The organism is Streptomyces sp. NBC_01013 (assembly GCF_045162765.1).
Taxonomy (GTDB): domain Bacteria; phylum Actinomycetota; class Actinomycetes; order Streptomycetales; family Streptomycetaceae; genus Streptomyces.
Map to the genome: position 1 here is coordinate 5,966,021 of NZ_CP108687.1, position 227,400 is coordinate 6,193,420.

General features: G+C 71.2%; 200 protein-coding genes, 1 other RNA gene, 1 pseudogene and 2 riboswitches (2 of these 204 only partly in view). Of the genes and pseudogenes, 101 read left to right on the plus strand and 101 right to left on the minus strand.

Going from position 1 to position 227,400, the window contains the following annotated elements:
* Both eda and yaaA read right to left on the minus strand, forming a co-directional pair.
* Positions 1 to 429, minus strand: the 5' portion of a protein-coding gene (gene eda, locus OG538_RS25965; RefSeq protein WP_406097483.1) for a bifunctional 4-hydroxy-2-oxoglutarate aldolase/2-dehydro-3-deoxy-phosphogluconate aldolase. It extends 192 nt beyond the left edge of the window; only the first 429 of its 621 coding nucleotides appear in the window; the start codon lies at positions 427 to 429; its stop codon lies off the left edge, out of view.
* Positions 430 to 528: 99 nt separating this feature from the next.
* Positions 529 to 1,329: a peroxide stress protein YaaA gene (gene yaaA / locus OG538_RS25970; RefSeq protein WP_406097485.1), complete on the minus strand. Its 801-nt coding sequence runs from the start codon at positions 1,327 to 1,329 to the stop codon at positions 529 to 531.
* A 167-nt stretch (positions 1,330 to 1,496) separates the two neighbouring features.
* On the opposite strand from yaaA, the gene OG538_RS25975 reads away from it, so the two are divergent.
* The 3 genes from OG538_RS25975 to rnpB all read left to right on the plus strand — a co-directional run bounded on the left by OG538_RS25975 (position 1,497) and on the right by rnpB (position 4,295).
* Complete coding sequence (locus OG538_RS25975; RefSeq protein ID WP_406097487.1) at positions 1,497 to 2,939, plus strand: RNB domain-containing ribonuclease; 1,443 nt, start codon at positions 1,497 to 1,499, stop codon at positions 2,937 to 2,939.
* 279 nt (positions 2,940 to 3,218) lie between these two features.
* Positions 3,219 to 3,746, plus strand: a complete 528-nt coding sequence (locus OG538_RS25980; RefSeq protein WP_406097489.1) for a TetR/AcrR family transcriptional regulator — start codon at positions 3,219 to 3,221, stop codon at positions 3,744 to 3,746.
* A 147-nt stretch (positions 3,747 to 3,893) separates the two neighbouring features.
* An RNA gene (gene rnpB, locus OG538_RS25985) (RNase P RNA component class A) lies at positions 3,894 to 4,295 on the plus strand.
* A gap of 255 nt (positions 4,296 to 4,550) precedes the next feature.
* Here rnpB and OG538_RS25990 read toward each other — a convergent pair.
* Both OG538_RS25990 and OG538_RS25995 read right to left on the minus strand, forming a co-directional pair.
* Positions 4,551 to 4,928 (minus strand): VOC family protein, encoded by a 378-nt coding sequence (locus OG538_RS25990; protein ID WP_406097491.1) that lies wholly within the window; start codon positions 4,926 to 4,928, stop codon positions 4,551 to 4,553.
* 146 nt (positions 4,929 to 5,074) lie between these two features.
* A complete protein-coding gene (locus OG538_RS25995) occupies positions 5,075 to 5,737 on the minus strand; it encodes a ScbR family autoregulator-binding transcription factor (protein WP_406097493.1) in 663 nt (220 codons plus the stop codon).
* Positions 5,738 to 5,862: 125 nt separating this feature from the next.
* Here OG538_RS25995 and OG538_RS26000 point away from each other — a divergent pair, with 125 nt between their 5' ends.
* Complete coding sequence (locus OG538_RS26000; protein WP_406097495.1) at positions 5,863 to 6,933, plus strand: ScbA/BarX family gamma-butyrolactone biosynthesis protein; 1,071 nt, start codon at positions 5,863 to 5,865, stop codon at positions 6,931 to 6,933.
* A complete protein-coding gene (locus OG538_RS26005) occupies positions 6,930 to 7,862 on the plus strand; it encodes an NAD-dependent epimerase/dehydratase family protein (RefSeq protein WP_406097497.1) in 933 nt (310 codons plus the stop codon). Before OG538_RS26000 ends, OG538_RS26005 begins: the two co-directional genes overlap by 4 nt.
* Positions 7,863 to 7,894: 32 nt before the next feature.
* On the opposite strand, the gene OG538_RS26010 is transcribed toward OG538_RS26005, so the two are convergent.
* Entirely contained in the window at positions 7,895 to 8,779 is an 885-nt protein-coding gene (locus OG538_RS26010) for a PhzF family phenazine biosynthesis protein (RefSeq protein WP_406097499.1), read from the minus strand.
* A 139-nt stretch (positions 8,780 to 8,918) separates the two neighbouring features.
* Positions 8,919 to 9,692, minus strand: coding sequence for an SDR family oxidoreductase (locus OG538_RS26015; protein ID WP_406097501.1), 774 nt, complete (start codon positions 9,690 to 9,692; stop codon positions 8,919 to 8,921).
* Between the two features lie 307 nt (positions 9,693 to 9,999).
* On the opposite strand from OG538_RS26015, the gene OG538_RS26020 reads away from it, so the two are divergent.
* Positions 10,000 to 11,628 carry an alkaline phosphatase D family protein gene (locus OG538_RS26020; RefSeq protein ID WP_406097503.1) on the plus strand — a complete coding sequence of 543 codons (1,629 nt, stop codon included), beginning with the start codon at positions 10,000 to 10,002 and terminating at the stop codon, positions 11,626 to 11,628.
* Positions 11,629 to 11,659: 31 nt separating this feature from the next.
* Here OG538_RS26020 and OG538_RS26025 read toward each other — a convergent pair whose 3' ends face one another.
* Positions 11,660 to 12,664 carry a Gfo/Idh/MocA family protein gene (locus OG538_RS26025; RefSeq protein ID WP_406097505.1) on the minus strand — a complete coding sequence of 335 codons (1,005 nt, stop codon included), beginning with the start codon at positions 12,662 to 12,664 and terminating at the stop codon, positions 11,660 to 11,662.
* A 78-nt stretch (positions 12,665 to 12,742) separates the two neighbouring features.
* Between OG538_RS26025 and OG538_RS26030 the strand changes: the two genes are divergently transcribed.
* Positions 12,743 to 14,047 (plus strand): multidrug effflux MFS transporter, encoded by a 1,305-nt coding sequence (locus OG538_RS26030; protein ID WP_406097507.1) that lies wholly within the window; start codon positions 12,743 to 12,745, stop codon positions 14,045 to 14,047.
* 28 nt (positions 14,048 to 14,075) lie between these two features.
* Here OG538_RS26030 and OG538_RS26035 read toward each other — a convergent pair whose 3' ends face one another.
* Positions 14,076 to 15,440, minus strand: coding sequence for a hypothetical protein (locus tag OG538_RS26035; RefSeq protein ID WP_406097509.1), 1,365 nt, complete (start codon positions 15,438 to 15,440; stop codon positions 14,076 to 14,078).
* 142 nt (positions 15,441 to 15,582) lie between these two features.
* On the opposite strand from OG538_RS26035, the gene OG538_RS26040 reads away from it, so the two are divergent.
* On the plus strand, positions 15,583 to 16,602 hold the full coding sequence (locus OG538_RS26040; protein ID WP_406097511.1) for a small ribosomal subunit Rsm22 family protein: 1,020 nt from the start codon (positions 15,583 to 15,585) through the stop codon (positions 16,600 to 16,602).
* Positions 16,603 to 16,615: 13 nt separating this feature from the next.
* Here OG538_RS26040 and ddaH read toward each other — a convergent pair whose 3' ends face one another.
* Positions 16,616 to 17,449, minus strand: coding sequence for a dimethylargininase (gene ddaH / locus OG538_RS26045; RefSeq protein WP_406100303.1), 834 nt, complete (start codon positions 17,447 to 17,449; stop codon positions 16,616 to 16,618).
* A 331-nt stretch (positions 17,450 to 17,780) separates the two neighbouring features.
* On the opposite strand from ddaH, the gene OG538_RS26050 reads away from it, so the two are divergent.
* On the plus strand, positions 17,781 to 18,527 hold the full coding sequence (locus OG538_RS26050) for a bifunctional DNA primase/polymerase (RefSeq protein WP_406097513.1): 747 nt from the start codon (positions 17,781 to 17,783) through the stop codon (positions 18,525 to 18,527).
* Between the two features lie 60 nt (positions 18,528 to 18,587).
* Here OG538_RS26050 and OG538_RS26055 read toward each other — a convergent pair whose 3' ends face one another.
* From OG538_RS26055 to efeO, 4 genes are read right to left on the minus strand one after another with little or no spacing between them, the layout of a single operon-like run.
* Entirely contained in the window at positions 18,588 to 19,520 is a 933-nt protein-coding gene (locus OG538_RS26055; protein ID WP_406097515.1) for a hypothetical protein, read from the minus strand.
* Positions 19,453 to 20,436, minus strand: coding sequence for an iron uptake transporter permease EfeU (efeU, locus tag OG538_RS26060; protein ID WP_406097517.1), 984 nt, complete (start codon positions 20,434 to 20,436; stop codon positions 19,453 to 19,455). The genes OG538_RS26055 and efeU overlap by 68 nt, the downstream gene beginning before the upstream one ends.
* A gap of 30 nt (positions 20,437 to 20,466) precedes the next feature.
* The gene (efeB, locus tag OG538_RS26065) at positions 20,467 to 21,753 is read right to left on the minus strand and encodes an iron uptake transporter deferrochelatase/peroxidase subunit (RefSeq protein WP_406097519.1); all 1,287 of its coding nucleotides are present in this window, start codon (positions 21,751 to 21,753) and stop codon (positions 20,467 to 20,469) included.
* Positions 21,754 to 21,776: 23 nt separating this feature from the next.
* Complete coding sequence (efeO, locus tag OG538_RS26070) at positions 21,777 to 22,913, minus strand: iron uptake system protein EfeO (protein WP_406097521.1); 1,137 nt, start codon at positions 22,911 to 22,913, stop codon at positions 21,777 to 21,779.
* 393 nt (positions 22,914 to 23,306) lie between these two features.
* Here efeO and OG538_RS26075 point away from each other — a divergent pair, with 393 nt between their 5' ends.
* Entirely contained in the window at positions 23,307 to 24,023 is a 717-nt protein-coding gene (locus OG538_RS26075; RefSeq protein WP_406097523.1) for a PhzF family phenazine biosynthesis protein, read from the plus strand.
* Between the two features lie 86 nt (positions 24,024 to 24,109).
* On the opposite strand, the gene OG538_RS26080 is transcribed toward OG538_RS26075, so the two are convergent.
* Both OG538_RS26080 and map read right to left on the minus strand, forming a co-directional pair.
* Complete coding sequence (locus OG538_RS26080) at positions 24,110 to 24,775, minus strand: heme oxygenase (biliverdin-producing) (protein ID WP_406097525.1); 666 nt, start codon at positions 24,773 to 24,775, stop codon at positions 24,110 to 24,112.
* A 217-nt stretch (positions 24,776 to 24,992) separates the two neighbouring features.
* Complete coding sequence (gene map, locus OG538_RS26085; protein WP_406097527.1) at positions 24,993 to 25,850, minus strand: type I methionyl aminopeptidase; 858 nt, start codon at positions 25,848 to 25,850, stop codon at positions 24,993 to 24,995.
* Between the two features lie 58 nt (positions 25,851 to 25,908).
* Between map and OG538_RS26090 the strand changes: the two genes are divergently transcribed.
* The gene (locus OG538_RS26090; RefSeq protein ID WP_406097529.1) at positions 25,909 to 26,136 is read left to right on the plus strand and encodes a hypothetical protein; all 228 of its coding nucleotides are present in this window, start codon (positions 25,909 to 25,911) and stop codon (positions 26,134 to 26,136) included.
* Positions 26,137 to 26,229: 93 nt separating this feature from the next.
* Here the strand turns inward: OG538_RS26090 and OG538_RS26095 are convergent, their stop codons facing one another.
* Positions 26,230 to 26,832 carry a hypothetical protein gene (locus tag OG538_RS26095; RefSeq protein WP_406097531.1) on the minus strand — a complete coding sequence of 201 codons (603 nt, stop codon included), beginning with the start codon at positions 26,830 to 26,832 and terminating at the stop codon, positions 26,230 to 26,232.
* 141 nt (positions 26,833 to 26,973) lie between these two features.
* Between OG538_RS26095 and npdG the strand changes: the two genes are divergently transcribed.
* Both npdG and OG538_RS26105 read left to right on the plus strand, forming a co-directional pair.
* On the plus strand, positions 26,974 to 27,684 hold the full coding sequence (gene npdG, locus OG538_RS26100; protein WP_406097533.1) for an NADPH-dependent F420 reductase: 711 nt from the start codon (positions 26,974 to 26,976) through the stop codon (positions 27,682 to 27,684).
* Positions 27,685 to 27,772: 88 nt separating this feature from the next.
* Positions 27,773 to 27,964, plus strand: coding sequence for a hypothetical protein (locus OG538_RS26105; protein WP_406097535.1), 192 nt, complete (start codon positions 27,773 to 27,775; stop codon positions 27,962 to 27,964).
* A 94-nt stretch (positions 27,965 to 28,058) separates the two neighbouring features.
* Here the strand turns inward: OG538_RS26105 and OG538_RS26110 are convergent, their stop codons facing one another.
* A complete protein-coding gene (locus OG538_RS26110) occupies positions 28,059 to 28,856 on the minus strand; it encodes a site-2 protease family protein (RefSeq protein WP_406097537.1) in 798 nt (265 codons plus the stop codon).
* A 200-nt stretch (positions 28,857 to 29,056) separates the two neighbouring features.
* Between OG538_RS26110 and OG538_RS26115 the strand changes: the two genes are divergently transcribed.
* Complete coding sequence (locus tag OG538_RS26115) at positions 29,057 to 32,401, plus strand: BTAD domain-containing putative transcriptional regulator (RefSeq protein WP_406100305.1); 3,345 nt, start codon at positions 29,057 to 29,059, stop codon at positions 32,399 to 32,401.
* 19 nt (positions 32,402 to 32,420) lie between these two features.
* Here OG538_RS26115 and OG538_RS26120 read toward each other — a convergent pair whose 3' ends face one another.
* The 3 genes from OG538_RS26120 to panB all read right to left on the minus strand — a co-directional run bounded on the left by OG538_RS26120 (position 32,421) and on the right by panB (position 35,338).
* A complete protein-coding gene (locus tag OG538_RS26120; protein WP_406097539.1) occupies positions 32,421 to 33,278 on the minus strand; it encodes an ABC transporter permease in 858 nt (285 codons plus the stop codon).
* The gene (locus OG538_RS26125) at positions 33,275 to 34,294 is read right to left on the minus strand and encodes an ATP-binding cassette domain-containing protein (RefSeq protein WP_406097541.1); all 1,020 of its coding nucleotides are present in this window, start codon (positions 34,292 to 34,294) and stop codon (positions 33,275 to 33,277) included. Before OG538_RS26125 ends, OG538_RS26120 begins: the two co-directional genes overlap by 4 nt.
* A 156-nt stretch (positions 34,295 to 34,450) precedes the next feature.
* Positions 34,451 to 35,338, minus strand: coding sequence for a 3-methyl-2-oxobutanoate hydroxymethyltransferase (gene panB / locus OG538_RS26130; RefSeq protein WP_406097543.1), 888 nt, complete (start codon positions 35,336 to 35,338; stop codon positions 34,451 to 34,453).
* A gap of 186 nt (positions 35,339 to 35,524) precedes the next feature.
* On the opposite strand from panB, the gene OG538_RS26135 reads away from it, so the two are divergent.
* The 4 genes from OG538_RS26135 (at position 35,525) to OG538_RS26150 (ending at position 40,769) form a co-directional block, all read left to right on the plus strand.
* Positions 35,525 to 37,129 (plus strand): MFS transporter, encoded by a 1,605-nt coding sequence (locus OG538_RS26135; protein WP_406097545.1) that lies wholly within the window; start codon positions 35,525 to 35,527, stop codon positions 37,127 to 37,129.
* An 83-nt stretch (positions 37,130 to 37,212) separates the two neighbouring features.
* Positions 37,213 to 37,962, plus strand: coding sequence for a TetR/AcrR family transcriptional regulator (locus tag OG538_RS26140; RefSeq protein WP_406097547.1), 750 nt, complete (start codon positions 37,213 to 37,215; stop codon positions 37,960 to 37,962).
* 190 nt (positions 37,963 to 38,152) lie between these two features.
* On the plus strand, positions 38,153 to 39,175 hold the full coding sequence (locus OG538_RS26145) for an endonuclease/exonuclease/phosphatase family protein (RefSeq protein WP_406097549.1): 1,023 nt from the start codon (positions 38,153 to 38,155) through the stop codon (positions 39,173 to 39,175).
* A gap of 382 nt (positions 39,176 to 39,557) precedes the next feature.
* Positions 39,558 to 40,769, plus strand: coding sequence for an MFS transporter (locus OG538_RS26150; RefSeq protein WP_406097551.1), 1,212 nt, complete (start codon positions 39,558 to 39,560; stop codon positions 40,767 to 40,769).
* A gap of 82 nt (positions 40,770 to 40,851) precedes the next feature.
* Here OG538_RS26150 and OG538_RS26155 read toward each other — a convergent pair whose 3' ends face one another.
* The 5 genes from OG538_RS26155 to OG538_RS26175 all read right to left on the minus strand — a co-directional run bounded on the left by OG538_RS26155 (position 40,852) and on the right by OG538_RS26175 (position 46,315).
* A complete protein-coding gene (locus OG538_RS26155) occupies positions 40,852 to 42,606 on the minus strand; it encodes an NAD+ synthase (protein ID WP_406097553.1) in 1,755 nt (584 codons plus the stop codon).
* A gap of 79 nt (positions 42,607 to 42,685) precedes the next feature.
* Positions 42,686 to 44,260: a multicopper oxidase family protein gene (locus OG538_RS26160; protein ID WP_406097555.1), complete on the minus strand. Its 1,575-nt coding sequence runs from the start codon at positions 44,258 to 44,260 to the stop codon at positions 42,686 to 42,688.
* A 106-nt stretch (positions 44,261 to 44,366) separates the two neighbouring features.
* A complete protein-coding gene (locus OG538_RS26165; protein WP_406097557.1) occupies positions 44,367 to 44,792 on the minus strand; it encodes a CBS domain-containing protein in 426 nt (141 codons plus the stop codon).
* 129 nt (positions 44,793 to 44,921) lie between these two features.
* On the minus strand, positions 44,922 to 45,635 hold the full coding sequence (locus OG538_RS26170) for a DUF305 domain-containing protein (protein ID WP_406100306.1): 714 nt from the start codon (positions 45,633 to 45,635) through the stop codon (positions 44,922 to 44,924).
* A 2-nt stretch (positions 45,636 to 45,637) separates the two neighbouring features.
* Positions 45,638 to 46,315 carry a DUF3105 domain-containing protein gene (locus OG538_RS26175; RefSeq protein ID WP_406097559.1) on the minus strand — a complete coding sequence of 226 codons (678 nt, stop codon included), beginning with the start codon at positions 46,313 to 46,315 and terminating at the stop codon, positions 45,638 to 45,640.
* 242 nt (positions 46,316 to 46,557) lie between these two features.
* On the opposite strand from OG538_RS26175, the gene glnA (OG538_RS26180) reads away from it, so the two are divergent.
* The 5 genes from glnA (OG538_RS26180) (at position 46,558) to OG538_RS26200 (ending at position 52,820) form a co-directional block, all read left to right on the plus strand.
* Complete coding sequence (gene glnA / locus OG538_RS26180) at positions 46,558 to 47,919, plus strand: type I glutamate--ammonia ligase (protein WP_406097561.1); 1,362 nt, start codon at positions 46,558 to 46,560, stop codon at positions 47,917 to 47,919.
* Positions 47,920 to 48,163: 244 nt separating this feature from the next.
* Positions 48,164 to 49,387, plus strand: a complete 1,224-nt coding sequence (locus tag OG538_RS26185; RefSeq protein ID WP_406097563.1) for an NADH:flavin oxidoreductase — start codon at positions 48,164 to 48,166, stop codon at positions 49,385 to 49,387.
* A 172-nt stretch (positions 49,388 to 49,559) separates the two neighbouring features.
* Positions 49,560 to 50,780, plus strand: a complete 1,221-nt coding sequence (locus tag OG538_RS26190) for a saccharopine dehydrogenase family protein (RefSeq protein ID WP_406097565.1) — start codon at positions 49,560 to 49,562, stop codon at positions 50,778 to 50,780.
* A 128-nt stretch (positions 50,781 to 50,908) separates the two neighbouring features.
* Positions 50,909 to 52,402 (plus strand): APC family permease, encoded by a 1,494-nt coding sequence (locus OG538_RS26195; protein WP_406097567.1) that lies wholly within the window; start codon positions 50,909 to 50,911, stop codon positions 52,400 to 52,402.
* 1 nt (position 52,403) lies between these two features.
* Positions 52,404 to 52,820 carry a universal stress protein gene (locus OG538_RS26200; protein WP_406097569.1) on the plus strand — a complete coding sequence of 139 codons (417 nt, stop codon included), beginning with the start codon at positions 52,404 to 52,406 and terminating at the stop codon, positions 52,818 to 52,820.
* A gap of 49 nt (positions 52,821 to 52,869) precedes the next feature.
* Here the strand turns inward: OG538_RS26200 and OG538_RS26205 are convergent, their stop codons facing one another.
* On the minus strand, positions 52,870 to 53,460 hold the full coding sequence (locus OG538_RS26205) for a TetR family transcriptional regulator (RefSeq protein ID WP_406097571.1): 591 nt from the start codon (positions 53,458 to 53,460) through the stop codon (positions 52,870 to 52,872).
* Between the two features lie 105 nt (positions 53,461 to 53,565).
* Between OG538_RS26205 and OG538_RS26210 the strand changes: the two genes are divergently transcribed.
* On the plus strand, positions 53,566 to 53,835 hold the full coding sequence (locus OG538_RS26210) for a hypothetical protein (RefSeq protein WP_406097573.1): 270 nt from the start codon (positions 53,566 to 53,568) through the stop codon (positions 53,833 to 53,835).
* Positions 53,836 to 54,022: 187 nt separating this feature from the next.
* Positions 54,023 to 54,814: a putative protein N(5)-glutamine methyltransferase gene (locus OG538_RS26215; protein ID WP_406097575.1), complete on the plus strand. Its 792-nt coding sequence runs from the start codon at positions 54,023 to 54,025 to the stop codon at positions 54,812 to 54,814.
* A gap of 49 nt (positions 54,815 to 54,863) precedes the next feature.
* Here the strand turns inward: OG538_RS26215 and OG538_RS26220 are convergent, their stop codons facing one another.
* Complete coding sequence (locus OG538_RS26220) at positions 54,864 to 55,379, minus strand: pyridoxamine 5'-phosphate oxidase family protein (RefSeq protein WP_406097577.1); 516 nt, start codon at positions 55,377 to 55,379, stop codon at positions 54,864 to 54,866.
* A gap of 363 nt (positions 55,380 to 55,742) precedes the next feature.
* Here OG538_RS26220 and OG538_RS26225 point away from each other — a divergent pair, with 363 nt between their 5' ends.
* Complete coding sequence (locus OG538_RS26225) at positions 55,743 to 58,736, plus strand: bifunctional [glutamine synthetase] adenylyltransferase/[glutamine synthetase]-adenylyl-L-tyrosine phosphorylase (protein WP_406097579.1); 2,994 nt, start codon at positions 55,743 to 55,745, stop codon at positions 58,734 to 58,736.
* A 31-nt stretch (positions 58,737 to 58,767) separates the two neighbouring features.
* Here OG538_RS26225 and OG538_RS26230 read toward each other — a convergent pair whose 3' ends face one another.
* A complete protein-coding gene (locus OG538_RS26230; protein WP_406100308.1) occupies positions 58,768 to 59,670 on the minus strand; it encodes a phosphatase PAP2 family protein in 903 nt (300 codons plus the stop codon).
* Between the two features lie 135 nt (positions 59,671 to 59,805).
* A complete protein-coding gene (locus OG538_RS26235; protein WP_406097581.1) occupies positions 59,806 to 60,873 on the minus strand; it encodes a LacI family DNA-binding transcriptional regulator in 1,068 nt (355 codons plus the stop codon).
* Between the two features lie 380 nt (positions 60,874 to 61,253).
* Here OG538_RS26235 and OG538_RS26240 point away from each other — a divergent pair, with 380 nt between their 5' ends.
* The 5 genes from OG538_RS26240 to OG538_RS26260 all read left to right on the plus strand — a co-directional run bounded on the left by OG538_RS26240 (position 61,254) and on the right by OG538_RS26260 (position 67,358).
* A complete protein-coding gene (locus tag OG538_RS26240) occupies positions 61,254 to 62,531 on the plus strand; it encodes an extracellular solute-binding protein (protein ID WP_406097583.1) in 1,278 nt (425 codons plus the stop codon).
* A 21-nt stretch (positions 62,532 to 62,552) separates the two neighbouring features.
* A complete protein-coding gene (locus OG538_RS26245; protein ID WP_359136366.1) occupies positions 62,553 to 63,569 on the plus strand; it encodes a sugar ABC transporter permease in 1,017 nt (338 codons plus the stop codon).
* Positions 63,566 to 64,447, plus strand: coding sequence for a sugar ABC transporter permease (locus tag OG538_RS26250; RefSeq protein WP_406097586.1), 882 nt, complete (start codon positions 63,566 to 63,568; stop codon positions 64,445 to 64,447). Before OG538_RS26245 ends, OG538_RS26250 begins: the two co-directional genes overlap by 4 nt.
* A gap of 182 nt (positions 64,448 to 64,629) precedes the next feature.
* Positions 64,630 to 66,306: a glycoside hydrolase family 13 protein gene (locus OG538_RS26255; RefSeq protein ID WP_406097588.1), complete on the plus strand. Its 1,677-nt coding sequence runs from the start codon at positions 64,630 to 64,632 to the stop codon at positions 66,304 to 66,306.
* Positions 66,291 to 67,358, plus strand: a complete 1,068-nt coding sequence (locus OG538_RS26260) for a LacI family DNA-binding transcriptional regulator (protein WP_406097590.1) — start codon at positions 66,291 to 66,293, stop codon at positions 67,356 to 67,358. Before OG538_RS26255 ends, OG538_RS26260 begins: the two co-directional genes overlap by 16 nt.
* Positions 67,359 to 67,477: 119 nt before the next feature.
* On the opposite strand, the gene OG538_RS26265 is transcribed toward OG538_RS26260, so the two are convergent.
* A complete protein-coding gene (locus tag OG538_RS26265) occupies positions 67,478 to 68,356 on the minus strand; it encodes a hypothetical protein (protein ID WP_406097592.1) in 879 nt (292 codons plus the stop codon).
* A gap of 54 nt (positions 68,357 to 68,410) precedes the next feature.
* On the minus strand, positions 68,411 to 68,551 hold the full coding sequence (locus OG538_RS26270) for a hypothetical protein (protein ID WP_406097594.1): 141 nt from the start codon (positions 68,549 to 68,551) through the stop codon (positions 68,411 to 68,413).
* Between the two features lie 380 nt (positions 68,552 to 68,931).
* Between OG538_RS26270 and OG538_RS26275 the strand changes: the two genes are divergently transcribed.
* The 4 genes from OG538_RS26275 to OG538_RS26290 all read left to right on the plus strand — a co-directional run bounded on the left by OG538_RS26275 (position 68,932) and on the right by OG538_RS26290 (position 78,711).
* Entirely contained in the window at positions 68,932 to 70,653 is a 1,722-nt protein-coding gene (locus tag OG538_RS26275; protein ID WP_406097596.1) for a carbohydrate-binding module family 20 domain-containing protein, read from the plus strand.
* An 88-nt stretch (positions 70,654 to 70,741) separates the two neighbouring features.
* Positions 70,742 to 76,054, plus strand: a complete 5,313-nt coding sequence (pulA, locus tag OG538_RS26280; protein WP_406097597.1) for a pullulanase-type alpha-1,6-glucosidase — start codon at positions 70,742 to 70,744, stop codon at positions 76,052 to 76,054.
* A gap of 190 nt (positions 76,055 to 76,244) precedes the next feature.
* Positions 76,245 to 78,281 (plus strand): ATP-binding protein, encoded by a 2,037-nt coding sequence (locus tag OG538_RS26285; RefSeq protein WP_406100309.1) that lies wholly within the window; start codon positions 76,245 to 76,247, stop codon positions 78,279 to 78,281.
* Between the two features lie 79 nt (positions 78,282 to 78,360).
* Positions 78,361 to 78,711 (plus strand): 5-carboxymethyl-2-hydroxymuconate Delta-isomerase, encoded by a 351-nt coding sequence (locus OG538_RS26290; RefSeq protein ID WP_406097599.1) that lies wholly within the window; start codon positions 78,361 to 78,363, stop codon positions 78,709 to 78,711.
* 11 nt (positions 78,712 to 78,722) lie between these two features.
* On the opposite strand, the gene OG538_RS26295 is transcribed toward OG538_RS26290, so the two are convergent.
* From OG538_RS26295 to OG538_RS26310, 4 genes are all read right to left on the minus strand, one after another.
* Positions 78,723 to 79,445: a TetR/AcrR family transcriptional regulator gene (locus OG538_RS26295; RefSeq protein WP_406097601.1), complete on the minus strand. Its 723-nt coding sequence runs from the start codon at positions 79,443 to 79,445 to the stop codon at positions 78,723 to 78,725.
* 27 nt (positions 79,446 to 79,472) lie between these two features.
* Positions 79,473 to 80,555 (minus strand): PDR/VanB family oxidoreductase, encoded by a 1,083-nt coding sequence (locus OG538_RS26300; RefSeq protein WP_406097603.1) that lies wholly within the window; start codon positions 80,553 to 80,555, stop codon positions 79,473 to 79,475.
* Between the two features lie 2 nt (positions 80,556 to 80,557).
* On the minus strand, positions 80,558 to 81,463 hold the full coding sequence (locus tag OG538_RS26305) for a metal-dependent hydrolase (protein WP_406097605.1): 906 nt from the start codon (positions 81,461 to 81,463) through the stop codon (positions 80,558 to 80,560).
* A gap of 85 nt (positions 81,464 to 81,548) precedes the next feature.
* Positions 81,549 to 83,498, minus strand: a complete 1,950-nt coding sequence (locus OG538_RS26310) for a hypothetical protein (protein WP_406097607.1) — start codon at positions 83,496 to 83,498, stop codon at positions 81,549 to 81,551.
* A gap of 147 nt (positions 83,499 to 83,645) precedes the next feature.
* On the opposite strand from OG538_RS26310, the gene OG538_RS26315 reads away from it, so the two are divergent.
* Positions 83,646 to 84,113, plus strand: coding sequence for a hypothetical protein (locus OG538_RS26315; protein WP_406097609.1), 468 nt, complete (start codon positions 83,646 to 83,648; stop codon positions 84,111 to 84,113).
* A gap of 41 nt (positions 84,114 to 84,154) precedes the next feature.
* Here the strand turns inward: OG538_RS26315 and OG538_RS26320 are convergent, their stop codons facing one another.
* Entirely contained in the window at positions 84,155 to 85,684 is a 1,530-nt protein-coding gene (locus OG538_RS26320) for a DUF1996 domain-containing protein (RefSeq protein ID WP_406097611.1), read from the minus strand.
* A 106-nt stretch (positions 85,685 to 85,790) separates the two neighbouring features.
* Complete coding sequence (locus OG538_RS26325) at positions 85,791 to 86,336, minus strand: carboxymuconolactone decarboxylase family protein (RefSeq protein ID WP_406097613.1); 546 nt, start codon at positions 86,334 to 86,336, stop codon at positions 85,791 to 85,793.
* 69 nt (positions 86,337 to 86,405) lie between these two features.
* Here OG538_RS26325 and OG538_RS26330 point away from each other — a divergent pair, with 69 nt between their 5' ends.
* A complete protein-coding gene (locus OG538_RS26330) occupies positions 86,406 to 86,897 on the plus strand; it encodes a MarR family winged helix-turn-helix transcriptional regulator (protein WP_406097615.1) in 492 nt (163 codons plus the stop codon).
* A 145-nt stretch (positions 86,898 to 87,042) separates the two neighbouring features.
* On the plus strand, positions 87,043 to 88,716 hold the full coding sequence (locus tag OG538_RS26335; RefSeq protein ID WP_406097617.1) for an alpha-L-fucosidase: 1,674 nt from the start codon (positions 87,043 to 87,045) through the stop codon (positions 88,714 to 88,716).
* Between the two features lie 152 nt (positions 88,717 to 88,868).
* Here OG538_RS26335 and OG538_RS26340 read toward each other — a convergent pair whose 3' ends face one another.
* Both OG538_RS26340 and OG538_RS26345 read right to left on the minus strand, forming a co-directional pair.
* Positions 88,869 to 89,516: a response regulator transcription factor gene (locus OG538_RS26340; RefSeq protein ID WP_359081137.1), complete on the minus strand. Its 648-nt coding sequence runs from the start codon at positions 89,514 to 89,516 to the stop codon at positions 88,869 to 88,871.
* Entirely contained in the window at positions 89,501 to 90,769 is a 1,269-nt protein-coding gene (locus OG538_RS26345; protein WP_406097619.1) for a sensor histidine kinase, read from the minus strand. The genes OG538_RS26340 and OG538_RS26345 overlap by 16 nt, the downstream gene beginning before the upstream one ends.
* A gap of 284 nt (positions 90,770 to 91,053) precedes the next feature.
* On the opposite strand from OG538_RS26345, the gene OG538_RS26350 reads away from it, so the two are divergent.
* The gene (locus OG538_RS26350) at positions 91,054 to 93,177 is read left to right on the plus strand and encodes an MMPL family transporter (protein WP_406097621.1); all 2,124 of its coding nucleotides are present in this window, start codon (positions 91,054 to 91,056) and stop codon (positions 93,175 to 93,177) included.
* A gap of 61 nt (positions 93,178 to 93,238) precedes the next feature.
* On the opposite strand, the gene OG538_RS26355 is transcribed toward OG538_RS26350, so the two are convergent.
* From OG538_RS26355 to OG538_RS26375, 5 genes are all read right to left on the minus strand, one after another.
* On the minus strand, positions 93,239 to 93,847 hold the full coding sequence (locus tag OG538_RS26355; RefSeq protein ID WP_406097623.1) for a winged helix-turn-helix domain-containing protein: 609 nt from the start codon (positions 93,845 to 93,847) through the stop codon (positions 93,239 to 93,241).
* Positions 93,848 to 94,139: 292 nt separating this feature from the next.
* The gene (locus tag OG538_RS26360) at positions 94,140 to 95,051 is read right to left on the minus strand and encodes a DUF6891 domain-containing protein (RefSeq protein WP_406097625.1); all 912 of its coding nucleotides are present in this window, start codon (positions 95,049 to 95,051) and stop codon (positions 94,140 to 94,142) included.
* Positions 95,052 to 95,153: 102 nt separating this feature from the next.
* Complete coding sequence (glnII, locus tag OG538_RS26365) at positions 95,154 to 96,188, minus strand: glutamine synthetase (protein WP_406097627.1); 1,035 nt, start codon at positions 96,186 to 96,188, stop codon at positions 95,154 to 95,156.
* A 133-nt stretch (positions 96,189 to 96,321) separates the two neighbouring features.
* Positions 96,322 to 97,464 carry an ARPP-2 domain-containing protein gene (locus OG538_RS26370; protein ID WP_406097629.1) on the minus strand — a complete coding sequence of 381 codons (1,143 nt, stop codon included), beginning with the start codon at positions 97,462 to 97,464 and terminating at the stop codon, positions 96,322 to 96,324.
* Complete coding sequence (locus OG538_RS26375; RefSeq protein ID WP_406097631.1) at positions 97,461 to 98,957, minus strand: hypothetical protein; 1,497 nt, start codon at positions 98,955 to 98,957, stop codon at positions 97,461 to 97,463. The genes OG538_RS26370 and OG538_RS26375 overlap by 4 nt, the downstream gene beginning before the upstream one ends.
* 211 nt (positions 98,958 to 99,168) lie before the next feature.
* On the opposite strand from OG538_RS26375, the gene OG538_RS26380 reads away from it, so the two are divergent.
* Entirely contained in the window at positions 99,169 to 100,077 is a 909-nt protein-coding gene (locus OG538_RS26380) for a Gfo/Idh/MocA family protein (protein ID WP_406097633.1), read from the plus strand.
* 31 nt (positions 100,078 to 100,108) lie between these two features.
* Here the strand turns inward: OG538_RS26380 and OG538_RS26385 are convergent, their stop codons facing one another.
* A complete protein-coding gene (locus tag OG538_RS26385; protein WP_406097635.1) occupies positions 100,109 to 100,468 on the minus strand; it encodes an arsenate reductase family protein in 360 nt (119 codons plus the stop codon).
* Between the two features lie 119 nt (positions 100,469 to 100,587).
* Between OG538_RS26385 and OG538_RS26390 the strand changes: the two genes are divergently transcribed.
* Positions 100,588 to 100,857 (plus strand): hypothetical protein, encoded by a 270-nt coding sequence (locus OG538_RS26390; protein ID WP_406097637.1) that lies wholly within the window; start codon positions 100,588 to 100,590, stop codon positions 100,855 to 100,857.
* Between the two features lie 91 nt (positions 100,858 to 100,948).
* Here OG538_RS26390 and OG538_RS26395 read toward each other — a convergent pair whose 3' ends face one another.
* Positions 100,949 to 101,380 (minus strand): hypothetical protein, encoded by a 432-nt coding sequence (locus OG538_RS26395; RefSeq protein ID WP_406097639.1) that lies wholly within the window; start codon positions 101,378 to 101,380, stop codon positions 100,949 to 100,951.
* Between the two features lie 136 nt (positions 101,381 to 101,516).
* Between OG538_RS26395 and OG538_RS26400 the strand changes: the two genes are divergently transcribed.
* A complete protein-coding gene (locus tag OG538_RS26400; RefSeq protein WP_406097641.1) occupies positions 101,517 to 102,002 on the plus strand; it encodes a hypothetical protein in 486 nt (161 codons plus the stop codon).
* Between the two features lie 210 nt (positions 102,003 to 102,212).
* On the opposite strand, the gene OG538_RS26405 is transcribed toward OG538_RS26400, so the two are convergent.
* The 3 genes from OG538_RS26405 to OG538_RS26415 form a co-directional block, all read right to left on the minus strand.
* Positions 102,213 to 102,824 (minus strand): TetR/AcrR family transcriptional regulator, encoded by a 612-nt coding sequence (locus OG538_RS26405; protein ID WP_406097642.1) that lies wholly within the window; start codon positions 102,822 to 102,824, stop codon positions 102,213 to 102,215.
* A gap of 63 nt (positions 102,825 to 102,887) precedes the next feature.
* On the minus strand, positions 102,888 to 103,604 hold the full coding sequence (locus OG538_RS26410) for an ABC transporter ATP-binding protein (RefSeq protein WP_406097644.1): 717 nt from the start codon (positions 103,602 to 103,604) through the stop codon (positions 102,888 to 102,890).
* Entirely contained in the window at positions 103,601 to 104,728 is a 1,128-nt protein-coding gene (locus tag OG538_RS26415; RefSeq protein ID WP_406097646.1) for an ABC transporter permease, read from the minus strand. Before OG538_RS26415 ends, OG538_RS26410 begins: the two co-directional genes overlap by 4 nt.
* A 918-nt stretch (positions 104,729 to 105,646) precedes the next feature.
* On the opposite strand from OG538_RS26415, the gene OG538_RS26420 reads away from it, so the two are divergent.
* Positions 105,647 to 105,793, plus strand: a complete 147-nt coding sequence (locus tag OG538_RS26420; protein ID WP_406097648.1) for a hypothetical protein — start codon at positions 105,647 to 105,649, stop codon at positions 105,791 to 105,793.
* 119 nt (positions 105,794 to 105,912) lie between these two features.
* Here OG538_RS26420 and glnA (OG538_RS26425) read toward each other — a convergent pair whose 3' ends face one another.
* The gene (gene glnA, locus OG538_RS26425; RefSeq protein WP_351003228.1) at positions 105,913 to 107,322 is read right to left on the minus strand and encodes a type I glutamate--ammonia ligase; all 1,410 of its coding nucleotides are present in this window, start codon (positions 107,320 to 107,322) and stop codon (positions 105,913 to 105,915) included.
* 276 nt (positions 107,323 to 107,598) lie between these two features.
* Between glnA (OG538_RS26425) and OG538_RS26430 the strand changes: the two genes are divergently transcribed.
* The gene (locus OG538_RS26430; protein ID WP_406097650.1) at positions 107,599 to 108,066 is read left to right on the plus strand and encodes an RDD family protein; all 468 of its coding nucleotides are present in this window, start codon (positions 107,599 to 107,601) and stop codon (positions 108,064 to 108,066) included.
* A gap of 94 nt (positions 108,067 to 108,160) precedes the next feature.
* On the opposite strand, the gene OG538_RS26435 is transcribed toward OG538_RS26430, so the two are convergent.
* From OG538_RS26435 to lipB, 4 genes are all read right to left on the minus strand, one after another.
* Entirely contained in the window at positions 108,161 to 108,871 is a 711-nt protein-coding gene (locus tag OG538_RS26435; protein ID WP_406097652.1) for a DUF4191 domain-containing protein, read from the minus strand.
* A gap of 19 nt (positions 108,872 to 108,890) precedes the next feature.
* A complete protein-coding gene (locus OG538_RS26440) occupies positions 108,891 to 109,091 on the minus strand; it encodes a hypothetical protein (RefSeq protein WP_399306192.1) in 201 nt (66 codons plus the stop codon).
* Positions 109,092 to 109,400: 309 nt separating this feature from the next.
* Positions 109,401 to 110,366 carry a lipoyl synthase gene (gene lipA, locus OG538_RS26445; RefSeq protein ID WP_406097654.1) on the minus strand — a complete coding sequence of 322 codons (966 nt, stop codon included), beginning with the start codon at positions 110,364 to 110,366 and terminating at the stop codon, positions 109,401 to 109,403.
* A gap of 132 nt (positions 110,367 to 110,498) precedes the next feature.
* The gene (gene lipB / locus OG538_RS26450) at positions 110,499 to 111,311 is read right to left on the minus strand and encodes a lipoyl(octanoyl) transferase LipB (RefSeq protein ID WP_406097656.1); all 813 of its coding nucleotides are present in this window, start codon (positions 111,309 to 111,311) and stop codon (positions 110,499 to 110,501) included.
* Between the two features lie 317 nt (positions 111,312 to 111,628).
* On the opposite strand from lipB, the gene OG538_RS26455 reads away from it, so the two are divergent.
* Positions 111,629 to 113,332 (plus strand): regulator, encoded by a 1,704-nt coding sequence (locus OG538_RS26455; protein ID WP_406097658.1) that lies wholly within the window; start codon positions 111,629 to 111,631, stop codon positions 113,330 to 113,332.
* 20 nt (positions 113,333 to 113,352) lie between these two features.
* On the opposite strand, the gene OG538_RS26460 is transcribed toward OG538_RS26455, so the two are convergent.
* Both OG538_RS26460 and OG538_RS26465 read right to left on the minus strand, forming a co-directional pair.
* On the minus strand, positions 113,353 to 114,726 hold the full coding sequence (locus tag OG538_RS26460; RefSeq protein WP_406097660.1) for an NAD(P)/FAD-dependent oxidoreductase: 1,374 nt from the start codon (positions 114,724 to 114,726) through the stop codon (positions 113,353 to 113,355).
* 191 nt (positions 114,727 to 114,917) lie between these two features.
* Positions 114,918 to 115,817 carry a TIGR01777 family oxidoreductase gene (locus OG538_RS26465; RefSeq protein WP_406097662.1) on the minus strand — a complete coding sequence of 300 codons (900 nt, stop codon included), beginning with the start codon at positions 115,815 to 115,817 and terminating at the stop codon, positions 114,918 to 114,920.
* Positions 115,818 to 115,869: 52 nt separating this feature from the next.
* Here OG538_RS26465 and OG538_RS26470 point away from each other — a divergent pair, with 52 nt between their 5' ends.
* The gene (locus tag OG538_RS26470) at positions 115,870 to 116,397 is read left to right on the plus strand and encodes a GNAT family N-acetyltransferase (protein WP_406100310.1); all 528 of its coding nucleotides are present in this window, start codon (positions 115,870 to 115,872) and stop codon (positions 116,395 to 116,397) included.
* 22 nt (positions 116,398 to 116,419) lie between these two features.
* Here OG538_RS26470 and OG538_RS26475 read toward each other — a convergent pair whose 3' ends face one another.
* From OG538_RS26475 to OG538_RS26505, 7 genes are all read right to left on the minus strand, one after another.
* Positions 116,420 to 116,941, minus strand: coding sequence for a DUF4240 domain-containing protein (locus OG538_RS26475; RefSeq protein WP_406097664.1), 522 nt, complete (start codon positions 116,939 to 116,941; stop codon positions 116,420 to 116,422).
* 76 nt (positions 116,942 to 117,017) lie between these two features.
* Positions 117,018 to 117,989 carry a helix-turn-helix transcriptional regulator gene (locus OG538_RS26480; protein ID WP_406097666.1) on the minus strand — a complete coding sequence of 324 codons (972 nt, stop codon included), beginning with the start codon at positions 117,987 to 117,989 and terminating at the stop codon, positions 117,018 to 117,020.
* Positions 117,990 to 118,301: 312 nt separating this feature from the next.
* The gene (gene aceE, locus OG538_RS26485) at positions 118,302 to 120,971 is read right to left on the minus strand and encodes a pyruvate dehydrogenase (acetyl-transferring), homodimeric type (protein ID WP_406097668.1); all 2,670 of its coding nucleotides are present in this window, start codon (positions 120,969 to 120,971) and stop codon (positions 118,302 to 118,304) included.
* A 291-nt stretch (positions 120,972 to 121,262) separates the two neighbouring features.
* Positions 121,263 to 121,886 carry a GntR family transcriptional regulator gene (locus OG538_RS26490; protein ID WP_406097670.1) on the minus strand — a complete coding sequence of 208 codons (624 nt, stop codon included), beginning with the start codon at positions 121,884 to 121,886 and terminating at the stop codon, positions 121,263 to 121,265.
* A gap of 147 nt (positions 121,887 to 122,033) precedes the next feature.
* Positions 122,034 to 123,806: a 2-oxoglutarate dehydrogenase, E2 component, dihydrolipoamide succinyltransferase gene (gene sucB / locus OG538_RS26495; RefSeq protein WP_406097672.1), complete on the minus strand. Its 1,773-nt coding sequence runs from the start codon at positions 123,804 to 123,806 to the stop codon at positions 122,034 to 122,036.
* Between the two features lie 60 nt (positions 123,807 to 123,866).
* Positions 123,867 to 125,255, minus strand: coding sequence for a dihydrolipoyl dehydrogenase (gene lpdA / locus OG538_RS26500; RefSeq protein WP_406097674.1), 1,389 nt, complete (start codon positions 125,253 to 125,255; stop codon positions 123,867 to 123,869).
* Positions 125,256 to 125,581: 326 nt separating this feature from the next.
* A complete protein-coding gene (locus OG538_RS26505) occupies positions 125,582 to 127,135 on the minus strand; it encodes a leucyl aminopeptidase (RefSeq protein ID WP_406097676.1) in 1,554 nt (517 codons plus the stop codon).
* Between the two features lie 248 nt (positions 127,136 to 127,383).
* On the opposite strand from OG538_RS26505, the gene OG538_RS26510 reads away from it, so the two are divergent.
* On the plus strand, positions 127,384 to 128,241 hold the full coding sequence (locus OG538_RS26510) for an endo alpha-1,4 polygalactosaminidase (protein WP_406097678.1): 858 nt from the start codon (positions 127,384 to 127,386) through the stop codon (positions 128,239 to 128,241).
* A gap of 18 nt (positions 128,242 to 128,259) precedes the next feature.
* On the opposite strand, the gene OG538_RS26515 is transcribed toward OG538_RS26510, so the two are convergent.
* Positions 128,260 to 129,039: an adenosylcobinamide-GDP ribazoletransferase gene (locus tag OG538_RS26515; RefSeq protein ID WP_406097680.1), complete on the minus strand. Its 780-nt coding sequence runs from the start codon at positions 129,037 to 129,039 to the stop codon at positions 128,260 to 128,262.
* A gap of 88 nt (positions 129,040 to 129,127) precedes the next feature.
* On the opposite strand from OG538_RS26515, the gene OG538_RS26520 reads away from it, so the two are divergent.
* Positions 129,128 to 129,889, plus strand: coding sequence for a hypothetical protein (locus OG538_RS26520; RefSeq protein WP_406100311.1), 762 nt, complete (start codon positions 129,128 to 129,130; stop codon positions 129,887 to 129,889).
* On the opposite strand, the pseudogene OG538_RS26525 reads toward OG538_RS26520, so the two are convergent.
* The 5 genes and pseudogenes from OG538_RS26525 to OG538_RS26545 form a co-directional block, all read right to left on the minus strand.
* Positions 129,835 to 130,548 (minus strand): annotated as a pseudogene (locus tag OG538_RS26525) (hypothetical protein); the annotation flags it as partial. The gene OG538_RS26520 and the pseudogene OG538_RS26525 overlap by 55 nt on opposite strands.
* Positions 130,545 to 132,350 carry a phosphatidylglycerol lysyltransferase domain-containing protein gene (locus OG538_RS26530; RefSeq protein WP_406097682.1) on the minus strand — a complete coding sequence of 602 codons (1,806 nt, stop codon included), beginning with the start codon at positions 132,348 to 132,350 and terminating at the stop codon, positions 130,545 to 130,547. The gene OG538_RS26530 and the pseudogene OG538_RS26525, both read right to left, overlap by 4 nt.
* A gap of 95 nt (positions 132,351 to 132,445) precedes the next feature.
* Positions 132,446 to 133,558, minus strand: coding sequence for a nicotinate-nucleotide--dimethylbenzimidazole phosphoribosyltransferase (cobT, locus tag OG538_RS26535; RefSeq protein WP_406097684.1), 1,113 nt, complete (start codon positions 133,556 to 133,558; stop codon positions 132,446 to 132,448).
* A 114-nt stretch (positions 133,559 to 133,672) separates the two neighbouring features.
* Positions 133,673 to 134,512, minus strand: a complete 840-nt coding sequence (locus OG538_RS26540) for a class I SAM-dependent methyltransferase (RefSeq protein WP_406097686.1) — start codon at positions 134,510 to 134,512, stop codon at positions 133,673 to 133,675.
* Between the two features lie 79 nt (positions 134,513 to 134,591).
* A complete protein-coding gene (locus OG538_RS26545) occupies positions 134,592 to 135,794 on the minus strand; it encodes a bifunctional adenosylcobinamide kinase/adenosylcobinamide-phosphate guanylyltransferase (RefSeq protein WP_406097688.1) in 1,203 nt (400 codons plus the stop codon).
* A 183-nt stretch (positions 135,795 to 135,977) separates the two neighbouring features.
* Between OG538_RS26545 and OG538_RS26550 the strand changes: the two genes are divergently transcribed.
* Positions 135,978 to 136,187, plus strand: coding sequence for a hypothetical protein (locus OG538_RS26550; protein WP_356323161.1), 210 nt, complete (start codon positions 135,978 to 135,980; stop codon positions 136,185 to 136,187).
* A gap of 285 nt (positions 136,188 to 136,472) precedes the next feature.
* On the opposite strand, the gene OG538_RS26555 is transcribed toward OG538_RS26550, so the two are convergent.
* The 3 genes from OG538_RS26555 to OG538_RS26565 form a co-directional block, all read right to left on the minus strand.
* A complete protein-coding gene (locus OG538_RS26555; RefSeq protein WP_406097690.1) occupies positions 136,473 to 137,564 on the minus strand; it encodes a S1C family serine protease in 1,092 nt (363 codons plus the stop codon).
* Between the two features lie 164 nt (positions 137,565 to 137,728).
* Entirely contained in the window at positions 137,729 to 138,487 is a 759-nt protein-coding gene (locus OG538_RS26560) for a class I SAM-dependent methyltransferase (RefSeq protein WP_406100312.1), read from the minus strand.
* 83 nt (positions 138,488 to 138,570) lie between these two features.
* Complete coding sequence (locus OG538_RS26565) at positions 138,571 to 139,170, minus strand: DUF3043 domain-containing protein (protein ID WP_406097692.1); 600 nt, start codon at positions 139,168 to 139,170, stop codon at positions 138,571 to 138,573.
* 296 nt (positions 139,171 to 139,466) lie between these two features.
* Between OG538_RS26565 and OG538_RS26570 the strand changes: the two genes are divergently transcribed.
* The 5 genes from OG538_RS26570 (at position 139,467) to OG538_RS26590 (ending at position 145,993) form a co-directional block, all read left to right on the plus strand.
* Positions 139,467 to 140,249, plus strand: coding sequence for a PspA/IM30 family protein (locus OG538_RS26570; protein WP_406097694.1), 783 nt, complete (start codon positions 139,467 to 139,469; stop codon positions 140,247 to 140,249).
* Positions 140,250 to 140,258: 9 nt separating this feature from the next.
* On the plus strand, positions 140,259 to 140,537 hold the full coding sequence (locus tag OG538_RS26575; protein ID WP_406097696.1) for a hypothetical protein: 279 nt from the start codon (positions 140,259 to 140,261) through the stop codon (positions 140,535 to 140,537).
* Positions 140,538 to 140,710: 173 nt separating this feature from the next.
* On the plus strand, positions 140,711 to 141,982 hold the full coding sequence (locus tag OG538_RS26580) for a sensor histidine kinase (protein WP_406097698.1): 1,272 nt from the start codon (positions 140,711 to 140,713) through the stop codon (positions 141,980 to 141,982).
* On the plus strand, positions 141,979 to 142,674 hold the full coding sequence (locus OG538_RS26585; RefSeq protein ID WP_406097700.1) for a response regulator: 696 nt from the start codon (positions 141,979 to 141,981) through the stop codon (positions 142,672 to 142,674). Before OG538_RS26580 ends, OG538_RS26585 begins: the two co-directional genes overlap by 4 nt.
* Positions 142,675 to 142,837: 163 nt before the next feature.
* Positions 142,838 to 145,993, plus strand: a complete 3,156-nt coding sequence (locus tag OG538_RS26590) for an efflux RND transporter permease subunit (protein WP_406097702.1) — start codon at positions 142,838 to 142,840, stop codon at positions 145,991 to 145,993.
* Between the two features lie 123 nt (positions 145,994 to 146,116).
* Here the strand turns inward: OG538_RS26590 and nadA are convergent, their stop codons facing one another.
* A complete protein-coding gene (nadA, locus tag OG538_RS26595; protein WP_406097704.1) occupies positions 146,117 to 147,313 on the minus strand; it encodes a quinolinate synthase NadA in 1,197 nt (398 codons plus the stop codon).
* A 224-nt stretch (positions 147,314 to 147,537) separates the two neighbouring features.
* Here nadA and OG538_RS26600 point away from each other — a divergent pair, with 224 nt between their 5' ends.
* Entirely contained in the window at positions 147,538 to 147,894 is a 357-nt protein-coding gene (locus tag OG538_RS26600; RefSeq protein ID WP_030970782.1) for an iron-sulfur cluster assembly accessory protein, read from the plus strand.
* Between the two features lie 97 nt (positions 147,895 to 147,991).
* Here the strand turns inward: OG538_RS26600 and OG538_RS26605 are convergent, their stop codons facing one another.
* The gene (locus OG538_RS26605; protein WP_406097706.1) at positions 147,992 to 149,455 is read right to left on the minus strand and encodes a hypothetical protein; all 1,464 of its coding nucleotides are present in this window, start codon (positions 149,453 to 149,455) and stop codon (positions 147,992 to 147,994) included.
* A gap of 139 nt (positions 149,456 to 149,594) precedes the next feature.
* On the minus strand, positions 149,595 to 149,792 hold the full coding sequence (locus tag OG538_RS26610; protein ID WP_406097707.1) for a hypothetical protein: 198 nt from the start codon (positions 149,790 to 149,792) through the stop codon (positions 149,595 to 149,597).
* Positions 149,793 to 149,974: 182 nt separating this feature from the next.
* Here OG538_RS26610 and OG538_RS26615 point away from each other — a divergent pair, with 182 nt between their 5' ends.
* Entirely contained in the window at positions 149,975 to 150,949 is a 975-nt protein-coding gene (locus tag OG538_RS26615) for a carbohydrate kinase family protein (RefSeq protein WP_406097709.1), read from the plus strand.
* Between the two features lie 6 nt (positions 150,950 to 150,955).
* Here OG538_RS26615 and OG538_RS26620 read toward each other — a convergent pair whose 3' ends face one another.
* Complete coding sequence (locus tag OG538_RS26620; RefSeq protein ID WP_406097711.1) at positions 150,956 to 152,338, minus strand: cysteine desulfurase/sulfurtransferase TusA family protein; 1,383 nt, start codon at positions 152,336 to 152,338, stop codon at positions 150,956 to 150,958.
* Positions 152,339 to 152,609: 271 nt separating this feature from the next.
* On the opposite strand from OG538_RS26620, the gene coxB reads away from it, so the two are divergent.
* The 4 genes from coxB to OG538_RS26640 all read left to right on the plus strand — a co-directional run bounded on the left by coxB (position 152,610) and on the right by OG538_RS26640 (position 157,079).
* A complete protein-coding gene (gene coxB, locus OG538_RS26625; protein ID WP_406097713.1) occupies positions 152,610 to 153,572 on the plus strand; it encodes a cytochrome c oxidase subunit II in 963 nt (320 codons plus the stop codon).
* The gene (ctaD, locus tag OG538_RS26630) at positions 153,569 to 155,305 is read left to right on the plus strand and encodes a cytochrome c oxidase subunit I (RefSeq protein WP_406097715.1); all 1,737 of its coding nucleotides are present in this window, start codon (positions 153,569 to 153,571) and stop codon (positions 155,303 to 155,305) included. The genes coxB and ctaD overlap by 4 nt, the downstream gene beginning before the upstream one ends.
* On the plus strand, positions 155,302 to 155,700 hold the full coding sequence (locus tag OG538_RS26635) for a cytochrome c oxidase subunit 4 (RefSeq protein ID WP_406097717.1): 399 nt from the start codon (positions 155,302 to 155,304) through the stop codon (positions 155,698 to 155,700). The genes ctaD and OG538_RS26635 overlap by 4 nt, the downstream gene beginning before the upstream one ends.
* 122 nt (positions 155,701 to 155,822) lie before the next feature.
* The gene (locus OG538_RS26640; protein ID WP_406097719.1) at positions 155,823 to 157,079 is read left to right on the plus strand and encodes an Ig-like domain-containing protein; all 1,257 of its coding nucleotides are present in this window, start codon (positions 155,823 to 155,825) and stop codon (positions 157,077 to 157,079) included.
* A gap of 46 nt (positions 157,080 to 157,125) precedes the next feature.
* Here the strand turns inward: OG538_RS26640 and OG538_RS26645 are convergent, their stop codons facing one another.
* Positions 157,126 to 157,527, minus strand: a complete 402-nt coding sequence (locus OG538_RS26645) for a hypothetical protein (RefSeq protein WP_351394862.1) — start codon at positions 157,525 to 157,527, stop codon at positions 157,126 to 157,128.
* Positions 157,528 to 157,714: 187 nt separating this feature from the next.
* On the opposite strand from OG538_RS26645, the gene OG538_RS26650 reads away from it, so the two are divergent.
* From OG538_RS26650 to OG538_RS26675, 6 genes are all read left to right on the plus strand, one after another.
* Positions 157,715 to 158,335, plus strand: coding sequence for a heme-copper oxidase subunit III (locus tag OG538_RS26650; RefSeq protein ID WP_148017685.1), 621 nt, complete (start codon positions 157,715 to 157,717; stop codon positions 158,333 to 158,335).
* A 56-nt stretch (positions 158,336 to 158,391) separates the two neighbouring features.
* Positions 158,392 to 159,201, plus strand: coding sequence for a c-type cytochrome (locus tag OG538_RS26655; RefSeq protein ID WP_406097721.1), 810 nt, complete (start codon positions 158,392 to 158,394; stop codon positions 159,199 to 159,201).
* Positions 159,198 to 160,250, plus strand: a complete 1,053-nt coding sequence (locus OG538_RS26660) for a Rieske 2Fe-2S domain-containing protein (protein WP_406097723.1) — start codon at positions 159,198 to 159,200, stop codon at positions 160,248 to 160,250. Before OG538_RS26655 ends, OG538_RS26660 begins: the two co-directional genes overlap by 4 nt.
* Positions 160,247 to 161,872: a cytochrome bc complex cytochrome b subunit gene (locus tag OG538_RS26665; RefSeq protein WP_406097725.1), complete on the plus strand. Its 1,626-nt coding sequence runs from the start codon at positions 160,247 to 160,249 to the stop codon at positions 161,870 to 161,872. The genes OG538_RS26660 and OG538_RS26665 overlap by 4 nt, the downstream gene beginning before the upstream one ends.
* Before the next feature lie 123 nt (positions 161,873 to 161,995).
* Complete coding sequence (gene trpD, locus OG538_RS26670) at positions 161,996 to 163,060, plus strand: anthranilate phosphoribosyltransferase (protein WP_406097727.1); 1,065 nt, start codon at positions 161,996 to 161,998, stop codon at positions 163,058 to 163,060.
* An 85-nt stretch (positions 163,061 to 163,145) separates the two neighbouring features.
* Positions 163,146 to 163,263, plus strand: a riboswitch (SAM riboswitch).
* A gap of 173 nt (positions 163,264 to 163,436) precedes the next feature.
* Positions 163,437 to 164,813: an aminotransferase class V-fold PLP-dependent enzyme gene (locus OG538_RS26675; protein ID WP_406097729.1), complete on the plus strand. Its 1,377-nt coding sequence runs from the start codon at positions 163,437 to 163,439 to the stop codon at positions 164,811 to 164,813.
* 65 nt (positions 164,814 to 164,878) lie between these two features.
* Here the strand turns inward: OG538_RS26675 and OG538_RS26680 are convergent, their stop codons facing one another.
* Together OG538_RS26680 and OG538_RS26685 are read right to left on the minus strand one after the other, a co-directional pair.
* Positions 164,879 to 165,160 carry an Lrp/AsnC family transcriptional regulator gene (locus tag OG538_RS26680; RefSeq protein WP_136328375.1) on the minus strand — a complete coding sequence of 94 codons (282 nt, stop codon included), beginning with the start codon at positions 165,158 to 165,160 and terminating at the stop codon, positions 164,879 to 164,881.
* The gene (locus OG538_RS26685; RefSeq protein WP_406097731.1) at positions 165,157 to 165,894 is read right to left on the minus strand and encodes a rhomboid family intramembrane serine protease; all 738 of its coding nucleotides are present in this window, start codon (positions 165,892 to 165,894) and stop codon (positions 165,157 to 165,159) included. The genes OG538_RS26680 and OG538_RS26685 overlap by 4 nt, the downstream gene beginning before the upstream one ends.
* A 161-nt stretch (positions 165,895 to 166,055) precedes the next feature.
* Here OG538_RS26685 and OG538_RS26690 point away from each other — a divergent pair, with 161 nt between their 5' ends.
* The 5 genes from OG538_RS26690 (at position 166,056) to OG538_RS26710 (ending at position 171,585) form a co-directional block, all read left to right on the plus strand.
* A complete protein-coding gene (locus tag OG538_RS26690; protein WP_014156692.1) occupies positions 166,056 to 166,298 on the plus strand; it encodes a hypothetical protein in 243 nt (80 codons plus the stop codon).
* Between the two features lie 37 nt (positions 166,299 to 166,335).
* Entirely contained in the window at positions 166,336 to 167,697 is a 1,362-nt protein-coding gene (locus OG538_RS26695; protein WP_406100313.1) for an NYN domain-containing protein, read from the plus strand.
* A gap of 285 nt (positions 167,698 to 167,982) precedes the next feature.
* The gene (locus OG538_RS26700) at positions 167,983 to 169,008 is read left to right on the plus strand and encodes an NlpC/P60 family protein (protein ID WP_406097733.1); all 1,026 of its coding nucleotides are present in this window, start codon (positions 167,983 to 167,985) and stop codon (positions 169,006 to 169,008) included.
* A 237-nt stretch (positions 169,009 to 169,245) separates the two neighbouring features.
* The gene (locus OG538_RS26705; protein ID WP_406097735.1) at positions 169,246 to 170,280 is read left to right on the plus strand and encodes an NlpC/P60 family protein; all 1,035 of its coding nucleotides are present in this window, start codon (positions 169,246 to 169,248) and stop codon (positions 170,278 to 170,280) included.
* 51 nt (positions 170,281 to 170,331) lie between these two features.
* Positions 170,332 to 171,585 carry a hypothetical protein gene (locus tag OG538_RS26710; RefSeq protein ID WP_406097737.1) on the plus strand — a complete coding sequence of 418 codons (1,254 nt, stop codon included), beginning with the start codon at positions 170,332 to 170,334 and terminating at the stop codon, positions 171,583 to 171,585.
* On the opposite strand, the gene OG538_RS26715 is transcribed toward OG538_RS26710, so the two are convergent.
* On the minus strand, positions 171,542 to 172,810 hold the full coding sequence (locus OG538_RS26715) for a glycosyltransferase 87 family protein (protein WP_406097739.1): 1,269 nt from the start codon (positions 172,808 to 172,810) through the stop codon (positions 171,542 to 171,544). The genes OG538_RS26710 and OG538_RS26715 overlap by 44 nt on opposite strands.
* 98 nt (positions 172,811 to 172,908) lie before the next feature.
* Here OG538_RS26715 and OG538_RS26720 point away from each other — a divergent pair, with 98 nt between their 5' ends.
* Entirely contained in the window at positions 172,909 to 174,051 is a 1,143-nt protein-coding gene (locus tag OG538_RS26720) for a glycosyltransferase family 4 protein (protein WP_406097741.1), read from the plus strand.
* Between the two features lie 60 nt (positions 174,052 to 174,111).
* On the opposite strand, the gene OG538_RS26725 is transcribed toward OG538_RS26720, so the two are convergent.
* Positions 174,112 to 175,908, minus strand: coding sequence for an AMP-dependent synthetase/ligase (locus tag OG538_RS26725; protein ID WP_406097743.1), 1,797 nt, complete (start codon positions 175,906 to 175,908; stop codon positions 174,112 to 174,114).
* A gap of 279 nt (positions 175,909 to 176,187) precedes the next feature.
* Between OG538_RS26725 and OG538_RS26730 the strand changes: the two genes are divergently transcribed.
* The 6 genes from OG538_RS26730 to OG538_RS26755 all read left to right on the plus strand — a co-directional run bounded on the left by OG538_RS26730 (position 176,188) and on the right by OG538_RS26755 (position 181,272).
* Positions 176,188 to 176,994, plus strand: a complete 807-nt coding sequence (locus OG538_RS26730) for a metallophosphoesterase (RefSeq protein WP_406097745.1) — start codon at positions 176,188 to 176,190, stop codon at positions 176,992 to 176,994.
* A 117-nt stretch (positions 176,995 to 177,111) separates the two neighbouring features.
* Positions 177,112 to 177,561: an SRPBCC family protein gene (locus tag OG538_RS26735; RefSeq protein WP_406097747.1), complete on the plus strand. Its 450-nt coding sequence runs from the start codon at positions 177,112 to 177,114 to the stop codon at positions 177,559 to 177,561.
* 3 nt (positions 177,562 to 177,564) lie between these two features.
* Positions 177,565 to 178,779, plus strand: a complete 1,215-nt coding sequence (locus OG538_RS26740) for an ArsA family ATPase (RefSeq protein WP_406097749.1) — start codon at positions 177,565 to 177,567, stop codon at positions 178,777 to 178,779.
* 118 nt (positions 178,780 to 178,897) lie between these two features.
* A complete protein-coding gene (locus tag OG538_RS26745) occupies positions 178,898 to 179,356 on the plus strand; it encodes a DUF5304 domain-containing protein (protein WP_406097751.1) in 459 nt (152 codons plus the stop codon).
* 73 nt (positions 179,357 to 179,429) lie between these two features.
* Positions 179,430 to 180,371, plus strand: a complete 942-nt coding sequence (locus OG538_RS26750; protein WP_350998474.1) for an ROK family glucokinase — start codon at positions 179,430 to 179,432, stop codon at positions 180,369 to 180,371.
* 142 nt (positions 180,372 to 180,513) lie between these two features.
* Positions 180,514 to 181,272 (plus strand): endonuclease/exonuclease/phosphatase family protein, encoded by a 759-nt coding sequence (locus OG538_RS26755; protein ID WP_406097753.1) that lies wholly within the window; start codon positions 180,514 to 180,516, stop codon positions 181,270 to 181,272.
* 12 nt (positions 181,273 to 181,284) lie between these two features.
* Here OG538_RS26755 and OG538_RS26760 read toward each other — a convergent pair whose 3' ends face one another.
* Entirely contained in the window at positions 181,285 to 181,956 is a 672-nt protein-coding gene (locus OG538_RS26760) for a hypothetical protein (RefSeq protein WP_406097755.1), read from the minus strand.
* Positions 181,949 to 182,728, minus strand: coding sequence for an alpha/beta hydrolase (locus OG538_RS26765; RefSeq protein ID WP_406097756.1), 780 nt, complete (start codon positions 182,726 to 182,728; stop codon positions 181,949 to 181,951). Before OG538_RS26765 ends, OG538_RS26760 begins: the two co-directional genes overlap by 8 nt.
* Positions 182,729 to 182,942: 214 nt before the next feature.
* On the opposite strand from OG538_RS26765, the gene OG538_RS26770 reads away from it, so the two are divergent.
* The 5 genes from OG538_RS26770 to OG538_RS26790 all read left to right on the plus strand — a co-directional run bounded on the left by OG538_RS26770 (position 182,943) and on the right by OG538_RS26790 (position 187,900).
* A complete protein-coding gene (locus tag OG538_RS26770) occupies positions 182,943 to 183,692 on the plus strand; it encodes a lysophospholipid acyltransferase family protein (RefSeq protein ID WP_406100314.1) in 750 nt (249 codons plus the stop codon).
* A 39-nt stretch (positions 183,693 to 183,731) separates the two neighbouring features.
* Complete coding sequence (macS, locus tag OG538_RS26775; protein ID WP_406097758.1) at positions 183,732 to 184,958, plus strand: MacS family sensor histidine kinase; 1,227 nt, start codon at positions 183,732 to 183,734, stop codon at positions 184,956 to 184,958.
* Entirely contained in the window at positions 184,955 to 185,650 is a 696-nt protein-coding gene (locus OG538_RS26780) for a response regulator (protein WP_406097760.1), read from the plus strand. The genes macS and OG538_RS26780 overlap by 4 nt, the downstream gene beginning before the upstream one ends.
* Positions 185,651 to 185,761: 111 nt before the next feature.
* Complete coding sequence (locus tag OG538_RS26785) at positions 185,762 to 186,790, plus strand: 6-phosphofructokinase (protein WP_406097762.1); 1,029 nt, start codon at positions 185,762 to 185,764, stop codon at positions 186,788 to 186,790.
* A 105-nt stretch (positions 186,791 to 186,895) separates the two neighbouring features.
* The gene (locus OG538_RS26790) at positions 186,896 to 187,900 is read left to right on the plus strand and encodes a 2-hydroxyacid dehydrogenase (protein WP_406097764.1); all 1,005 of its coding nucleotides are present in this window, start codon (positions 186,896 to 186,898) and stop codon (positions 187,898 to 187,900) included.
* A 35-nt stretch (positions 187,901 to 187,935) separates the two neighbouring features.
* Here the strand turns inward: OG538_RS26790 and OG538_RS26795 are convergent, their stop codons facing one another.
* Both OG538_RS26795 and OG538_RS26800 read right to left on the minus strand, forming a co-directional pair.
* On the minus strand, positions 187,936 to 189,828 hold the full coding sequence (locus tag OG538_RS26795) for an anthranilate synthase family protein (RefSeq protein ID WP_406097766.1): 1,893 nt from the start codon (positions 189,826 to 189,828) through the stop codon (positions 187,936 to 187,938).
* Positions 189,829 to 189,927: 99 nt separating this feature from the next.
* Positions 189,928 to 189,984 (minus strand): trp operon leader peptide, encoded by a 57-nt coding sequence (locus OG538_RS26800; protein WP_073735655.1) that lies wholly within the window; start codon positions 189,982 to 189,984, stop codon positions 189,928 to 189,930.
* A gap of 125 nt (positions 189,985 to 190,109) precedes the next feature.
* Here OG538_RS26800 and OG538_RS26805 point away from each other — a divergent pair, with 125 nt between their 5' ends.
* Both OG538_RS26805 and OG538_RS26810 read left to right on the plus strand, forming a co-directional pair.
* Positions 190,110 to 191,462 (plus strand): class II 3-deoxy-7-phosphoheptulonate synthase, encoded by a 1,353-nt coding sequence (locus tag OG538_RS26805; protein WP_406097768.1) that lies wholly within the window; start codon positions 190,110 to 190,112, stop codon positions 191,460 to 191,462.
* Positions 191,463 to 191,630: 168 nt separating this feature from the next.
* Positions 191,631 to 191,936 carry a bacterioferritin-associated ferredoxin gene (locus OG538_RS26810; RefSeq protein WP_406097770.1) on the plus strand — a complete coding sequence of 102 codons (306 nt, stop codon included), beginning with the start codon at positions 191,631 to 191,633 and terminating at the stop codon, positions 191,934 to 191,936.
* A gap of 46 nt (positions 191,937 to 191,982) precedes the next feature.
* Here the strand turns inward: OG538_RS26810 and bfr are convergent, their stop codons facing one another.
* Positions 191,983 to 192,462 carry a bacterioferritin gene (gene bfr / locus OG538_RS26815; protein ID WP_123470058.1) on the minus strand — a complete coding sequence of 160 codons (480 nt, stop codon included), beginning with the start codon at positions 192,460 to 192,462 and terminating at the stop codon, positions 191,983 to 191,985.
* Positions 192,463 to 192,616: 154 nt separating this feature from the next.
* Here bfr and OG538_RS26820 point away from each other — a divergent pair, with 154 nt between their 5' ends.
* Entirely contained in the window at positions 192,617 to 193,249 is a 633-nt protein-coding gene (locus OG538_RS26820) for a sulfite oxidase-like oxidoreductase (RefSeq protein WP_406097772.1), read from the plus strand.
* 25 nt (positions 193,250 to 193,274) lie between these two features.
* Here the strand turns inward: OG538_RS26820 and OG538_RS26825 are convergent, their stop codons facing one another.
* The 6 genes from OG538_RS26825 to thiO form a co-directional block, all read right to left on the minus strand.
* Positions 193,275 to 193,781 (minus strand): DUF4396 domain-containing protein, encoded by a 507-nt coding sequence (locus OG538_RS26825; protein ID WP_406097774.1) that lies wholly within the window; start codon positions 193,779 to 193,781, stop codon positions 193,275 to 193,277.
* A gap of 85 nt (positions 193,782 to 193,866) precedes the next feature.
* Entirely contained in the window at positions 193,867 to 194,724 is an 858-nt protein-coding gene (locus OG538_RS26830; protein ID WP_406097776.1) for a deoxyribonuclease IV, read from the minus strand.
* Positions 194,725 to 194,730: 6 nt separating this feature from the next.
* The gene (gene pknB, locus OG538_RS26835) at positions 194,731 to 196,650 is read right to left on the minus strand and encodes a Stk1 family PASTA domain-containing Ser/Thr kinase (RefSeq protein WP_406097778.1); all 1,920 of its coding nucleotides are present in this window, start codon (positions 196,648 to 196,650) and stop codon (positions 194,731 to 194,733) included.
* A gap of 172 nt (positions 196,651 to 196,822) precedes the next feature.
* Positions 196,823 to 197,617 (minus strand): thiazole synthase, encoded by a 795-nt coding sequence (locus OG538_RS26840; RefSeq protein ID WP_406097780.1) that lies wholly within the window; start codon positions 197,615 to 197,617, stop codon positions 196,823 to 196,825.
* Between the two features lie 2 nt (positions 197,618 to 197,619).
* A complete protein-coding gene (thiS, locus tag OG538_RS26845) occupies positions 197,620 to 197,820 on the minus strand; it encodes a sulfur carrier protein ThiS (RefSeq protein ID WP_406100315.1) in 201 nt (66 codons plus the stop codon).
* A 74-nt stretch (positions 197,821 to 197,894) separates the two neighbouring features.
* The gene (gene thiO / locus OG538_RS26850) at positions 197,895 to 199,076 is read right to left on the minus strand and encodes a glycine oxidase ThiO (RefSeq protein ID WP_406097782.1); all 1,182 of its coding nucleotides are present in this window, start codon (positions 199,074 to 199,076) and stop codon (positions 197,895 to 197,897) included.
* Positions 199,074 to 199,186, minus strand: a riboswitch (TPP riboswitch). (Overlaps the previous gene by 3 nt.)
* Before the next feature lie 213 nt (positions 199,187 to 199,399).
* Between thiO and OG538_RS26855 the strand changes: the two genes are divergently transcribed.
* The 5 genes from OG538_RS26855 to OG538_RS26875 all read left to right on the plus strand — a co-directional run bounded on the left by OG538_RS26855 (position 199,400) and on the right by OG538_RS26875 (position 203,763).
* Positions 199,400 to 200,587 carry an NAD(P)/FAD-dependent oxidoreductase gene (locus OG538_RS26855; protein WP_406100316.1) on the plus strand — a complete coding sequence of 396 codons (1,188 nt, stop codon included), beginning with the start codon at positions 199,400 to 199,402 and terminating at the stop codon, positions 200,585 to 200,587.
* Positions 200,588 to 200,655: 68 nt separating this feature from the next.
* Positions 200,656 to 201,021: an Rv2175c family DNA-binding protein gene (locus OG538_RS26860; protein ID WP_406097784.1), complete on the plus strand. Its 366-nt coding sequence runs from the start codon at positions 200,656 to 200,658 to the stop codon at positions 201,019 to 201,021.
* 100 nt (positions 201,022 to 201,121) lie between these two features.
* Positions 201,122 to 201,775 (plus strand): thiamine phosphate synthase, encoded by a 654-nt coding sequence (gene thiE, locus OG538_RS26865; RefSeq protein ID WP_406097786.1) that lies wholly within the window; start codon positions 201,122 to 201,124, stop codon positions 201,773 to 201,775.
* 126 nt (positions 201,776 to 201,901) lie between these two features.
* Positions 201,902 to 202,819 carry a methylenetetrahydrofolate reductase [NAD(P)H] gene (gene metF, locus OG538_RS26870; protein WP_406097788.1) on the plus strand — a complete coding sequence of 306 codons (918 nt, stop codon included), beginning with the start codon at positions 201,902 to 201,904 and terminating at the stop codon, positions 202,817 to 202,819.
* A 50-nt stretch (positions 202,820 to 202,869) separates the two neighbouring features.
* Complete coding sequence (locus tag OG538_RS26875) at positions 202,870 to 203,763, plus strand: hypothetical protein (protein WP_406097790.1); 894 nt, start codon at positions 202,870 to 202,872, stop codon at positions 203,761 to 203,763.
* Positions 203,764 to 203,873: 110 nt separating this feature from the next.
* Here OG538_RS26875 and OG538_RS26880 read toward each other — a convergent pair whose 3' ends face one another.
* The 5 genes from OG538_RS26880 to OG538_RS26900 form a co-directional block, all read right to left on the minus strand.
* Positions 203,874 to 205,391: a phytoene desaturase family protein gene (locus tag OG538_RS26880; protein ID WP_406097792.1), complete on the minus strand. Its 1,518-nt coding sequence runs from the start codon at positions 205,389 to 205,391 to the stop codon at positions 203,874 to 203,876.
* A gap of 31 nt (positions 205,392 to 205,422) precedes the next feature.
* Positions 205,423 to 206,040 carry a DUF4126 domain-containing protein gene (locus tag OG538_RS26885; protein ID WP_406097794.1) on the minus strand — a complete coding sequence of 206 codons (618 nt, stop codon included), beginning with the start codon at positions 206,038 to 206,040 and terminating at the stop codon, positions 205,423 to 205,425.
* A gap of 361 nt (positions 206,041 to 206,401) precedes the next feature.
* A complete protein-coding gene (locus OG538_RS26890; protein WP_406097796.1) occupies positions 206,402 to 207,013 on the minus strand; it encodes a TetR/AcrR family transcriptional regulator in 612 nt (203 codons plus the stop codon).
* Positions 207,014 to 207,042: 29 nt separating this feature from the next.
* The gene (locus OG538_RS26895) at positions 207,043 to 209,130 is read right to left on the minus strand and encodes a YhgE/Pip family protein (RefSeq protein ID WP_406097798.1); all 2,088 of its coding nucleotides are present in this window, start codon (positions 209,128 to 209,130) and stop codon (positions 207,043 to 207,045) included.
* The gene (locus tag OG538_RS26900; RefSeq protein ID WP_406097800.1) at positions 209,102 to 209,902 is read right to left on the minus strand and encodes an ATP-binding cassette domain-containing protein; all 801 of its coding nucleotides are present in this window, start codon (positions 209,900 to 209,902) and stop codon (positions 209,102 to 209,104) included. The genes OG538_RS26895 and OG538_RS26900 overlap by 29 nt, the downstream gene beginning before the upstream one ends.
* A gap of 167 nt (positions 209,903 to 210,069) precedes the next feature.
* Here OG538_RS26900 and OG538_RS26905 point away from each other — a divergent pair, with 167 nt between their 5' ends.
* From OG538_RS26905 to OG538_RS26915, 3 genes are all read left to right on the plus strand, one after another.
* Positions 210,070 to 210,597: an SAV_6107 family HEPN domain-containing protein gene (locus OG538_RS26905; protein ID WP_406097802.1), complete on the plus strand. Its 528-nt coding sequence runs from the start codon at positions 210,070 to 210,072 to the stop codon at positions 210,595 to 210,597.
* Between the two features lie 100 nt (positions 210,598 to 210,697).
* Positions 210,698 to 211,456: a class I SAM-dependent methyltransferase gene (locus tag OG538_RS26910; protein ID WP_406097804.1), complete on the plus strand. Its 759-nt coding sequence runs from the start codon at positions 210,698 to 210,700 to the stop codon at positions 211,454 to 211,456.
* 283 nt (positions 211,457 to 211,739) lie between these two features.
* Positions 211,740 to 212,135, plus strand: coding sequence for a DUF3040 domain-containing protein (locus OG538_RS26915; protein ID WP_406097806.1), 396 nt, complete (start codon positions 211,740 to 211,742; stop codon positions 212,133 to 212,135).
* 178 nt (positions 212,136 to 212,313) lie between these two features.
* Here OG538_RS26915 and OG538_RS26920 read toward each other — a convergent pair whose 3' ends face one another.
* The 4 genes from OG538_RS26920 to OG538_RS26935 form a co-directional block, all read right to left on the minus strand.
* On the minus strand, positions 212,314 to 214,722 hold the full coding sequence (locus OG538_RS26920) for a DUF3488 and DUF4129 domain-containing transglutaminase family protein (RefSeq protein ID WP_406097808.1): 2,409 nt from the start codon (positions 214,720 to 214,722) through the stop codon (positions 212,314 to 212,316).
* Positions 214,723 to 214,732: 10 nt separating this feature from the next.
* The gene (locus OG538_RS26925; RefSeq protein ID WP_406097810.1) at positions 214,733 to 216,118 is read right to left on the minus strand and encodes a DUF58 domain-containing protein; all 1,386 of its coding nucleotides are present in this window, start codon (positions 216,116 to 216,118) and stop codon (positions 214,733 to 214,735) included.
* Positions 216,118 to 217,167, minus strand: a complete 1,050-nt coding sequence (locus OG538_RS26930) for an AAA family ATPase (protein WP_406097812.1) — start codon at positions 217,165 to 217,167, stop codon at positions 216,118 to 216,120. The genes OG538_RS26925 and OG538_RS26930 overlap by 1 nt, the downstream gene beginning before the upstream one ends.
* 257 nt (positions 217,168 to 217,424) lie before the next feature.
* Complete coding sequence (locus tag OG538_RS26935; RefSeq protein WP_406097814.1) at positions 217,425 to 217,970, minus strand: beta-class carbonic anhydrase; 546 nt, start codon at positions 217,968 to 217,970, stop codon at positions 217,425 to 217,427.
* A 379-nt stretch (positions 217,971 to 218,349) separates the two neighbouring features.
* On the opposite strand from OG538_RS26935, the gene rsmH reads away from it, so the two are divergent.
* From rsmH to murD, 7 genes are all read left to right on the plus strand, one after another.
* Complete coding sequence (gene rsmH / locus OG538_RS26940) at positions 218,350 to 219,315, plus strand: 16S rRNA (cytosine(1402)-N(4))-methyltransferase RsmH (protein ID WP_406097816.1); 966 nt, start codon at positions 218,350 to 218,352, stop codon at positions 219,313 to 219,315.
* A 106-nt stretch (positions 219,316 to 219,421) separates the two neighbouring features.
* Entirely contained in the window at positions 219,422 to 219,964 is a 543-nt protein-coding gene (locus OG538_RS26945) for a cell division protein FtsL (RefSeq protein ID WP_406100317.1), read from the plus strand.
* 4 nt (positions 219,965 to 219,968) lie between these two features.
* Positions 219,969 to 221,969, plus strand: coding sequence for a penicillin-binding transpeptidase domain-containing protein (locus OG538_RS26950; RefSeq protein ID WP_406097818.1), 2,001 nt, complete (start codon positions 219,969 to 219,971; stop codon positions 221,967 to 221,969).
* 17 nt (positions 221,970 to 221,986) lie between these two features.
* Positions 221,987 to 223,705 carry a UDP-N-acetylmuramoyl-L-alanyl-D-glutamate--2,6-diaminopimelate ligase gene (locus tag OG538_RS26955; protein ID WP_406097819.1) on the plus strand — a complete coding sequence of 573 codons (1,719 nt, stop codon included), beginning with the start codon at positions 221,987 to 221,989 and terminating at the stop codon, positions 223,703 to 223,705.
* A 4-nt stretch (positions 223,706 to 223,709) separates the two neighbouring features.
* Positions 223,710 to 225,116, plus strand: coding sequence for a UDP-N-acetylmuramoyl-tripeptide--D-alanyl-D-alanine ligase (gene murF, locus OG538_RS26960; protein WP_406097821.1), 1,407 nt, complete (start codon positions 223,710 to 223,712; stop codon positions 225,114 to 225,116).
* A complete protein-coding gene (mraY, locus tag OG538_RS26965; protein ID WP_406097823.1) occupies positions 225,113 to 226,183 on the plus strand; it encodes a phospho-N-acetylmuramoyl-pentapeptide-transferase in 1,071 nt (356 codons plus the stop codon). The genes murF and mraY overlap by 4 nt, the downstream gene beginning before the upstream one ends.
* On the plus strand, positions 226,165 to 227,400 hold the 5' portion of the coding sequence (gene murD / locus OG538_RS26970; protein ID WP_406097825.1) for a UDP-N-acetylmuramoyl-L-alanine--D-glutamate ligase. Its footprint extends 198 nt past the window's final position; 1,236 of the gene's 1,434 nt are visible here — the first part of the coding sequence; the start codon lies at positions 226,165 to 226,167; its stop codon lies off the right edge, out of view. Before mraY ends, murD begins: the two co-directional genes overlap by 19 nt.

A 227,400-nucleotide genomic window follows, 5' to 3' on the forward strand; every position in this document is an offset into this window, starting at 1 on the left:
GAGAGCCTTCAGGTAGGCCGTGCCGCCCGCCGCCTCCGCCGGGAAGAACTTCATCTCGGTGACCCCGCGCTCCAGCAGCGCGACCACTTCGGACGTCGTCGAGACACCCGGCAGGAACGGCACCCCCGACGCCTTCATCGCGTCCAGCAGCGCGTCCGTCCAGCCGGGGCTCACCAGGAACCGGGCGCCCGCCGCCACCGTGTCGGAGACGTGCCGCGTCGAGATCACCGTGCCGGCGCCGACCACCGCGTCCGGAACCTCCGCAGCGATGGCCTTGATGGCGTCCAGGGCCGCGGCGGTCCGCAGCGTCACCTCGATCGCCGGGAGCCCGCCCGCGACCAGGGCCCGGGCGAGCGGCACCGCGTCGCCGGCGTCCTCCAGCACGACGACGGGCACGACGGGGGCAAGGTCCAGTACGGAGGTGGTCATGGCCCCATCCTGCACCGGGGACCGCACTGTACGCAACGAACGTTGCACAGGATGCAACGGAAGAGGTCGGGCAGGGCGCGACGACAGGACGGCCGGGGGTCAGTGGATCTCCGTCACCACCACGTCGAGCTCCCACGTACGCCCGGACCGTGCGGGTGCCTGGGCCTCCACCACGTACCCGAGGTCCCGCAGGGTCGCCACCAGCTCGGCCGGATCCTTCGGCCGGGCCCCGGCCCGCAGCAGATCGCGGACCATCCGCCCCTTCGTCGCCTTGTTGAAGTGGCTGACCACCGACCGCTTCTCCACCCCGTCCACCAGCTGCGAGTGCAGCACCCGCACGCTCGCCGTGCGCTCCGCGACCGTGCCCTTCGGCTTCCAGGCCGAGGTGTACGCGGACGACCGCAGGTCCAGCACCAGGCCGTCCCCGGCCGCCTCAGGCATGACCTCCGCCATCGGCCCGCGCCAGAACGCCCCGAGAGCGCCGAGCCCCGGCAGCTTCACGCCCATGGAGCAGCGGTACGGCGGAATCCGGTCGCCCACCCGCACCGCACCCCACAGCCCGGAGAAGACCAGCAGCGACTTCCCGGCCCGACGGCGGGCGGGCGTGTCCAGGGACGCCAGGTCCAGCGCGTCGTACAGCACCCCGGTGTAGAGCTCACCGGCCGGACGCGCGCCCGCGGTCCGCAGCTCGACGTTCTTCGCGATCTCGCCGCGCAGCCCCTCGCTGAGCCCCAGCACCATGCGGGCCTTCTCCTCGTCCGCCGCGCACAGCTCCACCAGCCCCTCCAGCACAGCGGCCCTGGCGTCGGCGAGACCCGGCAGCGAGAGCGACTCGGGCTTCAGAGGTGCTCCGCGCCCCGAGGCGGCCTTTCCTTCGGAGGGCGGCAACAGCACGAGCACGGCGGTTCTCCTTCGTACGTACGGGAAAGGGGCCCCAGCCTGCTCACGGTCCCCGAGGTGTCACCCGGACGCAGGGCAGACCCCTCGCGCCAGCGTACGGGGGAGCAGCGACCGTCCCCTCCGCCACCCGGGATGCCGCCCGCTCCGCCCCGCCATACGCTCGGTCCATGCCCCGCCGCCATCTCCACATGACCGGCGCCGCCGATACCCCGCTGCGGGCGGCCCTGCGTGCACTGCGCACCGAGCTCGGCCTCCCCGGCGGCTTCCCCGCCGATGTGCTCGCCGAAGCGGCCGACGCGACGCGGAACCCGGTGGTCTCCGGGCACGAGGACGCCACGGATCTGCCGTTCCTCACGATCGACCCGCCCACCTCCATGGATCTCGACCAGGCGATGTACCTGGAACGCCGGCCCCACGGCTACCGCGTCCACTACGCCATCGCCGACGTCGCCGCCTTCGTCCGCCCCGGCGGCGCACTCGACACCGAGGCCCGCCGCCGGGTGACCACGCTCTACTTCCCCGACGGCAGGGTGCCGCTCCACCCCGAATCGCTCTCCGAGGGCGCCGCCAGCCTCCTGCCGGGCGAGACCCGCCCCGCCGTGCTCTGGGAGATCGACCTCGACACCGAGGGCCGCACCGTCGCCACCCGGGTGCGCCGGGCGCTCGTACGCAGCCGTGCCAGGCTCGACTACGGCGGCGTGCAGCGGAAGATCGACGCGGGCACGGCCGAGGAGCCTCTCGCCCTGCTCAAGGACATCGGCAGGCTTCGCGAGGAACAGGAGATCGCCCGCGGCGGCATCTCCCTCGACGTGCCCGAACAGGAGATCGTCGAGCGCGACGGCACCTACGGACTCGAATACCGTGCCCCGCTCCCCGCCGACGGCTGGAACGCCCAGATCTCGTTGCTCACCGGCATGGCTGCGGCCCGGCTGATGCAGGAGTCCGGCACCGGCATCCTGCGTACGCTCCCGGTCGCCCCCGACGGCGCGGTGGCCCGCCTGCGCCGCTCGGCCGAGGCCCTGCACATCGACTGGCCGCACCACGTCCCGTACGCGCAGGTCGTCCGCTCGCTCGACCCGCGGAGGACCAACCACGCCGCCTTCCTCCAGGACTGCACCGCGCTGCTGCGCGGCGCCGGCTACAGCGTCTTCGAGCACGGCGAACTGCCCACCCCGGCCGTACACGCAGCCGTCGCCGACCTCTACACCCACTGCACCGCGCCGCTGCGCCGCCTCGTCGACCGGTACGCGGCCGAACTCTGCGTCGCGGCCGCGGCGGACCGCGATCCACCCGACTGGGTCCTGACCGCACTGCCCGGCCTGCCCGGGGAGATGGCGGACGGGACCCGGCGCGCCAACACGGTGGAGCGCGAGTGCGTCGACCTCGTCGAGGCGGCGCTGCTCAAGGACCGGGTCGGTGCGGTCTTCGACGCGTACGTGGTGGACGTCAAGGAGCAGGAGCCGACCAGCGGCACCATCCACATCGACGACCCGGCGATCGTCGCCCGCATCGAGGGCGGTACCGCCGAACTCCCCCTGGGGCAGCGGCTGCGGGTCCGGCTCACCCAGGCGGATCCGGGATCGTCGAAGGTCCTGTTCGCCCCAGCGTGAGCGCGGCCACGGCAACGCGTGGACCATCGGCGTGGAAACGGACCGCAACCGCCTGCCCGTGGCCGCCGAGTGGCCGCACGAAGCCCAGCGGCGAGGCCGGCCGGACCGCCCCCGTCGTCCGCCCTCGTCGTCCGGCCCCGCCGGCCGCGAGATCGAGGGCCTCCCACACCTCGTCCGGCGCCGGGCCGCGCACCCCTGGTCCCCGCCGCGCCTGCCCCCATCTCGTACGATCGCGCCTTCGGCCCCGTATCCCGAGCGCGCAGGAAGAGGACGACCGGTATGAGCGATCTCGCGGCCCGGCCCGCCACCGAGCGCGCCCGCCAGATCCTCGGCGCGGCGCGCAGCCTGCTGGAGCGGGAGGGCTCGGACGCCCTCACCATGCGCCGCCTGGCCGGATGCGTGGGCATCACCGCACCCTCGCTCTACAAGCACTTCCCGGACAAGTCGTCCGTGGTGGACGCTCTGGCCGACGCGATGCTCCGGGAGACCGCCGACGTGCTCGAAGCGGCCGAGTCCGCGACCCCCGGCTCCTTCCCGGCCCTGGCCACCGCCTACCGCGCCCACGCCCTGGCCCACCCCCACCTCTACCGCCTCACCACCGGTCACCCCCTCCCGCATGACCTGGAGAAAAGAGCCGCGGCGCCCCTCTTCCGCGCCCTGGCCGGTGACGAAGGGCTCGCCAGGGCTGCCTGGGCCTTCGCGCACGGGATGGTCGTGATGGAGCTCAACGGCCGCTTCCCCACGGACTCCGACGTCGCGGCGGCCTGGACGGCGGGGATCGCGGCCTTCGCGTCGGGCCGCCTCTGACAACCGCGTGCGGTCCTGCGCCATGATCGGGAGAAACACTCCCGGCACCCTTCGCGCTGGATCTGGAGACCGGGCGTTCATCCGAGCCGTCCACTCGCCCTGTCGGGCCCGCCCCGTGCGGCCGGGTAGCATGGGCGGCACGGCAGACGAGCCGGGCGGACGGCCGCGTGAGGATCTTCGGACCCTCCCGAGGAACGTCCGGGCTCCACAGGGCAGGGTGATGGCTAACGGCCACCCGGGGTGACCCGCGGGACAGTGCCACAGAAAACAGACCGCCTGGGACTTCGGTCCCCGGTAAGGGTGAAACGGTGGTGTAAGAGACCACCAGCGCCTGAGGCGACTCAGGCGGCTAGGTAAACCCCACCCGGAGCAAGGTCAAGAGGAGCCGCCGCAAGACGGCTCTGCGTGAACGTTCGAGGGCGGCCCGCCCGAGTTCGCGGGTAGACCGCACGAGACCGGCAGCAATGCCGGTCCTAGATGGATGGCCGTCTCCCCGGCCGCCGCGAGGCGACCGGGCGACAGAACCCGGCGTACAGCCCGACTCGTCTGCCGCTACCAGCGGTTCTTGCCCGCTCCGCCGTCATGGCTCTCGATTCACGGCCTCCCTGGCCTGTGGCGTGTTCGCCACAGGTGCCGGCACGGCCTGCGCCCGGATCGGAAACGTCGGCCACGGCCGGCCCGCCGTGCTGGACACGGGGGCGCGGCCGAGGGCGGTCCGGACACGTCCGGCCGGTCGGCGGGCCGCGGAGCGTGCCGCCGCCGCGGGCGGTCCGGCTTCGTCCGGCAGGCCGGCGGATCGGTGGATCAGTGATGGCTCAGTACGTTGACGACCCGCCCGTTGGGATCGCGTACGAAGAAGCGGCGTACGCCCCACTCCTCGTCGGCCGGGCCGTACACGATCTCCGCGCCGCCCTCCACCATCGCCGCGTACGCCACGTCCACGTTCTCCACCTCCACGCTCAGGTCCGGGGTGACGGGCCCGGTCCGGTCGGCGGTCATGACGCTGATCTGGGCCGTGGGGTGGGAGGGGGAGGCGAGGGTCATGATCCATCCCTGGTTCATGACCTCCTCGAAACCCAGGCGCCCGTAGAAGGCGGCATTGGCCCGCATGGCTTCGGGGGCGTCACCGGTCCCGCCGCCCGATCCGATCGGGATGTTGGGGACGACGCGGCGGACGGACATCGGCGGCTCCTGTCGGTGGCTGGTGTCGAGCCACCGAGCCTACGACCTGGAGCGTGACGGAGCGGGTCGCCGGCCTCGGACTGTCACGGCGACCGGTTGCGGACCGTCCGGTCTGATTCAGGTGCTCAAAAGGCCACCGAAGGAGGTCAGTTGGGGGCGCCGGCCTGGCTGGGTATGTTTTCGAGGCTGCGGAGCAGACGCTCACCGCGATCTTCGGCCATGTCCAGAGTGGCGAGGACGGCCGGGGTCGAGATGCTCGGCAGGACGTAATGCAGAAGGACCGAGATCCGCCGGCCCAGATCCTCGCGGTTGGACAGGACCTGGGACATCACCTGGATGCCCGAGAAGGATCCTGCCAGCATCTCGGCGGCCTCGGTCGGATCTACGTGGGGCAGCAGCTCGCCCTGCCCCTTGGCGGCCACCAGAAGGTGTTCGAGCCGGTCTATCCAGCCGCGAAAGGGCGTGCCGCGGTCGAGGCCTTCCACGGCCTGGTCCATGGCGAGGCCGACGCTGGCACGGACCAGAGGCTCGTGGCGCAGACGGTGGGCGAGGAGCATGCCCTGGTCCACCAGTTCCTGGAGCTTCGTCAGCTGGGGCGGCAGCGGATCGCTGTGGAGCTGTATGTCCATGACCCCGAGCGCGAGGTCTTCCTTCGAGGCGAAGTGGAAGTACAGCGCGCCCTTGGTCGCCCCCGCACGCGCCAGGATCTCGCTGATGGTGGCGCTGCTGTAGCCGCGCTCGTCGAACACGTCGGCGGCCGCCACCAGGATCGACCGGCGGGTCTGGATCGCGCGCGCCTGCTGTGCCATCAGCTTCTCTCTAATGGTGGCGTGGTTGGTGCCACAGGGGGTTGGCTGGAAAGGAAAACCGGGCTGTCAGTATCTTACTGCGGGGCGGCTCGGCCCTTTGACTCGGATCCTCCTGGGGGAACTTCATGGTTCAGCTCACCTCACGCAGCGCTTCGATGTCGGTGGAGAGCGTCGAGCACGCCGGGCACTCTGCAGGTGCCGGCCGTGCCGAGGTCTCCTCCGGGGTCCCGGCCGAGGCACTCTCCGCAAGTGGCGAGGAGCCTGGCCGCAGAGAGGTGTCGTCCGACCGACTGAGACAGCTGGTCCACCGGACCGACCCGCAGGACGTCTTCCCCACCGGGCTCACCCCGCTCACCGACACCCAGTTCTCGGTGGCGGCCCACTGGCCGCGTTCCCACCGGTTCTTCTCTCCCGTCGACGGCCGCCACCAGGATCCCCTGCTCATAGCCGAGACCATGCGGCAGACGACGATGCTGGTCGCCCACGCCCAGTTCGGTGTGCCGGTGGGCGACGCCTTCGTGATGTGGGAGCTGAGGTACACCTCCGCGTCCGAACGGCTCGAGCTGGGCGACGACCCGTGGGACATCACGGTCGATGTCTCCTGTTCCCGGATCCGCCGCCGGGGCCGGAGCCTCGGCTCCATGCAACTCGAACTGCTCCTGCACCGCCGCGGCACCGTGCTCGCCTCCGGCGGCGGCCGGATCAGCTGCACCTCGGCAGGGGCGTACCAGCGGATGCGCGGCCACCGAGGAGCCGTGCTCGACACCCCGATACCCCTCCTGCCCGCCGTCGCCCCGCGCACGGTCGGCAGGACCTCCGAGCAGGACGTCGTTCTCTCGCCGGGCACGGACCCCGGCTCCTGGCTGCTGCGGCTCGACACCCGGCATCCGACCCTCTTCGGCCGCCCCAATGACCACGTGCCGGGCATTCTGCTGCTGGAGGCGGCCCGGCAGGCCGCGCACGCCTCCACCGGTTCGAGCTTCCTGCCGACGGCGCTGCAGGCCGACTTCCTCCAGTACGTGGAGCTGGACCGCCCCTGCCGGATCGAGACCACACCGCTCCCGGCCGACGCCGACTCGCCCGCCGGAGTGTTCGTACGGGCCGTTCAGGACGGCGAACCGGCCTTCACCTGCACCCTCCGCCCGCCCGCCGCCCATCCGGCCGGGCCCGGCCACGCCAGGAGCGATCTCTCGTGACCCCCCGCATCCTCATCACCGGCGCGACCGGCTTCATCGGCAGCCGGGTGGCCGCGGCCGCCCGCGAGACTCCCGGGGTTCGGCTGCGCCTGATGACGCACCGGACCGCGCTCGACGCCGCAGCCGCCGGGCCCGGCTCCCAGACGGTGTACGGGGATCTCGCCGAGCCCGGATCGCTGCGGGGCAGCTGCGAGGGCGTCGACGCCGTGATCCACTGCGCCTCCCGGATTGGATCCGACGAACGGACCGCCCGCACCGTCAACGACCACGGAACCCGTGCGTTGGTCGACGAGGCCGTGCGCAGCGGCGTCGGGCGGATCGTGCTGCTGAGCACCGCGTCCGTCTACGGCCGCGGCCCCTTCACCGCACTGCTCCCCGGCGAGGCCGAGACCGCCCCCGTCTCCGCCACCAGCCTGACCCGGGTCGCCGCCGAGCAGCACGTCCTGGCGGCCGGGGGAGCCGTCCTGCGCCCGCACATCGTGCACGGCGCGGGGGACCGGTGGGCGATCCCCGGACTCGTCGCACTGCTGCGGTACCTGTCGGCGGCGCCGGCCGGCTGCGACGCCCGCCATTCGCTGATCGACGTGGAGACCCTGGGCCGGGCGCTGCTCGGGGCGGCGCTCGCCCCGAAACCGCCGTCCGGCGTGTACCACGTCAATCACCCCGAGCCGGTGACCTGTTCGGACCTGCTGTCCACGGTGCTGGGCGCGCTCCGCCTTCCGTGGGCGGGCAAGGAGATCGGGCTGGACGAGGCCCGCGCCCGGCTGGCCGGTGTCCCGTACGCCACGCACCACTTCGACATGCTCACCGTGGACCACTGGTTCGCCGACCAACGCGTCGAGGACGACCTCGGCTGCGCCCCGGGCCCGGACTTCCGCACCTCCTTCGCGGAGCACGCCCCCTGGTACCGGGAGTTCCTCAGTCGCTGAGGCACGCGCTCACAGCGGTGCGGGGCTTGCCGTCACGCGCCCGCCGGGTCCGGGATGCGGGTGCCCGTCCCGCTCACCCGGACCCGCGCGTCGCCCGCACGCAGGGTGACGGTCAGCGTGCCGGGGCGGCCCATGTCCTCACCCTGGTGCAGGGTCAGTCCGGCGGACTCCGGGACCAGGGACAGGGCGCGCAGGTACGCGCCGAAGGCGGCCGCCGCCGCGCCCGTCGCCGGGTCCTCGATCACGCCGCCGACCGGAAACGGGTCGCGGACGTGGAAGACGGTCTCCGAGGCACGCCACACCAGCTGGACCGTGGTGAGGTCCAGACGGCGCATCAGCGCTTCGAGACGCGCGAAGTCGTAGGAGAGCGCGGCCAGTCGCTCACGGCTCGCGGCGGCCAGCACCAGGTGGCGGGCGCCCGCGTAGGCGAGCCGGGGCGGCAGGGCCGGGTCGAGATCGGCGGCCGGCCAGTCCAGGGCGGCCAGCGCCTCCGCGAGGTCCTCCGCAGCGACATCCGTGACGTGCGGCTCCACGCTGGTGAGGGTCGCCCGCAGTTCGGTCCCCTCGCGGACGACGGTGACCGGCACCGGGCCCGCCGCCGTGGCGAACTCCAGGTCCCCCGGCCCGTCCCGCTCGGCGAGGGCCAGGGCCGTGGCCACGGTGGCGTGACCGCAGAACGAGACCTCGGCCTTCGGACTGAAGTAGCGGATCGTGTATCCGCGTACGCCGGGCTCCGACGCCTCGGCCGGGCCGGTCAGGAACGCCGACTCGCTGTAGCCGAGCTCCGCCGCGACGGCGACCATGTCCGCCTCGTCCATGTGTGACGCGTCCAGCACGACGCCTGCCGGATTTCCGCCCTCGGGGTCGGCGGAGAAAGCGGTGTAGCGCAGGACCTCGGTCCCTGGAAGATCAGTCATGTGCGGGACAACCGAGCAGCCTCCGGGAACATTCCCCGAAGTCCCGCCCGTTCGCCGGGCGGGAGGACGGACGTCGGTCGACGGCATGTGACAGCCAGTCAGTTGTGGTCGTTCGGCAGCCGGTTCGGCCGCGGATCGGTCACCCCCGGCCCACGTACGGCATCGCCGTCGCCATCACGGTGGCGAACTGGATGTTCGCCTCCAGCGGCAGCTCGGCCATGTGGACCACCGTCCGCCCCACGTCCGCGGCCGCCATCACCGGCTCCGCGGCCAGCTCGCCGTTGGCCTGGAGGATTCCGGTCTGCATCCGCTCCGTCATCTCGGTCGCGGCGTTGCCGATGTCGATCTGCCCGCAGGCGATCCGGTACGGACGCCCGTCCAGCGACAGCGACTTCGTCAGGCCGGTCATCGCGTGCTTGGTCGCGGTGTAGGCGACCGAGTGCGGGCGCGGCGCGTGGGCGGAGACCGAGCCGTTGTTGATGATCCGGCCACCCTGCGGGGCCTGTGCCTTCATCTGCCGGTACGCCGCCTGCGCGCACAGGAACGCCCCCGTCAGGTTCACGTCCACCACCGTGCGCCAGTCGTCGTACGAGAGGTCCTCGACCGGCACGGCCCGCGGCCCGAAGGTGCCCGCGTTGTTGAAGAGCAGATCGAGTCGGCCGAAGCACTCACGTACGGAGGAGAACAGGGCGTTCACGTCGTCCGGGTGCGACACGTCGGCGGGAACCGTGATCACCCGGGCGTCCGGTCCGGCCAGTGCGGCGGTCTCGGTGAGAGGCTCGGGGCGGCGGCCGGCGAGGGCCACCGACCACCCGGCGCCGCTCAGTGCCAGAGCCACCGCCCGGCCGATTCCGGAGCCCGCGCCCGTGACCAGGGCCGTCTTCGTCGGGGAATTCAACGGATTGTTGCTCATGAGGCGGCAGCGTACGCCGAGCCGTTCGGCGGCCCGCTTCCGGAGGGGCGGGGCGGCGCCAAAAGGTACGTCCGGAGAGGGTGTTCGTGCCCCGGAGAGTGATTTCCGGCACGGAACCGGCGATTCCCGGAGTGCCGCCCCCGAAGTTGATGATCATGGTTTTGGCCGCGTACGCGGATTTTGCCCCCGGGAATCCATTCCTGCCGCATTCCTCATCCACGCGATGCCCGTGCGACGTGAGCACGCCAACCGCCCGATGTGCCGGCCCGGTGGACTTCCCCCACATCACCAGTCAGGGGAGGGACAGATGACGCACTCATCGCACCAGCAGGAGCTGCGCGACGCGGCCCGGCACACCGGTCGCCGCCGCTTTCTCACCGTCACCGGAGCCGCTGCCGCACTCGCGTTCTCCGTCGGCCTGCCGGCCGCGGGAGCGGCGAGCGCCGCGGAGCTCGACACCCGGCAGATCGGCGAGGACCCGTTCACCCTCGGCGTCGCCTCCGGTGACCCGCTGCCCGGCTCCGTCCTCCTGTGGACGAGACTCGCACCCCGCCCGTTCGAGCCCGACAGCGGACTGCCCGCCGCCCGCGTCGAGGTGCGCTGGGAGCTGGCCCGCGACGAGCGCTTCCGGCACGTCCTGCGGCGCGGCACCGCCATCGCCCACCCGGAGTTCCACCACAGCGTCCACGTGGAGGTCGAGGGCCTCGCCCCGGACCGCGTCCTGTACTACCGCTTCCGCGCCGGACAGTGGACCAGCCCGGTCGGCCGGACCCGAACCGCGCCCGCCCCGGGCGCCCACAAGCGCGAACTGAGCCTGGCCGCCGTCTCCTGCCAGGCCTACCACGACGGCTACTTCACCGCCTACAAGCACCTCGCCCAGGAGGACGTCGACGTCGTCTTCCACCTCGGCGACTACCTCTACGAGTACGCCGTCACCGCGACCGGCGGGGCCCGTAACTACACCGACCGCACCCTGCCCGCCCTCTTCAACCGGGAGACGACCACGCTGGAGGACTACCGGCTGCGGTACGCCCTCTACAAGTCCGACCCCGACCTGCGCGCGGCCCACGCCGCGCATCCCTTCGTCGTCACCTGGGACGACCACGAGACGGAGAACAACTACGCGGGGGAGACGCCCGAGAACAGCGTGCCGCCCGAGGAGTTCCTGATCCGCCGGGCCGCCGCCTACCGTGCGTACTGGGAGAACCAGCCGCTGCGCACCCCGCAGCGGCCCAGCGGCCCGGACATGAAGCTCTACCGGCGCCTGCAGTTCGGCCGGCTCGCGCAGTTCGACATCCTGGACACCCGCCAGTACCGCAGCGACCAGGCGTACGGCGACGGGTGGCAGACCCCCGGACCCGAGTCCGAGGACCCCTCGCGCACCCTGACCGGCGCTGCCCAGGAGCGTTGGCTCATCGACGGCTGGCGCCACTCGAAGGCCACCTGGAACGTCGTCCCGCAGCAGGTGACCTTCGCCCGGCGACGCGATGTGCCGACCGACGCCTACAAGCTCTCCATGGACTCCTGGGACGGCTACCCGGCGTCCCGGGACCGCATCCTGAGGGGCGCCGAGGCGACCGGGGTGGACAACCTCATGGTGCTGACCGGCGACGTGCACGTCGGCTACGCCTTCGACCTGAAGCGGGACTTCGACGACCCCGCGTCCCGCACCGTCGGCACCGAGATCGTCGCCACCTCCATCGCCAGCGGCAAGAACGGCTCGGAGAGGCCGGCCAACTGGACGAACCAGACGACCGCCAACCCGCACATGAAGTACTACAACGGGCGCCGCGGCTACGTCCTCGTCACGCTCCAGGAACGCCAGGCACGCGCCGACTATCGCACGGTGTCCGCCGTCACCACGCCCGGCGCCCCCGTGACGACGGCCGCCTCGTTCGTCACGGAGGTGGGCGACCAGGGCCTGACCCCGGCCTGATCCGGAGGCAGGGTGGCCGGGGCGGCAGGTACTACGACACCACGCCGTCCACGGGGTAACGGACGCCGATGCGCTCACGTACCGCGTCGAGCGTCCGCATCACCGCGAGCGAGCCGTCCAGCGGCACCAGCGGGGACTCCGTCTCGCCCGCCCGGACCGCGCGCATCACCTCGGCCGCCTCGAACTGCATTCCTGTCAGACCCTGCGGCCCCGGGCCGGAGGTGATCTCCTGCGGCTCCTTGCCGTCACGGTGGAGCACGAAGCGCTTCGGGAAGAAGAAGCCCTCCGGGAAGTCGATCCGGCCGGCCGTCCCGATGACCGTGGCGGCCGTCGGGTGGTGCCCGACGATCGAGCAGGACAGCAGGGCGTTGGCACCCGATTCCCAGCCCAGCAGCATGCCGGTGTTCAGGTCGACGCCCTCCGGCGACAGCAGCGCGTCGGCCTGCACCCGGTCCGGCTCACCCAGCAGCAGATGCGCGAACGACACCGGATAGACCCCGAGGTCCAGCAACGCGCCTCCGCCCAGTGCGGGATCGCGCAGCCTGTGCTCCGCACCGATGTCGCCCGCGAAGCCGAAATCGGCCTGCACCGTGCGGATCTCACCGATCGCCCCGTCCCGCACCAGCTCCGTCATCCGCCGGATGACCGGGTTGCAGTACGTCCACATCGCTTCCATCAGGAAGAGGCCGCGGTCCCGGGCGAGCTTCACCAGCTCCCGGGCCTCGCGCTCGTTGATCGTGAACGCCTTCTCGCACAGCACGTGCTTTCCGGCCTCCAGGGCGAGCGCGGTCGCCTCCCGGTGCGCGGAGTGCGGTGTGGCCACGTACACCACGTCGACGTCCTCGTCGGCGACGAGAGCGGCCCAGCTCCCGTAGGCCCGCGGTATCCCGAACCGCTCCGCGAACGCCGTCGCCGAGGCGTCCGTCCGGGAGGCCACGGCCACCACCTCCGCATCGGGCATCGCCTGCAGGTCAGCGGTGAAAGTCGCCGCGATTCCACCTGTCGCCAGCACGCCCCAACGGACAGTCCTGCTCATGCACGCTCCCAAAAAGGTGTCGACCATTCCGGCTGAGCTGAGAGCATAGAGGCGGATTCAACAACTATGGAGATGAGAATGCCGGAGAGCGGCGTAAGCCGGGCCCAGCAGATACCCACCACCCACACCGGGGCCGCAACTCCCCGCACCACCCCTCCACCCGCCCTCGCGGCCGCCCGGCGCACCGGACTCCTCGTCACCCTGGTCCTCGGCGGACTGACCGCGCTGCCGCCGCTGTCCATGGACATGTACCTCCCGGCGCTCCCCGCCGTCACCGACGCGCTGCACGCACCCGCCGCGACGGTCCAGCTCACCCTGACCGCCTGCCTGACCGGCATGGCGCTCGGCCAGGTCGTCGTCGGTCCGATGAGCGACCGCTGGGGCAGGCGTCGCCCGCTGCTCGTCGGGATGATCGTCTACGTCCTCGCCACCGCGGTCTGCGTCTTCGCCCCCAGCGCCGAACTCCTCATCGGCTTCCGTCTGGTCCAGGGGCTCGCGGGTGCGGCCGGCATCGTCATCGCCCGCGCCGTCGTGCGTGACCTGTACGACGGCATGGAGATGGCGAAGTTCTTCGCCACGCTCATGCTGATCTCCGGCGTAGCCCCGGTCATCGCCCCCGTCATCGGCGGACAGGTCCTGCGGATCACCGACTGGCGGGGCATCTTCGCCGTCCTCACCGTCGTCGGCGTCCTGCTCACCTTCGTCGTCTGGAAGTGGCTGCACGAGACCCTGCCGCCCTCGGAGCGCCACACCGGAGGTGTCGGCGACGCCCTGCGCACCATGCGCGCGCTGCTGGCGGACCGCGTCTTCAGCGGCTACATGATCGCGGGAAGTCTCGCCTTCGCCGCGCTCTTCGCGTACGTGAGCGCCTCGCCGTTCGTCGTCCAGGAGATTTACGGCGCCTCGCCACAGACCTTCAGCCTGCTCTTCGGTATCAACTCGGTCGGGCTGATCGCCGTGGGCCAGATCAACGGCAAGATCCTCGTCGGCCGGATCAGCCTCGACAAGGCGCTCGGTTTCGGGCTCGCGGTCATCGTGCTGGCCGCGACGGCGCTGCTGCTGATGACGTCCGGGGTCTTCGGGGACGTCGGACTCGTACCGGTGGCGACCGGCCTCTTCGTGCTGATGTCGGCGATGGGCCTGGCCATGCCGAACACCAACGCCCAGGCGCTGATGCGCACCAAGCACGCCGCCGGTTCCGCCTCCGCGCTGCTCGGCACGTCCTCGTTCCTGATCGGCGCCGTGGCCTCGCCCCTCGTCGGGATCGCCGGGGAGGCGACGGCCGTACCGATGGCCGTCGTGCAGCTGGTGTGCTCGGTGGGTGCGATGGCGTGCTTCCTGGGGATGTGCCGACCCTGGCAGCGGGTGGCCGCACGGCCCTGAGGCCGTGCGGGGGCGGGCGGGCCGGGCGTCAGTCCGCCCGCGGGTAGCCGATCAGATGCAGCCGGTCCTTGTCGTCGGTCCAGCGGAACAGCCCGACCCCCTCCGCGGCCTCCGCGCCCGGAACGCGGGTGATCGGTGCCAGCATGTCCGTGGTCCCGGTCGAAAGGTCGGCCTCGACCGGGAACCCGCCACCGGCCAGCACATCCGCCGCGTTGCGCACGTTCGTCGCACCGTAGGCGGTTCCGCTGTCGGTCACGGATGCCAGGACGAGGGTCCTGGACCCCTCGGCGTCCTCGAAGCAGAAGCCCTTGCCGGCCTCCAGATCGAACGCCAGGTTCCCCGCCACCAGATAGTCGCCCGACGACGAGACGACGGCCTGCGGGTACTGCCCCGGCGCGATCGCCGGTTTGTGGCACTGCACGGAGACCAGCGCCTTGCCCGTCTCCGTGTCGTGCACCGTCCACAGCTCGTGGGTCGCGGCGAGCTTCGCACCCTTCGCCAGCTGCCACTTCGCCAGGACCACGCCGGGAGCCACGGACGTCGGGACGCCGCTCCGCCGGTCGGCGCCCTTGGGCGCCACGTTCCGGCTGAACCAGCCGCCCGGCACCCAGAACTCCCGCGCCCCGCTCACGAGCAGGCCCTTCGAGGTCAGTCCGCGGACCTCGGTGAGCTGCTTGCAGGAGGCGCAGCCCTTCGGGTACTTCAGCGCCTTCGCGGTGGCCTTGGTGACCCTGCCGGAGGCCGGGTCCACCACCGCGCTCGTGGTCCCGCCGTCGCCGATCACGATGCCGGGGCCGGTGGCGGTGACGGTCGGCACCGAGGTCCACGGCACTTCGACGCGCTGCCGGCTGCCGTCCTCCACGGTGTACACGTCGAGGGAGACGATCCGGTCGGCCGGCGCCGGGGCGTCCTCACCGACCTTCCCGTACGCCCAGGTCACGAAGTACTCCTGGTCGTCAGTGGTGACGGTGAGCAACTTCGGGAAGTGCGTCGCGGCCGGCGGGCGCCAGGCGTCCCCGCTCCAGCCGGCCCGGCCGGTCTCCGAGTCGATGGTCCTCAGCTGGTACTCGCCCTCGGCCGTCCGCACCAGATAGGCGAGCCGGCCGGTCGTCCGGGAGAGCGCGTAGTCGGGAGAGGTGCCGATGAGCTCCCAGCCGCGGCGGGTCGTGTAAGCGGACGGGACGGTCAGCTGCGTCGCCGGGGCCGCGCTCTTCTTCACCGGCTTCTTCGGCTCGGCGGAGTCGTCCTTCTTCTGGGCGCTGCCACCCCCACAGGTGGCCAGCAGGAGCAGCAGGGCCAGCAGCAGCAACCCGCCGAGCAGGGCCCGGCGCACGACCCTCTGCCTCGTGGTCCCTCCGCCGACCGGAGCCAGGCGCCTGAATTTCAGTCTCATGGTTCCCCCGATGGGCACGATACGACCTCGCGGCGGCCAGAGTAGCAACTGCCGTGTATGCGTTTACAGTTCGGTTCCGTCGCTGTTCCGTCCCGATCCTGAGCGGAGTCCGGGCCCGTCCGCGTCCGCCTACAATTCCTCGGTGAACGCCACCCTCCCCACCGCGGAAGCCCTGCGCGCGGCCCTGGCCGGACTCCTCGACGGGCTGCCGCCCAAGCAGGCCGCACAGGCCGTCGACCGGCTCATCGCCAACTACCGGGGGACCACTCCCACCGACGCCCCGCTGCTCCGCGACCGCTCGGACGTCGCCGCGTACGCCGCGTACCGGATGCCCGCAACCTTCGAGGCGGTACGGGCCGCCCTCGACGCCCTGCGCGAGGCCGCCCCCGACTGGGCGCCCGCCACCCACACCGACGTCGGGGGCGGCACCGGAGCGGCGAGCTGGGCGGTCGCCGGGGCCTGGGGCGGACAGCGGACCACCGTCCTGGACTGGGCCGAGCCCGCCCTCGCGCTGGGCCGCGAACTGGCCGAAGCCTCCGGCATCCCGGGACTGCGTGCCGCCGGGTGGCAGCGCGCCCGGATCGGCAAGGACCTCGACCTCGACGCCACCGACCTGGTGACCGTCTCCTACGTGCTCAACGAGCTCACGCCCGAGGCCCGCACCGCCCTCGTCGACGCCGCGGCCCGCGCCGCGCAGGTCGTCGTGATCGTCGAGGCCGGCACCCCCGAGGGCTACGCCCGCGTCATCGCGGCCCGCGACCGGCTGATCGCCGCCGGACTCACCGTCGCCGCACCCTGCCCGCACAGCGACGCCTGCCCCATCGAGCCGGGCACGGACTGGTGCCACTTCTCGGCCCGGGTCAGCCGCTCCTCGCTGCACCGGCAGGTGAAGGGCGGCACGCTGCCGTACGAGGACGAGAAGTTCAGCTACGTCGTGGCCACCCGCTTCACCCCGCGCCCCGTGGACGCACGGGTCACGCGCCGGCCGCAGATCCGCAAGGGCCAGGTGCTGCTGGAGCTCTGCACCCGCGACGAGGCGCTGCAGCGCGCCACGGTCACCAAGAGGCACGGCAAGCTGTACCGCGCCGCCCGGGACACCGACTGGGGCGACGCCTGGCCGCCCCCGCAGGACGACGTGGACCAGGGCCTGTCCGGACCCTGATCCGCGCCGGCCCTCAGCCGCGCAGCTCCTGGGTACAGCACTTCACGCTGCCACCTCCCTTGAGCAGCTCGCCGAGATCCATCGGAACCGGGGCGAAGCCGCGGTCGCGCAGCGGGTCGAACAGGCCCGTGGCGGCCTGCGGCAGCAGGACGTGGAGCCCGTCGCTCACCGCGTTCAGTCCGAGCGCGGCGGCGTCCGCCTCGTCGGCGATGAGCGCGTCCGGGAACAGCCGCGCCAGTACGGACCGGCTGCCCGGCGAGAAGGCGCCCGGGTAGTACATGATCTCGCCGGACGCTTCGTCGAGGACGCTCAGCGCCGTGTCCAGGTGGTAGTAGCGCGGATCGACCAGGTCCAGGCCGATCACCGGCCGCCCGAAGAACTCCTGGGCCTCGTCGTGCGAGAGCGGACTGGAGCGGAAGCCGCGCCCCGCCAGCACGTACGAGGAGGTCACCGCGAAGTCACCCTCGCCCTCGTTGACGTGGACCGGCTCATGGAACTCGGTGAAGCCGTGGCAGCGGAACCAGTCGCGGTGGGCGGCAGCCTCGGGGAACCGTTCCTGGTACGCGAAGCGGGCGCCCAGGACGCGGCCGTCGATGACGGTGGCCCCGTTGGCGGCGAAGACCATGTCCGGCAGCTCCGGGTCGGCTGTCAGCAGCTCGACGGTGTGACCGAGGGCGCGGTAGCGGTCGCGCAGGTCCTCCCACTGGGTCTGCGCCAGCGGCAGGTCCACGGGCTTGGTCGGGTCCATCCACGGGTTGATGGAGTACGTCACCTTGAAGTGCGAAGGGGCGCACATCAGGTAGCGGCGGGGTGTGGCTTCACGAGGCAATGGGGGCTCCTCACGAATAGTCGCGGCGGCATAGGTGGCCGCGCGGCCGGTGCGTCGCACGGGTGTGTGCGTGAGTTCATGGTGCGCCGTTCCGGGCCGCAGGCACAGTGGACCGATCGGGTGGTTCCGTACAGCCGTATGACGTGTGATCGTGCCGTTCCGCGCGAGGGTGGCGCCAACCCCCTTCCAGGGCGCGGATCACCTGAAATTCATCTGCCATTTCCTGACAATCGGCATGATAACGATCAATGTGGAGCTGCGGCGGCCGTACCCCGCTTCGGGACTCTGGCCACCCGAAGCGCAGGATGGTGGGACCATGGGCAGGGGCAACGCTGAGGTAAGGGGATAGATGGGCGCCGATTTCAGCCACAGTCGCGGCTCGCAGAGCAGGTTTTCCCACTGGCTGCGCCGGCGGCCCAAGCCGCAGCAGAGCGATGTCGACGGCACCGCGCGCGTGGCGTTGCTCCTGGCGGTCGCCGAGGCCGGGATGCCGATCGCGCCCGCCGCTCATCCGGTCGGCTACCGATGTTCGTGCGAACGCATCGGCTGTCCCACCCCCGCCAGGCACCCGGTCTCCTTCGCCTGGCAGACGCAGTCCACGACCGACCGCGCCCAGATCGAGCGATGGGCCCACAGTCAGCCGCAGGCCAACTTCATCACGGCGACCGGCATGATCCACGACGTTCTCGACGTCCCGCTGTCGGCGGGCACCCAGGCGCTGGAGCGGCTCCTCGCCGCCGGCATCGAGGTGGGGCCGGTGGCCCGGTCCGGTGACGACCGGATGCTGTTCTTCACCGCGACGCGCGGGACGCCGGAGGACGAGGACGAGTGGTGGCCGTGCGAGCTGGACTGCCACCCCGAGACGATGGACGAGCACCCCGGACTGCGATGGCACTGCCGAGGCAGCTATGTGCTGCTGCCTCCGGCCATGCTCCCGGGTGAGCTGGACGTCCACTGGGTACGGGGGCCGGAGAATCCGCTGCCGGACCCGCTCACGCTGCTGGAGACCCTGACGGACGCGTGTGCCCGGTTCGTCGGCTCCGCGGAGCAGAGTGACGTCGACCACGAGTCGGTGACCTGGCCGCTGAGCCGGTAGCCGGGCGGGGGAGGGCCCCGGGGCGGAGCGAAGCCCCCGGGCCTCCAGGACCCCCGGCCCCTACGAGCCCTTCGCCGCCGTCAGGCCCGGTACGCGGTTCAGAACGATCACCTTGCCCGTACCGGCACCCTTCTTCGGGACGTACACCAGCTGGCTGGAGACCCGCTCCTTCGTGAGGGTGCTCCGCACCTCACCGGTCAGCAGCGCCGCGACGTCCTGGGACACCACCGGGCGCAGTCCCTTCGCCGCGGTCTGCTGTTCGAAGTGCTTGCTGCTGAAGAAGACCAGCGCCCCGCCGTCCGCCGTCTCCAGGCCGAGCGGTCCGAACGCCCCGCTGCTGAGCGGCTGGTCGATGAACTGATACGAGAACCCGGCCCGCCGGGCGTTCAGCCGCGCGTCGCGCCAGAGCGAGGTGGACGCTCCGGGGGCGAACACGTCCGGGGTGCCCTTTTGCAGGTATCCCGTGTACTGCGCGGCCAAGTCCTGCGGAGCCACCGCCAGTTCGGCGCTGTCCGCGGCCGTTGGCGTGGCCCGGCCCTCGCTGTCCTTCGCGAAGTCGGGGAGCTGGGACGGGGTGACGACCGACAGGTAGGCGGCCTTCCACCCCGCGTCGGGGCCGGACTTGACGAAGACGAACAGCCAGCGGGTGTCCTGCTTCCCGCTGTCCTGATCACGGTTGGAGTCCGTGTCCGCGAGGAACCACCGCGGCCAGCCGGCCTTCTCGGGGATGACGTACTTCGCGTCGGTCAGCTCCAGCGGCCGGTGGTTCTCGTTGCCGTTCGGATGGTTCTTCCGGCGGGCCCGCAGACCCGCCTGGTTGATCGCGCCGAGCGAACCGGTGACCTCGTCCGCGTCCAGCGCGGGATCATAGGCCTTGTCCGCCGCGTTGTACGCGGCGGTGAAACCGTCCAGCGCCTGCGCGGCCTCAGACCGCGTCGCCGCCGGGACGACTTCCAGCTCGCCGTGCACCGTCACGCACCCGCTCGCCGTCATGCTCAGCACCGTCGCTGCCGCGAGCCCCGTCGCCAGCCGAACCGGCCTCAGGCTTCTCATCCGTTGCTTTCCGCGCCTTCTGATCCGTCGCACCCACTGCAGGGCCCTCTGACCGTCCGAACCCTACCGGGGAGAGGAACAGCGCGAGTGTGGGGATCAGATACAGCGCCCACACCGTGATCTGGAGAACCGTCGGATCGGGCTGGAAGTTGAACGTCCCCTTCAGCAGCGTGCCGTACCAGCTGTCCGGCGGAATCGTGGCGCTGATGTCGAACGCCCGGTTCTGCAGACCACCGAGGAACTCGGCCTCCTGGAGGTCATGGACGCCGTAGGCCAGCACACCCGCCGCGACGACCACCAGCATGCCGCCGGTCCAGGTGAAGAACTTCGCCAGGTTGATCTTCAACGCACCGCGGTAGAACAGCCAGCCCAGCACCACGGCGGTGAGGATGCCCAGCAGCGCTCCGATCATCGGGTGCCAGCCGTCGTCCGCCGCGTGCACCGCGCGCCACACGAACAGCGAGGTCTCCAGGCCCTCACGGCCCACCGCGAGCAGCGCCGTGGCGACCAGGGCGCCGGTCCCCATCGCGAGCGCCGCGTCGAGCTTGCCGTGCAGCTCCCGCTTCAGGTGCCGGGCGGTACGGCGCATCCAGAAGACCATCCAGGTGACCAGGCCGACCGAGACGATCGACAGCGAACCGCCGAGCGCCTCCTGCGCCTTGAACGTCATCTCCTGCGAACCGAACTCAAGACCGGCGCCGAAGGCCAGGCTGACGACGACCGCGATGCCGACACCGACCCAGATCGGCAGCAGCTTGTGCCGGTTGCCGGTCTTCACCAGGTACGCGATGAGGATGCAGACGACCAGGCTGGCCTCAAGGCCTTCGCGCAGGCCGATCAGGAAGTTACTGAACACGTTTCGGTTCCCTTTCCGCTTCGAGTCCCGTTACGAGAACAGCGCCCGGCCCCACCAGTCGTCCTTGTCGCGGACGCCCGGCGGGACGGCGAAGTGCGCCGAACCCACGTGCTGGATGTACTCGTTGAGTGCGTCGTGTGCCGCCAGGCGCCGCTGGAGCGGTACGAACGCCTTGCGGGTGTCGCGCTGGTACGCGAGGAAGAACAGCCCGGCGTCGAGCCGGCCGAGGCCGTCCGTGCCGTCGGTGAAGGAGTAGCCGCGCCGCAGGATCGTCGCCCCGTCATTGGTGTCGGGGTGCGCGAGCCGTACGTGCGCGGTCGGCAGCATCGCCTTCAGGAACGGTTCGTCGCGCTCCTTCGCCTTGCCGACCGGGGCGCCCTCGCCCTTGTCGCGGCCGAAGACGTCCTCCTGCTCCTGCAGTCCGGTCCGGTCCCAGGTCTCGATGTGCATCCGGATGCGCCGCGCCACCAGGTAGGAACCCCCGGTCATCCAGCCGGCCCTGTCCTTCTCGCCGACCCATACGTGCCGGTCGAGGGCGGCGGTGTCGGTGCCGGAGATGTTCCGGGTGCCGTCCTTGAAGCCCATCATGTTGCGCGGGGTCTGGGCGTCGGGCGTCGTCGACGACGTCTTGCCGAAGCCCAGCTGCGACCAGCGGATCGCGGTACGGCCCATGCCGATCCTGGCGAGGTTGCGGATGGCGTGCACCGCCACCTGCGGGTCGTCCGCACAGGCCTGGACGCACAGGTCGCCGCCGCTGCGGGCCTTGTCGAGGTTGTCGCCAGGGAACTTCGGCAGCTCGACGAGCGCCTCGGGCCGCCGGTCCTCCAGGCCGAACCGGCCCTTGGCGAACAGCGAGGGACCGAAACCGATCGTGAGCGTCAGCCGGGAGGGCTTGAGCCCCAGGGCCTCGCCCGTGTCGTCCGGCGGCGCCTCGGCCGGACCTCCGTAGGCGCCGTCGCCGACCGCGTGGCCGGCCGTCATCCGCTCGGCGGCCCTGGTCCACTCCTTGAGCAGCGCGACCAGTTCCGCCCGGTCCTTCGTCGTCACGTCGAACGCGGCGAAGTGCAGCCGGTCCTGGACGGCGGTGGCGATCCCGGCCTGGTGCGCACCGTGGAACGGTACCGCCGCGCCGCTGTCGGCTGCCGCCACGGGGGTGTCCCCGGAGCCGACCGCCGCCACCGCGCCGCCGGCCGCCACCGCGTCGAGCGCGAGCCCGGCACCGCCCCAGCCGAGCAGGGCACGCCGGGAGGGCGCGCCCCCCGAGGCCTCGGCGGTCCCGGTGGCGTCGTCGGATGTCTGCCGCTTCTGCTCTGACATGCGTGGAGCCTCCTTCCGGCCGGTTACTTCGTCACCGCGGCGGCGAGCCGCGAGAGGGGCTCGGCCAGCGCGTTGACCGCGTCGGACAGCTCCTTGCGGTCCGCCTTGCCGACCTTCTCGTACGAGGTGAACTCGTACGAGCCCTTGTCCGTGCGGTACTTGTCCAGCAGCGTGTTCAGCGCCGCGAACTGCTTGTCCAGGGTGGAGGTCAGCGCCGCGTCGTTCTTCGTGGCGATCGGCTTCAGCAGCTCGTACGACTTCTCCGCCCCCTCGACGTTGGCCTTGAAGTCGACCAGGTCGGTGTGGCTGTAACGCTCCTCCTCACCGGTGACCTTGCCGGTGGCGACTTCGTCGAGGAGCTCCTTGGCGCCGTTGGCCATCGACGTCGGGGTGATCTCCGCCGTGCCGACGCGCTTCTGCCAGTCGAGCAGGTCCTTGTGGAGGGCGGGCGCGAGTGCCTTCTCCTCGGCGCCCAGCTTCTTGTCGTGCCACAGCGCCTTCTCCAGGCGGTGCCAGCCGGTCCACTTCTGGCCGTCCTCCAGGCCGTCCTCGCGGACGTCGACCTTCGGGTCGATGTCGCCGAAGGACTCGGCGACCGGCTCGGTGCGCTCCCAGCCGATGCGGGAGTCGGCGTACGCCTTCTTCGCTGCCTCGATGTCACCGGCGGCGACGGCGTCCGTGAAGACCTTGACCTTGGGCAGCGTCTCGTCGGCCTGGGCCTGGACGTACGTGCGGTAGGCCGCGACGGCCTTGTCCATCTCGGGGCTGCGCTTGGCCGCCTTGCCGCCGCTGACCTCGATCTTCTGGCGGATGCCGTGGCCCTTCATGCCGGGCTTGCAGGCGATCTCGTACGAACCGGCCTTGATCTCGGCCGTGATAGTGGCCTTCGTGCCCGGGCCGATGTTCTCGCGCTCGGCGACGATGCGGTCGTCCGGGAACAGGACGTAGACCTCGGTGACCTTGGAACCCTTGTTCTGTACGGCCAGCTCGACGTGTCCGGCCGGCAGCGTCGTCTTCGAGACCTCGCAGGAGTCGTCCTTGGCGACGACCTGGACGGCACCCTCGCCCTTGCCGTCGCTCTTCTCTGCGCAGCCCGTGACGGCGGTCAGAGCGGCCACGGTGGCGGCAGCGGTGACGACGGAGAAACGAACGGCTCGCATGCGGGCTCCACTTGAGGACGAAGGAGAAGGGAGGGGAACGGTCGGACAAAGGTGGGTGAGGCGGACCTAACTTAACCGAGGCTTACCTGACCGATACCCACCCGTGCAGTGATTCAGCTCTCACTGGGGTCTCATGGGAACGAAACGATCACGGTCGACCCATGAGCGAGCCCCCGAAAGGTCAAGTAATGGTCAAGAGATCCTTTACGGTGTGACGCCCGGCACCCCGGTCCGCCGGATGTGGAAACACTTCGACCGGCTGCCGCAGGCCCTGCTGAGCAACGCGCCGGTGGACACGGGTACCGGCGTGACCGCGAATCGTGGCGGCGGGGCGGGGGCTCGGGCGCCCCGGCCTCCACCGGCTCGACCCCCGGCCGGTGCTTGAATGCGCACGTGAACGACTACGACGTACCCGCCGGCATCGACGTACTGCGCGTGTTCTGCGGTCCGGACGGCCGCCACGGCAACGCCCTCGGAGTCGTACGCGACGGGCGCGACCACCCCGACGAGGCGTCCCGGCAGAAGCTCGCCCGGGAGCTCGGCTTCAGTGGGACCGTGTTCGTGGACGACCCCGAGCGCGGTCATCTGGACATCTACACACCGGGGCTCCGCCTGCCGTTCGCCGGGCATCCCGTGGTCGGTGCCGCGTGGCTGCTGGACCTGGAGATCCTGGAGCTGGGTGTGGGGGAGGTCTTCGCCCGCCAGGACGGGGAGTTCAGCTGGATCGCCGCCCGCCCGGAGTGGGTGCCTCCGCGCACGCTTCAGCAGTACGGCTCGGTCGCCGAGGTCGACGCGCTGCCGGCGCCGCCGCCCGGTGAGGGCCGGCTCTACGCCTGGGCGTGGGAGGACGAGGCCGCGGGCCGGGTGAGGGCGCGGGCGTTCCCCCGGCGGTTCGATGAGCGCGGCGGCAGCCGCTCCGGTGGAGCCGGGGCTTGCACCGGGGGCATCGTGGAGGACGAGGCGACGGGGGTGGCGGCGCTGCTGCTCAGCGACCGGCTGGGCCGCGCCCTGAACATCAGGCAGGGCCGCGGCTCCCAGATCCTCACGGCCCCCGCCCCGGACGGCACGGTGGAGATCGGCGGCCGGGTGCGGCTGGCGGCCCACGGCTGACCGCCCCGCGGCCGATCGGCCCGCGGCGGCCAAGGGTCGGGCCCGTCCGGCGAGGGAGGACGAAAAGCGAGGCGGCGGGACAGCCCTCAGGCGCTGAGCGGGAACACCTCGCCCAGCTCCCGGAACACCGCGGTGTTCAGCGCGAACGCGCGCTTGCACTCGTCCACGATCCGCTGCTTCTCCAGATCGTCCGCGTCCACCGCGTCGAGCAGTTCCCGGTAGTCCCGCTTGAAGGAGGCGGGGTTGGATATCCCCTCGAAGACGTAGAACCGCACCCCGTCACCCTTGTGTGCGAGGCCCCATGTCTTCTCCGCCTTGTCGCGGATGATCTGGCCACCCGAGAGGTCGCCCAGGTAGCGGGTGTAGTGGTGGGCGATGTATCCGGCCGGCCAGGTGCGGGCGCACTCGGCGACCCGGGCGGCGTACGCGGCCGTGGCCGGGAGCGGCTCCAGGCCCTCGTGCCAGTCCGCACCCCGCAGATGGGCCAGATCGCGCTCCAGTTCGGCGGTGCGCATCAGCTCCGGCTGGATGAACGGTCCGGCGACCGCGTCGTCGGCCAGCGCCCGCGCCCCGTCCTCCAGCGCCCGGTACACGAACCACAGCTGCTCGGTGTAGCGCGTGTACGCGTCCACTCCGAGGCGCCCGCCGAGCAGATCGCTCATGAAGGTCGAGGTCTCCGCCTCGGTGTGCTGCTCGTGCGACGCGGTGCGGATCAGCGTCGAGAAGGCGGGGGCGTCGGCGGTTGTGTCCAAGGCGGGCCTCCGGGGGCCGTGGGGGACGGGAAGTCCGGAAAGGGACGGAAGTGCCGGCCCGCCGAGGCCGCTCGCCCCGGCGCTTGCCGATGCGTCGATCTTCCTGCTTAGGCTTACCTAAGTCAACCGTTTCCCGACGGGCTGTCGGTAAGTGCGGCCGGGGGCGACGGGAAACGGCCGCCCCGGAAGGGGCGGCCGCTGAGCGGGGAGGGTGAGGCTACGGAAGCGTGAGGATCTCCGCGCCCGTCTCCGTCACCACGAGCGTGTGCTCGAACTGCGCGGTGCGCTTGCGGTCCTTGGTGACCACGGTCCAGCCGTCGTCCCACATGTCGTAGTCGTGCGACCCGAGCGTCAGCATCGGCTCGATGGTGAAGGTCATGCCGGGCTGCATCACGGTGGTGGCGTGCGGGCTGTCGTAGTGCGGAATGATCAGCCCCGAGTGGAACGAGGAGTTGATCCCGTGCCCCGTGAAGTCCCGCACCACCCCGTACCCGAAGCGCTTCGCGTACGACTCGATGACCCGGCCGATCACGTTGATCTGGCGGCCCGGCCGTACCGCCTTGATGGCCCGGTTCAGCGACTCCTCGGTGCGCTCCACGAGTAGCCGCGACTCCTCGTCCACGTCACCGCAGAGGTACGTGGCGTTGTTGTCGCCGTGCACCCCGTTGATGTACGCCGTCACGTCGAGGTTCACGATGTCGCCGTCGCGCAGCACCGTGGAGTCCGGGATGCCGTGGCAGATCACCTCGTTGAGCGAGGTGCAGAGCGACTTGGGGAAGCCCCGGTACCCCAGCGTCGACGGGTAGGCGCCGTGGTCGCACATGAACTCATGCGCGACCCGGTCGAGTTCGTCCGTCGTGACCCCCGGGGCGATGAGCTTCGCGGCTTCGGCCATGGCCTGGGCGGCGATGCGTCCCGCGACGCGCATGCGCTCGACGGTCCCGGCGTCCTGGACCTCCGGGCCGCTGTACGGCGTCGGGGCGGGCTTGCCCACATACTCGGGGCGCCGGATGTTTCCGGGCACGGAACGGACGGGAGTGAGCTCCCCTGGTACAAGCAGCGACTGGCCAGACATGCCAGCGAGTCTAACCAGCGTGTCTGGGGCAGCATGGCATCGAGGAAAGGAGCCGGTGATGGCCCTGTTCAAGAAGCGCACGGTCGGCAAACCGGGCGAGTGGTTCTACTGCCTGGAGCACAAGAAGGTCGAGGAGGGCCCCGAGTGCCCGGCCAAGGACCGCTTCGGCCCGTACACCTCCCGCCAGGAGGCGCAGCACGCGATGGAGACCGCCCAGGAGCGGAATCTGGAGTGGGAGACCGACCCCAAGTGGCACGACCGCGCGGGGCCGGACGCCGAGCAGTAACCGACCCCCGTGCGCCCGCACTCGTGCGCCCACCCTCCCCGCCGGCTCGGGCCCTGCCGGCGGGTGAGGGGCGGCCCTTGGGGGCCATGTGCCTCACCACCGTGACGGCGGAGGCGCGGTCAGCTGGTCGGCGAGCCGGGACAGCCGGTCCCGGAACCGCCGCCGGCCGCGTTGCACGGGCGAGCTGTTCTCCCCCGCAGCCGCGCTGACCAGGTGCTGGACCGTGTCGAGGTCGACATCGTCGCCGCCCGTCACGGAGAGCGCCTCGTGGGCGATTCCCCGCACCTCCGGATCGCCGTTGTCCAGTGACAGGACCGTCGCCCCGGCCCGGCGCGCATCGTGCACCCGCTCCAGCAGCCCCTCGCCCGGCTGCTCCGGTACCACCACGAGCAGCGTCTCGCCCCGCCCGGCCGCCTCGATCCGGCCGAGCCCCACCGCCAGGTGTGCCGGGTCGCCGGGCTCCACCCGGTGGCGCACCAGGGTGGGCGTGAGCTCGGGCAGGCCCGACCAGGCGGACTCGTCGACCAGATGGGCCGCCAGGTGCCACGGCTCGTACACCTCGGTCCCCACCAGCAGCAGCCCGCCGCCGTGCGGTACGACGGACGAGCGCAGCGTCCCGGCGAACCGGCGGGTGGCCGTCGGCCACTGGGTCCCGGCAAGCACCTCACGCAGCAGCGCCACACGTACGGCATCCATGGCCCGGCATCATGCACCACACCCGGGGCCCCGCACCGGCGAACGGCGGCGGAACCATCCGGACGGGCGGCGCGCGGGCATCCGTCCCGCGGGCCGCGGACACACCGTCCCGCGCCCGTACCTGGCAGTAGTGTCGGGGCCATGACTACGAATGACAGCGGCAGCGCCCCCAAGCCCCCCGCCAAGGACCCCTGGGACCTCCCCGACGTGTCCGGTCTCACCATCGGCGTCCTGGGCGGCACCGGACCGCAGGGCCGCGGACTCGCCTACCGGTTCGCCCGCGCCGGACAGTCCGTGATCATCGGCTCCCGTGCGGCGGACCGTGCGCAGGCCGCCGCCGACGAACTGGGGCACGGCGTCCGCGGCGCGGACAACGCCGCCTGTGCGCGCGACAGCGACGTCGTGATCGTCGCCGTGCCGTGGGACGGGCACGCCAAGACCCTGGAGTCCCTGCGCGACGAACTCGTCGGCAAGCTCGTCATCGACTGCGTCAACCCGCTCGGCTTCGACAAGAAGGGCGCCTACGCCCTGAAGCCCGAGGAGGGCAGCGCCGCCGAGCAGGCCGCCGCCCTGCTGCCGGACTCCCGGGTCACCGCAGCCTTCCACCACCTCTCGGCGGTCCTGCTCCAGGACGAGGCGATCGAGGAGATCGACACCGACGTGCTGGTGCTGGGTGAGGCCCGCGCCGACACCGACATCGTCCAGGCACTGGCCGGCCGGATCCCGGGGATGCGCGGCATCTTCGCCGGCCGGCTGCGCAACGCCCACCAGGTCGAGTCGCTCGTCGCCAACCTGATCTCGGTCAACCGCCGCTACAAGGCCCATGCGGGGCTGCGTACCACCGACGTCTGAGCCGGCCGCCACACCCTGCTCGGAGCGGCCGGGGGTATGGGGGACACTGGACGGGACCGCGCACCATCCCCCGACAGGAGCCACCCCCATGCCCCGCCTCGCTCTCTACGCCTTCGCCGTGTGCGTCCTCGCCGTCGCAGCGGCCGTGATCTCCTTCGTGCAGGGCAGCTGGCTCCTCGGCGTGGTCTGGGTGCTGCTGGTCGGACTCTCTTCCAACATGGCCTGGTACTACCTGCGCCGGCAGCGCGCCGTGAACGCGCAGGGTGCTCAGGGCGCCTGAAGGACGTCCGCACACCGGAGGTCTTCGGGCGTTCCGGCATCGCGGCGAGGCGGCGTAGCGGTCGTGCGCCCGCCGGGGCCCGGCGGGACGGCCCTCAGCCGGCCATCGTGCAGACCGGGTTCGCCGTCTGCCAGAACCGGTAGGCGTCGAGACCGCAGTACGTCTCGAACTCGCTGACGCCCAGTGACCGCAGCAGCGCGTCGATCGCGTCGAAGAAGGCCGCGTTCACCCCGGGGACCCACAGCAGCGCGAAGACCGCGATCAGCCCGAACGGCGCGAACGGCTCCACCGCGCGCCGGAGCGAGTGCGAGAGCCACGGCTCGATCACCCCGTAACCATCCAGCCCCGGCACCGGTACGGAGTTCAGGATCGCCGCCGTCACCTGGAGCAGCGCCAAGAAGGCCAGCGCGTACCGGAAGGGGACCGGGACGCCGTCCAGCGCGTCCAGCCAGAACGGCGCGGTGCACACGAGCGCGAACAGGACGTTCGTCAGGGGACCGGCGGCCGAGATGAGACTGTGCTTCCAGCGGCCGCGGATCCTGCCCCGCTCGATGAAGACCGCGCCACCGGGCAGCCCGATCCCGCCCATGATCACGAACAGCACGGGCAGCACGATGCTCAGCAGCGCATGGGTGTACTTCAGGGGGTTCAGCGTGAGGTAGCCCTTGGCGCCGATCGAGATGTCGCCGCTGTGCAGCGCCGTCCGGGCGTGCGCGTACTCGTGGAGACAGAGCGAGACGACCCACGCCGCCGTGACGAACAGGAAGGTGGCGAAGACGGGCTGTTCGGCGAAGCCCGTCCACACCGCCCAGCCGGACACAGCCGTCACGGCGGCGATGCCGAGGAAGACCGGGCTGATCCGCCGGTCGCTGCGGGCTGGTGCGAAGGACATCGGCGGGCTCCTGGTGGCTGCGGGGAACGGGAGCGGGCGGGCGCGAGCCCCGACGGTACAGGCGACACGCGAAAAACGTCTGGCATCGGGCCGGTGGTTCCATGAAGGGTGAGGGCATGACGGGCAGGTATACGGGCGGGCTGGGCGGGTACGGGCGGGCGGCTGTGGATGACCCGGTCCCGGTCACGGACAATGGGCGCGTGCGCTACGGCATCCTCGGTACCACCCAGGCACTTCGCGACGACGGCACGGCCGTCGCCATCGGCGGGGCACGGCTGCGCGCCCTGCTCGCCGTGCTCGCGCTGCGCACCGGCCGGACGGTGCCCGTCGCGGTGCTCGTCGACGAGGTGTGGGACGGCGACCCGCCCGCCGACGCGTCCGGCGCCCTGCAGGCACTCGTGGGCCGGCTCCGGCGGGCGCTCGGCCATGCGGCGATCGCCTCCGCGGACAGCGGCTACCGGCTGGCAGCCGAACCGGACAGCGTCGACCTGTTCCGCTTCGAACGCCTGGCGGGGGAGGGCACCAGAGCCCTGGAGGCCGGTGATCCGGCGAAGGCCCTGAGCGTTCTCGACGATGCGCTCGGCCTCTGGCGCGGACCTGCACTGGCCGACCTTCCCGACCGGCACGCCGTCGCCGCCCGCTGGACCGCCCGCCGCCTCGACGCCCGACGGACGAGGCTCACCGCGGCCCTCGCCCTCGGCCGGGCCGACGAGGCGCTGCCGGAGCTGGCCGCGCTCTGCGACGAGCACCCCATCGACGAACCGCTCCAGGCGCTGCGGCTGCGGGCCCTGCGCGATGCCGGGCGCACGGCGCAGGCACTGGCGGCGTACGACGGGGTGCGCAGGGTGCTCGCCGACCGGCTCGGCACCGACCCGGGCCCCGAGCTCAGCGCGCTGCACGCCGAGCTGCTCCGCCAGGAACCGGCGCGCCCCCTCCCGAAGACCGCCCCGCGAGCAGCCCCCCGCACCCCCGGGCCCGCCGCGCCGCAGGGCAACCTCCGGGCCCGGCTCACCAGCTTCGTCGGACGCGAACGCGACATCGACGCCCTGCGCGGCGACCTCTCCCGGGCTCGGCTCGTGACCCTGCTCGGGCCGGGAGGGGCGGGCAAGACCCGGCTCTCGCAGGAGACCGCGGAGTCCTTCGACCCCGCGTCCTGGCCCGACGGCGTCTGGCTGGCCGAACTCGCGCCCGTCGACGACCCGGAAGCGGTGCCGGAAGCGGTCCTCGGCGCGCTCGGAGCCCGGGAGACCGTGCTGCGCGGTGCGGGTGCCGAGGAGCTCCGGGCCGCCGAACGAGGAGCGGCCGAGCCGGGGGCGGGCGAGGCCCTCACCCGGCTCACCGAACACTGCTCACGGCGCCGGATGCTGTTGCTCCTGGACAACTGCGAGCACGTGATCGCGGCCGCCGCAGCCCTCGCCGACCATCTGCTGGCCCGCTGTCCGGAGCTCACGGTCCTCGCCACCAGCCGCGAACCCCTCGGCGTACCCGGCGAGTTCGTCCGGCCCGTCGAGCCGCTGCCCGACCCGACGGCGCTGCGCCTGCTGGCCGAGCGCGGCGCGGCCGCGCTGCCCGGCTTCCGCGTCGACGCCGACGAGGCGACGGCGGCCGCAACGGCCGAGATCTGCCGCCGCCTGGACGGTCTGCCGCTCGCCATCGAACTCGCCGCCGCGCGGCTGCGGATGCTCACTCCGCAGCAGATCGCCGCCCGGCTCGACGACCGGTTCCAGCTGCTGACCAGCGGCAGCCGCACCGTCCTCCCGCGCCAGCAGACCCTGCGGGCCGTCGTCGACTGGTCCTGGGACCTCCTTGCCGAGGACGAACGCGCCACCCTGCGCCGGCTGTCCGTCTTCGCCGGCGGCTGCACCCTCGAAGCGGCCGAGGCGGTCTGCGCGGACCGGCCGCGGGCGGCCCAGGAGGTCGCCGGGCTGCTCGGCTCCCTCGTCGACAAGTCCCTGGTCGTCGCCGCACCCGCGGCGGACGGCGGCATGCGCTATCGCCTGTTGGAGACCGTCGGCGAGTACGCGACGGAACGGCTCGACGAGTCGGGGGAGCGGGAAGCCGTCGAACGCCGGCACCTCGTGTACTTCCGGGAGCTGGCCCGCACCACCGACCCGCTGCTCCGCGGCGCCGGACAACGCGCCGCCATCGAGCTCTTCCGCCGCGAGTACGAGAACCTGCGCACCGCGCTGCGGCACGCCGTCGCCGCGCGCGACGAGCAGGAGTCACTGTGTCTGGTGATCTCGCTCTCCTGGTACTGGCAGATCCGCAATCTGCGCAGCGACGCACTGCACTGGGCCAACGCCGCGGCGGCCCTCGGCCCCGACCCGTTCGCCCCGCCCGTGCAGCCCGCGCCCTCGATCCACGAGCGCTGTACGGACGCGCCCCCGCCCATGGGTCCCGAGCTGCTCCAGGAGGCGCGGCGCCAGGTGGGGCTGGTCCAGCTGGTCAGCATGGACCATGCGATGGACGAGTGGACGAACGAGGCCAGCATGGTGCGGCTGCGAGGGATCGCAGCGGCCTACCGGGCCGGTCAGCCGCAGACCTGCCGGAGCCCCGCCTCGCTCTGGTTCTTCGCCGTGATGCTGACGGGGGGTGTCGCGGACCTTCGGCACCTGCTGGACGAAACGGTCCGCGCCGCAAGGGAGTTCGCCTTCGAGTGGGAGCTCGCCGCCGCCCTCCAGATGCGTGCCAACGTGACGGCCAACCGCCCCGACTGGGCTGGTGCGGCCCATGTGGACGCCGCCGAGAGTCTGGAGATCTTCGGTCGTCTCGGCGACGACTGGGGCATGGCCGAGGCGCTCTCCTCCCGCGGCGAGGCGAACGAGAAGACGGGCGACTACGCCCGGGCGGCCGAGGACTACCAGGCCGCGATCGGCTACGCGGAGAAACTCGGCGCCCTGGCCCAGGTATCGGTGCTCCGCACCCGGTACGCCTCCGCGCTCACCGAACTCGACCGCGGCGCGGAGGGCGAGGTGATCCTGCGCGAGGTGATCGCGGAGGGACGGCACACCGGGCACGAGGCGCGGCCGGCGGCCCGGCTCTTCCTGGCCCTGTGGCTGGGCCGCTCCGGACGTACCGCCGAGGCGCGCGAGCAGTTCCTCGAACTGCTCGAGGAGTTCAGGTCCCAGACCATGGCGATCTTCGAAGGCTTCGTGCTGGGCGGCCTGGCCTGGCTGGACAACCAGGACGAGAACTACGCCGGCGCGCTGGAAAGCGGCCGCAAGGCCCTGCTGCGGCTGGGCGACCCGTTGACGCAGATGGTGGCGCCGCAGATGGCGGTGATCCACCTGGTCACCCTGGCGTGGGCGCTGGGCGGCCTCGGCGAGGAGCGCGGGGCGGCGCTCGGTGCGCGGCTGCTGGCCGCCGGCCGGGCGCTGCTGCCGGAGGGGCACTTCCAGACGTCCATGGAGCGCGAGAACTTCGAGCGTGCCGAGGCGCTGGTCCGTGCCGCGCTCGGGGACGGCGCCTTCGAGGCCGCGTACGCCGAGGGCGGTGGCCTCTCCCTGGAGGAGGCCACCGCCCTCGTCGACGCGTACCGGCACTGAAGGGTCCGAACCCCTGCGGTCAGGACTTCTTGCGGAACCTGGACACCGCGAGCGGGGCCATGACCGCCGTGATGACCACGGTCCAGCCGAGTGTCAGCCAGACCGAGTTGCCGAGCGGGCCGCCCATCATCAGACCGCGGGCCGCGTCGGCCAGGTTGGACAGCGGGTTGTAGTCGGTGAAGGTCTGGAGCCAGCCGGGCATCGTCGTGGGCGGGGTGAAGATCGAGGAACCGAACTGGAGCGGCATCATCACGATCATCCCCATCCCCTGGACGGCCTGGGCCGTCTTCATGGCCAGTCCGAGCAGGATGAAGATCCACATGATGGCAGCGCCGAAGGCCGCCGCCAGTCCGATGGCCCCGATCAGCCCGAGCACCGACCCGTGGAGCTCCAGGCCGAGCGCGAAGCCCATGCCCAGCAGAATGAGCGTGGCGACCATCATCCGGCCGAGCTCGACCACGATCTTCGCGATGAGTACCGAGGAACGGGCGATCGGCATCGTACGGAACCGGTCCATGACCCCCTTGCGGAAGTCGTCGTTGACACCGGAGCCGACCGCCATGGCGATGTTCATGCCCATCATCGCCATCAGACCGGGAATCAGGTAGTTCAGGTACTCCTGCCGCCCGCCGCCCATGCTGCCGCCGACGGCGCCGCCGAAGACGTACACGAACAGCAGGACGAAGATCACCGGCATCAGGAGCGCGTCGAACATCGACTCCGGATCCTTCTTGATCTGGAGCAGATTGCGCCGCACCAGCGCCCCGATGTGGCGCAGGTTGTTCCGCAGGCCGATCCGGCCCTCGTCGTGGACCTTCGCGGCCGGTGCGGCCGTGGCCGCGTCGGTGGGGGTGGGCGTCAGAGTCGTCGTGCTCATGCCGCGACCTCCTGGGGAGTCGTGTCGGTGACGGTGGCCTTGTCGCCGGTGATGGCGAGGAACACCTCGTCCAGGCTGGGCAGTGCGGTGGCGACGTGCGCCAGCGAGAAGCCCCGGGTGCCGAGCAGGCCGATGACGGCGGTCAGCTGCCCGTCGCTGAGGATCGGTACGTAGAGCAGTCCCTCGTCCGGGACCGCCTGCGCACCCGACACACCGTCGAGGCCGGCCTCCCGGATCGCCTGCGCCATCGCGGCCAGCTCGGCCGGGTCGGAGGGGCGGATCTGCAGGGTGCGGCCGCCGACCTTGGCCTTCAGCTCGTCCACACCGCCGCGGGCGATGATCCTGCCCTTGTCGATGACCGTGAGCTCGTTGGCGAGCTGCTCGGCCTCTTCCATGTACTGGGTGGTGAGCAGCACGGTCGCCCCCTCCGCGACCATCCGCTGCACCTCGTCCCAGACCTCGTTGCGGGTGCGGGGGTCGAGTCCCGTCGTCGGCTCGTCCAGATAGAGCACGGCCGGGCTGCCGATCATGGAGGCGGCGAGGTCCAGCCGGCGCCGCATGCCGCCGGAGTACTCCATCGCGGCCTTCTTCGCCGCGTCGGTGAGCGAGAAGCGCTCCAGCAGTTCGTCGGCGCGCGAGCGGGCCTTGTTGCGCGGGAGGTCGAGCAGCCGGCCGATCATGTAGAGGTTCTCCCAGCCGGAGAGCTTCTCGTCGACCGAGGCGTACTGACCGGTCAGGCCGATGGTGCGGCGCAGCGCGCGGGGCTGCTTCACCACGTCGAAGCCCGCCACGATCGCGTGTCCGGCGTCGGGCTGGATCAGGGTGGACAGCACTCGGACGAGGGTGGTCTTGCCGGCGCCGTTGGGGCCGAGCACGCCGAGGACGGTGCCCTCGCGCACATCGAGGTCCACGCCGTCCAGAGCCTTGGTCGAGCCGTAGTGCTTGACCAGCCCCCGTACCTCGACGGCGTTCGTGCCGCTCCTGGGGTTCTTGTCGATTCGCGTCATGTCCACCATCAGACCAGCCGCCACCGACAGCCCGCCGACAGTCCGCCGACAGCAGGGCGACAGCCCGCCGATGGGGGATGTCGGCGGGCTGTCGGTGGTGCGGCAGTGGTCGTTCGGTCCTGGGCCGTGTCGCTGATCTGCCTATGGGCTGTCTCTGGAAAGCCCTTAGTGGAACGTGTGCTCCGGCGCCGGGAACGTACCGCCCACGACCTCGTCCGCGTACGCCTTCGCGGCGTCCCCGAGGATCTGGCGCAGGTCGGCGTACTGCTTGGTGAAGCGCGGCACCTTGCCGCCGGTCAGACCGACCATGTCGGTGTAGACCAGCACCTGTGCGTCGGTGTCGGGACCGGCTCCGATGCCCACGGTCGGGATGTGCAGGGTGCGGGTGACCTCGGCGGCCAGCTCGGCCGGTACGAGTTCGAGGACGACGGCGAACGCGCCCGCGTCCTGGACGGCCTTGGCGTCGCGCAGCATCTGCTGGGCGGCCTCCTCGCCGCGGCCCTGCACGCGGTAGCCCATCGCGTTGACGGACTGCGGGGTCAGGCCGATGTGGGCCATCACCGGGATACCGGCGTCGACCAGGAGCTTGATCTGCTCGTGGCTGCGCTCGCCGCCCTCCAGCTTGACCGCGCCGACCCCGGCCTCCTTGATCAGCCGGGTGGCGTTGCGCAGGGCCTGGACCGGGCTCTCCTGGTAGGCCCCGAAGGGCAGGTCGGCGACGATCAGGGCGCGCTTGGTGCCGCGGACGACGGCGGCGGACAGGATGGCGATCTCGTCCATCGTGACGGGCACGGTGGTCTCGTAGCCGAGGTGGCAGTTGCCCATGGAGTCGCCGACGAGCATGACCGGGATGCCGGCCTCGTCGAAGACGGACGCGGTCATCGCGTCGTAGGCGGTGAGCATGGGCCACTTCTCGCCGCGAGCGGTGGCGGCGGCGATGTCGTGGACGGTGACCCGGCGGTTGCTCTTGCCTCCGTACAGCGCCTTGCTGCTGTCGGAGGGGGCTCCCGCGGGGGAAATGGGGGACTGGTCGTGCGCAGCCTGAAGCGACATTGCCAACGGCTCCTTCGTCATCTCGAGGCGCCCTGACGGCGTCCCCGGATCTCTTCCATGGTGGCATCCCGGAGCCCTTCACGGGAAGTGGGCCCGCCGCGCGGGTGGCATCGGGTGTCAGGCCCGCCCGGTAAAGACTTTCCAATACGAGACGGTCTCGTATCGAAAGAGGGGTAGGTTCGGGGCATGTCCATACCGTCCGGCGCTCCCGCCGCCGTGCCCCACGTCCCCGAGGCGGCCCACCGCCGCCGCTGGGCGATCCTCGCCGTCCTGATGTTCAGCCTGCTCATCGTCGTGCTGGACAACTCGATCCTGAACGTCGCTGTCAAGACGATCGCGTCCCCCTCACCCACCGGTCTGGGAGCCACCCAGAGCGAGCTGGAGTGGGCCATCAACTCCTACACGCTCGTCTTCGCCGGGCTGCTCTTCACCGCGGGCCTGCTCGGCGACCGCATAGGACGCAAGAAGGTCCTGCTCTTCGGCATCGTGCTCTTCGGCGTGGGTTCCGCCTTCGCCGCGATGTCGGGGTCGCCCGGTGAACTCATCACCTGGCGCGCGGTGATGGGCTTCGGCGCCGCCTTCGTCATGCCGGCCACGCTCGCCGTCCTGATGAACGTCTTCGAGCGCGACGAACAGCCCAAGGCCATCGGCCTCTGGGCCGGCAGCGTGGGCCTCGGCATCGCGATCGGCCCGATCACCGGCGGACTGCTCCTCGAACACTTCTGGTGGGGCTCCGTCTTCCTGGTCAACGTGCCCGTCGTGGTCGTCGCGCTGATCGCCATGGTCGTGCTCGTACCGGACTCCAGGGACCCGAAGCCGGGACGGCTGGACCCGCTCGGCGTGGCGCTGTCCGTCGTCGGCCTGGTGCTGCTGGTGTACGGCATCATCCGCGGCGGTGAGCTCGCCGACTTCACCGATGTCTCCGTGCTCCTGCCGTCCCTCGGCGGTCTGGCCGTCCTGGTCGTGTTCGTCCTCCACGAGAAGCGCAGCAGCAGTCCGGCCATCGACATCTCGTACTTCAAGAAGCCGGCCTTCTCCGCCGCCGTCGCGGCCATCGCGCTGATCTTCTTCGCGCTGATGGGTGTGACGTTCTTCTCCGCCTTCTACATGCAGAGCGTACGAGGCTGGAGCGCCCTGCAGTCCGGACTGCTGATCCTCCCGCTGGCCGTCGCGCAGATGGTCTTCGCCCCGCGCGCCCGGCTCGTGGTCGACCGGTTCGGCGCCCGCGCCGTGTGCACCGCGGGCATGCTGATGGTGGCCGTGGGGCTGGCGGCGTTCGCCCTGTTCGACGCCACCACGCCGGTCTGGGTGATGTGCCTGGTCTTCTTCGTCCAGGGCACGGGCATGGCCCATGTGATGCCTCCGGTCACCGTCGCCGTGATGCAGGCGCTGCCCCGCGAGAAGGCCGGGTCGGGCTCGGCCGTCAACAACGTGTTCCGCCAGGTCGGCGGCGCCCTCGGGATCGCCGTCCTCGGATCGGTGCTGTCCACCGTCTACCGCGGAGACATCGAGAAGCACCTCGACGCCGTACCGGCCGCCGCCAGGGACGTGGCGGGGGAGTCGATCGAGGCGACACTCGGTGTCGCGGAGAAGATGGGGCCGGCGGGCACCCCGCTGGTGGCCGCCGCGCACGACGCGTTCATGGGCGCCATGCACGTCACCGCCATCGGTTCGGCGTGCGTCGCCCTGATCGGGACGATCGTGGTCGCCCTGTTCCTGCCGGGCCGGCCGCGCACCGAACCGGCGCTCGCCCAGGAGGAGCGGTCGGTGTCCGCGGACGCCGGGCGCTGAGGCCCCGGGCGCCCGCCCGGCCCTGAAGCGGTCGGGCGCCTTCCGCATCGGCGAGAATCGGGGGCGGTGAAAGGTGGTTCCACGTGCAGGCGCAGGCATCGGACCGGTACGACCGGGCCCCCGGCGAGCAGGACCGCGGGGTCCGCGGCGGCCGGGGCCCGGACCCGCGGACCCTCGACGGCCGGGACCAGGACCCGCACCCCGGTGACGATCAGGAACCCCGCCGCGGCCGCCCCCGCAGCGCCGCAGCGGAGCGGGCGATCCTGGACGCCGTCGTCGAACTGCTGGAGGCCGGTGAGCCCCTGGCCGGCCTGTCCATCGAGCGGATCGCCCGCACGGCCGGGGTCGGGAAGGCCACCATCTACCGGCGATGGGCCGGCAAGGAGGAACTCTTCGTCGACGTCCTGCGCGAGATCGAGCCTCCGGAACCCGATGTGTCCGGCACCGGGGGCCTGGGCGACCTGCGCGTCCTGCTGGAGTCCATGCGCACCCGCGGCCTCGCCCAGCGCTCCTCGGTGCTGCTGCACAACGTCTTCGCGCAGATGAAGAGCCACCCCAAGCTGTGGAGCGAGTACCAGCGCACCGTGATAGCCCCCCGCCGGGCGGCGATGCTCGCCGCCGTCGGCCGGGCCGTCGAGGCGGGGGAGCTGCGGGGTGACACGGACGTGGAGCTGATGGACGACCTCTTCCTCGGCCCCATGCTCGTACGCACCATCCACCGGCCCGAGGCGCCGCTGCCCGAGGACCTCGCCGACCGCATCATCCGCCTGCTGGTCGAGGGGCTCGGCCCGCGGTCCGCCGCCGGGTCCGGTGACGACGCCGGTCGCGGCTGACTCGCCCGGGCCCGGGTGAGTGTGATCGTTCTGTCACAAGCCACCACAGACCGCCCGTGACCGGAACCCTTCGCACCGCCCGCGTCGTCATCGTGGCAGTACGGCCGTCGCCGACGGCCGGAAAGGCATCGCGCATCCCCTAGGGTCGTGGGCGCGGCGATGTGTACGGCAAGGCAGTGAGGACAGCGCAATGGTGCAGGCGTACAGGGCGGACACCGGGAACGGCGGCGTGGGACCGCAGCGCACCGGAACCCGATTCCGGGACCTGCGCGACAGACTGACCCGGGACCGCGGTATCTGGCGGCGGGGGATCGTCCTGGCGATCTGTGCGGTGCTGCTGACCCTTGTCATGCTCCTCCACGCACAGATCCCGAACACCATCGGCAACCTGGGCAGCCTCACCGAGACGTTCCTGCCCTGGTGTGCCGTCTTCGTCCCGCTGCTGCTGATCCTGGGGCTGGTGCGCCGCTCGGCGACCGCCCTGATCGCGCTGCTGCTGCCGATCGTGGTCTGGTTCAACATCTTCGGCGGCCTGCTGACCGACAAGTCGGGCAGCGGTGGCGACCTCACCGTCGCGACCCACAACGTCAACGCGGACAACCCCGACCCCGCCGGCACCGCCCAGCAGGTCGCCGGCTCGGGTGCCGACGTCATCGCCCTGCAGGAGTTGCCCAGCGGCAAGGTCGCGGCGTACGAATCCGCGCTGGCCGGCCGCTTCCCGTACCACTCGGTGCAGGGGACCGTCGGCCTGTGGAGCAAGTACCCCCTCAAGGACACCCGCCCGGTGGACATCAAGATGGGCTGGGTCCGCGCCATGCGGACCACCGTCACCACCCCCGAGGGGCCGATCGCCTTCTACGTCGCGCACCTGCCCTCGGTACGGGTCAAGCTGCACGCCGGATTCACCGCCAACCAGCGGGACCAGAGCGTGGACGCCCTCGGCGAGGCCATCTCCCACGAACCGCTGGAGCGCGTCGCCCTGCTCGGCGACCTCAACGGGACCATGAACGACCGCTCGCTCCACGCGGTCACCTCCCAGATGCGCTCCACCCAGGGCGCGGCGGGCGACGGCTTCGGGTTCAGCTGGCCCGCGTCGTTCCCGATGGCCAGGATCGACCAGATCATGGTGAAGGGCGTGGAGCCGATGTCGTCGTGGACGCTCCCGGCCACGGACAGCGACCACCTTCCGATCGCCGCCCGCGTCAAACTGTGACGCCACGGTCCGTTCGCGACCTGGCGCGCGGGGGTGCGGGGCTCCCGGCGCCCCGCGGCGTCGACTCCGGCGCCGCCGGCCGACGGCGCTCGCGGCGCTCGACGTCCCGCTCCGGACCCGCGGCCGCGTGACGCCGCTCGCCCATCCGTTCACCACCGCGCACCAGGTCGTTTACCTCCGGGCATAAAACGTCTGAGAGACTTTGTTCCGAACGGGAACAAGGTCACCGGCGAGGAAGCCGGTCCGTCACCGTGCGATCCGGCCCCGGCCGGCCCGCGCCGGTGCACGTACGGCCGCACTCCCTCCTGCCCCTCCCGCTCCCCGAAGGCCCGCCGGGCCCGGCCCGGAGCGCACGGGGCCCACGTCGGAAAGGTCTCTTCTCATGCCACTGGCTCTGCTCGCACTCGCGGTGAGCGCCTTCGGCATCGGTACTACGGAATTCGTGATGATGGGCCTGCTGCCCGACGTCGCGGACGATCTGGGCACCTCCGTCCCCACGGCGGGCTACCTCGTGTCGGCGTACGCGATCGGCGTGGTGCTCGGCGCACCGCTGCTCACCGCCCTCGGCTCGCGCATCCCGCGCAAGCGGATGCTCCTGCTGCTGATGGGGCTCTTCACCGTCGGCAACCTCGCCTCCGCGCTCGCCCCCGGCTTCGGCTGGCTGCTCGCCGGACGGCTGCTGGCCGGGCTGCCGCACGGTGCCTTCTTCGGAGTCGGCGCGGTCGTCGCCACCCGGCTGGTCGCCGAGGGGCGCCAGGCACGGGCCGTGGCGACGATGTTCCTCGGCCTGACCATCGCGAACGTCGTCGGCGTCCCGGCCGCCACACTGCTCGGCCAGCACCTCGGGTGGCGGGCCACCTTCCTCGTGGTCGCCGTGATCGGGCTCTGCGCGATGGCCGCGCTCGCCCGCCTCGTCCCGCAGATCCCGGCCGAGGCACACCGGCACGTCCGCCACGAGTTGCGGGCCCTGGGCAACCGCCAGGTCCTGCTCGGACTCCTCACCGCCGTCTTCGGTTTCGCCGGCGTCTTCGCCGTGTACTCCTACCTCTCGGCCATGACGACCGAGGCCATGGGCTTCGGCGAATCCTCCGTGACGCTGGTGCTGGCGCTCTTCGGTATCGGCATGACCCTGGGGGCCCTCGCCGCGGGTCCGCTCACGGACCGGGCGCTGCGCCCGACGCTGTACGGGTCACTGAGCGCGCTTGCCGTCGTGCTGCTGGTCTTCCCCTTCGCCGCCCACGTGCAGTGGGCCGCGCTGGTGATGGTGGTGCTGCTGGGCGGGGTCGGCTTCATGACGACCACGCCGTTGCAGATGCTCGTCATGAACAAGGCCAAGGACGCCCCGACCCTGGCGTCCGCCTCCAACCACTCCGCCTTCAACCTGGCCAACGCGGGCGGCGCGTGGCTGGGCGGCATGGCCATCGCGGCAGGCTGGGGCTGGACTTCCCCGGCCCTGGTCGGCGCCGCGCTGACGCTGGCGGGACTCGCGGTGGCGGTCACGGCGGGCGTACTGGACCGTGGCCGCACCCCTTCGAGGATCGTGGCGCGGGCGGCGGCGTCCGCACCGCGGAAGTCCGCGGCGGACGTGCACTGAACCCTGCCGACCGAGACGGGCCCGTCCGGCCGAGGACGACACCTCGGCCGGACGGGCCCGCTTCCACCCTTACGACCCGGCCTCAGCCGGACTCGCGCCACCGGTTCGTGATCGGCAGTCGCCGGTCCTTGCCGAAGCCCTTGGGCGAGATCTTCGTGCCCGGCGGATACTGCCGCCGCTTGTACTCCGCGGTGTCCACCATCCGCAGCGTCTTCGCCACCAGCGCCGCGTCGAACCCGGCCGCGACGATCGAGTCGAGTCCCTGGTCCCGGTCGACGTACATCTCGAGGATCCGGTCCAGCACGTCGTAGTCGGGCAGCGAGTCCGTGTCGACCTGGCCCGGCCGCAGCTCCGCGCTCGGCGGCTTGGTGATGGAGGCCTCCGGGATCGGCGGGGTCTGCCCACGCTCCTCGGCGGCCCGGTTGCGCCACTTCGCCAGCCGGAAGACGGCCGTCTTGTAGACGTCCTTGATCGGCCCGTACGCGCCGACGGAGTCGCCGTACAGCGTCGAGTAACCGACCGCCAGCTCCGACTTGTTGCCCGGCGCCAGGACGATCTGCCCCTCCTGGTTGGAGACGGCCATCAGCATCGTGCCGCGCAGCCGCGACTGCAGGTTCTCCTCGGCGAGGCCGGTGAGCCCCAGTGACCCCATGTACGCGTCGAACATCGGCTCGATCGGAACGGTCCGGAAGTTCAGCCCGGTACGCCGGGCGAGCTCGGCCGCGTCGCCCTTGGAGTGGTCCGAGGAGTACTTCGACGGCATCGAGATGCCGTACACGTGCTGAGCACCCAGGGCGTCGCAGGCGATCGCCGCGACGAGCGCCGAGTCGATCCCGCCGGAGAGCCCGACCAGCACACTGCTGAAGCCGTTCTTCGCCGCGTACGCCCGCAGGCCCACGACGAGCGCCGAGTACAGCTCCTCGTCGTCGTCGAGCCGGTCCGCGTACCCTCCGGCCAGCTCCGCCTCGTACGCCGGCAGCGGCTCCTCGGACAGGACCACATGGTCGATCCGCAGCCCGTCGTTGACCACGCCGGACGGCGCCTCGGGGGAGGCGGCCGGCAGGTCGAGGTCCAGGATCACGCTGCCCTCGGCGAACTGCGGGGCGCGGGCGATCACTTCGCCGTCCTTGTCGACGACGATCGAGTCACCGTCGAAGACCAGCTCGTCCTGGCCGCCGATCATCGCGAGGTACGCGGTCGTGCAGCCGGCCTCCTGGGCCCGCTTGCGGACCAGCTCCAGCCGCGTGTCGTCCTTGTCCCGCTCGTACGGAGAGGCGTTGATCGACAGCAGCAGCCCTGCCCCCGCGGCGCGCGCGGCCGGCACCCGGCCGCCGTCCTGCCAGAGGTCCTCGCAGATCGCGAGGGCCACATCGATGCCGTGCACCCGCACGACGGGCATCGAGTCGCCCGGCACGAAGTACCGGAACTCGTCGAAGACCCCGTAGTTGGGCAGGTGGTGCTTGGCGAAGTTCAGCGCGATCCGCCCGCGGTGCAGCACCGCGGCGGCGTTCCGCGGCGATCCGGCGGGCTGGCCGTAGCGGGCCGCGGCGGACTCGGAGCGGTCGAGGTAGCCGACGACGACCGGGATCTCCCCGAAGCCCTCCGCGTCCAGGCGCGCGGCGAGCGCCCGCAGCGCCTCCCGCGACGCCTCGACGAAGGATGACCGCAGGGCCAGGTCCTCGACGGGGTAACCGGTCAGCACCATCTCGGGGAACGCCACCAGGTGGGCGCCCTGTTCGGCGGAGTGCCGGGTCCAGTGGAGGATCGACTCGGTGTTGCCGGCGAGGTCACCGACGGTCGAGTCGATCTGATTCAGTGCGAGGCGTAGTTGAGGCACGCCGCCCAGTGTAATCGTCTGACTGACGCGATGTCCTGGCGGGCCGCGCGGAAAGCGGCACGGCCCGCAGGGAGGGCACTCAGCTGCGGTAGCCGAGGACCGTCATCATGCCCGCCTCCGAGTGGTAGAGGTTGTGGCAGTGGAGCATCCACAGACCCGGGTTGTCCGCGTCGAAGTCGACGGTCAGCGTCTGCCGGGGCAGCACGATCGCGGTGTCCTTGCGGGCTCCGGAGGCGCCACCGGTCAGCGCGAAGGTGTGTCCGTGCAGATGGATGGGGTGCCACATCGCGGTCGGGTTGCGGAACTCCAGCCGGACCCGCTCCCTGGCCTTCACCGGATGGCGCTGGTCGGCGGTGTACGGCTTCCTGTCGAAGGCCCAGTCGTACGCCTCCATGGAGCCCGTCAGCCGCATCATCACCGTGCGGTCGGGCTTGCGCGGGGACAGGGCCACGGACGCGTCCGGGGCCAGCCGGCCGGCCGTCACCAGTTTGCCGTCCAGCTCCTTGGGACGCGCGGACGCGCGGGGCGCCGCACCACCCCCGGTCCGCAGCAGGGCCATCGCCGAGGCATTCTTCCCCTCGGCCAGCGCGGTCAGCGGGAACACCCCGTCCCCGGCGGTGACCAGCACGTCGTACCGTTCGCCCATCCCGAGAAGCAGGGCGTCCGTCGTGGTGTGCCGGACGGGGAAGCCGTCGGTGTGCGTCACCGTCATCCGGTGGCCGCCGAGCGCGACGCGGAACGCGGTGTCGCCGCCCGCGTTGATGATCCGCAGCCGGATCCGGTCGCCCGGCCGTGCGACGAAGGCGGACGGGTCGTCGGCGGTGCGGCCGTTGACCAGGTAGTACGGGTAGTCCACGTCACCGGCGTCGCCGCCCAGCAGCTCACTGGTGGCGCCCCTCAGCATCCGTGAGGGCCCGCTGCCGCCCGGAGCCGGCGAGGGCGTCGCCGCCATGGCGTGCCCGCTGTGGCCGCTGCCCCCGGTGAGTTCCTGGAGCACGGCGTCGGGGGTGGAGCCGTCCACCCCGTCGACCCAGTCGTCCAGGACGACGACCCACTCCCTGTCGTACGCCAGGGGTTCCTTCGGGTCCTCGACGATCAGCGGCGCGTACAGCCCGCGGTCCAGCTGCACGCCCGAGTGCGGATGGAGCCAGTACGTGCCCGGGTCGGGCACGGCGAAGCGGTACGTGAAGTCGGTTCCCGCCCCGATCGCCCGCTGGGTCAGCCCGGGCACCCCGTCCATGTCGTTGCGCAGGGCGAGACCGTGCCAGTGCAGCGAGGTCGGCTGCGGCAGGTGGTTGGCGACGGTGAGGGCGAGCGTGTCGCCCGCCGTGACCCGGATCTCCTGCCCGGGAAGCCGGTCGCCGTACGCCCACGAGCTGACGATGCGCCCGCCGCCGAGGTGAAGCCGGGACGGGGTCGCGGTCAGGGCGACCCTGCGCTCGGGGCCGGGGCCCCGCCGCTGCTCGGCTGCGGCGACCTCCGGCCCGTCGGGCGAGACGTAACCCTCGGGGACGGTGGTGCCGGAGGGTGCCGGGTGATTCATGGCGGAGTGGTCCGCGGCGACGCCGTGGTCAGCGCAGGCTGCGACAACTCCCGTACTGGCAAGGGCGATCGAAGCGCCGAGCACGGCGCGGCGGGTGTGCTGAGCAGGCATGCCGGTCACGCTACCCCCGCCAGGTATGCGAACGGTGGTGGACCGTGCCCGCGTGGCGAGGTGTCGGGCCGCCACCGTTCGTACGGCGTACGAGGGGGTGACGTCGTCAGTTGCGGGAGTAGACCTTCTCCGCCCAGCCGGCGATCTGGTCGTCGGAGAGATGCCGGGCCAGGTTGGCCTCGCTGATCATGCCGATCAGCTTCTTGTTCTCGACGACCGGCAGCCGGCGGATCCGGTGGGTCTGCATCTCCTCCAGCACCGCTTCCACCTCGGCCTCCGCTTCGATCCAGCGCGGGGTGCCCTGGGCGAGGTCACCGGCGGTCACCTTCGACGGATCCCGCCCCGCCGCCACGCAGGCCACCACGATGTCGCGGTCCGTGAGGATGCCGACCATCCGGTCCTGCTCGCCGTTCTCCGAGATGGGCAGCGCACCGACGTTGTGGTCGCGCATCAGCTGGGCGGCACGGTCCAGGGTCTCGTGCGCCGGGATCCAGGTGGCGCCGGTGTGCATGATGTCCTTGGCGGTGGTCATGGGGATTCCTCCTGCGTGCCGATGGCACTTGCGTACGACCCCGAGCGAACCCATCGTCATGGGCGCGTTCGGGGCGCGCGACCGCTGTCACCCATTCGGGTGCGGCCAGGGAGGACGCCTCCGGAACCGTCAGGACGCCTTCCCGGGCCGGGGCGCGGCCCCCCGCTCCGCCAGCATCCCGGCCATGGCCTCCAGCTCGGAGTGCTGGCCCTCGACCATGCGCCGGGCCAGCCGCTTCTCCGCCTTCACGGTGCACAGGTCCGCGCAACCGCGGGCCATGTCGATGCCGCCCCTGTGGTGGTCGGTCATCAGCTGGAGGTACAGGACCTCGGCCTGCCTGCCGCTGGCCCGGCGGAGCTGTTCCAGCTCGGTACGGGTCGCCATGCCGGGCATGAGGGATCCGTCATGGGCCTCGTAGGCGCCTTTCATGCCGGGCATCCCGGCCATGTCGTGGCCCGAGTGCCGGCCGGCGGCCATCCAGGCCATCGGTTCCTGCCCGGCGGCCGCCTTCGGCAGCTCCCACAGGTCCAGCCAGCCGAGCAGCATGCCCCGCTGGCTGGCCTGCGTGTTGGCGATGTCGTACGCGAGACGGCGCACGTCCTCGTCCTCGGTGCGGTCGCGCACGATGAAGGACATCTCCACGGCCTGCTGGTGGTGGACGGCCATGTCACGGGCGAACCCGGCGTCCGCGGAGTCGGCCGCCGGGGCCCGCGCGGCCGGGGCGGCCGCATGGTGGTCCGCGTCGTCCCGCGCGGAGGCGACCGTCGCCGCCCCCGCGAACAGCAGCGCCAGCGCGACGGCGGAACCCGCCGCCCACCGGACGCGCCGGGTGCGTTCCGTCACGGTCACGGGGCCGCCCGCCCGCCGGTGCACGCCGCGCCCGGCTCCGGCGTCTGCGGGCCCTGCACGTACGCGGCGAAGAACTGCGCCACCCGGCGGTCATCGGCGCTGTCCACCGTGACCTGCTTGCCCCAGGCGCTCAGCATGATGGTGCCCGCCTGGTCCTTGTACGGACTCATCAGCGAGTACGGGGTCTTCCCGACCCGGTCCGCGAGCTTGTCCACATCGGCGGCCGAGGCCCCGTCCGTGTAGGTCACCCACACCGAACCGTGCTCCAGCGCGTGCACGGCGTTCTCGTCGGGAATCGCCTTTTCGTATACCTCGCCGTCGCAGTTCATCCAGACGGGGCTGTGGTCACCGCCGACCGGCGGCTTCATCGGGTACGAGACGGCCTCGGTGACGTGGTTGCGGGTCAGCTTCTTCGCGTCCCACGTCTTCTCGCCCTGGATCGGCCCGCCGGCCAGTTCCTTCTTCTGCGCGTCGGACTGCTCGGTGTTCTTGGCGTCCGAAGTCTTCCGGTCGGCCGAGGCGTCGGACTTGTCGACGAGCGTGTAGGCGCCGAAGGTGACGAGACCTGCGACGACGACGGCGCTGAGGCTTATGACCAGCACGCGGGTGCGGCGGTCTCGCGCGCGGTCGGCTTGGCGCATCTGCTCTATGCGGGTCCTGCGGTCGAAGCTCATGTCGGAGGTCCTTCTGCGAAGGGGCGATGAGGTGACGGAACGGGTCGGGAAGCGGTGCGCGCGGGGCAGATGCGTGGCCGCCGCACCCCGTACGCACCATGGCCGACGATCGTAGTGGGTGGCCGAGTGCTCCATCTCACGTCGGGTGCGTAATCTGGGTGAAATCCGGGGTCGTGATACTGGACTCTCCCCCTTACCCCGGGCGGTGGTGCACGGACCGTCTGAACTGCAAGGATGTGGCTATGGACAAGCAGCAGGAATTCGTCCTCAGGACCCTTGAGGAGCGCGACATCCGGTTCGTACGGTTGTGGTTCACCGACGTGCTCGGTTACCTCAAGTCCGTGGCCGTGGCCCCTGCCGAGCTGGAACAGGCGTTTGACGAGGGAATCGGCTTCGACGGCTCCGCCATCGAGGGCTTCGCCCGCGTGTACGAGTCGGACATGATCGCCAAGCCGGATCCGGGCACCTTCCAGATCCTGCCGTGGCGCGCGGAGGCCCCCGGCACGGCCCGGATGTTCTGCGACATCCTGATGCCCGACGGCTCGCCCTCCTTCGCCGACCCGCGCTACGTCCTCAAGCGCATCCTGGCCAAGACCTCCGACCTGGGATTCACCTTCTACACCCACCCGGAGATCGAGTTCTTCCTGCTCAAGAACAAGCCGGTCGACGGCAGCCGCCCCACCCCCGCGGACAGCTCCGGCTACTTCGACCACACCCCGCAGAACGTCGGCATGGACTTCCGCCGCCAGGCGATCACCATGCTCGAATCCATGGGCATCTCGGTCGAGTTCAGCCACCACGAGGGTGCCCCGGGCCAGCAGGAGATCGACCTGCGGTACGCGGACGCGCTCTCCACCGCCGACAACATCATGACCTTCCGCCTCGTCATGAAGCAGGTCGCGCTGGAGCAGGGCGTGCAGGCGACCTTCATGCCGAAGCCGTTCTCGGAGTACCCCGGCTCGGGCATGCACACCCACCTCTCCCTCTTCGAGGGTGACCGCAACGCGTTCTACGAGTCCGGCGCCGAGTACCAGCTCTCCAAGGTCGGCCGCTCCTTCATCGCTGGCCTGCTCAAGCACGCCGCGGAGATCTCCGCCGTGACCAACCAGTGGGTCAACTCCTACAAGCGCATCTGGGGCGGCTCCTCCCGTGCGGCCGGAGCCGGCGGCGAGGCCCCCTCGTACATCTGCTGGGGCCACAACAACCGCTCCGCCCTGATCCGCGTCCCGATGTACAAGCCCGGCAAGACCGGCTCGGCCCGCGTCGAGGTCCGCTCCATCGACTCCGGCGCCAACCCCTACCTGACGTACGCGGTGCTCCTGGCCGCAGGCCTCAAGGGCATCGAGGAGGGTTACGAACTCCCGGCCGGCGCCGACGACGACGTCTGGGCCCTGTCCGACGCGGAGCGCCGCGCGATGGGCATCGAGCCGCTGCCGCAGAACCTGGGCGAGGCCATCTCGCTGATGGAGAAGAGCGAACTGGTCGCCGAGACGCTGGGCGAGCACGTCTTCGACTTCTTCCTGCGCAACAAGAAGCAGGAGTGGGAGGAGTACCGCAGCGAGGTCACGGCCTTCGAGCTGAAGGCGCTCCTGCCGGTGCTGTAAGCGCTGTTGGCGCCCGTGCGGGCGTGTGGTCCGGTCATCGGGCCGGCGGGCTTCGTGCCCGTCGGCCCGATGCCGTATCAGCCCGACGCCGTACGAGGGTCGGGCCCCGGTCCCGTGTGGGGCGCCCGGTGCCCGCGCCACGGAAGGCGGCGTCGTATCGGCCCCGGCCGCACGAGCGGCAGGGCAACGATCCGCGACCGCAGCGCTACTGACTATTCGTCAGTTCTCTGCGATGCTCCGCGCCATGACGGACGGACCGGGAACGACGGGGGCGACGGGCGAGGCGCCCCGGCGCGCCCCGGATGTGCTGGCGCCGGCCCGGCTCGGGCCGCTGAGGCTGCGCAACCGGGTCGTCAAGGCCGCGACCTTCGAGGGCGCCACCCCCGACGCGCTGGTCACCCAGGAGCTCATCGACTACCACCTGCGCCCCGCCGTGGGCGGGGTCGCCATGACCACCGTGGCCTACTGTGCGGTGGTGCCGGAAGGGCGTACCGAGCGGCGGCAGCTGTGGATGCGGCCCGAGGCGTTGCCCGGGCTGCGCAGGCTGACCGAGGCGGTGCACGAGACGGGCGCCGCGGTCTCCGCCCAGCTGGGCCACGCCGGCCCGGTGGCCGACGGCCGGTCCAACGGGCTGGCCTCGCTCGCCCCGATGGCGGGGTTCAACGCGCTGAGCATGCGCCGCAACAGGGCGGCCACCGCCGAGGACGTCGACCGTGTCGTCGGGGCCCACGCCTCGGCCGCGCTGCTCGCGGCTGAGGCCGGATTCGATGCCGTGGAGATCCATCTCGGCCACAACTACCTGGCGAGTGCCTTCCTCAGCCCGCGGCTGAACCGTCGCACCGACTCCTTCGGCGGTTCACTGCGCGCCCGTGCCACCGTGGCGCTGCGCGTCACCCGGGCGGTGCGCGACGCTCTGGGTGACCGGCTCGCCATCACCGCCAAGCTGAACATGAAGGACGGTGTCCCCGGCGGACTCACCGTGGACGACAGCCTCCAGGTCGCCCGCTGGCTGGAGGAGGACGGGAGCGTCGACGCGCTCGAACTGACGGCGGGCAGTTCCCTGCTGAACCCCATGTACCTGTTCCGCGGAGGTGCGCCCGTAGCCGAGTTCGCGGCCAATTTCCCCCTCCCGCAGCGTCTCGCGATCCGGGCGGTGGGGCGCGGCGTGTTCCGTACGTATCCCTACCGCCCCCTGTACCTGCTCGAAGCCGCCCGGCAGTTTCGCGCCACGCTGGGGCTGCCGCTGATCCTCCTCGGCGGGGTCACCGACCGGCAGGGCATGGACCGCGCCATGGCGGAGGGCTTCGAGTTTGTCGCGATGGCCCGCGCTCTGCTGCGCGAGCCCGACCTGCTGCAACGGATCGGCCGGGACGCGGCCACCCGCTCGCAGTGCATCCACTGCAACCTCTGCATGCCCACCATCTACACGCGCACCCACTGCCCGCTGACCGGGGAACCGGAGCGCTGAGCGGTCCTCGGCCTGCGGGGGCCGGGCCGGAGGCGGCCACCGGAAGGGCGCGCCCCGGAGGCGTGGCGTCGCGAGTCGTCCGATGGTGGACCCATGACGTCCGCCCCTGGCGGACAGCGCTGCGGCTGAGCGACTGCCGGATCACCCGAACGGTTGAAGGAGTGGTGTACCCATGCGCGTCCTCCTGGTCGGAGCGGGAGGTGTGGGCACGGCGATCACAAGGATCGCTGCCCGCCGCCCGTTCCTCGGGCACATGGTGGTCGCCGACTTCGACCTCGGGCGGGCGGAGCGGGCCGTCGCGGACCTGGGGGAGAGCGGCGGCCGCTTCAGCGCGGTCCGGCTGGACGCCTCGGACCGGTCAGCGGTGTCCGCGGCCCTCACCGAGCATCGTTGCGACGTCCTGCTCAATGCCACCGATCCCCGCTTCGTGCTGCCGCTGTTCGAGACGGCTCTCGCCCGCGGCGTGCACTACGTCGACATGGCCATGTCTCTGTCCCGGCCGCATCCGGCCCGTCCGTACGAGGAGTGCGGGGTCAAACTCGGGGACGCCCAGTTCGAACGGGCCGCGGAGTGGGAGGCCGCGGGGCGTCTCGCGCTCGTGGGCATGGGCGTGGAGCCAGGCATGTCCGATGTGTTCGCCCGGTACGCCTCCGACGAACTCTTCGACGAGATCGAGGAGATCGGGATCCGGGACGGGGCGAACCTGACCGTGGACGGCTACGACTTCGCCCCGTCGTTCAGCATCTGGACGACCATCGAGGAGTGTCTGAACCCGCCGGTCGTCTACGAGCGGGAGCGGGGCTGGTACACCACGGCTCCCTTCAGCGAGCCGGAGGTCTTCGACTTCCCCGAAGGCATCGGCCCCGTGGAGTGCGTCAACGTGGAGCACGAGGAAGTGCTCCTCGTGCCGCGATGGCTGAACGCCCGGCGGGTCACGTTCAAGTACGGACTGGGAGACGAGTTCATCGGGGTGCTCCGGACACTCCACATGCTCGGACTCGACCGGACCGAACCCGTGTCCGTGGCGAGTGACCTCGGGCGGGCCGCGGTATCGCCCCGTGACGTGGTCGCCGCCTGCCTGCCCGACCCGGCGGGCCTCGGGGAGCGGATGCACGGCAAGACGTGCGCGGGAACATGGGTGAAGGGCGTCAAGGACGGCCGGTCCCGCGAGGTCTACCTCTACCACGTCGTCGACAACCAGTGGTCGATGCGGGAGTACGGCTCCCAGGCCGTCGTCTGGCAGACCGCGATCAATCCCGTGGCCGCCCTCGAACTCGTCGCGAGTGGGGTGTGGAGCGGCAGCGGGGTGCTGGGCCCGGAAGCCATGCCGCCGCGCCCGTTCCTCGATCTGCTCACCGAGTACGGCGCCCCGTGGGCCATGCGCGAGCAGTGACCGGTGGCCCGTACGTCCGCCCCACCGCGTGCACCGGTGCATGTGCTGACCCGGAACTGCCTCAATAGCATGTGAAAAGTACATTCCGCCCGATGTTTCACCCGGGCCCATGACCGTAGCGAGGGCGCATGGCAGAGGACCTGATCGAACCAGCGCGGCCGGCGACTCTGAAGCCCGACGCGATCGGCTTCGTCGACGCGCTCGTCATCGGGCTGAACGCCACCTCCCCGGCCTACTCGGTGGCGGCCGTCATCGGTCCGATCGTCGCGCTCGTCGGCATCTACGCGCCCGGGGTGCTCTTCGCCTCCTTCGTGCCGATGCTCCTCATCGCCTCCGCGTTCTACTACCTGAACAAGGTCGATCAGGACTGCGGGACGACGTTCTCCTGGGTGACCCGCGCGATGGGGCCGTGGACGGGGTGGCTCGGCGGCTGGGCCATCACGATGACCGGGGTGCTCGTGGTGGGGTCCCTGGCGGACGTCGCCGTCAGCTTCGGGCTGATGGCCGTCGGACTCGACAGCTGGGCCGACAACACCTTCGTGCGCCAGCTGCTCACCGTCGTCCTGATCCTCGTGATGACGGGGCTGTGCGTCATCGGCACCGAGCTCTCGGCCAAGGTGCAGAACGTGCTGATCCTCGCCCAGGTCGCCTTCCTCCTGGTCTTCGTGCTCGTCGCCCTCTACCGCGTCTACGCGGGCACTACGTCGTTCGACTCCGTCCACCCGTCCGCCGCGTGGCTCAATCCGTTCGGGGCGGGCGGCGCGGCCCTCACCGGCGGCCTGCTGCTGGGCGTGTTCATCTACTGGGGCTGGGAGTCCGCCGTCAATCTCACCGAGGAGGTCGAGGACTCCGCGACCGCTCCCGGCAAGGCGGGTGTGTGGTCGACCGTCATCCTGCTGGTGACGTACCTGTCCGTCGGCTTCGCGGTCGTCGCGTTCGCCGGAACGGCGTACCTGGCCGAGAACGCCGACGAGGAGGAGTTCATCTTCGCCCTGCTCGCCCGGGAGGTCATGGGCGGCTGGGACTGGGTCGTGCTGCTCGCGGTCGCGACGTCCGCGCTCGCCTCGACCCAGACCACCATCATCCCCGCCTCCCGCACCGCGCTGTCGATGGCCCGCCGGCAAGCGCTGCCGACGCACTTCGCTCACATCAGTCCGCGCTTCCGGACACCTGACGTGAGCACCTGGTGGGTGGCTGCCATCGCCATCGCGTGGTACCTCGTCGTCAACCAGATCAGCGAGAACGCCCTCTTCGACTCGCTCACGGCGCTGTCCCTGCTGATCGCCTTCTACTACGCGCTGACCGGTGTGGCGTGCGCGGTCTACTACCGCCACCATCTGACCGAGAGCGTACGGAGCTTCCTGCTCATCGGCTTCGGGCCGCTGGTCGGAGCGGGCCTGCTGACCTGGCTGCTCGTCCGGTCCGTCATCGACATGTCGGACCCCGCGAACTCGTACAGCGGCACCTCGTGGTTCGGTCTCGGACCGCCGCTCGTCATCGGCATCGTCATCAGTCTGACCGGTGTGGTGCTCATGGTGGTGTGGAGGCTGCGGTCGTCCCTCTTCTGGAACGAGCGCCGGGGTGTGGTCGATCCCGGCCTCGTGCACGGCAAGGAGTCCTGACATGTCCGTGGTTCTCGGCTACGACGAGTCGCCCGGTGCCGCACGCGCCCTGCAGATCGCGATCGAGGTGGCCGCCGCCTACGACGAGCCGCTCGTCCTGGTGTACGGGGCGGCGCCGCCCGGCCCCACGGGCGAGGAGTACCGGGCGGCCTACGACGCCGTTCGCCAGGCCGGGCGCTCGGGCCTCCAACGTGCGCTCGCGGCGGCCGACGCGGCGGGCGTGCCGGCTACCGTCGAGGTGATCGACCGTGCTCCGGCGCAGGCCCTGATCGAGGCCGCCGCACGTCACGGAGCCCGGGTCATCGTGGTGGGCAGCTGGGGGGAGAGCCCGATACGAGGGGCGCTTCTCGGCTCCACCACGCACAAGCTCCTGCACCTGTCGAGCGTGCCGGTGCTCTGCGTGCCGACGGAGGACTGAACCCGTCGGCCGGGCGCTCCGACCCTCCGCGCGGCCCGCATTCCCGCACTCAGCCGAAGCTGCGCCCCATCTCGTCCAGGACTCCGTCGATCACGTCGACGGGGTCCCGGGCCAGCTCCTCCTCGATCCACATCCGCATCGCGATCCGCAGCGAGCAGAGGAACGCCGCGGCGAGTACCTGCGGGCTGACCGGGTCCGGCGCACGGGACGGGCGGGCGGCCACGGCATCCGCCAAGTCACGTTCCATCGCTGCGTGGTTGGCCAGCTGGCGGGCCAGGAGGGAGGGGTGGTGCATGGCGAGGCGGGTACGGACGGCCCATTCGCGTTCCGGGGGTGCGACGCGCTCGGCGAACCGGGCCACGGCCGCCCGCAGCGCCGTCCAGGCGCCCTCCTCGGCGGGGCGCTCGCGCACGGCCCGGACGAGCTCCCTGATCTGTTGCTCCTCGCCGTGGAGAACAGCGTCCTCCTTGCCGGCGAAGTAGTTGGAGAAGGTTCTGCGCGAGATCCCGGCAGCGTCGGCGACCGCCTCCACCGTCAGCTGGTCGAAGCCGTGCTCGACGGTCAGCCTCAAGGCCGCTTCGTGCACGGCCTGCCGGGTGGCTTCCTTCTTGCGTTCCCGCAGTCCCACAGCGCGCTCCATGAATGTCATTATCCGCGGCCGGAACAACCGGAGCAGACGTGACCGGCCCGCAGGCCACCGGCTATTGCGGTGGACTGATTGTGGCGGGACACCGACAATGACCGCATGGCCGCCGAGTTCACCGTCGGGCGTGGAGGGGGATGGGCGATGACCGAGGTCTTCGTGGTGATCGGAGTGCTGTTCTTCACGATCGTCTTTCTGATCGTGAAGCTGACGCTGAAGGAACGGCGACGCCGTACGGACAACTTCGACGGCCAGCAGATCGAGCGCCACCACAGCGCGGAGATCCGCAACATCCGGGCGGCCAACACATCGATCGCCGTGCACAACCGCTTCATCGACGGAGGCAACGACCACCGTCCCCGTAAGCGCTGAGGCCGGGCGGGGCAGGAGCGGAGCCGGGCTGGGGTAGTGTTTCGCATCCCCGCACGGGGACGTACCGAAGGAGGTGGGACCCATTACCGCTGTATCAGGCTGGGTGCTCGCCCCACATGATCGCGTGGTCGACCGGACGTAACCGGCCGCGGAGCACCCATCGGCGTTTCCCGAAAGGCTCCGCTCCATGCCGGTCCCGCTGTCACCGCTCGCTCTCTCCACTCTCGTCACCACCCTCCGCTCCGCCGGCTGCGTATTCGCCGAGGACGAGGCGGACCTCATCGCCGCCACCGCTGCCGGTCCCGTCCAGCTCGCCGCCATGGTGGAACGGCGCGTCGCCGGTCATCCCCTGGAACACGTCCTCGGCTGGGCCGAGTTCAGCGGCCTGCGCATCGCCGTGGACCCCGGGGTCTTCGTGCCCCGCCGCCGCACCGAGTTCCTGATCCGCCAGGCCGCGGAACTGGCCCCGAGCCCGGCCGTCGTGGTCGACCTCTGCTGCGGTTCGGGCGCTCTCGGTGCCGCACTCGCCGCCGAGCTGGTCGATGTCGAACTGCACGCCACCGACGTGGAACCCGCCGCGGTGCGCTGTGCCCGGCGCAACGTCGGCGGCCTCGGCAGGGTCTACGAGGGCGACCTCTTCGCCCCCCTGCCCGGCTCCCTGCGCGGACGCGTCGACCTGCTCCTCGCCAACGTGCCGTACGTACCGACGGAGGACGTCGCCCTGCTGCCCGCGGAGGCGCGGGTCCACGAACCCCTCGTCGCCCTCGACGGAGGCGGCGACGGCCTCGACGTCATGCGGCGGGTGGCCGCCGAGGCTCCGCACTGGCTCGCTCCGGGCGGCAGCCTGCTGGTCGAGACCAGCGAACGCCAGGCGGCACGGGCCGAGGAGGCCGTGGGCGGCAGCGGGCTCGTCCCGCGCGTGGTCACCTCCGACGAGCTGTACGCCACCGTCGTCATCGGCACCCTGCCGGCCGGCTGAGCCGATGTCCTGAACGGGCCCGTACACAGGGCCCGTTCAGGCCGTCGGATCAGGCGAAGTGCCACCGGGTCTGCGTGAACGGGTCACCCTTGCCGAAGCCGAACACCGTCCGCGGGGACACCGCGAAGACCTCGGCCCGGTTGTCCAGCGAGCCCACGAACGCACCGTCGGCCACGTCGAAGTGCCAGTCGTCGCCGTACTTCGACTTCCACGCCTCCGCGAGCGCGGCCAGCCTGCCTTCGTCGGTCACCCGTTCCGCCCGGCCCTCGACCACCACGTCGAGCCCCTCCGACCAGGAGTTGCACCCGGTCGTGAGGACGACCTCGTCGTTGGCCGCCAGATTGCGGGCCTTGCGTTCCTCGGGGCCCGTGCAGAAGTGCAGCGCGCCCTGCCACCAGACACCGATCAACGGCGTGACATGCGGCCGGCCGTCCGGGCGGACCGTGCTCAGCCAGTACAGCTCGGCCTCGGACAGCAGTCGCCGGGCGCCGGCCCAGGGACTGGGCACCGCGCCGGGGCTGCTGTAGCGGGGGTCCAGCTCGGCGACTGGTTCGGATGCGGACATGGTCGGTCCTCCCGGTCGGTCCTGAAAGCGATCCTGCCTACCACGTACGGACTGCGCACCCGCTCCGTATTCATCGGTGCGGGACGGGGCCGACCGGCACATGGGGGGCGTCGCGGGGCGCGCGTTCCCCCGAGCTCTCGGCGCCGCGGCAGGACACGGATGCGCCCCCGGGTCGTCGTCCATCACCATGGTCCCCGGGCTCTCGGCTTCGCGCTCGGGCAGGGAGGCCATGCGCCACGGCTCGGTCCCCCGTCCCGCCCCCGCACGCACCCGGTACCGCGCCTTCACCCACTCCCCCCTGAGCCGGTCGGTCTAAGCTCGTAGAGCTGGGTGGTGATCGGGCGGCGGGCAGGAGAGCGCGGAATGACGACGTTGCCGGGGCGCAGGAGCAGCACGTTCACAAGACTGCTGAGGCACGGTTTCACCGATCCGTCGGCCGCCGAGCGGCTGCTGGATCTGCCGGAGCTCTCCACCGTGCGCTCCGACCCCGTCCTCCTCGACGCCCTCGGGGCCACCGCCGACCCCGATCTGGCGCTGCGCGGGGTCGTCCGGCTCGTCGAGGCCGAGGAGGCCGACGAGCGGCAGATACTGCTGGACACCCTGGTCACCGCCAAGCCGCTGCGTGACCGGCTGCTCGGGGTGCTCGGGGCGTCCGAGGCCCTCGGTGACCACCTGGCCCGGCACCCGCGCGACTGGCAGGCACTCGTCACGTACGAGGCGGCAGATCTGCACCCCGGTGTCCCCGAGTTCGAACGCGAGCTGGTCGGGGTCGACGATCCGGACACGCTGCGCATCGCCTACCGCAGGTGCCTGCTGTCGATAGCGGCGCGCGACGTGTGCGGCACGACCGACGTCGCCGAGGCCGCCGCCGAGCTGGCCGACCTGGCCACCGCGACGCTCCGGGCCGCGCTCGCCATCGCCCGTACCGCCGCGCCCGACGACGCCGCACGATGCCGGCTCGCCGTCATCGCGATGGGCAAGTGCGGCGGCCACGAGCTGAACTACGTCTCCGACGTCGATGTCATCTTCGTGGCCGAACCCGTCGACGGCGCCGAGGAGAGCGCGGCCATGCAGGCCGCCACCCGGCTGGCCGCCCACATGATGCGGATCTGCGCCGACACGACCGTCGAGGGCACCATCTGGCCCGTCGACGCCAACCTCCGGCCGGAAGGCCGCAACGGGCCCCTGGTGCGCACGCTCAGCTCGCACCTCGCCTACTACCAGCGCTGGGCCAAGACCTGGGAGTTCCAGGCGCTCCTCAAGGCCCGCCCGGTGGCGGGCGACACCGAGCTGGGTGCCGAGTACGTCGAGGCGGTCTCACCGCTGGTCTGGCAGGCCGCCGACCGCGAGAACTTCGTGCCCGACGTCCAGAAGATGCGCCGCCGGGTCATCGACACCATCCCCGCCGACCGGGTCGACCGCGAGATCAAGCTCGGTCCCGGCGGACTGCGGGACGTGGAGTTCGCCGTCCAGCTGCTCCAGCTCGTGCACGGCCGCAACGACCCCGCCCTGCGCAGCGGATCCACCCTGGAGGCACTGGGCGCGCTCGCCGAGGGCGGATACGTGGGACGGGTCGACGCCGTCCAGCTCGACGACGCCTACCGCTTCCTGCGGGCCATGGAACACCGCATCCAGCTCTACCGGCTGCGCCGCACCCATCTGGTCCCGGTGGACGAGCCGGACCTCCGGCGGCTGGGGCGCTCCCTCGGGATGCGCACCGACCCCATCGCCGAGCTGAACCAGGCCTGGAAGCGGCATGCCTCCGTGGTGCGGCGGCTGCACGAGAAGCTGTTCTACCGGCCGCTGCTCGACGCCGTCGCCCAGCTCGCACCCGGCGAGTCGCGCCTCAGCGCGAAGGCCGCGGCACACCGTCTCGAAGCCCTCGGATACGAGGACCCGGCAGCCGCCCTGCGGCATCTGGAGGCGCTGTCCTCCGGGGTCTCGCGCAAGGCCGCCATCCAGCGCACGCTGCTGCCGGTGCTGCTCGGATGGTTCGCCGACTCCGCCGATCCGGACGCCGGACTCCTCGGCTTCCGCAAGGTGTCCGACGCGCTCGGCAAGACCCCGTGGTATCTGCGCCTCCTGCGGGACGAGGGCGCGGCCGCGGAGAACCTCGCCCGGGTCCTGTCCGCCGGCCGGCTCGCCCCCGACCTCCTGCTGCGTGCCCCCGAGGCGGTCGCGATCCTCGGCGACCCGCAGGGGCTCAAGCCCCGCAGCCGGGAGCACCTGGAGCTGGAGGTGCTGGCCGCGGTCGGGCGGGCGGAGGACGCCGAGTCGGCGGTGGCCGTGGTGCGCGGAGTGCGGCGGCGCGAGCTGTTCCGTACGACGGCCGCGGACCTCATCGGCTCCTACGGCACCGAGGAGAGCCCGGCCGAACCCGACCCCGGGGCGCTCGTCGACCGGGTCGGCAGCGCCGTCACCGATCTGAACGCCGTCACGATCGCCGGGGCGCTGCGCGCCGCCGTCCGCGCGGAGTGGGGCGACACCCTGCCCACCCGGTTCGCGGTGATCGGCATGGGCCGTTTCGGCGGGCACGAGCTCGGATACGGCTCCGACGCGGACGTCCTGTTCGTGCACGCGCCCCGGGAGGGCGTCGACGACCAGGAGGCGAGCCGGGCCGCGAACCGGGTGGTCGCCGAGATGCGCCGGCTGCTCCAGCTGCCCACCGCCGACCCGCCGCTGCTCATCGACGCGGATCTGCGCCCCGAGGGCAAGAGCGGGCCCCTGGTGCGCACGCTGAGGTCGTACGGGGCGTACTACCGGCGCTGGTCGCTGGTCTGGGAGAGCCAGGCATTGCTGCGCGCCCAGCCGATGGCGGGCGACATCGACCTGGGCCGCGACTTCATCGAGCTCATCGACCCGCTGCGGTATCCGGTGGAAGGGCTGGGGGACGACGCTGTCCGGGAGATCCGGCGGCTCAAGGCCCGGATGGAGTCCGAGCGGCTGCCGCGCGGTGCGGACCCCACGCTCCACGCGAAACTGGGGCGTGGCGGACTGAGCGACGTCGAGTGGACGGTCCAGCTGATGCAGATGCAGCACGGCTGGGCGGAGCCGGGCCTGCGCACCACCCGGACGAGGGAGGCGCTGGCCGCGGCGTGCGCGGCGGGACTGATCCCGTCGGAGGACGCGCAGACTCTGGACGAGGCATGGGTACTGGCGTCGCGGGTCCGCAACGCGGTGATGCTGGTGCGCGGGCGGCCGGGCGACACCTTCCCGTCCGGGCCGCGTGAGCTGACCGCGGTCGGGCGGTATCTGGGGTACGAGCCCGGGCATGTCGGAGACATGCTGGACGACTACCGCCGGATTACGCGGAGGGCGCGTGCGGTGGTGGAGGAGCGGTTCTACGGGGCGGCGTGAGGGCCCCGGTGGTGCCGCTGCGGGGGAGTGATCAGTTGCGGCCCGCAGCGGCCTTCGTGCGCCGGGGCTGCCTCGTCACCGCGGCCAGGCGGGGACGGCGGCCGGTTTTCGGGGGGATCAGCTTCGGCAGGTGGTGCGGCAGCGCTCCGTACCAGGCGTACGACACCGCGTAACCGAAGGCCAGGCAGGCCATGCCGCCCACCGCGTCCAGCCAGAAGTGGTTCGCCGTCGCCACGATCACGATCAGGGTGACCGTCGGGTAGATCAGGCCGAGGATGCGCGCCCACGGCGCGGAGGCCAGTGCGAAGACGGTCAGACCGCACCACAGGGACCAGCCGATGTGCATCGAGGGCATCGCCGCGTACTGGTTCGACATCTGCTTGAAGTTGCCCGAAGCCATCGAACCCCAGGTCTGGTGGACCATGACGGTGTCGATGAAATTGCCGCCGTTCATCAGGCGCGGCGGGGCCAACGGGTACAGGTAGTAGCCGAGGAGCGCCACCGCTGTGGTGGCGAACAGCGCCAGGCGGGCCGGTGCGTAACGGCCCGGGTGGCGGCGGAAGAGCCACACGAGCACCCCCACGGTGATGACGAAGTGCAGGGTCGCGTAGTAGTAGTTCATTGACACGATCAGCCATGTCACCGAGTTGACGGCGTGGTTGACCGACTGTTCCACCGCGATGCCCAGGAACCGCTCGACCGACCAGAGCCAGTCCGCGTTGGACAGGGCCGCGGCCTTCTGCTCGGGGACGGCGTTGCGCACCAGCGAGTACAGCCAGTAACTGACCGCGATCAGCAGGATTTCGAACCAGAGGCGTGGCCGCCGGGGCGACCGTGGGGCGCGCAGTCCTGCCAGGCCGCGGTCGAGCAGTCTGCCGATCCGGTTCGCGTCGCCGTTCTGCTTCGTATTCGCCTCAGGAGCCGCCTCGTTCACGATGGGTGACGGGGTGGCCTCCGTACGGCCTTCCTGTCGTTTCACGCTCAATTCACCCATAGGCACAGAGTCTGCCAGATTCGCCCCCTCTGCCCGATGATCCTCCGGTGGGGAGCGGGTTGCACGTCCTGCGGGCTACGAACGCGCGTGGGATCCTGGAACAGCCGGGGCACCGGACGTCGCGTCGGGGCCCGGGCCTGCCGCTGTCGAACCGCGCACGACCAGTTCCGGCATGAAGACGAACTCGCTGTGCGGGGCGGGTGTGCCGCCGATCTCCTCCAGGAGCGTGCGCACCGCGGCCTGGCCCATCGCGGTCACCGGCTGCCGGATCGTGGTCAGCGGCGGGTCGGTGAACGCTATGAGCGGTGAGTCGTCGTAGCCGACCACCGAGAGCTCGCGCGGCACGTCACGGGAGAGCCGACGGGCGGCCCGGATCGCACCGAGCGCCATCATGTCGCTCGCGCACACCACGGCCGTGCAGCCCCGCTCCATCAGCGCCGAGGCCGCGGCCTGACCCCCCTCCAGCGTGTACAGGGAGTGCTGGATCAGCTCCTCGACCTGGTCCGCCGTCAGGTTCAACTGCTCCTGCATCGTGGCGTGAAAGCCCTCGATCTTGCGGAGTACGGGCACGAAGCGCTTCGGGCCGACCGCCAGGCCGATGCGGGTGTGGCCCAGCGACACCAGGTGCGTCACCGCGAGCCGCATGGCGGCCCGGTCGTCCGGCGAGATGAAGGGCGCCTGCACCTTGGGGGAGAAGCCGTTGACCAGGACGAAGGGGACGCCCTGGGCGCGCAGTTGTTCGTAGCGCTGCATGTCGGCCGAGGTGTCCGCATGCAGCCCGGAGACGAAGATGATGCCGGAGACGCCCCGGTCCACCAGCATCTCCGTGAGCTCGTCCTCGGTGGAGCCGCCGGGAGTCTGGGTCGCCAGCACCGGGGTGTAACCCTGCCGTGTCAGCGCCTGGCCGATGACCTGGGCGAGCGCCGGGAAGATGGGGTTCTCCAGCTCGGGCGTGATCAGGCCGACCAGGCCCGCGCTGCGCCGGCGCAGCCGGACGGGCCGTTCGTAGCCGAGGACGTCGAGCGCCGCAAGGACGGATTCGCGGGTGGTCGCGGCAACACCGGGCTTGCCGTTCAGTACGCGGCTGACCGTCGCTTCGCTGACCCCCGCCTGAGTTGCGATATCGGCAAGCCGTGCGGTCATGGGACTGGACTGTACCGGGCGTGGGTCGGATTGCCCACCATGCACAGGAATCGGGCGACAGCGCCCGCGGGGCCCCGTGCGAGCGAGTCGGAGCACGTAGCCCGACGGGTCGGCAGCAACATCTTGCAAGACCTTGCGAGGCGGGTTTGCCGGTTGCGGTCAGATCGTCGCACTGCGGAATCAGGCCGGGCCGCCTGCTACTGCCAGGGACTGGGCCCTCCCGTCAAGAGGCTTGACGGCAACCGTGAGGACACGCGAATGTAACGATCGCCGGAGCTTGCAGAAATCTTCCGCAAAGTCTTTCGGCCTTCTTTCATCCTTGTTACGTTCACGTCGACCCGGCGCCGCGACGGAGCGGTACGGCAGTTGAAGGAGTTCAGATGCGACGTGGCATAACGGCCACCGCCCTGGTCGCGGCCCTGGCGCTCGCGGCGACCGCCTGCGGCAGCGATGACGACAGTTCCAACAGCACCTCCAAGGGCTCGGGCGAGCTCTCCGGCACCGTGACGTGGTGGGACACCTCCACCGCGGGCAGCGAGGACAAGGTCTTCAAGAAGATCGCCGAGGGCTTCGAGAAGGCGCACCCGAAGGTCGACGTCAAGTACGTCAACGTGCCCTTCGGTGATGCCCAGAACAAGTTCAAGAACGCTGCGCAGTCCGGCTCCGGCGCCCCCGACGTGATCCGCTCCGAGGTCGCCTGGACGCCCGAGTTCGCCGACCTCGGCTACCTCGCCCCGCTGGACGGCACCGCCGCCCTCGTGAAGCAGGACGACTTCCTGAAGCAGGCCGCGGCGTCCACCAAGTACAAGGGCAAGACGTACGCGGTGCCGCAGGTCATCGACTCCATGGGCATCTTCTACAACAAGAAGATCTTCAAGGAGGCCGGTGTCGAGGTTCCGAAGTCGATCGACGAGCTGAAGGCCGTCTCCAAGAAGATCAAGAGCAAGACCGGCAAGACCGGCTTCTACCTGCGCGGCGACGACGCCTACTGGTTCCTGTCCTTCCTGTACGGCGAGGGCGGCGACATGGTCGACGCCGCCGACAAGTCCGTCACCATCGACAACGCCGCCGGCGTCAAGGCCATGAAGGTCGTCAAGGACCTCGTCGACTCGGGCGCCGCGAAGACCGACGCGACGGACGGCTGGGAGAACATGCAGTCGTCCTTCAAGGACGGCGACGTCGCGATGATGATCAACGGCCCGTGGGCCGTCGCCGACACGTACGCCGGCAAGGAGTTCAAGGACAAGGCGAACCTGGGCGTCGCCCCGGTCCCGGCCGGCTCCGCCGCGCAGGGTGCCCCGCAGGGTGGTCACAACCTGGCCGTCTACGCCGGTTCCAAGAACCTTGACGCCTCCTACGCCTTCGTCGACTACATGACCTCCGTCAAGACGCAGGCCCAGGTCACCAAGGAGCTCAACCTCCTGCCGACCCGCACCTCGGCCTACGCCCAGGAGGCCGTCGTCGACAACGAGATCGTCGGCTTCTTCAAGCCGGTCGTCGAGAGCGCCGTCGAGCGCCCCTGGATCCCGGAGACCGGCAGCCTCTTCGCCCCGCTCGTCACCGAGTACACGAAGGTCCTCACCGGCCAGACCTCCCCGGAGAAGGCCGTCAAGACGACAGGCGACTCCTACCGCAAGCTCCTCAAGGGCTGGAAGTAACTCAGGAAGGCAGGCCGGCTGATGGCTGTCCACACCAGCCAGTCGGTGGCGAAGGCCGCGGGCGACGACGTCGCCCGCGGCCGGAGCCGCGGTACTGGTAACCCCCCGCCCCCGAGCAGGCTCCGGCGGGCCCTGTCGACGCACTGGTACGCCTGGACGATGGTGGCCCCGGTCGTCGTCGTGATCGGCGTGATCATCGGCTATCCGCTGGTCCGCGGCATCTACCTGTCGCTGACCGACGCCAACGAGCGCAACGTCGCGCGGTCCATCGGTGTCAACCACATGCCCGCCACGTACGAGTTCGTGGGCCTGGACAACTACGCCGACGCGCTCACCGGTGACCAGTTCCTCGGCACGCTCGGGTGGACCCTGGTGTGGACGGTCTCCTGCGTGGCCATCACCTTCGCCCTCGGCATGGCGCTCGCGAACATCCTGAACCGCAGGATCGCCGGGCGCTCCGCCTACCGGATGGCGCTCATCCTGCCCTGGGCCATCCCCGGATTCGTCTCCGTCTTCGCCTGGCGCTTCCTCTACAACGAGGACCGCGGGCTGCTCAACAAGATCCTCTCCGGCGGCGGCTTCGACGGCATCGCCTGGCTCGACGACCCCACATGGGCGAAGATCTCCGTCATCGCCGTCAACGTGTGGCTCGGCGTGCCGTTCATGATGGTCGCCCTGCTCGGCGGCCTGCAGTCCATCCCCAGCGAGCACTACGAGGCCGCGGAGATGGACGGCGCCACCGCCTGGCAGCGCTTCCGCCACATCACGCTGCCCGGACTGCGGCCGGTCTCCACGACCGTGATCCTCCTGTCCACCATCTGGACCTTCAACATGTTCCCGGTGATCTTCCTGCTGACCCGTGGCGGACCCGGCGACGCCACCCAGATCCTGGTGACACAGGCGTACAAGTTCTCCTTCGAGATCAGCCCGCGCGACTTCGCGCAGTCCTCCACGTGGGGCGTGCTGATCCTCGTACTCCTGCTGCTCTTCGCCGCCGTGTACCGGCGAGTCCTCCGCACCCAGGGAGACGACTGGTGACCACCACCGCATCCACCCCCGCCGCGCGGCACTCCGCGCCCAAGGTCCGGCTGCGCGGGGAACGTTCACCGCTGGCCTCCACGGCGCTGCACCTCACGCTCATCGTCGCGTCCGTGATCGCGGTCTTCCCCGTGCTCTGGGTCCTGCTCACCTCGCTGAAGCCCGCCGAGTTCGCGACCACCACGGACTTCTTCAAAGAGACGACGTTCGAGAACTACACGAACCTGCTCCAGAACACGAAGTTCCTGACCTGGTTCGGCAACTCGGTGGTCGTCGCGGGGCTCACCACGCTCCTCGGCGTGATCGTCTCCGCCTCGACCGGGTACGCGGTCAGCCGCTTCCGGTTCCCCGGCAAGCGCGGACTGATGTGGACCCTGCTGATCACCCAGATGTTCCCGGTCGCCGTCCTCATCGTGCCGATCTACAACATCATGGCGGGCATGGGGCTTCTGAATAAGCCGGCCGGGCTGGTGATCACCTACCTCACCATCTCGGTGCCCTTCTGTGCCTGGATGATGAAGGGCTTCTTCGACACCATCCCGCGCGAGATCGACGAGTCGGGCCAGGTCGACGGACTCACCCCGTTCGGGACGTTCTGGCGGCTCATCCTGCCGCTGGCCAAGCCCGGCCTCGCCGTCACCGCGTTCTACTCCTTCATCACCGCCTGGGGCGAGGTGGCGTACGCCTCCGCGTTCATGGTCGGCGAGGACAACCTCACGCTCGCAGGCGGACTGCAGCTGTTCGTCAACCAGTACGGGGCCCAGTGGGGTCCGATGACCGCCGCGTCCGTGCTCATCGCGATACCCGCGGCCCTGGTGTTCCTGTTCGCGCAGAAGCACCTCGTCACCGGCATGTCCGCCGGAGCCGTCAAGGGCTGACCCGGGAGCCGGCTGACGATGCCGGCCGGGCTCCCGGTGTCCGGTCGCCGATCCGGCCGGGATCGTCAGCCCCCTCTCCCCGCGACAGCACGGCCGTACGACCCGCACGCACCAGTCACGGTGGCGCCGGCATCCCGACCCGGTCCCGGCGCCACTCCCCACCCAGACACCCCAGGGACGACATGACCCAGCACCTCGCTGCCCCCTCCACCGGCACGTCCGACGACGCCGCGGGCCACCGCACCGGCTGGTGGCAGGACGCGGTGATCTACCAGGTCTATCCGCGCAGCTTCGCCGACGGCAACGGTGACGGCATGGGCGACCTCGCAGGCGTCACCGCCCGCCTCCCGTACCTCAGGGACCTCGGCGTCGACGCGGTGTGGCTCAGCCCCTTCTACGCCTCCCCGCAGGCCGACGCGGGCTACGACGTCGCCGACTACCGGGCCATCGACCCCATGTTCGGCACCCTGCTCGACGCCGACGCCCTGATCCGGGACGCCCACGACCTCGGCCTGCGGATCATCGTCGACCTGGTGCCCAACCACTCCTCCGACCAGCACGAGTGGTTCAAGCGCGCGCTCGCCGAGGGCCCCGGCTCCGCGCTGCGCGAGCGCTACCACTTCCGCCCCGGCAAGGGCGTCTCCGGCGAACTCCCGCCCAATGACTGGGAGTCCATCTTCGGCGGCCCGGCCTGGACCCGTACGACGGACGCGGACGGCACGCCCGGCGAGTGGTACCTCCACCTCTTCGCCCCCGAGCAGCCCGACTTCAACTGGGAGCACCCGGCCGTCGCCGACGAGTTCCGCTCGATCCTGCGCTTCTGGCTCGACATGGGCGTCGACGGCTTCCGGGTCGACGTGGCGCACGGTCTCGTCAAGGCCGAGGGACTGCCCGACCTGGGCTCGCACGACCAGCTCAAGCTGCTCGGAAACGATGTCATGCCGTTCTTCGACCAGGACGGTGTGCACGAGATCTACCGCAGCTGGCGCACCATCCTCGACGAGTACCCCGGCGACCGAATCGCCGTGGCCGAGGCCTGGACGCCCACCGTCGAGCGCACCGCCAACTACGTGCGCCCCGACGAGATGCACCAGGCGTTCAACTTCCAGTACCTGGCGACCGCCTGGGACGCGGCCCAGCTGCGCACCGTCATCGACACCTCGCTGAACGCCATGCGTCCGGTCGGTGCCCCCACCACCTGGGTGCTCTCCAACCACGACGTCACCCGGCACGCCACCCGCTTCGCCAACCCGGCCGGCCTCGGCACCCAGATCCGTACCGCGGGCGACCGCGAGCTGGGTCTGCGCCGGGCTCGTGCGGCCAGCCTGCTGATGCTGGCGCTGCCCGGCTCCGCCTACGTCTACCAGGGCGAGGAGCTGGGCCTCCCCGACGTCACCGACCTGCCCGACGAGGCCCGCCAGGACCCGTCGTTCTTCCGGGCCGAGGGCCAGGACGGCTTCCGCGACGGCTGCCGGGTCCCGATCCCGTGGACCCGCGAGGGCAGCTCCTACGGTTTCGGCGCGGGCAGCAGCTGGCTGCCGCAGCCCGCCGGCTGGGGCGAGCTGAGCATCGAGGCACAGACCGGCGTGGCCGGTTCCACCCTGGAGCTGTACCGGGCCGCGATCGCCGCCCGCCGAGTGCACCCCGGACTCGGCGCCGGCACCGCGGTGGAGTGGCTGGACGCGCCCGAGGGCCTGCTGGTCTTCGCCCGCCCCGGTTTCGTCTGCACCGTGAACACGACGAGCGCCCCGGTCCGCATCCCCGTGCGCGGCACCGTCCTGCTGTCCAGCACCCCGGTCGCCGCCGACGGGGCCGAGATCGAGCTGCCGGCGGACAGCACGGTGTGGTGGACGGTGTGAGTGTTCCCCCGCCGCGAGGCCCCGGCACGGGCGGCGCGCTGCGACTGTCGGACATCGCCGGCCAGGCGTCCGTCAGCGAGGCGACCGTCAGCCGGGTGCTCAACGGCAAGCCGGGCGTCGCGGACACCACGCGTCAGCGGGTGCTCGCGGCGCTCGACATCCTCGGCTACGAGCGCCCCGTGAGGCTGCGGCAGCGCAGCGCCGGGCTGATCGGACTGGTGACGCCCGAGCTCACCAACCCGATCTTCCCGGCGTTCGCGCAGTCCGTCGAGCAGGTCCTGGCGGGCCACGGCTACACCCCGGTCCTCTGCACCCAGCTGCCCGGCGGCGCCACCGAGGACGAACTCGTCGAGCAGCTCGTCGAACGCGGCGTCGGCGGCATCGTGTTCCTCTCCGGACTGCACGCCGACACCTCGGCCGACCCGGCGCGCTATGCCGCGCTGACCGACCGTGGAGTGCCGTTCGTCCTGATCAACGGCTACAACGAGCGGATCAGCGCCCCGTTCGTCTCGCCCGATGACAACGCTGCCGTGCGGATGGCCGTGGGGCACCTCGCCGAACTCGGCCACCGCCGGGTCGGTCTCGCGATCGGACCCCAGCGCTATGTGCCCTCCCGCCGCAAGCGGGACGGCTTCGTGGACGCCGCAGTCTCCCTGCTGGGCCTGGACCGCGATGACGCCGAAAACCTGGTGTGTTCCACGCTGTTCAGCGTCGAGGGCGGCCAGGTGGCGGCCGGTGCGCTGCTGGACCAGGGGTGCACCGGCATCGTCTGCGGCAGTGACCTGATGGCGCTGGGCGTGGTGCGTGCGGCCCGGGACCGCGGGCTCGACGTGCCGCGGGACGTGTCGGTGGTCGGCTTCGACGACTCGCAGCTCATCGCGTTCACCGACCCGCCCCTGACCACGGTGCGCCAGCCCGTGCAGGCGATGGCGGCGGCCGCGGTGGGCGCGCTGCTGGAGGAGATCGGCGGAAGTCCCGTACAGCGCACGGAGTACGTCTTCCAGCCGGAGCTGGTGGTACGGGGGTCCACGGCGGCGCTGCGCAGCGCCTGAGGCGCCGTGCGCGAAGGGGTGGAGGGCCGGCCGGAGGGGGGCCGGCCCTTCGCGTGCCCGGTGCGGGGCAGTGCCCCGTCAGGGCCGGACCGGTGCGAGGGAGCGGGCGGCGGCGGGCCTCAGTCCTGCCCGTCGCCCTCCTTGAACAGCCGTACCGTGCCGAGGATCTGGCGGATCGTGCTGTCGGACACCTCGTCCGGCACCCCGTGCGCCCCGACGTAGGTCCACGACACGAACTTGCCCTCCGCGTTCTTGAAGGCGAACGTCACCGCCTTTCCGGCGGTGTCGCACTTGCCCTTCTTCGGAGTGCCGGACGACGTGACGGTCACGAGGCTGCCCTCGACGCCCGACCTGGTCCGGTACGACTCGGGCTCACCGATCGTGAGCCGGGTGGTGTCGGGCTGGGTGTAGGCGCCGTAGACCCAGGTCCTCGCGGTGTCCTCGGCGGCCTCGGCGGCGCTCTTCGCACCCTTCTCCCCGGTGGTGCCCGTCGAGGCGAGCGAGGTGTTCTCCTCGGTGCCGTTCTTGTCGTCGTCGGACGTGCACCACTTCTCCTTGAAGACCGCCGGGGCCATCATGGCGACGAGCGGCTTCTCCTCGGGATCGTCGTCCTTCGCGACGTAGCTGACCCAGTCCGCGGACTGCCGCGCCCAGGAGGCGGGCACGTCGAAGGTGATGCCGCGCTTGGCGTTGACCACCGTGTTCCAGCCGGGGACGAGGGGGCCCGAGCCGCCGTCGGCGGCCGACCGGGCCGTGCCGTCGGGGCTCGCCGAAGCGGATGCGGAGGACTTCGTGTCGGCCCGGTCCTTCCCGTCGCCGCCGTCGTCGCGGAGCACGAGGAAGCCCGTCACCCCGCAGGCCACGACGACGGCCGCGGAAGCGGCCACGGCAGTGACCGCGGTGCGGTTCCAGGGGCGGCGGGGCGGTTCGGGCGCCGAACTGACGTAGGTGTCCTGCGGGTTCGGCTGTCCGGGGGGCGACTGCTGTCCTTGCCACATGGGCGGTGAGTCTAATCGGCCTCGTCGGACCGTACGCGGAGCCCTCGGCGCACGTCAGGCCGGCCGTGCGCGGGCGTGTCCGCGGGCCTCGCGCAGCCAGGACGCACGCATCTCGTCGGAGGATGCCCGGCGCTCGTCATGGCCGGTGAGGCGCCGTCGGGAGAAGCGGCCGTCGGGCAGGTGTCCGTCACGCACACGAGGGGCACCGGGAGTCGACCCGGACGGGTCGGCGGGGAGTGTGACCCCCAGGTGCCCCTCTTGTACGTGACCGGCCCGGCCGGCCGGGCGCGTGGGGCCCGGGGTAACGGGACCCCCGGCAGACCGGACCGGAGTCGGGAGAAACGTAACAGCGCTGCAATGTCTTGCGTAAGACCTTGCAGGAAGGAATCTCCAGTATTTCGTAGATGTGAGCAGCTGATGTCCAAAGGGTTGACCGGAACCTGACGGGCTCGTACCGTCTCCCCGCAGCAAGATTTGCATTCTTGCAGCAAGAACATTCAGGAGCCTTGAGGGCAGGGCGCGTTGCCGTATGAGGCTGCACCTCACCCGTGTTTCCCCCACCGCAGGAGGAAAATATGGCCAGCAGACCCCTGTCTGCCGCGCTCGCCCTGATAGCGGGCGCCGCCGCACTCGTGGTCCCCGCCACGAACGCGCAGGCCTCTGCCCCGGGCACCAAGGACGTCACCGCCGTCCTGTTCGAGTGGAAGTTCGACTCCGTCGCCAAGGCGTGTACGGACTCCCTCGGCCCGGCCGGCTACGGCTACGTACAGGTCTCGCCGCCCCAGGAGCACATCCAGGGCGGACAGTGGTGGACCTCGTACCAGCCGGTCAGCTACAGGATCGCCGGACGCCTCGGCGACCGCACCTCGTTCGCCAACATGGTCAGCACCTGCCACAGCGCGGGCGTCAAGGTCGTCGCCGACTCGGTCATCAACCACATGTCGTCCGGATCCGGCACCGGTACCGGCGGGTCCTCGTACAGCAAGTACGACTACCCGGGTCTCTACTCGGTCAACGACATGAACGACTGCCAGTCGAACATCACCAACTACGGCGACCGCGCCAACGTCCAGAACTGCGAACTCGTCGGCCTCGCCGACCTGGACACCGGTGAGGACTACGTCCGAGGCAGGATCGCCGGTTATCTGAACGACCTGCTCTCCCTCGGTGTCGACGGCTTCCGCATCGACGCGGCCAAGCACATGCCCGCCGCCGACCTCGCCAACATCAAGTCCCGGCTGAGCAACTCCGGCGTCTACTGGAAGCAGGAGGCGATCTACGGCGCCGGAGAGGCCGTCTCGCCCGACGAGTACGCCGGCACCGGCGACGTCCAGGAGTTCCGCTACGCCCGAAGCCTCAAGCAGGTCTTCAACAACGAGAACCTCGCCAACCTGAAGAACTTCGGCGAGGGCTGGGGCTTCATGTCCTCCTCGAAGGCCGCGGTGTTCGTCGACAACCACGACACCGAGCGCAACGGCGAGACGCTGAACTACAAGAGCGGCGCCGGCTACACGCTCGCCAGCGTGTTCATGCTGGCCTGGCCCTACGGCTCGCCCGACGTCCACTCCGGCTACGAGTGGTCCGACAAGGACGCCGGTCCGCCGAACGGCGGCACCGTGAACGCCTGCTACAGCGATGGCTGGAAGTGCCAGCACGCCTGGCGCGAGATCTCCTCCATGGTCGGCTTCCGCAACACCGCGCGCGGCGAGGCCGTCACCAACTGGTGGGACAACGGCGGCGACCAGATCGCCTTCGGCCGCGGATCCAAGGCGTACGTCGCGATCAACCACGAGGGTTCCTCGCTGACCCGTACGTTCCAGACCTCGCTGCCCGCCGGCGACTACTGCGACATCCAGTCCGGCAACGGCGTCACGGTCAACGGCTCCGGCCAGTTCACCGCCACCCTCGGCGCCCACACGGCTCTCGCCCTGCAGGCGAACGCCCGCACCTGCTCCGGCGGGGGCACCGGCCCGACGGATCCCACGGACCCCGGCACGGGCACGTCCGGCGCCTCCTTCGGCGTCAACGCCACCACCCAGGTCGGCCAGAACATCTACGTCACCGGCAACCAGTCCGCCCTCGGCAACTGGAACCCCGCGGCCGCGCCGAAACTGGACCCTGCCACGTACCCCGTCTGGAAGCTCGACGTGAGCCTCCCCGCCGGTACGACGTTCGAGTACAAGTACGTCCGCAAGGACGCGAGCGGCAACGTGACCTGGGAGAGCGGTGCCAACCGCACGGCCACGGTGCCGTCCTCCGGCAAGGTCACCCTGACCGCCGACGTCTGGCGCAGCTGACCTCCTCCTCCTGTCCGGGGGGCGCGCCGGGTCCTCCCCGGCGCGCCCCCCGGCGCACCCTCGCCCCTCATACAAGGAGACCCCGCCCGTGTTCCGTTCCACCCTGAGACGGGGAGCAGCCGCCGCGTTGTGCACGGCGCTGCTCCCGCTCGTCCCGGCGGCCTCCGCGTCCGCCGCGCCCCGGCCTCCGAGCCCGCCGTCGGACGCCCGGCTGGCCGCTCAGCCCGCCCGCCACGACCTGACGCGCGAGCAGTTCTACTTCGTCATGCCCGACCGCTTCGCCAACGGCGACACCGGCAACGACCGGGGCGGGCTGACCGGTTCGCGGCTGGAGACGGGGTACGACCCCACCGACAAGGGGTTCTACCAGGGCGGCGACCTCAAGGGGATGACCAGCCGCCTCGACTACATCAAGGGGCTCGGCACCACCGCCATCTGGCTCGCGCCGATCTTCAAGAACCGGCCCGTGCAGGGCACCGGCAAGGACGCCTCGGCCGGCTACCACGGTTACTGGATCACCGACTTCACCCAGGTCGACCCGCACTTCGGCACCAACGCCGACCTGACGAAGCTGATCGACCAGGCCCACCGCAAGGGCATGAAGGTCTTCTTCGACGTCATCACCAACCACACCGCCGACACCGTCGACTACGCCGAGAAGACCTACGGCTACAAGCCCAAGGGCGCCTACCCGTACCTCGACCGCGACGGCCGCCCCTTCGACGACGCCTCGGGCCTGGCGAAGGTGGACGCAGACTCCTTCCCGTACAAGCCGGTCACCACCGGCGGCAAGACGCCGGCCTGGCTCAACGACCCGACGATGTACCACAACCGTGGTGACTCGACCTACGCCGGCGAGTCCACCACGTACGGCGACTTCTCCGGGCTCGACGACCTGTGGACCGAGCGGCCCGAGGTCGTCTCCGGCATGGAGAAGATCTACGAGAAGTGGGTCCGCGACTTCCGTATAGACGGCTTCCGGATCGACACCGTCAAACACGTCGACCTGGACTTCTGGACCCAGTGGGCGACCGCGCTCGACACGTACGCGGCCAGGCACGGCCGCAAGGACTTCTTCATGTTCGGCGAGGTCTACTCCGCCGACACGGCGATCACCTCGCCCTACGTCACCCAGGGCCGGCTGGACGCGACGCTCGACTTCCCCTTCCAGGAGGCGGCCCGCCAGTACGCCTCGCAGGGCGCCCCGGCCTCGAAGCTGGCCGCCGTCTTCGGCGACGACTACCGCTACACCACCGACAAGGCCAACGCCTACGAGCAGGTGACCTTCCTCGGCAACCACGACATGGGCCGCATCGGCACCTTCCTGAAGCAGGACAACCCGAAGGCCGACGACGCGGAGCTGGTCAAGCGCGCCGAGCTCGCCAACGAGCTGATGTTCCTCAGCCGCGGCAACCCCGTCGTCTACTACGGCGACGAGCAGGGCTTCACGGGTGCCGGCGGTGACAAGGACGCCCGGCAGACGATGTTCGCCTCGAAGACCGCGGACTACCTCGACGACGACGAGCTGGGCACCGACCGCACGCACGCCTCCGACGCCTACGACCCCACGCACCCGCTCTACCGGTCCATCGCCGCGCTCTCCGAGCTGACCGCGAAGAACCCGGCGCTGCGCGACGGCGTGCAGACCGAGCGGTACGCCGAGGGCTCCGTCTACGCCTTCTCCCGTACGGACCCCGAGCGCGGCATCGAGTACGTCGTCGCCACCAACAACGGCACCGGGGCGAAGAGCGTCGAGCTCGCCACCGAAGCCGCCGGCATGGACTTCCGCACGCTGTACGGCGGTTCGGGAACCGTCCGCAGCGGTGCCGACAAGAAGATCACCGTCAGTGTTCCGGCGCTGTCCAGCATCGTGCTGCGCGCCGCGAAGACACCGGCGGCCCCCGCGGCCAAGCCCTCGATCACGCTGAAGGCACCGGCCGCGGGCGCCACCGGCACCGTCGAGCTCACCGCGGACGTCGACGGCGGCTCCCTCAACCGGGTCGTCTTCGCCGCCCAGACCGGCAACGGCAGGTGGACCACCCTCGGCACCGCCGACCACGCCCCGTACAAGGTCACCCAGACCATCGGTGACACCGTCGCCGCCGGAACACCGCTGCGCTACAAGGCCGTGGTCGTCGACCGCACCGGCCGCACCGCGAGCGCACTCGCCGCGACGGCCGCCGGACAGGCGCCCGCCCCGGCCAAGCCCGTCGCCGTCGAACGCGACTACGCCGTCGTCCACTACAAGCGCTCCGACGGCGACTACGAAGGCCGGCACGTCAGGTCCGGCGACACCACCGCCGCCTTCGCCGGCCGGGACGCCTACGGCGCCTTCGCCTGGATCAAGGTCCCGGAGGGCGTCTCCTCGGTCCCGTACACCGTCGAGAAGTCCGGCACGGCCGAGGGACCGGAGCGCGCGGTCGACCTCGCGAAGACCGGACAGGTCTGGATCGAGCAGGGCAAGGACGGCCAGGCCGACACCGCCCCCGACGGCGCCTACCCCGCCCAGGACACCTCCAGGGCCGTCCTGCACTACTACCGGGCAGACGGCGACTACGACGGCTGGGGACTGCACACCTGGACCGGCGCCAAGGAGCCCACCGACTGGTCCAAGCCGCTCCAGCCGGTGAAGAAGGACGCCTCGGGACTCACCTTCGAGGTGCCGCTCGCCGACGGGGCCACCGCGCTCAGCTACATCCTGCACCGCGGCGACGAGAAGGACCTGCCCAGCGACCAGTCGCTGGACCTCGCCACCTACGGCCACGAGGTGTGGATGCTCGGCGGAACGGCCGGCTACCTGCTCCCGCAGACCGGCGGAGTCCCCACCCCCGACCTCACCAAGGCCGAGGCGCAGTGGATCGACTCCGACACCGTCGTCTGGAAGGTGAAGGCCACCGGAGCCACCAGCCAGCAGCTCGTGTACGCATCGAGCGGCGGCATCTCCGTCGTCGACGGCGCGCTGACCGACGAGGGCCAGTGGCTGCGGCTCAACCCGTCCGCGCTGACCGACGCGCAGAAGGCGAAGTACCCGCACCTGGGGGACTACCCGGCGTTCACCGTCGACGCCCGTGACCGGGACCGGGTCCGCGAGGCCCTGCGCGGCCAGCTGATCGCCACCCAGCGCGCCGCCAACGGCGCCCTGCTCTCCGCCACCGGCGTACAGAGCGCGGGCGTGCTCGACGACCTCTACGGGACGAAGGCGAGCAGCGCCGCGCTCGGCCCCGTCTTCCGTGACGGCCGTCCCACCCTGTCCGTCTGGGCGCCCACCGCCCGGACCGTCTCGCTCGAACTCGGCGGGAGGACCGTCCCGATGCGGCGCGACGACCGCACCGGCGTCTGGTCCGTCACCGGCGACAGGAGCTGGAAGGGCAAGCCCTACCGGTACGCCGTGACCGTCTGGGCACCCACCGTCCAGAAGCTCGTCACCAACAAGGTCACCGACCCCTACTCCACCGCCCTGACCACCGACTCCGCCCGCAGCCTCGTCGTCGACCTCGACGACCGCGCGCTCGCACCGAAGGGCTGGAGCGGGCTGGCCAAGCCCGCTGCCGTGCCGATGCGCGACGCTCAGATCCAGGAACTCCAGATCCGTGACTTCTCGATCGCGGACCCCACGTCCGAGCACCCCGGCGAGTACCTCGCCTTCACCGACACCCGCTCGGACGGGATGAAGCACCTCAAGGAACTCGCCGACGCCGGCACCGACTACGTCCACCTGCTGCCCGCCTTCGACATCGGCACCATCCCCGAGAAGAAGTCGGACCAGCAGAAGCCGGCCTGCGACCTGTCCGTGTACGCCCCCGACTCCGAGGAGCAGCAGGACTGCGTGGCCAAGGCCGCCGCGAAGGACGCCTTCAACTGGGGCTACGACCCGCTGCACTACACCGTCCCCGAGGGCAGTTACGCCTCCGACCCCGACGGCACGAAGCGCACGGTCGAGTTCCGGCAGATGGTGCAGGGCCTCAACGGCGCCGGCCTGCGGACCGTCATGGACGTCGTCTACAACCACACCGTCGCCTCCGGCCAGGACGACAAGTCCGTACTCGACCGGATCGTCCCCGGCTACTACCAGCGGCTCCTGGAGGACGGCACCGTCGCCACCTCCACCTGCTGCGCCAACACCGCGCCCGAGAACACCATGATGGGCAAGCTCGTCGTGGACTCGATCGTCACCTGGGCCAAGGAGTACAAGGTCGACGGATTCCGCTTCGACCTGATGGGACACCACCCCAAGGCCAACATCCTGGCGGTACGCAAGGCGCTCGACGCCCTGACGACCGCCAAGGACGGCGTCGACGGCAAGAAGATCATCCTGTACGGCGAGGGCTGGAACTTCGGCGAGATCGCCGACGACGCCCGCTTCGTCCAGGCCACCCAGAAGAACATGGCCGGCACCGGTATCGCCACCTTCTCCGACCGGGCCCGCGACGCCGTGCGCGGCGGCTCCCCGTTCGACGAGGACCCCGGCGTGCAGGGCTTCGCGACCGGCCTCTACACCGACCCCAACACCTCCACCCACAACGGCACCGAGGCCGAGCAGAAGGCCCGGCTGCTCCACTACCAGGACCTGATCAAGGTCGGACTCACCGGCAACCTCGCCGACTACACCTTCACCGACACCGCCGGCCACACGGTCAAGGGCTCGGGCGTCGACTACAACGGAGCTCCGGCCGGATACGCCGCCGCGCCCGGCGACGCCCTCGCCTACTCCGACGCCCACGACAACGAGACGCTGTACGACGCCCTCGCCTTCAAGCTCCCGGCGGGCACCTCGGCAGCCGACCGTGCCCGCATGCAGGTGCTCGCCATGGCGACGGCCACCCTCTCGCAGGGCCCCTCGCTCTCCCAGGCCGGTACCGACCTGCTGCGCTCCAAGTCGCTGGACCGCAACTCCTTCGACAGCGGCGACTGGTTCAACGCCCTGCACTGGGACTGCCGCGCGGGCAACGGCTTCGGCCGCGGACTGCCGCCCGCCGCGGACAACAAGGCCAAGTGGTCCTACGCCAAGCCGCTGCTCGCCGACGCGGGCATCAGTCCCGGCTGCGCGCAGATCGACGGTGCCTCGGCCGCGTACCAGGACCTGCTCACCATCCGGGCCACGGAGAAGGACTTCGGCCTCTCCACCGCCGGACAGGTGCAGTCCACGCTCTCCTTCCCGCTCTCCGGCAAGGACGAGACGCCCGGCGTGATCACCATGCGGCTCGGCAAGCTGGTCGTCGTCCTCAACGCGGCCCCCGGCGCCACCACCCAGAAGGTCGCCGCCCTGGCCGGAAAGAGCTACGCCTTGCACCCCGTCCAGGCAGCGGGCGCGGATCTTACCGTCAAGAGGTCTACGTACGAGAGGAGTTCGGGAAGCTTCACCGTCCCGGGGCGTACGGTGGCGGTGTTCTCGCTGCGCTGACCGGAGCAGGACTACCGTATGGGCAGCCGCCGGGGAGAGCCGCAGCACCACACTCCCGGGCGTGCCCTCCCACTCCACCCGGCCGGTCCCGGCCCCCTTCCCGTACGCACCGGCGTCGATCGCCCCAGCCGGTGCCGTACGGGGCGCGGGGGCCGGGACCGGCCGCTCCACCTGGTCAGCGACGGTGACGATGGCGAGCAACATTCCCGACGAGGCCACGAGCTTCGTCGGACGCGAGGCGGAACTCGACGGGATCGGACACGCCCTCGCCACCGGCCGGCTGACCACCCTCACCGGCACCGGGGGAGTCGGCAAGACCCGGCTCGCCGTCCGCGCGGCCCGGCGCGCGGACTCCGCCTTCCGTGACGGTGTCCGGTGGGCCGACCTGGCCCCGCTCCACGACGACGAACTGCTCCTGGCCACCGTCTCCGACGCGGTCGGGCTCAGCGACCACACCCTGCGGATGCCCGCCGACGTGCTGTGCGAGTGGCTCGCCGACAAGGAGCTCCTGCTCGTCCTGGACTCCTGCGAACACCTGCGCCCCGCCTGCGCGCACCTCCTCGGCGAGATCCTCACCACCTCGCCCGGGCTCACCGTCCTCACCACCAGCAGACAGCCCCTGGGGATGAAGGGTGAGCAGATCGTCGACGTGGAGCCGTTGCCCGTCGACGGGACGGCCGATGCCCTCACCCTGTTCCGGGAGCGCGCGGCAGCCGCCGACCCCGCGGCCCCCCTGGACGAGCCGGCCACCGTCGCCGCCGTCGGCGAGATCTGCCGACGCCTCGACGGCATCCCCCTCGCCATCGAACTCGCCGCCGCGGGCATCGGACGCCAGAGCGCCCAGGAGATCGCCGGCCGGCTCGCCTCCCGCCTCGACGTGTTCGCCGACGCCACGCTCCGGCCGCAGCGCCACCGGACCCTGCGCACCACCATCGGCTGGTCCCACGAGCTCTGCACCCCGCTGGAGCGGTTGCTCTGGGCCCGCCTCGCCGTACTGCGCGGCGACTTCGACGAGGGCACCGCCGTCGCTGTCTGCGCCGGTGGACCGCTCACCGCGGACGCGGTCCCTACGGCCCTGCGTGCCCTGGTCGCCAAGTCCGTCGTCACCCGCGACGGCGAACGCCACCGCATGCTGGACACACTGCGCGAGTACGGCCGGATGTGGCTCGCCGAACTCGGCGAGGAACGCCCGGCCGCAGACCGGCACGCGTCCTGCTTCCTCCAGCTGGCCCGCGGCGCCCATGCGGGCTGGACCGGCGACGACCAGATCCTCTGGTACCACCGCATCGCCGACTCGCACGCCGATCTGTGCGCCGCCCTCGATCACCTCCTCGCCCACGACCCAGCCGCAGCCCAGGAGATGGCCGGCCGGATCGGTTTCTTCTGGTGCTGCTGCGGCAATCTCCCGCAGAACCGGGGCTACGCCCAGCGCGCCCTGGACAAGGGCCCGGCCACCGGCCCCCACCGCACCCGCGTCCTGTGGGTGCTCGGCATGTGCGTCCTGCTCCAGGGCGACTACCCGGCCGCCGAGCGGATCGGCGAGGAATGCGTACGGGCGGCCGCGGCCGACGGCACCGACGAGGGACTCCTCGCGGCCGCGTACCTGCGCGGCCTCACCCATCTCATGGCCGGCGACCCGGAGAAGGGGCTCCGGGAGGCCGACCGGGTCCCGCTCACCACCGGGTCCGGCACCCCGCTCGAATCCGCCTACCGCCTGCGCTGCCGCCTGATCACCGTCTTCGCCCTGACCGGCCTCGGCCGGCTGGACGAGGCGGTCGAGGCGGCCGTCGTCCTGCGCGCGGCCTGCGAGGCCAGGGACGAGTGCTGGACCCTGAGCTACGTCGACTACCAACTCGCCCTGATCGCCCTGCTCCAGGGCCGCGCCGAAGCCGCCGCCACGCATGCCCGGGCGATGCTCGCCGGCAAGCGCCGGCTCCGCGACACCTTCGGCATCGCGCTCGGCCTGGACATCCTGGCCGCCGCGATCGCCGCCCAGGGCGAGGGCACGCTCGCCGCACGGGTGTACGGCACCGGGCAGGTCTACTGGCGCATGGTCGGACACCCCCAGCGCGGCACCCCGGAACTGGGGCCGCTGCGAGAGGCCTGCGAACGCCAGGCCCGCGCGGCCGTGGGCGACGCCGCCTACTGGCGCGCCTTCGAACGAGGCCGCTCCGACAGCGCGGAGGAGGGCCTGAGCCAGGCGCTCCAGGGTGAGCTGCTCACATAGTGAATCCTGCTTGTGCGTCTTCCTCGGCAGGGGGAAGGGTGGGGGTGACCACCGCCCCGCGCCTGCCCAGGAGGCCGCCATGCCGCAGATCACCGTCGACTACTCCGCCGAACTCGACGACACCTTCGACCGCTCGGGCTTCGCCGGCGCACTGCACCCGCTGATCGCCGAGACGGTCACCACGAAGATCGCCGCCTGCAAGACCCGCTTCCGACGGGTCGAGGAGACGGTGGTGGCCGACGCCCCCGGCGGCGACGCGCTCGTGCACGTCGACATCTCGTTGCTGCCCGGCCGCACCCCCGAGGTCAAGGCCAGGCTCACGGAGGCCGTACGGGACCTGCTGACCGCCCACATCCGGCCGGCCGACGGGCTGACCCTGCACCTCTCCGCCGAGACGCGGGACCTCGACCCCTCGTACCGCAAGATCTGACGTCCCGGGGCCTACCGCAGCCGCTGCGGGGGCACGGCCGGCACGGCGGGCGCCAGCGAGGAGAGCCGCACCAGCAGGTCTCCGAACGGCCCGTCGGCCGGCTCCTGCGCCAGGACCCGCAGCACGATGCCCGCCATCTCCTCGTTGTACGCGGCGCTCACGGCAGCCAGTGCGGCGAAGTCGTGCACCAGCTGCAACTCCAGCTCCGCACGGGGAATGTGCCGCCCGTCCAGCCAGATCAGGGCCGTCGACTCGGCGAGCGACACCCAGGACCGGACGACCAACTCCATCCGGGCCGGGGGCTCGTCGACGCCCAGATGCGCCAGGATCTGCTCGCAGGCCGCCTGGCGGACCCCGTCGACCATCGCGTTCGCCGTCGACGAACCCACCGCCGGACCGCCCCGCATCAGCGCCGCGAACCCGGGGCCGTGGTCGTCGACGAAGTCGAAGAACCGCCCCATCACCCGCAACAACCGTGCCCCCAGGGGCCCTTCGTGCGGCTCCAGGAACCGGGCCGCCAGCTCGTCCGCCGCCCGTCGCAGCGCCGCCTCGTACAGGCTCTGCTTGCCCGGAAAGTAGTGGTAGACCAGCGGCCGGGAGATCCCGGCCGCCGTGGCGATCTCGTCGATGGAGACCTCGTCCGGGGGCCGGTGACTGAACAACTCCAGCGCGACACCGATCAACTGCTGCCTGCGCTCCTCGACGCCCATCCTGCGCCGCACCCCGGTCGTCATGAGGAACAGGGTACCGACCTGCACCGCCTACAGATCCAGCACCAGCCGCCCGCCCCGGCACCGCGACACGCAGATCAGCATCGAGTCGTGCCGCTCCGCGTCCGTCAGCAGGTCGTCCCGGTGCTCGACGTCGCCCACCAGGACCCGCTGCCGGCACGTACCGCAGAAGCCCTGCTCGCAGGAGTACGGGACGTGCGGCAGCTCGGCACGTACGGCGGCGAGCACCGACTGACCGGCCGCGACCGGCACGGTGCGGCGCGAGCGGTGCAGTTCCACCTCGAAGGGGGCCGACCCTGCGGCGTCCGTGCCCGTCGCGGAGAACCGCTCCAGGTGCAGGGTGCAGCCGGCCGGGAGCGCGGCCTCGACCGCCTCCATCAGGGGCGCCGGACCACAGCAGAAGACGGCCGTGCCCTCGGCCGCGTCCACGAGGGCCGCGGCGACGTCCGGATGGCCCGCCTCGTCCTGCGGGACGACGGTGACGCGGTCGCCGTCGGCGTCCAGCTTCTCGATCTCGGCCAGGAACGGCATCGTCGCCCGGCTGCGCCCTCCGTACAGCAGCCGCCAGTCGGCACCCGAGGCTGCCAGCGCGCGCAGCATCGGGAGGACCGGCGTGATGCCGATGCCGCCGGCGACGAAGACGTAGGAGGGGGCGTCCGCCAGTGGGAAGCGGTTGCGCGGGCCGCGAACCTCGATCTCCAGGCCCTCGTGGAGCAGGGCGTGCACCTCGCGGGAGCCGCCGCGGCCCTCCTCGGCCAGCCGGACGGCCACGGTGTACGTGCCGCGGTCGGCCGGGTCGCCGCACAGCGAGTACGGGCGGACCGGACCGGAAGGCAGCACCAGGTCCAGATGCGCGCCCGGCTGCCAGGGCGGCAGGTCCGGGCCCTCCAGGCGGAGCTGTACGACTCCGTCCGCCGGAGTGGTCCGCTCGGTGATGAGCAGCCGCCGACCGGTGGTGGAACGGCGTTGCGCACGGCCGGATGTCGGCTCCTCCAGCGCGGGCAGCGGCCACAGTGGGGACTTCTCGATGCGCCGGCGCATCGCCCGCTTGGTGAGCAGTGCGGCGCCGGCGAGCAGGGCGGCAGTCCGCAGACGGGGGAAGGGGAGGGACATCGTCAGCCGGCTTCCGTCGTACGGGCCTCGGCCGCCACCGCGGCGGGCGACTGGGCGAGGTAGCCGACGGCCTGAGCCGTGCTGCCCTCCTGCGAGGGGTGGTACGTACGGCTCAGATAGCGCGGGATGGACCGCAGCATCGACGGGGTGCTGGGCAGGGTGCCGCGCCGGCCGCTGCGGTAGAACTGCCCGAAGGACGCCTTGCCGTCCAGCAGGCTCGGGTCGTTCTCCATGAAGAACCGCGCCCCGCGTTGCCAGAGGAAGAGCAGAGCGGAGAACGCCGTCGCCCAGGTCCGTACCCGCCGCCGGTATCCGCCGTCGACGTGCATGAACACATCGAAGGCGACCGAGCGGTGCTCGACCTCCTCCGCGCCGTGCCAGCGCAGCAGGTCCAGCATCGTGGGATCGGCGCCACGCCGGTCCAGCTCCCCGGCGTTCAGGATCCAGTCGCCGAGGAACGCCGTGTAGTGCTCTATGGCCGCGATCGTCGCCACCCGCTCCATCAGCCACCACGTGCGTGCCCGGCCCGGCGGCAGCGTCCGGTCGCCGAGCATCTTCTCGAAGAGCCAGTCGACCTGCGCGGTGTACGGCGTGGGGTCGAGGCCGAGGTCCTTGAGGTGCGGGAGGACGTCGTCGTGGGCCTGCGAGTGCACCGCCTCCTGCCCGATGAACCCGAGCACGTCCTTGCGCAGTTGCTCGTCGTGGATGTACGGGAGCACCTGGCGGTAGACGTGGATGAACCAGCGTTCCCCGGCGGGGAGCAGCAGATGGAGCACGTTCATGGTGTGGGTGGCGAACGGATCGCCCGGCACCCAGTGGAGGGGCGTACGGTCCCAGGCGAAGGACACCCGCCGGGCCTTGAGGTGGGTCTGCTCCGATGCCACCGCCGCCGGCTGCTTATGAGACATGTTGTCAATGTACTGATGGGTAAGCCTGGGGAACAGGGGCATGTCACGACTTCCCGATCCCGGCAGCCCCGGCCGGCCGGGGCGCTCAGCCCAGAGCCCCGACCCGGCGGCCGTCCGTCAGCCGCCCGTGCAGCTGCGCCCGCTCGCCCGCACGGGCCGGCACCACGAGCAGCCTCCCCCGCGCCCGGCCCCTCACCCCTCCGGATGTGGTCAGCGACGCGAACTGCTCGCTGCCCGCCGCGAGTACGTACCACCGGCCGCCCCGCGACTTCCACAACACGCCCGCCAGCACCTGTGGGGCGCGCGTCCCGCACTCCGGCGCGTCCTCGGCACGCGCCGCGACCACCCCCGGCGGCCTGCTGTCCGGTGCCCGCCCGGACGGGGCCTGGAACTGGGCGAGGACCCTGCTCCCGGTTCCCCGCCAGGTCTCCGCCCGGGTGCACACCCACTCGGCCGTGCCGTTCCCCTCGGGCAGCGGCTGTGTCGCGTACGCCCATGAGTTCACCGTGCGCACCCCGTGCGAGCGCACGGCCGGCAGCAGACAGGCGGTCCGGGCCCAGCTCGCGTACTCCGCACGCCCCGAGACGTCGTGCGGCCGCGCAGGCGGGCCCGAGGTCAGGCGGGCCGGGGCGAGTTCGCCGAGATCCGTCACCAGCCGCACCGCCGCGGCGTCGGCCAGTTCGACCGCGTGCCAGGACCGGCAGCCGGGTGCGGTCGCCGGGCTGGACAGCGCGTCGGTCACCCCGTCGGGGGAGCGGTGCAGGGCGTGCGGTGCCCGGTCCGGTGCCAGCAGATCCCGCACCCGCACCTGCCGCACCCAGGGGGCCGTCAGATAGCGGACCGCCCCCCGCGTCCGTTCCACCACCAGGGCACTGGCCGAGGTCACGTCCGCCCCGTCGACCCGGGCGAAATCCAGCGCCGCGCCCTCGGACGGATCGGCGTCACGGGGCTCCGCGTACCGCACGACGCGCAGCCCGTCGTAGAACAGCACCACCGCGGACGCGTCCACCTCGCCCGCGTACAACAGTTGCGGCGACCCCATCGGCGGGCCCGCCGGCGTCCGCGGCGTCGCCGACGTCCGCACGCCGCCACCCGGCCGCGCCCACACCCGCAGCGCCCGCCGCAGCAGCCGGGTGTCCTCGGTGCGGTCACCGCGGGTGGGCCAGGCGGTGAAGTCGGTACGCGGCGACCGCTGCCAGAACGTCTGCGGGACCCGCCTCAACGCCCCCGGATCCAGCGCCGCTTCGGCAGCCGGGTTGCGCGCGTACAGGGGCGCGGACAGGGTGCCGCGGCCCCAGCCCCCGCCCGGCAGGCCCAGCAGCGCCCCGCACACCAGCAGGGCGGCGACACCCGCCAGCGCCGCCCGGACGTATCTGCGGCGCCGCGGCAGGTCGGGCGGCCGGGCCTGGAGCGAACACGGGTCGAACTCGGGTGACGCCAGCAGCGCGTAGGGAGCCGACACCCCGTCCGCCTCCACCAGCGCAGCATGCGGATCGGCCACGCCCGCGTCGGACAGCACCCGCCGGACCTCGCCGTCCGCCAGCCCCTCCAGACCGCGCAGGACGAACGCGGCCCGCGCCGCCCCGCTCACCGCCGACAGCCGCTGCTCCAGAACGAGTTCACCGGCGCCGCCGGAGTGCGGGAACAGTCTCAGTCCCCACGTCAGCGGGAGCACGGGAGGGAACTGGGCCCGGCGTGGCCGGGGGCGCAGGCGCAGCGGCCGCCCCGCAGCCAGCGCCCCCCGCAGCACCTGCCGCCGGACGTAGGCGTAACCGGGATCGGCGGTCTCCGCAAGAGCGGAACGGCGCGGGAGCGGAACCGCGCCGCCGTCGCAGGGCCCGGCCCTGCGTGCCGCCTGCAAGGACCGTTGGGCCAGCGCGTGGGCCGTGAGGACGCGCCGGTCACGGCTCAGCGAATGCGGCAGGACCAGATAGCCGAGCCGGGCCAGCCGGGGGTAGTGGTCGACGAGCGCGGCCTCGGACTGCTCCGCATCGGACCCGGCGACGGCTGACGGTACCTCTGGCAGTGGACGCACGTTCAGCAGAACGAGCGAATCGTGCGATGGTCACTCCGGGCAGGCCTTCGCGCCCGTCCTGCCCGGGCGCGCCGCGGAGATCCATCCCCCCACGGCCCTTCTCCCGTTCGGCTGCCGGGAGGCCTCCCGAAGCGGCACGATGGCCGCATGGTGAAGCGGAACGGTGGGCGGCGGGCGTCGCGGGGTGTGCGGTGCGCGGCCGTCGTCGCGGGCCTGGTGCTGCTCGCTGCGTGCGGCGGTGGCGGCGACGGGAACGGAATCCCGCCGACCGCCACCGGCACGCTGGAGGAGCTCGCCGCGCAGGCGCGGTGCGAGCCGAGGCTGCAGACCGACGCCCAGGAGCTGCGCCAGGCCAACTGCGCAACCGACGACGGGCGTTACGTGCTGGCCACCTTCGCCACCGACCGCGGCCAGCGGGAGTGGATCAACGAGGCCAACGACTACGGAGGTTCGTACCTGGTCGGCCGCCGGTGGGTCGCCGTCTCGGACGCCAAGGTGATCGCGGCACTGCGCGGCCGCCTCGGCGGGACGGTGGAGAGCGCCTCGCCGCACCACTCGGGAAGTGGCGGCAATGGGGGGAACGAGGCTGGACACTCCGGTCACCGCGGAAGCTGACCGCGCAGGTGTGTGGGGGCGGCACGCCGCCGAGGTGGCCCTCAGCGGCACTTGCGCCCGTCGTTGATGCAGCTCACCGCCTTCCGCATCAGCCTGTCGTCGAAGACGTTGATGAAGTCACCGTGGTCGGTGACGGGCTTGTGCAGCTGCTCCGGGAAGGAGTCGACGGCGAACCCGGGCCCCGGCGGCACGTCGTACACGATGCGCTGGACCAGTTGCGGAATGGCCCGGAAGCCGTTCGGGCACCTCCCGTCGTCCTGCGTGAACGCCACATGGGTGCGGTGGTTCGCGCTGTCGGTGTTCTGCCCGTCCCAGCAGCTCTGGAAGGCGAAGGACCGGACGACCTGACTGCCCTCCGGGCAGATCGGGTACTTGTCCTTGAGCTGCCGGTCCTCGAACCCGGTGCAGCTCCAGGAGGCGTTGGCGTTGGCGTCGCCGTTGGTGAACGCCTTGGCGTCGCCGGTGATGATGCGCAGGAAGCGCGGCATGGCCGCGACCTTCCCGGTGGGGTTCCCGATGAACTTCAGCGTGACCTGGGACGGGGTCTGGATCTCCCCGACGTTCTGGTCCCTGCCTCCGCCGTCGGCGTCGGCGTCGTTCTCCGCCGCCCCGTTCCGCAGGCGGAGCACCGGCCAGTAGTACGTGGACCGGTCGCCCTGGTTGCGGCAGGTGGTGTCACCGGCCGCGAGGTCGTCGTCGCCGGAGAACGCGTCCGTGGCCTGGTTGCCGACGTAGTCGTGCATGTGATGAGCGCCGTTGGCGACGCCGGGGGCGGCGATGACGTTGTCCGGGTTGAACTTCCCGTTCTGGTTCCGCCCGCACTCGGTGGTGAAGGTGCCGCGTGAGGCGCCGCGCCGCCGGGCCGGCTTGTCTCCGTTCGGCTGGACGGACCGGATGTCGACGAAGTCGGAGTCCTCGGGGCCGTTGCCCTCCTGGCCCTGGTCCTGGCCGCCCTCGTCCTGGTCGTCTCCGCCGTCGTCCTGGCCCTGGCCCTGGTTGTCCTGGCCTTGACTGTCTCCGCCGTCGCCCTGGCCGTCCCCGTTGCCGTGGTCGTCTCCGCCGCCGCCGGAACCGTCGTCCGTGGGGTCGTCCGCCTCGTCGTCCGCGCGCAGACTGCACGGGGCCAGCGAGCCGAGGCCCTCCGGGCGCTGAGCGCTGCGGCCGATCGCGGTCGCGATGCGGTCGATGCTGGCGGTGCGCCGGGCCTTCAACGGGCCGAGCACGGCGTTCTGGGCGAGCTGCGGGTCACGGGCCATCCGGTCCCGGCGGTCGGCGAACTGTCGGTAGGCATCGGTGATCTGGGTGTCCATGGCCGCCAGCTCGCGGTCGACCTCGGCCCGGGCCGGATCGGGTACCTCGGGGATCTCGTTGACCACCTCGGGGCAGTCGATGGTGGAGGCCTGGCGAGCCGGCTGCCAGTTCCGGCCGTGCGCGGGGCCGGACGACCCCTCGCCCGCAGAGGCGTAGACGTTGACCGCCGCCAGCCCACCCCCGCCCAGGATCAGTGCGGCCGAGGCGATGATCGCCCGGTTGGCCAGGGTGGAGCGTTTCTTGCGCGATGTGCGTCCCATGGAACTCCTCGGACTCCTCAGGCTTCGCGGGGGAGAAGCGTGACGTTCCATACGGGGCGGGCGCACGTTCCGTTCAACGAGGGGATGGGCTCGCTGAATTCACCCGTCAGGCGAACTGTGCGAGTTGGGCGTCGATCGGCGCGTCCGTGAGCCGGTTGGCCAGAGTCGACATGGTGTAGGCGCCGATGCCCAGGACCACCTCCAAAGCGTTGCGGGAGGTGTATCCGTGCGCCAGGAACGACTGGAGCGAGCTTTCGTCGACCGCCCCGCTCGCCGCGATGACGGCCAGGGTGAACTGCCGTACCGCCTCCAGACGTTCGTCCGGCAGCGGGCTCCCGTCGCGCAGCGCGGCGATGAGGGCGGCGTCGGCTCCGAGGGCGGTGAGCTTCGCGGTGTGCATGGCCACGCAGAGGTGGCAGCCGTTGCGGGCGGCGACCGTCATGACCAGGGTCTCCCGGGCGAGCGGGGCCAGGGTCGTCGACTCGAAGAGCGCACTGGTCTTCATGAAGCCGTCGAGCAGTTCCGGCGCCGTGGCCAGCCGGGCGACAGCGACGGGGAGATAGCCCTGCTTCCGGGTCACGGCCGCCATGGTGGGGCGGGCGGCGGCGGGGGCGGATTCGAGGGTGTGATCGGGAAATGCGGTGGCGGACATGAGTGGCCTCTCGCGATAAACTCGACAACGTGATTGACGAAAAGGTAAACCAGATTGTCGAGTTTCGCAATGGCTGAGCGTGCGGACGACGTCCCCGCCGAGGCCGGGGCGGGCTTCGAACTGCCCGTTCTGCTCTTCGCCGGATTCCGTTCGATCATCGATGCGTTGCACCGCGAACTGGCCGAGCACGGCCATCCCGGCATGAGTCCCGCGTACGGGTACGCGCTTCAGGCGGTGGGCCGGGACGGGTCGACCGCGGGGGAGATCGGGCGGCGGCTGGGGGTGTCCAAGCAGGCCGCCGGCAAGACCGTCGAGAAGCTCGAAGGCCTCGGGTACGTCGAGCGCGTCGACGACCCGAAGGACGGCCGCCGCAAACTGGTCCGGCTGTCCCCGCGCGGGATCGACATGCTGGTGCGGTCCTCCGAGGGCTTCGACCGGCTGCGCGCCGAGTGGATGCGGGTGCTCGGGGCCGAGCGGGTCCGTGCCATGGAGGCCGACCTGCGCACCGTGGTTGCCCCGGACGCCTTCCGGCTCGATATGGCCGCCTGGTTCAACGGCTGAACGGGCGGGTGCGGGCTTGGACTTTACACACGAGAGATAGGACGTATGGAGCGCGCACCCTTCCCGGGAACTGCTCCATGGGGCAGCATGCACGCGTCGGCACTCGATAGATCCGACCACTTGTGGTCGTGAAGGCGAGGGAACCATGGCACGACGCACTCATGTGCTCAGCGCGGTCGCGTTGGCGGCGGCCGCCGCGCTCGTCCCCGTACAGGCCACGGCGCAGCAGACCACGCCCCAGCGGTCCGCGTCGCCCGCCGCCCCGTGCACTGCGCCCGTGAGACCCGCGTCGCAGATGGCGGTCGAGGCGTGCGACAGTCCCGAACGGATCATCGAGAAGGCGGCGAACATCGTCCCCACCACGGGACAGCTGGCCTGGCAGCAGCGGGAGGTTACCGCCTTCACGCACTTCGGGATGAACACCTTCACCGACCGTGAGTGGGGTTCCGGCACGGAGGACGAAAAGCTCTTCGCGCCGAAGAGCATCGACGCAGACCAGTGGATGCGCGCCTACAAGGCGGCCGGCGTCGAGCAGGTCATGCTCACCGTCAAGCACCACGACGGCTTCGTCCTCTACCCGAGCCGTTACACCGACCACTCGGTCGCCCTCAGTCCCGGCAGCCCCGACGTCGTCGCCGCCTACGTGAAGGCCGCCCGCAAGGCGGGGCTGAAGGTCGGCCTCTACCTCTCGCCCTCCGACGGCGCTGAACTCCCGCACGCCTGGCACGCCGAGTGGGTCGAGAAGATCCGTGCCAAGCAGGCGGAGGGCAAGCCGCTGAGCCTGCCCGAGCGGATGGCGCTGGCGGACGGCGACCGCGCCCCCGCCGGTCAGGGCCGCTTCGGCAACGGCAGCGCCGTCACCGAGCGCACGATTCCCACCCTCGTCCCCGGTGACGACCGTGCCGACCGCGTGAGGAGCGGCGAGCTGCCCACCTTCAAGGTGCGGGCCGACGACTACGACGCGTACTACCTCAACCAGCTGTACGAGATCTTCACCCAGTACGGCCCCGTCGAGGAACTCTGGCTCGACGGCGCCAACCCGTGGTCGGGCTCCGGCATCACGCAGAAGTACGACGTCAAGCAGTGGTTCGACATGGTCAAGGCGCTCTCGCCGAACACCGTCGTCTTCCAGGGCCCGCAGGGCGTGCGCTGGGTCGGCAACGAGTCCGGCACCGCCCGGGAGACCGAGTGGAGCGTCACCCCGCACGCCACCGACCCGTGGACGGGCCTCGGCAGTCTTCCCAACGACTCGACCGACCCCGACATCGGCTCCCGGGCCGAGCTCCTCGGCCCGGACGTCCACTACCTCCAGTGGTATCCGACCGAGGCCGATGTCTCCAACCGGCCCGGCTGGTTCTACCACCGGAACGAACAGCCCAAGACCGCGGCGCAGTTGATGAACCTGTACGAGAAGAGCGTCGGCCGCAACGCCTCGCTCCTGCTCAACGTCCCGCCCGCGCCCGACGGCCGGATCGCCGAGGCGGACGTCGCGTCCCTGACCGCCTTCGGAAACGACGTGCGCCGGGTCTACGGCACCGACGTACGCGCCCAGGGCCCGGCCCCGTACACCTTCGACCGCGTGGCGGTCCGTGAGGACATCCGGCACGGTCAGCGGGTCGAGAAGTTCGCCGTGGAGGCCCGGATCGGCGGAGTCTGGCAGCGGATCGCCGAGGGCACCACCATCGGCCACGAGCGCATCCTTCCGCTCCCCACGGCCGTCACGGCCACCGCGGTTCGCGTCAAGGTGCTGGAATCCCGGGCGAAGCCGCACCTGGGCGCCACGACGCTGCACCTGTCCACCCCGCCGGCCGGCTCCTGACCGGCCCCGAGACCGCGCGTCCGGACCGGCCCTGACCCGGTCCGGACGCGCGCCCCCGCTCCGACCCGGTCCGGACGCGCGCCCCCGCTCCGACCCGGTCCGGACGCGCGCCCCGCCGCGACCCCGTCCGGGTGCGCGCACCGCGCCCTGGCCTATCCCTGGTCCAGATACGCGAGCACCGCGAGAACGCGGCGGTTGTCGTCGTCGGAGGGCGGCAGGCCGAGCTTCCCGAAGATGTTCGACGTGTGCTTGGCCACCGCCCGCTCCGTGATCACCATCTGCGAGGCGATCGCCGCGTTCGAACGGCCCTGGGCCATCAGCTCCATGACCTCCCGCTCCCGCGGCGTCAGTCCCCCCATCGGCTTGTCCTGCGCGCGCCGCGACAGCAGCTGCGAGATCACCTGCGGGTCCATCGCCGTGCCGCCCGCCGCGACCCGGCGCACCGCGTCGATGAACTGGTCGGCGTCGAAGACCCGGTCCTTGAGCAGGTACCCGATCGCCCCGTTCCCGTCCGCCAGCAGCTCGCGCGCGTACAACTGCTCGACGTGCTGGGAGAGTACGAGGACCGGCAGTCCCGGCCTGGCCCGCCGCGCCGCCAGGGCGCACTGGAGGCCCTCGTCCGTGTGGGACGGCGGAAGCCGGACGTCGACCACGGCCACGTCCGGCTTCAACTCAGCGAGGGCCCGGGTGAGTTCGGGACCCGTCTCGACGGCGGCCGCGATCTCGAAGTCGTACGCCTCCAGCATGCGCACCAGGCCGTCGCGCAACAGGAAGAGATCTTCGGCTAGGACAACTCGCAAGGGATCTCCATGGTCACCATGGTGGGACCGCCGGCGGGGCTGCTGACGGCCATGATGCCGTCGAATGTACCGAGTCGGCGTTCGATGCCGCTCAGCCCGGAGCCTCCTCGGGCCACCGCGCCGCCCTTCCCGTTGTCCGTGACCGTGATCCGCATCATGCCGTCGACGTGGTGCAGGTCCACCCAGATGCGATCCGCGCCGGAGTGCTTCGCCGCGTTCGTCAGCGCCTCGCTGACCGCGAAGTACGCCGCCGACTCGACCGGGGCCTCGGCCCGGCCGTCCAGCTCCACGTCCACCTCCGACGGGATCGGCATCCGCAGCGCCAGCGCCCTCACAGCGTCCCCGAGACCGCGCTCGGCGAGCACCGGCGGGTGGATTCCCCGTACGAGATCCCGCAGCTCGGTCAGCGCCTCGGCCGAGGACGCACGGGCCGTCGCCAGGAGCTTCTTGGCCTGCGCCGGGTCCTTCTCGATCAGCGCCTCGATGGTGCCGAGGTTCATGCCCATGGCGACCAGCCGGGCCTGCGCACCGTCGTGCAGATCCCGCTCGATGCGCCGCAGCTCCGAGGCGGCGGTGTCGACCGCCTCGTGCCGGGTCTCGGTCAGCCGGTCGATGCGCAGAGCCAGTTCCTGCTCATGGGTGGGGGCCAGCACCGAGCGGGCGATCACGAAGTGCGCCCGCAGCAGCCGCTCGCTCAGGACCACACCGGTCGCGAAGAGTGCCACTCCGAGCGCGGCGGCGGCCAGCCCCGTCGCCTGGCTGTCCACGGGCACGAACGCGTACCAGTACCGGTCGTCCGTGAAGGCCCGCCACAGTCCCGCCGCCAGGACGAAACCCTCGACCGGGTAGATCATCAGCGCCGCCGCCAGGACCGCCACCACGTAACCGGCGGTCATGTCGACCAGCATCCACTGGATGTCCCGCCAGGTCGCCGGATCCTTCAGCATCACCGTGGTCCGCTCCACCTGCCCGGTGAACCCGCTCCGCACGCCCTTCGGCAGGGGCCGGTACGGAACGGGGATGCGGACGTCCGCCCAGGTCACGGCCAACAACCGGCGCTGGTTGGCGTGCTTGCGGACCGCCGTCAGCACCCCGGGGGTGGTGACGAGCCCGATGCCCAACGGGATGAAGGCGATGGAGAGCACCGTCAGCACGAACAGGGTGACCGACCCCGCCATCGAGGCGACCGACAGCACCAGCCCACGTCCCGCCGCCAGCAGTGCGGCCCTGACCCGGCCCCGTTTCGCGTTCATCCTGATCCCTCTTCCCTCGCCGAGCCGGCGCCTGTCCCGACCCTGAACCCCCGGACAGACCCTGGCGGAGCCGTCGTGCCGGCCCCGGTCCGCCACAGTCTGACCCGAAGGAGACCCCGCGCGTCAGCCGTCTCGCCACCGGGCGGGGGTGTACCTAGCACCACCCCTTGGACCTGGCCCTACGTCGCGCCGAGTGGGGGCTTCGGCGGCTGGGGCGGCGGCCGCCGGATTCCTAGATTCGGAGGTGTCCGGTCCGACGTCTACATCAGGGGGCGAACAACGCCATGAGGCGTAATCTCGCGGCACGTATCGGTGTGTGGAGCGCACACCATCGCAAGACGGCCATTCTCGGCTGGCTGCTCTTCGTCGTACTCGCCGCGGGGATCGGCGGCGCATCGGGAATGGTCGAGATGACCAACGCGGAGAACGGCGCCGGTGACTCGGCACGCGCCGAGCAGATCCTCCTGGACGCCGGCCTCGGCCACCGCGCGGGCGAGCTCGTCATGGTGTCGTCGACCACCCCCGGCGGCTGGCGGACGGCTGCGGGAGAGCTGTCCGCGGCCATCGGCGGGACCGGCGAGGTGACGGACCTCGCGGCTCCGGTCCCGTCCAAGGACGGCAAGGACGCGCTGATCACCTTCGAGATGAAGGGGGACGCGGCCACCTCCGCCGACCGGGTGCAGCCCGTCCTCGACGCCGTGGCCGGGGTCCAGGAGAACCGGAAGGACGTCACCGTCCACCAGTTCGGCGAGGCCAGCGCGGGAAAGTGGCTCGGTGACCTGCTCTCCGAGGACTTCAAGAAGGCCGAGTTCACCGCCGTACCCCTGGCGCTCGGCATCCTGCTGGTCGCCTTCGGGGCCGTCGTCGCGGCCCTGCTGCCCGTAGGACTCGCCCTGACCGCGTGCATGGCGGCCTTCGGACTGCTCTCGCTCGCCAGTCACCAACTGCACCTCTTCCAGACCACGTACTCCGTGATGTTCCTGATGGGCTTCGCCGTCGGCGTCGACTACTGCCTCTTCTACCTGCGCCGCGAGCGCGACGAGCGGGCCGCGGGACGCGACGCCGAGACGGCACTGCGGATCGCCGCGGCGACCAGTGGCCGGTCCGTGCTCGTGTCGGGGCTGACCGTCATGGTCGCGATGGCCGGCATGTTCCTGTCCGGACTGCTGCTGTTCAAGGGCTTCGCCCTCGCCACGATCATCGTCGTCTTCATCGCCATGATGGGCTCCGTGACGGTCCTGCCCGCACTGCTCTCCTGGCTGGGCGACCGGATCGACGCCGGACGCGTGCCGTTGCTGAACCGCCGCAACAAGCGCGGCAAGAAGGAGAGCGGCCGGATCGCCGGCAAGCTGCTGCGCCCCGTCCTGTCCAAGCCGAAGTTCTTCGCCGCCGCCTCGGTCGTGGTCCTGCTGGTGCTCGCCGCACCGGCCCTCGGCATGAAGACCGAGTCGCTGGGCCTGGAGAAGCAGTTCGGGTCGGACTCCGCGCTGTCCGTCGCCTACCGGCACATCAACGAGACCTTCCCCGGCGGCCCCGCCCCGGCCCAGGTGGTCGTCGAGGCGGACGACATCGAGGCACCCGCCGTACGCAAGGCGCTCGCCGGCTTCGACAAGGTGACCGTCCACCGGGCGCAGAACGTCGCGGAGATCGAGGTACCGCTGCCCGGCGGCAAGGCCGGCCTGTCCGAACTGCGGGAGGACCGGCTGCCGGCCGCGTTCGACGGCACGGGCGCCCGCGTCCATGTCACCGGTGAGGTGGCCGGTTCCGTCGACTTCAACGACCAGCTCAAGCGCGGTATCGCACCTGTCTTCCTCTTCATCACCGCGGTGACCTTCCTGCTGATGCTGTTCTGCTTCCGCAGTTACGTCATCGCCGTGACGTCGATCCTGCTCAACCTGCTCTCCGTGGCCGCCGCCTACGGAGTGATGACCGCCGTGTTCCAGCACGGCTGGGGCGCCTCGCTGATCGGCTCGGAGGGGGTCGGCGCGATCGAGTCCTGGATGCCGCTGTTCGTCCTCGTCGTCCTGTTCGGGCTCTCGATGGACTACCACGTCTTCGTGGTCTCCCGGATCCGCGAGGCGCGCCAACGCGGTCTCTCCAACCGGGCCGCGATCGACGAAGGCATCCGGCGCACGGCCGGTGCGGTCACCGGCGCGGCCGTGATCATGGTGGCGGTGTTCGCGGTCTTCGGGACGCTGTCGATGCAGGACATGCAGCAGATGGGCGTAGGGCTGGCCGTCGCGGTGCTGCTGGACGCCACGATCGTACGGATGGTCCTGCTCCCCTCCGTGATGGCACTGCTGGGCGAGCGGAACTGGCGCACCCCGCGAGGCCTGCGGCGCCTGCCGGAGCTGGATCACGGCGAGCCGGAGCCCACCCCCGCGGCAGCCCCGGCGATGCAGGGCTGAACCTGTACGGACGAAGGGGTCCCGGATGCGGTACGTACCGCATCCGGGACCCCTTCCGCGGTCAGGGCGTGTACTTGTATCCGACGCGCCGCACCGTCTGGATCGACCGGCGGTGCTCGGCGCCCAGCTTGCGGCGCAGCCGGGCGATGTGGACGTCGACGGTGCGCCCGTCGCCCACGTGCCCGTATCCCCAGACGGTCGTCACCAACTGGTCGCGACTGTGCACCCGGTGGGGGTGCGTCACCAGATGGGCGAGCAGCTCGAACTCGAGGTAGGTGAGGTCGAGGGTGTTCCCGTTCACCGCGGCCGTGCGCTGGACGGAATCGATCCGCACCGGCCCGGCCCCGGCGTCCTCCAGCACCTCGGGCACCACGTACTGGGCGGCAGCGGCCGCGATGGCCGGCTGCTGGTCGGCGGGGACGAGCACCAGATAGCCGACCATCGGCGGCCGGCCCGGCAGCGCCGGCAGGGTGTGCTGGGGTGCGGGCAGCCAGGTGGCGCCCGGAGTCAGGAACGCGGAGACGTCGGCCGTCCGGACGACCTCGTCCGGGGCCACGGCCCGCAGCCGGTGGCGGTTGGGGGAGGGAGGGCGGGAGGAGGCGGTCGCAGCGGTCGCCGACGGCGCCGCGGTGGCGGCTGTGGCGGCGGAGAAGATACGGGTGTTCGCCATGAGGGTCAGCTCTTTCGCGCGAGGGAGTCGTCTGTGGACGGACTTGCTTCGTGCGCGAGGACCGAAGACCGGGGTGAGCGGTGTTAGAGGGCCCGCGCGTTCCACGCGCGGCAACACACCCGGTCGAAGTCGTGATGCTGACGGGAAGGCCAGAACGGCTCGAGGTCGCTGCGACCTGTCGAGGTGTGCTGGATGCTGGCCATGTCCCCATTGAACCAGAGAACAGGGCGGGGGAGCAGACCTCTCTCACCCGTCGATACGGATGCTCTGCCTCGGACCGGCACCCTCGCCCTCAGCCCACCAGTCTCTTGCGCCAGTCCAGGCCCGGCAGTTCGATCGCCTGGTCCGGCGAGCCGTCCCACTCCACGGTCAGTCCGGCTTCTCCCAGCACGGCCACGACCTCGCGGCCCACCGCGGCCGTCGTCTCCGCGGACCCGTCGAACCCGCCGTAGTACAACGTCAGTCCGTGCCCGGCCGCTGCGCTCTCCGTACCCTGCAGGTGGAAGAAGACGAAGCCCCGTGCGTCCTCCCGCCCTTCGGCGTGGATCTCGGCGAGCCCGCACGACCGGCAGCACGCGAAATGCTCCCGGGCAGTGATTCCGCGCCCGTCCAGGAGAGCGAACGCGCGCTCCACCCGGTCCGCACCGGTCACGTCCGACCACAGCTGCTGCTCCTCGACACGCTCCAGCCACAGCCGCTCCACCAACTGCCGCGCCTGCGCCAGGGTGACCGGATGCACGCCGTCCTTCACCAGGTAGTCCTCGGCCGACTCGGCGAGCTCCGCCACACCGCCGTACCCGCCGCGGAGCAACTCCCGTACGCGCTCCTCCAACTGCTCGCGGATTTCCGGAGCCGGCTCCGGCACGGGCTCCGGCTCCGGCAGGCCCAGGCTCTCCCAGACGATGCCCGCGTCCCACCCGGGCTCCTGGCGGGCCCAGCGGGCCATCAGCGCGGCGACCTGTTCGGGTGTCTCGACGAGGGTGCGGACATGGGTGGCCGCTCCGCCGGTGCGGTGCTCCACGTCGTACGCCCCGTCGACCTCGTGCCACACCTGGATGAACGTGCCCGGGATATCCGGTATCCGCTGCACGACCAGGAAGCGGTCGCCGGCCATGCCGATCCTGTGCACCAGGTCGCCGAACTCCTGGTCCTGGGGACGGGTGTGCGTCTGCTGGTTCTCGGTCACGATCTTGATGTCGAGCATGCGACCAGCCTGGCACACCGCACTGACAGGGCCCCGGGCACACGAAGGGGCGCCCACCGGACGTGCCGGTGGGCGCCTGTTCGTACGGGTGTTGCCGCGGGATCAGACCTGGTCGGCCTTCTCCAGCGCGGTGCAGCAGGTGTCGACGATCAGCCGGGTGACGACGTACGGGTCGACGTTGGCGTTCGGGCGACGGTCCTCGATGTAGCCCTTCTGGTCCTGCTCGACCTGCCACGGGATACGGACCGAGGCGCCGCGGTTGGAGACGCCGTAGCTGTACTCGTTCCACGGGGCGGTCTCGTGCAGGCCCGTCAGCCGGTCGTCGATGCCCGCGCCGTAGTTCTTGACGTGGTCCATCGGCTTCGAGCCCTCGCCCAGCGACTCGCACGCGGTGATGATCGCGTCGTAGCCCTCGCGCATCGCCTTGGTGGAGAAGTTGGTGTGTGCGCCCGCGCCGTTCCAGTCGCCCTTGACCGGCTTCGGGTCGAGGGTCGCGGAGACGTTGAAGTCCTCGGCGGTGCGGTAGAGCAGCCAGCGGGCGATCCACAGCTGGTCGGAGACCTCCAGCGGGGAGACCGGACCGACCTGGAACTCCCACTGACCGGGCATGACCTCGGCGTTGATGCCGGAGATGGCGAGGCCCGCCTTCAGGCAGTTGTCGAGGTGCTTCTCGACGATGTCGCGGCCGAAGATCTCGTCCGCGCCGACGCCGCAGTAGTAGCCGCCCTGCGCGGCGGGGAAGCCGCCCTCGGGGAAACCGAGCGGACGGTGGCCGTCGAAGAAGGTGTACTCCTGCTCGATGCCGAAGACCGGCTCCTGGGCGCCGAACCGCTCGGCGACCGGGCGCAGCGACGCCCGCGTGTTGGACTCGTGCGGAGTCATGTCGATGTTGAAGACCTCGCACAGGACCAGGACGTCGTCACCGCCGCGGATCGGGTCCGGGCAGGTGAAGACGGGCTTCAGCACCCGGTCCGAGGCGTGACCCTCGGCCTGGTTGGTGCTCGACCCGTCGAAGCCCCAGATGGGCAGCTCCGCCACGTCGGACGACGGGGTACCGGGCATGATCTTGGTCTTGGAACGGAGCTTGGCGGTCGGCTCGGTGCCGTCGATCCAGATGTACTCAGCCTTGAACGTCACGGAAGCCCATCCTTTGCGGGTGCTGCGGTCTATGCAGCGCAGCTTCGCAAGACGCGATTTCCCGACCGTTGCCCTCGTGTGAACCCCGTGTTACCGAGGTTTCCTGCGTAAGACCGACCGGAGAAGGGGGGGGCTACCGGCTGCGGTCCCGGAGCAGGGACGCGAAGCCGGCAGCCCGGATCCGGCGCATCAGCTCGTCCTGGCTGGTGCCGAGCTCCCTGGCCGCCCGGGAGAGCAGCCAGTCCGCGTCGGCGAGCCGTTGCAACAGGTGCCCCCGCCGGATCTGCGCCTCCGACAGCCGGAACGTCTTCAGGTAGGCGACCCGGCCCTTGTGATCGGTGATCGTCTCGCCGATGTGCTGACCAGCCCGGTTGCGCAGGAACGGAGGCAGGAACCGGGACAGCGTGAACGATCCCATCCGGTAGACCCTGTCGAAGCCGTACGAGGTGTCCAGCAACTCCCGCGCGAAGAGGGTGTCGTGAGCCTCGCTCCACTGCCGCTCCTGACGCAGCGCGGCCGCCCGAAGAGCCGTGAGCGTCCGCAGGTGCGGCCCGTCCGGGATCCGCGCCCCGAAGTCCGTCACCGGTGCGCCGTACAACGCGTACTGGTGGACCAGCTCCCCGTACAGGTCCTGGATGAGGGTCGGGTGCAGCAGGCGGTAGTCGCCGGGGTGCGGCACGACGAACGCGGCGGCGAGCGCGTCGGCCGTGTAGACCATCACTCCGCACTGGCCGGGATGGATCTCGAACGCCCGCAGCGCGTCGCCGAGCCCGCGCACCGTCCAGCCCAGGTACGCGTCCTCCGCGCGCGGCGACAGCCCGTCCCGCAGCGCCTGGCGCGACCACTCCTCCCAGGCGGTCGAGGGCCCGCCGAAGTGCAGCGCCAGATAGCCCTCCATCGCGAGATGCAGCGGCAGGAAGCGCAGCCGGTTCCCGGGCTGCCGCTTGGCCAGGCGGTGGTGCCGGTGGCGCGGCAGGGCGAGCGTCCTGGGCGGGGCGCTCTGCGTGCCGCGCCCGCCCGTGGTCGCCAGCTGCGTTCCGTACGCGGCGGTGCTGGTCCCCTCACCCGTCCAGTCCGCGACGAATCCATGCGGGATGTACGAGGTGTAGTGCGTGCGCGGGCCCACCTCCACCGTGCCGGCCCCGTATCCCCCGTACACCTCCCGGTGCAGCCGCAGCCCCTCGACGGGCTTGTCGCGTACCAGCGGCACCAGCCGGACGCCGCCCCACACCTGCGACGGCCGGGCGGTGAGCCCGGTCAGTTCGAGCCTGGTCACCGCGGTCCCCCCGACGGGTCGTCGACGTACCGGGCGACCTGCCGGTCCAGGTACGCGTACAGCTCCGCGGGGCCGGTGCGGCCCTCGGAGAACTGCGCGATCTCCACCAGCGCGGCCAGATCCTCCGCGTCCCGGATCCCGGCCGTGGGCACGCTCGGCGACAGCCGCCGGACGTCGAAACCGTCCGCGTCGTATACAGGGTTCAGGTGGACCACCGCGGTGCGCCGGTCCGGATCGAGCCGGGTCCGCCACACCCGCAACACCTCGCCGGCCAGCCCCGGTGGGGCGTTGTCCCAGCCGTCCGAGACGATGACCAGCCGGTCCGGGCCATGCTCCAGGGCGTCCAGCACGCGGATGCCGAGAGGGGTCGGCCCCCACGGCCTGACCAGCAGCGGGTCCTTCGCACCGGTGGTCCACAGCGGGGTGTACGCGCCGGGCGCGGCGAGCACCTCCAGCAGGAAGTGGCATGCCAGCGCCACGGCAAGCGGACGACGCCGCTTCTCGCCCGAACCCGACGACGAGTAGCTGTCGTCGAGCACGGCGGCGACCCGCCCCCAGCTCCCCGCAAGCGGCCCCGCCGCCCGGCGGGCAGCAGCGCGCAGGGCGGTGCTCAGCTCCGCACGGTCGCGCGCCCGCGCCTCGGAGTCGAGCGTCAGGACGTACAGCGCGAGCCGGGTGAGCGGCATCACGGTCAGATCGACATCCGCCACCACCCCCGCAGGAGCGGCCCCACCGCGCTGCCCCTGGGTACGCAGCCGCTCCAGGCGGGTCATCCGGGGCACCATCCGCTCCAGGAACGCCTCGCGCTCCATGCCGTGACGGGCGGCGAAACCCTCGGCGACGGTGAAGGGCAGCTCGTCGACGGCGCCCTGCTCGTAGTGGGCTCGACGCCAGGCGTCGAGCAGCCGGTGCCGGTAGCGCGGCAACCGTCCCGGCCGGAAGAGGAAGGCTCCCAGCTCGGTGTCGCGCGGATCGCCCGGGGCCCGGCCCGGCACGACGTCGCCGTCGTTCAGCCGGAGATGGGCGTGGCGGACCGCGGTCTTCAGCCCCGCGCGGTACTTGACCGCGTCGTGCGCCGGATCCGGACGCCCGGCCAGCCAGTCCCGCATGATCGCGCGGGTGCGCCGGTTGTTGACCTTGGCGCCGCGCAGCCCCCGGAACAGCCGGTACACCCGCTGCGGCGGCAGTCCGGCCAGCCGGGCGGCGATGAGCCGGCCCTCGGTGTGCTTCTCCTCCACGGAGGCGTCACCGGCGTGTTCCAGCAGGCCGTGCACGATGCGCACGGCGTTGTGGTCGTTGATGTCCAGGGCGAGCGCCGCGGCGTACAACCGGCGGTAGTTGACCCGTACGTACTCGTGCAGGAAGTCCAGCGAGAGCCGCTGTCGGTACGCCTCCGAGCGGAACTCGCGCTGGCCCGTCGCGGTGACCGCCGCGTTGAAGAAGAGGAGCACGTCCTCGGCGGCAACCAGGTCGGCCTGGGTCTCGGTCGTCATGATGCATCCCCCGTGGTGTTCCGCGCGGCGGCACGCACATGCGGAAGCCGGCCGGGGAATGAGGGCGCGAGCAGCGAAATGTTTGCTTCAGAGGCAAGTCCCGGAAGTCGCACCGGAGTCCCGCGGCCGGCCCCGCCAACATAACGACCTCCTCGCATGCCCCGCCACCTGATTCGAACGCCCACAACGACGCACCGGGCACACTGTTCCCATGACGACACCCGTGACACCGCTGCGTATCGGCCTGGTCGGCACGGGCCCCTGGGCCCGCATCACCCACGCCCCCGCCCTCGCCGCCCACCCGGGCGCCGTGCTGAGCGGGGTGTGGGGCCAGCGGGCCGAGGCGGCCGAGGAACTGGCCGCCGTGCACGGCACCACGGCGTACACGGGTGAGGCGGGGCTCGACGAGCTCTTCGCCGCGAGCGACGCCGTCGCCTTCGCCCTGCCGCCCGACGTCCAGGCACCCCTGGCCGCCCGGGCCGCGGCGGCAGGCTGCCATCTGCTGATGGACAAGCCGGTGGCCACGACCGTCGAAGGCGCCCGTGAGGTGGCCGAGGCGGCGGAGCAGGCCCGGGTCGCCTCGATCGTCTTCTGCACGCTGCGGTTCGCGCCGGAAACAGCGGACTGGATCGCCGAACAGCAGGCGACAGGCGGTTGGTTCACCGCTCACGCCCAGTGGATCGGCGCCCTGTGGGCCCCGGGCGCCGACAGCGAGTACGCCGCGTCCCCCTGGCGCAGGGAGAAGGGCGGCCTGTGGGACGTCGGTCCGCACGCGCTCTCCGTCCTCATTCCGGTGCTCGGCGACGTCACCGCCCTCACCGCGGCCCGCGGCCCCGCCGGAACCCATCACCTCGTGCTGCGCCACACCTCCGGGGCCTCCAGCACGGTGACGCTCACGCTGGCGGCGCCGGTGGCCGCGGCAGGGGTGGGGATCGAACTCAGGGGTGAGCACGGCGTCGTCGGCCTGCCCCGGTGGGAGGGCGCCGCCGGGGCGTTCGGCGCAGCGGTGGACGCGCTGATCGAATCGGTGCGTACGGGGGAGCCGCACCCCTGCGACGTACGGTTCGGGCTCCGGCTGACGGAACTGCTCGCGGAGGCCGAGGCGCAGGCGGCCGGCTGAGCCGCGGAGGCACGGCGGGCCGGGGGACCGGTCAGCGCCCCAGCGCGTCCCGGACCGCCTCGTCCGTGCGGGCCACCAGGGCCGTGCCGTCCTGCGCGGTGATGATCGGCCGCTGGATGAGCTTCGGATGCTCGGCGAGCGCCGTGATCCAGCGCTCCCGCGCATCCGCGTCACGCGGCCACTCCTTGAGCCCCAGCTCCTTCGCGTCCGCCTCCTGCGTCCGCGTGATGTCCCACGGCTCCAGCCCCAGCCGGTCGAGCACGGCCCGGATCTCGTCCGGCGACGGCACGTCCTCCAGGTAGCGGCGGACGGTGTAGTCGGCGCCCTCCGCGTCGAGCAGCGTCAGTGCGCTGCGGCACTTGGAACAGGCGGGATTGATCCAGATCTCCATGGGTCCAAAGGTACGCGATGGACTCCCGAAAACCCCTCTGGCCAGGGGCGATTGTCAGTGGGGGGCAGTAAAATAAGGGTAGTTCGTGAGGGTTCCACCACCGTGCCAGGAGGTTGCCAATGGCCGTAGCCGCAGTCACGACCAAGCCGCTCGACACACCCCTGAAGAAGAAGCCGCTCCCCGCCGGCCGTCCCCGTGAGTGGTACGTCTCCCACAATCGCCGGCTGAAGGCGATGCGCCTGGCGATCGCCCTGCTCGACACGGGCGTGTACTACCCGTCGAGCGCGAGCAACGCCCGGATACGCACGACCGCCGAGCGCCTCGGCATCCACCCGCCGTCCGACACCACCTGCCGCATGGTTCGCGCACTCATCCGCTACGGCCGCTGACCGACCGCCCGCCCGCACAAGGCCGCGCCCCCGGGAGACCGGGGGCGCGGTCGCGTCTCGGTGCCCGGAGAGACCGGTGCGCGGTCGCTCCTCAGTAACCGCTGCACGTGGCGGTGGCGAAGGCGCCGGAGGCCGTGGCGGTGCGGCGGGTCCCGTCGTCGACCGTCACCGAACAGGCCACGTCACCGCCCGACTTCCCGAGGCTGACGACGAACGAACCGCCACTCATGAAGCTCTTGGTGTCGAGCTCCCCGGCCCACGGCAGGCTCCGCAGGGTCAGCCGCCCGGTCGACAGCTCCTCGCCCTTCCACGTGCTGTACGTGAGGGTCACATCCTCGGCGGCGCCGGTGACCTCGTAACGGACGTGTACGGTGCGCGAGCTGTCCGCCGAGACCTCGCGGGCCAGTACCGCGGAGACCGCGCCGGCTGCGAGTGCGAGCAGCACGAGGATCATCAGCAGCACCCACGGCCACAGCCGCCGCCGCGGAGGCGGCGGGCGAGTCTCGGGTGTCTGCTCGTTCATCCCCCCAGCCTCGGTGGTCCGCGCCCCGCCCGCGACCCCACGGCCGCCGTCCCCTCACCCGTCCGGCCTACACCGCGTGCGCCCCCGGCCTGCCGACGCCTTGACTTGGAGCGACGGACGACTGCTGGGAGGCACGATGACAGGGCGAGGCGCACGGGGCGCGAGCGCGGTGCTGGTGGCGATGACGATGGCGATCACGGCATCGGCGTGCTCGGACGACGGGGACAGCGCGTCCAGCACGGTGTCCAAGGCGGCGTCCGCGGCCTCCTCGGCCGCCTCCAGGGGCGCCGATGCGGTCGCCTCCGCGACGGCGGCCGCCGGGGAGAAGCTCAACAGCATCAAGGACGGCGTGAACGCGGGCGGCGACGTCAAGGCAGGAGCCCCGGTCACCGACAAGGACGGCCGCATCACCTCGAAGATCACGGTGGCGAACGGCACCGGCTCGACGCAGTCCTACGCCGTGCAGATCAACTTCAAGGACCCGAGCGGCAATCTGCTCGACACGGTGGTGGTGACGGTCGACGACGTGGGTTCCAAGAAGACCAAGGACGCCACGGCCCGCAGCAACCGCAAGCTCGACGGGGACGTCAAGGTCGAGGTCGGTGAGGCGGTGCGGCACTGACCGCCTCGGCTCGCCGTCGTTACCCGCGTGCCGGGACCGCGGCACGTGCCGACGGAGTTGGCCGAGTACCCGGCCGGGCGTGGGAGACCGAGGGCGTCCCATGCCTGAAGCTGTACGGCGGGCGGGACGGTACGGCCCGTGCGCACGCCGGGAACCCAGGATTCCGGAAGCCGGCGGGGCTGTGCCGTGCCGTCGGCGGCGATCAGGGCCTCAGTGCCCTGCCCGCGATCCGTGAGCCGTGCTGTCGGCCGGAGTGAGGCAGCGGCGCACGAGGGCGAGTGTGCGCGTGGTGACCGCGTCGAGGGGGGCGCCGTGCTCGACCGCGGCCAGGGCGGTGTGCAGCATCCCGGCGATCAGGTCGGCCGTGAGCGCGGGCTCGGGAACGCCGAGCTCCCGGACGGCGGCCCGGAACGGTTCGACCTGTTCCAGGTGGAGTTCCCTCAGCCGTTGTTGGCAGGCGGGATGGAGGCCGGCGTCCATGAGGGCGGCGGCGGGTCGGTGGGCGCCTTCGGCGCCGAGGCGGAGGCTTTCCCTGAAGAACGCCTCGACGTGTTCCAGCGGGCCGTTCGCGGTGGCCAGGGCGCGGGTGAGTGCCTCGTTGGAGCGCAGGAAGGCTTCCTCTGTGATGGTGGCCAGGAGGGCTGCCGAGGAATCGAAGTACTGGTAGACGCTGGAGCGGGCCAGGCCCGCGCGGGCGCCGACCGCCGCCGGTGTGACGGCGGTGGCGCCCTCGTTGACCAGGATGTCGACCGCTGCCTCGATCAGCGCCTCGCGTTGCTGGGCGCGGTGCTCGGCGACGGTGGAGGCGTTGATCTTCGGCATGTGGGGCGGGCTCCTGGCGGGGTGGACGGGGCCGGGAACGAGGTGCCGGTCTGCGGCCGCCGGTCAGGACAGGCGGCCGTCGACCATCTCGTGGACCCGGTCGGCTGCGTCCATTATCGCCATGTCGTGGGTGACCATGACCGTGGCCGTACCGCGCTCATGGGTCTGCTCGGCTATCAGCCGTACCGCCTCGGCCGAACGCACGCGGTCCAGTGCCGAGGTGGGTTCGTCCACCAGCAGGACGGCGGGGGAGGTCATCAGGGCGCGGGCCAGGCCCGCGCGCTGGCGTTCGCCTCCGGAGAGCTGGTGCGGGCGGGAACCGGCACGGTGCGTGAGCCCGACCGCTTCGATGAGTTCGTCGGCCCGGGCCCGGGCCGCGGCGTCGAGGCGGCCGTCGATGTGCAGGGGCAGCAGGAGCTGTTCCCTGACGGTGAGGGAGGCCAGCAGGTTCGACTGCTGGAAGACGAAGCCGATGTGGCGGCGGCGGGCGGCGGTGCGTTCCTTGTCCGAGAGGGCGGTCAGCTCGGTGCCGGCGATGTGTACGGTGCCCGAGGTGGGCCGTTGCAGGCCGCCGGCGACCGCGAGGAGGCTGGACTTCCCGGATCCCGAGGGGCCGACGACGGCGACGAACTCGCCGGGGGCGACGCTCAGGCCGACGTGGTCGAGGGCGGTGACTGCGGTGTCCCCGTCTCCCAGGGTGAGGGTGACGTCGTCCAGGCGCAGTCCGCCGGAGCCCGCAGTGGGGGCGGCGGTCTGGTGGTCGGTGGCGGGGGTGGTCATCGGGTGGCTCCCAGAGCGGTCAGGGGGTCGACGGCGGTGATGCGGCGGATGGCGACCACGGCGCCGAGGGTTCCGAGGACGATGAGGAGCCCGGAGGAGGTGGCGATGGCCGGGGCGGAGAGGGCGAAGGGGGCCTTGCCGATCATCATGCTTCCCAGGGCCATGCCGACAGCGGTACCGACGGCCGTAGCGCCGACGAGGACGGCGACGACCTGGGTGAGCGCGTCGCGCAGGACATATCCGGTGGGAGCGCCGAGCGCCTTCAGCAGGGCGATCTCGGCCTTGCGCTGCACGGTCCAGACGGTGAAGAAGGCGCCGACCACCAGGGCGGAGATGGCGTAGAGGAAGCCCTTGATCAGGGCCATGGTGCTCGACTCGGCCGTGTAGCCGGGGGACGCGCCGAAAGTAGTCTCCTTGGTATCGGCTCGGGTGCCGGTCGCCTTCTCCACGGCGGCGACATCGGCACCCGGCTCCAGCGTCAGGGCGATGGCCGTGGCCTGCTGGCGCGCGGCCTCGGGCAGGTCACCCGGCAGGCCGTAGTGCAGGTGACGCCAGGTGTCGAGGTTGGCGTAGGCGATGCCGATGTGACCGTAGGAGACGGCCTCGTCGACCAGGCCGACGACCTTCAGCCGCACCTCGCTCTTGTCCGCGGTCAGGACATCGCCGACCTCCACGCCCAGGTCAGCGATCTCCTGGGTGATCACGATGCCGGCACTGCCCTCTTCCAGGCCCTCACCTTTGCTGGGGCTGGGAGCCAGGGAGGAGTCCGGTGCCATGCCGAACACGGCGAGGTTGACCTGCTCGCCCTTCTTGCCGCCCTGGGCCACCCGGGCATTGGTCAGGGTGGTTCCGAACGGCTCCGCCCGCTCCACCCCTGGGGCCTTTGACCATGCCTGCCAGTCCTCCTGCTCGACGGTCGAGCGGGAGAACTGTTCGCTGGTCGCCTTCTCGTCGAAGGCCATATGAGTCACGGGCAGCGCGCGCAGACCGGATATACCGGCATCCGCCAGACCGGAGGCAAGTCCGGACAGGAGTACGCCGAGGACCGCGATGAGCGCGACCACCGCGCCCATCAGGGCGAAGCGACCGCGGGCGAAGCGCAGATCGCGTAGGGCAAGGAACACGGAACTCTCCGAGCGATGAAGGGGATGAGGGGCACGACGACTGGACGCGCCGCTCCTTTGCGTTAACTTGACGACGCATGTGTCGGTATCCTATCCGATGTTACCGACACGTCTGTCGGCACGTTGCGCGCTCTCGACCGGGCTGCCGCCCCGGGGGGTGCGGTCCGGCTCCGCATGGGGTTCGTGCCGGGCCCATCGGCCGGGTGGATCGGTGAAGAGGCAGGTCGGCGGCGGCTGCCGCCGGGAGCGGTCAGGTTGGTGAGCTCGGTGAGCGCCTGTGGACGGCTTGGGCCGCGGCGGACGTTGTCCGGTTTCCGGCGCCGGGACTCTGCCCTCGGCATCGGCAAGTCAGGCCCCGGGCGGCGATGGGCGAGGAAGACCGGTCCGCGGGTGCGGCCCCGTAACAGGCCGGGAGGAGCCGGGCGGTGCGGGCGTCCCCGTGCACGGTCTCCCGTACGTGGTCCTCGCGGGCCGGCCCCGGTGGGGGCCTCGGACCGGGCAGCCTTCGCCTGCACCGGGCCTGTGGACAACCACGGGCGCAGCTCGGACCGTGACACGCATGCCCACGTGGACGATCGACGAGGAGCCCGTCAGCGGCACGGGTGTGGACGAGATGATGGCCCAGTACTTCAGTGAGATGGGGCTGCGGGTACGGGGGCGCCCGGTCACGGAGGGGGAGCTCCGCCGGGTGATCGACGATGATCCGCACAGCGGTCTCGGCCCACCGCACGGCACGTTTCTCGTCGCCCGCGACTCCGGCGGTGAGATCCTCGGGTACGCCGGGGTCCGGATGCTGGCGGGGGTCCCGGCGACAGCGGAGCTGAAGCGCATGTACGTGCGTCCGGCGGGGCGGGACTGGGGCGGGGCCTGCTCCGGGCTGTCGAGGCGGCGGCGCGGAGGCTGGGTGCTTCCCGCATCGTGTGCGAGACCAATACCGAACTCACCGAGGCGCGGGCCCTGTACACGGCGCACGGCTACCGGGAGACCGGACCCTACAACGATCACGGCAAGGCGGAGCACTGGTACGTCAAGCCGCTCGGCGAAGGGGCGGCAGCACTCGGATAACGCGGAAGGGCCGCTACCCCGACTGCGGGATGCTGTTGGTCATCAGCATCCCGACTGCGGGGTAGCGGCCCTCTCCGTCATCTGCGAACAGGCCACACCTTGGCTGTGGCCCACCCGGCCTAGAGGTCGAAGTACAGCTCGAACTCGTGCGGGTGCGGGCGCAGCTGGATCGGGGCGATCTCGTGCGTGCGCTTGAAGTCGATCCACGTCTCGATGAGGTCGGACGTGAAGACGCCGCCCGCCAGGAGGTACTCGTGGTCCGCCTCGAGGGCGTCGAGCACGGCCGGGAGGGAGGTCGGGACCTGCTGGACGTTGGCGTGCTCCTCGGGAGCCAGCTCGTACAGGTCCTTGTCGATCGGCTCCGGCGGCTCGATCTTGTTCTTGACGCCGTCCAGGCCGGCCATCAGGAGGGCCGAGAAGGCGAGGTACGGGTTGGACGACGGGTCCGGGGCGCGGAACTCGACGCGCTTGGCCTTCGGGTTGGAGCCCGTGATCGGGATGCGCATCGCGGCGGAGCGGTTGCGCTGCGAGTACACCATGTTGACCGGGGCCTCGAAGCCGGGGACCAGGCGGTGGTAGGAGTTCACCGTCGGGTTGGTGAAGGCCAGCAGCGACGGGGCGTGCTTCAGGATGCCGCCGATGTAGTAGCGCGCCATGTCCGAGAGGCCCGCGTAGCCCTGCTCGTCGTAGAACAGCGGGTCGCCACCGGCCCACAGGGACTGGTGGACGTGCATGCCCGAGCCGTTGTCACCGAAGATCGGCTTCGGCATGAAGGTCGCGGTCTTGCCGTTGCGCCAGGCGACGTTCTTCACGATGTACTTGAAGAGCATCAGGTCGTCGGCCGCGGCGAGCAGCGTGTTGAACTTGTAGTTGATCTCGGCCTGGCCGGCGGTGCCGACCTCGTGGTGCTGGCGCTCGACCTGGAGGCCGTTCTTGTCCAGCTCCATGGAGATCTCGGCACGCAGGTCGGCGAAGTGGTCCACCGGCGGGGTCGGGAAGTAACCGCCCTTGTAGCGGACCTTGTAGCCGCGGTTGTTCTCCTCCGACCCGGTGTTCCAGGCGCCCGCCTCGGAGTCGATGTGGTAGAAGGACTCGTTCGCCGAGGTCTGGAAGCGGACGTTGTCGAACACGTAGAACTCGGCCTCGGGGCCGAAGTACGCGGTGTCGGCGATGCCGGTGGAGGCGAGGTACGCCTCGGCCTTCTTGGCCACGTTCCGCGGGTCACGGCTGTACTGCTCGCCGGTGATCGGGTCGTGGATGAAGAAGTTGATGTTGACGGTCTTGTCGCGGCGGAACGGGTCGACACGGGCGGTCGACAGATCCGCGCGCAGCGCCATGTCGGACTCGTGGATGGCCTGGAAGCCGCGGATCGAGGAGCCGTCGAAGGCGAGCTCCTCGGTCGGGTCGAAGACCGCCGCCGGGATGGTGAAGTGCTGCATCACACCGGGCAGGTCGCAGAACCGGACGTCGATGAACTTGACGTCTTCGTCGGCGATGTACTTCTTCACGTCGTCGGCGTTCTGGAACATCCAACTCCTCCTACTCCCGGCCCGGGCGGGACGGGGTTGCAGCTCGTTGTGTGGCCAGTGCGGTGGCACACGCTGGACCCGACCATAGGCAGACCGGATTTCTCAAGCATGACCCATTTGTTTCGCCGAAGTTAACCGAGCCGGGTGTGAGCGGCACCTCGTGAGTGCGGCGACGGCCGGTTCCCGGCGCATTCCGGTCCGGTTTCGGTGCGATGTACCGGATAGGAGCGGCCCCCGCCCGCCGGAGGCCGTGGGCGGGCGCAGTACCGTGGTCGGGTGGACAATAGGCAAGCAATCGGATCGTGGCTCTCCGGGCCGCGCGCGGCCGCCGAGGAGATGGGCGCCGACTTCGGGTACCGGGGCAAGCGGCTCGGGCTTCCCGAGCACGGGCCGGGCGCCTCGGCGCCGCTGGGCCGGCGCTTCGGCGCGATCTTCGTCGACTGGGCCCTGTGCATGCTGATCGCATACGGGCTGTTCGCTCGCGGTGACCAGCAGACGAGCGGTAACTGGGCGCTCGGCATCTTCTTCGTACTGAGTGTGCTCACCGTCGGCACCATCGGCTGCACGCCGGGCAAGCGCCTGCTGGGCATCAGGGTCGTCGCCGAAGGGGGCGGCCGTCTGGGCTTCGGGCGGGTGCTGGTGCGCAGCGTGCTGCTGTGCCTGGTGATCCCGGCCCTGGTCTGGGACCGCGACGGACGCGGACTGCACGACCGGATGGCCCGCGCCGTTCAGGTCCGTATCTGAGGCCGGGCCGAGGGCACGTCCGGCGAAGCAACGAGGGCGGGTCGCGAACCCTGTGGTTCGCGACCCGCCCTCTTCGTGCGTTCTCTCAGTCCGCTCAGCGCATCTTTCCGCCGCGGGGCATCCGCATGCCCTTGGGCATGGGGCCCTTCGGCAGCGGCATGTTGCTCATCAGGTCGCCCATCGCGCGCAGCCGGTCGTTGGCGGCCGTCACCTGCGGGCCGGTCAGGACGCGCGGCAGCTTCAGCATCTTGGTGCGCACCTTCTTGAGCGGCACCTGACCCTCGTCGTTGCCGACGATGATGTCGTGCACGGGTACGTCGACCACGATGCGGGCCATCTTCTTCTTCTCGGCCGCGAGCAGGCCCTTCACCCGGTTCGGGTTGCCCTCGGCCACCAGCACGATGCCCGCCTTGCCCACGGCACGGTGGACGACGTCCTGGCTGCGGTTCATCGCGACCGCCGGCGTCGTGGTCCAGCCACGGCCCACGCGGTCCAGCACGGCCGCGGCCGCGCCCGGCTGACCTTCCATCTGCCCGAAGGCAGCCCGCTCGGCACGCCGCCCGAAGACGATCGCCATCGCGAGGAGGGCGAGCACGAAGCCCAGGATGCCCACGTAGATCGGGTGGTCGATCAAGAAACCGATCGCGAGGAGGACACCGAAGGTGACGATTCCCACACCCGCGACGACAAGACCGATCTTGGAGTCGGTCCGCCTGGTCATCTTGTAGGTCAGGGCGATCTGCTTGAGCCGCCCCGCGTTCTCGGCGCTGTCCGCGCCTTCAGTGGATTTTGCCTTCCTCGCCATGCAATGAAGTTTACGTGGCCTAGGAACGGTGGTCGGCCACGGCCTCCAGTACGTACTCGGACTCGACCCGGTCCTTGGCCCGGCGGCGGTCCTCGAGGACCGCCGTCCAGGCGTTGCGGCGGGCGGTGCGCTGGCCGCTGCTCAGGAGCAGCGACTCGACGGCGCGGAGGGCATCGGTGACGGACGGAAGGGCGGTGGCGCGTACCGGCGCGGCCTGCATCGTGGAAGTCCCCTCGGAACGAGTGCGCTCACCGGACGGTGCCCGGCGGGCGGAGTGTGCTGCGCGGACTGGATACGGGACGCAGGGCGGCAGCGGCCCGAAGAACCACTGCTCTGCGTGCATCCAGGGTCACTGCTCGGTGTTACCAGCGCATGACCGGTCGGTCAAACACCAATGAAACCTTGATATCGGCGCCGCGCACGCCGACGCGGCCCATCCGCGCCTCCGACCTGCGAGGAGCGTAGGGGCCGCGTCGAATCAGCCATTACTGTTCAGTAGCTTCTTGTGCTCGGATTCACACGGCCGCTGCTACGCGGTCGGCGTCGGAGCCACGGCACCGCGCCGCTCGATCGCCTGCTGGAACAGCCGGCCCGCGCGGTACGACGAACGGACCAGCGGCCCGGACATCACACCGGAGTAGCCGATCGCGTCGGCCTCCTCCTGGAGCTCCACGAACTCGTGCGGCTTCACCCAGCGCTCGACCGGGTGGTGGCGCGGCGTCGGCCGGAGGTACTGAGTGATCGTGATGAGCTCGCAGCCCGCGTCGTGCAGGTCGCGGAGCGCCTGGCTGACTTCCTCGCGGGTCTCGCCCATGCCGAGGATCAGGTTGGACTTGGTCACCAGGCCGGCCTCGCGGGCGCGGGTGATGACCTCCAGGGAGCGTTCGTAGCGGAAGCCGGGGCGGATCCGCTTGAAGATCCGCGGCACCGTCTCCACGTTGTGCCCCAGCACCTCGGGACGCGAGGAGAAGACCTCGGCGAGCTGCTCGGGCTCCGCGTTGAAGTCGGGGATCAGCAGCTCGACCTTGGTGTGGCCGCCCTCCCGCTCCGCCGTCTGCGCGTGGATCTGGCGCACGGTCTCCGCGTACAGCCAGGCACCGCCGTCCTCCAGGTCGTCGCGGGCGACGCCGGTGATGGTGGCGTAGTTCAGGTCCATCGTGACGACCGACTCGCCGACGCGGCGGGGTTCGTCCCGGTCCAGCGCCTGCGGCTTGCCCGTGTCGATCTGGCAGAAGTCACAGCGCCGGGTGCACTGGTCGCCACCGATGAGGAACGTGGCCTCGCGGTCCTCCCAGCACTCGAAGATGTTGGGGCAGCCGGCCTCCTGGCACACCGTGTGCAGACCCTCGCTCTTCACGAGCTTCTGCAGCTGGTTGTACTCGGGGCCCATCTTCGCCCGGGTTTTGATCCACTCGGGCTTGCGCTCGATGGGGGTCTGGCTGTTCCGGACCTCAAGACGCAACATCTTGCGCCCGTCGGGTGCGACAGCGGACACTCCGGCACTCCCCTTTGCTTTCGCTGCATTGGATTCTTCGGCGAACACCAGGGTACGCCCGTTGTTCAAACGGCTTTACGTCTGCCCAACCTGTGGCCGACAGGGCCTATTCCCGCGGAGGTGTTCCGAGGGTCAGGCCGTGGCCACGGCATCGTTCGTGCGCTCGATGGTGCGCGGGGCGAGCTCGGCGTTCTCCAGGATGTCCCGGAGGTGCTTCTCGACGACCGGGAGCACCTCCGCGATCGTGATCTCGCGGCCGAGTTCGTAACTGAGCGAGGTGACCCCCGCGTCGCGGATGCCGCACGGCACGATCCGGTCGAACCAGGTGTTGTCCGGGTTCACGTTGAAGGAGAAGCCGTGCATGGTGACGCCCTTGGCGACCCGGATGCCGATCGCGGCGAGCTTGCGGTCCTCGCGGCGCTGGCCGGCGTTGGACGGGGCGTACTCGGGGCCGTTCAGCCGGGCGTCGAACTCCTCGTCCTGCAGCCTCGGGTCGAAGTCGAGGGACAGCCCGCCGACGGACGGGCGCTGCTCGACCGGGTCGCCCAGGACCCAGACGCCGCTGCGGCCCTCGACGCGGCTGGTCTCCACGCCGAACTCGGCGGCCGTACGGATCAGGGCGTCCTCCAGCCGGCGGACGTGCGCGACGACGTCCACGGGGCGCGGCAGCTTCTGGATCGGATAGCCGACCAGCTGGCCCGGGCCGTGCCAGGTGATCTTGCCGCCGCGGTCCACGTCGATGACCGGGGTGCCGTCCAGCGGACGCTCGCTGTCGGCGGTGCGGCGGCCCGCCGTGTAGACGGGCGGGTGCTCCAGCAGCAGGCAGGTGTCGGGGACGGTGTCCTCGAACCGCGCCGCGTGCACCTCGCGCTGCTTCTGCCAGGCCTCCTGGTAGTCGACGGCGTCCTCGCCGAATCCCAGACGGACGAACCGAAGCTCAGTCACGACAGCAGCCTCTCTACTTGCGGTGCCGGGGGCCGGGGGTGTCCCGTCATCACGTCACCATGCACCGAATCGCGCCTCCGGCCACTGTACGACCGGCGTCGGAGCGGGGGCCCGGCAGGTGGTTCCCGTCAGCGCCGCCCTCAATCCTCACACGATCGGATGAATGTGAAGCGAAGGCGGCCGAGGTGGCCCCGGGGGCCGCTAAATTCACGCCGTTCCCTAGGGCCCAGCCCAGCACCGCGACGCCGCGGGGAGAACGCAGAACAGTCCCTGAGGGGCTGCCCGCCCGGCCCCGTAGGCAGGAGACCGTACAGCTGATGTCGGAACGACCTCCGCAGCGCACCCCCAACCGCCGACTCGCCACGCTCATCACCGAGGCGGGGTTCTCCAACGCGGGCCTCGCCCGCCGGGTGGACCAGCTCGGTCTCGAACACGGTCTCGACCTGCGGTACGACAAGACCTCCGTGACCCGCTGGCTGCGAGGGCAGCAGCCGCGGGGCACCACACCCGCGCTGATCGCCGAGGTCTTCACCAGGCGGCTCGGCCGCCGGCTCTCCGCGCAGGACCTGGGCCTGGACGCCTGCGCGCCCGTCTACGCGGGCCTGGAGTTCGCGGCCACGCCCTCCGAGGCGGTCGACATCGTCAGCGGACTCTGGCGCAAGGACTCCGGCAGTCATGTGGAGCTGCGGAAGATCGCCTTCACCCCGGCGGGGCTGGTCGTCCCCAGCCGGGACTGGCTGATCGGGCGGGCGGACGAGTGGGTGGGCCGGGCGGGCGAAGCCGCCCCGGTGGCGGGCGGGGCCGGCAGGGCACACGGGGCCGCCCAGGCGTACGCCGGGCCGCGCACGGGGCCCGGAGCGCACGGAACCTACGCCGGTCCGGCGAACGGGCAGCACGGCGGCGGGAGCGGCCTCACCGGACCCGGTACCGGCGTCGTGCCGGGGGCGCCCGGAGTGCCCGGGCAGGGCGGCGGGTCAGGGCCCGGCGTACGGCACGGCCTGCGCGGGCCCACTCCGTCCCGGCCCGCAGGACCGCACGCGCCGGGCGGCTCCCCGGCGCCCCTCGGGTCCGGCGGCCCCGGCGTTCCCCGGCAGCGGCAGACCGAGCGGGGCTCCGGGCAGAAGGTCGGCAGCGGCGACGTGGCCGCCCTGCGCTCGGTCGCCGAGCTCTTCCGCACCCTGGACAACGCCTACGGCGGCGGCCACGCCAGACAGGCCCTCGTCCGGTACCTGGAGCACGAGACGGAGCCGATGCTGCGCGGCACGTACGGGGAGGCCACCGGGCGGCGGCTCTTCGCGGCCGCCGCCGATCTGACCCGGCTCGCCGGCTGGACCTCGTACGACATCGCGGCCCACGGACTCGCCCAGCGCTATTTCGTGCAGGCGCTCCGGCTGGCGCAGGCCGCCGGTGACCGTGCCTACGGCAGTTACGTCCTGATCACCATGAGCCGGCAGGCCGTCTACCTCGGGCACGGCCGGGAGGCGGTGCAGCTGGCGCGGGTGGCCCAGCAGGGCGTGGGCTCCTCCGCGCCCCACGCCGTCCTCGCCCTGCTGCACGCCGTCGAGGCACGCGGACACGGGGTCCTCGGTGAGGCCAAGGCGTGCGCGGCCTCCCTCGCGCGGGCGGAACGCGCGCTGGAGGCCTCCCGCCCCGGCGACGAGGTGCCGCACTGGGCGCGCTACTTCGACGAGGCCCAGCTCGCCGACGAGTTCGGGCACTGCCACCGCGACCTCCAGCAGTACCGGAGCGCAGCACAGCACGCGGAGCGCTCGCTCCAGCTGCGCGCGCCCGGGTACGCCCGCAGCCGGCTGTTCTGCCGGGTGGTACTGGCCTCCGCCCGGCTCGGGCTCGGCGAGCTCGACCAGGCCTGCCGGCTGGGCGCGGAAGCCGCGCAACAGGCCGCCGAGATGCGGTCCGTGCGGGCCACGGAGTACGTACAGGACTTCGAGCGGCGCCTCGAACCCTTCCGTGACGCCGCCGCGGTCCGCGGCTACCGCGAGCGGGTGGCCGCGCTGGGGTGACGCGTGGACCCGACAGCTCCTCAGGCGGCTTCCGGGAGTGCGGCGGTGTCCCCGGCGGCCGGTCGTACACCCAGGTCGGTGAGGATCGCCGCGGCCGCGCGCCGGCCGGAGGCCAGGGCGCCCTGGACCGAGCTGGTGTCGCGGTGGTCACCGCACACGTACAGCCCCGCGAGCAGCCGCACCGGGCGCTGCGGGTCGTGGGGGGGCGGCATGGCGGGCACCGCCTCCGGGTCGTGATGGGCGGCCAGCAGTTCCCAGTCGTCGGTGGGTGTGCCGTAGAGCGTCGCGAGGTGGGCGCGGACCGAGCGGTCCAGGTCGGCCGGTGGGGTACCGAGCACCGTCGAGCTGATCAGGACCCGGCCGTGCGGGGCGCGGGCGGGGTCGACCTCGCTCATCACCGCGGTGTGCGCGACCGGGCCCGCACGGTCGGCGTCCAGCAGCAGCGAGGCGCCGGTCGGCGGGGGAGCGGGGGCGGTGTGGTGGAGCACCGTCACCGGGTGGAAGGGCGGCACGCGCAGACCGGGCAGCAGCTCGGCCGCCGCACCCGCCCCGGTTGCCAGCAGCAGGGAACGACAGCCCAGTTCGCCGTGCTCCTTGGTGCGCACCGAGGTGATGTCCGCCGCCGTGACGTGCACGCCCGTGCGGACGGTGCCGGGCGGCAGCGAGGCCGCGAGCAGTTCGGGGAGCGTGACCGAACCCCCCGACGGCACGCAGAGCCTGCCGCTCGCGTAGCCGCGCAGTGCGAGGTCGGCGCACCGGCTCGACGTCGTGAGCGCGGGATCGCTGAGCAGCGCGGTGAGCAGGGGGCGCACGAAACCGTTGAGCGTCCGGGCGGAGAGGCCGCGGCCTGACAGGGCGTCGAGCGCGGCTCTCTCGGGCCGGGCCAGGACGCGGGCCCGGGGGGTGGCCGCGAGCCGGGCCAGCGCCACGCCGAGCCGCGCCTGGTCGATCGCCCCGCCCATGGCCCCGGTGAGCGTCCCGCCCAGCGGTGGCCGGGGATTCCCGCCCAACGGCGCCCGGGGGGCGCTTGCCAGGGCGCGCGCTGCTTTGAATGCGCCCCGTGCGCTGCGCGCGCCCCGGGGGCCGCGTATCTCGCCGGTCCGGTACCGGCGGCCCTGGCTGTGGACGAGCACGCCGGGATCGAAGTTCCGCAGAATGAGTCCGTCGAGTCCTGGCGTCGTGTACAGCTCCGGATACGAGGTGTTGAGAAGCGGTCCGATGCGGTCGAGCCGGAACCCGTCCACCTCGTCGGTCATCATCCGGCCGCCGACGCGGGGGCCGGCTTCCAGGACGCTGACGCTCACTCCCGCACTGGTCAGTCGGTGGGCCGCTGAGAGGCCGGCGATCCCGGCCCCGATGATGACGACGTCCGCGTGGTGTGCCGTGCTGAGCACGTGCCCCTCCCCGAGTCGGCGCAACTGGTGGGGAGCTCTTGCCCTCAACGGGCCCCCGGAATGCGCGAGTTCGGCATGAGGCTAGAAGGGTGGCGGGATGGCGCGCAGTCGCGCGCGGGCCGGGGCACCGGTGCACGGGGTCGCACATCCGTCTGAATGTGGCGACGAGGAAGGGTTGGTGGGGCGCGGAGTCAGCGCAGGGCGGCCCGGATCGCGGCGTCGATTCCGGGGAAGGCGAAGGCGAACCCCGAGTCCAGCAGCCTTCCGGGGAGCACCCGCTGACTGCCCAGCACGTCCTCGGCGAAACCGCCCAGGGCGATCCGCAGCGCGGGCGCGGGAGCCGTGAACAGCGTGGGCCGGTGCAGCACCCGGCCCATCGCCGCCGTCACCTCGCCGTTCGTGACCGGATCCGGCCCGGTCAGGTTCACCGGCCCGGTCAGCTCCGGGGTGTCCAGGAGGTGCCGCAGCGCCGCGATGTGGTCGTGCAGCGCGATGAAGCTCCAGTACTGCCGTCCGTTGCCGAGCCGGCCGCCGAGCCCCGCACGGAACAGCGGGAAGAGCCGGCCCCAGGCACCGCCCTCCCGGGCGACGACCAGCCCGGTGCGCGCGTGCACGGTCCGCACCCCGGCCTCCTCCGCGGCGGCCGTGGCTTCCTCCCATTCCACGCACACCGACGGCAGGAACCCGTCGCCGGGCGGCGCGCCCTCGTCGACCGCGCGGTCGCCGGTGTCGCCGTAGTAGCCGATCGCGGACCCGGACAGCAGCACCTTCGGCGGTACGTCCAGCGAGGCGACGGCGTCGGCGATCGCGGCCGTGCCCAGCACCCGGCTGTCCCGGATCTCCCGCTTGTACGCCTCGGTCCAGCGGTGGTCGCCGACCCCGGCCCCGGCGAGATGGACAACCGCGTCGCAGCCCACCAGCCCGGCCACGTCCACGTAACCCCGCGTGGGGTCCCACTCCACCTCGTCGCCCGTCCGCGCCGGGCGCCGGACCAGCCGGACCACCTCGTGCCCGTCGGCCCGCAGCGAGCGCACCAGCGCCGCTCCGATGAGTCCGGTCGATCCGGTGACAGCGATTCGGGAGTGCGGCATGGGACCCATCCTGCCCCATGTGCGGCCGAAGACGCGTGGCACAGTGATGCTCATGGCCGAGTCCTTCACTCCTCCCGCCCCGACCGTCCGGCCCGCAGTCCTCGACGACGGCCCCGCCCTCGGGGAGCTCGACCGGAGCACCTGGTCGACGCTGCACGAGGTGGTGGAACGTCCACAGCCTCCCTACGCGCCGTTCTTCGACGAGCGGCACCGGCCGCAGGACGTCCTGGTGGCCGAGGAGGTGAGCGGGGACGGCGGAGCGGCCATCGTCGGATACGTGCGCGTGGTGCCGCCCACCCCGCTCGTCTGCAACGCGCACGTCCGGCAGATACAGGGCCTCGCCGTGGCCGGCCGGGCGCGGGGCCGCGGCATAGGACGCGCGCTGATCCGGGCCGCGTGTGTGGCGGCACGCGGCCAGGGGGCCAACCGGATCACCCTGCGGGTGCTGGGTCACAACGCTCCCGCCCGCGCGCTGTACGCGTCGGAGGGGTTCACCGTCGAGGGGGTGCTGCCCGGCGAGTTCTTCCTGGGCGGGCGTTACGTGGACGACGTGCTGATGGGCCGGCCGCTCAGCCCGTGACCGGGCCCCGGCCGGGCGCGCCTCACCCGGCGCCGAACCGCTGCCACAGCTCGGGCAGCCGCGCCGCCAGTACTTCGTCGTCCTCGAAGTCGAACGCGGTGCCCTCCGGCTCGGCGGCCTGGGGCGGCAGCCCGAGATCCGGCGCGACCACCCCGGTGAGCTGCTCGTACGCCTCGTCGGCGGCGTAGCCCAGCTCCTCGGCGTCCCCGTCCAGCTCCTCGTCGAAGCCGTCGAGGAGCTCGGCCAGACTGTCCGGATCGTGCACCGCGCCCTCGAAGACCTCCCGGCCCTGGCCGATCAGCCAGCAGCGGAAGTAGTCGAACGCGTCGTCGCTCGCCCCGCCGAGCAGCACGGCGGCGGCAGCCCACAAGTCCCAGCGGTAGGCCCGGTTGTAGCGGGCTTCGAAGTGCCGGGCGAAGTCCAGCACGGAATCGGGGTCGAGCTGCACCAGCCGTTCGACAAGCAGGTCGGCATGGTCTTCGGGGTCGCCGTCGGCGGCCTCGCGGGTGCTGTCGATGAGCTCCCAGAATTCCGTCTCGTCCATCACGGGTCCAGCATCGGCCCCGGAGACGGTCGATGCACGCCCAGACGCCGAAATGAAGCCTTACGGCCTCAGACCGTCACCGGTAGAGCGCGCGCAGCGCTTCGGCGGCCGCGGCGAACCTGGTGCGCAGGGCGGCCGGCTCCAGGACCTCCAACTCCGGTCCCAGGGCCAGCAGCTGACCGTATGCGACGTCCAGGGACTCGACCGCCAGGACGACCTCGACCCAGCCGTCCGGGCCGGCCGGGCCGGCGGCGCCCAGGGCGTCCCGGGCGGCGACGCGGTCCACGGCGTGCGGCAGCCGGCGCACGGCCGTCTCCGAGAGCCGCAGCGTCACCTCGGTCCGCAGGATGGACCGGGCGAACTGGGTGGCGCGCTCGTCCCAGAAGGCGGGCAGGTCGAAGCCCTCGTCCCGGACGAACCGGGTGTCCGACACGGTCACCGCCGTGAAGCGGTCGATCCGGTACACCCGGACGTCGTCGCCCGCGCGGGCGCAGAGGTACCAGACGCCGGCCTTCAGGACGAGCCCGTACGGTGCCAGCTCGCGTTCCACCTCGGCCTCCTGGCCCGCCCGGCGGTAGCGGGCCCGGACGGTGCGGTCGTCCCACACCGCCTCGGCCACGACGGGCAGAAGTCCTGGGGTGGCCGGTTCCTGGTACCAGCCCGGTGCGTCCAGATGGAAGCGCTGGGAGGCGCTGGCGGAGGCGTCCCGGAGGGAGGGCAGAAGGGCTGCCGACACCTTCAGCCGGGCGGCGGACGCGGCGTCCTCCAGGCCCATCTCGCGCAGGGCGGAGGGCAGGCCGGAGAGGAAGAGGGCCTCGGCCTCGTCCCGGGCGAGACCGGTGAGCCGGGTGCGGTACCCGCCGACGAGCCGGTACCCGCCCGCGCGCCCCCGGTCCGCGTAGACCGGGACCCCGGCCTCGGACAGCGCTTGGGCGTCCCGGGTGACGGTCCGCTCGGACACCTCCAGCTCCCGGGCGAGCTCGGCGGCGGTCATGGCGGGGCGGGACTGCAGGAGCAGCACCATTCTGATGAGCCGGGCAGCACGCATGCGGCCATTGTGGCCGCGGTACGGGGCGGGCGTGGCCCCGGGGGCGCCGGGCTCGGAGCGCGGCCCCAGGCACCGGCCGGCACCGGAAGGCTTCGTGAAGCACCGGCCGGGCTCGGAGCGCGGCCTCGGGCACCGGCCGGACTCGAAAGACGCCCTCGATCACCGGACGGGCTTGATCCAGCCGGCTGCGGGCGAACCAGCAGCGGAAGAACCGGGCCGTCCGGTGACGGAGAGCGAAGCCCGTGCCGGAGCGGGGCAGACGCATGCGGAGGACGGGGAGCCGGGCGGACCCGCTCCCCGTCCTCCGAGCCGTCAGAGCCCGTACCGCTCGCGGGCTTCCTTGACCGCCGACGCGGGCACCTCGCCGCGGCGGGCCAGCTGGGCCAGCGCCGCGACCGTGATCGACTGGGCGTCGACGCCGAAGTGGCGGCGGGCCGCGTCACGGGTGTCGGAGAGGCCGAAACCGTCCGTACCGAGCGAGGTCCAGTCCTGCTCCACCCACTGGCTGATCTGGTCCGGCACCTGGCGCATCCAGTCGCTGACCGCGAGGACCGGACCCGGTGCGCCTTCCAGCGCCTGGGTCACGTAGGGCACCCGCAGCTCACCGCGGAGCAGTGCCTCGTCGCACTCCAGCGCGTCGCGGCGCAGCTCGCCCCACGAGGTGGCGGACCAGACGTCGGCCGTCACACCCCAGTCCGCGGCGAGCAGCTCCTGGGCCTCCAGGGTCCAGTGGATCGCCGTACCGGAGGCCATCAGCTGCACGCGGGGCGCGTCCGCCTTCGCGGGCGTGCCCTCCTTGAACCGGTAGAGGCCCTTGAGGATGCCCTCCTCGACGCCTTCCGGCATCGCGGGCTGCGGCTTCGGCTCGTTGTAGACCGTCAGGTAGTAGAAGACGTTCTCGGCGTCGGGGCCGTACATCCGGCGCAGACCGTCCTGGACGATCACCGCGATCTCGTACGCGAACGCGGGGTCGTAGTTGAGCGACGCCGGGTTCGTGGACGCGATCAGGTGCGAGTGGCCGTCCGCGTGCTGGAGACCCTCGCCCGTCAGCGTCGTACGGCCCGCCGTGGCGCCGACCACGAAGCCGCGGCCGAGCTGGTCGCCGAGCTGCCAGAACTGGTCGCCCGTGCGCTGCCAGCCGAACATCGAGTAGAAGATGTAGAAGGGGATCATCGGCTCGCCGTGCGTCGCGTACGACGTGGAGGCGGCGATGAAGTCGGCCATGGCGCCGGCCTCGGTGATGCCCTCGTTGAGGACCTGGCCGTCCTTGGCTTCCTTGTAGTACATCAGCTGGTCGCGGTCGACCGGGTCGTACGTCTGCCCCAGCGGCGAGTAGATGCCGGCCGACGGGAACAGCGCCTCCATGCCGAAGGTGCGGGCCTCGTCGGGGACGATCGGAACCCAGCGCTTGCCGGTCTCCTTGTCCCGCATCAGGTCCTTGGCCAGGCGGACGAAGGCCATCGTGGTGGCCAGCTCCTGCTTGCCGGAGCCCTTCTTCAGCGCGGCGAACGCGCGCTCCTCGGGCGCGGGCAGCGCCATCGCGTGCACCCGGCGGGCCGGGGCGGGGCCTCCGAGGGCGGCACGCCGCTCCTGGAGGTAGCGGACCTCGGGGGAGTCGGCGCCCGGGTGGCCGTACGGCACCAGGCCCTCGTCCAGTTTCGAGTCCGGGATCGGCAGCTCCAGCAGGTCGCGCATGGCGCGGAACTGCTTGCCGTCCAGCTTCTTCATCTGGTGGTTGGCGTTGCGCGACTCGAAGCCCGGGCCGAGCGTGTAGCCCTTCACCGTCTGCGCCAGGATCACCGTCGGGGCACCCTTGTGCTCCAGCGCCGCCCGGTAGGCCGCGTACACCTTGCGGGCCTCGTGGCCGCCGCGCGAGGTGTGGAAGCACTCGGCGATCTTCGCGTCGGTGAGCAGCTTCGCCAGCTCGGCCAGCGCGGGCTCGGCGCCGAAGAAGTGCTGGCGGATGTAGGCGACGTCGCGGGTGGCGTACGTCTGGAACTGCGCGTCCGGGACCTCGCGGAGCCGGCGCACCAGCGCGCCCGTGGTGTCGAGCTGGAAGAGCTCGTCCCACGCGGTGCCCCAGAGCGTCTTGACGACGTTCCAGCCGGCGCCGCGGAAAGCGCCTTCCAGCTCCTGGACCACGCGGAAGTTGGCGCGGACCGGACCGTCGAGGCGCTGCAGGTTGCAGTTGATGACGAAGGTCAGGTTGTCGAGCTGCTCACGCGCCGCGAGGGCGAGGGCGGCGGTCGACTCGGGCTCGTCCATCTCGCCGTCGCCCAGGAAGGCCCAGACGTGCGAGTTCGACGTGTCCTTGATGTTGCGGTTGGCCAGGTAGCGGTTGAAGCGCGCCTGGTAGATCGCCGAGAGCGGGCCGAGGCCCATCGACACGGTGGGGAACTCCCACAGCCAGGGCAGCCGCCGCGGGTGGGGGTAGGACGGCAGGCCGTCGCCACCCGCCTCCTGGCGGAAGTTGTCGAGCTGCTGCTCGTTGAGCCGGCCGTCGAGGAAGGCGCGGGCGTAGATGCCGGGGGAGGCGTGGCCCTGGATGTAGAGCTGGTCGCCGGAGCCGTCCCCCTCCTTACCGCGGAAGAAGTGGTTGAAGCCCGTCTCGTACAGCCAGGCGGCCGAGGCGAAGGTGGCTATGTGGCCACCGACGCCGAAGCGGGAGCCACGGGTGACCATCGCGGCCGCGTTCCAGCGGTTCCACGCGGTGATCCGCGATTCCATCTCCAGGTCGCCGTCGAAGACGGGCTCCGCGGCGGTGGGGATGGAGTTGACGTAATCGGTCTCCAGCAGCTTGGGCAGCGCGAGACCGGCGCCCTCGGCATGCTGGAGCGAGCGCCGCATCAGATAAGCGGCGCGGTGCGGGCCCGCGGCCTTGGTGACGGCATCCAGGGAGGCCGCCCATTCAGCGGTCTCCTCCGGGTCGCGGTCCGGGAGCTGGTCGAGCTCGCTCGGAAGCTTTCCTACGGGGTCGGTCATGATCGCCGCCTTCCGGTGAGGAGGGGGGTGGAGAAGTCCCTGACTGGCAGGACAGGGCGATGGGGCCGGTGGGCCCGCGGAGTGAACTGTAAGGCTCCGATCGATGATCGATCAAAGGATGAAAGGCAAAACTTCTCGATATGAAGAAAAGTGGCATGGGGTGCCGCTAAACGGGGCACGGAGTGACGGGATTTAACGCGCAAAAGGGGCATCCATCTGCACAGGCGAGCACCCCTCGCGACACATGCGCACCGCGGCGCGCCATGGCCTCAGGCGCGTGGCACGCCGGTCTCAGGCGCGCGGGGCGCAGCCGAGCACATGGGCCTTGACCAGCACCCCGATGTCCGGGTCCTTCCGCAGGAACGCCTCGATGAGTGCCTCGTGCTCCTCGGCGTACGACTTCTGCACCGTGCCCAGCCAGCGGATGGAGAGTGCCGTGAACACCTCGATGCCCAGCCCCTCCCAGGTGTGCAGCAGGACCGCGTTGCCGGCCGCCCGGACCATCTCCCGGTGGAACCCGACCGTGTGGCGCACCTGCGCCTCGCCGTCGGCCCGCCGGTCCGCCTCGTACAGCGCGGCCACGTGCGGGGCGAGCGGCGAGCAGTCCTCGCCGAGCCCGGGGGCCGCCAGCTCGGCGGCGATCTGCTCCAGGCCGGCCCGTACCGGGTAGCTCTCCTCCAGGTCCGCCGCCGTGAGGTTGCGGACCCGGACGCCCTTGTTGGGTGCCGACTCGATCAGCCGGAGCGTCTCCAGCTCCCTCAGCGCCTCGCGCACGGGCGTCTGGCTGACCTCCAGCTCCGTGGCGATGCGCCGCTCCACGATCCGCTCACCCGGCTTCCAGCGCCCGCTGACGATCCCGTCCACGATGTGCTCGCGGATCTGTTCGCGCAGCGAGTGGACGACGGGCGGGGTCATGAGGGGCTCCTTCGGGGCAAACCGGTGCTGCCTGCACCAACACGGCGGCCGGAGCGACCGGTGGTGTCTAGACAATACGGCGGCGCCCCCGCCCGGGAGTGTTCCGGACGGGGGCGCCGCTGGTGAGGCTGGTTACAACTGCGGTGCTCAGAGGCCGAGCTCGACCTCGAACTCACCGGCCTCCAGGATCGCCTTGACCGCGGTCAGGTAGCGGGCGGCGTCCGCGCCGTCCACCAGACGGTGGTCGTAGGAGAGCGAGAGGTACGTCATGTCGCGGACGCCGATGACGGTGCCCTCGGCGGTCTCGATGACCGCCGGACGCTTGACGGTGGCCCCGATGCCCAGGATGGCTGCCTGGTTCGGCGGCACGATGACGGTGTCGAACAGGGCACCGCGCGAGCCGGTGTTGCTGATGGTGAAGGTGGCACCGGACATGTCGTCCGGTGTCAGGCCGCCACCGCGGGCCTTGCCGGCCAGCTCGGCGGTCTTCTTCGAGATACCGGCGATGTTGAGGTCGCCCGCACCCTTGATGACCGGGGTCATCAGACCCTTCTCGGCGTCCACGGCGATGCCGATGTTCTCCGAGTCGAAGTACGTGATCGTGCCTTCGTCCTCGTTGATCCGGGCGTTGACGACCGGGTGGGCCTTCAGCGCCTGGGCGGCGGCCTTGACGTAGAACGGCATCGGCGAGAGCTTGACGCCCTCGCGGGCCGCGAACGCGTCCTTCGCCCTGTTGCGCAGCTTCATCAGCTTGGTGACGTCGACCTCGACGACCGAGGTCAGCTGGGCCTGCGAGTGCAGCGCCTTCATCATGTTGTCGCCGATGACCTTGCGCATGCGGGTCATCTTGACGGTCTGCCCGCGCAGCGGGGACACCTCGAGCTTCGGCGCGGCCTTCGCTGCCGGGGCGGCGGCCGGAGCCGGAGCGGCGGCGGCCTTCGCGGCCTCCGCGGCGGCGACGACGTCCTGCTTGCGGATACGGCCACCGACACCGGTGCCCTTGACCGCGCCCAGGTCGACGCCGTTCTCGGCGGCGAGCTTGCGGACCAGCGGCGTGACGTACGCGCCGTCGTCGCCGGAGGTCGCGGCCGGAGCGGCCGGAGCGGCCGGGGCGACCGGAGCCGGAGCGGCGACGGGCGCCGGAGCGGCGACGGGTGCGGCGGGAGCCACCGGAGCCGGCGCGGGTGCAGCCGGCGCGGGGGCAGCGGCGGGAGCCGGAGCCGCGGCGGGAGCCGGAGCCGCAGCGGGAGCCGGAGCCGCAGCGGGAGCCGGAGCCGCGGCAGCCGGTGCGGCACCGGGAGCGCCGATGACGGCCAGCTTGGCACCGACCTCCGCGGTCTCGTCCTCGGCGACGACGATCTCCAGCAGCACGCCGGAGACCGGGGCCGGGATCTCGGTGTCGACCTTGTCCGTGGAGACCTCGAGGAGGGGCTCGTCCTCCGTGACCTCCTCGCCGACCTCCTTCAGCCAGCGGGTGACGGTGCCCTCGGTGACGCTCTCGCCGAGCGCCGGAAGGGTGACGTCGGTGCCGGAGGCACCGCCCGCCGGGGCGGCAGCCGGAGCCTCGGCCGCGGGGGCCTCGGCGGCGGGGGCCTCGGCCGCGGGAGCCTCGGCCGCGGGAGCCGGGGCCGGGGCGGCCTCGGGCTCGGCGGCGGGAGCCTCGGCGGCCGCGGGGGCGCCCGTGCCGTCGTCGATGACGGCCAGCTCGGCGCCGACCTCGACGGTCTCGTCCTCGGCGACCTTGATGGAGGCCAGGATGCCGGAGGCGGGGGCCGGGATCTCGGTGTCGACCTTGTCGGTCGACACCTCGAGCAGCGGCTCGTCGGCCTCGACGCGCTCGCCCTCGGCCTTCAGCCAGCGGGTGACAGTGCCCTCGGTGACGCTCTCGCCGAGCGCCGGAAGGGTTACGGAAACCGACATGGTTTCAGTTGCTCCTAACGAAAATGCGGAAGTGGTCGGTCGTCGCGCCCGGTCGACTGATCAGTCGTGGGAGTGCAGGGGCTTGCCGGCCAGGGCCAGGTGGGCCTCGCCGAGCGCCTCGCTCTGGGTCGGGTGGGCGTGGATGAGCTGCGCGACCTCGGCCGGCAGCGCCTCCCAGTTGTAGATCAGCTGGGCTTCGCCGACCTGCTCGCCCATACGGTCACCGACCATGTGGACGCCGACCACGGCACCGTCCTTGACCTGGACGAGCTTGATCTCGCCCGCGGTCTTGAGGATCTTGCTCTTGCCGTTGCCCGCGAGGTTGTACTTCAGCGCGACGACCTTGTCCGCGCCGTAGAGCTCCTTGGCCTTGGCCTCGGTGATGCCGACGGAGGCGACCTCGGGGTGGCAGTACGTCACCCGGGGGACACCGTCGTAGTCGACCGGGACGGTCTTGAGACCGGCCAGCCGCTCCGCGACCAGGATGCCCTCGGCGAAGCCGACGTGGGCGAGCTGGAGCGTCGGGACGAGGTCGCCCACGGCCGAGATCGTCGGCACGTTCGTCTGCATGTACTCGTCGACGAGGACGTAGCCGCGGTCCATCGCGACGCCGGCCTCCTCGTAGCCCAGGCCCTGCGAGACCGGGCCGCGGCCGATCGCGACCAGCAGCACCTCCGCCTCGAAGGTCTTGCCGTCGGCGAGGGTCACGCGGACGCCGTCCTGCGTGTACTCGGCGCTCTGGAAGAACGTACCGAGGTTGAACTTGATGCCGCGCTTGCGGAACGCGCGCTCAAGAAGCTTCGAGCTGTTCTCGTCCTCGACCGGCACGAGGTGCTTGAGGCCCTCGATGATCGTGACGTCGGTGCCGAAGGACGTCCACGCCGAGGCGAACTCGACGCCGATGACGCCGCCGCCCAGCACGATCGCGGACTTCGGGACGCGGTCCAGCTTCAGCGCGTGGTCCGAGGAGATGATGCGGTTGCCGTCGATCTCCAGGCCCGGGAGCGACTTCGGCACGGAGCCGGTCGCCAGGAGCACGTGGCGGCCCTGGATGCGCTGGCCGTTCACATCCACCGAGGTGGCGGAGGAGAGACGGCCCTCACCCTCGATGTAGTGCACCTTGCGGGAGGCGACGAGACCCTGCAGGCCCTTGTACAGGCCCGAGATCACGTCGTCCTTGTACTTGTGGACGGCCTCGATGTCGATGCCCTCGAAGGTCGCCTTGACACCGAACTGGCCGGCCTCGCGCGCCTGGTCGGCGATCTCGCCGGCGTGGAGCAGGGCCTTCGTGGGAATGCAGCCGTTGTGCAGGCAGGTGCCGCCGACCTTGCCCTTCTCGATCAGAGCGACGTCCAGGCCCAGCTGCGCTCCGCGCAGGGCCGCGGCATAACCGCCGCTACCACCGCCGAGGATCACTAGGTCGAAAACGGTGCTGGCGTCGTTCGCCACGTCACGTCCTCCATGCATGTGCGCCGGATGCCGGGCCCCGTCATCGGGGTGTGACCGGCCGGTCGGCTGGTGTTCGGCCGCTTTTGTCATTCGGCCCTGTGGTGGGGGCCCTGTCCTGCCGAGAACCCATCTTCGCACTTGTTGACGGTGGGCGGGACGCGGGGCCCGTGTCTGGGACGGATGATCGTCCGTCCCAGCGGGTTACCGCTGCGTAGAGACCTGCTGATTTCGTCGAGAGCGAAACCCGCCCGGTCCCGGCCGCGGTGCCGTGGATGCAACACGTACGGCCCCGGACGTATGCCCGGGGCCGTACATCAACCGCTGCCTCAGCCGAGGTCTCCGGCCGCGGTGCGCTCCGCCAGCTTCAGCAGGGTGCGGACCGCGGATCCGGTGCCGCCCTTCGGCGTGTAGCCGTAGGGGGCGCCCTCGTGGAAGGCCGGGCCCGCGATGTCCAGGTGCGCCCAGGCGATGCCCTCGCCCACGAACTCCTGCAGGAACAGACCGGCCACCAGGCCGCCGCCCATCCGCTCGCCCATGTTGGCGATGTCGGCGGTCGGGGAGTCCATGCCCTTGCGCAGGTCCGCCGGGAGCGGCATCGGCCAGGAGGCCTCGCCGACCTCGTCGGCGATCTCGTGGATCGAGGTGCGGAAGGCGTCGTCGTTCGCCATGATGCCGAAGGTGCGGTTGCCCAGGGCCAGCACCATCGCGCCGGTCAGGGTCGCCACGTCGACGATCGCGTCCGGGTTCTCCTCGGAGGCGCGGGTCAGCGCGTCGGCGAGGACGAGCCGGCCCTCGGCGTCCGTGTTGAGGACCTCGACGGTCTTGCCGCTGTACATGCGGAGCACGTCACCGGGGCGGGTGGCGTTGCCCGACGGCATGTTCTCGGCGAGCGCCAGCCAGCCGGTGACATTGACCCGCAGACCCAGCCGGGCGGCCGCGACGACGGTCGCGAACACGGCGGCGGCGCCGGCCATGTCGCACTTCATCGTCTCGTTGTGGCCGGCGGGCTTCAGCGAGATGCCGCCCGAGTCGTAGGTGATGCCCTTGCCCACGAGGGCCAGGGTCTTCTCCGCCTTCGGGTGCGTGTAGGCGAGCCTCACCAGGCGCGGGCCGCGGGCCGCGCCCTGCCCGACGCCGAGCAGACCGCCGAAGCCGCCCTTGACGAGCGCCTTCTCGTCGAGCACCTGCACCTTGATGCCGTGCTCCTTGCCGGCGGCGGTGGCCACGGCGGCGAAGGACTCGGGGTACAGGTCGTTCGGCGGGGTGTTGACCAGGTCGCGGGCGCGGTTGATCTCCTCGGCCAGCGCGACGGCGCGCTCGGCGGCCGCCTTGAACGCCTTGTCGCGGGGCTTGGCGCCGAGAACGGCGACCTCGCCGAGCGGCAGTTTCGCGCCGGCCTCCTTGGCGCCCTTGGGAGCGAGCTTGTTCTCGCCGCCCTGGTAGGCGATGAAGGCGTACGCGCCCAGCAGCGCGCCCTCCGCGATGGCCTCGGCGTCCTCGACGGAGCCGACGGGCAGCGCGAACCCGGCCTTCTTCGATCCGCTGAGCGAGCGGGCGGCGCAGCCCGCGGCCCGGCGCAGCGCCTCGGCGTCGTACGACCCGTCCTTCTCCGGGACGGGGCCGAGGCCCGCCGCGATGACGACCGGGACCTTCAGGCCGTCGGGTGCGGGGAGCTTGGTCAGTTCGCCCTCGGCACCGGAGGCGCCCAGGGTCGCCAGGACGGCGGCGAGCTTTCCGCCGAACGCCTTGTCGACGGCCTCGGCGCCCGGTGCGAGGACCAGGTCGCCGGACTTGGAGCCGGCGCCCTTGGCGACGCCGACGACCAGTGCGTCGGCGCGCAGCGTCGCCGCACCGGCAGTGCTGAGAGTGAGAGCAGTCACGGTGGTGAAATCTCGCTTCCGTTGAGTTCTTTGTCGGTCGAGGGGTGGGCCGACCGTGCCCGGCGCATCGTAGACGCCGCCGCGATGTGCCGGGAATGAGCCTACGCGCGCCTTTGCTGCCCGATTACGGCGGCGGGCCGTCAGTGCCCCGCGGCGGCCGTACGGTTGTCACGCCGGGATGATCATCCCGGCGGAACGGATCGCGGGCGCACAGGCGTTGGCGGACGTCCTGTGGACGGGGGAGAACGATGGACGACCCGATGGCCGCCCGGGTGACCGGCCGGCCGACGGCGCTGCCCGTCACCGTACTGATTCTGCTGGTGATGCTGGCCGGCTGCACCTCGGCACCCGGGTCCGCCCCGTCACCGGCCCCCTCCGGGCGGTCCGCCGCGGCGCGCTGGCAGCCGGAGCCGGGCACCGACTGGCAGTGGCAGCTCTCCGGACGGCTCGACACGAGCGTGGACGCCCCGGTGTACGACATCGACGGCTTCGACCACGAAGCGGACCGGGTGGCGGAGCTGCACCGCAAAGGGCGCAAGGTCATCTGCTACCTGTCGACGGGCGCCTGGGAGGACTTCCGGCCTGACGCGGCGAGGTTCCCCACCGCCGTCCTCGGCAAGGGAAACGGCTGGAAGGGGGAGCGCTGGCTCGACATCCGGCGCACCGACGTCCTGGAGCCGCTGATGGAGAGCCGGATCTCCATGTGTGCGAAGAAGGGCTTCGACGCGGTCGAGCCCGACAACATGGACGGCTACCGCAACCCGAGCGGCTTCCCGCTGACCGCCGCCGACCAGCTGCGCTACAACCGGCTCATCGCCCGCATCGCCCACCGCCACCACCTCGCCGTCGGCCTGAAGAACGACCTGCCGCAGATCCCCGAGCTGGTGGGCGACTTCGACTTCGCGGTCAACGAACAGTGCGCCCAGTACGAGGAGTGCGAGGAGCTCTCCCCGTTCGTCGAGGCCGGCAAGGCGGTCTTCCACGTGGAGTACGAGCTGCCGGTGGCGCGGTTCTGCCCACAGTCCCGGCGGCTGGGGCTGAGCTCGCTGCTCAAGAAGTACGAGCTCGGCGTCTGGCGGGAGCAGTGCCCGGCGGCAGGGGCCTGACAGGACGTCGCAGGGGGCTCAGCCCAGGGCCAGCCCCACCAGCGTCACCGTCGCCGCCGTCTCCGCCAGCGCGCCGAACACATCACCGGTCACCCCGCCGAACCGCCGCACACAGTGCCGCAGCAGCAGCTGGGCCCCCGCGAGCCCGGCCACGGCGGCGAGCGCGCAGCGCAGGGCCCCGTACCCGCCCAGCAGCGCACCGGCGCCCGCGCACGCCGCCAGGGTCAGGGCCGCGACGGCCGCCGCGCCGGCGCCCGGGACCGTGCCCGCGACCGCGGCGCCCAGCCCCTCCGGCCGGGCCGCCGGAACGCCGCGGCGGGAGGCCAGCGTGAGCGCGAGCCGGGCGACGGCGCCGGAAGCGGCGGCCGCCACCGCGCCCTGGGCCCAGCCCTGCGCGTACAACTGCTGGAGGACCGCCACCTGGGCGAGCAGCACGAACAGCAGGGTGATCACACCGAACGGCCCAATGTCCGACTGCTTCATGATCCGCAGCGCGTCGTCGGCCGGCTTGCCGCTGCCCAGGCCGTCGGCGGTGTCCGCGAGACCGTCCAGGTGCAGCCCCCGGGTGAGGGCCGCCGGCACCGCGGCGGAGGCGACCGCCGCAAGCAGCGGCCCCGAGCCCAGCAGCAGCGACAGGCTGCCGGGCACCGCGGCGAGCACCCCGACGACGAGGCCCGCGAGCGGGGCGCACAGCATCCCCGCCCGGGCGGCGTCGCGGTCCCAGCGGGTGACGCGGACGGGGAGCACGGTGAGGGTGCCGAAGGCGAAACGCAGGCCGTGGCTGTTCAGGGAGGTCACGGCGCGCAGGCTAATCGGTGGGCGCTGCCGATAGATTGTCCGGAACGTCATGAAGCAGGGTATGAGCGACTTTTCGGGAGTGGGTGGGATGGGTCACTGGTTCGATCGGAACATCGTCGAGCCGGGGAAGCTGCCCCTGCTCCTGGCCCTGGCCGCCTTCGTGCTGACGTTCGCCGTCACCCGGGTCATCACCCGGATGATCCGGGCCGGCAAGGGCCCGTTCCGCAACATCACGCCGGGCGGGGTCCATGTCCACCATGTGGTGCCGGGCGTGGTGCTGAGCGTGGTGGGCGGGTTCGGCGCGGTGGCCAGCGGAAAGCACGGCTTCGCGGCCGGCGCCTGCGCGGTCGTCTTCGGCATCGGTGCGGGGCTGGTGCTCGACGAGTTCGCGCTGATCCTGCACATGGACGACGTGTACTGGACCGAGCAGGGCCGCCAGAGCGTGGAGGTCGTGGTCCTCACCGCCGCACTCGTTCTGCTGGTGCTCGGCGGCTTCTCGCCGCTCGGCGTGGACGGCCTGAGCGACGATCAGCAACAGGGCCGGCTCGGGGTGGTCCTCACCCTCGTCCTTAACTTCTGCTTCGTGCTGATCGCGCTGTTCAAGGGCAAGGCGCGGATGGCGGTGGTCGGCACCCTGATCCCGTTCGTCGCCCTGGTCGGGGCCGTCCGGCTGGCCCGCCCGGCCTCGATGTGGGCCAAGCGGTTCTACCGCAACCGGCACCGCGCCCGGTCCCGCTCGGTCCTGCGCGCGTACCACCACGACCGCCGCTGGGCCGGGCCGCGGCGCAGGTTCCAGGACCTGATCGGCGGCGCACCCGACCGCGTTCCGGCACCCTCGCCCAAACCCTGACGGCGCCGCCGGCGCAGGGCCCGGACCGCGCACAGCACGAGCGCCACCACGATGGCCGCAAGGTGCTCCCGACCGGCCAGGTTGTCCTTCACCACGACCTCCACCACCATCGCGACGATCACCAGGGACGCGGTGAACCGGGCCCGGCAGGCGCAGCAGACGCAGACCGCCAGGGCGACCACGGCCGCCGAGGGGCCGGTGTCGACGACCTGGGCGTCGGAGCCCGGCAGGCCCAGGAACCCGTCGGGGCCCACGGCGACGCCGATCCGCGCGTACAGCGTGCCGGCCAGCGTCGCGGCGTACGCGATCAGCAGCGTCCGCCACCGGCCCAGGCAGATCTCCGCGATCCCGAACACCAGCAGCACCTGCGCCAGCGCACCCCACACCGGCAGGTCGAGCGCGGGAACGAACAGCGACAGCGGGGTCCGCAGCAGAGCCGCCCCGAGCGGGTCCTCCGCCCGTACCGCCCCGAGCGCCTGCACCGGCCCGTAGCCCCACGACCGGTTCTGCACCACCTGGAGCAGCGCCGTCAGACAGACCGCGCCCAGGGTCATCGGGAGGGCCCGCAGCCGCTCGGTGGCGAGCGCCGCGCGTACGGTCGTCCACAGCGGACCCCACTCCCGGCGGGCCGCCCGGCCGAGCGGCTCCAGCGGGGTCATCCACGCGGTCCGAGCTTCGAACGGTGCAGCCACTTGGGCAGTCCCGGCGCCTCCAGGAAGCCTTCGGCGCGGCCCGCGGCGATGCCGATGCGCGGCAGGTCCGCGCTCTTCTCGAAGAGCAGGTAGCGCGGCTCCCAGATCGGCCGGTACTTCGCGTTCGCGCGGTACAGCGACTCGATCTGCCACCACCGTGAGAAGAAGCTGAGCAGCGAACGCCACAGGCGGAGAACGGGGCCCGCGCCGAGCCGTGATCCACGCTCGAAGACGGAGCGGAACATCGCGAAGTTCAACGACACCTGGGTGACACCGATCTTCTCGGCACGTTGCAGGAGTTCGATGACCATGAACTCCATCAGGCCGTTCTCGGCGTCCCGGTCACGGCGCATCAGGTCGAGCGAGAGGCCGTTCGGCCCCCACGGGACGAAGCTCAGTACGGCGCGCAGCGCACCGGCGGCGCCGTCCTCGGCAGGGGTGGCGTCACGGCATTCGAGCATCACGCACTGTCCGTCGGCCGGGTCGCCGAGCCGGCCCAGCGCCATGGAGAAGCCGCGTTCGGTCGCGCCGTCGCGCCAGTCGTCGGCCCGCCGCACCAGTTCGGCCATCTCCGCGTCGGGGATGTCCTCGTGGCGGCGCACCGTCACCGCGTAACCCGCCCGCTTCACCCGGTTGTACGCCTGGCGGACGGTCCGCATCGCGCGCCCCTCCAAGGTGAACTCGGCGGTCTCCACGATCGCCTCGTCCCCCAGCTCCAGGGCGTCGAGGCCGTGCCGGGCGTAGATCGTGCCGCCCTCCTCGCTGACCCCCATCACCGCCGGGATCCAGCCGTGCTCACGGGCCTCGGCCAGCCAGGGGGCGATCGCCCCGGGCCACGCCTCGGGGTCGCCGATCGGGTCGCCGGAGGCCAGTGAGACCCCGCCGACCACCCGGTAGGCGACGGCGGCCTTCCCGGTCGGCGACCAGATGACGCTCTTCTCGCGACGCAGCGCGAAGTAGCCGAGCGAGTCCCGCTCGCCGTGCTTGTCGAGCAGGGTCCGCAGCGCCGCTTCGTCCTCGGGAGTGATCGGGTCGACCGCGCGGCGGGCGCGGAAGGCCGCGTACACGACGGCGATGAGCAGCAGCGTGGACAGGATGTTGATGACGACGTTCACCCAGCCCGGCGTCCTGATGCCGGGGAAGCGGGAGTCGTCCGCTGCGACGGAGACCAGGCGCAGCGCACCGTATCGCCATCGGTCCAGGAACGTCGAGCGGTAGTCGTCGTGCGCGGTGTTGGTGAGCGTGACCAGTCCGGCGGCGATCAGCGAGGTGGCCAGCAGCCCCCCGACGGCCACCAGCGCGGCCAGTTTCGGGTTGGACCGGTCGCCCTTCGCGTAGAACTCGCGACGGCCGAGGACGAGCGCGAGGACGAAGGCGGCGGTCAGCGCCAGCGAGATCCAGTTCTGCGGGTACCGGCGGATCTCGGGGAAGCCGATCACCGCGGCGAAGAGCAGCAGCGTGAGGCCGCTCAGCACCATGTTGACGATCCACGCCGCCCGCTTGCGCCGCCGCATCGTGACCGCGAGGAACAGTGCGACGACCCCGGAGGAGAAGCCCGCGGTGAGCAGATAGGGCGTGAAGTAGTTCTCCGTGTTGTGGCGTCGGAGGTCCTGGCCGAAGGTGACCCAGACGGCGCTCAGGAAATTGATGAACGACACGACGCGCAGGTACCAGATGGCGAAGGCCGCGCTGCGTCGCGACCGGTCGGTGCTCTGCGGCCGGACGGCGGACCGCCCGGTTTCCTCGCTGGCCAATCGGACCTCTCCCATGAAACGCGATCATATGGGGCATCGCGCTTCATGAAGGAGACCGCGCTGCGGCCGGTGTCCGGACGGCCGCAGTCCGGCGCGTCAGCTGCCGCTCGTCATTCCCCGGCCGGGTCGGTCCCTTCGTCGGCGGACATCTCCCCGTCGCCCTCGGCGTCGTCCTCGTCGGCTTCCGGTGCCCGTTCGGGCAGCTCCGCCGCCAGTGCGGCCGCGGCCTGAACGAACGGAAGCGCGAGCAGGGCCCCGCTTCCCTCACCGACGATGACGCCGTGGTCGAGCAGCGGGTTGAGCGCCATCCGGTCCAGCGCCTTCGCCTGCGCCGGTTCACCGCTCATCTGTCCCGCCAGCCACCAGTCCGGCGCCCGGAACGCGGCCCGCTGGCCGACCAGCGCACACGCGGACGAGACCACACCGTCCAGGATCACCGGGAGCCGGCGCACCGCGCACTGGAGCAGGAAGCCGGTCATCGCCGCCAGGTCCGCACCGCCCACCGTCGCCAGTAGCTCCAACTGGTCGCCCAGCACGGGCCGGGCCCGGCGCAGCGCGTCACGGATCGCCGCGCACTTGCGCATCCAGGCCAGGTCGTCGATCCCCGCACCGCCGCGACCGGTGACCACCGAGGCGTCGGTGCCGCACAGCGCCGCGATCAGGGTGGCCGCCGCCGTCGTACCGCCGACGCTCAGGTCACCGAGGACCACCAGATCGGTGCCCGAGTCGGCCTCCTCGTCGGCGATCGCCATGCCGAGGCGTACGGCCTGCTCGGCCTCCTCGACCGTCATGGCGTCCTCGATGTCGATCCGGCCGCTGCCGCGCCGCACCCGGGTCCGTACGACCGCTTCCGGCAACAGCTCGGGCTCGCAGTCCAGACCGGCGTCGACGATCCGCACCGGCACGGAGAACCGGCGGGCCAGCACGGCGAGGGGCGTCGAGCCCTCCAGCGTGGCGCGCACCAGCTCATGCGCACTGCCGGCCGCGCGGCCGGAGACCTTCAGCTCCGCCACCCCGTGATCACCGGCGAACAGCACCACTCGGGCCTGCTCGATCGTCCTGACCGGCACGGCCTGCTGGGCGGCCGAGAGCCATTCCCCCAGCTCGTCGAGGCGGCCGAGGGCGCCCGGAGGCACGATGAACCGCTCCCGGCGTTCCTCGGCATCTCGCCGCACACCCCCGTCGGGGCGTTCGATCAGGTCGGAGAAGTCGTCCAGATTCACGGGGGTCTGCCTCGCGGGTCGATACGTGGTGTGGGCCGGGGAGCCCGGCGGCGGGTCCAGCCTGCCGATGGCTTCCTCCTGCCGAACAGTACCCGCCGCGATTTCCGGCCCCCCTCAGTGCGCCGTCCGGTCCCCGAACCGCAGTTGGGTGATCGCGGGCGTGAGGGTCCGCAGCCCGGGGAGCAGGTTCTGGATCCGGATCACCTCGCCCATCGCACCCCGCCCGCGGGGCAGGTGCAGCGCACGCACCTCCGTGATCCCCGGATGGGCGCTGCGCAGCTTCCCGCGCTCGCCCGGGTCCATCGCCCAGCGCATCGGCGGAATCGTCATGCCACCGACCTTCGAAGTGCCCGCCACCGTGCCCTTCGCGAGCCACCGGGCCATGGTGTCCAGGACGAGGATGCCGCCCGGCAGCCGTTCGGCGCAGGCCGCCAGGATCCTGCGCACCTCGGCCGGCCGCAGGTACATGAGCAGCCCCTGGGCCGTGACGACCACGCCCCGGCCCTCCGGGTCCTCGATCTCGTCCAGCCAGGACAGATCCGTCGCCGATCCGGAGAGCGTCCGCAGCCGGTCCGGGGACGGGAGGAGGGCGCGGCGCAGCGTGGCCACCTCCGCAAGCTCCACGCTCAGCCAGTTCAGCAGTCCGTTGTCGACCCGCCAGAAGCCGGTCTCCAGGCCGTCGCCGAGCGCGACGACGGTCGCGGTCGGACGGTCGGCGAGATAGTCCTGCACGGCCAGGTCGAAGCAGCGTGAGCGCAGCGCCTGGGCCTGCGAGTTGAACGGGTTGGGCAGCCCGAACCGTTCCTCGAACGGGTAGTCCAGGTCCGTCAGCAGCCGCAGCGCCATCGGGTCGTCCAGCACCGGATAGGGCCGTCCCGCCTCGTACGCCCGGTTGTACAACGTCCACAACAGGGTCTCCGGCACCCCGTCCAGCATCGGCCGCACACGCGCCATGTCCGCTCCTCGTGTCCCGTTCTGCTCTTGTTCCCCGGTCCCGTTCTGCTCTGTCCCCGGCAGGGCCGCCGGGGGCCCGTCAGCCGCGCAGCGTCAGCACCTGCCCGGCCACCACCAGCAGCACCTGTTCGCACTCGTCGGCGAACGCGGCGTTCAGCCGGCCCAGTTCGTCCCGGAAGCGCCGCCCGGCGGCGGTGGCGGGCACCACTCCGGAACCGGTCTCGTTGGTCACCGCGACCACGGTGCGCCGCGTCCCGCGGACGGCGGCGACGAGCTCGGCGGTCCGCTCCCGCAGCGCGGTCTCGCCGTCGCCCGCCCAGGCCGCGTCGTTCCAGGCGTCCACCCGGTCCATCGCGTCCGTGAGCCAGAGCGAGAGGCAGTCGATCAGCAGTGGCGGTCCGTCCGAGGCCAGCAGTTCCGCCAGCTCGCAGGTCTCCTCCGTGCGCCAGGCCGCCGGTCTGCGCTCCCGGTGCAGCCCGATCCTGGCCGCCCACTCCGTGTCACCCTCCCGGCCGCCGCCGGTCGCCACGTACACGACCTCGGGATACGTCTCCAGCCGTCGCTCGGCCTCGACCGACTTCCCGGACCGGGCCCCACCGGTGACCAGCGTGCGCCGAGGGACCTCCGGTTCGGCGTGGTACGCGCCGACCGTCAGCGTCGTCCCGTCCGGCACGGCCCGGGTCCCGGCCGCGGCGAGCCGGCGGTCGAGTTCGGGCCCGGGCGGGGCGTCATGGTCCAGATGGACGGCGATCACCTCGGTGGCCAACCCGATCGCCTCGACGGCCCGCAGCCGGGCCACCGCGTCGGGCCGCCCCACGATGTCGGCGACGACCATGTCGTACGGCTCCGTCATACGGTCGGCGAGACCGGCCGGTGCGGCCCCCGGCGGCAGGTAGAGCAGCCGCTCGCCGTCCGGCGCCGTGACCTCGTACCCGGTGCCGGGCGCGTCCATCGGCACGGCCCGCACCCGGTGTCCGCTGATCAGGGTCAGCACCCGCCCGTCCGGCACCCGGCCCGCCGGGGGCAGCCCGGCGGGCAGTTCGACGGCGGGCCCGTCGTGCGGATGGGTGAGCAGGACCTGGCGTACGCCGGTGAGTGAGTGACCCGCGCGGGCCGCGGCGAAGACCGCCCCGGGGGTGAGGTCGAGCAGCAGCGCGTCGTCGATCAGCAGGGCGGTCGCGGCCCGCGCCCCCGCCCCGCGGGCGGTGGCGCAGGCGGCGCAGGGGCAGTCGGGCCGCGGCAGCCCGTCGGGGGCTCCGGTGCCGAGCAGAGTCAGTTCCACGCCCCGATCCTCCCGCGTCCCCGCACCGGATGCGCGACGTGGGGGTGGCCGGGCGTAGACGGGTCCCTTCCGGGGCAGGTCCGAAGCGTGGGTGCCGCTCCCGGCAGGGTTCGTCCCGTCGCTCCGGCATTGCGGGTCCCGGCACTAGGCTGCGGACGGAACAAAGTGACCCAGGAGGCGGACATGGCGTGGACGTGGCGGTTCGAGAAGTCCGACGGTACGGAGACGGAGCCGGCCCTGCAGCCGGAGGAATTCACGACGCAGGGCGACGCGGAGTCCTGGATCGGCGAGTACTGGAAGGAACTCCTCGACGGCGGGGCGGACCAGGTGACGCTCTTCGACGACACGACGAAGATCTACGGCCCGATGAGCCTCCAGGCCGAGCAGAGCTGAGCGTGACGTGCGCCGGGCGGACCCGTGAGGGCCCGCCCGGCGCACGCCGCGTCACGCGTTCCGGTGCCGTGGCTGCCGGAGCCTTCGGCAGTGCTGCGTCACGGCCGAGTGCGACCTCGGCCGACCGCTCGAAACACGCCGTCGGGCAGCCGGCTCCCGCCGGGCGCGACCCCGGTCATGACCGGCAGAGGCCGTCGGCCGGGGATCCGGGGTCGTTCGTTCGGATCAGTGTGGGTCAGGCCCGGTCACGGACCCCGCAAGCCCGGCCGGGCCGAGCGAGAGGCCCTAGATCTCGCCGAGCGTGACCTCGGCCGTCCTCTTCGCATCGTTGCGCAGATACGTCACGGTGACCTTCTCGCCCGGCTTCTCCGGGGCCAGTGCCTCCGACAGGGAGGTGATCGTGGTGACGGGCACGTCGCCGATCTTCGTGATGATGTCGCCGACCCGCAGTCCTGCCTTCTGCGCCGCACCGCCCTTCGTCACACTGACGATCGCGACTCCCGTCGGTTTGTAGCTGTCGTCGACGACCGTGCGGCCGGTGATGTTCAGGGCCGCCCGCCCCGAGTCGGTGACCTTGCCGTTCTTGATGATCTGGTCGGCGACCGTCTTCACCATCGAGACGGGGATCGCGAAGCCGATGCCCGGTGCCGCGCTGTCACCCATCTGGGGGTCCGTCGCCGCCAGCGTCGGGATGCCGATGACCTCGCTGTTCAGGTTCACCAGCGCGCCCCCGCTGTTGCCCGGGTTGATCGCCGCGGAGGTCTGCACCATGTTCGCGATGGTCGCGCCGGTGCCACCGCCCGCGCTGCTCTCGCTCACGGTCCGGCCGAGCGCCGAGACGATGCCCTGGGTGACGCTGCTGGACAGCCCGAGCGGTGAGCCCATCGCCAGCACGATCTGGCCGACCTGGACCTTCTCCGAATCGCCGAACTCGGCGGGCTTCAGCCCGTCCGGGAGGTCGTCCAGCTTGATGACGGCCAGATCCTGCTCGGGATAGGCGGCGACCAGGGAAGCGCTCAGCACCTTCTCCCCGGTGGCCACGGTGACCTTGAACGTCTTCTCGTCACCCACGACGTGGGCGTTGGTGACGATATGGCCCTTGGCGTCGTAGACGATGCCCGACCCCAGGCTGTTGGAGGCGTCGATCTGCACCACCGACGGAAGCACGTTCTTGATGACGGTCTGGTACGCGCCCTGCAGATCGCCGGTGGCCTTCGAGGCCGAACCCTGCCGGGCCGACCCGGACTTCGTCGGGGCGGCGTTCGAGGCGTTGGAAGCTGAGTCGGAGCAACCGCTCACCAGCGCGATCGCACAGACACCTGCGGACAGGGGCAGCAGCAGCCGGCGCACACGACGGCGGGGGTGAAAGGCATCCATGTCCGGATTATGGCTTTTAACCCGGTCGGTGGCCTGTTGGGTGCACCCGCAGGGGCCGAAGACCCGTCCGCCTCGCGGCCGGGGGCGATCCTTCCGCCCGTCCGGCGCTCTCGGGCGACGCGGCCGCCGGGGCGACCCCGGTGCGGTCCCCTGCCCCCGGCGCTCTACCCCCGTACCCCGCACAGGTGCAGCAACGCGGCCACGCCGCGGTACGGATCCGTCCGCCCCGCCCGGTCCTCGGCCGCCAGCACCCGCTCCAGCTCCGCCGCGGACGGCAGTTCCACGTCATTGCCCACGTTGTCCGTGAAGATCCGCACCCCGTACCAGGCGTGCAGCGGCGCCGCGATGCCGGCGAGCGTGGCGGTGAGGGCGTCGAGCCGGTCCGCGCGCACGGAGAGCCCGAGGCGGTTGGTGTAGCGGTCCGAGTCGAACGCGGCCAGTGCCGCGTCCCAGTTCCCGGCGGTCCCGGGCCGCATCGCCAGCGCGTCGGCGTTCCGTACGAGGAGGGACAGCAGACCGCCCGGCGCCAGCATCCTTGCCAGACCCGCCACCATGGCGTCGGGTTCCTGGACATACATCAGCACCCCGTGGCAGAGCACCACGTCGAAGCTGCCGGGAAGGAAGTGGACCCCGGTGTCCTGCCCGTTGCCCTCGATGAACCGGACCCGCTCACGGATGCCCGCCGGCTCGCCGCCGAGCGCCTCGCGGGCGACCCGCAGCATCTCGGGGTCGGATTCGAGACCGGTGACGGTGTGGCCGGCCCGTGCCAGGCGCAGGGCCTGGGTGCCCTGGCCCATGCCGACGTCGAGGATCCGCAGCCGCTGCCCGACGGGGAAGCGCGCCGCGATCTGTTCGTCCAGTTGCCGGGCGACCAGCTCCTGGCGGACGGTGTTGCGCAGTCCGCCGAGCCCCTTGAGCCACACCGACGCAGCCCCCGAGAACCCGGAGACCGCACCACCCGGCCGGCCGGCGGACACGCCGCCGACCGAACCGGAAAGATCCGTACTCAGGGCCGCTCTCCGCGCTTGACCTGCGGCTTCGGCAGCCTGAGCCGACGCATCTGGAGCGTACGCATCAGCCCGTAGGCCACCGCGCCGCGCTTCGGCGTATCGGGGAAGCGCTCGTTCAGCTGCTTGCGCAGACGGAACGTGAGCCCGATCGAGTCGACGACGATCAGCACGATCACGCCGAGCCAGAGCAGCAGCGAGATGTTCTGGATGCCCTGCACCTGGACCACGCTGAGGATCAGGATGACCACGGCGAGCGGCAGGAAGTACTCCGCGATGCAGAAGCGCGAGTCCACGAAGTCGCGGACGAAGCGACGCACCGGGCCCTTGTCGCGGGCAGGCAGATACCGCTCGTCACCACTGGCGAGCGCCTCACGCTGCTTGGCCATGTCGACGCGACGCGCTTCGCGCTGCCGCTTCATGGCCTCCTTGCGGTCGAGCGGCGCACCACTGGAGGCACGACGGCGTTGCGACTGGGCGTCGCTTCGCTTGGGGGTGGGGCGACCCTTGGGAGCCTGCGGGTCGCGGGACGTCTTGGAGAGGTCCGCCGTCACCTTGTCGGTGGGGGCCTTCTCTTCCTTGGAGCGGCTACGGAACACAAGGCCCAAGGGTACGGGGTCGATCGCCACGACACCGGGCCGGCCGGGAACGATCCGGCAACGGCCTGCGTCCTTGCTGGTGTCCGAGCGGGACGATTCGGGCGCCGGCACCGGTGTCCCTGACCGTCACCTACTCCCTGGGCCGGAGCGGTCACCGGGGGCAGTCGTCCTTGGGGAGGACCCCATCCCCGCTCGAACAGTGCGGTAATAGAGACAGGGCCCGTACTGTGGGTTCTGTCGGAGTGCTGGTGACCGGTTGAGTCAGAAGGGGGCGCGCGAAGCCCATGAGCGGTGTCATGAAGCGTATGGGGATGATCTTCCGCGCGAAGGCAAACAAGGCCCTTGACCGGGCCGAGGATCCGCGCGAGACCCTCGATTACTCGTACCAGAAGCAGCTGGAGCTGCTTCAGAAGGTGCGCCGCGGTGTCGCCGATGTGGCGACGTCGCGCAAGCGCCTGGAGCTGCAGCTGAACCAGCTGCAGGGCCAGACGTCCAAGCTGGAGGACCAGGGCCGCAAGGCGCTCGCGCTCGGCCGCGAGGACCTGGCCCGTGAGGCGCTGTCGCGCCGTGCGGCCCTCCAGCAGCAGGTCACCGACCTGGAGACGCAGCACACCACGCTGCAGGGCGAGGAGGAGAAGCTCACCCTGGCGGCTCAGCGGCTGCAGGCCAAGGTCGACGCCTTCCGTACCAAGAAGGAGACCATCAAGGCCACCTATACGGCTGCCCAGGCACAGACCCGGATCGGTGAGGCCTTCTCGGGCATCTCCGAGGAGATGGGCGACGTCGGCCTGGCCATCCAGCGGGCCGAGGACAAGACGCAGCAGCTGCAGGCGCGCGCCGGCGCGATCGACGAGCTGCTCGCCTCCGGCGCCCTGGACGACCCGTCCGGCACGGCGAAGGACGACATCGCCGCCGAGCTGGACCGGATCTCCGGTGGTACGGATGTGGAGCTGGAACTGCAGCGCATGAAGGCCGAACTGGCCGGCGGTTCCACCTCGCAGCAGGCGATCGAGGGCGGCCCGCAGGATGCCGCCCAGCAGCAGCAGGACCGGTCCCCGAACAAATTCGACAAGAACTAAGGCAGCGTCATGATCGTACGGATCATGGGGGAGGGCCAGGCAGTCCTGGCCGACAGTCATCTCGCCGAGCTCAACAAGCTCGACAACGAACTGCTCGCCGAAATGGAGAGGGGCGACGGCCCCGGCTTCCGCTCCACGCTCCACGCGCTGCTCGCCAGGGTGCGCGAACTCGGCACACCCTTGCCGGACGCCTCCCTGGAGCCGTCCGAGCTGATCCTGCCGTCGCCCGACGCGACTCTAGAAGAGGTCCGCGCCATGCTCAGCGACGACGGGCTGATCCCCGGCTGACCGGCTGACGACCGGCGGCTCCAGCACCCGCACCCCGTGCCCCGTGGACGGCCCGCCGGCCCACGGGGCACAGCACTGTCCACGACCGGAGCGGCCGTCCGGACCCGGCCCCGCACCGCTCCCTCCGGTCGCGCGCACCGGTCACCTTGCGACACGCCGTAACGTAGCTTGACGTGACCACCCTCGGAACCGGGGTTCTGCGCATCCGGAACTGGCTGCGCGACCATCCCCTCGCGCTGGACGGCGCGCTCGCCCTGGCCGTGTACGTGGCGATGGTCGTCGGGTCGTTCGCCGCGCCCGGCGTACACCACGGACCCACCTTCGGCACCAGGGCGCCCGCCGTCGGCAGTGTGTTCCTGATGGCGCTGAGCGCCATCGCCCTGATCTGGCGCCGCCGACGGCCGATGGCGGTACTCGCCGCCACCGGGGTGCTGGCCGTCGTCGAACTGGTGGCGGCAGATCCGCCGGCCCCCGTGGTGATGAGCACCGTCATCGCGCTCTACACCGTCGCCGCCCGCACCGACCGGCCGACGACCTGGCGGGTCGGACTGCTCACCATGGCCGTGCTCACCGCGGCCGCGATGTTCTTCGGGGCGGCCCCCTGGTACAGCCAGGAGAACCTGGGGATCTTCGCCTGGACCGGGATGGCGGGCGCGGCGGGGGACGCGGTCCGCTCCCGCCGGGCGTTCGTCGGCGCGATCAGGGAGCGCGCCGAACGGGCCGAGCGGACCCGCGAGGAGGAGGCCCGGCGTCGGGTGGCCGAGGAGCGGCTGCGCATCGCCCGTGACCTGCACGATGTCGTCGCCCATCACATCGCTCTGGTCAACGTGCAGGCCGGGGTCGCCGCCCATGTCATGGACCGGCGCCCCGACCAGGCCAAGGAGGCGCTCGCCCATGTCCGCGAGGCGAGCCGCTCCGCGCTCAACGAACTGCGGGCCACCGTGGGGCTGTTGCGCCAGTCCGGCGACCCGACGGCGCCGACCGAACCCGCCCCCGGGCTCGCCGTCCTGGACGAGCTCGTGGAGACCGTGCGGCGGGCCGGGCTGCCCGTCGAGGTGGCCTGCTCGGCGAAGGAGGGCCCGCCGCTGCCCGCCGCCGTGGACCTGGCCGCGTACCGGGTGATCCAGGAGGCGCTGACCAACGTGCGCAAGCACGCCGGCCCCGGGGCGAAGGCCGAGATCAGTGTCGTACGGGTCGGGGCCACGGCCGAGGTCATGGTGCTGGACAACGGGCAGGGCACGGCCGGCCGCGCGGACGGCGACCTCGTCGGCGGCGGCCACGGCCTCCTCGGCATGCGGGAACGGGTGACCGCCCTGGGCGGCACCCTCACCGCCGGACCCCGTTACGGCGGCGGCTTCCGGGTCCATGCGATCCTGCCCCTCAAGGCCCGTGCGCAGGAGCCGGATCAGCCGGACGCGGCGGGCCGGACGGGGGAGAACGCATGACACCGGCCATCAAGGTGCTGCTCGTCGACGATCAGGCGTTGCTGCGCAGCGCGTTCCGGGTGCTGGTCGACTCGGAGCCCGACATGCAGGTGGTCGGCGAGGCCGCGGACGGGGCGCAGGCCGTGGAGCTGGCCCGCTCGACGCGTGCCGACGTGGTGCTGATGGACATCCGGATGCCCGGTACGGACGGTCTCACCGCGACCAGGATGATCAGCGCCGATCCGGAACTCGCGGACGTCCGCGTGGTCATGCTCACCACCTTCGAGGTGGACGAGTACGTGGTGCAGTCGCTGCGGGCCGGGGCCTCGGGCTTCCTCGGGAAAGGGGCGGAACCTGAGGAACTCCTCAACGCCATCCGGATCGCGGCCGGCGGCGAGGCGCTGCTGTCGCCCGCCGCGACCAAGGGCCTGATCGCCACGTTCCTCGCACAGGGCGGCAGCTCGGGTGACGGGGGGCCGGGAGCGGCCGAGTACTCCGCGCGTCTGGAGGCTCTCACCACCCGGGAGCGCGAGGTGCTGGTGCTCGTCGCGAGCGGGCTGTCCAACGACGAGATCGCCGAGCGCCTGGCGGTCAGCCCACTCACCGTCAAGACCCACGTGAACAGGGCGATGGCGAAGCTGGGGGCCAGGGATCGCGCTCAACTGGTCGTAATTGCGTACGAATCGGGCCTGGTGCGCCCGCGGGTGGAGTGAGGTGCAGACGCGGCGTACTCCACCTGCGGTATGCGCGGCATAAGAAAGCGACCCTGGGACCGACGATTCCGGTGCCGCCGATGGGCGATCGTACAGGTGGGCCGGGTCTGTCCCCGAGTCACCCGCCCACCTGCCGCGTAAGCCACAGAAGAGAGACCCACCCATGTCCTGGCTGTCCAGATTCAGCCTCGCGCAAAGGGCCCTGATCGGGCTGATCTCGATCGTCGCGCTCGTGTTCGGAGCCATCGCGATCCCGCAGCTCAAGCAGCAGCTGCTGCCCACCATCGAACTGCCGATGGTGTCGGTGCTCGCCCCCTACCAGGGTGCGTCCCCCGATGTGGTCGAGAAGCAGGTCGTCGAACCGCTCGAGAATTCGATCAAGGACGTCGACGGCGTCACCGGACTGACCTCGACCGCCAGTGAGGGCAACGCCGTCATCATGGCGACGTTCGACTTCGGCGACGAGGGCACCAAGCAGCTCGTCGCGGACATCCAGCAGGCGGTGAACCGCGCCCGTATCCAGCTGCCCGACGATGTGGACCCGCAGGTCATCGCCGGCTCGACCGACGACATCCCGACCGTCGTCCTCGCCGTCACCTCCGACAAGGACCAGCAGGCGCTCGCCGATCAGCTGGACCGCACCGTCGTCCCCGCGCTGGAGGACATCGACGGCGTCGGCCAGGTCAACGTCGACGGTGTGCGGGACCTCCAGGTCTCCATCACCCCCGACGACAAGAAGCTCGCGGCGGCCGGACTGAACCCGACCTCGCTCGCCGAAGCGCTCAAGGCCGGCGGCGCGACCGTCCCGGCGGGTTCCTTCTCCGAGGCGGGCAAGAGCCGCACCGTCCAGGTCGGTGGCACCTTCACCAGCCTGCGGGAGTTCGAGGACCTGCGGGTCTCCGGGCAGAACCCGGCGACGGGCAAGCCCGGAAAGCCGGTCCGGGTCGGTGACATCGCCACGGTGAAGCAGGAGCCGTCCACCACGGTCTCCCTCACCCGTACGAACGGCAAGCCGAGCCTCGCCGTCATGGCGACGATGGACAAGGACGGCAGCGCCGTCGCCATCTCGGACGCCGTCAAGGACAAGCTCCCGGACCTGCGCAAGGACCTGGGCGCCGGTGCCGAGCTGACGGTCGTCTCCGACCAGGGCCCCGCCGTCTCCAAGGCGATCTCGGGCCTGACCACCGAGGGCGCGCTCGGCCTGCTCTTCGCGGTCATCGTGATCCTGGTCTTCCTGGCCTCGCTGCGGTCGACCCTGGTCACCGCGGTCTCCATCCCGCTCTCCGTGGTCCTCGCGCTGATCGTGCTCTGGACCCGCGACCTGTCGCTCAACATGCTCACCCTGGGCGCGCTGACCATCGCGATCGGCCGGGTCGTCGACGACTCGATCGTGGTCCTGGAGAACATCAAGCGCCACCTCGGCTACGGCGAGGAGCGCCAGTCCGCGATCACCACCGCGGTGAAGGAGGTGGCCGGCGCGGTCACCGCCTCGACCCTCACCACGGTTGCGGTCTTCCTGCCGATCGGTCTGGTCGGCGGCATGGTGGGCCAGCTCTTCGGCTCGTTCTCGCTGACCGTCACCGCGGCCCTGCTGGCCTCCCTGCTGGTCTCGCTGACCGTCGTCCCGGTCCTGTCGTACTGGTTCCTGCGCGCCCCCAAGGGCAGCGCCGAGGACCCGGACAAGGCCCGTCGCGAGGCCGAGGAGAAGGAAGCCCGCAGCAAGCTCCAGCGGATCTACGTCCAGGTGCTCCGCTTCGCCACCCGTCGCCGCATCACCAGCATCGTCATCGCCGTCGCCGTGCTGTTCGGCACCTTCGGCATGGCCCCGCTGCTGAAGACGAACTTCTTCGACCAGGGCGAGCAGGAAGTCCTGTCCATCAAGCAGGAGCTCACCCCGGGCACCAGCCTGGCGGCCGCCGACGAGGCGGCCAAGAAGGTCGAGAAGGTCCTGGCCGGTGACGAGGGCGTCAAGGACTACCAGGTCACCGTCGGATCGTCCGGCTTCATGGCCGCCTTCGGTGGCGGCACGGGTGCCAACCAGGCCTCCTACCAGGTCACCCTGAAGGACTCGGCCGACTACGACGCCACCCAGGAGCGCATCGACGAGGCCCTCGGCAAGCTCGACGGCATCGGGGACACCACCATCGCCGCGGGTGACGGCTTCGGCAGCCAGGACCTGAGCGTCGTGGTCAAGGCCGCCGACGGGGACACCCTGAAGAAGGCCTCCGAGGAGGTGCGCGCCGAGGTGGCCAAGCTCAAGGACGTCACGGACGTCCAGAGCGACCTGGCGCAGAGCGTCCCGCGCATTTCGGTCAAGGCCAACAGCAAGGCCGCCGACGCCGGCTACAGCCAGGCCACGCTGGGCGCGACCGTCGCAGGCGCCGTGCAGGGCACCCCGTCCGGCAAGGCGATCCTGGACGACACCGAGCGTGACGTCGTCATCAAGTCGGCCCACCCGGCCACCACCATGGAAGAGCTGAAGAACCTTCCGCTGGGCGCGGTCAAGCTCGGCTCGATCGCCGATGTGAAGCTGGTCCCCGGACCGGTCGCCATGACCCGGATCGACGGCCAGCGCGCCGCGACGATCACGGCCAGGCCCACCGGTGACAACACCGGCGCGGTCAGCGCCTCGCTCCAGTCGAAGATCGACGCCCTGGACCTCCCGGACGGCGCCACCGCCACCATCGGCGGTGTCTCCCAGGACCAGGACGACGCCTTCATGAAGCTGGGCCTGGCCATGCTGGCGGCCATCGCGATCGTCTTCATGCTGCTGGTCGCCACCTTCCGGTCGCTCGTCCAGCCGCTGATCCTGCTCGTCTCCATCCCGTTCGCGGCGACGGGCGCCATCGGCCTGCTCCTCATCACCGGCACCCCGATGGGCGTCCCCGCGATGATCGGCATGCTGATGCTGATCGGCATCGTGGTGACCAACGCGATCGTGCTGATCGACCTGATCAACCAGTACCGCGCCCAGGGCATGGCCGTGGTCGAGGCGATCGTCGAGGGCGGCCGTCACCGGCTCCGCCCGATCCTGATGACGGCCCTGGCGACGATCTTCGCTCTCCTCCCGATGGCGCTCGGCGTCACCGGCGAGGGCGGCTTCATCTCGCAGCCGCTGGCCGTCGTGGTCATCGGCGGTCTGGTCACCTCGACGCTGCTGACGCTGCTCCTGGTGCCGACGCTGTACGCGATGGTGGAGCTCTTCAAGGAGCGCCGCGCGAAGAAGAAGGCCGCGAAGCGGGCCAGGAAGGCCGGCGTGCCGGCCCCGGCCGAATCGGAGGGGACCTCCTCCGACGAGCCGGAGCCCGCGAAGGCCTGACCCGGCGGGTACGGCGAGGGGCCTGTCCCACACGAGTGTGTGGGGCAGGCCCCTTCGGGTTTCCTCGATGCCGTTCCGGACGGGAGGCGGCGTTATCCGCTCCCGTCCGGGGCGCGCGAAGCCCTACGGCAGCGCCAGCATCCGCTCCAGCGCCAGCTTCGCGTACTTCTCCGTCTCCGGGTCGACCTCGATCCGGTTGACCAGGTTCCCCTCGGCCAGTGACTCCAGCGTCCACACCAGGTGCGGCAGGTCGATCCGGTTCATCGTCGAGCAGAAACAGACCGTCTTGTCGAGGAAGACGATCTCCTTGTCCTCCGCGGCGAAACGGTTGGCCAGGCGGCGCACCAGGTTCAGCTCGGTGCCGATAGCCCACTTCGAGCCGGCCGGGGCCGCCTCCAGCGCCTTGATGATGTACTCCGTCGAGCCGACGTAGTCCGCGGCCGCGACGACCTCGTGCTTGCACTCCGGGTGCACCAGCACGTTGACGCCGGGTATGCGCGCCCGTACGTCGTTGACGGACTCCACCGAGAAGCGCCCGTGCACCGAGCAGTGTCCGCGCCACAGGATCATCTTCGCGTTGCGCAGCTCGTCGGCGGTGAGGCCGCCGTTGGGCTTGTGCGGGTTGTAGAGGACGCAGTCCTCCAGCGTCATCCCCATGTCCCGCACAGCCGTGTTGCGGCCCAGGTGCTGGTCAGGCAGGAACAGCACCTTCTCGCCCTGCTCGAAGGCCCACTCCAGGGCACGCTTCGCGTTCGACGAGGTGCAGATCGTGCCGCCTTGGCGGCCGGTGAAGGCCTTGATGTCCGCGGAGGAGTTCATGTACGAGACGGGCACGACCTGGTCGGCGACGCCGGCCTCGGTCAGCACGTCCCAGCACTCGGCGACCTGCTCGGCGGTGGCCATGTCGGCCATCGAGCAGCCCGCCGCCAGGTCCGGCAGCACGACCTTCTGGTCGTCGGTGGTCAGGATGTCGGCGGACTCCGCCATGAAGTGCACGCCGCAGAAGACGATGTACTCGGCCTCGGGCCGGGCCGCCGCGTCACGGGCGAGCTTGAACGAGTCGCCGGTCACATCGGCGAACTGGATGACCTCGTCGCGCTGGTAGTGGTGCCCGAGGACGAAGACCTTCTCGCCCAGCTTCTCCTTGGCCGCGCGGGCGCGCTCCACCAGGTCCGGGTCGGACGGGGAGGGCAGGTCGCCGGGGCATTCGACGCCACGCTCGCTCTTGGGGTCGGCGTCGCGGCCGAGCAGGAGCAGGGCGAGGGGTGTCGGCTGGACATCGAGTTCCTGGACGGGGTGGGCCGTGGTCACGTCACGCACCCTTTCTTCTCTGCGGGGCAAGCCTTTTCGTCTAATTGACGCTATCTATCATAACTGCTTCACGTCACTTTGACGATGCCGATAGCGTCGATGTGACGCATCCGCCCGCGTGGCCGGTGTGCGAGCATGAATGGAACAGGCAAGCGCTCGGCCCGGAATGAATCCGCGGTCCCGACGGTTGCAACGTCGGCAAGCAGTCTCCGTACAACCCGGGAGAGAAGCAGATGTCCGTATCGGACGAGACCACCACCGTGAGCGACGGCATCCTCCTGTCCGACGCCGCCGCAGCCAAGGTCAAGGGCCTGCTGGAGCAGGAAGGCCGCGACGACCTGGCGCTGCGCGTCGCCGTCCAGCCCGGCGGCTGCTCCGGCCTGCGTTACCAGCTCTTCTTCGACGAGCGTTCGCTGGACGGCGATGTCGTGAAGGACTTCGACGGCGTCAAGGTCGTCACGGACCGGATGAGCGCCCCGTACCTGGGCGGCGCCTCCGTCGACTTCGTCGACACCATCGAGAAGCAGGGCTTCACGATCGACAACCCGAACGCCACGGGTTCCTGCGCCTGCGGTGACTCCTTCAGCTAAGAGGGCCCGAGCGCGAAGCGACAGCGGCGAAACGGTACGGCGGCGGCCCCGGAGAACAGTGATCCGGGGCCGCCGCCGCTGTCGTGCGCGGGTCGCCTCAGCCGCGCGGCACCACCCTGCCGGACGCCGCGTCGACCACGTTCCGCCCGTCCAGCGGCTGGTCCAGCGTGACCTTGCGGGTCAGCTCCTTGGCGATCATGATGCAGACCTTTCCGGCCTCCGGCTTGGACTCGGTCACCGATACCCGCACCGCGGAGCCGTCCTCGTCGGCACTCGCCGCGTACTTACTGCAGACGCCGCCCCAGAAGGTCACCGAGAGTGTCCGTCCGTCGGTGCTGTACGACAGGACCGTGCGCCCGGACTTCGTCGTTCCGCCGCCGTCCGGGGTCTTCTCCGAGGGGGCGTCCTTCGACAGGTACGCCGGATCCACCGCGACCTGGGTGACGGTGTCGCCCCTGCCGCCCGCACCCGGCCGGACCGTGAAGATCCAGGACGGTACGAGCAGCTGCTTCCCGTCCACGTACCGGGCCGCCAGACCGAAGACCGCCTTGTCGACCGTCACCGTCGTCGTGGACGGCTCCGCCCCGGTCCGCTTGCCACAGCTCATGCCGGACGACTTCTCGCCGTCTTCCAGCGGTGCGGGAGTGGCGCAGTCGCCGGTCTTCCCGGCGCCCGGCGGCTGTGCGGCGTTCAGCCGCTCCAACGCGTCGTCCGCGCCGATCACGGGATACTCGGCGCCCTTCTCCAGGCCCTTCAACTGTCCGCCGCCGCCGACCACTTCGCCCTCGGAGCCGATCTGGATGCCGGTCGCCCAGCCGTACGTCGGCAGCCCGCTCACCACCGGGTCGGCGTTCACCACCCGGACCGAACCCATCAACTGGCGGGCATCGAGGGCCGCATCGTCCTGGCCGACCGCCTTCAGTACCGGCACCGCGGCGGCCTTCGCGGCCTTCTCGCTCACGGGTGACCCGGAGTCGCCCGGAGTCATGGGTTTGCCCGAACAGGTGCTGCCCTTTTGGCAGTTGTCCGTGCCGCCGCTGCCGTTCCGGGCGAACGTCCATGTCCCCGGAGCCTGCTTGGCCACCCGCAGCAACGGTCCTGAGCCGTCCCCGTCGGACCCCACCTTCCAGGACGTGCCCTCTGCCCGCGGGGTGCCCTGCACGCCCAGCGCCTTGGCCAGCCGGGCCACCTCGGACGCCGACACGGTCCCCTCGGGGCGCTGGACCGCCGCCTCGTCCGGACCCTCCGGCAGAGCGCCGGACGCGCGGTAGACCAGCCGGCCTCCATGCGGGTCCGGCTCACCCGGCGCGATGCCCTGAGTCGGCGCCGAGGGTCGGGGGGAGGGCGTGTCCGGGCCGCCCGCAGGCTCGTCCAGGGAGAGCGGCGGGGGAGTGCCGCCGGAACCTTGCGCGGCGCTGCCGTTGCCGCCGTCCGCCGCGGTCGCCGCCCAGTACGCGCCGCCGCCGCCCGCCAGGAGTACGGCCGCCGCCACCGAGGCCACGGCGAGTGGCGACCGCCGCCGGGGGCCGGTCACATCGTTGTCGGGTCGCTGGGTGCTCACCGGTTCGCTCCTTAGCCGTCGTACGCCGTGGCCCCGCTGGGGCCCGTCCGCCGGTGCGGACACCGTTGGGACGGGGCGGGGGCGAGGACGGTTCCCTCCGGGGTGGCGGCCGGTGCGACGGGGAGCCCCGCCCCGCCTCTCAGTCGCCGTATTCCGTCATCGCGTCGATCAGCCGGGCCGAGGCGGGCGGCACGGTCACGCCGTGAATGAGGGACGGCGTCACAGGGGTGGGAGCGATCCTTGTGGGTACCACCCAGTGCGGAGCCATGCGCGCGCAGTCTCCGCGCAGCTCGGCCAGACCGGTCTCGGACTCGCGCGGAACGATGTTGTTCGACATATCGGCACCGTAGGCACCCCCGAGCTCAGGAGGAAAGCCCTACTATCGGGTAGTTTTGCCCCTTAGCCTGATTGCCGGAACCGGTAGCGTGAGAAGGCCCGGTTTCCGGGCCCCCTCATCTGTCACGCCGTCCGGGGAACGCAGTCGCCGTTCCCCTCGACCTCCGCAGGAGCAGTCTCCCCGTGCGTATCGCAGTCACCGGCTCCATCGCCACCGACCACCTCATGACCTTCCCCGGCCGATTCGCCGACCAGCTGGTCGCCGATCAGCTGCACACGGTCTCGCTCTCCTTCCTGGTCGACAACCTGGACGTGCGCCGGGGAGGTGTCGCCGCCAACATCTGCTTCGGCATGGGTCTGCTCGGAACCCGTCCGATCCTGGTCGGCGCCGCGGGCTCCGACTTCGACGAGTACCGGGCCTGGCTCGACCGTCACGGGGTCGACACGGGCTCGGTCCGGATCTCCGAGGTCCTGCACACCGCCCGCTTCGTCTGCACGACGGACGCCGACCACAACCAGATCGGCTCCTTCTACACGGGCGCCATGAGCGAGGCCCGTCTGATCGAGCTGAAGGCCGTCGCCAACCGCGTGGGCGGCCTCGACCTCGTCTCCATCGGCGCCGACGACCCCGAGGGAATGCTCCGCCACACCGAGGAGTGCCGCTCCCGCGGAATCCCGTTCGCCGCGGACTTCTCCCAGCAGATCGCGCGCATGGGCGGCGACGAGATCCGCATCCTGCTCGACGGCGCCACGTACCTCTTCTCCAACGAGTACGAGAAGGGGCTCATCGAGTCCAAGACCGGCTGGACCGACGCCGAGATCCTCGCCAAGGTCGGCCACCGGGTCACCACCCTCGGCGCCCAGGGTGTGCGGATCGAGCGCGTCGGCGAGGAGCCGATCGAGGTCGGCTGCCCGGAGGAGAACGTCAAGGCCGACCCGACCGGCGTCGGCGACGCCTTCCGTGCCGGATTCCTCTCCGGTCTCGCCTGGGGTGTCGGACTGGAGCGCGCCGCCCAGGTCGGCTGCATGCTCGCCACCCTGGTCATCGAGACGGTCGGCACGCAGGAGTACACCCTGCACCGCAACCACTTCATGGACCGCTTCACCAAGGCGTACGGCCACGAGGCCGCCGCCGAGGTGCGCACGCACCTCGCCTGAGGGGTCTCAGGACAGCCGGCGGACCACGTAGGCCGAGCCCCGGTCCGCCGGCTCCTCTCCCACGTACTCCTGTTCCCGCATCGCGCACCAGGCCGGAATGTCCAGGCGCGCCGCCTCGTCGTCGGACAGGACCGTCACCGTCCCGCCCACCGGTACCTCTCCGATCACCTTTGCGAGCTCGATCACCGGAATCGGGCAGCGCCTGCCGAGCGCGTCGACGACGAGCGAGGGCGCCGGGGCGGGGGAGGGGATGGTCGCGGCCGGGGCGCCCAGCTTCTCCCGGACACCCGCGACCGCCGGGGGCAGCGCCGCCAGGAAGCGGTCGACGTCCTCGTCGGACGTACCCGCCGGCAGTGACACCCGGACGTTGCCCTCCGAGAGCACCCCCATCGCCTTGAGTACATGGCTCGGCGTCAGCGTGCTGCTCGTGCAGGACGAACCGGACGATACGGAGAAGCCGGACCGATCCAGCTCGTGGAGCAGGGTCTCTCCGTCGACATAGAGACAGGAGAAGGTGACCAGATGCGGCAGTCGTCGCACCGGATCACCGACCACCTCCACGTCGGGCACCAGTTCCGGTACCCGGGTCCGGATCCGGTCGACCAGGACCCGCAGCCGCAGCGACTCCGCGGCCGCCTCCTCCCGTACCGCCCGCAGGGACGCCGCCGCGGCCACGATCGCGGGGATGTCCTCGAAACCGGCGGCCCGCCCCGACTCCCGCTCGTCCGTGGGGCCTTGGGTCGCGAACCGCACCCCCTTGCGCACCGCGAGGAACCCGACTCCCGCCGGGCCGCCCCACTTGTGTGCGCTCGCCGTCAGCAGCGACCAGCCGGCCGGGACCGGTCCCCAGCCCAGCGACTGGGCGGCATCCACCAGCAGTGGCACCCCCGCGGCCCGGCAGAGCTCGGACACCTCGGCCACCGGCTGTTCGGTGCCCACCTCGTGGTTGGCGGACTGCAGGCAGGCCAGTGCGGTGTCCTCGCGCAGGGCGCCCCCGTACTCCTGCGCGCTCACCGCCCCGGTTCCGTCCACCCGGACCTCGGTGAACGATCCGCCCCCGCTCTCATGGGCGGCGGCCGAATGGAGCACCGACGAATGTTCGACCGCGGACACCACCAGATGGCGGCCGACACGCCGACGCCCCGCGAGCGCTCCGGAAATTCCGGAATGGACCGCCCGTGTGCCCGACGAGGTGAAAGTCAGCTCGTCGGGGCGGCAGCCGACGGCCTCCGCGGCGGCCTCCCGGGCCGCGTCCAGCAGCAGCCGGGCACGCCGTCCCTCCCGGTGGAGGCGGGCGGGGTCGGCCCACCCCTCGTCCAGCGCGGCAAGCAGCGCCTGACGGGCGACGGGGTGGAGGGGGGCGGCGGACGCGGCATCGAAGTAGGGCACCCGGCCACGCTAGCCCGGTCCCGGCCACGGCCCGGGGCCCGGCTGCCGGGACGGCCGGGAGAGGGGCCGTCAGATGGCGCCCGGAGCCCCGGATTCCACCCCTTCGGGGAGTCGGGCGGCGCGTTGGGCACCCTCCCCGCGCGACCCCAAATAGCGTCCAGTAGGGTTTGGTCCGCATAAACATCCAAACCCCTGCCCGCGTCAGGGCCGGCGACCGACCAGCGAGACGGGCGCGCCGACCGTGCGGGCGAGACTCTCGGGAAGGCGCTACGTGAGTCCCAACGGCTCCGACCGCTCGTCGCGGCGCCCGATGCGGCGGAAGCTGCCGCAGGTGCTGACTGCGGGCCTGATCCTGGCGACCGCAACCGGTTGCACATACAAGGACTTCCCCCGCCTTGGTATGCCTACGCCGGTAACGGAAGAGGCCCCACGGATCCTTTCCCTCTGGCAGGGCTCGTGGGCGGCAGCGCTCGCCACGGGCGTGCTGGTCTGGGGCCTGATCCTGTGGAGTGTCATCTTCCACCGGCGCAGCCGCACCAAGGTGGAGGTACCTCCGCAGACCCGGTACAACATGCCCATCGAGGCGCTGTACACCGTGGTCCCTCTGATCATCGTCTCGGTGTTGTTCTACTTCACCGCGCGAGACGAGACGAAGCTCCTCACGCTCTCCCCGAAGCCGGCCCACACCATCAACGTGGTCGGCTACCAGTGGAGCTGGGGCTTCAACTACATCGAGAACGTGGACGGCTCCGCCGCCACGGGCAACGAGGTCCCCAAGGAGCTCGACGCCATCCCGAACAGGTTCCGTGACCAGTTCCCCAAGGGTGCGGACGGCGTCTACGACGTCGGCGTTCCGGGGACCCGGAACCCGCAGACCGGCAACCCCGGCCCGACCCTGTGGCTGCCCAAGGGTGAGAAGGTCCGCTTCATCCTGACTTCGCGTGACGTCATCCACTCCTTCTGGGTGGTGCCGTTCCTCATGAAGCAGGACGTCATTCCGGGCCACACCAACGCTTTCGAGGTGACTCCCAACCAGGAGGGCACCTTCATGGGCAAGTGCGCCGAGCTCTGCGGCGTCGACCACTCCCGGATGCTCTTCAACGTCAAGGTCGTCTCCCCGGAGCGCTATCAGGCGCATCTGAAGGAGCTGGCGAAGAAGGGCCAGACGGGCTACGTGCCGGCCGGTATCGAGCAGACTGACCCGGCCAGGAATGCGGAGACGAACAAACTGTGAGCATCCTCAATGAACCTCAGGGTGCCGCGGCAGCAGACGACTCGTACGAGGACGAGCTGCCGGTCCGGCGCAAGCAGCCGGGAAACGTCGTCATCAAGTGGCTGACCACCACTGACCACAAGACGATCGGCACGATGTACCTGGTCACATCGTTCGCGTTCTTCTGCATCGGTGGACTGATGGCGCTCTTCATGCGCGCCGAGCTGGCCCGTCCGGGCACGCAGATCATGTCGAACGAGCAGTTCAACCAGGCGTTCACGATGCACGGCACGATCATGCTGCTGATGTTCGCGACGCCGCTGTTCGCCGGATTCGCGAACTGGATCATGCCGCTGCAGATCGGCGCGCCCGACGTGGCGTTCCCGCGGCTGAACATGTTCGCGTACTGGCTGTACCTCTTCGGCTCGCTCCTCGCGGTGGCAGGTTTCCTCACCCCGCAGGGCGCCGCCGACTTCGGCTGGTTCGCCTACTCCCCGCTGTCGGACGCGGTCCGTTCGCCGGGTGTCGGCGCCGACATGTGGATCATGGGTCTGGCCTTCTCCGGCTTCGGCACGATCCTCGGTTCGGTCAACTTCATCACCACGATCATCTGCATGCGCGCGCCCGGCATGACGATGTTCCGCATGCCGATCTTCGTCTGGAACGTCCTGCTGACCGGTGTCCTGGTCCTGCTGGCCTTCCCGGTGCTCGCGGCGGCGCTCTTCGCGCTGGAGGCGGACCGTAAATTCGGTGCGCATGTCTTCGACGCGTCCAACGGCGGCGCGTTGCTGTGGCAACACCTCTTCTGGTTCTTCGGCCATCCAGAGGTGTACATCATCGCCTTGCCCTTCTTCGGGATCATTTCGGAAGTGATCCCGGTGTTCAGTCGCAAGCCGATGTTCGGTTACATCGGCCTCGTGGCCGCGACGATCTCCATCGCGGGTCTCTCGGTGACCGTGTGGGCGCACCACATGTACGTCACCGGCGGTGTGCTCCTGCCGTTCTTCTCCTTCATGACGTTCCTCATCGCGGTCCCGACCGGGGTGAAGTTCTTCAACTGGATCGGCACGATGTGGAAGGGCTCGTTGTCCTTCGAGACACCGATGCTCTGGGCGGTCGGATTCCTGATCACCTTCACCTTCGGTGGTCTGACCGGCGTCATCCTGGCCTCGCCGCCGATGGACTTCCACGTCTCGGACTCGTACTTCGTGGTCGCGCACTTCCACTACGTCGTCTTCGGCACCGTGGTGTTCGCGATGTTCTCCGGATTCCACTTCTGGTGGCCGAAGTTCACCGGCAAGATGCTCGACGAGCGGCTCGGCAAGATCACCTTCTGGACGCTGTTCATCGGCTTCCACGGCACGTTCCTGGTGCAGCACTGGCTGGGCGCCGAGGGCATGCCGCGTCGTTACGCGGACTACCTGGCCGCGGACGGATTCACCGCGCTGAACACGATCTCGACGATCTCCTCGTTCCTGCTCGGACTGTCGATCCTGCCGTTCTTCTACAACGTCTGGAAGACCGCCAAGTACGGCAAGAAGGTCGAGGTCGACGACCCGTGGGGTTACGGCCGTTCGCTGGAGTGGGCGACCTCGTGCCCGCCGCCGCGGCACAACTTCCTCACGCTGCCCCGGATCCGTTCCGAATCCCCGGCGTTCGACCTGCACCACCCGGAGATCACGGCGCTCGAGCAGCTGGATCACCTCTCCGAGGGTGACAAGGCCCTCGCCGGCGGCAAGGAGGCGGGCAAGTGAAGATCCAGGGCAAGATGTTCCTCGGTCTGGCGCTGTTCATCCTCGTCATCGCCATCACCTACGGCGTGTGGTCCAAGGAGCCGGTCGGCACCACCGCACTCGTCCTGGCCTTCGGGCTGAGCGTCATGATCGGCTTCTACCTGGCCTTCACGGCCCGGCGGGTCGACGCACTGGCGCAGGACAACAAGGAAGCCGATGTGGCGGACGAGGCCGGCGAAGTGGGGTTCTTCTCCCCGCACAGCTGGCAGCCGCTCTCGCTGGCGATCGGTGGCATCTTCGCCTTCATGGGAGTCGTCTTCGGCTGGTGGCTGCTCTACTTCTCGGCCCCGATGCTTCTGATCGGTCTGTTCGGCTGGGTCTTCGAGTACTACCGCGGTGAGAACCGCACCCAGTGACACCGCTCCACCCGTGACACCGCTCCACCTGACGGGGGGCCCGCACTTCCGGGAGAAGTGCGGGCCCCCCGTTTGCAGTCACCCGGCGCGCTGAAACGGATGAATCTTCTTAGCGTGGGTTCATGAACCACACGCCGCGTATCCGTCCCGTCATGAGCAGTGCTCTGCTGGCCGCGACCCTGGTCGCAGGGGCGGCCGCCTGCGGGGAGTCCGACGGCCATCCGCTCTCGGCACCGCCGTACGACGCGGCGGACGAGATCTCCGTCAACGCCCCCGACGGCGGCGAGAAGGTCGACCCGGACAAACCTCTGGAAGTCAGCGTCGACGGTGACGACGGCCGGATCACCGATGTGACGGCCGTGGACACCGAAGGACGCCACCTGGCGGGCGAGCTCGCCGCCGACGGGCACCGATGGCACTCCACCGCCCCGCTCGCCGCCGGAACCCGTTACACCGTCAAGGTCAGCATGGAGGACGACGACGGCGCCCCGGGCATCCGTACGCTCTCCTTCGCGACCGCCGCGGCCAAGAACCTCCTGAAGGTCACCTTCGGCCCTCAGGCGGGCACCTACGGCGTCGGACAGCCCGTCACGGCGGTACTCAGCGCCCCGGTCTCCGACAAAGCCTCCCGAGCCACCGTGGAACGCGCCCTGAAGGTGCGCTCCACGCCTGCCGTGACGGGTTCCTGGTACTGGGTCGACGACAAGACACTGCACTACAGGCCGCGGGACTACTGGCCGGCCAAGGCCACCATCGAGGTCAGCAGCGACCTGACGGGCATCAAGGTGACCAAGGCGCTGTACGGCGCTCCCACGAAGGCGCTGAAGATCACTACCGGGGACCGTATCGAGGCCATCACCGACGCCTCCGAGCACTCCATGACGGTCAAGCGCAACGGAGAAGTGATCAACACCATTCCGGTGACCACGGGCAAGCCCGGCTTCTCCACCCGCAACGGCGTCAAGGTCGTGCTGGGCAAGGAGTACTACGTACGTATGCGCGGGGAGTCCATCGGGATCGCCGAGGGCTCGGACGACTCGTACGACCTGCCGGTCTACTACGCGACGCGGGTCACCTGGAGCGGCGAATACGTGCACGCGGCCCCGTGGTCCACCGGATCACAGGGCTACGCGAACGTCAGCCACGGCTGCACCGGCATGAGCACCAGCGAAGCCGAGTGGTTCTTCAACACCGTCCGGGAGGGTGACATCGTCACGGTCGTCGGCAGTGAGGGCGAGACCATGACGCCGTTCGACAACGGCTACGGCGACTGGAACCTGTCCTGGGCCAAGTGGCAGAAGGGCAGCGCCCTGAGCAACGACGCCACGCCGGACCGCGTCGACACGGTCCGGGCGGCACGACTGCGCCCCAAGGTCTGACGGCCGGGTGCGCCGGCCCTCGGAGCTACGGCGGGAAGCCGGGGCCTCAGGCCCCCACGGAGAGCCTGCTGCGCAGCAGGGCGGCCAGGGCGTCCGCGAACTCGACCGGCTCGACCGGGAGGGTCACCGCGGCGTCCGCGCGGCTCCAGGTGGCCAGCCAGGCGTCCTGGGGGCGGCCCATCAACAGCAGCACCGGCGGGCAGCGGAAGATCTCGTCCTTGATCTGCCGGCACACGCCCATGCCGCCTGCGGGCGCCGTCTCGCCGTCCAACACGCAGACGTCCACGCCTCCGTGCTCCAGGGCGTCCAGGACGGCGGGCAGGGTCGCGCACTCCAGGAACTCGACCTGCGGTACGTCCGCGGCAGGCCTGCGCCCGGCTGCCAGCCTCACCTGCTCACGGGTGTGTGCGTTGTCGCTGTAGACCAGGACCGTGGCAGTCGGCTGCATTGTTCCTCCGTGACGTCTGTGTCTTCGGGGCTGTCGGGGCATGGACCGATGCGCGGATCGTACTCCGACCGACAGCCTGTCAGCACCGCCCGGGACAGCGGATCCATGGGCCGTTCGGGGAGGACACACCCCTCTGACACACCGAACGGCACCCCCCGGAGTGAGGGCGGGATAAGCGACCGACATAATGTCGGTCGTGGCGACAGCAACGACAGTAGAAACCGGGCACGCGCACCCGTCGGTCAATCGGCCGAACCTCACCAGCGTCGGAACCATCATCTGGTTGAGTTCCGAGCTGATGTTCTTCGCGGCCCTCTTCGCGATGTACTTCACCCTGCGATCGGTGACCGGAGCGGAACACTGGAAGGAAATGGCGTCAGCCCTGAACTTCCCGTTCTCGGCGACGAACACCACGATCCTGGTGCTCTCCTCACTCACCTGCCAGCTCGGCGTCTTCGCCGCGGAGCGGGGCGATGTGAAGAAGCTCCGCGCCTGGTTCGTGATCACTTTCGTGATGGGTTCGATCTTCATCGGAGGCCAGGTCTTCGAGTACACGGAGCTGGTGAAGAAGGACGGCCTCTCGCTGTCCTCGGATCCGTACGGCTCGGTGTTCTACCTGACCACCGGCTTCCACGGTCTGCACGTGACAGGCGGTCTCATCGCCTTCCTGCTCGTTCTGGGCAGGACATACGCAGCCAAGAGGTTCACCCATGAGCAGGCGACCGCAGCCATCGTCGTGTCCTATTACTGGCACTTCGTCGATGTCGTGTGGATCGGCCTGTTCGCCACGATCTACATGATCAAGTAACCGGGCTCGTACCCGATCCATCATCGACGCAGAAGATCCTGACACCGGGGTAATCCGTGAAAAAGCTCTCCGCACGACGACGCCATCCGTTGGCGGCGGTCGTCGTACTACTCCTCGCGCTTGCGGCTACTGGGGGGCTGTACGCCGCGTTTGCGCCCGCGAGTAAGGCGCAGGCCGACGAAACCGCCCAGTCCCTCGCCATCGACGAGGGCAAGAAGCTGTACTCCGTCGGTTGCGCCAGCTGCCACGGAACCGGCGGTCAGGGCTCCACCGACGGGCCCCAGCTTGTCGGCGTGGGCTCCGCCGCCGTGGACTTCCAGGTCGGTACGGGCCGTATGCCGGCACAGCAGCCGGGCGCCCAGGTACCGAAGAAGAAGGTCATCTACACCCAGGCCGAGATCGACCAGCTCGCGGCGTACGTCGCGTCGCTCGGCGCCGGTCCGATCGTCCCGACCAAGAGCCAGGTCAGCCCCGAGGGCGCGGACGTGGCCAAGGGCGGCGATCTGTTCCGTACCAACTGCGCCCAGTGCCACAACTTCACAGGTGAGGGTGGTGCCCTGACGAACGGCAAGTACGCCCCCAGCCTCGAAGGCGTGGACCCGAAGCACATCTACGAGGCCATGCAGACCGGCCCGCAGAGCATGCCGTCCTTCCCCGACTCGACGATGCCCGAGCAGCAGAAGCGGGACATCATCGCGTACGTCAAGACCGTGAACGGCGCCCAGTCCGAGTCCCCCGGCGGCCTCAAGCTCGGTGGTCTCGGTCCGGTCAGCGAGGGCCTGTTCGGCTGGATCTTCGGGCTGGGTGGTCTGATCGCCGTTGCCGTCTGGGTCGCGGCCCACACCGCTAAGGCCAAGAAGTCATGAGTAGCCAAGAGATGCCAGAAGAGAACCTGCCCGCAGAGCAGGGCCCCGCGCACGACGCGGTAGACAAGGCGCACGACCCGTTCGCCGATCCGGGGCTGCCGGCCCACAGGCCGCGCATCCAGGACATCGACGAACGGGCCGCCAACCGGTCCGAGCGCACGGTCGCGCTCATGTTCACGCTTTCCATGCTGGCGACGGTCGGCTTCATCGCCTCCTACGTCATCTTCCCGGTCGACAAGATCGTCTTCATCTTCCCGTTCGGTCATGTCAGCGCGCTCAACTTCTCCCTGGGGCTGACCCTGGGCCTGGCGCTCTTCCTGATCGGCGCGGGCGCGGTCCACTGGGCGCGCACGCTGATGTCCGACGTCGAGGTCGCCGACGACCGGCACCCCATCGAGGCCGAGCCCGAGGTGAAGGCCAAGGTCCTCGCCGACTTCAAGGCCGGTGCCGAGGAGTCCGTGCTGGGGCGGCGCAAGCTGATCCGCAACACCATGTTCGGCGCGCTGGCCCTGGTGCCGCTCTCCGGCGTCGTGCTGCTGCGCGACCTGGGTCCGCTGCCGGAGAAGAAGCTCCGCAACACCCTGTGGGCCAAGGGCAAGCAGCTGGTCAACATGAACACCATGGAGCCGCTGCGTCCCGAGGACGTCGTCGTCGGTTCGCTCACCTTCGCCATGCCCGAGGGCCTGGAGGAGGACGCGCACGACTTCCAGACGCAGATCGCCAAGGCCGCACTGATGATCATCCGCATCGAGCCGGAGAACATCAAGGACAAGCGCGAGCGTGAGTGGGCGCACGAGGGGATCGTGGCCTTCTCGAAGATCTGCACCCACGTCGGCTGCCCGATCAGCCTGTACGAGCAGCAGACGCACCACGTGCTCTGCCCGTGCCACCAGTCAACCTTCGACCTCTCCGACGGCGCCCGCGTCATCTTCGGTCCGGCCGGTCACGCCCTTCCGCAGCTGCGGATCGGCGTGAACAGCGAGGGCAACCTCGAGGCGCTCGGTGACTTCGAAGAGCCCGTCGGTCCTGCATTCTGGGAGCGCGGATGAGTACTGCGACCGATACGAACCGCAAGGCGCCCGCCGGTGAGCGGGTGGCCGACTGGGCGGACGGCCGGCTGGGGATCTACTCCCTCGCCAAGTCCAACATGCGGAAGATCTTCCCGGACCACTGGTCCTTCATGCTCGGGGAGATCTGCCTCTACAGCTTCATCATCATCATCCTCACGGGTGTGTATCTGACGCTGTTCTTCCACCCGAGCATGAACGAGGTCGTCTACCACGGCCCGTACGAGCCCATGCAGGGCATCCGGATGTCCGAGGCCTACGCCTCGACGCTCGACATCAGCTTCGACGTCCGCGGTGGTCTGCTGGTCCGGCAGATCCACCACTGGGCAGCGGTGATCTTCCTCGCCGGCATGTTCGTGCACATGTTCCGGGTGTTCTTCACCGGTGCGTACCGCAAGCCGCGCGAGATCAACTGGCTGTTCGGCTTCCTGCTGTTCGTCCTGGGCATGTTCACCGGCTTCACCGGTTACTCGCTCCCGGACGACCTGCTGTCCGGTACGGGTGTGCGCTTCACCCAGGGCGCGATCCTGTCGATGCCCGTCGTCGGTACGTACATCTCGATGTTCCTGTTCGGCGGCGAGTTCCCCGGCGACGACATCGTCGCCAGGTTCTACTCGATCCACATCCTGCTGCTGCCGGGCATCATGCTCGGGCTGCTGGTCGGCCACCTCATCCTGGTCTTCTACCACAAGCACACGCAGTTCGCGGGTCCCGGTCGCACGAACAAGAACGTCGTCGGCATGCCCCTGCTGCCCGTGTACATGGCCAAGGCCGGCGGCTTCTTCTTCCTGGTCTTCGGCTTCATCGCCATCATCGCGGCCATCGCCTCGATCAACCCGATCTGGGCGATCGGCCCGTACCGGCCGGACCAGGTGTCCACGGGCGCCCAGCCGGACTGGTACATGGGCTTCGCCGAAGGCTTCGTCCGTGTGATGCCGGGCTGGGAGATCAACCTCTGGGGCCACACGCTGGTCCTGGGTGTGCTCATCCCGCTGGTCCTGTTCGGCGTGATCCTCGCGGCGCTGGCGCTGTACCCGTTCATCGAGTCCTGGATCACCGGGGACAAGCGCGAGCACCACATCCTGGACAAGCCGCGCAACGCCCCGACCCGCACCGCGCTCGGCGTCGCCTGGGTGACGATCTACTTCGTCATGCTGATCGGCGGCGGCAACGACATCTGGGCTACGCACTTCAGCCTGTCGCTCAACTCGATCAGCTGGTTCGTCCGTATCGCCTTCTTCGTCGGACCCGTCCTGGCGTTCATCGTCACCCGCCGGATCTGCCTCGGCCTTCAGCGCCGCGACAAGGAGAAGGTGCTGCACGGGCGCGAGTCCGGTCTCATCAAGCGCCTCCCGCACGGTGAGTTCGTCGAGGTCCACGAGCCGCTCGGACCGGAGCAGCTGCACACGCTCACCGCGCACGAGCAGTACAAGCCGGTCGAGATCGGCCCGACGGTCGACGAGAACGGCGTCGAGCGCAAGGTGTCCGCGGTGCAGAAGCTGCGGGCCAAGCTCAGCCACGCGTACTACGGCGAGAACAACCAGATCGCCAAGCCCACCGCGGAGGAGTACAAGGAGATCACCAGCGGCCACGGCCACCACTGATCACCTGAACTGATCGCCACAGCAGGAGCCCCGTCCATTCGATGGACGGGGCTCTTCGCTGTCCGTGGGGCTCGATAGGGTGGCCCCATCCCCCTTATCGGCTGTGGACCCCAGGAGCGGACCATGAACGTTGTGACCCCGGCAGGCGGCGACAGCGTGGCGGCTCGTTCCTGGCCCGGCGTGCTGACCCCTCTGCTCCGCGGCCAGGACCTGACCGCGGACGACACCGCCTGGGCGATGGACCGCATCATGAGCGGTGAGGCGACCGATGTGCAGATCGCCGGCTTCGCGGTGGCGCTGCGAGCCAAGGGCGAGACCGTCACGGAGGTCTCCGGTCTGGTCCGTGCGATGTACGAGCACGCCACGACCATCCATGTGCCCGGCCGCACGGTCGACATCGTGGGCACCGGCGGCGACATGGCCAAGACGGTCAACATCTCGACCATGTCGGCGATCGTCGTGGCGGGGACCGGCGCCAAGGTCGTCAAGCACGGCAACCGCGCCTCGTCGTCGGCGAGCGGTTCCTCCGACGTCCTGGGGAAGCTCGGCGTCAATCTGGAGCTGCCCCCGCAGCGCGTGGTGGAGGTGGCGGAGGAGGCGGGCATCACGTTCTGCTTCGCCGTGAAGTTCCACCCCGCTCTGAGGTACGCGGCGAAGGCCCGGGCGGAGCTCGGCGCGCCGACCACGTTCAACATCCTCGGCCCGCTCACCAACCCGGCCAAGGTGCGCTCGCAGGCGATCGGTGTGGCCGACCTCCGGATGGCACCCATCGTCGCGGGGGTCCTCGCCGAGCGCGGCAACTCCGCCCTGGTCTTCCGCGGCGACGACGGCCTGGACGAGCTGACCACCACCGCGACCTCCCGGGTCTGGATCGCCAGGGACGGTGCGGTGCGCGAGGAGGCCTTCGACCCGCGCGACGTCGGAATCGACCTGGTGCCGGTGGAGGCGCTGCGGGGCGCCGACGCGTCGTACAACGCCGATGTGGCCCGCCGCCTGCTGGCCGGGGAGACGGGCCCCGTGCGGGACGCCGTCCTGCTCAACTCGGCGGCGGCGCTGGTTGCGCTGGACCCGGGCCGGGGGACGCTCGCCGAGCAGCTCGCCGCGGGGATCGCGAAGGCCGCCGAGTCCATCGACTCGGGCGCGGCGGGCCGGGCCCTGGAGAGATGGGTCGTGGCCAGCAACGCCTGAGGGGGCGTCGGGTGCGAGACGGGGCGCAGTCCAGATCATGGACTGCGCCTTGCGCGATTCCGTGCGTATGGCAGGATGCTGGGCAGGTCATGAGTGACAGCGACTACGGCCCCGGCCCGCTGTCCGGCAACCCTCCGTCCGTGGCGGGGTGCCCCGGGTGAAGACCAGGCCGCAGGCAGCGAGGTCTGCGGCAAGCGCGGACCCCTCGACGTCGTGAGATGTCCACCCGTGGGGTCCTGGTCCTCAGGGAGCCTCTTGTGAGCAAGCGAATGCGATAGGGCTTTTCGGCCCTTCTCCGCACACCTTCTTTCTTCCCTCCGTGCTGCCGCGTATCCGCAGGCACGCGGAATTCGCCTGCCTGTTACGGGAGTTCGTCATGTCTGTCCTCACTGCTGCCACCGACCAGTCGATTTGTGCCCCGCTGCCGGTTCTGGGCAAGGATGTGACGGTTCCGCTGGTCACCGGCGGAGAGGTCACCTACGCCGCGCTGGACTACGCCGCCAGCGCCCCGGCCCTGCAGAGGGTGTGGGACGACGTGGCCGCGTACGCGCCGTACTACGGCAGTGTCCACCGCGGCGCCGGCTACCTCTCGCAGCTCTCCACGGACCTCTTCGAGAGCAGCCGCGTGACCGTCGCGGAGTTCCTCGGCTGCCGCGCCGATGACCAGGTGGTCTTCACCCGGTCCACCACCGACTCGCTCAACCTGCTCGCCGCCGCGCTGCCCGCCGACTGCCAGGTGTTCGTCTTCGAGACAGAGCACCACGCCTCGCTGCTGCCCTGGCGTGACGCCCGCGTGACGTACCTGAACGCGCCGCGCACCCCGGCCCAGGCCGTCGAGACCCTGGAGCGGGCGCTCGCCGTCCGCGACCCCTACGGTCCCGCCCTGGTCTGTGTCACCGGCGCCTCCAACGTCACCGGCGAGTTGTGGCCCGTCAAGGAGCTCGCGGCCGCCGCGCATGCCCATGGCGCCCGGATCGTGCTGGACGCCGCCCAGCTCGCCCCGCACCACCCCGTCGACATCGACGAGCTGGACGTCGACTGGGTCGCCTTCTCCGGTCACAAGCTGTACGCACCCTTCGGCTCCGGGGTCCTCGCCGGCCGCTCCGACTGGCTGCGCGATGCCGAGCCGTACCTGGCCGGCGGCGGCGCGTCCCGCCAGGTGGCCCGGCGCGCCGACGGCGGGGTGGACGTCGAATGGCACACCACCGCCGCCCGCCACGAGGCCGGCTCACCCAACGTCATCGGCGTCTACTCCATCGCCTCCGCCTGCAAGGCGCTCACCGAGGCGGGGTTCGACAGCCTGGTCGCCCGGGAGCAGCAGCTCGTCACCGCGGTCCGCGCGGGCCTCGCCGAGGTCCCCGCGGTCAAGGTGCTGTCGCTGTTCGGCGACGACGCCCCGAGGGTCGGCGTCATCTCGTTCGTGGTGGAGGGCTGGAACAGCTCGCACTTCGCCGCAGCGCTCTCCGCCGAGTACGGCATCGGGGTGCGCGACGGACTCTTCTGCGCCCACCCCCTCGTGCGCACCCTGCTCGGCAGTGACCCGCAGGACATCGGGGAGTGCGGCGCGCCCGAGGCGGAGCCGGGCCAGAAGTCGCTCAACGCGATCCGGGTCAGCTTCGGCGCCGGTACGCCGGACGAGCACATCGAGCGCTTCCTGCGGGCGGTCAAGGAGCTCGTGAGCGAGGGCGCCCAGTGGAAGTACCGCACCGAGGACGGCCGTTGCGTCCCGGACAGGGGTGCCGCTCAGGTCTGAGTCCCGTCAGCACGTGGGGCCGGGTACGGACGGCTGTCCGTACCCGGCCCCACGTGCTGACGCGGTTACGCGTCCAGACCGATGGCGAAGGCCGCCTCCAGGTCGTGCTGCGAGTACGTACGGAACGCCACGTGCGTGTCGGTTCCCTCGACGCCGGGGATCTTGCTGATCCGGCCGGGGATGACATCGGCGAGATCGTCGTGCTTGGACACCCGGACCATGGCGATCAGGTCGTACGTACCGGTGACCGAGAAGACCTCGCTGACGCTGTCCAGCGCGGCGATGGCCTCGGCGATCTCGGGAATCCGGTCCACGCTGGTTTTGATGAGCACGATCGCGGTGATCACGGCTTGCTTTCTCCCTCGGTCGCCGTGGCTGGAGACTTCACTCTAGCCTCACGCCGATAGCGTCCCCAGGCATAGAGGAACCCGGTGGCGAAGCCGACCACATGGGCGAGGTAGGCCACCCCGGGGCCGCTGCCGGCGCCCTCCGCGGCCAGCCACTGCAGGACGAACCAGAAGACCAGCACGATCCACGCGGGGAAGCGCAGGGGCAGGAACAGCAGGAAGGGGAACAGGCTGGTGACCCGGGCCCGGGGGAAGAGGTAGAGGAACGCTCCCAGGACCGCCGAGATCGCCCCCGACGCGCCGACGAGCGTCTGGTCGGAGGTGGAGTGTGCGGCCGCGTAGGCGAGCAGGGCCAGATAGCCGCAGCCGATGTAGAAGAGCGCGAATTCGGTGTGGCCCATGCGCTCCTCGGCCATCGCCCCGAACACGTAGAGGAACAGTATGTTGCCGAGCAGGTGCAGCCAGCTGCCGTGCACGAACAGTGCGGTGAGCGGGGTGAGGACGGCGTGCGCCGAGCCGTCCCACAGCTCGCTCGGGATCACGCCCCAGCGCTCGAAGTACCCGGCCTGTGCGGCGAGCAGGGCATCCGCGGTGCCGTAGACCGGGTTGAACCCCGACAGCGGGCTGATCACGAAGACCACGCAGCACAGGGCGATGAGGGCGTACGTCACCGGCGGCCCGCCCGAGGTGGCCGCCCGCAGGATTCTGCCGGCCGCAGCCCGCCGATCGATCATGAACAGAGCATGACGCAAGCGGAGGGAACGGGACAGACCGCCTCGCCGTGCCGGTGGGAAGCACCGAGGCCGTAGGGTTGACCGCAGGACATCCGCAGTTCGACGGCGCACCGCGAGATCCTTGTCCGGCAGCTCACGGCTCGACGAAAGAGGACGCAACGATGACGACGGTTCCCCAGCCGACCGACGGGACCCGCTGGCGCTGCACGCTCTGCGGAAATCTGACGAGGTTCGACGTGACGCGATCGTCCAAGGTCGTCGAGTACGTTCACCTCGACCTGGCCGGTGAGTCCAGCGTCGAGGAACGCGAGGTGGTCAGTGAGACCATCGAGTCGGTGCGCTGTCGTTGGTGCAACGCGGTGGACCAGATCGAACTAGTCGACAGGCCGGGTGCAGACTCCTGACGGGGCCGTGCGCACATAAATGATGAGGTGACGGATGGTGGAGCAGCCCGATGGCGGCGCCACGTCGGCCGACGCGGCCGACGACGCCGTGGAGGCGCTCGACCGCCCGCTGCCCGAAGGTGTGCGGCGTCGGGTCATCGCGCTGGTCGCGGATGCTTTCGGCGGCCTCACGGTCACCGAACTCCCGGCCCAGCTCCGACAGTACGCCCGCTTCACGCCGTCCCGTCGGGCCAAGTTCGCGGGGAACGCGATGGCGGCCGCCCTGGAGGGCGACGCGGCCTTCCGCCGCCGCATCGGGGAGCGGCTGAAGGAGACACAGTCGGAGCTGGCCGGCGCGCTGGTGGCGGGGTCTCCGCCCGCCGCCGCGGATCCCGTCGACGTGGCCGCCGCGGCCTATGTGCTGCGCCCGGCCGGCTGGGTCAAGCTGGTGGCCGCCGCCGGCGAGGAGGCCGAGCGGGCCGGTGCCGAGCGGGCCGACGAGGAGGTCCGGCTCGAACTGGAACGGCTGCGGGAGGAGCTCACCAGGGCCCGCGCCCAGACGAAGAGCGAGACCGAACGGCTCCGCGCCGAACTGGACGCCGCCCGCAAGGAGGCCGACTCGCTCCAGCGCAAGCTGCGCAGCGCGGCCAACGAGGTGAAGCGCGGCGAGGCGGCGCTGCGCCGGGGCAGGGCCGAGAGCGATGCCCTGCGGGCCGAGGCGGCCGCCCAGGTCTCCGCGGCCGAGAGCGAGACGCGGCGGCTGCGGACGAGGCTCAGCGAGGCGGAGGCGTCCGTCGAGGCGGGCCGCAGGGCAGCCAGGGAGGGGCGCTCGGTCGAGGACATGCGGCTGCGGCTGCTGCTCGACACCGTGCTCGAAGCGGCCGGCGGGCTGCGGCGCGAACTGGCGCTGCCGCCCTCCTCGATGCGTCCCGCGGACAGCGTGGACGCGGTCGAGCCCGGACGGATGTCGCCGAAGGACATTGCCGCCAGGGCCCTTTCGGAGACCGATCCGGCACTGCTCGACCAGCTGCTCGCACTGCCGCAGGCCCATCTGATCGTGGACGGCTACAACGTCACCAAGACCGGCTATCCGCAGATGCCGCTGGAGAAGCAGCGACTGCGCCTGCTGGGCGGCCTGTCGGTGCTCGCGGCCCAGACGGGTGCCGAGATGACCTGTGTCTTCGACGGGGCCGAACTGGCCGCGCCGGTCCTGCTCGCGCCACCGCGCGGGGTGCGGGTGCTGTTCAGCAAGCCGGGGGTCACGGCGGACGAGGTCATCCGTCAACTGGCCCGTGCCGAACCGCCCGGACGGCCCGTCGTGGTGGTCTCCACCGACCGTGAAGTGGCCGACGGGGTGGCGAAGGCGGGGGCCAGGCCCGTTGCGTCCCTGTTGCTCCTGAAGCGGCTTTCGCGCGTCTAGCGTTTCTTGTCGCATCTGGACGGATATCGGGGAACGGACCGTCAAGTCACCGCTACACCCAGTGTGATGTGAGTAAAGAAGTACCTCCTGGTGCGAGATTTTTCCTGTGAGGATTTGAACTGATCACAGGATGGTCACTAAGGTCGGGCCTCGAACCTTCGCACGGTTGATCACCCATCCGGGGTGGCAGTGAAGGAACCGCCGAGGCCGTGACGTGCACGGAGCTGGGGATTCACCGTCCCCCGTAACCCGGTAGGCGGCTCAAGGAAGAAGGAGCTCGCCTTCGTGGGGTCCCACCGTCGTCCCAAGCAACCGAGCCGCGCTCGCGTGACCGTGCTCGGCGTGACTGCCGCCGCGGCAGTGGCCCTGACCTCCCAGGCCGCCCACGCCGACCCGAAGCCGACCAAGAGCGAGGTCAAGGAGAAGGTCGACAAGCTCTACGAAGAGGCGGAGAAGGCCACCGAGCAGTTCAGCCTGGCCAAGGAGAAGCAGGACAAGCTCCAGAAGCAGATCGACGCGATCCAGGACAAGGTCGCCCGCGGTCAGCAGGAGCTCAACAACCTCCGCTCCGGCCTCGGTTCCCTCGCCGCCGCGCAGTACCGCTCCGGAGGCATCGACCCCTCCGTCCAGCTCTTCCTCGCCTCGGACCCGGACAGCTTCCTGGACCAGGCCTCCGCGCTCGACCAGTTGACGGCCAAGCAGGCAGAGTCGCTGGCGAAGATCCAGGAGAAGCAGCGGTCCCTCGCGCAGGAGCGCAAGGAGGCCCAGGACAAGCTGGCCGACCTCGCGGACGTCCGCAAGACGCTCGGTGAGAAGAAGAAGAAGCAGCAGGGCAAGCTCACCGAGGCGCGCCAGCTGCTCAACACCCTCACCCAGGCCGAGCGCGACAAGATGCGGGCGGACGACCAGCGCGCCAGCCGTGCCGCCAGTGAGCGGATCGACCTCGGCAACGAGGCCCCCGCCTCGGGGCTGGGTGCCGCCGCGCTCCAGGCAGCCGCCACCCAGATCGGCAAGCCCTATTCCCCCGCTCAGGCCGGTCCCAACTCCTACGACTGCTCGGGCCTGACGATGTGGGCCTACGCCCAGGCCGGTGCCAACATCACCCGCACCACGTACACCCAGATCAATCAGGGCACCCGGATCGGGATGAGCCAGCTGAGGCCGGGCGACCTCGTCTTCTTCAACGGCAACCAGCACGTGGGCCTCTACGCAGGCAACAACACCGTGCTGCACGCCCCGCGCTCGGGGACGTTCGTCCGTTACGAGTCGATGAGCACCATCGGCAGCTTCTACGGCGCGGTGCGCATCTGACCACGCCCGAACGGGCGAATTCCCGCGCCCCGTACTGACAGCCGCCCCGCCGGAGACCACAGGTCACCGGCGGGGCGTCACTGTGTGTGCCTCCCGTCCGACCGGCGCGGTCTTTGTCCGCTCCGTGATCGCGCGACTACTGTCTGCCTGCTGTGCAGCTCCCGTGTATCGGTCCGCCCACCCCGGGTGGCAGGGGCTGCGCACGTCTGCGTACAGCGGAAGGGAGTGCGGCGTCCTGTGGTGTCCCATCGCCGTTCCACACAGCCCGGCACGAGCCGGAGCGTCCGGGTGACCGTGATGTCGGCTGCGGCGGCGACCGCCGCTGCGGCGCTCGGCGCGGCCACCGCGAACGCCGAGCCGCAGGACACGCCGCGGACCGCCGGTGCCCGGGTCGACCGCCTCTTCGCCGAGGCGGAGCGGGCGACCGAGCACTACAACGAGGCCGGCGAGAACGTCGTACGGCTGCGTGGCGAGGTGAGCCGGGCGCAGGAGCGGGCGGCCCGGGGCCAGGAGCGCGTCAACCTGATGCGTACGGAGATCGGCTCGGCCGCCCGCGAGCAGTACCGGGCCGGTGGCCTCGATCCCTCGCTCACCCTGCTGTTCTCGTCCGACCCCGACAGCTATCTCGACCGTGCCGCGACCCTGGACCGGGTCGACCGCCGCCGAGCCACCGCCCTGGCCGGCCTCCGCAAGGCCCAGCAGGCGCTCGACCAGACGCGCGCGGAGGCTGCCCGCTCGCTCGCCGGCCTGGAGCGCAACCGTGCGGCCGTCAGCCGTCACAAGCGCACCGTCGAGCGCAAGCTCCGTCAGGCCAGGGAACTGCTGAGGAAGCTGCCCGGGGCCGAGCGGTCCGCCTTCGAGCGGGCCTCGCGCACCGGCCGTGAGGACGGGGCCGCGGGACCGGCGGCGGGACTGCCGGCTGGTTCGGCCCGAGCGGCTGCGGCCGTCATGGCCGTGCAGCAGGCGCTGGGCCGCCCCTACGTCTGGGGTGCGAACGGACCCTCCGGATTCGACTGTTCCGGCCTGATGCAGTGGGCGTACGCCCAGGCCGGGGTCAGCCTGCCCCGCACCTCGCAGGCCCAGCGGTACGCCGGCCGCATGGTGCCCCTCTCCGAGGCCCGCCCCGGCGACCTCGTCACCTACCGCGCGGACGCCAGCCACATCGGGATGTACGTGGGGAACGGCCAGGTGATCCACGCCCCGTACCCGGGAGCCCCGGTCCGCTACGACCCCGTCGGCATGATGCCGGTCTCCTCGGTCACCCGGGTCTGACCCCGGCACTGATCCACCGGGTACCCCGGAACAACCCTTACCCTCGGTCCTGTGGCTGATCAGGGGCGTACCGCGGAGCGGACACGCGGCGCGCGACGGCGCGGTGCGGGCGCCGCGCTCGCCGCGTTGCTGTGCGCGGCCGCCTGCGCGGCTCCGGCCGACGAGGCCCCCGACACCACCGCCCGCGACATCCACGCCACGCTGGACCGACGGGCCGCAGCCGTGCTGCACCACGACGTGGACGCCTACGTCGCCGTCGTGGACCCGGACGCCACCGCGCTGCGGAGCGCGCAGCGCAAGGAGTTCGGCCACCTCGCCGACGTACCGCTCGGCACCTGGACGTACCGGGTGACCGACCTCGCCGCGCACGGGGCCGGCCGGGCCACCGCCGACGTGCGGCTCGGCTACCGGATCGAGGGCTACGACAGCGCACCGGTCTTCGTCGACCGGGTGCTCGACCTGGAGCGGGACCCCGCCGACGGCCGCTGGTACCTCACCGCCGACCGGGCGGCCGACGGCGGGGGCAGGCAGCTCTGGGAGCAGGGTGACGTCGAGGTGGTGCGCGGCACGTACAGCCTGGTGCTGGGGGTCGACCGGTCCCGGGACGAGCTGCGGGGGATCGCCGCCACCGCGGACCGGGCCGTGCCCGACGTCTCCGCCGCCTGGCCGGAGCACTGGGCGGGGCGCGTGGTGGTGCTGGTGCCCGGCACCGTGACGGACATGGCGGAGCTGCTCGGATCGCCCGCCGCGAACTACCGGGGCATAGCGGCCGTCACGACCGGCGAGACCGGCGGCTCGGGGAAGGCGCCCGCCGACCGGGTGATCGTCAACCCGGAGGCGTACGCCATGCTCGGCGCCTTCGGACAGCGCGTCGTCCTCACCCACGAGACCACCCATGTGGCCACCCGTACCGACACCTCCGCCGCCACTCCGGCCTGGCTCTCCGAGGGCTTCGCGGACTGGGCCGCCTACCGGGACGGGGGGCGCACCGCCGCCGAGATCGCGCCGGAACTGGGCGACGCCGTCCGCGGCGGCGACATGCCCGCCGCACTGCCCACGGACGAGGACTTCGGCTTCGCCGGCGACCCGAACCGTCTGGCGAGGGCGTACGAGGGCGGCTGGCTGGCCTGCGAGCTCATCGCCGACCACTGGGGCGAGGAGAAGCTGTTCGCCTTCTACCGGGCCGTCGGGGGGCACTCAGGACGGGACGGAGCGGTCGAGCAGGCCCTGCACGAAGTGCTCGGCACGACTCCGCAGGACTTCACGACGCGCTGGCGGGAGTATCTGGAGAGCCGGCTCGGCTGAGCGGTGCCTCCGCGGGTGCCCTGCCGGCGGGGAGCGGGCCGGCAGGAAGGCGCACGGTCTCCTGCCACAGCCGCGCGCACGCGAGCAGGGACGCCGCCACCAGCAGCCCGTTGCGCAGGAACATCAGGGTCACGCCCGTCGCGTCGCTGCTCACCACATGGCCGAAGCCGAGCGGGAACTCCAGCTGGGTGACGCCGGTCGCCACCAGCACCAGCGCGGACGGCCAGGCCATCCGGCTCTCCCGGAAGACCAGGCACACCGCGGCCAGCCCCACCAGCCACAGCATGTACTGGGGACTGATCACCCGGCTCGTGGTGGTGAACAGCAGCACCGCCGTGAACGCCGCGTCCGCCGTCGTGCTCACCCCGAACGTACGGGCCCGCATGCGCCACACCAGCAGCCAGCCGAACGCGAGCACACTCAGCCCCAGGGAGAGGGTGCTCACCAGCGGCACGTGCGGCCCCAGGAACTCCAGCGAGCCGTAGTGCAGCTCCACCCGGCCCTGCCAGCCGAACTGCCGCGCCACATGGAAGACGAGCGCCCCCAGCGACTCGACCTCGGTGCCCCGGTCCCGCTGGAAGCCCACGAACGCCAGCGCGCCGGGCGCCGCCGCGGTGCACAGCACCAGCAGCCCCAGGGCCACCCCGGCCGCCGTCGTCCACGCCAGGCGGCTACGGCGGCCGCGGGCGGTACCGGCGAGCAGCAGCACCGGCCACACCTTCAGCAGCGCCCCGAACGCGGCCAGGGCCCCCAGCGCCCGCGGATGCCGGACCCCGGCCAGCAGCGCGGCCACCGCGACGGCCGTCACCATCACGTCGTACCGGGCGTACGCGGTCGTGCCGAGCAGCGGCACCCCCGCCACCCACACCCAGGCACCCGCATACCGCCGGCGGGCGCCACGGCCCGCGTACAGCAGCAGGCCCAGCACCAGCGCGTCGCACAGGAAGGCCAGGACGAAGAAGGCCGAGGCGTAGTCCAGGAAGGGCAGCAGGGCGGGGGAGAGGATCGCGAGCGCCGCGACCGGCGGGTACTGCCAGGTGATGTCGGACTGCGGGTAGCTGCCCGACCTCAGCACGTCGAACCAGCCGTGGTAGATCACCGACACGTCGCTCGTCACGTCCGGGCCGGGCAGCGTGACCACCTTGACGAGGCAGAGCAGGAGCAGGGACCTGGTGAGTGCCCACACCGCGAAGACTGCCGGCCGTGTGCCGCCCGAACCCGTCATGACCCGCCCTCACCTTTTCCTTGCCGACGAGGTGCCATGATGCCCGCCCCCGCTGTGCGAGAGCCATGAGGCGGGGCCGCCCGGTACTGTCGGCGGCGATGGACAAGACCTTGATCGTGACCAATGACTTCCCGCCCCGCCCCGGTGGCATCCAGGCGTTCCTGCACAACATGGCGCTCCGCCTGGACCCCGAACAGGTCGTCGTCTACGCCTCCACCTGGAAGCGCGGCGCCGAGGGTGCGGCGGCCACCGCCGCCTTCGACGCGGAACAGCCCTTCACCGTGGTCCGCGACCGTACGACGATGCTCCTGCCGACCCCGCGGGTGACCCGGCGCGCCGCCCAGCTGCTGCGCACCCACGGCTGCTCGTCCGTGTGGTTCGGCGCCGCCGCCCCGCTCGGGCTGATGGCACCGGCCCTGCGCCGGGCCGGAGCCCGCCGGCTGGTCGCCACCACGCACGGGCACGAGGCAGGCTGGGCCCAGCTGCCCGCCTCCCGCCGGCTGCTGCGGCGGATCGGCGAGGGCACGGACACGATCACCTACCTCGGCGAGTACACCCGGTCCCGGATCGCCGCGGCGCTCACCCCGGCCGCCGCGGACCGCATGGTCCAGCTGCCGCCGGGCGTCGACGAGAAGACCTTCCACCCGGACTCCGGCGGCGACCTCGTCAGGGCCCGGCTCGGGCTCACCGACCGGCCGGTCGTCGTCTGCGTGTCCCGGCTGGTGCCCCGCAAGGGCCAGGACACCCTGATCCTCGCGATGCCGGCGATCCTGGCCGAGGTGCCCGATGCCGTCCTGCTGATCGTCGGCGGCGGACCGTACGCCGGCGAGCTGGAGAAGCTGGCCGCACAGACCGGGGTGCGGGACTCCGTGCGGTTCACCGGTCCGGTGCCCTGGGAGGAGCTGCCCGCGCACTACGGGGCCGGTGACGTCTTCGCGATGCCGTGCCGCACCCGGCGCGGCGGCCTCGACGTGGAGGGCCTCGGGATCGTCTACCTGGAGGCGTCCGCGACCGGGCTGCCGGTCGTGGCGGGCGACTCGGGCGGGGCCCCGGACGCGGTGCTCGACGGCGAGACGGGGTGGGTGGTGCGCGGCGGCTCGGCCGAGGAGTCGGCGGAGCGGATCGTCCTGCTGCTCGGCGACGCGGAGCTGCGGCAGCGCATGGGGGAGCGGGGCCGGGCCTGGGTCGAGGAGAAGTGGCGCTGGGACCTGCTGGCGGAGCGGCTCAGGGCGCTGCTCTGAGCGCGGAAGGGGCCCGCACCGGAAGTGGTGCGGGCCCCTTCTTCGTACGCGCCGGACGGATCAGCCGCGGTAGATCGACTCCACCTCGTCCGCGAAGTCCTTCGCCACCACATTCCGCTTCAGCTTCAGCGACGGCGTGATGTGGCCCGCCTCCTCGGTGAACTGGGCAGCCAGGATGCGGAACTTGCGTACGGACTCCGCCTTGGAAACCGCGGCGTTGCCGTCGTCGATCGCGCGCTGCACCTCGGCCAGCAACTCCGGGTCCTCGCGCAGCGACAGGGGGGTCGAGCCGACGGGCTTGCCGTGCTCCTCGGCCCAGTGGCCCAGGAACTCCTCGTCCAGCGTCACCAGGGCGCCCACGAACGGACGGCCGTCGCCGACGACCATGCACTCCGCCACCAGGGCGTGCCCGCGGATGCGGTCCTCGATGACGGCGGGAGCGACGTTCTTGCCGCCCGCCGTGACGATGATCTCCTTCTTGCGGCCGGTGATGGCGAGGTAGCCGTCCTCGTCGAGGGTGCCGATGTCGCCGGTGTGGAACCAGCCGTCGGCCAGTGCCTCGGCCGTGGCCGCCTCGTTGTTCCAGTAGCCGGCGAACAGGTGCTCGCCGTGCAGCAGCACCTCGCCGTCGTCGGCGATGCGCACGACGGAGCCGGGCAGCGGCTGGCCGACCGTACCGATCTTCTGCCGGTCCCACGGGTTGAAGGCGGTGGCGGCACACGTCTCGGTCAGGCCGTAGCCCTCCAGGACGGTGAAGCCGATGCCGCGGTAGAAGTGGCCGAGCCGCTCGCCCAGGGGGGCGCCGCCGGAGATCGCGTACTCACCGCGGCCGCCGAGCACGGCCCGCAGCTTGCTGTAGACCAGCCGGTCGAACACCTTGTGCTTGAACTTCAGGCCCACCGACGGCCCCTGCGGGGTGCCCAGCGCGCGACTGTAGGCGATCGCCGTGTTCGCGGCCTTGTCGAAGATCTTTCCCTTGCCGTCGGCCTGCGCCTTGGCCCGCGCCGAGTTGTAGACCTTCTCGAAGACCCGCGGCACCCCGAGGATCAAGGTCGGCCGGAACGCGGCCAGTTCGTCGGTCAGGTTCTTGATGTCCGGTACACAGCCGAGCTTGATCGGCGCCATCACGGAGGCGACCTCGACCAGCCGGCCGAAGACGTGCGCGGCGGGCAGGAAGAGCAGCACGGAGCACTCGCCGGTACGGAACAGCGGCTTGAGACGCTCCACCACGTTCCCGCACTCCGCGAAGAAGCTGCGGTGTGTCAGCACACAACCCTTGGGCCGGCCGGTCGTGCCCGAGGTGTAGACGATGGTGGCCGGATCGTCGGCCTTGGCACTCACGCTGCGCAGATCCACGGTCTCCTCGGAGACGCCCGCGCCCGAAGCCGTCAGCGCGTCGACGGCGCCCTTGTCGATCTGCCACACATGGCGCAGTCCGGGCAGCCGGTCGCGGACCGAGGCGACGGCCTCCGCGTGGGCGTCGCTCTCCACCAGGACCGCGACGGCGCCCGAGTCGCCGAGGATCCACTGGACCTGCTCGGGCGAGCTCGTCTCGTACACCGGCACGGTGACGGCGCCCGCGCTCCAGATCGCGAAGTCCAGCTGCACCCACTCGTAGCGGGTGCGGGACATCAGGGCGACCCGGTCGCCGGGCTCGACACCGGCGGCGATCAGTCCCTTGGCGGCGGCTCTGACCTCGGCCAGGAACTGGGTGGCGGTGACGTCCGTCCAGACGCCGGCCACTTTGCGGCTCATCACCGCGACATCGGCATGCTGAGCGGCATTGCGGCGGATGAGATCCGTCAGGTTGCCGTCCGAGGGGACCTCGTACAGGGCCGGAAGGCTGAACTCGCGCAAGACTGCTGCTCCTCATCGGGCTCCGGTGCCACGGCTCTGTGTGACGCACCGGCTGCGGTCCAAGATCGGGGGTGCTCAGTGGGGTGAGCACGATCGGACTGCCCGGACGTTACCCACCGGTACTCGGTTCCGGATAGGGGGTTCAGGCCAGATGTCTTATGCGTCACACATATCGGTGGGCCTCATCCGCACAGTAGTGCACCTCGTTCCACACCCGGAGGTAACCGCAGGTCCGGCCCCCTCTACCCATGCGGACGCCGGGGTCCTAGGGTGATCGTCATGCGAGCAGGACCTGACAGCCGGGGTACGTCCGCCGGACGGCGCACCCGCGTACACGTGGTCAGCGACGTGCACGGGAACGCCGAGGCGCTGGCCCGCGCCGGGGAAGGTGCCGACGCCCTCATCTGCCTGGGTGACCTGGTGCTCTTCCTCGACTACGCGGACCATTCGCGCGGCATCTTCCCCGATCTCTTCGGCGTCGAGAACGCCGACCGGATCGTCGCCCTGCGCACCGAACGCCGCTTCGAGGAGGCCCGGGACTTCGGCCGGGGGCTGTGGGCGGGGACGGACCGCAACGCCGCGATCGTCGGCGCGGTACGCAAGCAGTACGCCGAGATGTTCGCCGCGCTGCCCACCCCGACGTACGCCACCTACGGCAATGTCGACATCCCCGGCCTGTGGCCCGAGTACGCGCGCCCCGGCACCACCGTCCTGGACGGCGACCGCGTGGAGATCGGCGGCCGCGTCTTCGGCTTCGTCGGCGGCGGCCTGCAGACCCCGATGCGCACCCCGTACGAGATCAGCGACGAGGAGTACGCGGCCAAGGTCGAGGCGATCGGCCCGGTCGACGTGCTGTGCACGCACATCCCGCCCGAAGTCCCGGAGCTGACCTACGACACCGTGGCGCGCCGCTTCGAGCGCGGCAGCCGGGCACTGCTCGACGCCATCCGCCGCACCCGGCCCCGGTACTCCGTGTTCGGCCACGTCCACCAGCCGCTGGTCCGCCGGATGCGGATCGGGGACACCGAATGCGTGAACGTCGGCCACTTCGCCTCGACCGGCCGGCCCTGGGCGCTGGAGTGGTGACCGGAGCCCCCGCCCGAACCGGCCGGGCCCTGGGACGAGGCGCGACGCTCACGCGATAGCCTTCTGACGGCAGGCCTCTGCCGACCGACCGGTACACCGCACTGGAGGGCCACAGCGATGGCTGAACACACCAGCTCGAGCATCACGATCGAGGCGGCACCGGCCGACGTCATGGGTGTGATCGCCGACTTCGACCGGTACCCGGAGTGGACCGGCGAGGTCAAGGAGGCCGAGGTGCTCGACACCGACGACCGCGGCCGCGCCGAGAAGGTCCGCCTCGTCCTGGACGCCGGCGCGATCAAGGACGACCACACCCTCGCCTACACCTGGATCGGTGACTACGAGGTCAGCTGGACCCTGGTCAAGTCCCAGATGCTGCGCGCCATCGACGGCTCGTACGCGCTCGCGCCGCTCGGCGACGGCGACCGGACCGAGGTCACCTACCGGCTGACCGTCGACGTCAAGATCCCGATGCTCGGCATGATCAAGCGCAAGGCGGAGAAGGTCATCATCGACCGCGCCCTGGCCGGCCTGAAGAAGCGCGTCGAGTCCGTCCCGAAGGCCTGACCCGTGCGTACGGTCCTGGTCACCGGCCTCGGCGGCGCCGGCCGTACCACCGTCGCGGCGGCCACCGCACTGGCGGGCGCCCGCACCGGCGCCCGCACCCTGCTGATCTCCGCCGACGCCATACCGGGCTTCCCGTCGGCCACCGAGCCCACGCAGGTGACCGACGCGCTGTGGTCCGTCCGGATCGACTCAGGCGCACACTTCCGCAGCGAACTGCTCGCCCTTCAGGACCAGTTGTCCGGCATGCTCGACCTCCTCGGCGGCAACCGCATGGACGGCGAGGAGCTCACCGAACTCCCCGGCAGCGCCGAACTCGCACTGCTGCACTCCCTGCGCCGCGCCGCACGGGACGACTGGTCCCGCGCAGGCTACGACCTCCTCGTCGTCGACCTGCCGCCGCTGCACGAGGCCCTCGCCGTGCTGGCCCTGCCCGGCCAGCTGCGCCGCTACCTTCGCCGGCTGCTGCCCCAGGAACGCCAGGCCGCCCGCGCCCTGCGCCCGATGCTCGCCCAGCTCGCCGGTGTCCCCATGCCCGCCCAGTGGCTTTACGAGGCCGCCGCCCGGCGCGACGCCGAGCTCGCCGAGGTCCAGGCACTGATCGAGGACCGCGCGACCACGCTCCGGCTGGTCGCCGAACCGGGCCCGGCCGCCGAGGACGCCCTGCGCGCCGCCCGCACCGGGCTCGCCCTGCACGGGCTGCGGGTCGACGCGCTGGTGGCCAACCGGGTGCTGCCCCGGCACTCGTCCGACCCCTGGTTCGCGGCGCTCTCCGCGCAGCAGGAGAAGTGCCTCGACCGCTGGCTCGCGGAAGGGCCCGCCGAGGCTCCGCCGCTGCAGGTGCCCCACCTCGGCCGTGACCCGCAGGGCCCCGACGACCTCACGGCCCTCGCGGACGGCCTCCCCGCCCTGTCGCCCGACGTCAGGGACGGCGGCCGCGCCGAGGACCCCTGGTGGATCGAGGAGGCCGGCGCCCCCGAGGGGCAGGACGGCGCCGACGGCATACTCGTCTGGTGCCTGCGCCTGCCCGGCGCCGTCAAGAAGGACCTCCAGCTGGTCCGCCGCGGCAGCGAACTGCTCCTCACCGTCGGGCCGTTCCACCGCATCGTGCCCCTGGAGTCCGCCCTGCGCCGCTGTACCGTCTCCGGCGCGGCCCTCACGGACGGGGTGCTGCGGGTGCGCTTCACACCGGACCCCGCGCTGTGGCCCAGGACGAGCTGAACGGCGTACCCCCGTTCGGGCTCAGGACGAGCTGAACGGCTTACCACCGTTCGGGTACCGTCGTTGGTAGGGGTCCCGGATGCCGGGCCGCCGGCCAACCACGTCGCAGGAGTCCGCCATGAGCGAAGCCACCGATCGTCCCGTCGACGACGACGCGTGGGCACAGGCCTGCGCCGAGGACCTCGCCGCCGAGAAGGCCCGCCGACGCGCCGGCTACGGCCCGCCGCCCGGCTCCGCGGCCGAGGAGCTGCGCAAGCTGGTCGACGCCGTGGCCGACAAGCTCGGCTCCCTTCAGACTCCGCTGTTCGGCGTCGCGGCCCAGGGCGCCGTGCAGCAGGTCATCAAGCAGGCGAAGTCCGCCGTCGAGCCCGTCATCGAACGTAATCCGGACGTTTTCGATCACATCGCGGCGGCCGGGAGCGAACTGCTCGCCGCATACCGCTCCGCGGTCGAGGGCCAGGAACGCCGCTGGACCCAGGGTGCGGGGGACCCCGCAGGCACGGAATCAAAGGCGGAGGACCCCACCGACCCTCGTGATGAGGGGCCCGGCGCCGGCGAACACATCGACCTGGACTGACCGGCGCCGACCGGGCGGGGCCCCGCCTCGGGTACGGTTGCCTCAGCGGGGCTCGACCGAAACTGAGGGATTCATGGGACTCACCATCGGCGTCGATATCGGCGGCACGAAGATCGCAGCTGGAGTGGTGGACGAAGAGGGCCACATCCTCTCGACCTTCAAGGTGTCGACCCCGCCGACGGCCGAAGGCATCGTGGACGCCATCGCGGCGGCGGTGTCCGGCGCGAGCGAGGGGCACCCGGTCGAGGCCGTCGGCATCGGCGCGGCCGGATACGTCGACGACAAGCGGGCCACGGTGCTGTTCGCGCCGAACATCAACTGGCGGCACGAGCCGCTGAAGGACAAGGTCGAGCAGCGCGTCGGCCTCCCCGTGGTCGTGGAGAACGACGCCAACGCGGCAGCCTGGGGCGAGTACCGCTTCGGCGCCGGCCAGGGCCACGAGGACGTCATCTGCATCACGCTGGGCACCGGCCTCGGCGGCGGCATCATCATCGGCAACAAGCTGCGCCGCGGACGCTTCGGCGTGGCCGCCGAGTTCGGCCACATCCGGGTCGTCCCGGACGGGCTCCTCTGCGGCTGCGGCAGCCAGGGCTGCTGGGAGCAGTACGCCTCCGGCCGAGCCCTTGTCCGGTACGCGAAGCAGCGCGCCAACGCCACCCCCGAGAACGCCACGATCCTGCTCGCGCTGGGCGACGGCACGGTCGAGGGCATCGAGGGCAAGCACATCAGCGAGGCCGCCCGTCAGGGCTGCCCGGTGGCCGTCGACTCGTTCCGTGAGCTGGCCCGCTGGGCCGGCGCCGGACTGGCCGACCTCGCCTCGCTCTTCGACCCGTCCGCCTTCATCGTCGGCGGCGGCGTCTCGGACGAGGGCGAGCTGGTCCTCGACCCGATCCGCAAGTCGTTCCGGCGCTGGCTGATCGGCGGCGAGTGGCGCCCGCACGCACAGGTGCTCGCGGCCCAACTGGGCGGCAAGGCCGGGCTGGTGGGCGCGGCGGACCTGGCCCGGCAGGGCTGATCCGACCGCACACGGACACGCCGGACGCCCGTCGCACCCCGGGGGCGCGTCCGCGAAGAACCACCGGCCGCCCGAGGGCCGGCCGGACGAACTTCGCGGACACGACCTGGGAGCGGCGGGCGTCCGCCGTATCGTGACCCCCATGGCCATGATGTCGCTGCCAGACTCCCGTACCGAGCAGGACGGCTCGGCCGTCATCAGAGTGCTCAGCTACAACGTCCGGTCGATGCGTGACGACAGCGAGGCGCTCGCCCGGGTCATCCAGGCCTGCGCGCCTGACCTGGTCCTCGTCCAGGAGGCTCCGCGCTTCTTCCGCTGGCGCAAGCGTGCCGCCCGGCTCGCCGCCCGCAGCGACCTGGTGGTCCTCGGCGGCGGTGCCACCGCTGCCGGCCCCCTGCTGCTCTGCTCGCTGCGCTCCACGGTGGAGCGCACCGAGGACGTCCTGCTGCCGCTCACCCCGGGACTGCACCGCAGGGGCTTCGCCACCGCGGTGGTCCGCATCGCGGGCACCCGGATCGGCGTGCTGAGCTGTCACCTGAGCCTGGAGCGCGCAGAACGCCTCGCCCAGGCCGAGCGGCTGCTGGAGACGGTGGACGCTATGGGCGTGGACCACGTCGTCGTGGCCGGCGACCTCAACGACGTACCGAGCGGGCGGGCGTTCCGGCTGCTCGCCGGGCGGTTCCAGGACTGCTGGGAGGTACGGCCCCGGGGCGGCGAGTACACCTTCCCGCCGCACGACCCGCGCAAGCGGCTCGATGCCGTCTTCGCGACCGGCGGCATCGAGGTGCTCGGCTGCGGGGTCCCGACGGGACTGCCCGGGGTCCTCGACGCCGACCTGCTGGCGGCGACCGACCACCTCCCGGTGCTGGCCGCGCTCAGGGTGCCCGCGACGACGCCCTGACGTGCGGGCCGGTCAGACCACCGCACCGCGGCCGGGATCGTCGCCGTCCTCGTCGTCGTCCTCCATCCGCGCCACCAGCGTGACGAAACCACCCAGGAAGCCGCCCACACCGACCGTGGTCAGCCACCACGTCATCTCCCACTGGAGCAGCACGGCCAGCAGCAGGAGGATGGGGCCGCCGACCACCGCGAGCCAGGCGAACTTCGCCGTGACGTCGGCCTCCGGCAGCGGTGGCGGCTCCGGCGGAACGAAGTGGCCCTCGCCGCTGTCGTCGTCGGTGTCGCCCTCGGCGGGTGCCGCCGGCTCGTAGTCACGCGGACCGCCGACACCCGGGGCGAAGACCACCGAGCTCCCGAGCGGCTTCTCCGGCGGCTTGGGCGGCCGCTTGTCGATGCCCTTGTCCGGGTCCAGAGCGGTGACGTCGTCCTCCGGGAGTGCGAGGTCCTCGATGGACCGGAAGGGCCTGGCACCCGGCGGGTCCGGCGGCTCCTGCCCGTATCCCTCGACGATCGCCTTCCAGACGGCGTCCTCGTCGACCGGACGTTCGCCCTCCGCCCCACCGGGCGCGGGCGGGGTCTCCGGGACCGGCGCGCTGCCGTCCTCGTCGGGGACCGCCGCTCCCCCGGCGGGGAGCGGCTCGCGCTCCTCCTCGCTGCCTGTGCGCTCCGCGTCGTGCTCAGCCACCGGACGTGCTCCCCTTCTTTCCGACGCTCGGAGCGAGGCGGCCGATGAACGAGTAGCTCTCGTCGAAGATCCGCTCCGCATCGTGGTCCAACGTCGCAACGTGGTAGCTCTGTTCCAGGAGGATCTCCTCGACGTCCGTCGAGGACACCCGGCTCAGGATCCTGGCGGTGTCCGCGGGCGGCACCACATGGTCCTGCGGGCTGTGCAGCAGCAGGATCGGCTGTGTCACCTGGGGCAGTTCGGCGTCCACCAGCCGGAAGAACCTGCGCACCGAGTACGCCGCGTGCAGCGGCACCCGGTCGTAGCCCACCTCGTGGGAACCCTCCAGCGCGATGTCGCTCGCCAGCCCCTTCGTGGTGGGCACCAGATGGCGGACGACCGGCAGGGCGTGTGCCGCGAGGCCGTGCACCTTGTTGGCGGGGTTGACCAGCACCAGACCCCGGACCGCGTCGCCGTGCTTCGCCGCGAGCCGCAGCGAGAGCGCGCCGCCCATGGAGAGACCGAACACGAAGACCTGCTCGCACCGCTCCAGCAGCGCCCGCAGCTCCCGGTCCACCTCCGCGTACCAGTCCTGCCAGCCGGTCACCTGCATGTCTTCCCAGCGCGTTCCGTGCCCGGGCAGCAGCGGCAGGGAGACCGTGAGCCCGCGCTCCGCCAGATAGTCGGCCCAGGGGCGCAGCGACTGCGGGGAGCCGGTGAATCCGTGACAGAGGAGGACGCCGACCTCTCCGCCCTCGTGGCGGAACGGCTCGGCTCCAGGAAGGACCGGCACCGGGGTCTCCTGTTCGTGAGGCTCGAAAGGGGAGCGAAAAGGGGGAGTGCAGAAGGATTACTTCACCGTACGCGACCGGGCCGACACCGACCAGGGCCGTCACCGGCCGGGGGCGGTGCGCACCCCGCCCGTGCCGGGAAGGAGCAGGGACGGCCGAATGCCTTAAGGTCTGTCGGACAGCACACAGGAGGCACCCGAGTTGATCTACGGCGCTATGAAGTTCTCCATCGGCGGGTCTCTGAAGCTCGCCTTCAGGCCGTGGGTGGAGGGCCTGGAGAACATTCCCGCGCAGGGACCCGCGATCCTCGCCAGCAACCATCTGTCGTTCTCCGACTCCTTCTTCCTGCCTGCCGTCCTGGACCGCAAGGTCACCTTCATCGCCAAGTCCGAGTACTTCACCGCGCCGGGGGTCAAGGGGAAGCTCACCGCCGCCTTCTTCAAGGGCGTCGGACAGCTCCCGGTGGACCGCTCGGGCGCCCGCGGGGCCGGTGAGGCCGCGATCAAGGCCGGCATCGAGGTCATCGAGAGCGGCGGTCTGTTCGGCATCTACCCGGAGGGCACCCGGTCACCCGACGGCCGCCTCTACCGGGGCAAGCCCGGCGGCCTCGCCCGGGTGGCGCTCGCCACCGGTGCGCCGGTCATCCCCGTCGCGATGATCGACACGGAGAAGATCCAGCCGCCCGGCCAGGTGATGCCCAAGCTGATGCGCCCGGGGATCAGGATCGGCAAGCCGCTCGACTTCAGCCGCTACCACGGCATGGACGGCGACCGCTTCATCCTGCGCTCGGTCACCGACGAGGTCATGTACGAGATCATGAAGCTCTCCGGCCAGGAGTACGTCGACATCTACGCGACCGCCGCCAAGCGGCAGCTCGCCGACGAGGCGAAGCACCGGGCGGAGGCCGCCAAGAAGGCCGCTGCCGGCGGGCGGGACGAGCGGGACACGGACTCCGGCAGCGCCTGAGCGCGCGACGGGGTCCGTCCGGGGGTGGGGGAGAAGAAGATGGCCAAACGTGTCCGGGTCGTGAGGATGTCGGTCGAGCAGCCGCTGTGGCGTGCCCTGACCGCGTACCGCATCCTCACGATGCTCTACGCGATCCTGCTCGCCGTCTTCGGACGCGAGAAGTACGAGCGGCCGGAGGTGGCCATCGCCTTCCTGGCGGTCATGGCCGTGTGGACGCTCGCCACCCTGCCGAAGGTCGGGGGCGCCGCAGCCTGCACCAAGCGCTTCCTGGGCGCGGACCTCACGCTCGCGCTCATCGGCATTCTCATCACCCCGCTCGCCGACTTCCAGGCCCAGCACGTCGACGGTCCGACCCTGCCGTCCATCTGGACCGCCGGCTCCGTCCTGGCCTTCGCGATCAAGGGCGGCTGGCGGTGGGCGGCGTTCGCCTCCACCTTCGTCGCGGTCGCCAACCTGATCGAGCGCGGCGAGCCCAGCCGCGACACCCTGCACAACGTCCTGCTGGTCTGGGTCGCCTCCATCGCCATCGGGTACGTCGTCGAGGTCGCCCGCGCCAGTGAGCGCACCCTCGCCCGCGCCCTGGAGATCGAGGCCGCCACCCGGGAGCGGGAACGCCTCGCCCGGGACATCCACGACAGCGTGCTCCAGGTCCTCGCCATGGTGCAGCGACGGGGTACGGCGATCGGTGGCGAGGCCGCCGAACTGGGCCGGATGGCCGGGGAACAGGAGGTCGCTCTGCGCACCCTGGTCTCCAGCGGTCTCGTGCCCCCCACCCGGGTCTCCGAGGACGCGGCCGAGGGTGCCGTGGTGCGGACCGTCGAGACGGACGACGACGAGACCGAGGACCCGGCCGAAATCGACCTCAGGACCCTGCTCGCCCGGCACGCCGGGTCGCGGGTGACCTTCGCGGAGCCCGGCGCACCGGTGCTGCTCACGCCCGCGGCGGCCGGGGAGCTGGCGGCCGCCGTCAGCGCCGCCCTGGACAATGTCCGGGTGCACGCGGGGGAGAGCGCCCAGGCGTGGATCCTCGTCGAGGACTGGCCGGACGAGGTGATCGTCACGGTCCGGGACGACGGGCCCGGCATCCCGGAGGGGCGGCTCGCCCAGGCCGAGGGAGAGGGGCGCCTCGGCGTCGCCCTGTCGATCCGCGGGCGGCTGCGCGACCTGGGCGGCACGGCAGAGCTGATCTCGGTGCCCGGCCAGGGCACCGAGGTCGAGTTGAAGGTTCCGAAGTTGGCACGGGGGAAGGCGGGTTCAGTCCGATGAGCGCAGCAACCGAAGAGGGCGCGGGGCAGCAGCGGCCCATCAGGGTGATGGTCGTCGACGACCACCCGATGTGGCGCGACGCCGTCGCCCGGGACCTCGCCGAGGCCGGCTTCGACGTGGTGGCGACCGCGGGCGACGGCCCGCAGGCCGTGCGCCGGGCCGGGGCCGTCACCCCCGACGTCCTGGTCCTCGATCTCAACCTGCCCGGGATGCCGGGCGTCCAGGTCTGCAAGGAGCTCGTCGGCTCGCAGCCCGGGCTACGGGTCCTGGTGCTCTCCGCGAGCGGCGAGCACGCCGACGTACTGGAAGCGGTCAAGTCGGGCGCCACCGGCTACCTGTTGAAATCGGCGAGCACTCAGGAGCTGACGGAGGCGGTCCGCAGCACCGCGGTCGGCGACCCCGTCTTCACCCCCGGCCTCGCCGGACTCGTACTCGGCGAGTACCGCAGGCTGGCCTCCGAACCCGCACCCGTCGCGTCGAACGAGCCGAAGGCCCCGGAGCTCACCGACCGGGAGACCGAGGTGCTGCGGCTGGTGGCCAAGGGCCTTTCGTACAAGCAGATCGCCGAGCGGCTGGTCATCTCGCACCGCACGGTCCAAAACCACGTCCAGAACACCCTGGGCAAGCTCCAGTTGCACAACAGGGTGGAGCTCGTGCGCTACGCCATAGAGCGAGGGCTCGACGACGCCTGAGATCAGTTCCCGTGCATTGCACGGGAATTGACCGTCCCGCCCATCCCGAAGTGACCTGGATCACCCTTAGCGTGGTGACGAGTGAGCTCACTTCGGCGAAGGGATGCTTCCATGCGTGTCGGAGTACTGACCGGGGGTGGGGACTGCCCCGGGCTCAACGCCGTCATCCGCGCCATCGTCCGCAAGGGCGTGCAGGAGTACGACTACGACTTCATCGGCTTCCGGGACGGCTGGCGGGGGCCGTTGGAGGACGTGACGGTTCCCCTCTCCATCCCGGCGGTGCGCGGCATCCTGCCGCGCGGCGGCACCATCCTCGGATCCTCGCGCACCAATCCGCTGGGTGCCGAGCACGGCATCCGCCGGATCAAGGACAACCTCGCCAAGCACGAGGTCGACGCACTCGTCACGATCGGCGGCGAGGACACCCTCGGCGTTGCGGCCACCCTGTCCGACACGTACGGCGTCCCCTGTGTCGGCGTACCGAAGACCATCGACAACGACCTGTCCGCCACCGACTACACCTTCGGCTTCGACACCGCGGTCTCCATCGCGACCGAGGCCATCGACCGGCTGCACACCACGGCCGAATCACATATGCGGGTCCTCGTCGTCGAGGTGATGGGCCGCCACGCCGGCTGGATAGCGCTCCACTCGGGGCTGGCCGGCGGGGCCAACGTCATCCTCATCCCGGAACAGCGCTTCGACATCGACCAGGTCTGTGCCTGGGTGACCTCCCGGTTCCGGGCGAGCTACGCGCCGATCGTGGTGGTCGCCGAAGGGGCCATGCCCGCCCGGGGCGAGATGGTCCTCAAGGACGGCTCGCACGACTCCTTCGGCCATGTCCGCCTCTCCGGGGTCGGCGAATGGCTGGCCAAGGAGATCGAGCGCCGCACCGGCAAGGAGGCGAGGACCACCGTGCTCGGTCATGTCCAGCGCGGCGGCACCCCCAGCGCCTTCGACCGCTGGCTGGCCACCCGGTTCGGGCTGCACGCCATCGACGCCGTGAAAGACGGCGACTTCGGGAAGATGGTCGCCCTGCGCGGCACGGACATCGTGCGGGTGCCGATCGCCGAGGCGACCGCCAGGCTCAAGACGGTCGACCCGGCGCTCTACGCGGAGGTGGGGGTCTTCTTCGGCTGAGCGGCGCTCCGGGCCGCACGGACTTATATTCGCGATGACCGGCCCCGCGGGGCCCGCTCCCCGAGCGGGCCCCGCACCTCGCCCGCATCAGTCACGGGAGACGTCGTGGAAATCCTGGCATTCGGTGTGCAGTCCGACGAGAAGCCACTGATCGAGAAGGCCTTCGCCGGGAAGCACGAGGTGCGATGCCTGGACGTCTTCCTGAACCGGGACACCGCCCCCATCGCGGCGGGCTACGAGATCATCTCCACCAGCGTCAACGCCGACCTGGGCAGCAAGGTCCTGCAGACCCTCGCGGCCGGCGGCACACAGATGATCGCCCAGCGCTCCACCGGCTTCAACAACATCGATCTGGACGTTGCCGAGCGACTCGCCCTGCGGGTCTCCCGGGTCTCCTGGTACTCGCCCTACTCGGTCGCCGAATTCGCCTGGACCCTCGCCATGGCGGTCAACCGCCGCGTGGTCCGTGCCACGATCCGCACCCGGGACTTCGACTTCCGCCTCGACGGCCTCCTCGGCCGGGACATGCACGGCCGCACGGCCGGCATCATCGGCACCGGCAAGATCGGGGAGGCGTTCACCCGGATCGCCCATGGCTTCGGCATGAACCTGCTCGGCTGGGACGTCGCCGAGAACCCGGCCTGCGTCGAGCTCGGCATGCGGTACGTCGACAAGGAACAGCTCCTCGCCGAGTCCGACCTGATCAGCCTGCACGTCCCACTGATGCCCGCCACCCACCACATCATCGGCAAGGACTCCCTGGCCCACATGAAGGACGACGCGATCCTGATCAACTCCAGCCGCGGCGGACTCATCGACACCAAGGCCCTGGTCGAGGAGTTGCGGGTGGGCCGGCTCCTGGGGGTGGGACTCGACGTGTACGAGGCGGAAGCCGGGCTCTTCTTCCTCGACAAGTCCCTGGAGGGCGTCGACGACGACACCCTGGCCCGCCTCGTCACGTTCCCGAACGTCCTCGTCACCTCGCACCAGGCGTACTACACCGAGGACGCCCTGGGGCAGATCATCGGGGCCACCGTCCAGAACGTCGACGACTACCTGGCAGGCCGCCGCAGCGAGAACGTGCTGGTCCCGGCGGCGCCCGGATCCTGACAACCCTCAGCAGGGCCCGGGCGGCGGCGGGAGCGTCAGCCGCGTACCGGAAGCCCCGCCAGCAGTTCGCCGACGATCGCCGAACCGCGCAGCGTCAGCACCGACTCCGGATGGAACTGCACCGAGGCGAAGCCGTCCCCGCGCAGCGCGTGCAGCTCCCCGGTCGCCGGGTCCAGGCTCGCCTCGATGCCGTGCGCCGCCAGCTCGGTGGCCGTCGCCCCGTCGCACCGCGCGGTGAAGCTGTTGTAGAAGCCGACGGTCTCCGGGCGGCCGAACAGATCGATCCGGGTCTGCGCGCCCTGGTACGGAACGCTCTTGCGGACGATGTCCAGCCCCAGTTCCGCCGCGATCAGCTCATGGCCCAGGCACACCCCGAGCAGCCCGTGCCGGTGATCCCGTACGAGCTCCGCGGCCAGCGTGCGCAACAGCCGCATCTTCGGATCGGCCGCGTCACCCGGATCCCCCGGGCCGGGACCCAGCACGACAGGCCCCTCGTGCGCCGCTACGACCTCGCGCAGCCCCGGCTCGTCGTAGCGGCGCACCGTCACATCGAGGCCCGAGGCGCGCAGCAGATGCCCCAGCATCGAGGTGAACGTGTCCTCACCGTCGACCACCAGCGCATGACCGGACAGGGCGTCGGTGCGCTCCTGCATCCGCAGCCAGAACGGCGCCAGCCCTTCGCGCCTGGCGTCCAGGGCCGCGCGGACCCGGGGGTCGTCGGCCAGCTGCGGCCTCGCCCCCTCGGCCCGGGGCCGTCCGGGCCGCACACCCAGCGCGGTCAGCACACCGGCCGCCTTGGCGTGGGTCTCGGCGACCTCGCTGTCCGGATCGGAGTGGCGCACCAGCGTCGCCCCGACGGGCACCCGCAGCTCGCCCCGGGCCGAGATGTCGGCGGTCCGGATCAGGATCGGCGAGTCCAGCGTCTGCGTTCCGTCGGGCCCCTCGCACACCAGGGCCAGCGCGCCCGCGTAGTAGCCGCGTCCGCCGGACTCGTACCGCTCGATGACCCGGCAGGCGTTCTGCACGGGGGAGCCGGTGACCGTCGCCGCGAACATGGTCTCCTTCAGCACCTCGCGCACATCCAGCGAGGAGCGGCCGCGCAACTCGTACTCCGTGTGCGCGAGATGGGCCATCTCCTTGAGCCGCGGTCCGATCACCACCCCGCCCATGTCGCCCACGGTGCACATCATCTTGAGTTCCTCGTCGACCACCATGGAGAGCTCCTCGGTCTCCTTGCGGTCGTCGAGGAAGGCCAGCAGGCTCTCGGCGGTCGGCCCCTGGGCGGGGTAGCGGTAGGTGCCGCTGATCGGATTCATCACGACGGTCCCGCCGGACATCCGCACGTGCACCTCGGGGCTGGCACCGACCAGCGTCCTGTCCCCGGTGTGTACGACGAACGTCCAGTACGCGCCGCGCTCTCCGGCCAGCAGCCGCCGGAAGAGCGCCAGCGCGTCCGCCCGGCCGAACTCCGGGATCTCGCCCCGGAAGGTCCGCCGGATGACGAAGTTCGCGCCCTCACCCCGGCCGATCTCGTCCTCGATGACCCGCCGCACGGTCCCGGCGTACTCCGCGTCGGACACGTCGAACGCACCGCCCTCGACCCGCACCGCGTGGGCGGGGAGCGCGGCCAGCGTCTCGTCGAGAGGCAGTTCGTACGTCTCGTCCGCGACCAGTACGGACAGCGGTGTCCCGTCGTCACGGACGTCGAAACCACGCTCGGCGATCTGCCGGAACGGGACCAGGGCGAGGGCGGGCTGTTCGCCGACGGGGATGTCGGCGAGCCGCTCGGCCTCCCGTACCCGGCCGATGAGCACCTCGACGGTGTCGTGGTCGTGGCCGGGGGTCCGCCTGCGCAGCAGGGCGAAGGGCGGGCAGTCCTCGCCCAGGAGTCTCTGGACGATCGGGTACGCGGCGGTCTGCGGTGCCATCTGCGGTGTTCCTTCCACTGGGATCAGCTGGGAGGAACGGCCACCGGACATGGGAAAGGCCGCCCCTCGGGCGGCCTCTGCGTCGATGTGTACGCGCGATCAGTGGGCCGCTGGATGAGCGGTCCACCACCAGTTACGGGTCGAGTGCGCGAACATGACCGAACCCTAACCCATGACCCGGCCGCGGAGGGGTCCGTTCCGCCCACCGGGCGGGCCTTGTGTCCGTCTCATCCGTTGAGCACCCGGAAAACGAGTGGACGCGACCCCGTAATGTGGGAGCCGTGACCGTGAACGCCAATACCTCCGTCGCCGGTGGCAACACCTGGCGAGACCTTCCCGCGGCGCAGCAGCCCGAGTACCCCGACTCCGAGGCCCTGCGCGATGTAGTCGCGGACCTCGCGTCGTATCCGCCGCTCGTCTTCGCCGGCGAGTGCGACCAGCTGCGCGCCCGCTTGGGAGCCGTCGCCAAGGGCGAGGCGTTCCTGCTGCAGGGCGGTGACTGCGCCGAGGCCTTCGACGCCGTGTCGGCCGAGCACATCCGCGCCAAGCTGAAGACGCTGCTCCAGATGAGCGCCGTCCTCACCTACGCGGCCTCCGTGCCCGTCGTCAAGGTGGGCCGCATCGCCGGTCAGTACTCCAAGCCGCGCTCCAAGTCGACCGAGACCCGCGACGGCGTGACGCTGCCGACCTACCGCGGCGACTCCGTCAACGGCTTCGCCTTCACCGAGGCCGAGCGCATCCCGGACCCGGACCGGCTGAAGCGGATGTACCACGCGTCCGCCTCCACGCTGAACCTCGTCCGCGCCTTCACCACGGGCGGTTACGCCGACCTGCGCCAGGTGCACGCCTGGAACCAGGACTTCGTGAAGTCGTCCCCGTCCGGCCAGCGCTACGAGGCCCTGGCCCGCGAGATCGACAACGCGCTGAATTTCATGAAGGCCTGCGGTACGGACCCGGCGGAGTTCAAGGCCGTCGAGTTCTACGCGTCGCACGAGGCCCTGCTGCTGGACTACGAGTCGGCGCTGACCCGCGTCGACTCGCGGACCGGGCAGCTGTACGACACCTCGGCCCACATGGTGTGGATCGGTGAGCGCACCCGCCAGATGGACGGCGCGCACATCGAGTTCGCCTCGAAGATCCGCAACCCCATCGGCATCAAGCTCGGTCCGACGACCACCGTCGACGAGGCCCTCGGCTACATCGAGCGCCTCGACCCCGAGCGGGAGCCCGGCCGGCTGACCTTCGTCGTCCGGATGGGCGCCGACAAGGTCCGCGACAAGCTTCCGGAGCTGGTCGAGAAGGTCACCGCCTCGGGCGCGACCGTGGCCTGGGTGACCGACCCGATGCACGGCAACACCTTCGAGGCCGCGTCCGGCCACAAGACCCGCCGCTTCGACGACGTCCTGGACGAGGTCAAGGGCTTCTTCGAGGTGCACAAGGGTCTCGGCACGCACCCCGGGGGTATCCACGTCGAGCTCACCGGTGACGACGTCACCGAGTGCGTCGGGGGCGGCCACGAGATCTTCGTGGACGATCTCCACCAGCGTTACGAGACGGCCTGCGACCCGCGCCTCAACCGCAGCCAGTCGCTGGACCTGGCGTTCCTGGTCGCCGAGATGTACCGGGACCAGTAGGCGTCACCGAGCGTGGCACAGGTACGACTGTGGGGCACGGATCGATGTGATCCGTGCCCCACAGGGCGTTCCGGGGCTTTTGCCGGCCTGGAGCGACAGGTAAGGTTAGGTTAGCCTCACCGATTACCGGGGTGGCGTCCACGATCCATCCCGCGGGAGGTGAACCGCATGTACGTCTGCTCGTGCTTCGGCGTTACGGAGCAGCAGGTCAAGAAGCATGCGGAAAACGGCGCCTGCACGCCGCGCCAGATAGCCTCCGCCTGCAAGGCGGGGACCGACTGCGGCGGCTGCGTCCGCACCATCCAGGCACTGCTCGGCCGCGGCGACTGCCCGCGCCGTGACCTGCTCGACCAGAAGAGGGCGCCGGGTGCCGCGGACCGGGTCACGGCCGACGCCGCTCCCGATGCCGATCAGGGCGTCGCCCCCGGCGTCCGCCCCGTTCCGGGGCCCGTCTCTCTTCCCGAAGCCGCCTGAGCCCGAGCGTGGCGGGCGGGAGTCCGTCGGCGGCCCCTGTGGCGGGTCAGCTCTCCGGCTGCTCGATCAGCTGGGCGATGTAGAGCGGCTCCCCGAGTTTCTCCACCAGTTCCAGCTGGGTGTCGAGATAGTCGATGTGGTGCTCCTCGTCCGCCAGGATCGACTCAAAGATATTTGCGGACGTGATGTCGCCCTTGCCGCGCATGAGCTCGATCCCGCGCTTGAGGCGGTCGATCGCCTCCACCTCGACCTGGCGGTCCGCCTGGAACATCTCGGTGACCGTCTGGCCCACCCGTACATGGAAAAGCCGCTGGTAGTTCGGCAGTCCATCCAGGAAGAGGATGCGGTCGGTCAGGATCTCGGCGTGCTTCATCTCGTCGAAGGACTCGGAGCGCGTGTACTTCGCGAGCTTGGTCCAGCCGAAGTTGTCCTGCATCTTCGCATGCAGGAAGTACTGGTTGATGGCAGTCAATTCGGCGGTCAGCTGTTCGTTCAGGAACTCGAGGACCTCGGGGTCGCCCTGCATCGCAGAGGCTCCTTCCAACCGGTGAACTGGGCAAGTTGGCCGCATCCTCGCATCGGACCCGGGGAGCGTCCAGTAAGTGCATGCTTAGTACGAGTTGCCCGAAACGCCTCTGCCCTGGTCATGACCACCCCTGCCTGTCTGTCACCATGGAGCCATGGGTCAGCCGGAAAGCCGGGAACACCGCGCATCAGAGCAGTCCGAGCTTCCGCCGGGGCAGCGTCTGCAGCGTGGCTGGCCGGTTACCCACTACGGGCCGGTGCCCAAGTTCAAGCCCGACCGCTGGGAGTTCCGCGTCTTCGGGGCCACGGCCGACGGTGAGAAGCGCTGCTGGAACCATCAGGAGTTCTCCGCGCTGCCGTTCTCCTCGGTCGTCGCCGATCTGCACTGCGTGACCAAGTTCAGCATGCTCAGCGCCGAGTGGGGCGGAGTGCTCGCCCGCGACGTCGTGGCGCTCGCGCCGCCCGCGCCGCATGTCACCCATGTGATGGTCTGGGCCGAGTACGGATTCAGCTCCAACCTCCGTCTCGACGACTTCACCTCCGAGCGGACCCTGTTCGCCACCCACAAGGGCGGCGAGCTGCTCACCGCCGAGCACGGCTTCCCGCTCCGGCTCGTCGTGCCGCACCTGTACGCCTGGAAGGGCCCCAAATGGGTCCGGGGCGTCGAGTACATGAGCGCCGATCGCCGCGGCTTCTGGGAGGAGCGCGGCTACCACAACATCGGCGACCCCTGGAAGGAACAGCGCTACTCCTACCAGGAGGAGCCCGGGGACGGCCCCGAGCTCTGAGGCGCCACCGCCCTGCCGTGCCGCCTCAGTGGTGGTACTGGTGCACCACCGCGTGTCCCTTGCCGCGACCGATCATCCACTTGTTCACCGGGGTGGTGACGACGAAGGCGACGGCGAGCGAGATCGCGAGCGCCCCCCAGAACAGGACGTCCGCGAGCGTGGCGTCCATGGCGCCCGGCCACAGGGCGATCACTCCGTTGTCGATCAGTTCCATCACCGCGATGGAGAGCGTGTCGGCCGCGAGCGCGACCCGGAACGCCGTCCTGAAGGCGACGCCCGACTTCAGCACGGACCGCAGCGTCAGCGCGTAGCCGAAGAAGAACGCCAGGACGATCGCGAGAACCATCGTCGCCACGTTGCCCCAGCCGAACGCGGTGCCGATCACCATGCCGAGGATCTCGCCGATGGCGCATCCCGTGAGGCAGTGGAGCGTGGCGCGCGCCGCCATCGCCCAGCTCGCGCCGCCACCCGCGCCGTGGCCGCCGGGATAGGTGTGTTCCGCGTGCTGTGTGTGCTCTGCGTGGTTCTGCATGATGAACCCCCATACCGAGGAGCGGTTCCGGCCGACAGTGGGAACCATATACCCCCCTAGGGTATTCCTCGGGTGTGCGCCCGAGTCAGCCCCGGCCGCGCAGCTCCTTCAGCCGGGCGACGTCCGTCGCGTGGCCCTCCTTGCCGCCGGGCGTCTCGATGACCAGCGGCACGCCGTCGGTGGCCGGGTGCGTGAACAGCTCCCGGAAGGGCTCCTCGCCGATGTGGCCCGACCCGATGTTCTCGTGCCGGTCCTTGTGGGCCCCGGCCACGTCCTTGGAGTCATTTGCGTGGATCAGCTTCAGCCGTCCCTCGCCCACCGTCCTCACCAGCAGGTCCAGGGTCTCCTTCATGCCGGCCGGACCGGCCAGGTCGTGTCCCGCCGCGAAGATGTGGCAGGTGTCGAGGCAGACACCGAGCTTCGGATGCGCGTCGAGCGCGTCGAAGTACGGGCCGAAGTCCCAGGTCCGTGAGCAGAGCGAATATCCCTGCCCCGCGGTCGACTCCAGCAGCAGGAAGGGGTCGTCGTCGTGGGTCAGCTCGTCCAGCAACGGCCGCATGTGCGTACGCACCTGCGCCAGCGCCTCCTCGCGCGGCCGGCCGTTGGTCGCCGAACCGGTGTGCACCACGACGCCCAGTGCGCCGATCTCGCGGGCCCGGCGCAGCGAGTGGCGCAGGGAGTCCACGGACTTCTCCACGGTCGCCGGGGTGTGCGAGCCGAAGTTGATGAGATACGGGGCGTGGACGTACGCCGGTATGGACTCGGCGGCGCACTCGGTGCGGAAGAGCTCGTCCTGCACCGGGTTCCCGGCCGGGGTCGCCCAGCCGCGCGGATTGGCCACGAAGACCTGGACGGCCTCCGCGCCCATCTCGCGTGCGTAGGGCAGGCCGACCTTGGAGAGGCCGCCGGCCACCGGGATGTGGCCGCCGACAGGGTTGCGCATACGGATCTACAGTCCCTTGGTCTTGATGGTGATGGTGCTGCCCTCGGGGGCCTGGTCGCCGCCCTCGACCGACTGGCTCCCGACGGTGTCGCTGAAGGAGAGGAACGGGCGGTCGACCTTGACCTCGAAGCCCGCGTCCTCCAGCTCGCTGCGGGCGTCGTCGACGTCCTTGCCGGTGACGTCCGGTACGTCGATCATCTGCGGGCCCTTGGAGACCGTCAGCGTGATGGTGTCGCCCTCGGCCGCCTCGGCCCCCTCCTCGATGGACTGGCGGGCGACGTCGCCCGCGTCCTCCGGGGAGTTGACCCGGCCCGGAGCGACGACGACGTCGAGGCCGGCGTCCTCCAGCTCCGCCGTGGCGTCGTCGACCGACAGACCGGTGACATCGGGGACGTCGATCGGGCTGCCCTTGGAGATCACGATCGCGACCGCGGAGTCGGGGTGCCGCTCGGCGCCCGCCTCGGGATCCGTCCGCACCACCTCGCCGACGGCCACGTCCTCGCTGAACTCCTTGGTGGTCATCCCGGGCACCAGGCCCTTCTTCTCCAGCTGCCGTCTGGCCTCGGGGAGCGCGACGCCCTGGAGGTCGGGCACCGTCACGATCTCGGGACCGCGCGAGACGACCAGCGACACCGAGCCGTTGCCGCGGATCCGGGCACCCGGCTTCGGGTCGCTGCTGATCACCTTGCCGCGGTCGACGGTGTCGCTGTAGGCCCGTCGTACGCCCTTGAGTTCGAGGCCGGCCTTCGAGAGGCGTCCCTGGGCCGCCTTCTCGCTCTGGCCCAGCAGCGAGGGCACATGGGTGAACTGTCCGGAGTTGATGTACCAGACGCCACCGCCGACCCCCAGGACCAGCAGCACGGCGAGGACCGCCGCGATGATCCCGCGACGCGGCGCCCCTCGGAGCGACGCCCGACGGGCCGGCGACTGCGGGGGCAGCGGCGGGGACATCTCCAGCCGGCTGGTGTGGTGGGCGGTCCCCTGGTCCGGCGGCAGCACCCGCGGGATCACACTGGTGCGGTCCTCCGCGCCGTCGCGTACCTCGGTCAGGGCCTGCGGCGGCAGGGCGTCCAGCTGCCCGTCGGTGAGGCCGGAGCGGGCCCGGCGCGATTCGGCGAGCAGCGCCACCGCGTCGAACGGCCGTACCTCGGGGTCGCGGGCCGTGGCGCTCGCCACCAGGGCGTCGAGCGCGGCGGCGAGATTCGGGACGACGGCGGAGGGGGCCGGGACGTCCTCGTTGAGGTGCTGGTAGATGACCTGGGCGGGGGAGTCCCCGGTGTGCGGCTTGGTGCCCGTGAGCATCTCGTAGAGCACGACGCCGCACGCGTACACATCGGCGCGGGTGTCGGCGGTGCCGTGCTCGATCTGCTCGGGGGCGAGGTACGAAACCGTCCCCAGGATGGTCCCGGTGGTGTTCGTGACCGAGCCCACGGCGCGGACCAGGCCGAAGTCGGCGACCTTGACCCGGCCGTCGTCGCCTATCAGCACGTTCTCCGGCTTCATGTCCCGGTGGACGAAACCCGCCCGGTGCGCGGCCCCCAGCGCGGCGAGCACCGGCTCCAGGATGTCCAGCGCGGCACGCGGCTGCAGCGCGCCGCGCTCACGCAGCACATCGCGCAGCGTGCACCCCGCCACGTACTCCATCGCGAGATAGACGTACTGACCCTGGGCACCCTGGTCGAAGACCGCGACCACGTTGGGGTGCGCGAGCCGGGCCACCGACTTGGCCTCGCGGATGAAGCGCTCGACGAACGAGGCGTCGGTCGCGAGTGCCGGATGCATCACCTTGAGGGCGAGCACCCGGTCGAGCCGGATGTCCATGGCCCGGTAGACCGTGGCCATGCCGCCCACGGCGATGCGGGCATCGATGCGGTAGCGGCCGTCGAGCAGCTGCCCGACGAGAGGGTCCTGGAGGGTCGTATCCACGCAGCCGAGTCTACGAGGCACCGCGGACACGACCGACTGGCCGCAGCCCTACTGCAGCCGACCCGTGACAGGGACATGCGATCCCTCGTCATGGAAGGGCCGCGCCCCGGGGGGTCGGGCCGCGCTGTGGCACGGACATGAGATCCCCCTCACGCACCCCCGCCGGCCGGGCTCAGAACGCCGGGCGCTCCGGATCCAGCGCCGCCCGCCCCGCCACCGGCGAGGAGGCCTCGGCGAAGTGGCGGCGGGGGATCCGCCCCGCGCGGTGGGCGAGCCGCCCACCCGCCACCGCGTGGCGCATCGCGGCGGCCATCAGCTCCGGCTCCTGGGCCCGGGTCACCGCCGACGCCAGCATCACGGCCGCACATCCCAGCTCCATCGCGAGCGCCGCGTCCGACGCCGTGCCGGCGCCCGCGTCCAGGATCACGGGTACCCGTGCCTGCTCGATGATCAGCTGGAAGTTGTGGGGGTTGCGGATGCCCAGGCCGGACCCGATGGGGGAGCCGAGCGGCATGATCGCCGCACACCCCACGTCCTCCAGCTTCCGGGCCAGCACCGGATCGTCGTTCGTGTACGGCAGCACGGTGAAACCGTCGTCCACCAGTGTCTCCGCGGCGTCCAGCAGCTCGATGGGGTCGGGCAGCAGAGTGCGCTCGTCCGCCACCACCTCCAGCTTGACCCAGTCGGTGCCGAGCGCCTCGCGGGCCAGCCGGGCGGTGAGCACCGCCTCACCCGCCGTGAAGCAGCCCGCCGTGTTCGGCAGCACGCGGATGGAGAGCCGTTCCAGTACGGAGAGCACGGAGCCCTGCACGGTCGGATCGAGGCGGCGCATCGCCACGGTCGTCAGCTCGGTACCGGACGCGATCAGGGACCGCTCCAGGACGTCGAGGCTGGGCGCCCCGCCCGTCCCCATGATCAGCCGGGAGCCGAAAGCGGCGCCGCCGAGCGGGAAGAGGTCGTCGGACATGGTCAGCCTCCCTGGACCGCGGTGAGGACCTCGACCCGGTCGCCGTCGCTGAGCGCGGCCGTGGGCCACTGCCCGCGGGGTACGACGGTCTCGTTCAGGGCGGCCGCGACGCCCGAGGGCGCGCCGGTCAGCGAGGCGACCAGGGTCCCCAGGGTGGTGCCCGGCGCGACGGCGACGGCCTCGCCGTTCACGGAGACGTTCACGGAGGCGTTCGCGGACACGTTCGCGGCGGCGTTCCCGGAGCCGCTCGCGGAGCCGGGAAGCGCGGTGGGGTCGGTCATACGGGCTGCTCCTGACGTACGGGGGCGGCGGCGGGCGAGAAGCGGCCGGGGGAGAAGGGGCGGGCCACGTCGGGCAGCACGCCGTCGGCCAGCAGCTGCGCCATGGCGTCCCCGGTGACGGGGGTGAGCAGCACCCCGTTGCGGTGGTGGCCGGTGGCGAGGTGGAGGCCGGGCAGCGCGGTGCGGCCGAGCAGCGGGGCGTTGTCGGGGGAGGCGGGGCGCAGACCGGCGCGAGTCTCGGTGAGCGGCAGCTCGGTGATGCCCGGCACCAGTTCGTGGGCGTCACGCAGCAGTTCGTACACACCGCCCGCCGTGACCGTGGTGTCCCAGCCCATCTCCTCGCTGGTGGCGCCGATGACCAGCTCGCCGTTCTCGCGCGGGACGAGATAGACGTGGCTGCCCCGGACCACCGCCCGCACGGTGCGGGACAGGAAGGGGGCGTACGCGGTGGGCACGTGCAGCCGCAGCACCTGGCCCTTCACCGGGCGGACCGGGGGCAGGACGTGCTCCGGCACGCCCGCGAGCCGGCCGCTGAGGCTTCCCGCGGCAAGCACGACCTGATCGGCTCCCGCCTCCGTACCGTCGGCCAGCACGGCTCCGGCGGCACGGCCGCCCGTGACCGAGAGCCGCTTTGCCGGTTGGCGGTGGAGGACGACCCCGGCCCGCTCGCACGCCGTCAGCAGCGCGGCGGCCAGGCGTCGCGGGTCGACCTGGTGGTCGCCGTCGACCCGCAGTCCGCCGCGTACGCCCGGCGCGAGCATCGGCTCCAGGCGCCGGCACTCCCGGCCGGTGAGCCACTCCGACTCCAGTCCCGAGCGGCGTTGCAGAGCGTGCAGCTCGCGCAGGTGGGCGCGGTCGTCGGCGTCGAGCGCGACGGCCAGGGTGCCGCAGGCGCGAAAGCCGATGTCCTGTCCGCTCGCCGCCTCCAGTTCGGCCGCGAACAGCGGATAGCGCGCGGCGGAAGCGACATTGAGGCCGAGCAGCATCTCCTCGCCGTAGTGGAGTTCGGTGACGGCGGCCAGCATCCCGGCCGCCACCTGGGCGGCCCCGCCGCCCGGGTCGGGATCGACGACCGCGGTGGCCAGGCCGCGTTGTGCGGCCCGCCAGGCGACGACCAGGCCGATGATGCCGCCCCCGATGACGAGAACGTCGGACCCGTTCCCACGGTGTGTGCGCATGGGCGTCCAGCCCCTCCCTTCGCCGGCATGACCCGGATCAGGTTCGTACGGTCGGAGGCCGTCCAGCCTCCCTCTCAGCCCGGTACGCCAGGGCTCCCGCGAGTGATGTGCACGGCCACCCTAAACCCCTGGCCCGCGCCCCCGGCAAGGGAGCCGCCGGTGCCGCGGGCGAGGGCACGGGCGATGCGGTCCGGCAGCGATGATCCGGACACCGACTTCCTGACGCAACGTCAGGTGTTTAAGGTGGGCTGGTGGACGAGCAGACCGGACAGCAGCAGACAGAGCCGCGGCAGAGCCGCCGCGTCGTGATCGCCGGAGCGGGCATGGCGGGCGTGCAGACCGCCGTGGCCCTGCGCGAACAGGGCTTCACCGGCCCCGTCACGCTGATCGGCGCCGAACCGCACCAGCCGTACGACCGCCCACCGCTGTCGAAGGCGGTCCTCCTCGGCAAGGCCGAGGACTCGGCGTTCGACATCGACTTCGAGGCGCTGGACATCACCCTGCGGCTCGGCCTCGATGTGACCGCGCTGCGCGCGGCCGACCACGAACTGGACACCCCCGACGGGCCCGTCCCCTACGAGGTCCTGGTCATCGCCACCGGAGCCGAGCCCCTGACGCTGGCCGGTTCCGAGGGCGTGCCCGGGGTCCATCTGCTGCGCACCCTGGACGACGCCGCCCGGCTGCGGCCGGTCCTCGAACGGCAGCACGACGTGGTGGTCGTCGGCGCGGGCTGGATCGGCGCCGAGTTCGCCACCGCCGCCCGCGCGGCCGGCTGTGCGGTCACCGTCGTGGAGGCCGCCGACCGCCCGCTCGCCGGCGCCCTGCCCGCCGAGGTGGCCGCCCCCATGGCCGGCTGGTACGCCCAGAGCGGCGCCGCACTCCTCACCGGCGCACGGGTCGCCCGCATCGAACCCGGCCGCGTGGTCCTGGCCGACGGCCGCACCCTCCCGGCGGGCGCGGTCGTCGTCGGCATCGGTGCCCGGCCCGCGACGGGCTGGCTCGCCGGATCCGGGATCGAGCTCGGGCCGGACGGATCGGTGACCGCCGACGCCTCGCTGCGCACCTCGCTCCCCGATGTGTTCGCGGTCGGGGACTGCGCCTCCTTCCCCTCGGCCAGGTACGGAGAGCGGCTGCTCGTCCACCACTGGGACAACGCCCTCCAGGGCCCCCGGACCGTCGCCGCCGCCGTCGCTGCCCCCCTCGCCGGCCCGGAGGGCGGTGGGCCGGCCCCGGTCTACGACCCCGTGCCCTACTTCTGGTCGGAGCAGTTCGGCCGCTTCGTCCAGTACGCGGGCCACCACACGGGGGCCGACGCCCTGGTGTGGCGCGGCGACCCGGCCGAACCGGCGTGGACGGTGTGCTGGCTGCGCGACGGCGCGCTCGTCGCCGTACTGGCGGTCGGCCGTCCGCGCGATCTGGCGCAGGGACGCAAACTCGTCGAAACCGGCGTGGAGCTCGCCCCCGAGCAGGTTGCCGACCCCTCCGTTCCCCTGAAATCGGCCACGCTCTGACGGCCGTACGGCCCCCGTACGGTCGGCCCGGGTACCGACTGTCGGTCCGGGATGGCACGCTTGTCCCCGTGACCGAGATTGACGCAAAGATCGATGCTCTCGTCCCTGCCTGGCTCCACCTTCCCGACATCGCCGAAATGTTCGATGTCCAGGTGACGCGCGTGCGCCAGCTGGTCAAGGAGGGCCAGCTCATCGCCGTACGACGTGGTGAGAACCGGGCGCTCCAGGTGCCTGCCGCCTTCATCGACGGCGACAAGGTGGTCAAGGGCCTTTCGGGGACCCTGACGCTCCTGAGGGACGACGGCTACTCCGACGAGGAGATGCTGGAATGGCTCTTCACCCCCGACCCGAGCCTGCCGGGTACGCCCGCGCAGGCGCTGAGTGAGAATCGCGGCACGGAGGTGAAGCGCCGCGCCCAGGCGCTCGCCGTCTGACCGACAGCCGCACAGGGGATGCGGGCCGCACGTCGCGGCCCGCATCCCCTGCGGCGCCGCACCGAACCACCGTCATCGTCGTCCCCGGGGGAACCGCACCATGTCCACGCCTCGCGCCCTGCTGTCCGACGCCCGGCTCTACCTGTGCACGGACGCCCGCCGGCGTCAGGGCGACCTCCCCGCGTTCCTCGACGCGGTCCTCTCCAGCGGGGTGGACATCATCCAGCTGCGGGACAAGGGCATGGAGGCGGCCGAGGAACTCGAACACCTCGCGCTCTTCGCCGACGCCTGCAAGCGTCACGGCAAGCTCCTCGCGGTCAACGACCGGGCCGACGTCGCCCACGCCATCGGCTCCGATGTGCTGCACCTGGGCCAGGGTGACCTGCCGGTCCCGGCCGCCCGCGCGATCATCGGCCAGGACGTGGTCATCGGCCGCTCCACGCACGCCGAGTCCGAGGTGGACGCGGCCGTCGCCGAGCCCGGCGTCGACTACTTCTGCACCGGCCCCTGCTGGCCCACCCCGACCAAGCCCGGCCGGCACGCCCCCGGCCTGGACCTCGTCCGCTACGCCGCCTCGCTGGTACCCGCCCGCCCCTGGTTCGCCATCGGCGGGATCGACGCCGGCAATCTCGACGAGGTGCTGGACGCCGGAGCTCGCCGGATCGTCGTCGTGCGGGCCGTCACCGAGGCGTCCGATCCGGCTGCTGCCGCCGCCGGGCTGGCGGGAAGGATCCGGGACCGCGCCGAGGGGTGACCCGGAGGTGCGGCCGAGGCCCGGTTCGAGACGGAAGTGTCCGAAGCGTGGACAAAGATCGGGCAATAAAGCCAAATCGCCCCAGTTCGGTTGGGACGCCTGCCGCCCCCTGGTTAACCTGCCGGTATGGCCCTAGGTACACCCTCCACCAGGACAGATCACGCACGCACCGTGCGTGAGATGCTCGCGACCGGCAAGACCTCGTACTCCTTCGAGTTCTGGGCGCCCAAGACCGAGAAGGGCGAGCGGAACCTCTGGAACGCGCTCCGCCGGGTCGAGGCGGTGGGACCGAGCTTCGTCTCCGTGACGTACGGCGCCGGCGGCTCCACCCGGGCCGGGACGGTGAAGGCGACCCAGGACATCGCCGCCGAGTCCACGCTCACCCCGGTCGCGCACCTCACGGCGGTCAACCACTCCATCGCCGAGCTGCGCAACATGGTCGGCCAGTACGCGGATGCCGGGATCCGGAACATCCTCGCCGTGCGCGGAGACCCGCCGGGCGACCCCATGGGTCCGTGGATCGAGCACCCGCAGGGCGTGCGCTATGCGGCGGACCTCGTCCGGCTGATCAAGGAATCCGGCGACTTCTGTGTCGGCGTCGCGGCATTCCCGGAACGGCACCCGCGCTCGGCCGACTGGGACGCCGATATCCGGCATTTCGTGGACAAGTGCCGGGCCGGCGCGGACTATGCGATCACGCAGATGTTCTTCGACCCGGACGCCTATCTCCGTATGCGTGACCGGGTGGTCGCTGCGGGTTGCGCCACACCGATCATCCCCGAGGTCATGCCCCTCACGAGCGTCAGGCAATTGGAGAGATTCGCGCAGCTCAGCAACGCGACCCTGCCCGCGGACCTGAAAGAACGCATCCTCGCCGCCAAGGACGACCCCGCCGCTGTACGCTCCATTGGCATCGACTTCGCAACGCGGTTCTGCGCGAAGCTGCTTTCCGAGGGCGTCCCCGGACTGCACTTCATCACGTTGAACAACTCGACGGCGACGCTCGAAATCTACGAGAATCTTGGACTGCACAAGCAGTCCTGACCGGCCGTACCCGCCGCGACCCGGGGCGGTGGCCGTAGAAGGGGGCGGGCATGGGCTGGACGGTCCTCTACATCGCGTTCGGCATCGTTGCGCTGTGGCTGCTCGGTGAGGTGCTGCTGCAGTACAAGGCGCGCCTGCGCTGGCGTCTGCTCGCCTTCACCGGTTTCGTCGGTGTCGTCGTCGGTGTCCTGATGCCGTCCGTGTTCGTCATCGCTGTCGGCGCGATCGCCTTCGCGACGGGCCAGACGTACGTCACGCTCTCCTTCCGCCGCGGCTTCTCGACGGGCTGGGCCATAGGCGGCAGCCCCGGGGAGAGCCGCCGCCGCCGCGGCGGCGGTGCCGACCGCGAACCCACGCTCCAGGTCTCGGACCTCGAGGTGGAGTACGACCGCGAGGGACCGTCGCAGCCGGAGGCCGGGCCGGCCGAGGTCTACGCGCCGGAGCCGCTGCCGGACGACACCGGGCAGTACGGCATCTACACCGATCCCCGCCCGCAGCAGGAACAGCAGCAGGATCAGCACCAACAGCCCCAGGGGCAGCCGCAGTACGCCGCGTACACGGACTACTCCGCATACCCGGCGCAGAGCCAGGACACCTACGGCGGCCAGGACTCCTACGCGGGGGCCGGGCAGTACGACTACGGCACGGGAGAGCAGCAGTACGCCGCGTACTCCGATCCGTACATCGGCACTACCGCCGCCACCCCGCAGTACGGGGCGTACGACGCGTACGGGCAGCACGACAGCTACGGAGGCGGCCAGCAGTTCGCCGACCCGTACGCCCAGTTCCCGCCGTACGCCTCCGAGACTCCGCCGGGCGGCGTCTGGGTGCCGCAGCAGCGCGAGGGCGAGCAGTACCCGCCGGCGCCTCCGGAGCAGCCCGCCCAGCCGGCGCCGTACCAGAACGGCTATGACACGGGCTACAACGAGCAGTACCGCTACTGAGACCGGCCGGCACGCGGGCGGCGGGCCCGTGGGTCAGGGACGCACGCGTCCGCGGCGCCGTCCGAGTGGCGGACCGAGGACGGGGCGGGGCCCCGCCCCACCCGCAGACCTCACTGCGATCCGCGGAAGCCGTCCCCCTCCACGATGAGCCCCGCGACCAGCGCCCCGGACATTCCCGCGTGCGCCGGACCGCCGCCCGGATGCGACCAGCCGCCCGCCAGATACAGCCCCGGCAGCCGGGTGCGGTTGCCCGCGTGGAGGTAGCCGCCCCCCGCGCCCGCCAGCGCGGGCGCGGGAACCGCACCGCCCGGAGCGCCCGTCTCGGCCGCGAAGTCCGCGGGCGTCCGCACCTCCATGTGCAGAACCCGGTCCCGGAGGCCCGGCACGGCCGCTCCCGCGGTGTCGATCAGGGTGTCCGCGAACCGCGCCCGCAGCGCCTTGTCCGTCCAGTCCACCGTGCCGTGCGGGGGGACCGTCGCCGTCAGCGTCACGGCCTCGTGAGCCTCGTCGGGGCGGGTGGAGGGATCGTCGGGGCGCAGCACCGTCACCGTGGGGTGCGCGGCGAGCCGGCCGCCGAACACCGCCTCGCGCTCGGCTGCCCCGTCCGCCGCATGCACCAGAGTCCGGTGCGCGGCGTCCGCGGGCCGGGCGCCGCGCAGCGACAGCAGCACCAGGAACCGGCTGGTGGGGGCGGAGCCCTCAGGGCGGGGCTGTACCGTCACGTCGCCGTCCTGCCAGAGATCCTGAGCGGGCATCAGGTCCTGGTGCGGCCGGGCGCCCAGCACCACGTGAGCCGCCTGGGCGACCGTCCCGTCCGCCAGCTCCACGCCCGCCGCCCTGCCGTCCTTCTCCAGGACCCGGGCCACCTCCGCGCCGAAGACGAACTCCACTCTGCGGGCCAGACACCGCTCGTACACCGCCTGCGCCAGCGCCCGCATGCCGCCGGAGACGTACCAACTGCCGAACGTCTCCTCCATGTACGGCAGCAGGGCCGTGCTCGCCGGGGCGCGCAGCGGGTCCAGGCCGTACGACAGCGCGTACCCGTCCAGAAGGGCGGCCAGCCGGGTATCCGCCAGCTCCCAGGACCCGATCTCCGTCACCGTGCCGGCCTGAAGCGCGGGGCGCAGCAGCCGCCGCCGCACGGGCGCCGGATACGGATCACGGGTCAGCACCTGCCAGTCGGGACGCAGGGGCTCCTCCAGCAGGGGCCGCCTCGACCGGTCCCACGCGTCCCGGGCACGGTCGAGGAACGCACCCCAGCTCCTGCCCGCGCCGCCACCGAGTGCGGCGTCCAGGGCCGCGACGGCGCCGGCCCGCGAGGCGTTCGGCAGGGAGACGTCGGTGCCGTCCGCGAAGACATGGCGGCTCGCCGGGTCGACCTGGGTCAGGGTGACGCACCGCTCCAGCGGCTCCTTGCCGGTCTTCACGAACAGGTCGCGGTAGACGGCCGGCAGATGGAGCAGGCCGGGGCCGGTGTCGAACGTGAAGCCGTTGAGGGCATGGCGGCCGAGCGAGCCGCCGAAGGTCTCCGACCGCTCGTACACCGTCACCCGGTGGCCTGCCACGGCCAGCCGGGCCGCCGCCGACATCGCGCCCAACCCGGCGCCGATCACCGCAATACGTGCCATGGCTGCGACTTTAACGGCCGCTACCGACAGCTCAGCCGTCAGGCCATCGGGAGACGGCGCCCGCCGGCCGTTTCTCCTCGCGCCGTTGTGCTCTGCGGCGCAGGAACCGACGGATCCGGGAGGCGAGGAAGACCAGTATCACCAGGCCGAGCAGCAGCAGCGTCGCGGCGACGCCTGCCGCGACCCACGGATGGAATATGGCGAACGTGACGATTCCGGCGACCCCGAGGTCCTCGGCGATGCTCACCGCGATGTTGCTGAACGGCTCGGGGGAGGTGTTGACCGCCATCCTGGTGCCCGCCTTCACCAGATGGCTCAGCAGCGCGGTGGAACCCCCGATGGCTCCCGCCGCGATCTCCGGAAGCGAACCGCTGTCGCCCGCCAGCAGCGCCGCCACGACCGCCCCCGCGAGCGGCCGGATGACGGTGTGCGCCGTGTCCCAGACCGAGTCCACGTACGGGATCTTGTCCGCCACCACCTCGCACAGGAAGAGCACACCGGCCACGATCAGGACATCGGTGCGCTGCAACGAGGCGGGCACCTCGTCGGTCACTCCGGTCGCACCGAAGACGCCGAGCAGGAGGACCACCGCGTAGGCGTTGATCCCGCTCGCCCAGCCACTTGTGAACACCAGGGGGAGTACGGACACGGGGGTGATCGTAACCAGCACGCGTACCGGTCCGGGAGGGGGCGGGTACGCAGCTCTGAGTACCCGTACCTAGGGGGTGAGATGAGTAGGGACGCGGATGGGGTGCGACCTGCGGGGACGGCAGAGTGGGGACCACGGAAGGGGCGCCGCGCCGGTACCGCCGGCACGGGGCGGCGGAACAGGCGCGGCACTCTTCTCCGAACGGGGGTGCACGGCGGAGGACTCGGGACCACGGGGGAACACGGGGTCACGGGGGAAGGTCCTCCGGCAGCACGGAAGGCGCCGGTCGGGCGAGGCTCGGGGGGATCGAGCCCCGTCGGACCGGCGCCTTCGTGCGCCCCGGTCCCCCGTGTGGCGGGGGTCAGCGCCCGCTGACCCGCCCGTGCAGCAGCAGGGACAGCGCCGAGTGCACGTCGTCGATCGACCGCTCCGGCTGGAACGCCTGCCAGTCCAGCGCCGCCACCAGCACCATGCCGACCAGCGCTGCCGCCGTCAGCGGGATGTCGATCTCCTCGCTGAGCTCGCCGCCGGCGACACCCTCGCGAAGGACGCCCTCGACCACGGCGACGGCCTCCTGACGCACCACCAGCAGGGTGGCCTGCCAGGCGCGGTTGGTGCGCCACAGCTCGGCCACGTACAGCTGGGTGAAGGCCGGGTAGCGGTCGATGAAGACCAGGCCGGCCCGGATCATGGCGTCCAGTGCCTCGACCCGGCTGCCACCGCGCTCGTCGGTCTCCTCGGCGGCCGTACGCAGCGAGGAGGTGAGCAGGCCGACGCCGTGCCGCAACAGCTCCTCGAAGAGCTCGGTCTTGCTCTTGAAGTTGTAGTACACCGTGCCCTTGGCGACCCCGGCACGCTCGGCGATCTCGTCCACCGTGGTGGCCGAGAAGCCCTTCTCGGCGATGAGGGTCACGGCCGCTTCGTAGAGCTTCTGCCGGGTGGCCTGGCGGCGTGTGGCGCTACTGCTTTCCATGCTCCTGATTCTCACAGGTCCCGGACCGCTCACAGACTCAGCTCGGGGTGCAGCCGGTCCAGGGTCCACACCTGCTTGCGGCGCGCGGAGACGGCGGTCAGCGCGAGCGCTCCGGCGGTGAAGGCCATCAGCACCGCACAGCCCTGCCAGACCGGGCCGAGTCCACCCCCGGTGATCAACCGGCGCAGGCCCTCGACGATGTAGCTCATGGGCAGGTACGGATGGATCGCGTTGAAGAAGCCGGGACTCGTCTGTACGGGGTACGTGCCGCCGGCCGAGGTCAGCTGGAGCATCAGCACCGCGAGGACGAGGATGCGGCCGGCCGCCCCGAAGCAGGCGTTCAGCCACTGCACGATGGCGCCGAAGCAACACGTGACCAGGGCCAGGAAGCCGATGGTCCCGGCGGCGTGGGCCATCTGCAGGCCGAGCCCCCAGTGCAGTACGGACATCAGCGCGGCCACCTGGAGCAGACCGATCGCGGCCACCGGCAGCCAGCCCGCGAAGGCGATCCGCCAGGCCGGAGCCCCGGCGGCCAGGGCGCGCCGGTTCAGCGGCTGGATCAGCATGTACGCCACCATCGCGCCGACCCAGAGGGAGAGCGGGATGAAGTAGGGGGCGAAGCCCGTGCCGTAGTTCGGGGCCGCGTGCAGCGACCGGGAGGCCAGTTGCACGGGATCGGCCATGACCCCCGTACGGGCGTCGCGGTCCTTCTTGTCGTAGTCGGGAATCCTGTCGACCCCGTCGTCCAGCCCCTGGGCGAGAGTGGCCGAACCGTCTCCGAGCCGGATCATGCCGCTGTCCAGGCTCGTCGCACCCTTCTTGAGGTCACCGACCCCGGTGTTCAGCTCGGCGGAGCCCGACTTGGCCGTGGCCAGTCCGGTGTGCAGCTGGTCCGCGCCCTTGGCCACCTTGTGGGCGCCGGTGTTGAGCGTGTTGACCTTCTTGACCGCGCTCTCCAGGTCCTCGTCCAGGTGGGGCGAGCGCTCGGCGAGGGCGTCGGCCTGCTTCTGCAGGGTCGTCAGCTGGGAGCGCAGCTTCTTGAGGTCCCCGTTCTGGTTCTTGACCAGCACGTTCACGTCGTCGGCCACGGCGGCGACATCGGCAGCCGCGGTCACGGCCCGTTCCAGTGGCGCGCAGACGGTGGGATCGGGAAGCGGCTGGTCCTCGCACCGGGCGCGGTGGACCTCGGTGAGGTCCTCGGACGCCTTGTGTGCGGCGGTGGCGGCGGTGGGCGCGGCCTTCACCAGCAGGTCGAGGTTGTCCCGTACGGTCTGCGAGGAGTCGGCCACGAGCCGGGCCGTGTCGCCGATCGTTTTGCCGTTGTCCTTGAGGAAGGGGCGGACGTCGGCGGCCACTCCGTTGACCTTGTCGGCGAGCAGCTGGGTGCCCTCCGCGACCTGGCGCGAGCCGGTTTCGAGTTCGCCCGCGCCCTTGTTCAACCGCACGATGCCGGTTGCCAGCCGGCTGCTGCCGGCCTTCGCGTCCTTCAGGCCGTCCGCGAGGTCCTTCGAGCCCTTCTTCGCCTTGACGATCCCGCCTTCGAGGTCGGCGGCGCCCTTGGCCGCCTTGGCGGTCGCATCGTGGAGATCGGAGAAGTTGATGAAGATCCGGTCGAGGAAGCCCCGGGAGGCGTTGGCCGACGCGGCGGTGCGGACCTCGGAGAACACCGTGCGGGAGATCTGGCCGACGATGTAGTTGTTCGCGTCGTTGGTGCGCACCTGGAGCGCGCCCGTCTCGGGGGAGTCGCCCGCGCTGGACGCGATGCGCTTGCTGAAGTCCGCCGGCATGGTCAGCGAGAGGTAGTACGTGCCGTCCTCGACGCCTTCGTGGGCCTCGGCGGCGCTCACCTCGTGCCACTCGAAGACCTTGGAGTCGAGCAGCTTGCCGGTGATCTCGTCCCCGGCGGCGAGGTGCCTGCCCTCGGCGGTGGCGCCCTTGTCGTCGTTGACCAGTGCGACGGGGATGCGGTCCAGGCGTCCGTACGGGTCCCAGAAGGACCACAGGTACAGGGCGCCGTAGAGCAGCGGCAGCAGCAGGAGAGCGGCCAGTGCGGCGCGCGGCAGCTTCCCCCTGCCGAAGCGCCGGAGCTCAAGAGCGGCCAGTCTCGGCGAACGCATCGGCCGTCCCTTCGTCGTGTGCGGGGGTCGCCGACGGCGCGGGCTCCCCGGTGATGTCGGTGGGCTCCGTCGCTCCGGTGGTACCGGTGCGCACGGTGAGGGCGCCTTCGGGAGCCTGGCTGCACACGGCCAGCACGGTCGTGCCGTCAGCGGCGAGGAGGCGTAGCAGCTCCCAGGCCTCGGCGCGTTCCGCGTCGGAGAGCTTGAGGTCGGTGTCGTCCACCGCGAGGAGCCGCGGCCGGCCGATGAGCGCGAGGGTGACGGAGAGGCGCAGCGCCTCCAGCCGCTCCAGATCCCGTACGGAGGTCCGCTCGGCCTTGGGCAGGGTGGCGGGGTCGAGCCCGGCTGCCTCGAGCGCGGCGTCGATCCGGTCCCGCGCCGCGGCGACGCGCTCGCGGCGCGGCCGCAGCAGGGCGCGCAGCGAGCCGCCGAAGCGGCGTTGCAACAGGGCGCGTTCGCGCAGGTGCTCGGCGACGGTGAACGCCGGATCGAGTTCGCTGACCCCGGGCACCGGGCCCAGTGCCGCGATGCGGCGCACGGCGCCGGCCCGGCCCGGCAGAGGCAGGCCGCCGGTCGTGGCCTCACCTTCGGTGGGGCGCATCCGTCCGGTGAGGGCGAGCAGCAGGCAGGTGCGGCCCGAACCGGAAGGGCCCTCGATCGCGATCAGGGACCCGGGGGCGGCGTCGAACGTCACACCCCGGAACGCCCATCCGCGCGGCCCCTTGAGGCCGAGACCGCCGGCGGTGACAGCTGCCCCGTGCGGGCTGTCCACAGACCCTCCCGTGTTCTTTGAACTGACCAGTCAGTACAAAAAGGTAGCCCGAACTCGCGATCGAAGCAAAAGGCCAGGTCAGAGGTTGATTTGAGGTGATTGTCAGTGGTGGCCGTCACGATGGATACAGACGGCCACGAAGCCGTTACGAGACAGGAGGTTCTGTCATGGCCCACTCGTCCGCAGCAGCCGCTCCGCGACGCCGCGCAGACGGCCCTGCCCCCTCACCGACCGGTCCGGCGAACGACGTCCACCCTGTACTCCGGCGCGCCACCGCGCCGCCCGCCGCTCTCGATCTCCTCGCCCAGGCCCGTGCCGGCCTCGAAGAGGCAGCTGTTCTCGACGTGCCGAACGAGCGCTATGCCACCGCCCACCTCGCCGCGCTGCGCACCGCCGCCGCTGTGCTGGCCGTCCGCGGACGCCCCGAGACCTCCCGGCGGCGCCGGGAGAGGATCCGCAGCGCCTGGGAGGTCCTGCCGGAGATCGCTCCCGAGCTCACCGAGTGGAGCGCGCTGTTCGCCTCCGGTGCCCGTCGCCGGGCCCGGGCGGAAGCCGGCATACCCGGTGCGGCCGGACGGCGGGACGCGGACGACCTGCTGCGCGACGCGGCGATGTTCCTGCGCCTGGTGGAGCGGCTGCTGGTGCTTCAGCCGGTCCTCCCGCAACCGCGCGGAGAGCGGTCCGATGCGGGATGACGGCGACGGCGGCGTGAGGCAATAGGGTGGACGGGACCCATCACCTGCGCTGTTCACGCTCCGCCCTCAGCGGCGGCACCGTGCCGAGGAGACAACTGCCGTGTCGGACCAGTCGCGCCCCCGTGCCTCCCTCCGTACCGCCGTGGTCTGGGAGGTCCTCAAGGACGCTCTCGACCGCCAGGTCAAGGCGACCGGCAGGGACGCCCTGGACGTTCTGGACACCGGCGGCGGCACGGGCAACTTCGCCGTACCCGTCGCGCGCCTGGGTCACCGGGTCACCGTCGTCGATCCCAGCCCCAACGCGTTGTTCGCGCTGGAGCGCCGCGCCGCCGAGGCCGGTGTCGCCGACCGGGTCCAGGGAGTCCAGGGCGACATCCTCGGCCTGTTCGACGTGGTCGGGCGCGGGGGATACGACGCGGTGCTCTGCCACGGGGTCCTGGAGTACGTGGACGACCCCGCCGAGGGGGTACGGCACGCGGTGGAGGCTCTCCGTCCGTCCGGCGCGCTCAGCCTGCTCGCCGCCGGGCTCGGCGGCGCGGTCCTGGCCCGAGCCCTTGCCGGGCACTTCACCGACGCCCGGAACGCCCTCGGCGATCCGGCGGGGCGCTGGGGCGAGGGCGACCCGGTGCCGCGGCGCTTCACGGCCGAGCAGCTCACCGAGCTCGTCGAGGGCGCGGACGTCGAGGTCGGCGCGGTCCACGGCGTACGCGTCTTCGCCGACCTGGTGCCCGGGGTCCTGGTGGACACCGAGCCCGGTGCGATGGAGGCCCTGCTCAAGCTGGAGGCGGCTGCCGCCGAGCTGCCGGCGTTCCACTCGGTGGCGACCCAGCTGCACGTCCTGGGCACCAGGCGGGCCTGAGAGGCCGCCGGATCGCGACGGCAGCGCGGCTGATCAGCAACGCAGCTGCAGACGGAGTACGCCCCAGCAGCCCCGATCGGGGCCTTGGCCCCGTATGATCGGGGGACACCATCCGGCATGACGGATCGGAGGTTGGGGAATCAACGCCTCAGCAGCTGAGCCGTCGTGGCGGCCCGGACTGGCTGATTGGCAATGAGGGCGGGTTTCACGGGGGCGATTCCCTGCCTATCCTGGAAGGGCCGCATACCGGCCGCCCCCCGCGGCCGACGACGAGGAGGACTCCGTGCCGCTCTCGGAGCACGAGCAGCGAATGCTCGAGCAAATGGAGCGAGCGCTGTACGCCGAAGATCCCAAGTTCGCGACAGCGCTCGAGGGAAGTGGGCTGCGTACATACACCCGGCGACGGGTCTACCAGGCAGTTGCTGGCTTCCTGGTGGGAATCGCGCTCCTCATGGCCGGAATGGTCGCCCAGCAGATCTGGATCAGCGTGGTGGGATTCCTCGTCATGCTGGGCTGCGCGGTGCTCGCGGTAACGGGTTGGCGCAAGGCGCCGAAACCGGGCGAGCAACAGGCAGTCCGTGCGGGTGCGGGCGAGCGTCGACAGCCCAAACAGCGCCGGTCCGTGATGAACCGGATCGAACAGCGGTGGCAGCGCCGCCGCGATGAGCAGGGCCAGTAAGCGCTCAGAACACTTATGGGTGAGGGGCGGTCGCATTTCTGCGACCGCCCCTCACCCATGTGCCCCGATCACGTGTGCCGCCCGGCCCGGTCCCGCCCGCACCCGCCGACGTACCGACGGCGTGGTTCCCGACGGCCGAGGGGACGGGCAGGCCCTAAGAGCGGGCCTGCCCCGGGTGTCAGCCCTGCTGCCGGGACGGCCGCCGCAACCACGCCGGTCGCTGCGGTGCCCGCCACCGGCCGGTCAGCGCCGCCCGGCGCTCCGACACCGCCCACACCACCCGTACGGCCGATCGCGGTGCCACGACCGCACGGAACCGGGCGAACCGGTCTGCTGAATTCCGGAGGCCCGCCCGTACCGCCTGCGCATCCTCTCCGAGCCCCGAAACCGGCCGGGGTTCCGGTGCATAGAGCACCTGCTCCACCGCGCTCGCCACCCGGTGCACCGCCGCGGCCACCTCCGTGTCGAGCCGGCCCAGCCGCACCACCCGGGCCGCGGCCTTTCGCGGGGTCAGGGACTCGTCCGGTTCGATGCCGTGATCCCACGCGGTGTCGGTGATCTCCTCCCAGGCCGCCAGCGTTCTGGCGGTCGCGTCCGCCGGGGAGCGCCCGGTGGAGAAGCCCAGCCGTCGGGCCCGCATCCGTGCGCGCCAGAACATGGGCAGCAACGGGAGCAGCAGGACGAGCAGGACCACCAGGGCGATCCCGAGCACGGTGCCCGCCGGCGTCCCCGTGTCCGTGGGCGTCACGGCACCCGGAAGTGCGGAGCTGCCGCACTCACCCTGCCGGCGCATCTGCGCCGGGCAGCTGTCCGAGGCGGACGGTGTGACCGGCGCGGCCGCCGAGGCATCAGCCTCCGGCTGGGCCGGATCGGCCGAGTCACCGGAAGGAGCGTCCGGCAGCGTGTAGGACGGTGTGGAGCCGCGCGTCGGCGTGGGCTCGAAACGGGTCCATCCGACGCCCTCGAAATACAGCTCGGGCCAGGCATGGGCGTCCCGCAGGCCCACCGACATCGAACCGTCCGACTTCGGGGCGCCGGGTGTGAAGCCCACGGCGACCCGGGCGGGGATGCCCAGGGTCCGGGCCATCGCGGCCATGGTGAACGAGAAGTGGACGCAAAAGCCCCGCCGGTCCCTCAGGAAGCGGCCGATCGCCGCGCTGCCGGTACCCGAGTTCACCGAGGTGTCGTAGGTGAAGCCGCCCTCGGAGGCGAAGTAGTTCTGCAGCTTCACCGCCTGCTCGTAGGCGTTGGCGGACCCCTTCGTCACCTCTACGGCCGTCTTCCTGACCACCTCGGGCAGGGAGCTGGGCACCTGGGTGTACTCGCGGCGCAGGGCTGCCGGAACCGTGCCGGCGTCCGCGAGCTGGTCCGCGGTCGGCTGCACGACCAGACTGGAGACCTCGTACTGCGCACCGCCGGTGGTCTCCCCGTCGTCCCCGACGAGGGTGCGGCCCTCGGGCTCGTAGCGCCAGCGGCCGCCCACCCTCACCTCGGTCGCCGGGTAGGGGAGCGGCAGGTAGGTCTGCCGGTACGAACGGGACGCGGAGATGTTCGTGCTGATCTCCGTCACGGCGACGTCCGGCGACAGACCTGCCGGGTTCGGGAGCCGCTTCGGCACGTCCTTCAGCCGGCGGGTGGAGGCCCGCCATTCGTTTCCGTTGAACTGGTCCAGGGCCAGGATGCGGAGGTAGAAGTCCTGCACACCGGTCGCGTTGGTGCGGTACGACATCACCTCCCGGTTCTCCGGCTGGTTGAGGTTGTTCTGCAGTGAGACCAGCGGGTTCACCGCGGAGATCGTGCCCCCGCCGCTGCCCTTGCCGTTGCCGCCCCCCGTACCGGCCAGAAGTCCGCCGTCGAGCGCGGGCAGGGCCGCGGGTACGACCAGGGCGATTCCCAGTGCGAGCGCGCCGATGCGTCGCCCCGCGCGTACCGGCGCGAGCGCCCTGCCGCCCGAGGCGCCGATACCGGAGGAACCGTCCCGGGGAGTGGACGCTCCGGCGAAGACCCGCCCCCACTGGGAGAGCCGGTCGCGTCCCTCGGCCAGCAGGAGGAGCAGGTAGCCGCAGGCGGCCAGCAGGAACCACAGCCAGTCCGCGCCGCCGTCGGAGAGGCCGGCGGCGACGGAGTAGAGGGCCAGCAGGGGCAGCCCGGCAGGCGCGGCGCTGCGGAACGTGACGGCCAGCGCGTCCACCGCGAGCCCGACCAGCAGCACTCCGCCCACCAGCATCAGCCGGATACCCGCGGTGGCCGGTGCCGGGATCGCGTAGCGTCCGACGTCATCCGCGCCCACCGTCAGCAGATCCGCGATCCGCTGCACGGACTGCGGGCCGGGCAGGAAGCCCGCCAGCGCCTCCTCGCGGGCGAACGCCACGGTCAGCAGCACCACCATGACCATCGCCTGCACCGCGACGGTCAGCAGCCGCGGCAGCGGCACCCGCCGGCCGAGCGCGCCGACGCCGCACTGGACGGCCAGCAGGAACGCGGCCTGCAGGATCCAGGTGACCGGGTCGACCAGCGGCAGCATCGAACAAGCCGCCATCAGCGTCGCCGCAAAGGCGCACAGCGCCAGCCGACCACGACCGCTCATGACCGTCCCCTCATGACCAACCACCGGAGAAACCCGTCGTACCGCCCGTTGCGCCGCCCACCGCGGCGGACTGGGTCAGCGCACCCTGATGGCTCGCCTGCAACCACAGCCGGGCAAGATCCATGCCGGGACGTACCGCCACCACCGTCCACCCCGACTCCCGCAGCAACCGCAGCCGCCGCTCACCGGCCGCCTCGGAGGCGGGCGATTCGCCGTGCACCCAGGTGGCGCTGTCCAGGACGAACGCGACCGCCCCGCCGCTGCGCTGCCGCATCCGTGCCGCCACCGCAGCCTGCGCCTCGTCCAGCTCGCCGAGGAAGGCGATCAGCAGGCCCTCGTTGCCACCGCGCAGCACGTCGTACGCGCGGGAGAGGCCGCCCCCGTCGGAGTGGTCCACCACGGCGAGGGCGTCCATCATCAGGCCGGCCGATTCCGCCGAGTCCTGGGTGGAGCCCGCGAAGCCGCTCTCGCCCTCGCCCGGCACCGCCGTGCCGTCGTCCGTCAGCAGCCGGACCGCGAAGCCCCGTTCCAGCATGTGCACCAGCGCGGACGCGGCGCCGGAAACGGCCCACTCGAACGCCGAGTCGGGCCCCGCCCCCTGGTAGGCGGTGCGGCGGGTGTCCAGCAGGACCGTGCATCTGGCCCGCTGCGGCTGCTCCTCGCGGCGCACCATCAGCTCGCCGTACCGTGCGGTGGAGCGCCAGTGGACCCGGCGCAGATCGTCGCCGTGCCGGTATCCGCGCGGAATGACGTCGTCCTCGCCGGCCAGCGCGAGCGACCGCTGCCGCCCCTCGCCGTAGCCGGTGGCCTCGCCCGCCAGTCGCACGGGGGGCAGCGGCTCGGTCCGCGGGATGACGACGAGCGTGTCGTACGCGCTGAACGAACGCGTCAGCTCGCACATCCCGAACGGATCGCTCAGCCGCAGTTGCAGAGGGCCGAGCGGGTAGCGCCCCCGCAGATCCGACCGCACCCGGTAGGACACCTCGCGTCGGCCGCCCGCCTCCACGCGGTCGAGGACGAACCGGGGGCGCGGCCCGAGCACGTAAGGAACCCGGTCCTGAAGCATGAGCAGCCCGGTGGGCAGCCGCGAGATGTTGTCCATGCGCAGATGGACCCGCGCCTCGGTGCCCGCGGGCACCCGGGAGGGCGAGAGCCGCCGGGTGCCCGCGACCCGGTAGCGGGTCCGGAAGAGCACCGTCACACAGACCAGAGGCAGCACGGCGAGCAGCAGGCCGACCCGCAGCAGGTCCCCCTGGCCCAGCACATAGGCGCAGACCGCGGCGGCGATCCCGGCCGCCAGGAAGGACCGGCCACGCGTGGTCAGTCCGCCCAGGGCGGCCCGCAGACCGCCCTTGTCGTCGCTGTCGTCCATCGCGGCCGGCCCCCCGACGGCCATCAGAGCCGCCGTGCGCCGGGCTGCTGCCGGCCGCCGTACACCGCGCCCGGCTGGTGCGGGGGCGCCGGGACGGACGCGCCGCCCGAAGCCGTCGGCACGGGGGTCTGCTGAAGGATCTCCAGCACCACCTGTTCGGCGGTGCGGCGGTTCAGCTGGGCCTGCGCCGTCGGCAGCAGCCGGTGGGCGAGCACCGCGGCGGCAAGAGCCTGCACGTCGTCCGGGAGGCAGTAGTCCCGGCCGCTCAGTGCTGCGGAGGCCTTGGCGGCGCGCAGCAGGTGCAGGGTGGCACGCGGCGAGGCGCCGAGCCGGAGGTCGGGGTGGCTGCGGGTGGCCCCGACGAGCTGCACCGCGTACCGCCGCACGGCCTCGGCGACGTGGACCGTGCGCACGGCCTCGATCAGCTTGACGATGTCGTGGGCGTGCGCCACCGGCTGGAGATCGTCGAGCGGCGAGACGCCGCCGTGCACGTCGAGCATCTGCAGCTCGGCCTCGGCGCTGGGGTAGCCGATCGACACCCTGGCCATGAACCGGTCGCGCTGGGCCTCGGGCAGCGGATACGTGCCCTCCATCTCCACCGGGTTCTGGGTGGCCACGACCATGAAGGGATCGGGCAGCTCGTAGGTGTGCCCGTCGATGGTGACCTGGCGCTCCTCCATCGACTCCAGGAGCGCGGACTGGGTCTTGGGCGAGGCGCGGTTGATCTCGTCGCCGATCACGATCTGGGCGAAGATCGCGCCCGGTTTGAACTCGAAGTCGCGGCGCTGCTGGTCGAAGATGGACACACCGGTGATGTCCGAGGGCAGCAGGTCCGGCGTGAACTGGATGCGGCGCACCGAGCAGTCGATGGACCGCGCCAGCGCCTTGGCCAGCATGGTCTTGCCCACGCCGGGGACATCCTCGATCAGCAGATGGCCCTCCGCGAGCAGCACGGTCAGCGATAGCCGTACGACCTCGGGCTTGCCCTCGATCACACCTTCCACCGACCTGCGCACCCGCTCCACTGTGGTGGTCAGATCTGTGAGGCTCGCTCGATCGTCATAGGTCGTCACCCGGCCCTCCTCGGCCCTGCCCCACGCTCACCAGGAGCACGGGATTCCCCAGTCACGGGCCGGCGCCCTTGTGCGGCCCGGCCCACCCCGAAACACGGACACGGCGCCGGACGAGGTCCGGCGCGTGTCACACCCGCATTCTTGTTGCCGTTACCGCTTCGTGTCACTCGCCTGTGGATAACTGGGGACGATATGTCGGGTCGATGGGGATTTTCGCTGCAGGAATACGCTCGTCCTGCGCCCTCGGTGCAGGAGAGTCAGGAAACCGGAAGGATCTCGCGCAGCAGGCCGGTGGTCACGTCGAAGACGAAACCGCGCACGTCGTCAGTGTGCAGCAGGAACGGCGAGGTGCGGACCCGCTGCATCGACTGCCGCACATCCTGGTCCGCGTCGCTGTAGGCCTCCACCGCCCAGGCCGGCCGCTGGCCGACCTCCATCTCCAGCTCCCTGCGGAACTCCTCGGTGATCGACTCCATGCCGCAGTTGGTGTGGTGGATGAGAACCACGCTGCGGGTGCCGAGGGCCCGCTGACTGATCGACAGCGACCGGATGACGTCGTCGGTGACCACGCCGCCCGCGTTACGGATGGTGTGGCAGTCGCCGAGCGCCAGGCCGAGCGCCTTGTGCAGGTCGAGCCGGGCATCCATGCAGGCGACCACGGCGACGCGCAGCACGGGCTTCGCGTCCATTCCGGGATCGCTGAACTCGGAGGCGTACTGGACGTTCGCCTCGACGAGGCGGTCGGTGACGGTGCCGCCGGTGCGGGCCTGGTCCATGGCAGGGGTGTGCGCGGAAGTCGACATGGACAAGACGTTAACTCTCGCCGGCACCGCCGGCTTGGTGTCGAAGCGGACAAAGAACGTCAACGACGCTTGTTGTGAGGTACCCCACAAGCCTCACACCCGGTCACTCGGTCGGGTGAAGAACGCGAGGGCCGACGCGCTGTCGGGTTGATTGATCGGGAATCGATCGAATGGCAGGGTGGACTAAAGTGACGGGAAGTTACCGACACCCTGCACATTCCGATGTATTCCCCGTGTGCGCGGCGTACGTACGGCCCGGCCCTCTCCCGCTCGCCGGTCGGCTGACGCCCCTTCCCCGGCGCCGGCGGACCTCCCCTTCGCGAGCGGGCGGGGACCAGGCCGTACGTGCAGCGCCCCGGGCCTGAGCCTGAGAGGGCGCATGAGCCAGACCCGACACGTCCCGGTGATGCTCCAGCGGTGCCTGGACCTGTTGGCCCCGGCTCTGGAGGCACCGAGCCCGCAGCCGCCCGTGGTCGTCGACTGCACCCTGGGCCTCGGCGGACACAGCGAGGCGCTGCTCTCCGCCTTCCCCACCGCCCGGCTGATCGCGCTCGACCGGGACAAGGAGGCGCTGCGGCTCTCGGGTGAACGGCTTGCGCCGTACGGCGACCGCGCCACCCTGGTGCACGCCGTCTACGACGAACTTCCCGAGGTGCTCGGCCGTCTGGGCGTCCCCAAGGTCCAGGGCATCCTGTTCGACCTCGGCGTCTCCTCCATGCAACTGGACGAGGCCGACCGCGGGTTCGCGTACGCCCAGGACGCCCCGCTCGACATGCGCATGGACCAGACGACCGGCATCGGCGCGGCGGAGGTGCTCAACACCTACCCGCCGGGCGAACTGGTCCGGATCCTGCGCGCGTACGGCGAGGAGAAGCAGGCCAAGCGGATCGTCTCCGCCGTCGTGCGCGAACGGGAGAAGGAACCCTTCAGCAACAGCGCCCGGCTCGTCGAGCTGATCCGTGACTCACTGCCGCAGGCCGCCAAGCGCACCGGCGGCAATCCGGCCAAGCGCACCTTCCAGGCGCTGCGCATCGAGGTCAACGGCGAGCTCACCGTGCTGGAGCGGGCCATCCCGGCCGCGGTGCGGAGCCTCGCCGTCGGCGGGCGCATCGCCGTCCTGTCGTACCACTCGCTGGAGGACCGCCTGGTCAAGCAGGTGTTCGCGGCGGGAGCCGCGAACACCGCTCCGCCCGGGCTGCCGGTCGTCCCCGAGCGCTACCAGCCCCGGCTCAAGCTACTGACCCGCGGCGCCGAGCTGCCCACCGAGGAGGAGGTCGCCGAGAACCGGCGCGCCGCCCCCGCGCGGCTGCGCGGAGCCCAGCGGATCCGCGAGGAGGAGCGATGAGCACCCGGCGCCCGGAGACCTCACGGACCCGGCACGGGGACGGAGCGGCGCGGTGAGCGAACCGGCCGGCCGGCTGAAGGGGCGCGCCGCGCGGCTCAGCCGGCTGATGCCGTCCGGGCCGAGCAACGCTGCCCGGACCCCGTTCGTCCTGCTGGTCGTCCTGCTCCTGGGCGGCGGCCTGATCACCCTGCTGCTGCTGAACTCCGCTCTGAACGAAGGATCGTTCCGGCTGAGCGAGCTGAAGAAGCGCACCACCGACCTCACCGACGACCAGCAGGCGCTCCAGCGCGACGTCGACAACGCCTCCGAACCCGACGCCCTGGCGCGGCGCGCACGGGAGCTGGGCATGGTCCCCGGCGGCAGCCCCGTGTTCCTCGACCCGGACGGCAAGGTCCGGGGCGTACCCTTCGCTGCCAGCGCGGTGCCGACCACCGAGGCGCCGAAGCCCGAAACCCCCGCGCAGCCCCCCGTGACCTCGCCCCGCACCTCTGTGCCCACCGCGTCGGCCACCCTCACACCCCGGCCGGACACGCCCGCGGCCGCGCCCGGCGTGTCGGCCACGACGACCGGCACCGCGCCTGCGGGAACGAGCGTCTCCGCGAACGCCCGTATCCCGGCAGAACAGCCCTCCACGAGCCCCGGCAGGTGACGCAGTGCCTTCCCAGGAACCACCGCGCCGCCGGGTGCCCGGCCCCGCGCGTCCGCGTAACGCGGCGGCCCGCTCCGGCCGCCCCAAGCCCGCCACCCGCCCGGAACCGCGACGGCGGCCCTCCTCGGCGGCGCCGCGCGGACGGACCCCCCGGGCCCGCTCAGGCAGGCCGCTGCGCCTCGGCAGCCCGCGGCCGCGGCTGCGGCTCGTCAGTCTGGCCCTGACCCTCGTCATGATCGCGTTCGTCGTCCGGCTCCTCCAGGTGCAGGCCGTGGACGCCAACGCGTACGCGGCCAAGGCCGAGAAGAACCGCTACCTCAGCTACACCGTCGCCGCCGAGCGTGGCGAGATCACCGACCGCGGCGGCATCGCGCTGGCCACCAGCGTCGACGCGTACGACATCACGGCCGACCCCAAGATGTTCACCCCCGAGGACAGCAAGGCACCCGACGCGCCCCAGCAGGCCGCCGCGCTCCTCGCCCCCATCCTCGGCGTCGACGCGGCCGAGCTGACCAAGAAGTTGTCGAAGCCCAAGAGCCGGTACGCGGTGTTGGCACGCCGACAGACCCCGCAGGTCTGGACACAGATCAAGGACCTCAAGTCCGTCTTCGCCGAGAAGGCCGGCAAGGACAAGGCGGCCGGGGGTGCGGGGGCCAACGTGATGGCGGGCGTCTTCCAGGAACCGACCACGAAGCGCGTCTACCCCAACGGCGGCCTCGCCGCCGGGATACTGGGCTACGTCAACGCCGACGGCAAGGGAGCGGGCGGCCTCGAATCGCAGCTCGACAAGGAGCTCGCGGGCGAGGACGGCACGATCAAGTACGCCCAGTCCGGTGGCCGCCGGGTGCCCACCGCGGGCACCAAGGAGGTCCCTGCCGTCGCGGGCTCCGACATCGAGCTGACGATCGACCGCGACATCCAGTGGGCGGCCCAGAAGGCCATCTCCGACCAGGTGCAGAAGTCCAAGGCCGACCGCGGATACGTCGTCGTGCAGAACACCCGCACCGGGGAGGTCCTGGCCATGGCCAACGCCCCCGGCTTCGACCCCAACGACCTCTCCCACGCCGACGCGGCCTCCCTGGGCAACGCGGCGCTCCAGGACGTGTACGAGCCCGGCTCCACCAGCAAGGTCATGTCGATGGCCGCCGTGCTGGAGGAGGGCGTCGCCACGCCCGGCACCCACGTCACGGTCCCCAACCGTCTGCACCGCGGCGACCGGCTCTTCAAGGACGACATCGACCACCCCACCTGGTACCTCACGCTGAACGGGGTACTCGCCAAGTCCAGCAACATCGGCACCATCCTGGCCACCGGACAGCTGGGCAGGACCCAGGCCGAATCCAACAAGGTGCTCTACAGCTACCTGCGCAAGTTCGGCATCGGTTCCCCGACCGGACTCGGCTACCCGGGCGAGACCGCCGGGATCCTCGCGAAGCCGCAGGACTGGTCGACCTCGCAGCAGTACACGATCCCGTTCGGCCAGGGCCTCTCGCTCAACGCCATGCAGGCGGCCTCGATCTACTCGACGATCGCCAACGGCGGGGTCCGAATCGAACCGACCCTCGTCCGCGGCACCAAGGGCGCGGACGGCCGCTTCGCCCCCGCCGAGGCACCCGAGCAGACGAGGGTGGTCAGCAAGAAGACCGCCAGGACGCTCGCAGCCATGCTCGAATCGGTGGTCGGCGACGAGGAGGGCACCGGAACGAAGGCCAAGATCCCCGGCTACCGGGTCGCGGGCAAGACCGGTACGGCCAACCGGGTCGACCCGGTTCGTGGCGGCTACCACGGCTACACGGCCTCCTTCGCCGGATTCGCCCCCGCCGACGACCCCCAGATCACCGTCTACTGCGCCATCCAGAACCCCACCAAGGGCAGCTACTTCGGCGGCCAGATCTGCGGGCCCATCTACAAGCAGGTCATGGAATTCGCGCTGAAGACACTGCAGACCGCACCCTCCGGCAGCGAGCCGGCCCGGCTGCCGGTGTCCTTCAAACCCGGCGAGTGAACTCGGGGAGACCACCAGTGACAACCATCACCCCCGATCCGGGGAACCGGAACGGGAACCACCGCACCCCCGCCCCCTCGCTTCGCGAGAGGCCGGGTGCGCCCGGTACGCTCACCGCCGTGCCCCACGCTGAACAGTCCCGAACCACCCAGAAGGACGCCCCTGTGAACTACCCGGGAGCGCCCCGCCCGGATCGGCTGCGGCCGACCTCCCTCGGCGAGCTGGCAGCCCGGCTGGGAGTCGAACCGCCGAGCAGCGGCGAAGTCACCGGCATCACCCACGACTCCCGGGCCGTGCGCCCCGGGGACGTGTACGCGGCGCTGCCTGGTGCCCGTCTGCACGGTGCCGACTTCACCGCCCAGGCCGCCGGACTCGGTGCCGCCGCCATCCTCACCGACCCGGCGGGCGCCGAACGCGCCGCCGCCACCGGACTCCCGGTGCTGGTCACCGAGGACCCACGCGGCCGGATGGGCGAACTCGCCACCGAGATCTACGGACACCCCGGTACCGACCTGCTCCAGATCGGCATCACCGGAACATCCGGCAAGACCACGACCGCCTACCTCATCGAGGGCGGCTTCCGCGGAGCCGGACGCAGCACGGGCCTCATCGGCACCGTGGAGATGCGGATCGGCGACGAGCGCATCAAGTCCGAGCGCACCACCCCCGAAGCCACCGACCTGCAGGCCCTGTTCGCCGTCATGCGCGAACGCGGCGTGGAGGCGGTGACGATGGAGGTCTCCAGCCACGCCCTGGTGCTCGGCCGGGTCGACGGCTGCGTCTTCGACGTCGCCGTCTTCAACAACCTCAGCCCCGAGCACATGGAGTTCCACTCCGGCATGGAGGACTACTTCCAGGCCAAGGCGCGGCTGTTCACCCCGCAGCGCAGCAGGCAGGGTGTCCTCAACTACGACGACGAGTACGGCCGCAGGCTGATCACCGAGGCATCCGTCCCCGTCACCACGTTCTCCGCCGAGGGCCACCCGGACGCCGACTGGCGCGCCGAGGACGTCGAGGTGGGCCAGCTCGGCTCCACCTTCACGGTCGTCGGGCCCAAGGGGGAGCGGGCCACTGCCCAGGCCCCCCTGCCCGGCCCGTTCAACGTCGCCAACACCCTCGCCGCGATCGTCACCCTCGCCGTCGCCGGAATCGACCCGCAGACCGCGGCCGACGGCGTCGCCGCCGTGCCCGGTGTGCCGGGCCGGCTCGAACGCGTCGACGCCGGACAGCCGTACCTGGCACTCGTCGACTACGCGCACAAGACCGACGCAGTCGAGTCGGTGCTGCGCTCCCTGCAGAAGGTCACCGAGGGCAAGGTGCACATCGTCCTCGGCTGCGGCGGCGACCGCGACACCACCAAACGCGGCCCGATGGGCGCGGCCGCGGCCCGGCTCGCCGACACCGCCGTACTGACCTCCGACAACCCCCGCTCCGAGGACCCCCTCGGCATCCTCGCCACCATGCTCGCGGGCGCCGCCGAGGTGCCCGTGCACGAACGCGGTGACGTCCTGGTCGACGCCGACCGGGCCGCCGCCATCGCAGCCGCAGTCGGACGCGCCGGCCCCGGCGACACCGTACTGATCGCCGGCAAGGGCCACGAGCAGGGCCAGGACGTCCACGGAGTGGTGCGCCCCTTCGACGACCGGGTGGTCCTGCGCACGGCCATCGAGCGGTCCCTGGGACACGAGGACACCACCCACCGTGCCCCCACCCACGAGAACAACAGTCAGGGATGACCAAGTGATCGCCCTTTCCCTCGCCGAGATCACCGAAATCGTCGGCGGGCAGTCGTACGACATGCCGGATCCGGCGGCAACGGTCAGCGGGCCCGTCGTCATCGACTCCCGGGAGGTGAAGCAAGGCAGCCTCTTCGTCGCGTTCGCCGGCGAACGGGTCGACGGCCACGACTACGCCCAGCGCGCCGTCGAGGCGGGCGCGGCAGTCGTCCTGGCCGCCCGCCCCGTGGGCGTCCCCGCGATCGTCGTCGACGACGTGGTGGCGGCGCTCGGCGCGCTCGCCCGCGAGGTCGTCGGCCGCCTCGGCACCACCGTCGTCGCCCTCACCGGCTCCGCCGGCAAGACCTCCACCAAGGACCTGATCGCCCAGCTCCTGGAGCGCAAGGGTCCGACCGTCTACCCGGCGGGCAACCTCAACAACGAGATCGGCCTGCCGCTCACCGCGCTGCGCGCCACCGAGGAGACCCAGCACCTGGTCCTCGAAATGGGTGCTCGCTACATCGGCGACATCCGCTACCTCACCGGGCTCGTCCCGCCGAGGATCGGTCTCGTCCTCAACGTCGGCACCGCGCACATCGGCGAGTTCGGCGGCCGGGAACAGATCGCCCAGGCCAAGGGCGAGATGGTGGAGTCCCTCCCGGAGGACGGCCTCGCCGTACTCAACGCCGACGACCCGCTCGTCCGCGCCATGACCTCCCGGACCAAGGCCCGGGTCCTGCTCTTCGGCGAAGCCGCGGATGCGGACGTACGGGGTGAGAACGTCCGCCTCACCGAGGACGGCCGCCCCACGTTCAGGCTTCACACACCCACCGGGTGCAGTGATGTGACCATGCGCCTGTACGGTGAGCATCACGTGTCGAACGCGCTCGCCGCGGCCGCCGTCGCCCATGAGCTGGGCCTGTCCGCAGACGAGATCGCCGTGGCGCTCTCCGAGTCGGGCACCCTCTCCCGCTGGCGCATGGAGGTCACCGAGCGTCCGGACGGCGTGACGTTCGTCAATGACGCCTACAACGCCAACCCCGAATCCATGAAGGCCGCGCTGCGCGCGCTGGCCGCCATGGGGAAGGGGCGTCGTACGTGGGCGGTGCTCGGCCAGATGGCCGAGCTCGGCGACGCCTCGCTCACCGAGCACGACGCGGTCGGACGGCTCGCCGTCCGGCTCAACGTCAGCAAGCTCGTCGCGGTCGGGGGCAGAGAAGCCTCCTGGCTGCAACTGGGCGCATACAACGAGGGTTCGTGGGGTGAGGAGTCGGTGCATGTGTCCGACGCACAGGCTGCCGTCGACCTGTTGCGCAGTGAACTGCGCCCGGGAGACGTCGTGCTGGTGAAGGCGTCCCGGTCGGTCGGCCTGGAGCAGGTTGTCAGTGCACTGCTGGACAACGCGTCCGAGGGCGAGGTTGCCGGCCGATGAGGCAGATCCTCTTCGCGGGGGCCATAGGGCTCTTCCTGACCCTGGTCGGTACCCCGCTGCTCATCAAGCTGCTCGCCCGCAAGGGATACGGGCAGTTCATCCGGGACGACGGCCCGCGCAGCCACGGATCGAAGAAGGGCACGCCCACCATGGGCGGCATCGCCTTCATCCTGGCGACGATCATCGCGTACGTCCTGGCCAAGGTGATCACCGGCGAGGAGATGCGCTTCTCCGGTGTGCTGGTCCTCTTCCTGATGGCCGGCATGGGGCTCGTCGGCTTCCTCGACGACTACATCAAGATCGTCAAGCAGCGTTCGCTGGGTCTGCGGGCCAAGGCGAAGATGGCCGGCCAGCTGATCGTCGGCGTGGCCTTCGCGGTGCTCTCGCTCCAGTTCGCCGATGTCCGCGGCAACACCCCCGCCTCCGACAAGCTCTCGTTCGTCGAGGACTTCGGCTGGTCGATCGGCCCGGTGCTCTTCGTGCTCTGGGCGCTCTTCATGATTCTCGCCATGTCCAACGGCGTGAACCTGACGGACGGTCTGGACGGTCTGGCCACCGGCGCGTCGGTGATGGTCTTCGGTGCCTACACCTTCATCGGGCTCTGGCAGTTCCAGGAGTCCTGCGCCAACGCGGCCACGCTCACCAACCCGAGCGCCTGCTTCGAAGTGCGAGATCCACTCGACCTCGCGGTCGTGGCCTCCGCGCTCATGGGCTCCTGCTTCGGCTTCCTGTGGTGGAACACCTCGCCCGCCAAGATCTTCATGGGGGACACCGGCTCGCTCGCCCTCGGCGGCGCGCTCGCCGGTCTGGCGATCTGTTCCCGCACGGAGTTCCTGATGGCGGTGCTCGGCGGCCTCTTCGTGATGATCACGATGTCCGTCGTCATCCAGGTCGGTTCGTTCAAGATGACCGGCAAGCGCGTCTTCCGGATGGCACCGCTCCAGCACCACTTCGAACTCAAGGGGTGGTCCGAAGTCCTTGTCGTGGTCCGCTTCTGGATCATCCAGGGCATGTGCGTGATCGTCGGCCTCGGCCTCTTCTACGCAGGATGGGCAGCCAAGAAGTGAGCAACGTGGACTGGCAGGGCAAGCACGTCACGGTCGCCGGACTCGGGGTCTCCGGGATCCCGGCGGCCCGGGTGCTGCACGGCCTCGGCGCCGCCGTCACCGTGGTCAACGACGGGGACGACGAGCGCTCCCGCGGCCAGGCCGCCGAGCTGGAGGCGCAGGGCATCACCGTGCGTCTCGGTGACGGGGCCACCCTGCCGAAGTCCACCGAGCTCATCGTCACCACCCCGGGCTGGAAGCCCGACAAGCCGCTCTTCGCCGCGGCCGCCGAGGCGGGCGTCCCCGTCTGGGGCGACGTCGAACTCGCCTGGCGGCTGCGCGGACCCGACGCCGCACCCTGGCTTGCTGTCACCGGTACCAACGGCAAGACCACGACGGTACGGATGCTCGCCTCGATCCTGGAGGCCGCCGGGCTGCGCACCGCGGCCGTCGGCAACATCGGGGTCTCGCTCCTGGACGCGGTCCTCGGCGAGGAGACGTACGACGTCCTGGCCGTCGAGCTCTCCAGCTACCAGCTCCACTGGTCGCCCTCGCTGCGCGCCCACTCCGCCGCGGTCCTCAACCTGGCCCCCGACCACCTCGACTGGCACGGCTCCATGGAGGCGTACGTCGCCGACAAGGGCCGGATCTACGAGGGCAACACCGTCGCCTGCGTCTACAACGTGGCGGACGCCGCCACCGAGGACCTGGTGCGCGAGGCGGACGTCGAGGAGGGCTGCCGGGCGATCGGCTTCACCCTCGGCGCCCCCGGGCCCTCGCAGCTCGGTGTCGTCGACGGCATCCTCGTCGACCGGGCGTTCGTGGCGAACCGCCAGAAGCAGGCCCAGGAGCTCGCCGAGGTCGCGGACGTCAACCCGCCCGCCCCGCACAACATCGCCAACGCGCTGGCCGCCGCGGCGCTGGCGCGGGCCTTCGGGGTGGAGCCCGCCGCCGTGCGCGACGGGCTGCGGGCCTTCCGCCCCGACCCGCACCGCATCGAGCACGTCGCGGACGTCGCCGGGGTCGCGTACATCGACGACTCCAAGGCCACCAACACCCACGCCGCCGAGGCCTCCCTGGCCTCCTACGACCCGATCGTCTGGATCGCCGGCGGACTGGCCAAGGGCGCCACCTTCGACGAGCTGGTGACCGGGTGCGCGAAGCGCCTGCGGGGCGTCGTGCTGATGGGCGCCGACCGGGCTCTGATCCGTGAAGCCCTCGCGCGACACGCGCCCGAG

What these genes read in the sequence shown, in the direction of transcription:
- OG538_RS25975 (WP_406097487.1), top strand. Translation starts at nt 1,497, where the DNA reads ATGCCCCGCCGCCATCTCCACATGACCGGCGCCGCCGATACCCCGCTG.
- OG538_RS25980 (WP_406097489.1), top strand. Translation starts at nt 3,219, where the DNA reads ATGAGCGATCTCGCGGCCCGGCCCGCCACCGAGCGCGCCCGCCAGATC.
- OG538_RS25990 (WP_406097491.1), bottom strand. Translation starts at nt 4,928, where the DNA reads ATGTCCGTCCGCCGCGTCGTCCCCAACATCCCGATCGGATCGGGCGGC.
- OG538_RS25995 (WP_406097493.1), bottom strand. Translation starts at nt 5,737, where the DNA reads ATGGCACAGCAGGCGCGCGCGATCCAGACCCGCCGGTCGATCCTGGTG.
- OG538_RS26000 (WP_406097495.1), top strand. Translation starts at nt 5,863, where the DNA reads ATGGTTCAGCTCACCTCACGCAGCGCTTCGATGTCGGTGGAGAGCGTC.
- OG538_RS26010 (WP_406097499.1), bottom strand. Translation starts at nt 8,779, where the DNA reads ATGACTGATCTTCCAGGGACCGAGGTCCTGCGCTACACCGCTTTCTCC.
- OG538_RS26015 (WP_406097501.1), bottom strand. Translation starts at nt 9,692, where the DNA reads ATGAGCAACAATCCGTTGAATTCCCCGACGAAGACGGCCCTGGTCACG.
- OG538_RS26020 (WP_406097503.1), top strand. Translation starts at nt 10,000, where the DNA reads ATGACGCACTCATCGCACCAGCAGGAGCTGCGCGACGCGGCCCGGCAC.
- OG538_RS26025 (WP_406097505.1), bottom strand. Translation starts at nt 12,664, where the DNA reads ATGAGCAGGACTGTCCGTTGGGGCGTGCTGGCGACAGGTGGAATCGCG.
- OG538_RS26030 (WP_406097507.1), top strand. Translation starts at nt 12,743, where the DNA reads ATGCCGGAGAGCGGCGTAAGCCGGGCCCAGCAGATACCCACCACCCAC.
- OG538_RS26035 (WP_406097509.1), bottom strand. Translation starts at nt 15,440, where the DNA reads ATGAGACTGAAATTCAGGCGCCTGGCTCCGGTCGGCGGAGGGACCACG.
- OG538_RS26050 (WP_406097513.1), top strand. Translation starts at nt 17,781, where the DNA reads ATGGGCGCCGATTTCAGCCACAGTCGCGGCTCGCAGAGCAGGTTTTCC.
- OG538_RS26055 (WP_406097515.1), bottom strand. Translation starts at nt 19,520, where the DNA reads ATGACGGCGAGCGGGTGCGTGACGGTGCACGGCGAGCTGGAAGTCGTC.
- efeB (WP_406097519.1), bottom strand. Translation starts at nt 21,753, where the DNA reads ATGTCAGAGCAGAAGCGGCAGACATCCGACGACGCCACCGGGACCGCC.
- efeO (WP_406097521.1), bottom strand. Translation starts at nt 22,913, where the DNA reads ATGCGAGCCGTTCGTTTCTCCGTCGTCACCGCTGCCGCCACCGTGGCC.
- map (WP_406097527.1), bottom strand. Translation starts at nt 25,850, where the DNA reads ATGTCTGGCCAGTCGCTGCTTGTACCAGGGGAGCTCACTCCCGTCCGT.
- OG538_RS26090 (WP_406097529.1), top strand. Translation starts at nt 25,909, where the DNA reads ATGGCCCTGTTCAAGAAGCGCACGGTCGGCAAACCGGGCGAGTGGTTC.
- OG538_RS26095 (WP_406097531.1), bottom strand. Translation starts at nt 26,832, where the DNA reads ATGGATGCCGTACGTGTGGCGCTGCTGCGTGAGGTGCTTGCCGGGACC.
- npdG (WP_406097533.1), top strand. Translation starts at nt 26,974, where the DNA reads ATGACTACGAATGACAGCGGCAGCGCCCCCAAGCCCCCCGCCAAGGAC.
- OG538_RS26105 (WP_406097535.1), top strand. Translation starts at nt 27,773, where the DNA reads ATGCCCCGCCTCGCTCTCTACGCCTTCGCCGTGTGCGTCCTCGCCGTC.
- OG538_RS26110 (WP_406097537.1), bottom strand. Translation starts at nt 28,856, where the DNA reads ATGTCCTTCGCACCAGCCCGCAGCGACCGGCGGATCAGCCCGGTCTTC.
- OG538_RS26120 (WP_406097539.1), bottom strand. Translation starts at nt 33,278, where the DNA reads ATGAGCACGACGACTCTGACGCCCACCCCCACCGACGCGGCCACGGCC.
- OG538_RS26125 (WP_406097541.1), bottom strand. Translation starts at nt 34,294, where the DNA reads ATGGTGGACATGACGCGAATCGACAAGAACCCCAGGAGCGGCACGAAC.
- panB (WP_406097543.1), bottom strand. Translation starts at nt 35,338, where the DNA reads ATGTCGCTTCAGGCTGCGCACGACCAGTCCCCCATTTCCCCCGCGGGA.
- OG538_RS26135 (WP_406097545.1), top strand. Translation starts at nt 35,525, where the DNA reads ATGTCCATACCGTCCGGCGCTCCCGCCGCCGTGCCCCACGTCCCCGAG.
- OG538_RS26145 (WP_406097549.1), top strand. Translation starts at nt 38,153, where the DNA reads ATGGTGCAGGCGTACAGGGCGGACACCGGGAACGGCGGCGTGGGACCG.
- OG538_RS26150 (WP_406097551.1), top strand. Translation starts at nt 39,558, where the DNA reads ATGCCACTGGCTCTGCTCGCACTCGCGGTGAGCGCCTTCGGCATCGGT.
- OG538_RS26160 (WP_406097555.1), bottom strand. Translation starts at nt 44,260, where the DNA reads ATGCCTGCTCAGCACACCCGCCGCGCCGTGCTCGGCGCTTCGATCGCC.
- OG538_RS26165 (WP_406097557.1), bottom strand. Translation starts at nt 44,792, where the DNA reads ATGACCACCGCCAAGGACATCATGCACACCGGCGCCACCTGGATCCCG.
- OG538_RS26175 (WP_406097559.1), bottom strand. Translation starts at nt 46,315, where the DNA reads ATGAGCTTCGACCGCAGGACCCGCATAGAGCAGATGCGCCAAGCCGAC.
- glnA (WP_406097561.1), top strand. Translation starts at nt 46,558, where the DNA reads ATGGACAAGCAGCAGGAATTCGTCCTCAGGACCCTTGAGGAGCGCGAC.
- OG538_RS26185 (WP_406097563.1), top strand. Translation starts at nt 48,164, where the DNA reads ATGACGGACGGACCGGGAACGACGGGGGCGACGGGCGAGGCGCCCCGG.
- OG538_RS26190 (WP_406097565.1), top strand. Translation starts at nt 49,560, where the DNA reads ATGCGCGTCCTCCTGGTCGGAGCGGGAGGTGTGGGCACGGCGATCACA.
- OG538_RS26195 (WP_406097567.1), top strand. Translation starts at nt 50,909, where the DNA reads ATGGCAGAGGACCTGATCGAACCAGCGCGGCCGGCGACTCTGAAGCCC.
- OG538_RS26200 (WP_406097569.1), top strand. Translation starts at nt 52,404, where the DNA reads ATGTCCGTGGTTCTCGGCTACGACGAGTCGCCCGGTGCCGCACGCGCC.
- OG538_RS26205 (WP_406097571.1), bottom strand. Translation starts at nt 53,460, where the DNA reads ATGGAGCGCGCTGTGGGACTGCGGGAACGCAAGAAGGAAGCCACCCGG.
- OG538_RS26210 (WP_406097573.1), top strand. Translation starts at nt 53,566, where the DNA reads ATGGCCGCCGAGTTCACCGTCGGGCGTGGAGGGGGATGGGCGATGACC.
- OG538_RS26215 (WP_406097575.1), top strand. Translation starts at nt 54,023, where the DNA reads ATGCCGGTCCCGCTGTCACCGCTCGCTCTCTCCACTCTCGTCACCACC.
- OG538_RS26220 (WP_406097577.1), bottom strand. Translation starts at nt 55,379, where the DNA reads ATGTCCGCATCCGAACCAGTCGCCGAGCTGGACCCCCGCTACAGCAGC.
- OG538_RS26225 (WP_406097579.1), top strand. Translation starts at nt 55,743, where the DNA reads ATGACGACGTTGCCGGGGCGCAGGAGCAGCACGTTCACAAGACTGCTG.
- OG538_RS26235 (WP_406097581.1), bottom strand. Translation starts at nt 60,873, where the DNA reads ATGACCGCACGGCTTGCCGATATCGCAACTCAGGCGGGGGTCAGCGAA.
- OG538_RS26240 (WP_406097583.1), top strand. Translation starts at nt 61,254, where the DNA reads ATGCGACGTGGCATAACGGCCACCGCCCTGGTCGCGGCCCTGGCGCTC.
- OG538_RS26245 (WP_359136366.1), top strand. Translation starts at nt 62,553, where the DNA reads ATGGCTGTCCACACCAGCCAGTCGGTGGCGAAGGCCGCGGGCGACGAC.
- OG538_RS26255 (WP_406097588.1), top strand. Translation starts at nt 64,630, where the DNA reads ATGACCCAGCACCTCGCTGCCCCCTCCACCGGCACGTCCGACGACGCC.
- OG538_RS26265 (WP_406097592.1), bottom strand. Translation starts at nt 68,356, where the DNA reads ATGTGGCAAGGACAGCAGTCGCCCCCCGGACAGCCGAACCCGCAGGAC.
- OG538_RS26275 (WP_406097596.1), top strand. Translation starts at nt 68,932, where the DNA reads ATGGCCAGCAGACCCCTGTCTGCCGCGCTCGCCCTGATAGCGGGCGCC.
- OG538_RS26285 (WP_406100309.1), top strand. Translation starts at nt 76,245, where the DNA reads ATGGCGAGCAACATTCCCGACGAGGCCACGAGCTTCGTCGGACGCGAG.
- OG538_RS26290 (WP_406097599.1), top strand. Translation starts at nt 78,361, where the DNA reads ATGCCGCAGATCACCGTCGACTACTCCGCCGAACTCGACGACACCTTC.
- OG538_RS26295 (WP_406097601.1), bottom strand. Translation starts at nt 79,445, where the DNA reads ATGACGACCGGGGTGCGGCGCAGGATGGGCGTCGAGGAGCGCAGGCAG.
- OG538_RS26300 (WP_406097603.1), bottom strand. Translation starts at nt 80,555, where the DNA reads ATGTCCCTCCCCTTCCCCCGTCTGCGGACTGCCGCCCTGCTCGCCGGC.
- OG538_RS26305 (WP_406097605.1), bottom strand. Translation starts at nt 81,463, where the DNA reads ATGTCTCATAAGCAGCCGGCGGCGGTGGCATCGGAGCAGACCCACCTC.
- OG538_RS26315 (WP_406097609.1), top strand. Translation starts at nt 83,646, where the DNA reads ATGGTGAAGCGGAACGGTGGGCGGCGGGCGTCGCGGGGTGTGCGGTGC.
- OG538_RS26320 (WP_406097611.1), bottom strand. Translation starts at nt 85,684, where the DNA reads ATGGGACGCACATCGCGCAAGAAACGCTCCACCCTGGCCAACCGGGCG.
- OG538_RS26325 (WP_406097613.1), bottom strand. Translation starts at nt 86,336, where the DNA reads ATGTCCGCCACCGCATTTCCCGATCACACCCTCGAATCCGCCCCCGCC.
- OG538_RS26330 (WP_406097615.1), top strand. Translation starts at nt 86,406, where the DNA reads ATGGCTGAGCGTGCGGACGACGTCCCCGCCGAGGCCGGGGCGGGCTTC.
- OG538_RS26335 (WP_406097617.1), top strand. Translation starts at nt 87,043, where the DNA reads ATGGCACGACGCACTCATGTGCTCAGCGCGGTCGCGTTGGCGGCGGCC.
- OG538_RS26345 (WP_406097619.1), bottom strand. Translation starts at nt 90,769, where the DNA reads ATGAACGCGAAACGGGGCCGGGTCAGGGCCGCACTGCTGGCGGCGGGA.
- OG538_RS26350 (WP_406097621.1), top strand. Translation starts at nt 91,054, where the DNA reads ATGAGGCGTAATCTCGCGGCACGTATCGGTGTGTGGAGCGCACACCAT.
- OG538_RS26355 (WP_406097623.1), bottom strand. Translation starts at nt 93,847, where the DNA reads ATGGCGAACACCCGTATCTTCTCCGCCGCCACAGCCGCCACCGCGGCG.
- OG538_RS26360 (WP_406097625.1), bottom strand. Translation starts at nt 95,051, where the DNA reads ATGCTCGACATCAAGATCGTGACCGAGAACCAGCAGACGCACACCCGT.
- OG538_RS26375 (WP_406097631.1), bottom strand. Translation starts at nt 98,957, where the DNA reads ATGACGACCGAGACCCAGGCCGACCTGGTTGCCGCCGAGGACGTGCTC.
- OG538_RS26380 (WP_406097633.1), top strand. Translation starts at nt 99,169, where the DNA reads ATGACGACACCCGTGACACCGCTGCGTATCGGCCTGGTCGGCACGGGC.
- OG538_RS26385 (WP_406097635.1), bottom strand. Translation starts at nt 100,468, where the DNA reads ATGGAGATCTGGATCAATCCCGCCTGTTCCAAGTGCCGCAGCGCACTG.
- OG538_RS26390 (WP_406097637.1), top strand. Translation starts at nt 100,588, where the DNA reads ATGGCCGTAGCCGCAGTCACGACCAAGCCGCTCGACACACCCCTGAAG.
- OG538_RS26395 (WP_406097639.1), bottom strand. Translation starts at nt 101,380, where the DNA reads ATGAACGAGCAGACACCCGAGACTCGCCCGCCGCCTCCGCGGCGGCGG.
- OG538_RS26400 (WP_406097641.1), top strand. Translation starts at nt 101,517, where the DNA reads ATGACAGGGCGAGGCGCACGGGGCGCGAGCGCGGTGCTGGTGGCGATG.
- OG538_RS26405 (WP_406097642.1), bottom strand. Translation starts at nt 102,824, where the DNA reads ATGCCGAAGATCAACGCCTCCACCGTCGCCGAGCACCGCGCCCAGCAA.
- OG538_RS26410 (WP_406097644.1), bottom strand. Translation starts at nt 103,604, where the DNA reads ATGACCACCCCCGCCACCGACCACCAGACCGCCGCCCCCACTGCGGGC.
- glnA (WP_351003228.1), bottom strand. Translation starts at nt 107,322, where the DNA reads ATGTTCCAGAACGCCGACGACGTGAAGAAGTACATCGCCGACGAAGAC.
- OG538_RS26435 (WP_406097652.1), bottom strand. Translation starts at nt 108,871, where the DNA reads ATGGCGAGGAAGGCAAAATCCACTGAAGGCGCGGACAGCGCCGAGAAC.
- OG538_RS26440 (WP_399306192.1), bottom strand. Translation starts at nt 109,091, where the DNA reads ATGCAGGCCGCGCCGGTACGCGCCACCGCCCTTCCGTCCGTCACCGAT.
- OG538_RS26455 (WP_406097658.1), top strand. Translation starts at nt 111,629, where the DNA reads ATGTCGGAACGACCTCCGCAGCGCACCCCCAACCGCCGACTCGCCACG.
- OG538_RS26465 (WP_406097662.1), bottom strand. Translation starts at nt 115,817, where the DNA reads ATGCCGCACTCCCGAATCGCTGTCACCGGATCGACCGGACTCATCGGA.
- OG538_RS26470 (WP_406100310.1), top strand. Translation starts at nt 115,870, where the DNA reads ATGGCCGAGTCCTTCACTCCTCCCGCCCCGACCGTCCGGCCCGCAGTC.
- OG538_RS26475 (WP_406097664.1), bottom strand. Translation starts at nt 116,941, where the DNA reads ATGGACGAGACGGAATTCTGGGAGCTCATCGACAGCACCCGCGAGGCC.
- OG538_RS26480 (WP_406097666.1), bottom strand. Translation starts at nt 117,989, where the DNA reads ATGCGTGCTGCCCGGCTCATCAGAATGGTGCTGCTCCTGCAGTCCCGC.
- aceE (WP_406097668.1), bottom strand. Translation starts at nt 120,971, where the DNA reads ATGACCGACCCCGTAGGAAAGCTTCCGAGCGAGCTCGACCAGCTCCCG.
- OG538_RS26490 (WP_406097670.1), bottom strand. Translation starts at nt 121,886, where the DNA reads ATGACCCCGCCCGTCGTCCACTCGCTGCGCGAACAGATCCGCGAGCAC.
- sucB (WP_406097672.1), bottom strand. Translation starts at nt 123,806, where the DNA reads ATGTCGGTTTCCGTAACCCTTCCGGCGCTCGGCGAGAGCGTCACCGAG.
- OG538_RS26510 (WP_406097678.1), top strand. Translation starts at nt 127,384, where the DNA reads ATGGACGACCCGATGGCCGCCCGGGTGACCGGCCGGCCGACGGCGCTG.
- OG538_RS26520 (WP_406100311.1), top strand. Translation starts at nt 129,128, where the DNA reads ATGGGTCACTGGTTCGATCGGAACATCGTCGAGCCGGGGAAGCTGCCC.
- OG538_RS26530 (WP_406097682.1), bottom strand. Translation starts at nt 132,350, where the DNA reads ATGGGAGAGGTCCGATTGGCCAGCGAGGAAACCGGGCGGTCCGCCGTC.
- OG538_RS26540 (WP_406097686.1), bottom strand. Translation starts at nt 134,512, where the DNA reads ATGGCGCGTGTGCGGCCGATGCTGGACGGGGTGCCGGAGACCCTGTTG.
- OG538_RS26550 (WP_356323161.1), top strand. Translation starts at nt 135,978, where the DNA reads ATGGCGTGGACGTGGCGGTTCGAGAAGTCCGACGGTACGGAGACGGAG.
- OG538_RS26555 (WP_406097690.1), bottom strand. Translation starts at nt 137,564, where the DNA reads ATGGATGCCTTTCACCCCCGCCGTCGTGTGCGCCGGCTGCTGCTGCCC.
- OG538_RS26570 (WP_406097694.1), top strand. Translation starts at nt 139,467, where the DNA reads ATGAAGCGTATGGGGATGATCTTCCGCGCGAAGGCAAACAAGGCCCTT.
- OG538_RS26575 (WP_406097696.1), top strand. Translation starts at nt 140,259, where the DNA reads ATGATCGTACGGATCATGGGGGAGGGCCAGGCAGTCCTGGCCGACAGT.
- OG538_RS26585 (WP_406097700.1), top strand. Translation starts at nt 141,979, where the DNA reads ATGACACCGGCCATCAAGGTGCTGCTCGTCGACGATCAGGCGTTGCTG.
- OG538_RS26590 (WP_406097702.1), top strand. Translation starts at nt 142,838, where the DNA reads ATGTCCTGGCTGTCCAGATTCAGCCTCGCGCAAAGGGCCCTGATCGGG.
- OG538_RS26600 (WP_030970782.1), top strand. Translation starts at nt 147,538, where the DNA reads ATGTCCGTATCGGACGAGACCACCACCGTGAGCGACGGCATCCTCCTG.
- OG538_RS26610 (WP_406097707.1), bottom strand. Translation starts at nt 149,792, where the DNA reads ATGTCGAACAACATCGTTCCGCGCGAGTCCGAGACCGGTCTGGCCGAG.
- OG538_RS26640 (WP_406097719.1), top strand. Translation starts at nt 155,823, where the DNA reads ATGAACCACACGCCGCGTATCCGTCCCGTCATGAGCAGTGCTCTGCTG.
- OG538_RS26645 (WP_351394862.1), bottom strand. Translation starts at nt 157,527, where the DNA reads ATGCAGCCGACTGCCACGGTCCTGGTCTACAGCGACAACGCACACACC.
- OG538_RS26650 (WP_148017685.1), top strand. Translation starts at nt 157,715, where the DNA reads ATGTCGGTCGTGGCGACAGCAACGACAGTAGAAACCGGGCACGCGCAC.
- OG538_RS26660 (WP_406097723.1), top strand. Translation starts at nt 159,198, where the DNA reads ATGAGTAGCCAAGAGATGCCAGAAGAGAACCTGCCCGCAGAGCAGGGC.
- OG538_RS26665 (WP_406097725.1), top strand. Translation starts at nt 160,247, where the DNA reads ATGAGTACTGCGACCGATACGAACCGCAAGGCGCCCGCCGGTGAGCGG.
- trpD (WP_406097727.1), top strand. Translation starts at nt 161,996, where the DNA reads ATGAACGTTGTGACCCCGGCAGGCGGCGACAGCGTGGCGGCTCGTTCC.
- OG538_RS26675 (WP_406097729.1), top strand. Translation starts at nt 163,437, where the DNA reads ATGTCTGTCCTCACTGCTGCCACCGACCAGTCGATTTGTGCCCCGCTG.
- OG538_RS26685 (WP_406097731.1), bottom strand. Translation starts at nt 165,894, where the DNA reads ATGATCGATCGGCGGGCTGCGGCCGGCAGAATCCTGCGGGCGGCCACC.
- OG538_RS26690 (WP_014156692.1), top strand. Translation starts at nt 166,056, where the DNA reads ATGACGACGGTTCCCCAGCCGACCGACGGGACCCGCTGGCGCTGCACG.
- OG538_RS26715 (WP_406097739.1), bottom strand. Translation starts at nt 172,810, where the DNA reads ATGACGGGTTCGGGCGGCACACGGCCGGCAGTCTTCGCGGTGTGGGCA.
- OG538_RS26720 (WP_406097741.1), top strand. Translation starts at nt 172,909, where the DNA reads ATGGACAAGACCTTGATCGTGACCAATGACTTCCCGCCCCGCCCCGGT.
- OG538_RS26730 (WP_406097745.1), top strand. Translation starts at nt 176,188, where the DNA reads ATGCGAGCAGGACCTGACAGCCGGGGTACGTCCGCCGGACGGCGCACC.
- OG538_RS26735 (WP_406097747.1), top strand. Translation starts at nt 177,112, where the DNA reads ATGGCTGAACACACCAGCTCGAGCATCACGATCGAGGCGGCACCGGCC.
- OG538_RS26745 (WP_406097751.1), top strand. Translation starts at nt 178,898, where the DNA reads ATGAGCGAAGCCACCGATCGTCCCGTCGACGACGACGCGTGGGCACAG.
- OG538_RS26750 (WP_350998474.1), top strand. Translation starts at nt 179,430, where the DNA reads ATGGGACTCACCATCGGCGTCGATATCGGCGGCACGAAGATCGCAGCT.
- OG538_RS26755 (WP_406097753.1), top strand. Translation starts at nt 180,514, where the DNA reads ATGGCCATGATGTCGCTGCCAGACTCCCGTACCGAGCAGGACGGCTCG.
- OG538_RS26770 (WP_406100314.1), top strand. Translation starts at nt 182,943, where the DNA reads ATGAAGTTCTCCATCGGCGGGTCTCTGAAGCTCGCCTTCAGGCCGTGG.
- macS (WP_406097758.1), top strand. Translation starts at nt 183,732, where the DNA reads ATGGCCAAACGTGTCCGGGTCGTGAGGATGTCGGTCGAGCAGCCGCTG.
- OG538_RS26780 (WP_406097760.1), top strand. Translation starts at nt 184,955, where the DNA reads ATGAGCGCAGCAACCGAAGAGGGCGCGGGGCAGCAGCGGCCCATCAGG.
- OG538_RS26785 (WP_406097762.1), top strand. Translation starts at nt 185,762, where the DNA reads ATGCGTGTCGGAGTACTGACCGGGGGTGGGGACTGCCCCGGGCTCAAC.
- OG538_RS26795 (WP_406097766.1), bottom strand. Translation starts at nt 189,828, where the DNA reads ATGGCACCGCAGACCGCCGCGTACCCGATCGTCCAGAGACTCCTGGGC.
- OG538_RS26810 (WP_406097770.1), top strand. Translation starts at nt 191,631, where the DNA reads ATGTACGTCTGCTCGTGCTTCGGCGTTACGGAGCAGCAGGTCAAGAAG.
- bfr (WP_123470058.1), bottom strand. Translation starts at nt 192,462, where the DNA reads ATGCAGGGCGACCCCGAGGTCCTCGAGTTCCTGAACGAACAGCTGACC.
- OG538_RS26820 (WP_406097772.1), top strand. Translation starts at nt 192,617, where the DNA reads ATGGGTCAGCCGGAAAGCCGGGAACACCGCGCATCAGAGCAGTCCGAG.
- OG538_RS26825 (WP_406097774.1), bottom strand. Translation starts at nt 193,781, where the DNA reads ATGCAGAACCACGCAGAGCACACACAGCACGCGGAACACACCTATCCC.
- OG538_RS26830 (WP_406097776.1), bottom strand. Translation starts at nt 194,724, where the DNA reads ATGCGCAACCCTGTCGGCGGCCACATCCCGGTGGCCGGCGGCCTCTCC.
- OG538_RS26840 (WP_406097780.1), bottom strand. Translation starts at nt 197,617, where the DNA reads ATGTCCGACGACCTCTTCCCGCTCGGCGGCGCCGCTTTCGGCTCCCGG.
- thiO (WP_406097782.1), bottom strand. Translation starts at nt 199,076, where the DNA reads ATGCGCACACACCGTGGGAACGGGTCCGACGTTCTCGTCATCGGGGGC.
- OG538_RS26855 (WP_406100316.1), top strand. Translation starts at nt 199,400, where the DNA reads ATGGCGGGCGTGCAGACCGCCGTGGCCCTGCGCGAACAGGGCTTCACC.
- thiE (WP_406097786.1), top strand. Translation starts at nt 201,122, where the DNA reads ATGTCCACGCCTCGCGCCCTGCTGTCCGACGCCCGGCTCTACCTGTGC.
- metF (WP_406097788.1), top strand. Translation starts at nt 201,902, where the DNA reads ATGGCCCTAGGTACACCCTCCACCAGGACAGATCACGCACGCACCGTG.
- OG538_RS26875 (WP_406097790.1), top strand. Translation starts at nt 202,870, where the DNA reads ATGGGCTGGACGGTCCTCTACATCGCGTTCGGCATCGTTGCGCTGTGG.
- OG538_RS26880 (WP_406097792.1), bottom strand. Translation starts at nt 205,391, where the DNA reads ATGGCACGTATTGCGGTGATCGGCGCCGGGTTGGGCGCGATGTCGGCG.
- OG538_RS26890 (WP_406097796.1), bottom strand. Translation starts at nt 207,013, where the DNA reads ATGGAAAGCAGTAGCGCCACACGCCGCCAGGCCACCCGGCAGAAGCTC.
- OG538_RS26895 (WP_406097798.1), bottom strand. Translation starts at nt 209,130, where the DNA reads ATGCGTTCGCCGAGACTGGCCGCTCTTGAGCTCCGGCGCTTCGGCAGG.
- OG538_RS26905 (WP_406097802.1), top strand. Translation starts at nt 210,070, where the DNA reads ATGGCCCACTCGTCCGCAGCAGCCGCTCCGCGACGCCGCGCAGACGGC.
- OG538_RS26920 (WP_406097808.1), bottom strand. Translation starts at nt 214,722, where the DNA reads ATGAGCGGTCGTGGTCGGCTGGCGCTGTGCGCCTTTGCGGCGACGCTG.
- OG538_RS26925 (WP_406097810.1), bottom strand. Translation starts at nt 216,118, where the DNA reads ATGGCCGTCGGGGGGCCGGCCGCGATGGACGACAGCGACGACAAGGGC.
- OG538_RS26935 (WP_406097814.1), bottom strand. Translation starts at nt 217,970, where the DNA reads ATGTCGACTTCCGCGCACACCCCTGCCATGGACCAGGCCCGCACCGGC.
- rsmH (WP_406097816.1), top strand. Translation starts at nt 218,350, where the DNA reads ATGAGCCAGACCCGACACGTCCCGGTGATGCTCCAGCGGTGCCTGGAC.
- OG538_RS26945 (WP_406100317.1), top strand. Translation starts at nt 219,422, where the DNA reads ATGCCGTCCGGGCCGAGCAACGCTGCCCGGACCCCGTTCGTCCTGCTG.
- mraY (WP_406097823.1), top strand. Translation starts at nt 225,113, where the DNA reads ATGAGGCAGATCCTCTTCGCGGGGGCCATAGGGCTCTTCCTGACCCTG.